At 61.3% G+C, this 175086-nt stretch carries 119 protein-coding genes; 55 read left to right on the top strand and 64 right to left on the bottom strand.

Going from position 1 to position 175086, the window contains the following annotated elements; all coding sequences use genetic code 11:
* Positions 1-1865, bottom strand: a 1865-nt coding sequence (locus tag ACYVHC_RS19565; RefSeq protein ID WP_460615494.1) for a lamin tail domain-containing protein, incomplete at its 3' end; no start/stop codon positions are given.
* Positions 1866-2426: 561 nt separating this feature from the next.
* Between ACYVHC_RS19565 and ACYVHC_RS19560 the strand changes: the two genes are divergently transcribed.
* A complete protein-coding gene (locus ACYVHC_RS19560; RefSeq protein WP_460615493.1) occupies positions 2427-2975 on the top strand; it encodes an ASCH domain-containing protein in 549 nt (182 codons plus the stop codon).
* Positions 2976-3194: 219 nt separating this feature from the next.
* Here ACYVHC_RS19560 and ACYVHC_RS19555 read toward each other — a convergent pair whose 3' ends face one another.
* The 4 genes from ACYVHC_RS19555 to ACYVHC_RS19540 form a co-directional block, all read right to left on the bottom strand.
* Positions 3195-5627, bottom strand: coding sequence for an ADOP family protein (locus ACYVHC_RS19555; RefSeq protein WP_460615492.1), 2433 nt, complete (start codon positions 5625-5627; stop codon positions 3195-3197).
* A 54-nt stretch (positions 5628-5681) separates the two neighbouring features.
* Positions 5682-8036 (bottom strand): ABC transporter permease, encoded by a 2355-nt coding sequence (locus tag ACYVHC_RS19550; protein WP_460615491.1) that lies wholly within the window; start codon positions 8034-8036, stop codon positions 5682-5684.
* A gap of 52 nt (positions 8037-8088) precedes the next feature.
* Positions 8089-8766, bottom strand: coding sequence for an ABC transporter ATP-binding protein (locus ACYVHC_RS19545; RefSeq protein WP_460615490.1), 678 nt, complete (start codon positions 8764-8766; stop codon positions 8089-8091).
* Between the two features lie 240 nt (positions 8767-9006).
* Complete coding sequence (locus ACYVHC_RS19540) at positions 9007-10266, bottom strand: efflux RND transporter periplasmic adaptor subunit (RefSeq protein ID WP_460615489.1); 1260 nt, start codon at positions 10264-10266, stop codon at positions 9007-9009.
* Positions 10267-10567: 301 nt separating this feature from the next.
* On the opposite strand from ACYVHC_RS19540, the gene ACYVHC_RS19535 reads away from it, so the two are divergent.
* Complete coding sequence (locus ACYVHC_RS19535; protein ID WP_460615488.1) at positions 10568-11938, top strand: sigma-54-dependent transcriptional regulator; 1371 nt, start codon at positions 10568-10570, stop codon at positions 11936-11938.
* Positions 11928-13262 (top strand): sensor histidine kinase, encoded by a 1335-nt coding sequence (locus tag ACYVHC_RS19530; RefSeq protein WP_460615487.1) that lies wholly within the window; start codon positions 11928-11930, stop codon positions 13260-13262. The genes ACYVHC_RS19535 and ACYVHC_RS19530 overlap by 11 nt, the downstream gene beginning before the upstream one ends.
* An 86-nt stretch (positions 13263-13348) precedes the next feature.
* Here the strand turns inward: ACYVHC_RS19530 and ACYVHC_RS19525 are convergent, their stop codons facing one another.
* Positions 13349-15781, bottom strand: a complete 2433-nt coding sequence (locus ACYVHC_RS19525) for an outer membrane beta-barrel protein (RefSeq protein WP_460615486.1) — start codon at positions 15779-15781, stop codon at positions 13349-13351.
* A gap of 436 nt (positions 15782-16217) precedes the next feature.
* Between ACYVHC_RS19525 and ACYVHC_RS19520 the strand changes: the two genes are divergently transcribed.
* Positions 16218-17699 (top strand): PhoX family protein, encoded by a 1482-nt coding sequence (locus ACYVHC_RS19520; protein ID WP_460615485.1) that lies wholly within the window; start codon positions 16218-16220, stop codon positions 17697-17699.
* A 107-nt stretch (positions 17700-17806) separates the two neighbouring features.
* Entirely contained in the window at positions 17807-19735 is a 1929-nt protein-coding gene (locus tag ACYVHC_RS19515; protein ID WP_460615484.1) for a cytochrome-c peroxidase, read from the top strand.
* 120 nt (positions 19736-19855) lie between these two features.
* On the opposite strand, the gene ACYVHC_RS19510 is transcribed toward ACYVHC_RS19515, so the two are convergent.
* Positions 19856-20422: a hypothetical protein gene (locus ACYVHC_RS19510; RefSeq protein WP_460615483.1), complete on the bottom strand. Its 567-nt coding sequence runs from the start codon at positions 20420-20422 to the stop codon at positions 19856-19858.
* A gap of 252 nt (positions 20423-20674) precedes the next feature.
* Here ACYVHC_RS19510 and ACYVHC_RS19505 point away from each other — a divergent pair, with 252 nt between their 5' ends.
* Positions 20675-22975: a GH92 family glycosyl hydrolase gene (locus ACYVHC_RS19505; protein WP_460615482.1), complete on the top strand. Its 2301-nt coding sequence runs from the start codon at positions 20675-20677 to the stop codon at positions 22973-22975.
* Positions 22976-23285: 310 nt separating this feature from the next.
* Here ACYVHC_RS19505 and ACYVHC_RS19500 read toward each other — a convergent pair whose 3' ends face one another.
* Positions 23286-24254 carry a site-specific integrase gene (locus tag ACYVHC_RS19500; protein WP_460615481.1) on the bottom strand — a complete coding sequence of 323 codons (969 nt, stop codon included), beginning with the start codon at positions 24252-24254 and terminating at the stop codon, positions 23286-23288.
* A 664-nt stretch (positions 24255-24918) separates the two neighbouring features.
* Between ACYVHC_RS19500 and ACYVHC_RS19495 the strand changes: the two genes are divergently transcribed.
* Complete coding sequence (locus tag ACYVHC_RS19495) at positions 24919-25281, top strand: hypothetical protein (protein WP_460615480.1); 363 nt, start codon at positions 24919-24921, stop codon at positions 25279-25281.
* A 126-nt stretch (positions 25282-25407) separates the two neighbouring features.
* Here ACYVHC_RS19495 and ACYVHC_RS19490 read toward each other — a convergent pair whose 3' ends face one another.
* Positions 25408-25785 (bottom strand): hypothetical protein, encoded by a 378-nt coding sequence (locus ACYVHC_RS19490; protein ID WP_460615479.1) that lies wholly within the window; start codon positions 25783-25785, stop codon positions 25408-25410.
* Positions 25786-26417: 632 nt separating this feature from the next.
* Between ACYVHC_RS19490 and ACYVHC_RS19485 the strand changes: the two genes are divergently transcribed.
* The 4 genes from ACYVHC_RS19485 (at position 26418) to ACYVHC_RS19470 (ending at position 28755) form a co-directional block, all read left to right on the top strand.
* Positions 26418-26726, top strand: coding sequence for a hypothetical protein (locus ACYVHC_RS19485; protein ID WP_460615478.1), 309 nt, complete (start codon positions 26418-26420; stop codon positions 26724-26726).
* A gap of 254 nt (positions 26727-26980) precedes the next feature.
* A complete protein-coding gene (locus ACYVHC_RS19480) occupies positions 26981-27205 on the top strand; it encodes a hypothetical protein (RefSeq protein ID WP_460615477.1) in 225 nt (74 codons plus the stop codon).
* Positions 27206-27282: 77 nt separating this feature from the next.
* The gene (locus tag ACYVHC_RS19475) at positions 27283-27651 is read left to right on the top strand and encodes a hypothetical protein (RefSeq protein ID WP_460615476.1); all 369 of its coding nucleotides are present in this window, start codon (positions 27283-27285) and stop codon (positions 27649-27651) included.
* 231 nt (positions 27652-27882) lie between these two features.
* Complete coding sequence (locus tag ACYVHC_RS19470; protein ID WP_460615475.1) at positions 27883-28755, top strand: EamA family transporter; 873 nt, start codon at positions 27883-27885, stop codon at positions 28753-28755.
* 40 nt (positions 28756-28795) lie between these two features.
* Here the strand turns inward: ACYVHC_RS19470 and xylA are convergent, their stop codons facing one another.
* From xylA to katG, 13 genes are all read right to left on the bottom strand, one after another.
* On the bottom strand, positions 28796-30127 hold the full coding sequence (gene xylA, locus ACYVHC_RS19465) for a xylose isomerase (protein ID WP_460615474.1): 1332 nt from the start codon (positions 30125-30127) through the stop codon (positions 28796-28798).
* On the bottom strand, positions 30117-31628 hold the full coding sequence (locus tag ACYVHC_RS19460) for a xylulokinase (RefSeq protein WP_460615473.1): 1512 nt from the start codon (positions 31626-31628) through the stop codon (positions 30117-30119). The genes xylA and ACYVHC_RS19460 overlap by 11 nt, the downstream gene beginning before the upstream one ends.
* Before the next feature lie 253 nt (positions 31629-31881).
* Positions 31882-32943 (bottom strand): acyltransferase family protein, encoded by a 1062-nt coding sequence (locus ACYVHC_RS19455; RefSeq protein WP_460615472.1) that lies wholly within the window; start codon positions 32941-32943, stop codon positions 31882-31884.
* Positions 32936-34705 carry a class I adenylate-forming enzyme family protein gene (locus ACYVHC_RS19450; RefSeq protein WP_460615471.1) on the bottom strand — a complete coding sequence of 590 codons (1770 nt, stop codon included), beginning with the start codon at positions 34703-34705 and terminating at the stop codon, positions 32936-32938. The genes ACYVHC_RS19455 and ACYVHC_RS19450 overlap by 8 nt, the downstream gene beginning before the upstream one ends.
* Positions 34706-34757: 52 nt before the next feature.
* Positions 34758-36011 (bottom strand): acyltransferase family protein, encoded by a 1254-nt coding sequence (locus ACYVHC_RS19445; protein ID WP_460615470.1) that lies wholly within the window; start codon positions 36009-36011, stop codon positions 34758-34760.
* Positions 36012-36277: 266 nt separating this feature from the next.
* Complete coding sequence (locus tag ACYVHC_RS19440) at positions 36278-36715, bottom strand: hypothetical protein (protein ID WP_460615469.1); 438 nt, start codon at positions 36713-36715, stop codon at positions 36278-36280.
* A gap of 247 nt (positions 36716-36962) precedes the next feature.
* On the bottom strand, positions 36963-37436 hold the full coding sequence (locus ACYVHC_RS19435; RefSeq protein ID WP_460615468.1) for a hypothetical protein: 474 nt from the start codon (positions 37434-37436) through the stop codon (positions 36963-36965).
* 169 nt (positions 37437-37605) lie between these two features.
* Complete coding sequence (locus ACYVHC_RS19430) at positions 37606-38601, bottom strand: LacI family DNA-binding transcriptional regulator (protein WP_460615467.1); 996 nt, start codon at positions 38599-38601, stop codon at positions 37606-37608.
* A gap of 176 nt (positions 38602-38777) precedes the next feature.
* Positions 38778-39977: an aldose epimerase family protein gene (locus ACYVHC_RS19425; protein WP_460615466.1), complete on the bottom strand. Its 1200-nt coding sequence runs from the start codon at positions 39975-39977 to the stop codon at positions 38778-38780.
* A gap of 240 nt (positions 39978-40217) precedes the next feature.
* Positions 40218-41288 carry a glycoside hydrolase family 43 protein gene (locus ACYVHC_RS19420; protein WP_460615465.1) on the bottom strand — a complete coding sequence of 357 codons (1071 nt, stop codon included), beginning with the start codon at positions 41286-41288 and terminating at the stop codon, positions 40218-40220.
* A gap of 123 nt (positions 41289-41411) precedes the next feature.
* Positions 41412-42965, bottom strand: coding sequence for a RagB/SusD family nutrient uptake outer membrane protein (locus ACYVHC_RS19415; RefSeq protein ID WP_460615464.1), 1554 nt, complete (start codon positions 42963-42965; stop codon positions 41412-41414).
* A gap of 34 nt (positions 42966-42999) precedes the next feature.
* Positions 43000-46131, bottom strand: coding sequence for a SusC/RagA family TonB-linked outer membrane protein (locus ACYVHC_RS19410; RefSeq protein WP_460615463.1), 3132 nt, complete (start codon positions 46129-46131; stop codon positions 43000-43002).
* An 835-nt stretch (positions 46132-46966) separates the two neighbouring features.
* The gene (gene katG / locus ACYVHC_RS19405) at positions 46967-49219 is read right to left on the bottom strand and encodes a catalase/peroxidase (RefSeq protein ID WP_460615462.1); all 2253 of its coding nucleotides are present in this window, start codon (positions 49217-49219) and stop codon (positions 46967-46969) included.
* A 400-nt stretch (positions 49220-49619) separates the two neighbouring features.
* Between katG and ACYVHC_RS19400 the strand changes: the two genes are divergently transcribed.
* From ACYVHC_RS19400 to ACYVHC_RS19340, 13 genes are all read left to right on the top strand, one after another.
* Positions 49620-51677 carry a HelD family protein gene (locus ACYVHC_RS19400; RefSeq protein ID WP_460615461.1) on the top strand — a complete coding sequence of 686 codons (2058 nt, stop codon included), beginning with the start codon at positions 49620-49622 and terminating at the stop codon, positions 51675-51677.
* A 554-nt stretch (positions 51678-52231) separates the two neighbouring features.
* A complete protein-coding gene (locus ACYVHC_RS19395) occupies positions 52232-53674 on the top strand; it encodes an amidohydrolase family protein (RefSeq protein WP_460615460.1) in 1443 nt (480 codons plus the stop codon).
* Positions 53675-53759: 85 nt separating this feature from the next.
* Positions 53760-55286: a L,D-transpeptidase scaffold domain-containing protein gene (locus ACYVHC_RS19390; protein ID WP_460615459.1), complete on the top strand. Its 1527-nt coding sequence runs from the start codon at positions 53760-53762 to the stop codon at positions 55284-55286.
* Positions 55287-55794: 508 nt separating this feature from the next.
* Positions 55795-56616, top strand: coding sequence for a universal stress protein (locus ACYVHC_RS19385; RefSeq protein WP_460615458.1), 822 nt, complete (start codon positions 55795-55797; stop codon positions 56614-56616).
* Between the two features lie 188 nt (positions 56617-56804).
* Positions 56805-57683 carry a universal stress protein gene (locus ACYVHC_RS19380; protein ID WP_460615457.1) on the top strand — a complete coding sequence of 293 codons (879 nt, stop codon included), beginning with the start codon at positions 56805-56807 and terminating at the stop codon, positions 57681-57683.
* A gap of 304 nt (positions 57684-57987) precedes the next feature.
* Positions 57988-58416 (top strand): globin family protein, encoded by a 429-nt coding sequence (locus tag ACYVHC_RS19375; RefSeq protein WP_460615456.1) that lies wholly within the window; start codon positions 57988-57990, stop codon positions 58414-58416.
* 80 nt (positions 58417-58496) lie between these two features.
* Complete coding sequence (locus ACYVHC_RS19370; protein WP_460615455.1) at positions 58497-61148, top strand: cation-translocating P-type ATPase; 2652 nt, start codon at positions 58497-58499, stop codon at positions 61146-61148.
* A 439-nt stretch (positions 61149-61587) separates the two neighbouring features.
* Positions 61588-63024, top strand: coding sequence for a BON domain-containing protein (locus ACYVHC_RS19365; protein ID WP_460615454.1), 1437 nt, complete (start codon positions 61588-61590; stop codon positions 63022-63024).
* Between the two features lie 68 nt (positions 63025-63092).
* Positions 63093-63347, top strand: coding sequence for a YtxH domain-containing protein (locus ACYVHC_RS19360; protein ID WP_460615453.1), 255 nt, complete (start codon positions 63093-63095; stop codon positions 63345-63347).
* A 49-nt stretch (positions 63348-63396) separates the two neighbouring features.
* Positions 63397-63852, top strand: coding sequence for an Hsp20/alpha crystallin family protein (locus ACYVHC_RS19355; RefSeq protein WP_460615452.1), 456 nt, complete (start codon positions 63397-63399; stop codon positions 63850-63852).
* A gap of 209 nt (positions 63853-64061) precedes the next feature.
* Positions 64062-64886 carry a universal stress protein gene (locus ACYVHC_RS19350; RefSeq protein WP_460615451.1) on the top strand — a complete coding sequence of 275 codons (825 nt, stop codon included), beginning with the start codon at positions 64062-64064 and terminating at the stop codon, positions 64884-64886.
* Positions 64887-65129: 243 nt separating this feature from the next.
* A complete protein-coding gene (locus ACYVHC_RS19345; RefSeq protein WP_460615450.1) occupies positions 65130-65555 on the top strand; it encodes a spore germination protein GerW family protein in 426 nt (141 codons plus the stop codon).
* A gap of 95 nt (positions 65556-65650) precedes the next feature.
* Positions 65651-67432: an ABC transporter ATP-binding protein gene (locus ACYVHC_RS19340; RefSeq protein ID WP_460615449.1), complete on the top strand. Its 1782-nt coding sequence runs from the start codon at positions 65651-65653 to the stop codon at positions 67430-67432.
* Here the strand turns inward: ACYVHC_RS19340 and ACYVHC_RS19335 are convergent.
* The 8 genes from ACYVHC_RS19335 to ppsA all read right to left on the bottom strand — a co-directional run bounded on the left by ACYVHC_RS19335 (position 67422) and on the right by ppsA (position 76997).
* Positions 67422-68111, bottom strand: a complete 690-nt coding sequence (locus ACYVHC_RS19335) for an ABC transporter ATP-binding protein (RefSeq protein WP_460615448.1) — start codon at positions 68109-68111, stop codon at positions 67422-67424. The genes ACYVHC_RS19340 and ACYVHC_RS19335 overlap by 11 nt on opposite strands.
* Before the next feature lies 1 nt (position 68112).
* Positions 68113-69372 (bottom strand): ABC transporter permease, encoded by a 1260-nt coding sequence (locus ACYVHC_RS19330; RefSeq protein WP_460615447.1) that lies wholly within the window; start codon positions 69370-69372, stop codon positions 68113-68115.
* Positions 69369-70469, bottom strand: a complete 1101-nt coding sequence (locus ACYVHC_RS19325; protein WP_460615446.1) for an efflux RND transporter periplasmic adaptor subunit — start codon at positions 70467-70469, stop codon at positions 69369-69371. The genes ACYVHC_RS19330 and ACYVHC_RS19325 overlap by 4 nt, the downstream gene beginning before the upstream one ends.
* Before the next feature lie 85 nt (positions 70470-70554).
* Positions 70555-71541, bottom strand: a complete 987-nt coding sequence (locus ACYVHC_RS19320; protein ID WP_460615445.1) for an MlaD family protein — start codon at positions 71539-71541, stop codon at positions 70555-70557.
* Positions 71542-71718: 177 nt separating this feature from the next.
* Positions 71719-72492, bottom strand: a complete 774-nt coding sequence (locus ACYVHC_RS19315) for an ABC transporter ATP-binding protein (RefSeq protein ID WP_460615444.1) — start codon at positions 72490-72492, stop codon at positions 71719-71721.
* 331 nt (positions 72493-72823) lie between these two features.
* Positions 72824-73591 carry an MlaE family ABC transporter permease gene (locus ACYVHC_RS19310; protein ID WP_460615443.1) on the bottom strand — a complete coding sequence of 256 codons (768 nt, stop codon included), beginning with the start codon at positions 73589-73591 and terminating at the stop codon, positions 72824-72826.
* A gap of 5 nt (positions 73592-73596) precedes the next feature.
* Complete coding sequence (locus tag ACYVHC_RS19305) at positions 73597-74535, bottom strand: universal stress protein (protein ID WP_460615442.1); 939 nt, start codon at positions 74533-74535, stop codon at positions 73597-73599.
* A gap of 44 nt (positions 74536-74579) precedes the next feature.
* Positions 74580-76997 (bottom strand): phosphoenolpyruvate synthase, encoded by a 2418-nt coding sequence (gene ppsA / locus ACYVHC_RS19300; protein WP_460615441.1) that lies wholly within the window; start codon positions 76995-76997, stop codon positions 74580-74582.
* A gap of 690 nt (positions 76998-77687) precedes the next feature.
* Here ppsA and ACYVHC_RS19295 point away from each other — a divergent pair.
* The 16 genes from ACYVHC_RS19295 (at position 77688) to ACYVHC_RS19220 (ending at position 104799) form a co-directional block, all read left to right on the top strand.
* Positions 77688-80591, top strand: coding sequence for a hybrid sensor histidine kinase/response regulator (locus ACYVHC_RS19295; protein ID WP_460615440.1), 2904 nt, complete (start codon positions 77688-77690; stop codon positions 80589-80591).
* A gap of 335 nt (positions 80592-80926) precedes the next feature.
* Entirely contained in the window at positions 80927-84940 is a 4014-nt protein-coding gene (locus ACYVHC_RS19290) for a T9SS type B sorting domain-containing protein (protein ID WP_460615439.1), read from the top strand.
* Positions 84941-85019: 79 nt separating this feature from the next.
* On the top strand, positions 85020-85988 hold the full coding sequence (locus ACYVHC_RS19285) for a PorP/SprF family type IX secretion system membrane protein (protein WP_460615438.1): 969 nt from the start codon (positions 85020-85022) through the stop codon (positions 85986-85988).
* Between the two features lie 526 nt (positions 85989-86514).
* Positions 86515-87603 carry an efflux RND transporter periplasmic adaptor subunit gene (locus tag ACYVHC_RS19280; RefSeq protein WP_460615437.1) on the top strand — a complete coding sequence of 363 codons (1089 nt, stop codon included), beginning with the start codon at positions 86515-86517 and terminating at the stop codon, positions 87601-87603.
* 34 nt (positions 87604-87637) lie between these two features.
* The gene (locus ACYVHC_RS19275) at positions 87638-90826 is read left to right on the top strand and encodes an efflux RND transporter permease subunit (protein ID WP_460615436.1); all 3189 of its coding nucleotides are present in this window, start codon (positions 87638-87640) and stop codon (positions 90824-90826) included.
* Positions 90819-92261 carry a TolC family protein gene (locus tag ACYVHC_RS19270; protein ID WP_460615435.1) on the top strand — a complete coding sequence of 481 codons (1443 nt, stop codon included), beginning with the start codon at positions 90819-90821 and terminating at the stop codon, positions 92259-92261. The genes ACYVHC_RS19275 and ACYVHC_RS19270 overlap by 8 nt, the downstream gene beginning before the upstream one ends.
* A 408-nt stretch (positions 92262-92669) precedes the next feature.
* Positions 92670-95525, top strand: coding sequence for a substrate-binding domain-containing protein (locus tag ACYVHC_RS19265; RefSeq protein ID WP_460615434.1), 2856 nt, complete (start codon positions 92670-92672; stop codon positions 95523-95525).
* 192 nt (positions 95526-95717) lie between these two features.
* Positions 95718-96602, top strand: coding sequence for a sugar phosphate isomerase/epimerase family protein (locus ACYVHC_RS19260; RefSeq protein ID WP_460615433.1), 885 nt, complete (start codon positions 95718-95720; stop codon positions 96600-96602).
* A gap of 56 nt (positions 96603-96658) precedes the next feature.
* Complete coding sequence (locus ACYVHC_RS19255) at positions 96659-98335, top strand: GMC family oxidoreductase (RefSeq protein WP_460615432.1); 1677 nt, start codon at positions 96659-96661, stop codon at positions 98333-98335.
* 12 nt (positions 98336-98347) lie between these two features.
* The gene (locus ACYVHC_RS19250; protein WP_460615431.1) at positions 98348-98947 is read left to right on the top strand and encodes a gluconate 2-dehydrogenase subunit 3 family protein; all 600 of its coding nucleotides are present in this window, start codon (positions 98348-98350) and stop codon (positions 98945-98947) included.
* Between the two features lie 138 nt (positions 98948-99085).
* Positions 99086-100237, top strand: coding sequence for a Gfo/Idh/MocA family protein (locus ACYVHC_RS19245; RefSeq protein WP_460615430.1), 1152 nt, complete (start codon positions 99086-99088; stop codon positions 100235-100237).
* Positions 100238-100243: 6 nt separating this feature from the next.
* Positions 100244-101296: a sugar phosphate isomerase/epimerase family protein gene (locus tag ACYVHC_RS19240; protein ID WP_460615429.1), complete on the top strand. Its 1053-nt coding sequence runs from the start codon at positions 100244-100246 to the stop codon at positions 101294-101296.
* Positions 101297-101315: 19 nt separating this feature from the next.
* Entirely contained in the window at positions 101316-101786 is a 471-nt protein-coding gene (locus ACYVHC_RS19235) for a c-type cytochrome (protein WP_460615428.1), read from the top strand.
* A 46-nt stretch (positions 101787-101832) separates the two neighbouring features.
* Entirely contained in the window at positions 101833-103086 is a 1254-nt protein-coding gene (locus ACYVHC_RS19230; protein WP_460615427.1) for a nucleoside permease, read from the top strand.
* A gap of 4 nt (positions 103087-103090) precedes the next feature.
* Positions 103091-103981, top strand: a complete 891-nt coding sequence (locus tag ACYVHC_RS19225; RefSeq protein ID WP_460615426.1) for a hydroxypyruvate isomerase family protein — start codon at positions 103091-103093, stop codon at positions 103979-103981.
* A 38-nt stretch (positions 103982-104019) separates the two neighbouring features.
* Positions 104020-104799 carry a 3-keto-disaccharide hydrolase gene (locus ACYVHC_RS19220; RefSeq protein WP_460615425.1) on the top strand — a complete coding sequence of 260 codons (780 nt, stop codon included), beginning with the start codon at positions 104020-104022 and terminating at the stop codon, positions 104797-104799.
* Between the two features lie 191 nt (positions 104800-104990).
* Here the strand turns inward: ACYVHC_RS19220 and ACYVHC_RS19215 are convergent, their stop codons facing one another.
* Positions 104991-105227, bottom strand: a complete 237-nt coding sequence (locus tag ACYVHC_RS19215; protein ID WP_460615424.1) for a hypothetical protein — start codon at positions 105225-105227, stop codon at positions 104991-104993.
* Positions 105228-106273: 1046 nt separating this feature from the next.
* On the opposite strand from ACYVHC_RS19215, the gene ACYVHC_RS19210 reads away from it, so the two are divergent.
* Complete coding sequence (locus ACYVHC_RS19210) at positions 106274-107503, top strand: replication initiation protein (protein WP_460615423.1); 1230 nt, start codon at positions 106274-106276, stop codon at positions 107501-107503.
* Positions 107504-107619: 116 nt separating this feature from the next.
* On the opposite strand, the gene ACYVHC_RS19205 is transcribed toward ACYVHC_RS19210, so the two are convergent.
* From ACYVHC_RS19205 to ACYVHC_RS19185, 5 genes are all read right to left on the bottom strand, one after another.
* A complete protein-coding gene (locus ACYVHC_RS19205) occupies positions 107620-107931 on the bottom strand; it encodes a thioredoxin domain-containing protein (protein ID WP_460615422.1) in 312 nt (103 codons plus the stop codon).
* Between the two features lie 127 nt (positions 107932-108058).
* A complete protein-coding gene (locus tag ACYVHC_RS19200; RefSeq protein WP_460615421.1) occupies positions 108059-109921 on the bottom strand; it encodes a sensor histidine kinase in 1863 nt (620 codons plus the stop codon).
* 80 nt (positions 109922-110001) lie between these two features.
* On the bottom strand, positions 110002-110460 hold the full coding sequence (locus ACYVHC_RS19195; protein ID WP_460615420.1) for a BLUF domain-containing protein: 459 nt from the start codon (positions 110458-110460) through the stop codon (positions 110002-110004).
* Between the two features lie 292 nt (positions 110461-110752).
* Complete coding sequence (locus ACYVHC_RS19190; protein ID WP_460615419.1) at positions 110753-111229, bottom strand: hypothetical protein; 477 nt, start codon at positions 111227-111229, stop codon at positions 110753-110755.
* Positions 111229-111999: an AAA family ATPase gene (locus ACYVHC_RS19185; RefSeq protein WP_460615418.1), complete on the bottom strand. Its 771-nt coding sequence runs from the start codon at positions 111997-111999 to the stop codon at positions 111229-111231. Before ACYVHC_RS19185 ends, ACYVHC_RS19190 begins: the two co-directional genes overlap by 1 nt.
* Before the next feature lie 1312 nt (positions 112000-113311).
* On the opposite strand from ACYVHC_RS19185, the gene ACYVHC_RS19180 reads away from it, so the two are divergent.
* From ACYVHC_RS19180 to ACYVHC_RS19170, 3 genes are all read left to right on the top strand, one after another.
* Positions 113312-113728, top strand: coding sequence for a hypothetical protein (locus ACYVHC_RS19180; protein ID WP_460615417.1), 417 nt, complete (start codon positions 113312-113314; stop codon positions 113726-113728).
* A 42-nt stretch (positions 113729-113770) separates the two neighbouring features.
* The gene (locus ACYVHC_RS19175) at positions 113771-114202 is read left to right on the top strand and encodes an STAS/SEC14 domain-containing protein (RefSeq protein WP_460615416.1); all 432 of its coding nucleotides are present in this window, start codon (positions 113771-113773) and stop codon (positions 114200-114202) included.
* Positions 114203-114517: 315 nt separating this feature from the next.
* A complete protein-coding gene (locus ACYVHC_RS19170; RefSeq protein ID WP_460615415.1) occupies positions 114518-115333 on the top strand; it encodes a DUF547 domain-containing protein in 816 nt (271 codons plus the stop codon).
* Between the two features lie 172 nt (positions 115334-115505).
* Here the strand turns inward: ACYVHC_RS19170 and ACYVHC_RS19165 are convergent, their stop codons facing one another.
* Entirely contained in the window at positions 115506-115844 is a 339-nt protein-coding gene (locus tag ACYVHC_RS19165) for a hypothetical protein (protein WP_460615414.1), read from the bottom strand.
* Positions 115845-116551: 707 nt separating this feature from the next.
* On the opposite strand from ACYVHC_RS19165, the gene ACYVHC_RS19160 reads away from it, so the two are divergent.
* The 4 genes from ACYVHC_RS19160 (at position 116552) to ACYVHC_RS19145 (ending at position 123183) form a co-directional block, all read left to right on the top strand.
* Positions 116552-118999 carry a TonB-dependent siderophore receptor gene (locus ACYVHC_RS19160; RefSeq protein ID WP_460615413.1) on the top strand — a complete coding sequence of 816 codons (2448 nt, stop codon included), beginning with the start codon at positions 116552-116554 and terminating at the stop codon, positions 118997-118999.
* A gap of 12 nt (positions 119000-119011) precedes the next feature.
* Complete coding sequence (locus ACYVHC_RS19155; RefSeq protein WP_460615412.1) at positions 119012-120160, top strand: PepSY-associated TM helix domain-containing protein; 1149 nt, start codon at positions 119012-119014, stop codon at positions 120158-120160.
* An 899-nt stretch (positions 120161-121059) separates the two neighbouring features.
* The gene (locus ACYVHC_RS19150; RefSeq protein WP_460615411.1) at positions 121060-121935 is read left to right on the top strand and encodes a YitT family protein; all 876 of its coding nucleotides are present in this window, start codon (positions 121060-121062) and stop codon (positions 121933-121935) included.
* Between the two features lie 279 nt (positions 121936-122214).
* A complete protein-coding gene (locus tag ACYVHC_RS19145; RefSeq protein ID WP_460615410.1) occupies positions 122215-123183 on the top strand; it encodes a glycoside hydrolase family 43 protein in 969 nt (322 codons plus the stop codon).
* A 65-nt stretch (positions 123184-123248) separates the two neighbouring features.
* Here ACYVHC_RS19145 and ACYVHC_RS19140 read toward each other — a convergent pair whose 3' ends face one another.
* From ACYVHC_RS19140 to ACYVHC_RS19130, 3 genes are all read right to left on the bottom strand, one after another.
* Positions 123249-124802: a glycoside hydrolase gene (locus tag ACYVHC_RS19140; RefSeq protein WP_460615409.1), complete on the bottom strand. Its 1554-nt coding sequence runs from the start codon at positions 124800-124802 to the stop codon at positions 123249-123251.
* A gap of 169 nt (positions 124803-124971) precedes the next feature.
* Positions 124972-126510 carry a RagB/SusD family nutrient uptake outer membrane protein gene (locus ACYVHC_RS19135; protein ID WP_460615408.1) on the bottom strand — a complete coding sequence of 513 codons (1539 nt, stop codon included), beginning with the start codon at positions 126508-126510 and terminating at the stop codon, positions 124972-124974.
* A gap of 22 nt (positions 126511-126532) precedes the next feature.
* Positions 126533-129637 carry a SusC/RagA family TonB-linked outer membrane protein gene (locus ACYVHC_RS19130; protein ID WP_460615407.1) on the bottom strand — a complete coding sequence of 1035 codons (3105 nt, stop codon included), beginning with the start codon at positions 129635-129637 and terminating at the stop codon, positions 126533-126535.
* Between the two features lie 592 nt (positions 129638-130229).
* Between ACYVHC_RS19130 and ACYVHC_RS19125 the strand changes: the two genes are divergently transcribed.
* Positions 130230-132119 carry a glycoside hydrolase family 35 protein gene (locus ACYVHC_RS19125; RefSeq protein ID WP_460615406.1) on the top strand — a complete coding sequence of 630 codons (1890 nt, stop codon included), beginning with the start codon at positions 130230-130232 and terminating at the stop codon, positions 132117-132119.
* A 165-nt stretch (positions 132120-132284) separates the two neighbouring features.
* Here the strand turns inward: ACYVHC_RS19125 and ACYVHC_RS19120 are convergent, their stop codons facing one another.
* Entirely contained in the window at positions 132285-136583 is a 4299-nt protein-coding gene (locus tag ACYVHC_RS19120; protein ID WP_460615405.1) for a hybrid sensor histidine kinase/response regulator transcription factor, read from the bottom strand.
* Positions 136584-137263: 680 nt separating this feature from the next.
* On the opposite strand from ACYVHC_RS19120, the gene ACYVHC_RS19115 reads away from it, so the two are divergent.
* Entirely contained in the window at positions 137264-138361 is a 1098-nt protein-coding gene (locus tag ACYVHC_RS19115; RefSeq protein ID WP_460615404.1) for a cytochrome-c peroxidase, read from the top strand.
* Between the two features lie 26 nt (positions 138362-138387).
* Here ACYVHC_RS19115 and ACYVHC_RS19110 read toward each other — a convergent pair whose 3' ends face one another.
* From ACYVHC_RS19110 to ACYVHC_RS19055, 12 genes are all read right to left on the bottom strand, one after another.
* Positions 138388-139236, bottom strand: a complete 849-nt coding sequence (locus tag ACYVHC_RS19110) for an MbnP family protein (protein WP_460615403.1) — start codon at positions 139234-139236, stop codon at positions 138388-138390.
* A gap of 126 nt (positions 139237-139362) precedes the next feature.
* Entirely contained in the window at positions 139363-140286 is a 924-nt protein-coding gene (gene hemF, locus ACYVHC_RS19105; protein WP_460615402.1) for an oxygen-dependent coproporphyrinogen-III oxidase, read from the bottom strand.
* 37 nt (positions 140287-140323) lie between these two features.
* Positions 140324-141238, bottom strand: coding sequence for a universal stress protein (locus tag ACYVHC_RS19100; RefSeq protein WP_460615401.1), 915 nt, complete (start codon positions 141236-141238; stop codon positions 140324-140326).
* 46 nt (positions 141239-141284) lie between these two features.
* Positions 141285-142016 (bottom strand): sulfite exporter TauE/SafE family protein, encoded by a 732-nt coding sequence (locus ACYVHC_RS19095; protein WP_460615400.1) that lies wholly within the window; start codon positions 142014-142016, stop codon positions 141285-141287.
* Between the two features lie 76 nt (positions 142017-142092).
* Positions 142093-142563 carry a FixH family protein gene (locus ACYVHC_RS19090; protein WP_460615399.1) on the bottom strand — a complete coding sequence of 157 codons (471 nt, stop codon included), beginning with the start codon at positions 142561-142563 and terminating at the stop codon, positions 142093-142095.
* Between the two features lie 67 nt (positions 142564-142630).
* On the bottom strand, positions 142631-144040 hold the full coding sequence (ccoG, locus tag ACYVHC_RS19085) for a CcoG/RdxA/FixG family protein (protein WP_460615398.1): 1410 nt from the start codon (positions 144038-144040) through the stop codon (positions 142631-142633).
* Positions 144041-144065: 25 nt separating this feature from the next.
* Positions 144066-144965 carry a cytochrome c family protein gene (locus ACYVHC_RS19080; protein WP_460615397.1) on the bottom strand — a complete coding sequence of 300 codons (900 nt, stop codon included), beginning with the start codon at positions 144963-144965 and terminating at the stop codon, positions 144066-144068.
* On the bottom strand, positions 144962-145240 hold the full coding sequence (locus tag ACYVHC_RS19075) for a hypothetical protein (protein ID WP_460615396.1): 279 nt from the start codon (positions 145238-145240) through the stop codon (positions 144962-144964). Before ACYVHC_RS19075 ends, ACYVHC_RS19080 begins: the two co-directional genes overlap by 4 nt.
* Entirely contained in the window at positions 145234-145443 is a 210-nt protein-coding gene (locus tag ACYVHC_RS19070) for a hypothetical protein (RefSeq protein ID WP_460615395.1), read from the bottom strand. Before ACYVHC_RS19070 ends, ACYVHC_RS19075 begins: the two co-directional genes overlap by 7 nt.
* 43 nt (positions 145444-145486) lie before the next feature.
* On the bottom strand, positions 145487-147697 hold the full coding sequence (gene ccoN, locus ACYVHC_RS19065; protein ID WP_460615394.1) for a bifunctional cbb3-type cytochrome c oxidase subunit I/II: 2211 nt from the start codon (positions 147695-147697) through the stop codon (positions 145487-145489).
* A gap of 103 nt (positions 147698-147800) precedes the next feature.
* On the bottom strand, positions 147801-147962 hold the full coding sequence (gene ccoS, locus ACYVHC_RS19060) for a cbb3-type cytochrome oxidase assembly protein (protein ID WP_460615393.1): 162 nt from the start codon (positions 147960-147962) through the stop codon (positions 147801-147803).
* Positions 147963-147977: 15 nt separating this feature from the next.
* On the bottom strand, positions 147978-150398 hold the full coding sequence (locus ACYVHC_RS19055; protein WP_460615392.1) for a heavy metal translocating P-type ATPase: 2421 nt from the start codon (positions 150396-150398) through the stop codon (positions 147978-147980).
* A gap of 188 nt (positions 150399-150586) precedes the next feature.
* Between ACYVHC_RS19055 and ACYVHC_RS19050 the strand changes: the two genes are divergently transcribed.
* Both ACYVHC_RS19050 and ACYVHC_RS19045 read left to right on the top strand, forming a co-directional pair.
* Entirely contained in the window at positions 150587-151081 is a 495-nt protein-coding gene (locus ACYVHC_RS19050; protein ID WP_460615391.1) for a hypothetical protein, read from the top strand.
* Positions 151082-151099: 18 nt separating this feature from the next.
* Positions 151100-151489: a group III truncated hemoglobin gene (locus ACYVHC_RS19045; RefSeq protein WP_460615390.1), complete on the top strand. Its 390-nt coding sequence runs from the start codon at positions 151100-151102 to the stop codon at positions 151487-151489.
* Between the two features lie 153 nt (positions 151490-151642).
* Here the strand turns inward: ACYVHC_RS19045 and ACYVHC_RS19040 are convergent, their stop codons facing one another.
* The 7 genes from ACYVHC_RS19040 to ACYVHC_RS19010 form a co-directional block, all read right to left on the bottom strand.
* Positions 151643-151951 (bottom strand): cupin domain-containing protein, encoded by a 309-nt coding sequence (locus ACYVHC_RS19040; RefSeq protein WP_460615389.1) that lies wholly within the window; start codon positions 151949-151951, stop codon positions 151643-151645.
* A gap of 183 nt (positions 151952-152134) precedes the next feature.
* Complete coding sequence (locus ACYVHC_RS19035) at positions 152135-153187, bottom strand: response regulator (RefSeq protein ID WP_460615388.1); 1053 nt, start codon at positions 153185-153187, stop codon at positions 152135-152137.
* A complete protein-coding gene (locus ACYVHC_RS19030; protein WP_460615387.1) occupies positions 153165-154775 on the bottom strand; it encodes a sensor histidine kinase in 1611 nt (536 codons plus the stop codon). Before ACYVHC_RS19030 ends, ACYVHC_RS19035 begins: the two co-directional genes overlap by 23 nt.
* 247 nt (positions 154776-155022) lie before the next feature.
* Positions 155023-156081, bottom strand: coding sequence for a glycosyltransferase family 2 protein (locus tag ACYVHC_RS19025; protein WP_460615386.1), 1059 nt, complete (start codon positions 156079-156081; stop codon positions 155023-155025).
* A gap of 347 nt (positions 156082-156428) precedes the next feature.
* Positions 156429-158291, bottom strand: coding sequence for an alpha/beta fold hydrolase (locus ACYVHC_RS19020; RefSeq protein WP_460615385.1), 1863 nt, complete (start codon positions 158289-158291; stop codon positions 156429-156431).
* Positions 158292-158423: 132 nt separating this feature from the next.
* Positions 158424-159278, bottom strand: coding sequence for a helix-turn-helix transcriptional regulator (locus ACYVHC_RS19015; protein WP_460615384.1), 855 nt, complete (start codon positions 159276-159278; stop codon positions 158424-158426).
* A 174-nt stretch (positions 159279-159452) separates the two neighbouring features.
* A complete protein-coding gene (locus tag ACYVHC_RS19010; RefSeq protein ID WP_460615383.1) occupies positions 159453-160487 on the bottom strand; it encodes a nucleotide-diphospho-sugar transferase in 1035 nt (344 codons plus the stop codon).
* A 1392-nt stretch (positions 160488-161879) separates the two neighbouring features.
* On the opposite strand from ACYVHC_RS19010, the gene ACYVHC_RS19005 reads away from it, so the two are divergent.
* On the top strand, positions 161880-162794 hold the full coding sequence (locus ACYVHC_RS19005) for a DUF6544 family protein (protein ID WP_460615382.1): 915 nt from the start codon (positions 161880-161882) through the stop codon (positions 162792-162794).
* A 48-nt stretch (positions 162795-162842) separates the two neighbouring features.
* Here ACYVHC_RS19005 and ACYVHC_RS19000 read toward each other — a convergent pair whose 3' ends face one another.
* The 3 genes from ACYVHC_RS19000 to ACYVHC_RS18990 all read right to left on the bottom strand — a co-directional run bounded on the left by ACYVHC_RS19000 (position 162843) and on the right by ACYVHC_RS18990 (position 168611).
* A complete protein-coding gene (locus tag ACYVHC_RS19000; protein ID WP_460615381.1) occupies positions 162843-164738 on the bottom strand; it encodes a glycoside hydrolase family 13 protein in 1896 nt (631 codons plus the stop codon).
* 335 nt (positions 164739-165073) lie between these two features.
* Positions 165074-166720, bottom strand: coding sequence for a helix-turn-helix domain-containing protein (locus tag ACYVHC_RS18995; protein WP_460615380.1), 1647 nt, complete (start codon positions 166718-166720; stop codon positions 165074-165076).
* A gap of 106 nt (positions 166721-166826) precedes the next feature.
* Positions 166827-168611, bottom strand: a complete 1785-nt coding sequence (locus ACYVHC_RS18990) for a S41 family peptidase (protein WP_460615379.1) — start codon at positions 168609-168611, stop codon at positions 166827-166829.
* 950 nt (positions 168612-169561) lie between these two features.
* Here ACYVHC_RS18990 and mobV point away from each other — a divergent pair.
* Positions 169562-171208 (top strand): MobV family relaxase, encoded by a 1647-nt coding sequence (gene mobV, locus ACYVHC_RS18985; protein WP_460615378.1) that lies wholly within the window; start codon positions 169562-169564, stop codon positions 171206-171208.
* Between the two features lie 163 nt (positions 171209-171371).
* A complete protein-coding gene (locus ACYVHC_RS18980; protein ID WP_460615377.1) occupies positions 171372-171824 on the top strand; it encodes a hypothetical protein in 453 nt (150 codons plus the stop codon).
* Positions 171825-172099: 275 nt separating this feature from the next.
* Here ACYVHC_RS18980 and ACYVHC_RS18975 read toward each other — a convergent pair whose 3' ends face one another.
* The gene (locus ACYVHC_RS18975) at positions 172100-175057 is read right to left on the bottom strand and encodes a CehA/McbA family metallohydrolase (protein WP_460615376.1); all 2958 of its coding nucleotides are present in this window, start codon (positions 175055-175057) and stop codon (positions 172100-172102) included.
* Between the last annotated feature and the right edge of the window lie 29 nt (positions 175058-175086).

Genomic DNA, 175086 nt, shown 5'->3' with positions numbered 1-175086 from the left:
AGCACGGGGTTGTAGCGGGTGGAAAGATCACGGACTATGAACTCCCGGCCGCTGGTTCCCCCACTCATTTTAAGTTGATTGCCAACAATTCTGGCCCCCTGAGCAGTTGTTTCAACTTCATGCCAGCCGTCGCCTACTGCAGCGTCATCGGCGCGGGAAAAGTTGTCAAGCAGGGCTTGATCCAGGGCGTAGCCGGTAAAAGCGGAGGTGCTGGTGGCCGTTCCGTAGGCAGTGCTGACCGTAACCCGGCCCGTGGTGGCCCCGGTCGGAACCGTGGCGTAAAGTTGGGTGGAAGAAACGTAAAATACCTGGGCGGCGGGTACCCCGTTAAAGAATACCGCGGCCGTGCTGGTAAAGCCATTGCCCCGTAGCTGCAGCTGGGTACCGGCCGCGCCAACCTCGGCCGAGAGAGCTGTAAGCGTTGGCACGGGCGGAGCGCTGACAGTCACGGCCACCTCATTGCTGGTGAGCACGCCGCAGGCAAAGCTGGACTGGACGGCTACAAAGTAAGTGCCCTCAGCGGTAAAGCGAGGCGTGTAGGTGGCCGCTGTTTCCCCGGAAAGTAGGGAGTAAGGCCCCCCGGCGGTAGTGGCATACACCCACTGCCTTCCCCCGGTGGGCGAAGTAGTTTCCGTTGCCGTCAGAAGTTGACCGTTTTCACTGGTGTATACACTCTGAGCACTGGTGGGGGATACTCGCACGCTGCTGACCCCGAACGCGGAAGACGTCTCACTCTGGGTGGCGGGATCGGATGCCATGACTCTTACCTTGTAGGTCAGGCCGCCGGACGTTCCTACCGGAAGGGTAGCGGTGAGGGTCTGGGAAGTGGTGCTGTTCCCCGTAAGGGTAGCGATGATGGGAGGTGAAGCCGCGAAAACGCCGCTGGCATCAGACAGCTCTACCGAGAACGTGTTAGCGGGGGCAAAGGCCCCGGAGGCCCTGAAGGTTACCGACAGCTGGCCGCCGGGGCAGGCCGTGGAACTGCTCAACGTAGGGGTGCTTACGCTGGCGGTTGGGGGGGCGGAGACGGTGAAAGTTCCGGGCACGGCGTAGGTAACCGTGCCATCACTGAGCACTACGCTGGCACCACCCACAGGGGTTGATGCCGCCACGGTGGCTGTTATGGAGTTAGCGGATGCTGTCACGCTGGTGGCCGCTACCCCCCCAACGGTTACTGAGGTGATGGAGGCTAGATTGCTGCCCGCAATTGTCAGCACGGTGCCCACCGGTCCGGAATCGGGGGTAAAGCCGGAGGGAGTGGGCGTTGTGCTGATTACGCAGCTGACCGCATCACTTTGGGAGTTACGGGGGTTAACAGGACCCACGGTAAAGTCGGTGCTGTTGTTGTTGGTATCGGTGCAGCCGTTATCCTTGCGACTGACGCTGCTGGTACTCGTCGGGGCGGCCGTGGGGCCCGTGCCTTCGTAGCAGATTCCTGAAGTCGTGGTAGATCCACCAAAGCCCACCAGGTCAATGACGGTGCTGCCACTGGGACAGCTACCGATCAAAGCAGTTGAGCTGCTTACCAGCGCTACTTTACCGCCAGTAGCAGACATTAGAATTGTGCCGGTTGCATCAGCAGTCGGCAAGGCCATAGTACCAGCACTGCCGGCGGCCTGCTGAATCAGGAAGTATCCGCCCGCGGGAATAGTACCCGTGGTGATTACCGTAGTCTGCCAGCTGGAACCGGCTGAAGAGGCGTACTGCACCGAATAGCCGGCCAGGGAAATGTCCGCGTTGGTAAGGTTGTGCAGTTCAACAAAGTCGTTTTTATATGTACTACCGGAGTTGCCCCCTCCCCCATAAATCTGACTGATTACGACCGCCGGGCTGCTGGTTTGCGCCAGTGCCAACAAAGGCAGCAAGAGAAGGACCAAAAGTGGACTGAAGCGAAAGCAGGAAACCGCCTTACGGTTGCGGAGGGCGCGTTGCGCACGGGAGGGCAAACGCCAAAAGCCCCTACCGGGAGGTAGAGGCGAAAAGGTAAAGTTCATGCAAAGGCAATAGGTAGGTGAAAGAACAAAAGTGGCACAAGGTACCTCGTCAGTAACGCCTCCTAAGCTGAACCGTGTTAAGGATATGTTAAATTATTAATAAATCAATTTTATTGTATTTATAAAAGAAAAATCCACCGCTTTAGCGGCCTGCTAGCAGTAACCATCAAAGCTCAGTACCACACGCGGGTGATTTGACACCAGCACTCACTAGGCAGCGCTACCTAATTAACGATGGGTATAAATCGGACGAAGCGAGCTGCAACGCTCGCCGGGGTGTCTACCCTTTCAAGTGCTGTCTTCAGTGCGATTTCATTGGATGTTCCCCAATTTACTTTATTCGCAATTGCCCTTTTCATCAGGTAGGCTGGTCAAATAACCTCTCCCGGCACGTCCGAGTGGCTTACTCCGAGTGGCTTACCTTGCAAAAAAATGCCGCAAATTTCCTTTAATGCCGAAATGCTGGCAGCCCTGCGGGCCGGCAGCAAAACCGTCACCCGACGCCGACTTCAGCCTACCCTGCCGATGCAGCTTCAGCCCGACCGGTACCACGTGGCGGCGGTCACGGGGCAGACTGCCCTGTTCAAGGATTTGGAGCAAAAAGCAGCGGGAACAGGATTTTCGGTGGACTGCCCCCTGGGTAAAGTAGGGGATATTTTAGAGGTGGCGGAAGATGCTACGCTCCAGCTGCAGATAGTGAATCTGCGGGTAGAGCAGGTACGCCAGCTAACGGCGGCCGACGCGGTTGCCGAAGGCTTACCTCAGAAAATAGTGGCCGGCCGGCAGCAGTGGGGTGGGGTGGAAGCAGACCCGGCCGTGCCCGGCAGCTTCCGCTGGTACGACCATCCCATCGCCGCATTTCGCGGCTTACTGGATACCATTTATCCGTCGGCCTGGGTTCGCAATGAATGGGTATGGGTGGTGGAGTTTGTAAGAATCCATAGCAAGCCAGAGGACCATGCTCAGAACCCCGACAAGTAAGGTCGGCAACAAAACTGCTCGGAAATCCAAGTCCGCTCCCGCGGGCCCAGGTAAAGCACCAGGGCCGGCGGGAGCGGACCTTAATGGGGACCGTGAACACGTCCACATCAAATCGCCGGGGGCTGCCGCAACACCCGCTGGGCAGGCGCCAGTCGGCAAGTACTAGCTCCGCTCCCACCCTAGCTTCTCCGAGCCCCAATCAGCGGCCGGAAGTAAAGCTTAGTTTGCCCGGAGATTGTTGACCGGATTGGCGGTGGCCGCCCGCACGGCCTGGTAGCCCACGGTCAGAAACGCGACTACGGCGGCCAGGGCCCCGGCCGCCCCAAACGCCCAGAGGGGCAGATCAATCCGGTAAGCAAAGTCCTGCAGCCAGGCGCTCATGGCCAGCCAGGCGGCGGGGAAGGCAATAACGGCAGCGACGGCTACCAGCACCATGAACTCCTTGGAGAGCAGGGCCACGATGTTGCCCACGCTGGCCCCCAGTACTTTGCGAATGCCAATCTCCTTTTTGCGGCGCTCGGCCGCGTAGGTGGCCAGGCCAAACAAACCGAGGCAGCCCACAAAAATGGCAATGCCAGTGAAAATCCAGAGCAGGGACTTCAGCTTGTCCTCCGCCTGGTACATCTGCTCGAAATTCTGATCCAGGAACTTGTACTCAATGGGGCTGTCCGGGCTAAACCGGGCCCATACCTGCTTAACCCCGTCCACGGCCGGGCCCAGGTTTTCCGCTTTCAGCTTAACGGCTACTTTCCAGTAGGCGCCGGGAAAGATCTGCAGGACAGCCGGCTCCAGGCGGTCGTAGAGGCTTTTGTAGTGGAAGTCCTGGACCACGCCGATAATGCGGCCCACCTTCAAAGAATCCGGGTTTTTGTCGTTCCACACTTTCCACTGCACCTTTTTGCCCAGGGCCTGCTGGGGCGTGCCGAAGCCGAAGTCCCGCACGGCCGTTTCGTTGATGATAAAGGCCTGGTCCTTGTCAGTGGTCTGCTCCTTGGCAAAGTCCCGGCCCGCAACCAGGTGCAGGCCCAGGGTTTTGATGTAGTCGTAGTCTACCATGAGCTGGGTGCAGGAATACTCCTTCATCTCCCCGTTGGTGGGCACCCCCAGGCCGTCGCCGGCCACCTGGTCCCCGGGAAAGCCGTAGCCAATGCTGGTGGATACCACCCCGGGCACCTGCTGGAGCTCATTTTTAAAGGCTTCGTAGTGCTGGTTCATGTTGTCGCCCCGCATGGGAAAAAACATGATCTGCTCCCGGTTAAAGCCCAGGTCCTTGTTGTGCAGGTAGCTGACCTGCCGGAACACGACGATGGCGCACACGATCAGGAACACAGACAAGGCAAACTGCACCACAATCAGCCCGTGCCGCAGCCACTGCACCCGCCCGAAAATGCCGTCCGTGACCACCGCACTTTTCAGCACCTTTACCGGCTGAAAGCTCGACAGCACCAGGGCCGGGTAAAAACCCGCCACTACCCCTACTACCAGCGTTAAAGCCAGCAGCAACCCGAGCAGGGCCGGGGAGCGGAGCAAGTCAAACGTCATGGCTTTACCTGTGAAGGCGTTGAGCGAGGGCAGCACCAGGGCCGTGAGCACGGTGGCCAGCACCACGCTTACGAGGGTGAGCAGCACCGTTTCGCTGAGAAATTGCAGCATGAGCTGCCGGCGGCTGGCTCCAATGGTTTTGCGGATACCCACTTCCTTGGCCCGCTGCATGGACTTAGCCGTAGCCAGGTTCACGAAGTTAAAGCCAGCAATCAGCAGTACGAAGGCGGCGATAAAGCTTAGGGCCTTGACGTAGGTGATATTGCCCCGGACGGCCGAGTCGTACTTAAAGCTGCTGGAGTACAGGTGCACCTGGTGCAGAGGCTGCAGGTAGGGCACGGTGGTTAACTTGTCGTCAGGGCCCAGGGTGGGGTTAACCTTCTGGGTAAGGTAGTTCTGCAGCTTGGCCTGGGTCTGGGCGGCCGCGGCGCCGGGGCGCAGCTTCACGTAGGTGTAGAACTGCTGCCAGCCCCAGTTGGACATGCGCTGCTTGGGCAGCTGGGCCGCGGCCAGGGGGATGAGGTAGTTAATTTTCAAGTGAAATTTGGCCAGCCCGTCGCGCAGCACGCCCTTGACCAGGAAGGGCTGCTTGCTGATCTTGATCTGCTGGCCCACCGGGTTCACGTCCCCGAAGAAGTTGCGGGCCACCTCTTCCGAGAGCACCACCGAGGAAGGCGCATCCAGGGCCTGTGCCGCCGAGCCGTACTTAAAGGGCAGGGTGAACACCCCGAAGAAGGTGGAGTCCGCCACCAGCCCATTGTCCACGTACATTTTTTTCTCGCCCACCTCCAGCAAGCTCAGGCTGGTGCCCGTCATCAGGATGCGCATGGATTGCTCTACCTCCGGAAACTCCTGCTTGAGGACGGTGGCAAACATGGGTGAGACGGAGCTGTGGATTTCGGGCACCGCGCTGGAGGTTTGCTGGGAGTATACCCGGTAAATCCGCTCCCCCTGGGGCACGAACTTATCGTACTGCAGCTCATCCTGGACGAAGAGCCCGATCAGCAGGCAGGCCGTCAGGCCCAGAGCCAGGCCGGCGATGTTGAGAAAGGAAAAACCCTTGTGCCGGATCAGGTTGCGGTAGGCAACGAGAATATAGTTCTTAAGCATGATGAAGTCAGTCGTAGGAGGTGAACGGACGGGTAAGAGAAGGGCAGCCGGGAGCTATTCGTCGCGCAGGCTGAGAGTGGGATTAAGCCGGGCGGCTTGCAGCGCCTGGGTGCAGATGGTAAGCCAGGCCACGGTGACGGCCAGCAGGCCCGCGCCCAGGAAGTGCCAGGCCTGCAGGGGTATGCGGTACTGAAAGCCGTCGAGCCAGTGCCTGACCACCAGGTAGCTCAGCGGCAGGGCCAGCAGAATGCCTACCCCCACCAGCTTGGTCAGGTCGCGGGAGAGCAGGTAAACGATGCTCAGCTCGCTGGCGCCGAGCACCTTGCGGATGCCGATTTCCTTGCGGCGCTTTTCGGCCGTAAAGGCCGTCAGGCCAAACAGGCCCAGGCAGGAAATAAGAATGGCCAGACCGGCAAAGTATTGGGCCAGCACCCCCACGCGCCGTTCGGCGGCGTACTGGGCCTGATAATTCTCGTCGAGAAAGTGGTAGGTGAGCGTCTGGCCGGGGTTGAAAGCGGCGTAGAATTGTTGGATTCGGCCGATGGTTTCCTGTTCCCGGCCCGGTGCCAGCCGCACCAGAACGGTCCCGGCCGTTAGCGGATCCAGCCGGAAAATGAAGGGCTTCACCTTCTCGTGCAGCGACTCGTAGTGAAAGTTTCTCGCCACGCCCACGATCCGTTGTTTGTCGAGCAGCTGGCCCACCGGGTTTTGTAGACCTAGGGTGGCTACCAGGGCTTCGTTGACGATTATCTGCCCGCTGTCGGCACGGAACTGGGGCGAAAAGCTGCGGCCTTCTTTCAACGTTATGCCCAGGGTTTCGAGCATGTCGTAGTTCACGCTTAAGTTGTTGGCCAGAATCTCCCGGCCCTCCCATTGCACCGGACGCCCCGCGCCGTAGGTACCCACAAACGAGCCCCACATGCTGGTGGCATTCCCCACGCCCGGCAGCTGCTTTAGCTCGGCCAGAAACGTTTGGGGCTGCTGCGCCGCCCGGCCCGTCGCCTCGAAAGTCATGACGCCGTGGCGGTCATATCCCAGATCTTTGCTCTGGATAAAGGCAAGCTGCTGCTGAACCACCCACACGCAGACCATGAATAGCACGGAGAGCATAAACTGGAAAACCACCAAGCCCTTGCGCGTCCAGAGGTCGGCCGCCGAACCGACGAGCTGCCCCCTGAGCACTTCCACTGGCCGCAGCCCCGACAAGTAAATAGCCGGATAGCTACCCGCCAGAAGCCCCGTCATCAGCGTAATCCCCAGCGCCGAAAGCACCAGGTGCGGCGTAAAGACTAGCGCAAGTTGCTTGCCGGTGATGGCGTTGAACTGGGGCAGCAGCACGTCTACCAGCGCCAGCGCCAGGAGCAGGGCGATGAAGCTCATGAGCACTGATTCGGTCAGGTAGTGCGCCAGCAGCGAGAAGCGGCTCGCGCCCAGCGTTTTCTTCACCCCAATTTCCTTTAGCCGACGCGAGGCCTTGGCCGTGGCCAGGTTCATGAAATTGATGCCCGCGATGAGCAAAATGAACACGGCAATGGCCGAAAACAGCTGCACGTACTCAATCCGCCCGCCCGAGGGCACGCCGTTGGTGAACTCGCCGTGGAGGTACAGGTCGGCGTAGGGCTGCACCAGCAGGATCCGTTCCGTATGGGTCGGCAGCTTGCGCTGAAGAAGACCTGCAATCTTGGTTTGAAACTGGGCTTGGTCAGCGCCCTCGCGCAGCACCACGAACGTATTGAAAGGCCCATCCTGGGCCCAGTTTATCGACTCCCCCATTTTCATGATGCCCTTGAAGGCATCAAAGCTGAGCACCACGTCAAACTGGTCGGTAGAATTGGTTGGAATAGGACCGAACACGCCCGTTACGATAACGGTTTGCTTAAGGTCAGCCAGTTGCCATTCTACTGTTTTGCCCACGGCATTGGCCGCCGTGCCGAATAGGGCCGCGGCCATTTCCTGCGAGAGCACCGCGGCGGTTTTGCCAGCCAGCACCTGGCTGGCATCTCCTTGCTGCAGGTTGTAGGAGAAGATGTGAAAGAAGTCTTTGCCGGCAAATTTGGCGTCGGCCCGCACGGTTTTTCCCTTGGCCACCAGCGTGAGCCCGGGAAAAAAATCGGGCGGAGTGGCCACGGCCGCGTACTGGATTTCGGGCATTTCCTCGGTTAGCGCCTCGGCCAGCAGCGGCGCCGTGCCATAGGTGTTGATGCCCTCGGCCGTGCGCTGGTTTTCCAGCACCTGAAACAGCCGCCCGGTAGTGGCGTGGTACCGGTCGAAGCTCCATTCATCGTGCACCCACAGGTAGATGGTAAGCGCCCCCGCCAGGCCCACTGACAAGCCCACCAAATTGATAAAAAAGGTGGTTTTGAACCGCTTGAAGTTCCGGTAAATCAGAAGCAGGGAAAGCTGAACCATGAGGGCAGCGAAGTAGAAGTGAGGGCAGCAGAAGAAACCGAGGCGAGCGGCGCTAGGCGTGCACGTTTTCGAGCACCACCTGCCCGTCGAGCAGGCGAATCACGCGGTGAGCATAGCGGGCGTCGTGCTCCGAGTGGGTTACCATCACGATGGTCGTGCCGGCCTCGTTGAGTTCGGTGAGCAGCTCCATGACCTCGTTGCCGTTGCTGGAGTCAAGGTTGCCGGTGGGTTCGTCGGCCAGGATCAGGCGGGGACCGTTGACGACGGCGCGGGCAACGGCCACGCGCTGCTGCTGGCCGCCCGAGAGCTGCTGGGGGAAGTGGTTGCGGCGGTGCATGATCTGCATCTTCTCCAGCACCCGGGCTACCTTCTCCTTGCGCTCGGCCGCCCCAACCCCCAGGTACATGAGGGGAAGCTCCACGTTCTCGGCCACGGTCAGCTCATCAATCAGGTTGAAACTCTGGAACACAAAGCCGATGTGCTTTTTGCGCAGCTCCGCGCGGCGGCGCTCCGGGGCGTGGGCTACCTCCGTGCCCGCGAAAGCGAAGCTGCCCCCGTCGGGCTCATCCAGCAGCCCAAGGATGTTGAGCAGGGTAGATTTGCCGCAGCCCGAAGGCCCCATGATGGCTACAAACTCTCCCTCGCTCACCGCCAGGGAAATGTTGTTCAGCGCCTTGGTCTGCACTTCTTCGGTGCGGTAGATCTTTTCGAGGTTTTCAATCTTGATCATGGGAGTAGCGGGTGCGCGTTAGTGTAGGACGTTCAATGGAAAGAGGTAGGCAAAAGCCAGGGGTAGCTCAGGCGGGCAAAAAACCTTCCTGCGGAGCGCAGCCGGCCCGGGCTACCGCTGCGTTGCAGCGAATCGGGCGCCCTCATCACGCCCGGGGTAGCAGAAGGACCGCAGGCACCGTTCTCCGGTTCGGTGGCGCTCCGCAGGATGTTCTTCAGGAGTTTTTGCTTTTATGCCGGGTTACTGAGTTTTAGCGCTGAGGGCCAGTTCGCCCATCTTCTCGTAGCCCTCGTAGCTGGAGGTGATTACCCGGTCGCCCGGGTGCAGGCCGTCGAGCACTTCGTAGTACTCGGGGTTTTGCCGGCCCAAACGGATATCGGTTTTGTAGGCTTTGGTCCCGTCGGCGCTGACCTTGAAAATCCAGTTGCCGCCGGTTTTCTGGTTAAACCCTCCCTTGGGCACGCGCAGGGCCACGGTCGGGTCACTTAGCGCCAGGCGGACGGGCACGGTCTGCCCGCGGCGCAGGTCGGAGGGCGCGGCCCCGGTAAACTCCAGGTCCACCTGCACGCCCTGAGTTACCTGGGTGTAAATCTTCTTGACGCTAAGCGCATAGGGCTTGCCATTGAGAGTAATCTCGCCTTTCTGGCCGGGAAAGATGCGGGAGATGTAGTACTGGTCCAGGGTGGCTCGCACCTTGAGCCCCGTCAACAGGTCCAGCTGCCCGATGCGCTGGCCCCGGGTTTTCAGCTCCCCAATTTCCGCGTTCAAAGAAGTCAGGCGGCCCGCCGTGGGGGCCTTGATTGTCAGATCGTCGAGCTTGCGGCGCATCAGGGCCAGGTTGTTTTGCATGCGGCTGACGGACTGCTGCATCTGGTTTACTTGCTCGCGCATGGCCGTGGAATCCTGGCCCAGGGCCCGGCGGCTCAGTTGCCGCCGCCGCACCTGGTAGTCGTAGGCATTTTTAGCCTGCACGTAGTCCTGCCGGGCAATCACCTTTTGCTCAAAGAGGTTATTGTTAAGCTCATACAGGCGCCGGGCCTCCCGCAGCTGGTTGTCAATTTCAGCCTGCTGATTAAGCTGCTGAATGCGATTTTGCTGGAGCAGGTTGCGCGTCTGCTGCAGGTTGTTCATCAGGTCAAAGACGGCCGTTTCCCGGTTTACCATTTCCAGCTGCAGGTCCGTGTTGGCCAGCTGAATGATGGGCTGCCCGGCCGAGAGGGTGGCCCCGTCCTCCACCAGGATGCGCTGCACCGTACCTCCCTCCGGGGCATCGAGGTAAATAGTTTTGATGGGCATCACCACTCCATCAACCGGGGCAAATTCCTGGAAGGGGCCGCGGGTCACCTGGCTGATGGTCAGTCGCTCGGGATCCACGTTCAGCGTGGCCGGGCCCGCCGCCAGCAGCAGGCGGGCTCCCACGGCCGCTACCAGCAGCACCAGCGCTCCAAGCAGTAGCACGCGGGTCGGGGTCCAGGTTTTCTTGACAAGTATCGTATCCATGGATAGGCAGGGCCCGAAATAGCAGGTCCGGACAAGTCAAAAGGAAGAACGATGCCAATTATATAAATTGCTGTAATTCAGCCGTTTATTTAACAGCAAGATAATCTCAGTAGTGAAAACGTCCGCTTTTGATACAGTAGGCGTCCGGTCCTGATACAGTCCGCCGGCTCCCTGCCAACTAAAGCTGCCCTCCCCGGCCCGGAAAGCCATTTTTTAGAAACTAGTATAATTATGGCTAGGATTGCGGTGCTTAGCACCGGAAGGCGGTGGGAGCCCCTAGTTGATTTGTTTGGTTACGTCCATGAACTTAAAAAAAGCCCGGGTGCTGGTGGTTGACGACGACGCGGACGTGCTGTTTGCCGTGCGCATGCTGCTTAAGCCCGAGGTGCAGGAGGTGGTGACCGAGAAAAACCCGGAGCTGCTCTTGTCCCTGCTGGGCAAGCAGCAGTTTGACGCCATTTTCCTGGACATGAATTACAAGAGCACCCTGGGCACCGGCAACGAGGGCCTCTACTGGCTGGGCCGGGTGCGCGAAAAGGATCCGACGGCCACGGTCATCATGATCACGGCCCACGGGGAAATCAGCACTGCCGTACGCTCGCTCAAGGCCGGGGCCACCGACTTTATCGTTAAGCCCTGGCACAACGCCCAGCTGCTCGAAACCCTGGCTGCCGCCCTGGAACCCAAGGAGGCGGGCAAGCTTGCCGGGGGAGCCCCCGCGGCCCGGCGGCCCGCCGCCCAGCCCGGGTTTGCCCTGCTCGGTGAGTCGGCCCCCATGCAGGACGTGTTTCTCACCATTGAGAAGGTAGCTCCGACCGAGGCTAACGTGCTGCTGCTGGGGGAGAACGGCACGGGTAAGGAGCTGGTAGCCCGGGCCCTGCATCAGCAGTCCGCGCGGGCCGCCCAGCCCTTTGTGACCGCCGACCTGGCCGCCATCAGCGAAGGCATCTTTGAAAGCGAGCTGTTCGGCCACAAGAAAGGCTCCTTTACCGATGCGCGCGAGGACCGGGTGGGCCGCTTTGCCGCCGCTTCGGGCGGGACCCTGTTTTTAGATGAGATCGGCAACATCTCCCTGGCCCAGCAGGCCAAGCTGCTCACGGCCCTGCAGAACCGGGAGGTTATTCCTCTTGGCAGCAACCGCCCCCTGCCCATCGACATCCGGCTGATCTCCGCCACCAACGCCCCGCTCTACGAGCTGGCCGCCCAGCAGCGCTTTCGCAAGGATTTAATTTACCGGCTCAACACCGTGGAAATCACCCTGCCGCCCCTGCGGGCCCGGGGTGACGACGTGCTGCTGCTGGCCCGCCACTTTGCCGCCCTCTACGCCGAGCGCAACCGCAAGGCCCCGCCGGAATTTGAGCCCGCCACCCTGCACAAGCTCCGCCAGCACCGCTGGCCCGGCAACGTGCGCGAGCTGCAGCACACGGTGGAGCGCGCCGTGATCCTGGCCGAGGGCCCCACCCTGCGCCCCCAGGACTTTCATTTTTCGGCCATGGAAGCCAGCCCCACCGGGTCCCTGCCCGACGAGGGGCCCCTGCAGCTCAGCGAAGTGGAAAAGCACACCATCCTGCGGGTGATTGAGCGCCACCACGGCAACCTGACCAAAGCCGCCAAAGAGCTGGGCCTGACCCGGACGGCCCTGTACCGGCGCCTGGAAAAGCATGATCTCTAAGCGGCCCGAGCTTGGCATTGCCCTGCGCCTGCTGGGGCTGCTGGCCCTGCTCTACGGGGCCGGGCAGGCGTTCGACCACGCCCGCTACGGCCTGCTGGGGCTGGCCGTCGGGCTGCTGGGGCTCGCTGTGTGGGAGCTGGGCCGCCACGTGACACGCAGCACCCGGGCGCTGGCCGACTTCCTGCTGGCCGTGCAGTACCGCGACTTTTCCCAGCACTACAACGAGTCCCACCCCAACGGGGCCCTGCACGCGGCCTTTAACCAGCTTAGCGCCACCTTCCGCCAGCTCAGCGCCGAGCGGGAGGCCCAGTTCACCTACCTGCAGACCGTGCTTCAGCTGATCGACACCGGGGTGATGTCCTTTGATGCCCGCGGGGGGGTGGAGTCGATCAATGAGTCGTTTAAGCGTACCCTGGAGCTGCCTTACCTTAAAAACATTTCCACCCTGCAAAAGCGCCTGCCGGCGCTCTACGAGGCCATATGCCAGCTGGAGCCGGGGGCCTCCACCGTTGTCCGCCTGAGCGTGGGCGGCAAAACCATGCAGCTGCTGCTCTCGGCCACCACCTTTCGCCTCCAGGGCCGGGAATTTACGTTGGTGGCCTTTAAAAATGTCAGCCACGCCCTGGAGGAAAATGAAACCCAGGCCTGGCAGAAGCTGCTGCGCGTGATGACCCACGAGATCATGAACTCGGTAGCGCCCATTGCCTCCCTGGCCGACACGCTGCGGCGCGACCTGGGCCGGGAGCTGGAGCAGGCCTCCACGGCCGGGCGCCCCCTGCTAACCGATATCGAAGAGGGCATCCGCATTATCCAGACCCGCAGCGAAGGGCTGCTGCGCTTTGCCCAGGTCTACCGGGATTTCAGCACCATAAGCGCGCCGCGGCTGTCGCTGGTCTCGGTCCGGGAGCTGTTTGACACCATCCACCGCCTGCTCCGGGCCCAGCTGGCCGAAGGCGGCATCGAGCTCCGGGCGGAGGTGGAGCCCGCAACCCTGACCGTCCAGGCCGATGCCCAGCTGCTGGAGCAGGTGCTCATCAACCTGGTGCTCAACGCCGCCTACGCCGTGGGTCAGCGCGCCCAGCCCCGTATACGCTTGCTGGCCCAGGCTCAGGACAACGGGCGGGTGCTGCTGCAGGTAAGTGACAACGGCACGGGTATTCCCGCCGAAATCCTGGACAGCATCTTTATTCCCTTTTTCACCACCCGCCCCGGGGGCACGGGTATCGGCCTGAGTTTAGCCAAGCAGATCCTGCACCTGCACGGGGGGACCATTAAGGTTCAAACTGTACCCGGAGAGGGCTCGGTTTTTCAGCTGGAAATGTAGCGCCTCATCTTCCCGCCACCGGGAATAGGCGGGGTATTCGCGCGGGGAGCCGGGCAGCCAGCAGCAAACTGCGGCAGGTGCCGGAGCTAGCCGGCCCGGTTAACTTCCTCCAGGTTCTGGTTGCGGCGCTTGCTTTCCACCTTGGCGCCCTGGCTGAAATTGTAGCGCAGGGTCAACCCCACGGCGCGGAAGCGGAAGTACTGGTTGAAGTCGTTCACGTTGCCGTTGATGTTGGTGCTGAAGCGGTAGCGGTAGCCCTTGAACAGGTCATTAGCCGTAACACTGACTTCCAGCTTGTCCTGCGCAAAGCTGCGCTTGACGGCCAGGCCCACCCAGTGCATGGGCGCGATCTGGTACAGGCCCGAGGCTGTGGGGCCCAGGTAGCGGGCCTCGACTTCCAGCCGAACTTTGGAGGGCAGCCGCAGGGTGTGATTGGACTGCAGCATGTAATACACCCGCTCGTTGGATAGAAAGCCGTTGGTGGCGGTGGTGCTGAACTTGCGGTAGGAGACCACGACCGTGTTCTGGCTGTCCCACCACTTGGTGAACTTCACCGGGGCCAGGCCGGTCAGGCCCAGGATGTGCCCGCGGTCCAGGTTGTCGGTCGTGTATTTGGTGGTGGCCGCTTCCACGTCCAGGATGGGCACCTCGGAAATGACGGCGGTCTGGTAGTCGTAGTTCAGGGCCAGGCTGTAGACCTGCCGCAGGGTGTGGGTGAGGCGGAAGGCCTGGGTGTACTGGGGCCGCAGGAAGGGGTTGCCTTCCTCGTAGGTGTAGGGGTCCCGGTAAAAGCGGAAAGGGTTCAGGCTGCCGTAGTTGGGCCGGGTAAGACGGCGGCTGTAGCTCAGGCCCAGCTCATAGTCCTTGGTGATCTGGCGCTGGGCAAACAAACTTGGAAACAGATTCAGATAGTGGCGCTGGGTTTTCTGCCCCGTGGTGTAGGACTCACCCGTGGACCGGGTATCCTCCAGGCGCAGGCCGGCCTGCAGCTTAAGCTTGTCGCCGGCCTTGCCGCTCCAGTTCGCGTAGGCGGCCTGTATGCGTTCCTGATAGTGGAAGTAGTTGGTGCGCAGCGGGTCCAGCACCAGGGCATCGTTGTTAAAGTAAAAGCGGGAGTCGTTGTCGGCCGTCACCTGGCTGGCTTTTACCCCGGCCTCCAGCTTCTGCCCCCCGGGCAGGGGGCGGGTAAAGTCCAGCTTGGCAGCGTAGATCTGCAGGTTGGAGAGCGTGTTGGTATACTCCAGGTTCCGGGTGCGCTCCCCCGTAGGCAGGTCGGTGAAGTAGTTGAAAAAGTCGGCCTGGCCGCGGTTGTCAATTTTCACCATGTCCAGATCCGCCGTCAGCGTAGTGCCCGTGCTGTCAAGCTTGCCCGTGTAGTGCACGTTGCCCGTGTAGTTTTGATAGGTGGAGCGGCTGATGTTGTCGGCGTCGATGTAGCGGGTAGGCTGGGCGGGGGAGTCGCCCAGGTAGGTGTCGGTTAGAAAATCCGTCACCCCGCGGCGCAGCGTATAGCCGGCCAGCAGCCCCACGCTGTGGCGCCGGCTTAGGCGGTAGTCCCCGCCCAGGCGCACCACGGGTGGGGTTTTGGAGACAAAGTTGCCAGTGGCCTCCTGCTGAAAATAGGTGGTCTGCTGCTCCCCCAAAAAGATGCGCGTGAAGGTAGCGTCGCGCCCGCCCACCCGGCGGGAGCCGTCCAGGGTTAAAAAGCCGTCCCACTTTTCCTGCTTGGCGTTCAGGCTGGCCCCGTAGGTGTTCCCGACCTGCTGGAAGTTGTAGGTGGCGCCGGCGTACACGCTGCCGCTGAGGCCACGCTGGGTGTTCTGCTTTAAGTTCAGGTTGAGAATGCCCGCCGTACCCTCCGCGTCGTACTTGGCCGGAGGATTGGCAATGATTTCAATGTTTTTCAGGTTGGCGGCCGGCATGGCTTCGAGCATGCTGCGCAGCTCCCGGGCCGAGAGGTAGGTCAGGCGGCCGTCGAGCATGACCGTGACCCCACTCTTGCCGTTGAGCTGAATGTTGCCTTCCTGATCCACGAACACGCCGGGGGATTTGGCCAGCACGTCAAAGGCCGTGTTCCCGGCCGCCATGGCGGTGCCTTCCACTGTTACCACCATGCGGTCTGCTTCCTGCACGATGGTGGGCCGCATCCCGGTCACCTGAACCTCGGCCAGCTGCCTGGCATCGGGCTGGAGCACGAGGGTGCCGAAATTCTTGCCGGGCTCTTCCGGGGTAAGCGTAAACGCGGGCGTTTCCCGGGCTAGGTAGCCGATAGAGCTGATGCGCAACACGTAGGTGCCAGCGGCCGGGGCCTGCAGCTGAAAGCGCCCGTTTTCATCAGCCACGGTGCCCGTAATGCTGTTTTTTGCGCCCGCCGGCCCCACGGCGACGGTGGCAAACCCGACGGCCTGGCCCTTGTTGTCCTGGGTGATACCCGTTAGCAGGCCGGGGGCCTGCGCCCAGCCCGGGGTAGCCGGCAGCCACAAGCCGGCCAGCAGCCACAAAGCGAAGAAGTGTTTCATACGAGCGGGGGTAAGAAAGTTAGGGAGGGGGCCAGGAGCGTCCGGGAGCAGGGGACGGCGGCGGGGAATACTTGCGCTTAGCGCAATAGTTACACCCTTCCCGGAAAAAAAATTTTTCCTGCCTGCCGTGGGTGAACCGTCTGGTCAGTAGGCCTTCCCGGCAATCATGTTTATGCCAGTTTGTTCTGTACTGGCGGCGGGTGGGGCTCGCCAGGGCAGGGGGCCATAAGCAGGACCTTCCCTTAGGCCGGTAACGCATGCTCCGGACGCCCCAGCCGGTTTGCTGGCCTCAGCCCCGGCCCCCAAGAACGGCGCTGTTGCGCCCTGTAAGCCCGGCAATAGGATAACAAGGTGTTAACGGGAGATACATCCCGGAGTAACATTGGCTCAGAACCTTTGCAGTACTCATTCAGAACCATTCTACCCCTAATTCCTGATGGTAAATTCGGTACTCTTTCGCTCGGCGCGCTTTGCTACCCTGGGCCTGCTGCCAGTGCTGGCCGCCTGCAACGACAACCAAAACTCGGAAAGCCCGGCCAGCGAGCTTCAGCTGCAGGCCCATTCCGTAACCCCGTCCCTGGTGAAAGCCCTGCCGGGCTTTGAAAGCCTGGAGCTGCTGCCCCTGATTTCCTCCGACGACGTGCTGGCCCAGTCTCCCGCCTTTGTCTTTGGCCCGCAGCCGGACGGGGCCGGCTTGCTGCGCGACCCCGCCGGGCAGGGGTTTGTGCTGATCAACAACCACGAGATTGCCCAGTCGGTGTCGCGGGTGTACCTCGACAAAACGTTTAAGCCGGTCAAGGGCGAGTACATCGTGGACTACAACGGCGGCACGACGCGCCTGTGCTCGGCGACGCTGGCCACCCCCGAAGAGCACGGCTTCCCCGTACCGACGTTTCTGACGGCGGGTGAGAGTGGGGCAGAAAGCATGGTGCACGCCATCGACCCGCTGGGGGCGGCCGATAAAAGCAACTCCAGCCGCCGCAAGCCCGCCCTGGGCAAGGCCAGCATGGAAAATGCCGTGCCGCTCAACAAACAGGCCTACCCCGGCAAGACCGTCATCGTCATTGGTGAGGACGACAGCAACGGGCAGGTGCTGCTGTACGTGAGCAACTCCCCGGGAGACCTGGACAACGGCAAGCTGTACATGCTCAAGCGGGCTACTGGTGACCCCGTGGAAACCAACCTGACCCTGGGCGAGAGCTACGACGTGCAGTGGGTAGAGGTGCCGGAAGCCAAAACCATGACCGGAGCCCAGATTGCCGCGTTTGCCACCGCCAATGGGGTGCTGCAGCTGGCCCGCGTGGAAGATCTGGACTATCGCAAGGGCAGCGCGGAGCACAACCGCGAGCTGTATTTTACCGCCACCGGCGTCAGCGAGGCCGACAAGGTGACGCCCGTGGCCGGCAAAACCATGTGGGGCCGGGTCTACCGCCTGAACCTGGACGCGACCAATCCCGTGGGGCCGGCCAAGCTGGCGGTAGTCGTCGACGGCGCCCAGGACCCGGGCCGCTACATCGTCAACCCGGACAACATCTGCGTGACCGACAACTTCGTGTATATTCAGGAGGACGGCGACTCGTTTTATCGCAACAACGATCACGACGGCCGCATCTGGCAGTGGTCCATCAACCGCCCCGCGGAACGGGCCAAGGCCATGCTGGAAATGAACCACCGCCGGGAGGACGCGGCCTTCAACAGCAAGTACAATCCCGGTAACAGCCAGCTGAAGAGCTCCTGGGAGTTTGGGGCCATGCTGGACATCAGTGACCTGGTCCAAACGCCCAATACCTTTCTGGTAAACATCCATCCCCACACCTGGCAGGATGCCCGGTTCAAGAACGCCGACGGCTCGGGAGCCGCGGCAAACACCAACAGCGAGGGGGGCCAGGTACTCATCGTGCGGGGCGTGGCCAAGTAATAATCGTAGCCCTACCGCGTACTGCCGCCCGGCCGTAGCCTCTGGCCCCATTCGGCCGGGGGCTACGCCTTGCGTTATTCAGGGCGCACCGTTTCTTCCTTTATTCCATGCGAATTGCTTTTCTTCCCGTGGTGGGAGCTGCCGTCCTGCTTCTGGGCGGACTTTACTTTTGCGGGCCCGATGCGGCCCTCACCCCGGCCGCGGCTTCCCGGCCGTCTACGGGCCCCACCACGGAGCAGCTCACCTCCCGCCCCGCCCGGATCAAGGCGGACGTGGCCGCCGACTTGACCGCCCTGCTGCAGGCAGTGGATGCCGAGCTGCTGCCCCAGGCCCGGCGCCCGGCGGCCCGCCCCCTGCCGGTGGATTCCCTGCGGCGGGCGTTTCGCCGCTGCCGCCTGCAGTACAAGCGCGTGGAAGCTTTTACCGAGTACTTCCTGCCCGCCACGAGCCGACTCGTAAATGGGGCGCCGGTGGCCGAAGTGGAGGTGGAGGAAACCAAGCTGTTTGAGCCCGCCGGATTTCAGGTTATCGAGCCGTTGCTGTATCCCAGCCCCGCCCCGGCCGCCGGGACGGGCGCCGCCCGCCAGGAGCTACTGCGCCAAACCCTGCGCCTGCGCCGGCAGGTGCTGGCCCTGCAGCAGCTCTGGGGTGACCAGGAGTTCACCGACGCCCACGTGTTTGATGCCCTGCGCCAGGAGGTATTCCGCGTAGTGGCCCTGGGCATTACCGGCTTTGATACCCCGCTAAGTCTTTCCGCCGCCCTGCCCGAGGCCCGCGTGGCCCTGGGCGCGCTGGAAAAGCCGCTGCGGTACTACGCTTCCCCCTCGGCCAGCCAGGCAATGGCCGCACAGCTGCGCGGGGCCGCAACCGCCCTGGGCCGGGCCCCGGGCTTTAACGCCTTGGACCGCCTGGCCTTCGTGCGCGAGCACGCCAACCCCTTGGGGCGGCAACTGCTGGCCCTGGAGCGGCAGCTGGGCATCGACCCGTTCACGGGCGAGCTGCGGGCCCTGCGGCCCGAGGCCGCCACCCTGTTCGACCCAGGTGTCTTCAACCCCGACTTTTACACCGGCAACCGGCAGTGGTTTACCAACCCGGCCAAGGTCGCCCTGGGGCGAACCCTGTTCCACGAACCGCTGCTCAGCGGCAGCGGGGGGCGCTCCTGCGCGTCCTGCCACCAGCCCCGCCGGGCTTTTACCGATGGCCTGGCCCGCAATGCCACGCTTAGAGGCGGGTCACTGCGCCGCAACACGCCCACCATCCTGAATGCAGCCCTGCAGGCCGGCCAGTTTTACGACCTGCGGTCACCGAATCTGGAAAATCAGGCGGTGGACGTGATTGGCAACGCGGATGAGATGCACGGCTCCCTGGACCAGGCCGCCCGGCGGCTGGCCGGGCAGCCGGCGTACGTTAAACGGTTTCGCGCCGCCTTTCCCGACGCCGACCAGCAGGCCCCGGGCCCGCTGCTGACCCCGGTGCGGATCCAAAACGCGCTGGCCGCCTACCAGCGCAGCCTGGTGCAGCTAAACGCTCCCTTTGACCGCTACATTCGGGGGGACGCGGGGGCCAGGCTAAGCAAAGCCGCTATTCGGGGATTCAACCTGTTTGCCGGCAAGGCCCGGTGCGCAACCTGTCACTTCCTGCCCTTGACTAATGGCACGGCGCCCCCCACCTTTCAGGATTCCGAGGCCGAAGTGCTGGGCGTGCCGGCGCATCCCACTGCCCGGCAGCTTGATGCTGATCTGGGGCGCTACGAGCTGACCAAGCTCGAGCCCCTGCGCCATGCCTTTAAGACGCCTACCCTGCGCAACGTGGCGCTTACTTCGCCCTACATGCACAATGGGCAGTTTGCAACCCTGGAGCAGGTGCTGGATTTCTACAACGAGGGGGGAGGAGCAGGCCTGGGCCTGTCGGTCCCAAACCAAACGCTGCCCCCCGATAAGCTGCGGCTCACCCGGGGGGAGCTGGCCGACCTGAAAGCCTTTCTGGTGGCGCTCACGGATACGGCCCGGGCTGAACCTGTTGCGGCATTCCGCTAGCCGGGAAATGAGGTAGTCTAAGTCTAGCGCCGTCCGCCAGCTTCCGGCCTACCCGGTAAATTTGCGGGGTGGACAGGGGGCAGGCACTTTCTCAGGGAAACAGTGCAGCCGCCGCCTAGTTTAGGCGGCGGCCGCTTTGCGGCGTTCAGATTCTGCCTTTACCGCGGACTTGAAGTCCTCGTGGGCGTGCAGCTGGGGGAAGGCTTTCCAGACAGCGCCCGGGGCATCTCCGCTGCGCAGGCGCTGCAGGGCATCTCCGAGCAGGTCCGCTTCGGTAGGCTGCTGCGGGGCCGCCTTGGCTTCCGCCGTTAGCTGCTCGGATTCTTCCTCCCCAAAGAAGCCGTGCTGGTAGAGACCCGTGAGCTTAAGCACGGCCCGGCTCAGCGCCCGTTTCTCGGCCGTCTCGGCGAAGTAGCTGTTCCGGCAGTTCTCGGGTACCGCGCTGCCGTAGGTTTCCACCGTGGCCTCGTCCATGGTCGCTACGGCCTTAATGACCGCGTACTTGGGTTCGAGCTTCAGGGCTTTGTAGCTTACCCGGATGCCGTAGTAGGCCTGCACCTTTTCAATGCCGGAGCGGGTAAGGATGGTATAGTGCTGGTGCTGGAATACATCTTCCTTGATCAGGCCGCACTCTTTATAGAGGCTGTTAAGCTTGTCGGCTTTCGTGGCGGGGGCTTGTTTAGCCATGGGATTTACTAGGTAAAAGCTGGAGGAAAAGGAGACGGGGGTCGCATTCGTTTTTTACGCTCCACCCTTCGCTCCGTTGCCCGGGAAGCGGGGGAGGGCGCCGGGAAGCGGCATGGCAAGGGAGCCGTGGCTGAAAATAAGGCAATCCTGATTGCCGTTGGCATTACCGGCTTGCCCGCCCCGCAACAATGCGGGCGCCCTGCCCGGAATGCGTATTTTACCGTTCCTTTCCCGGCTTAAGCCCGCCCCGCTATGAAGTGCACAACCCGTTGGCTGCGTAATGCAGTACCGTTCCTACTATGTGGGCTGGCCGCCTGCACCAGCACCCGTAACCTACCGGCTCCCCGCCCGGCGGCGGAAAGCCTCACCCAGTACGTGGACCCGTACATCGGCACCGGATTTCACGGTCACGTATTTCTCGGGGCAAACGTGCCGTTTGGCGCTGTGCAGCTCGGCCCGGTGAACATCACCGAGGGCTGGGACTGGTGCTCGGGGTATCACTACTCGGATTCGACCATCGTCGGCTTTGCCCACACCCACCTGAGCGGTACCGGCATCGGCGATTTGGGCGACGTGTCGGTTATGCCCACAACCGGGCCGGTGCGCGTAACCGAGGGCCGGGTAAGCCGGCCTGAGCGCGGCTTCGTTTCGCTGTTTTCTCATAAGGAGGAGCAAGTAAAGCCCGGCTACTACGCCGTGCGCCTGCGGCGCTACGACATCAAGGCCGAGCTGACCGCCTCGGAGCGGGTGGGCTTCCACCAGTATACCTTTCCCCAATCCGACGCCTCGCACCTGATCATCGACCTGCAGCAGGGCACTGGCTGGGATTTGGCCACGGACACCCACATCGAGCAGCTCAACGACAGCACCCTTATCGGGTACCGCTTTTCCAAGGGCTGGGCCGTGGATCAGCGCCTCTACTTTGCGGCGGTGGTCTCCAAGCCCATCCGCCGCTTTGCCAGCCTGCAGGTGCTGGATACGCTGGGCAACACGGCCCCCGCGGCCACTGGCAACCGGCTCAAGGGGGTCATCACGTTTGCGACGCGGGCGGGGGAAGTCGTGCGGCTGAAAGTGGGCATCTCGCCCGTCAGCAGCGCGGGGGCGCTAGCCAACATTCGCGCCGAGATTCCGCACTGGAACTTCGGGAAAGTGGTGGCCCAGGCCGACGCTGCCTGGAACCGGGAGCTGCAGAAAGTGCGGATCCAGGCCGATGAGGTCCGCCTGAAAACGTTTTACACCGCCCTGTACCACACGATGATTGCCCCGTCCGTCTTCAATGACCACAACGGCGACTACCGGGGTACCGACCAGCAGGTGCACTCCAACCCGGGCTTTACGAGCCTGACCACGTTCTCTCTCTGGGACACGTACCGGGCCGCACATCCCCTGTTCACCCTGCTGCAGCCCGCGCGCGTCAACGACATGGTCAGCTCCATGCTGGCCATTTACCAGCAGCAGGGCAAGCTCCCCGTCTGGCATCTGATGGGCAACGAAACCAACTGCATGGTGGGCTACAGCGCCGTTCCCGTGGTAGTAGATGCTTACCTGAAGGGATTTAAAGGCTTCGACGCTGCCCTGGCCTACGAGGCCGTGCGCGCCACCGCCCTGCGCGATGAGGCGGGGCTGAAAGCTGTGAAAGAGCTGGGCTTTATTCCGGCCAACAGCGAGGTGGAAAGCGTTTCCAAGGGCCTGGAGTACGCCATGGCGGACTGGTGCATTGCCCAGATGGCCCGCCAGATGGGCAAGCAGCAGGACTACGCCTACTTTAGCCAGCGGGCCAATAACTACCGGCACTACTTCGATCAAAGCACGGGCTTTATGCGCGGCCGCGTGGGGCAGAACGAGTGGCGCACCCCCTTCGACCCGTTTAAATCGGTGCACCTGAAAAGCGACTTTACCGAGGGCAATGCCTGGCAGTATACGTGGCTTGTCCCCCAGGACGTCGAGGGGCTGATTGGCCTGCTCGGGGGCGAACAAAAGTTCAGCCGCAAGCTGGATTCGCTGTTTGTGGTGCAGGGCAATATGGGCGAGGAGGCTTCCCCCGACATTTCGGGCCTGCTGGGTATGTACGCCCACGGCAACGAGCCCGGCCACCACATTGCCTACCTGTTCAACTACGTCGGCCAGCCCTGGAAAACCGCCGACAAGGTGCGCTACATCACTGACCATTTCTACACGGCCCGGCCCGACGGTATTATTGGCAACGAGGACGTGGGCCAGATGTCGGCCTGGCACGTGTTCTCCACCCTGGGATTCTACCCGCTCAACCCCGCCAACGGCGCCTACGTGTTCGGCAGCCCGGCCGTGGAGCACGCCACCCTCCAGCTGGGCAGCGGCAAAACCCTGCGCATTCACGCCAGCAACAACAGTTCCACTAACAAGTACATCCAGGGCGTCACGCTCAACGGCCGGCTTTACCCCAAATCCTACATTACCCACCGGGAGTTACTGCAGGGCGGCACCCTTACGTTTGAAATGGGACCTACCCCAAGCGCTACCTGGGGCGTGGCCCCCGCCGACCGGCCCCGGTCCGTGATGGCGGGGCGTCGATAGTTCTTTGCCCACTTGCTGCCTTACCCAGTACGGACCCAAGCTCCGATTGCCCTTACCTTATACTAGTACTGGTTAGGCTGCGCGCAATCCTTCAAAGGGAAAAAGCGCGGGGGCTGCTGGTAGCGGGGGCGCCCGAGCTTTCGCGGCACGGAGCCGCCGCTGGCTTTAGTAGCAAACTATCAGGCAAACTTAGTACCGATAATGCTCAATTGTCGGTACTAAGTTTGGGTCAAAAAACCGGCTTTTTGGCCGGATTTCCAACCTCGCATTTTGCCGTCCTGATTTGTCCAGTTGAAGAGGACTTGCCCGGCTAGAGCCCGAGCTCCTTGGCCGAGTTGTGCTGGCGCACATTGTCGAGTCGGGTATAGCGCCGGATCATCGCACTCGTCTTGTGCTTGGTCTGGTTCATGACCTTGGAGTCGTCGGCGCCGTTGAGCTTGGACACCGTCACGAACGACGCCCGCAGCGAGTGCGCCGTGTACTGACTGCCCAGGTACTGCTGCACAATCAGGTTGGTGTACTTGGTCGTCATGCGCCGGGTCGTCACCTGGTTGTTGCGGCGCATCGACACAAACACCGGGCCCTCGGTACGACCCAGCATCCGCAGCCAGGCCTGCAGCGAACGAATCGGACACAGCGCCGAATCCGGCGAGTAGAAAATCGCTTTCTCCTCGGCCTGCCCCAGCTGGTTGGTTTTGCTGTGGGGCAACGTCACCACCAAGCCGTCCTCATCAAAGGCCAAATCCTCGATGTTGAGCGCTTCCAGCTCCGAGCGGCGAAATGCGCCGGTGAAGCCGAGCAAGAGCAACGCCCGGTTGCGCAGCCCGGCCGGCACCGTTACATCGATGCTCTTAATGGTGCGTTTAAAGGAATCCAGCGAAAACGCGGGCGCCTGCTTTTGGCGGGTCTTGATTTCGCGGGCAATGCCCTTGAGCAGCACCTTGAGTTTCTTGTCGGTGGTAGGCGACTCCACGCCGGCCAGCTCGTGGGCCTTGGCAATGGCGGCGCCGTGCCGCTCGATGGTCGCGTACTTCTTGCCCGCGTCCGCGAGCTCGGTCAGAAATCCGACCAACGCCTCCACCGAAGCCGGCAGCGCCGCCATCTCGTGCAAGGCGCACCAGGTGGTGAAGCGCTTCCAGTCGCCGGCGTAGGCGCGCACGGTGTTCGCCGCGCCGCGCAGGCCCGAGGCGATGTAACGGTGGGTGGATTCCACCAGGTGGGCGGGCACCTGGGCGGCGGCCGGAGACTGAACGACGGGGAGCAGATTCTCAGTAGCCATATATATAAGGAGTAGCGCGCCCAAAAAACGGGGTGAAACACCAAGTTACGCTAAGGACCGATAAGAGAACCTTATCAGTCCTTATATAGGCAGACACAAACTCGTTGGGATGTTCCCCGATAGACAATTTAAGCGGCAGGATAGAATGCTGGATTCTAGATTGTGTAAAAAACACCTTCGACTTTCTGCGAGAGTTCGCTTTGTTATAAAGCAGCGCCTGCTTGCCTTAAACCAAGTGCAGCTTAATAACTTCTCTTAACTGCCCTAGACTCTGTGTTGACTCAGGGCTACCCAAAAGCCGATGCCGTAGTAACTGGTAGGAAAGAAGAACCGCTCGTGCCTGGGGTAACCCCATCAGCTGACTTTCCAGAACGATTAAAGAATGCGAGCGGGCGGATGCGGACGTCGAACAGAACATTTGCTATCCTACCACCGATGCTGGTTTTAATACTGCAAGCAGAAGGTTGCGCCGCATTATCTCTCCTAAGCAGTAAGAAAAGCTACTAAGCAATCCTGCTAAGTAGCGCGGAGTAGAGACTAGCTAGTGCTTGCGCCTGGCTTAAGGCGGATTTAAATCAACTCCATATTTTACTATTTATATTAGCAATACAAACCAATATAATTAGCTGACGTATACAGCTTAGAATCAACTTTTGTATAGGCTATGAAAATTTCAATTGAGAAAGGACAGGAAAAAGGATTTTTGCCCGACGGTCGCCACACCGTGGAAATCACCGGGATTGAGGAAGGTCAAAGCGAGCATCAGAACGTTCCCTTCTTCGCCGCCCGCATGGAAAACGAAGAGGGCTTTGTAACCCAACGGTTTTATACCTCCGCTGCTGCTATGCCCATTCTGCTTTCACTTTACGCGGCAGTGGGAATTCATCCGGAAGCTGGTAAGGATTTGGACACTAAGCAGCTATTAGGCAAGCGCGTATCAGTGGAAATAGGAGAGCACAGCTACTCCGACCCTGCTACCGGTAATGAGCGCACAATCAAACAAGCAACTGGCTTCCGCACTGCCTAAGCCTCATGCATTCGCCAAAGCACTACATCCTCGCTCCTTTATTGGAGCGGGGATGTAGTGCTTTATAATTAGGCTGCACAATGGCAGCGCGGTGCTATATCTGAGCTTGAAGAACCTAACCTGGTCCTAGTCAAACCGGTCGAGCGAGAAATGGCCGCCGGCCGATACCTTGCCATCCGGGCCCCGCTGCCCGCTGAAAATAAGGCCGTCGCACTCCTCGCCCTTGGTGTTGTAAAACAGCATGCCGGGGTGGGGACGGCGGTAGTCCAGGTGCTCGCCGTCGATTGTCACGCCCTGGGGAAAGCGCTCCTGATTGCTCATAATCATCTTGACCGTCCCATCCCGCTCCACCAGGTTCAGGCGCTCCACCGTGATTTCCCCGAAGCGGACGGGCTTGTCCGGCTGGCTGAAGGCGAAGAGCAGCCCCGCGGCGGGAGTTAGCGTGGCCGCCAGCGCATAGGCTTTAAGAAATTTCACGTCGCGTGTAAGTTGCTGGGTTGTCATGGGCTAGGGGTTAAAGTGATTGATACCCCTAAGCTGGGACCCCGAGCCCGGTCCTGCTTGCCCTTTCGCGCCGGTGCCGGAAAAAAAGCGTGAGTGCCGGAAATACCCCCGCGAATGCCGGCCGAAACCTAGGGCGCTACCTGCCCGAAAGTCCACCGTTTAGCAGCCCGTAAGACCTGCCGGCACCCGGACACGCAAGGTCGGGGTTCGTGGGCTTTGGCCGGATCATCACCTTGCCCGCCTAGGCAGCGGCCGGGGCCCCGGCTCGGGTCACGATGACATAAGCCTCAGCGGCCGCGCTGGCCCCGGTGCTCAGTCCGGATAATCTGGTACGCCGGCAAAAACGGTAGCAAAGCCAAGACAAGGGCTGTGACGACCAGTTATTGCCCCCTCCCACCTGTTGGGTGGCAAGTATGGAAGTTTGGATGGCAGTGGGCTACCGCAGGGTTAGTTAAAAATAATTTAGTAGCAGAATGCTTCGACCAACTGGCCACGGAGAACGATAAAACAGGACAATTGCCGGATAAAAAGAAGAACTAGCGTCCGAAGTGCTTTTTTGGGAGCACACCTGCCTTCTGCGGCCGCAACCATTTAAGGTGCTGCTAGTATCGGGCAGTGTATCGCCTCCTTTTATGCGCCCCCTGCCCCCTGCTCATACCGCTGTTTCTTTCCCGCGTGAAACCCTTATTCTGCGGATGCTTTACGGCGAGCTGCTGAAGTTGTCTGCTCCCGTACCGTACCGGGAAGCCCGGTTGCGGCGCATAGCCAACCAGCTGGAGTACGTGCTACTCAGCTGGCCCGCCGACCGGTGGCCGGAATATTCGGTGCAGGGCAACCCGGTGCCTGCTCCGGCCGCCTTACTGCAGCGGCTAGTTAACCCGCCTCCTTTGGGCGGTGCCCAACAGCAGCACCTGCTGGACATTGTCCGGCTGCTGATCTAACATGGTGGCCGTTAGCAGGCCATGGCTTCCTGAACTCCCGGGCCTAACCGGCTTGCCCCCCGCAGTGGGGAAGTAGGGTCAGCTGGCGCCATTTCCGGAGCAGTGCTGAGGGCCAGCACCCGGGCCCGGCCGGGCTATCTGCTTGGGGGATTTTCCTTGACAAGATTTGCTCAAACTCCGCGCAACATTTTTCCGGGATCTGGGGTAGACAGCGGGCTGGTGTTCCTGCAAAGGGATTCGAACATTTCCGACCCATGATGCTTTTACTATTTGCGTTGCTGTTCTGCTGCTTAGCAGCTAATCGGGAGGGCGTCTGGACTCGCTATTCCTCCCAGGATATTGTTCGCTGGCAAACGGCTGCCAGCCGCGAAACCACTCAGGAAACAGAAAATGAGGGGGCAGCCTCGTCGGCAGCGGTTACCCCAGGCCCCGGTAAACATCCGGTAAACTCAGCCCGGGAACTGCAGCTGGCCGGTTAGCGGACTTTCGCGATTACGGATTTGACGGGTGGAGCTGCTGGTACCGGCAATTGGGAGTGCTTTAAGCTTGAAGTTTTATGGTACACGTACAGCGCGAGCGGCTTACCGACAGTTTTCTGTTGATCTTAACGGAGGGAGGTCCCGGACCGGAGTTTGAGCTGGAGCGCGCCCTGTACCGGGGAGTGAGAAGCGGTAAGCCCGCCATCTGGATTGACTGTAGCCAGCTGGCCGGCTTTTCGGAGGAGGCCGCCGATTTGTTACTGGCCTACCAGGGCCACCTGCCCACCGTGGGTATTGAACTCGTGCTCAGCCACGTCAGTGAGGTAGGACACCAGGCATTACGGCGGGCTGCCCATCGCGACCCGTTGCCCCGGGTGGTGCTTTCTCTATTGGATGCCCCTACCCCGCCCCCACCCGGAAAGAGCAGCAGCTATTTTAAAAGTTAGCTTCCTAATGTTGTCAGCTACAGCAACCTCCTGGTGCTCCGCGCCGGTAATTCTGACGTTTGCCAGTTGCGTAGGCCTAGCGTAGCAAGCATGCCTGGGCTGGCTGAACCTCTAAAGCCCCCAACCCAGGGGCGGCCGGGCGTGGTGGGGGCTGTGCAGGGTATACCAAGTGGTGAGGAACGGGTGGTATCTTGCCGGCCCTAACCGGGAAGATTCTCTTCAATGCCCGCCATGCCTGTCTCACCACGCTTTTCCCTGCCCGCCCTGCCGGCCGTGCTGCTCTCCATTATCAGCGTGCAGGGAGGCGCGGCCCTCGCCAAGGGCCTGTTTCCGGTAGTGGGAGCGGCCGGTACCGTCAGTCTGCGCATCGGGCTGTCGGCCCTGTTTCTGCTGGCCGTGGTGCGCCCCCGGATGGCCCGCCTCACGTCCGTGCAGTGGCGGGCCATCGGGCCCTACGGCTTGGCTCTGGGGGCCATGAACTTCCTGTTCTATTGCGCCCTGAGCCGCATCCCGCTGGGTCTGGCCGTCACCCTGGAGTTTATTGGCCCCCTGGTGCTGGCCCTGGCCGGCTCCCGACGGAAGCTGGATGCCGTCTGGGTTGGGCTGGCGGGCGGGGGAATCGCCCTGCTGGCCCCCTGGACCGGGGCGGGCATCGACCTGCTGGGCATGGCCTTTGCGCTGGCGGCCGGCGCCTGCTGGGCCGTGTACATTGTGCTGGGGCAGCGCGCGGCCGCGCTGGTGCCCGGCCCGGTGGCCGTCACCGTGGGCATGCTCTTTGCCGCCCTGCCCGTCCTGCCCTTCGGCATTGCCAGCGGCTTTGTGCTGCACCTGACCCCCACCCTGGTTTTGCTGGGAGCGGGGCTGGCCCTGTTTTCCAGCGTGCTGCCTTTTTCCCTGGAAATGCTGGCTCTGAAAACCATGCCTACCCGCACCTTCAGCATCCTGATGAGCCTGGAACCGGTGGCGGCAGCCCTTTCCGGCTGGCTGCTGCTCGGGGAGCTGCTTACCCCAGGGCAGTGGCTGGCGGTGGGCTGTATAGTGGTAGCCAGTGCCGGGGCTACCTTGTTTGGTACGCGGCCGCAGCCAGTGCTCTCCGGCGAGTAGCTGCGCTAACACCTGCCCGGGCCCGGTCAGTTGTCAGTCGTTAGATGTACTGGTTGATAATGCTTTCCAGCCACTCCTGCTTGCCGCTCCGAACGGTGGGCTCGCCCGACGTAAGGGCATGCCCGCGCAGATCCGGCAGGGTAAGCCGCCCCTGTTCAAATGCTGCCCCTTCCCCACGGTCAAACGAGGCGTAACGCTCCCGGCGGAACGCGCGGTAGGGCGACTGCTCCAGGATTTCGGAGGCCACTACCAGGGCCCGGGCGAAGCTGTCCATGCCGCTGATGTGGGCGATAAAGATGTCCTCCAGGTCGGTGGAGTTGCGGCGGGTTTTGGCGTCGAAGTTGATGCCGCCGGGCCTGATACCGCCGTGCTCTAAAATGATGAGCATGGCCTCGGTCAGCTCGTTCAGGTTGGTGGGAAACTGGTCGGTGTCCCAGCCGTTCTGATAATCCCCGCGGTTGGCGTCAATTGAGCCCAGCATGCCCGCATCGGCGGCCACCTGCAGCTCGTGCTGAAAGGTGTGCCCGGCCAGGGTAGCGTGGTTAACTTCCAGGTTCAGCATAAAGTCCTGCTCCAGGCCATGTTCCTTTAAAAAGCCGATAACGGTGGCCGCGTCGAAGTCGTACTGGTGCTTGGTGGGCTCGGCGGGCTTGGGCTCGATAAAGAACTTGCCGGTAAAGCCTTGCTTGCGGGCGTAGTCCCGGGCCATGGTCAGAAAACGGCCCAGGTGCTCCCGCTCCCGCTTCATGTTGGTGTTGAGCAGGGTCATGTAGCCTTCCCGTCCCCCCCAGAACACGTAGTTCTCGCCGCCCAGGGCGATGGTGGCGTCCAGGGCATTCAGCACCTGCGTGCCGGCATGGGCCACCACCTGAAAGTCAGGGTTCGTGGCGGCCCCATTCATGTAGCGCGGGTGTGAAAATACGTTGGCCGTGCCCCAGAGCAGCTTGACGCCGCTGGCCCGCTGGTGCTCCCGGGCATACTCCACAATGGAGCGCAGGTTGCGCTCGTACTCCGAGAGGGAGGCTCCTTCCTCCACCAGGTCCAGGTCGTGGAAGCAGTAGTAGGGGGTGCCGAGTTTGGTGAAGAACTCGAAGGCGGCATCCATTTTATCCCGGGCGCGGCCCATGATTTCGGGGTGCTGGTCCCAGGCAAACTGCTTGGTGCCGGGCCCGAAGGGGTCGCCGCCGGTGCCGGTGAACGTATGCCAGTACGAAACCGCGAAGCGCAAATGCTCCTGCATAGTTTTGCCGGCCACCAGCCGGTTGGCGTCGTACCACTTAAAAGCCAGGGGGTTGTCGGAGGCGCGGCCTTCGAAGCGAATGGCCGGAATACCAGGAAAGGACTCGGAGGTAGCAAGGGGACTAGCAGCCATACGGAGGAGGAGTGGGAGGTGGTAGAATAGAAGATAGCTGGTGCTGCCAACGGGCAAAGGCCGTGTGATACTGCTCCTGCAGCCGGGGCGTGGGCTCTAGGGTAAGCCGGTGCTCCAAGCCTACAAAGGCTTCGGCCGGACTAGCGTACACGCCGGCCCCTACCCCGGCTCCGCGTGCCGCGCCCTGGGCCGCATCGGTGTTGTAGAGTTCCAGCTCCACGCCGGTGCAGTTCACAAAGGCCTCCCGGAATACCGGGCTCAGAAACATGTTGGCGTGGCCGGCCCGCACCCGCTGCCCCGGCACACCCGCCTGGCGCATAATCTCCAGGCCGTAGGCGAGGGCGAATACAATGCCTTCCTGGGCTGCCCGCAGCAGGTGGGAACGGCCGTGCACGTTGAAGTTCAGGTTGCGCAGCTCGGCGCGGGCCGGTTGGTTTTCCAGCAGGCGCTCCGCCCCGTTGCCGAAGGGCAGGAAGGTGAGTCCCTCCGCGCCTACCGGCGCCTCAGCAGCCAGCCGGTTCATCTCGTCGTAGGGGATGTCGCCTACCATCTGGCGCAGCCAGCGGTTAAGGCTGCCTGTGCCGTTTACGCACAGAAGCACCCCGTTTCTGGGAAGCTCGGGCGTGCTGTTCACGTGCACGAACGTATTCACGCGGGAGCGGGGGTCGGCGGTGGGCGTATCGCTGATGCCGTACACTACCCCACTGGTGCCGGCGGTAGCGGCTATTTCGCCGGGCTGCAGCACGTTCAGGGAAAAGGCGTTGTTGGGCTGGTCCCCGGCCCGGTAGCTCAGGGGGGTGCCGGCGTGCAGCCCCAGCTCCCGGGCTGCTTCGGACGTTAGGCGTCCCTGCTCCGAGAAGGTAGCCACCACCTCGGGCAGCAACTCGCGGCTGATACCGTAGTAGTCTAGCAGATCCTGGGCCACGGCCTGCTCGCGGAAGTTCCAGAAGACGCCCTCCGATAAGCCCGACACCGTGGTTTGCAGCCGGCCCGTCATCCGGTAGGCGATGTAGTCACCGGGCAGCTGAATTTTGTAAATGCGCTCGTACAGGTCGGGCTCGTTTTCCCGCACCCACTTCAGCTTGGAGGCCGTGAAGTTGCCGGGCGAGTTCAGGTAGTTGCGCAGGCAATGATCCTGGCCCAACTCGGTGAATGCTTTATTGCCCAGGTCCACGGCCCGGCTGTCGCACCAGATGATGGCGGGTCGCAGCACCGTGCCTTGCTGGTCGAGCAGGACAAGGCCGTGCATTTGGTAGGTGATGCCAATGCCGGCCACCAGGGAACTATCGAAAGCGTATTGCTGCCGGAGCTGATGGGTGGCAGACACCACTTCCTGCCACCAGCGCTCCGGCGGCTGCTCGGCCCAACCCGGCTTGGGCCCAGTTATCTCCAGTTCGGTGCCAGGCGTTGAGGCGGCCGCCACGCACCGCCCCGTGTCAACCGAGAGCAGCGAGGCTTTAATAAACGAACTGCCGATGTCGTAGCCGAGCAGATATTTCATGGGCGGGGTCAGAGAAAAAGCCGAAAGGCTGGGTTGGGTAACTTACAGCTTTACGGTCAATTTCCTGCTCGGATACCCTGCGTGCCTCGGGGCGCCCGAATGGGCCCGCCCTCCATCTGCTAGAATCTGCCAGCCGGGTAATACAGATGTAAGAGGCAATGCCACTACGGTAACCCGAGACGGGGGGGACGTCGTAAGGCCGTGACCTGGCACGCCCCCCGAACCTGCCGCAAGGCCGTGCCCAGAGGGCAGCTCAGGCATTGGCCGTCAGCACCCGGGTCGGCTTGCGCTTGCGTTGAAGCCAGCTGGCCAATCGCTCCAGCAGTAGAATCTGGGCAAAGGTTAAGCCGATGCACAGGGCCGTATGGGTGGGTGAGATGACCGGCTCAGTAGAGCCCAGCAGCCACCGGTTGAAGACGATAAGGGGCCAGTGGACAAAAAACAGAAACATGCTCAGGCGCCGCAGATACTTGTGGTAGGGCTTTACCCACGGACTGTTTACCTGCAGCAGCCCATAAAAAAGCACCAGCGTCAGGGGCAGGTGAGCGAACAGCATGCTGAACGGGTAACCAGTGGGATACTGCCGCCGGATCAGGACGAGCTCCAGGGCGCTCCACAACAGGGTGGGCACGAGCAGGCGCCACTTGTTGAGCTGCACGAAACCCGTTTCCCACTTGGCAATGCAGATGCCGGCAAACACATATGGCAGCCCGTTGATTAGGTGGTTCTGGATAAGGGCTTTCAGCAGCCCCCAGTGCCGGTAGGTATCCCAGGACGCGGTGCCTAGCACGTGCTGACTTAGCCCGTGGAGGGGCCCGAGAATACTGGCGGCCACTAGGTAGCCCAGCAGCGTAAAGCCCCCGAGCAGGGCCAGCTGCCCGCGTCGTTCAGCCCAGTAACCCAGCACCATCGCCACCAGCATGGGGGGAATAAACCACAGCTGCACGTAGGGGCCGAGCACCAGAAATGGCTCCACGTAATACTTCAGGCTGCGGTGGGCGAAGGTGCCCGAGCGCACCACCGAAAGCGGATCGGTGAAAAACAACAGCAAACAGAACAGCCCGTACACCCGGCTTATCCACCCGACGTAGCTGCGAATATACCGTCCCGGATCCGGTGCCATCATCCAGCCGTTGCAGGCCAGAAAGCCGGCCATCACGTAGAATGCCGGCACCACGATGGCGCAGAGCAGGCTAAAGCCAGGGATGTAGGAGTTGAGTTCATCGTTTAGCGGAAACTCCTTGATGTGGGTTAGTACCACCATCACGGCCCCGACAAACTTTAGTAGGGTTAAGCCCGGGTAGTATTTACGCATATTCCCGCTGGATCATTTGCTCGAGTTCGAGGCGTACTTCCGCCACGTCAATTTTGCCGGCCGCGTTCAGGGGCAGCGTTGGCAGCGACAAGAAATGCTGGGGAACTTTAAAGCTGGAAAGCGACGCGTGCAAGGCCTCCCGCAGCGCCGCCACCGACACGGCGCCGCCGTTGGTTTCGGTGAACGCTGCCCCCACCACTTCCCCGTACAGGGCATCGGGGATGCCCAGCACCAGCACGTCGTCAATGCCGGGCTGCTGCTTTATCAAGTGTTCAATCTCGGCCGGCGCAATCTTTTCGCCGCCCCGGGAAATAAGCTGCTTGAGCCGGTCGGTAATCATCAGGCAGTTCTGCGCATCCACGTAACCCAGGTCCCCGGTTTTAAACCAGCCTCCCTCTACCCGGTGCACCTGGTTGCTGCTGGCGTCCTGGTACGGCATCAGCCGGTGGCTGCGCACCAGAATCTCGCCTTCCTCCCCGGGCGGCAGCCAGGCTCCGCTCTGGGGGCTGCGGATGCCGACCTCTACCTGACGCGCAATTTTGCCGCCGATGCTGGCCGTAGTGCGGGAAAAAGCGGCCAGAGGAATTTCCCCATCTAGGTAGTTGAGGCGGCGCATCAGGCGCAGCAGCAGGGACACGGCCGGATGGCGGCGGTTAGGCACAAAGCAGGTGCCGTTGGCTACCGCCCCGGTTTCGGTGGAGCCGTAGCTGACGGCAAAGAAACACAGGTTCTGAAACCCCTGCAGCGCGCGCTCCAGCACGTGGGGCCGCAGGGCCGCCGAAGCAAAAAATACCCCGAGCACGCTGTCTAAGGAAGCAGGCGCCGCCGACTTCTGGGCTAGCATGGCCTGCATCATGTGCGGGGTGCCAATCAAAAACCGCGCTTTGGTCTGAGCAATGGCCGCTAGGCCCCGGATGGGGTTAAAACGGGCGAGCAAGGTGAGCGGCACGTTGCACACCTGCAGCGGCATAAGCATCATGCCGATGCCCGCCAGGTGGTGCAGGGGCAGCAGGCTCATAAAGCCAAATCGGTTTACATAGCGGTTGCCCTTGCGCGCCAGCAGCCGCTTAAAGGCGTTGGGCGGGCTGCCGGCCGACATGGGGTTGCGAGCCATAAAGGAAGCCGCCGACCGCACAATCCCTTTGGGCGTACCGGTGCTGCCGCTGGTAAAAAGCAGAAAAGCCGGGTCCTGCGCCGTCAGGGTTATCCGGTCTTCGGCGGCCGGGCCTTCAGGGTAGGTGCGGGACGTAAGCTCCTCGTAGGAGCGGAAGCCAGAGCCGACGGCTACGGCCGGGCCCTGCACAAACGCATGATGCGGTATCCAGCGGGCATCCGTGAGCGCATCCGGGCCGGGCTGGGCTGCTACCTCCGCCTGGAGCTGAAGGTAGCTCAGGTGGTGGTCGGCGGACCCCATGATAAACACTGCCGGCCGGGCCTCGCGCAGGCAAACCTTAAGCTCTTCTTTTTTCAGGTAAGTGCTAAGCGGAACGGCCACCCCCCCGGCCGTAATGGCCGCAAAAATACTGACGAGCAGTTCGGCACGCCCTTCCAGCAGGATAGCAACCCGGTCGTGCTTTTGCAGGCCCAGCCTCCGCAGGCCCGCCGCCACGGCCTGCACCTCTTCCCACAGCGCGTGCCACGTGCAGGTCTGCTCCCGCTCCGGAAACCGGTAGCAGGTGGCGTCAGGAAAATCACGGGCCCGCTGACGAAGCATACCCGGAATGGTGTTGGACTGAAACTGAAGTGAGCCGAGGGGGAGCATGAGGGGGGTAATCTACTAGGTGCTTCCACACGAGGAAGCCCGGGGGTACCGGTTACAGGTAACTATTCGCTTCCGCGGCGGGGGCAACTCCGGATGGCCTGAATCGGCCGAACCAGGCGTACGGCGCCAGGCGGCGACCGTTCAGCAGGTGGCCCAGGCGGGTGGTGCGCACCCAGTACTGGTAGGAAAGCAAGGAAATTCCAATGGTGCCGGCGCACACCAGCAGAAACTTAAGCAGGGCCGGCAGCGCCACCCCAATCAGCAGCCCGGGCAGCAGCAGTGTTAAGGGCAAATGCACCAGGTATACCCAATACGAAGCCTCGGACAGGTACCGAAACAGCTCCGAAGGCTGCTGCATGTAGCGTAAGGCCAGGCCAATAACGCCCCGTGATACCAGCCAGATAGCCGGGGCTGCCGCCGCCAGCTGAAGCAGGTGGGAATTGGCAAAGGCTGGGTGCAGAATCAAAAAGGCGTACCCCCCGGCGGTTGCCAGCCCCAGCCCCGTAGCGCCCCAGGCTTGCTGCCGTAGCGTACCCAGCAGGTGTTTGTGCCGAAACAGCAGCCAGCCAAAAACAAAAAACACGAAGTGAGCCAGCAAAATTGCCGGTGGGGGCAGGAAGGCATTGGTTCCCTCAATGCCGGTTGCGTCGTGGTAGGCCGGGCGCATGGGCACCATGGTTACCCAGGTCACAGCTGCCAGCAGCAGAAAGCCGGCGGGGTGGCGCACCAGGTGCTGAAACAGCCGGTCTACCCAGTCTTTGCCCGGTTGGGGCAGCCGCCGCATGGCCAGTACCACTAGGGTAATGGCCCCGTAGAACAGCACCAGAAAATACAGAAACCACAAATGAATCAGGCCCAGCTGCAGCACCAGCTGGGGAAACGTGAGGCTGTTTCGGGCCAGCAGGGCGCCGGAATGCAGCTGCTGCACTACGTGCGCAATGCCACTAGGCCCGCCAAGCATGGTAATGGCCGCACTTAAAACGGTTAGCGGAAAAAGCCCCACCCAACTCACGCCCAGAGGTAGCAAAACGCGCTTGATGCGGTTTTGCGCCATCCCCCGGGGCCCGGCAGTGTGCCAGGTCAAGCCCCCAAAAAAACCGGCCATCATAAAGAAAGTCGGCATTCGAAACAGGTGAATGAAAAAGCCCACGGCGCTCAGGACGAGCGTGTGCTGGGAGTCGTGAAAAGCGCTGTAGACGCTGAGGGTCCAGGTGGCGTAGGGCAGGCCCGCGTGCAGGACTACCCCCAGCAGCATGAGAACAGCCCGCAGGCCGTCCAGGGCGAAAAAACGTTCTTGGGAAAGCACAGGGTGTTCGAAGCAACAAGCAAACTCAACCATAAAGGTAAGAACTTGTTGTGTTTCTCAAACCCTGGCCAGCCCCGCGGGCCGCAGACAGTTGCTGCCCGCTGATGCCACCCGGCAAAACCTTTTGCCAGGCACGTCTGCTTAATGCCCACTTGGTAGACATTGCAAGGAGTTCTGATGCGGAATCTGGGCGCCAGCGGCAGTTTGCCCCTACCCTTCCGGCGGGCCCGGGCAGGTTATAGACCGGTGCCGAGGCAAGAACTACCTTAGCGCTGGGGGCGGCCAGCGCGCCCCGGCAGCCGGCGCTCCAGTAACCAGGCTACGGCGTCGGCTTCCAGCTCAAAGTACTGGTAGAGCACCGGGATGTCGCGCACGGCTGTAGTCACACTGCGCGTTGCCAACCGGGTGACGGCGTTTTCGGAAAGAATGACGGCCCCGAACCGATAGCCGCCCTCGGCTACGGCCCGGGGTAGCCACTGCTGCACCAGAAAGGTTTGCTCCGCCGGGGTAAAGGGGGACATGCCCCGCTGATCAACCAGCAGGCCGCCATCTCCCCGCCGCGCCAGCAGCCGGGTTACGTGCCCCAGCAGCGCAGCCAGCGCCTCGGGGTCGCGGGGACCTGGGTGATACGTGAGTCGGGCTACTCCTGCAGAGTCTTCGCTGGCCCGGCCAGCGGAATTTTCGTAATACACCCGGTGTGACATAGCGGCAAAGTTACACGGCGCAAAGGGCTGCGCAATCAACAGTCGAAAGGGCGTAAAAAACTGCGGCTCCGCCAAGCGGCCCGGGGATTGGGCTTCCAGTCCCACCAGGCGCTGACCGGGGCCGGGAGCCGGCTGGATGGCCTGCTAATGCCCTGGTGAGAGATACGGTTTAGGTCCCCGTTATGTCTGGTGGCGAATTAAAGGTAGCCGGGGCGGGGAGCATGCGGTTGCCGGGCCAGTTGCCCTTCTAGGGCTTGGCCTGGGGCCAGGTAAAGCTGAGACCCTTGGCATTGTCCGTGCGCAAGTCGATGTGACCGGAGGAGGGCTTGGGGGCAGTGGCATACCGCTGCAGGGTGCCATCTGGGGCTACTACTGCCAGATCCTGGTAGGGAATAAAGATGGTGAGCTGGTCGCCGGGCTCGTACGCGCGCTGCCAGGCGCTCAGATCCAGCTGGGGCTGGCTGACCAGCTTTGAAGGCAACACCGGCCGCCCCCGCCGCACCAAGGTTACCTGCGCGTTGCGGAAGCGGAAGCGCTGCTCGGGACAGCCGGCCGCCACCACCCTGAGGGTTAGATCCGGAACTAAGGATAGGCTCCTGGCAGGCAGTTCCTGGTTGTTGTGGAGCAGCTTTATTTCGGGCGTAGGGCAGCCCGATTGGGCCGAGGCAAAAAACGGCAGCAGCAGCAGCAGCAGCAGGGCAGCAAATAGGACTCGAGGCATAAGATCAGATAGCAAGGAAAGCATCAACCAGGAATAGACTATGGAGTACCGGGGTGCAAAAGGTATGGTAAGCGAAAGAGACCTACCCAACCGGTTACACCGGCAACGGCCTGACCTCCCCCTCTTCCTCTCCTTATTTCGGGGCGGCCCATACGGCCGCGCTGGGCTATTACTTTTTGCGCAGGGATGACTCGCGCAGCAGCACCTCGGGCTGCAGTACAATGCGGCGCGGGGAGAAGCGCCCCGTGGTATCGCCCATGATGTCCAGAAACAGCCGCACCGCGGACTGGCCCATCTGCTCGCAGTGCTGATCCACGGAAGTCAGGCGAGGCTCGGTTAGGGAAGTAAAGGTCTCGTTGCTGAAGCCGGCCAGGGCAATGTCCTCGGGCACCCTGATGCCCCGCTCCTTGAGCACCTGCAGCGCCCCGACGGCCGAAAAGTCGCTGGAGGAGAAAACAGCATCGGGTGGGTTGGGCAGGCGCAGCAGCTGTTTCATGCCATCCATGCCTTCCTCCAGGGTCATATCGCAGGTAAAAATGAGGTCATCCTCCGGGGCCAGGCCGTGGGAGCGCAGGGCATCGACGTAACCCTGCTGGCGCAGTTTGTAGATGTTCAGGTGCTGGGGTCCCGCAAAATGGGCAATGCGCCGGCAGCCTTGGTCCAGCAGGTGCCGCACCACGACGTAGGCGCCCTGGTGGTCGTCAATTACCACGGCGCTGGCCTGTACGTCATCGAGCATGCGGTCAAAAAACACCAGGGGAATGCCGCGCTTGGACACCTTCTCGAAGTGCCGGGAGTCATGGGTGGTGCGGGAAAGCGAAACGAGGATGCCCTCGACCTGAGCCTTGATAAGGGTGTCGATGTTTTTTCGCTCGCTTTCCACATCCTCGTTGGACTGGCAGATCATTACGTTGTAGCCGGCCTTGCGGGCCACACTTTCAATGCCGTGCATGACGGAGGAAAAAAAGTGCCCGTCAATGTGGGGCACCATAACGCCCAGCAGGTTGCTGCGACCCGTGCGCAGGCCCGCGGCCATGGTGTTGGGCTGGTAGTGCAGCTCCTGGGCGAGCTGCCAGACCCGCTTTTTCGTGGCCTCGCTGATGCTGTCGCTGTCGCTGAGGGCCCGCGAAACCGTGGAAACGGACACGTTTAGCTGCTTGGCCATATCGGCAATGGATGCCCGGTTGCTTGCCACTGGAGTTCGGAATTAGAGGGGAGGAAAGCCAGGATAAAGCCGGCGCCGGCCCGGCGGTTAAGACCACAAAGATACGCAGCAACGGAAACTACTGTTAAGCTGGGGCCGGAAAGCCATACCGCGGGCATCTCTTCCCGGCGGCACCCCTACTTTCTCACCCCAAACTGGTAGCTGGTAGTTGATTGCAGCGTTTTGCCGGGCTGCAGAATGGTGGTCGGGAACTTGGGCTGGTTGGGCGAATCGGGGAAGTGCTGGGTTTCCAGGCAGAACCCGGCGTGCTGGCCGTACACCTGGCCGCCTTTGCCCTTCAGGGTGCCATCGAGGAAGTTGCCGGTGTAGAATTGCAGGCCCGGCTCGGTGGTGCGCACTTCCATGGTGCGGCCGGTAGTGGGCTCATACACCGTAGCCGCCGCGTGCAGACCACTGGTTTCGTTGAGCACCCAGTTGTGGTCGTAGCCGCCGGGCACCTGCCCGATCCGCTCGCCGATCGTGTGGGGCGTGGTGAAGTCGAAGGGCGTGCCTTTGACGGGGCGCAGCTCGCCGGTCGGAATCAGGCCCGCGTCGACCACGGTGTAGCGGTCGGCCGGAATAGTGACCTGGTGGCTAAGCACGTCGTTGCCTCCACTCAGGTTGAAGTAGGCGTGGTTGGTGAGGTTCACGGGCGTGGCCTTATCGGTGGTGGCGGAGTAGTCAATTTTAAGCGCGTCGTCGGCGGTGAGCGTGTACACGACCGTTACGCTCAGGTTGCCGGGGTAGCCTTCTTCGCCGTCCTTGCTCAGGTACGTGAGCGTGAGCGTCTGGCCCTCGGCGGAGGTGCCGGGCTCGGCTTGCCACACCACTTTGTCGAAGCCTTTTTTACCACCGTGCAGCGTGTTCTCGCCGTTGTTCTTGGCCAGCGTGTACGCTTTGCCATCGAGCGTAAACTTGCCTTTGGCAATACGGTTGCCGTAGCGGCCAATGAGCGCGCCGAAGTACGGACCCGACTTGAGAAACTCCGGGCTCTGGTAGCCGCTCACCTGATCAAAGCCCAGCACTACATCACCAAGTTTGCCGGCTTTGTCTGGCACCATCAGGCTGGTGATAGTGCCCCCGTAGTTGGTGATGCTTACCTTCAGGCCATGGGCGTTGGTGAGGGTATAGAGCTGTACTTCGGTCTCATCAGTGGTTTTGCCGAAGGAGGCGGAGGTAGGCATAGCGGAAGTAGATGAAGCCGCGGCCTGGGTAGCCTGAGAGGTGGCCGTGCCCGCCGCGGGCTGGTCTGAGGATGAAGTTTGGTTACAGGCTGCAAGCAGCAGCAGGGCGGCCACGCCACTGGTTAGGCGGGCTGCTGGGGTATAAAGCATCATAGAAAAAAGGAATGCAGGTAGAAAATGGATCCGGGGCAGATGCGCTAGAACCGGATACTTGAGGAATGGGGGCTAGTACCAGCCCAACGGGACCTGCTAGCCTCTCCCCGGCCGCCGCACCCACCGGGTTTGGCAGGTAGGCGGGGGTAGTAGGCGGATGTGCTTACGGGCTTCTGAGGGCCTAGGCCCTGCCCGGCCGTAGCGCCCATCTTGATATGGGTGCCAGCGTTGACTCAGCGGTTATTCGCCGCCGGGACGGGGCAGGGCCGTGCTGATGGGCACCGGAGCGCCAAAATCAGGCGTACCATCCGCCCGGAACGTGAACGGCTGCATGCGCGGGCTGCGCACGTCGCCGCAGCCCTGGCCGGGGCGGCTGTTGGCGTGGTACAGGATCCAGTCCTGCTGCCCGTCCTTGGACTTAAAGAACGCATTGTGACCCGGCCCGTAGGCGCCCGAGCTGGCGCTGGTGGTAAATACCGGGGTAGCGCTTTTGGTCCAGACGGTGGGGTCCATGGGGTTGGCGGTGCTCGTGGTAGTGAGCATACCCAGGGAGTAGGCATCGGTGGTGCAGTGGCTGGCCGAATACACCAGGAAGGTTTTGCCGTTGCGCTGCAGAATCTGGGGTCCTTCGTTAACGGGCAGCACCCCCTGCTGCTCCCAGCTGTACTGGGGCCGCGAGAGCAGCACCCGGGGGCCGGTCAGGGTCCAGGGGTTGCTCATGCGGGAGATGTAGATGCGCTGCTCCTCGGAGGAGGCGTCAGCGTGGCCCGACCAGAGCATAAACCGCTCGCCGTTCTGCTCGAACACCGTGGCGTCAATGGCCCAGAAGTCCTCACTGGGGCTGAACACGCGGCCCTTCTCCAGCCAGGTGCCGGTGGTCGGGTCGGCGGCGCTGTTTTCCAGCACCCACAGCCGCTGCCCACCGCAGCAGTTGCCCGGGCCGGCCGTAAAGTAGATGTACCACTTGCCATCCAGGAAGTGCAGCTCCGGGGCCCACACGTCCCGGGAAAAGGCGCCGTTGCTGGGGGGAGTCCACACCACGGTGGCCGGCGCGCTGCTCAGCTCCGACATCTTGGCCGTTTTGCGCAGGGTTACGTTGTTGCCGGTAGTGGCCATGTAGTAGTACATACCGTCCTTTTGATACACCCACGGGTCGGGCCCCGACTGCAGGAGCGGGTTGGAAAAGGTGGTGGAAACAACGGGTGGGACGACGGGGGGCGGCGCCGGGGCGGGAGCGGGCGCCGTGTTGGAAGAGCAGCCCACCGTGGCAAGCAGCAGCCAGGCGGCCAGGAAAGATCGAAATTGAAGCATAAGCTAAACTACGCAGCAAGTGAAGGAAGGGTGCGGCCGGCGCCTGGCCCGGCGGGGCCCGCCAAACCATAACAGCCGCTCCGCCCGCGGGCGGAGCGGCTGTCCGCTAGGGTCGCGGGCGGATTACCAGCCCGGGTTTTGATTTAGGCGGAGCAGATCGACATCCGTGCGGGGCAGCGGCAGCAGCCGCGACTTGGCAATAACAAAGTTGCTGAAGTGCTCGTCGCGGGCTTTCAGCTGATCCAGGCCGGCCTGGGTTTCCAGCAGGCCCCAGCGCTGCAAATCAAACCAGCGCTGGCCTTCGCCCGTGAGCTCGGTTACCCGCTCGTGCATGATCTGCATGCGCAGGGTAGCCTGGGTGAAGGAGGCAGCCACCAGCGGGGCCAGGCCCGAGCGGATGCGCACCTTGTTGATTTCCGTTACAGCACCGGCCACGTTGCCACCCTCGTTTAGGGCTTCGGCCTGCAGCAGCAGGATGTCGGCGTACCGGATCACGCGGTGGTTGATGGGCGAGTCGAAGTTCTCGAACGTGCGGTGGTAGTCGTTCTGGTACTTGCGCCAGTAAATGCGGCTGCGGTCGCGCTCGTTGTTGCCAAACCGGTTTAAGAAGCCCCGGCCGTACACGATCGTATCAGCATCGACCGGCAGGGTCGAGCTAAACTGCCGCCGGTTGTAAAACACCGTGGCCGACAAACGCGGGTCGCGCTGCCCGGAGGCGGTGCCTTCCTTTAAAAACTCGTTGACCACCCAAGGCCGCACCTCGGCATCGACAAACCCCGCCCCGGGCACGCCCCAGAACTGGGAGCGCTGCCCGCCTTCGGAGGAGGTGGCGTCGTCGCCGTCGTTGCCACCCAGCTTGTCATCGTTGAACTGCACCTCGAAGATGGACTCCGCGTTGTTTTCCGTGGTGTGGCGGAAGTTGTCGGTGTAGTTCGGAGTCAGCGAGTAGGTGGTGCCGATGATTTTGGTGAACTCCGTCTGGGCCTCGGCCCAGCGGCGGTTTTGCATGTAGGCCTTGCCGAGCAGGGCCGTGGCGGCTCCGCTGGTGGCACGGCCCACGTCAATGCCGTTGTAGCTGGCGGGCAGGTCGGGCTGGGCGGCCTTCAGGTCGGCAATCACCTGCTCCCACACCTGGGCCTCGGTAGCCTGGGGGGCGCTGGAATCCAGGGATTCCGAGGCCTTAAGCACCAGGGGCACGTTTCCGTAGAGCGAGACCATGTTGAAGTAGTACAGGGCCCGCAGAAACTTGGCCTCGGCCAGCACGCGCTTCTGCAGGGTGGCATCCATGCCCGTGATGGTGGGCACGTTGTCAATGACTTGGTTGGTGCGGAAGATGGCCCGGTAGTGGTCGCGCCAGATGTCGCGCGATACCTCAAAGTCATAGTTGGTTTGCACAAACCGGTTCCAGTCGAGCAGCTCGCCCCAGGGGCTTTGGCTGAATGAGTCGTCGGAGCGGGTGTCGAGGGCGAAGTTCAGCCAGCGCCGGTAGGTGCCCAGCTGCTGCAGGCCGCTGTAGGCCGCGTTCACGCCCTTGACGGCGTCGTCGCTGGTTTTCCAGAACGAGACCGTGGTGGGCACGTTCGGGTTTACTTGGTCGAGCAGGTTTTTCTCGCAGGAGGCCGCCGTCAGCAGGATGCTCCCCGCCAAAACCAGCCGGATGTATTTAGAGAATTTCATGAGCTTGCGGAGTTACAGGTGAAAGGAGGCGGGGTTAGAAGCCCGCCTGGATGCCCAGCGTGAACGTGCGCAGGTTGGGGTAGCTGCCTTCGTCGAAGCCGCGGCCCAGGTTGTTGCCGGCGCTGCCGGGCACGCCGCTGCCCACCGTCTCGGGGTCGTAGCCGGAGTAGTCGGTGATGGTAAACACGTTCTGGCCCGTGGCGTAAATGCGGAAGGAGCTGATGCCTTTCACCCGCTCGAGGTAGGCTTTGGGGACTGTGAAGCCGATCTGCAGGTTTTTCAGGCGCAGGTAGGAACCGTCCTCCAGCCAGCGGGTGGAGGTGAAGCGGGCGTTGTTGCCGGCCGAGTTGCCGGTAATTACCGCCCGGGGCGTAGTCGTGGACGGGTTGGCGGCCGTCCAGGGCTGGATGTCAGCCCGGTAGTTGCCGTTTTCATCGAGGCGGTCGAGGAAGTAGCGGCTGATGTTAAACACGTCATTGCCCTGTACCCCCTGGAAGAAGGCCACCAGGTCAAAGGCCCCGAACCCCAGATTCAGGTTAGCCCCGTACTGGAATTTAGGGAACACCCGGCCCACATGGGTACGGTCGCTGTCATTGATAACGCCGTCGTTGTTGAGGTCCTTGTAGCGCACATCGCCCGCCTGCAGGCCCGCTGGGATGCTTTCGCCGGTTTGGTAAATGCCGTCAAACTCGTTCAGGAAAAACGAGCCCAGCTCGTAGCCTACTTCCGTGCGGGTGGCGCCGTTGGGGCCGCCGATAAAGAAGTTGTCCTTTTCGCCCGAGCGGCCTAGGTCCGTCACCCGGTTGGTCAGCGTCGACAGGTTGGCGTTAACGCCGTAGCGGAAGGCGCTGCGGTTGTCGTTGTAGCCCAGTTGAAACTCAAAGCCCTTGTTTTCCAGCTCGCCCAGGTTGCGGAAGGGAGCCGAGCCGGCATTGCCGGAGGTAAACGGCAGGTCCGGGTTAATCAGGGCGTCGCGCGTTTTGGAGATGTAGTAGTCGGCCGAGAAGGTCAGCCGGTCTTCCAGTGCGCCCAGGTCAAAGCCGACGTTGGTCGTGCGGCGCTCTTCCCACTTGATGCCCGTGCTGGCCAGCACCGTCTGGGCCGACCCGTTGACGATGGTCTGCCCCTGCCCGAACACGTAGTTGACGTTGGGGTTTACAAACCCCTGGTAGAGGTAGGAGCCTCCGTAGGCCCCCAGCAGCTGGTCGTTGCCCAGGGCGCCGTAGGAGGCGCGCAGCTTCAGGTTGCTGATGGCCGTGATATCGCTGAAGAACGCCTCGCGGGAGATGCGCCAGCCCACGGAGGCGGCGCCGAAGTTGCCCCAGCGGTTTTCCGGGTCAAAGCGTGAGGAACCGTCGCGGCGGTAGGCCGCCGTCAGCAGGTAGCGCTGGTCGTAGTCGTAGGTAATCTGCCCGAAGTAGGACTCCTTGGCCCACACAAAGGACGAGCCCGTAGCCTGGGGGTTGGTGGAGCCCGCGTCCAGGGCCCAGTAGTAGGTCGGGCCGGTGCCGTAGCCAAAGCTGGCCCCGCGGGTAAACTCCTGCTCAAAGCGCTGGCGGCTGTAGCCGGCCACGGCCGTCAGGTTGTGCTTATCAAAGCTCTTATCAAACGTCAGGGTGTTTTCGGCCATGCCGAACAGCTCATTGCCCTGATTTTCGGCGTAGGACGAGGGGTTGAGCGGGTCGTTCTGGCGCCACTGCCCGTACTGGCGCTTTTCGCGGTCGTGGAAGCCGTGGTACTCGGTGGCCAGGTTCAGGCGGTAGCGCAGGAAGGAGAAGATGTCCAGCTCCCCGTAGATGTTGCCCTGCAGGCGGTTGGACGTGCCCGTGCTGTTGAACAGGCGTTGCAGGGCAATGGGATTGGTGCCGAAGGTGATGGCCGTGTTGTTGGAGCCGAAGCCGAAGCCGCCGGGGTTAGCCGGGTCGAGCACGGGCGTGACCGGGGTCATGCGCACCACGTCAATAAAGGGCAGGCCGTTGACCCGGGTCTGGTTGCTGCGGGTCAGCAGCAGGTTCTGGCCCACGCGCAGCTTACCGCGGTTAAAGCCGGTGTTGATGCGGGCGCTGTAACGCTCAAACTTGGGTCCCTCGATGGTGCCGGTCTGCTTGAAGTAGCCGCCCGACAAGGCAAAGGTGGAGTTGGGGCCGCCCCCGCTCACGCCCACGTTGTAGTCCTGGATGGAGCCCTGCTTGAACAGCTCCTCCTGCCAGTCGGTGCTGTAGCCGGGCAGGTTGCGGGCGAAGGGATTACGGTCGTCGGGGTTGCCGGCACCGCCGGCGCGGTTAGCCCCGGCGTAGGCCGCGTTGTTGATTTCCGCCCATTTGGTGGCATCGGCCAGGTCGTAGCGCTTGGCAATGTTCTGCACCCCGGCGTAGGCGTTGGCCGTGAACACCGGCGCACCGGAGCGGCCGTGGCGGGTGGTGATGATAATTACGCCGTTGGCGCCCGAGGCGCCGTAGGGCGCCAGGGAGGCCGCATCCTTAAGCACCTGTACCGACTCTACATCCTGGGGGTTGAAGTCGCGCTGCCCGCCGCCCTGCACCCATAGCCCGTCGATTACATACAGGGGGCTGCTGCCGCTGCCCAGGGTACCGACCCCGCGGATGTTTACGATGGGAGCCTGGCCCGGGGTACCGGAGTTGGCAACCGTGACGCCCGGCAGGCGGCCCTGAATGGCTTCGCCCACGCTGGCTACCGGCGAGCGGCGCACATCCTGGGAGCTGACCGAGGCTACGGAGCCCGTTACGTCCTCGCGCTTCTGGGTGAGGTAGCCGACCACGACCACTTCGTTCATGATCTTGCTGTCGGGGGCCAGCGGCACGTCAATGGTCGTGCGGCCGTCAACGGCAAACTCCCGGGCGGTGTAGCCCACGTAGGAAAACACCAGGGTCGCATTATCCGGCACGCCCGACAGGGTGTAGGCCCCGTTGGCATCGGTCTGGGTGCCGTTGGTGGTGCCCTTCACCAGCACGTTGACGCCGGGCAGGCCCTGGCCCTTCTCGTCTGTCACCCGGCCCGTGACCGTCAGGTCGGGCGCGAGGGTGGTGTTCGTCAGCCGGGCCGGGGTTGCAATGGCCAGGGCCGGGGTTACCGAGGCTGCCAGGGGCAGACAGCCAAGCAACGCTGGCAGCGCGAGCCTACCAGGTTTGGGTACAAGGTTCTTCATGGGATGTGGGAATGGGAATTTGAAAAAACACGTACTCTAATTTTTCGCAAACGTTTGCACTAATTCGCAACAAGAAAGCTCCGCAATGGTTGGCACGGGGCCAGGCGCAAGAATCAGGCGTTGGGTATCGTAAACCGCCATGAGTGGCTGCAAAGGCATTTTTTCAGGACCTAAACGACGGCAGGGGGCAGGGAAAAAGGTGGGGTGGGTACCCTGGTTTGGTGAATTTAGTTGTGTAAGAATACGATTCAGTTACTCTAAAACCAATTTCTATAGACCAATTTCTGGATTCGATAGTATTATCGGGCGCTCCCAAAGAGCGCTTAGTTAGGAGGGTTGGGTGGTCTTAGTCGTCATTGACTTCATAGATGGGAGTTTACCCCGCGTAGTCGGCTAACTCCTACGGCTCAGGAAGCCCACAGCTGAACTTTGCTTCCCGGTAGCCTGAGGGATAAAAGAAATGATATTGGGTCTAACTTTTAATATAACAATTTGATAAACAGTATATTGACTTTCACGTATTTTCCTCCGATGAATATCGCTCGTTAGAGTAGCTATAGATAGGCAGTCGGGAACGTGCCGTTGCAAACGTTTGCATTTGCTTTTAATAGGAGAAAAAGGCGGGCGCCTGCTGCCCGCCAGCCTGGGGTACGGCCTGTGTTGTAGCTAGGGCGGAAAAAAGCGCCGCCGTGACTAGCTGCAGGCTATCTGCCCGAGTCTGAATGCTATCCCCGGTTTTCACTAGCTGGGATACCAGAATGTAAGGGCATAAAAAAAGGGTGGTCTCGCGTGAGACCACCCTTTTGGTGAAAATCAGGTACCGGAAAGTTCGCGCCTAGGCTAAGTCGAAGCGGCCAAGGTTCATTACCTTCGCCCACACTGCCACGAAATCGTGCACGAACTTCTCCCCGGCATCGGCGCCGGCGTACACTTCGGCCAGGGCCCGCAGCTCGGAGTTGGACCCAAAAATTAGGTCGACGCGGGTGCCGGTCCACTTCACGGCGCCTGTTTTCCGGTCGCGGCCATTAAAGGTATTTTGGGCATCGGAGGTAGCGCTCCACGTCGTGTTCAAATCGAGCAGGTGCACAAAGTAGTCGTTGGTGAGGGCCCCTGGGCGGGTAGTGAACACGCCGTGCTGCGACTGGTCGAAGTTGATATTGATGGTCCGCAGGCCCCCGAACAGCACCGTCAACTCCGGCGCCGTCAGGGTCAGCAGCTGGGCTTTGTCGATCAGCAGCTCCTCGGCCGCAGCCTTGTGGTGTGGCTTGAGGTAGTTGCGGAAGCCATCGGCGGCCGGCTCCAGGGCCGCAAACGAGAGGACGTCGGTTTGCTCCTGCGAGGCATCGGCCCGGCCCGGTGTGAACGGTACCGTAACCGAGTGGCCCGCATTCCGGATGGCCTGCTCAATGCCCACTACCCCGGCCAGCACAATCAGGTCGGCCATGGAAATCTGCTTGCCATCAGTTTGGGCCGCGTTAAAGACCTGCTGCAGGCCGGTCAGTACGCGCAGCACGTCGTGCAGCTGCGCGGGGTTATTTACTTCCCAGTGCCGCTGCGGGGCCAGGCGCAGGCGGCCGCCGTTGGTACCGCCGCGTTTGTCGGAGCCGCGGTAGGTGGAAGCCGCGGCCCAGGCCGTGCCCACCAATTGCTGGACTGAGAGGCCGGAAGCCAGGATTTGCGTCTTGAGGGCGGCCACGTCCTGGTCGTTCACCAAAGGATACGTCACGGCGGGGATGGGGTCCTGCCAGAGCAGCTCCTCGGTGGGCACTTCGGGGCCCAGGTACCGCTCTTTGGGGCCCATGTCGCGGTGCGTGAGCTTAAACCAGGCGCGGGCGAAGGCATCGGCGAATTCCTCCGGGTTTTGCTGGAAGCGGCGCGAAATCACCTCGTACACCGGGTCGGCGCGTAGGGCAATGTCGGTGGTGAGCATAAAGGGAGCATGCTTCTTCGAGGGGTCGTGGGCATCGGGGATGGTGCCGGCCCCGCCCCCGTTGACGGGCCGCCACTGGTGGGCGCCGGCGGGGCTTTTGGTCAGCTCCCACTCGAAGCCGAACAAATGGTCGAAGTAGTCGTTGCTCCACTGGGCGGGTGTGCGGGTCCAGGCCCCTTCCAGGCCGCTGGTGATAGTGTCGGCACCGTGGCCTTTGCCAAAGCTGTTGCGCCAGCCCGTGCTCATTTCTTCTAGCGTGGCGCCGGCGGGCTCCTTGCTCACGTACTGGCCGGGGTCGGCGGCACCATGGGTTTTGCCGAAGGTATGGCCCCCGGCAATCAGAGCTACGGTTTCTTCGTCGTTCATGGCCATGCGGCCGAAAGTTTCGCGGATATCGCGGGCCGAGCGGATGGGGTCGGGCTCCCCGTTGGGGCCCTCCGGGTTCACGTAGATGAGGCCCATCTGCACGGCAGCCAGCGGATTGTCCAGCTCCCGGTCACCTGTGTAACGCTTGTCGCCCAGCCACTCGGTTTCCGGGCCCCAGTAGATGTCCTGCTCGGGCTCCCACCTGTCTTCTCGCCCGCCCCCGAAGCCGAAGGTTTTAAAGTTCATCGACTCCAGGGCGCAGTTGCCGGCCAGAATCATGAGGTCGGCCCAGGAGATTTTCTGGCCGTACTTCTGCTTAATGGGCCAGAGCAGCAGGCGGGCCTTGTCCAGGTTGGCGTTGTCGGGCCAGCTGTTGAGGGGGGCAAAGCGCTGGGCGCCCGAGCCGCTACCACCGCGGCCATCGCCGATGCGGTAGGTGCCGGCGCTGTGCCAGGCCATGCGCACGAAGAACGGGCCGTAGTGCCCGTAGTCGGCCGGCCACCAGTCCTGCGAGTCGGTCATCAGCTTAAACAGGTCTTGCTTTACCGCGTTTAGGTCCAGCTTTTTAAACTCCTCGGCGTAGTTAAAGCCCGGGGCTAGCGGGTTGGACTTCTGGTCGTTCTGCCGCAGAATGCTCAGCTTAAGTTGATTGGGCCACCACTCACGGTTGGTGCGCCCCCCGCCGGCGGTTTGCTTCACGGCGCCGTAGCCGAAGGGACACTGGGCGGCGGGCTCATTCAGCTCGTAGAGGATGGAGTTTTCCGGGGGCGGAGTGTTGTGCGTGTGATGCATTGTAATAGTGGGTTTACGTGGTCTAAGGTGTTAGAATGGAGCCCGAACCGCCACCAGCAGCTGGCCGGTGCCCGGGGCGGTTGAGCCCCGTCGGGAGGCTAGGGCCGCAGTACTGGTGCCGGGCGGGCTGAGGGTTCCGGAAAAGCCGACGCAGCAATGTCATCTTCTGACCGAAGGAAAGAGGCGTTACTGCCCAGTTCTACAAGCTCCTCTGTAGTTTTGTTTAAAGATGTTGGGGTTAATCCCAAACAATAAGTGGGATTTTTCGTAGGCGCGTTTTGCCCGCGGCCAATCCGCTTCCGTTAGCTGGAAGCCGGGTCCGTTCCGGCCCAGCCCGGAATAAAATAACTTGAACGCTTCGGGAGCCCGGAATTTGCGCTGACCTTTGGGGCCCGTTTTCGTGAAGCAGCCCGTGATCAACGCAACCCCGCAGCAAGAGAAAGAATACCTGGAAGAAATCAAGGACCGGCTTGCGATAGCGGTCCGACGGGTGGATGACGCCGTCAAGCAGTCTTCCCAGGAGCTTCAGCAAAAAAAGCAGTACATCCACGAGCACCAGTCGGGCATGGACGAAGCCGACATGGTTGCCGCCGACCAGTCCATCAACCGCATGGCCTTTACGGGCGAGGCGGCCGTGGGCCGCAAGCGCCGCCTGCTTAAGCTGGGGCAGTCCCCTTATTTCGGCCGGATCGACTTTGGCCCCCGGCAGGAGGAGGCGGCGCCGGTGTACATCGGCGTGTATTCCTTTTTCGACGAGCAGCAGCGCCAGAATCTGATCTACGACTGGCGGGCCCCCATCTCCTCGATGTTCTACGACTTCGAGCTTGGGGAAGCGTTCTACTCCACCCCGTCGGGCACCATCCCGGGAAGCATTACCCTGAAGCGCCAGTACAAGATCCGCGACGGCCGCCTGGAGTTTATGCTCGACAGCGACGTGAACATTCACGACGACGTGCTGCAGCAGGAGCTGGCCAAGTCCTCCGACGATAAGCTTAAAAACATCGTTGCCACCATTCAGCGGGACCAGAATGCCGTCATCCGCAACGAAACGGCGCCGGTGATGGTGATTCAGGGCGTGGCCGGTTCGGGCAAAACCTCCATCGCCCTGCACCGGATTGCCTTTCTGCTGTACCGGTACCGCGAAACCATTGCGGCCAAGGATTTGCTGATCATTTCGCCCAACAAAGTCTTTGCCGACTATATCTCCAACGTGCTGCCCGAGCTGGGCGAAGAGCACATTCCGGAAATGGGCATGGAAGAGCTGGCGGCCGATCTGCTGGACAACCGCTACTCCTTCCAAACCTTTTTCGAGCAGGTGTCCGCGCTGCTGGACCAGCACGAGCCGGCGTTCATTGAGCGCATCCGGTTTAAGTCCTCCTTTGAGTTCCTGAGCAAACTAAACCAGTACCTGCTCCACGTCGAGAACACCTATTTCACGTTCACGGAGCTGCGGGTTGGCTCAGCCGTGGTTCCGGAATCTTTCCTGCGGGAGAAGTTCCGGACCTTTCACCGGGTGCCCCTGCTGAAGCGGTTCGCACTGGTGGCGGAAGCCGTCCGGGCCTTCGTGCGCGACGCCGTTGGCCGCAAGCTGAGCGGGCAGGACAAGGCGCGGATTGGGGAAGGGCTCCATCGCATGTTCCGGTTTCATCAGGTGCTGGACCTGTACCGGGATTTCTACCGCTGGCTGAACCGGCCCGAGCTGCTGAAGCTTGACCACCGCCTGCACCTGGAGTACGCCGATGTGTTTGCCCTGCTTTACCTGCGCATCCGCCTGGAGGGAATTCCGGGCTATGACCACGTGAAGCACCTGCTGGTGGACGAGATGCAGGACTATACCCCCGTGCAGTACGCCGTGCTGTCCCGGTTATTTCAGTGCCGCAAAACGATTCTGGGCGATGTAAGCCAGACGGTGAACCCGTACAGCGCCTCTTCCGCCGAAACGATTGAGCGGGTTTTCCCCCAGGCCGAGGTGATAAAACTGCACCGCAGCTACCGCTCCACCGTCGAGATTACCGCCTTCGCGCAGCGGATTACGCCCAACCCAAACATCATTCCGCTGGAACGGCATGGGCCGATGCCCCTGATCCAGCAGCTCGGCAGCCACGCCGAGGAGCTGTCAACCATCAAGGCGTTGGCTTCGGACTTTGCGAGCTCCACCAATCACTCCCTGGGCATTATCTGCAAAACCCAGCGGCAGGCCGAACAGGTGTATCAGGCCCTGCAGGCTCCCGGCATTTCCTTGCTCACGGAGGAGTCCACGAAGTTTAAGGAGGGCATTATTATCACCACGGCCCATTTGGCCAAGGGTCTGGAGTTCGATGCGGTCCTGGTGCCCTTTGCCTCGGCCCGTACGTTTAAAACGGAAGTGGACCGGAGCATGCTGTACGTGGCCTGCACCAGGGCCATGCACCAACTCACCCTTACCTACTCCGGCGAGCTTACTCCTTTCCTGGCTTAAAGCAGGCGGGTGGCTGCGGGCGCGCAAGTAAGCCAGCAAGGTTGGCACGTGTCCTGAGCCGCCGCAGCGTTGCTAGGCAGTGCCCGGCCCTAGGAGAAGGGAGCAGGCCAACTGCCCGGCCCCGCGCAAGTCAGCCAACCTGCCGGATAACAGCTTGATGCTGCGGGGCGCCTTACGTAGTAGCCACGGCGGGTTGCTTGCCTGTTGTGGCCTAGTAGGCCCGGGTATTACCCGCGGGGCGGGCGCCGGCCCCGGGCCCACAAAGCATTTCCTTCAGAACCCGACCTGGTGCTACACCCAGCGGCCCGCACCCCAGCGCGGTTGGCGGGCGTAGGCACCCTAGTCCTCGCAGCAGGCTACCCCCGGCACCAGGGCCGGCCAGGGCTTGCTGATGGCTCCTATGGCGCACAGCAATCCTGCTGAACAGCAGCCATTTACCTGATTTTTGTCATAGTTCTACCAGGCCTTGAGCCGTACCTTTATTCGAACAGTTCCCAGGCCAGGAGCGCAGTAAGTTTCCAGACCACTTGAGCTTACGTAGTAGAGCGCCAATTATGAAACAGGTTTTTGCCACGGTTCTGCTAGCCGGACTATCCCTTGCTCCAAGCCCAGGGATTGGTCAGCAGCTCAACTCACCCGCCCCTTCGGCCCCCGCCGGGTGCCTGGTGATTAGCCACGTGAATGTGGTAGATGTGACCGGCGAGCGGGTACTGCCCAACCAGACCGTGGTGGTACTGGATGGGTGCATTGTTTCAGTGGGAACCCGCCTGCCGGTGGGCCGGGCCGTGCAGCGCGTAGATGGCCGCGGCAAGTACTTGATTCCGGGCTTATGGGACAGCCATTCGCATGCCCTGGCTTCAGCCGCCGAAGATCGGCACGCGCTACCCCTGTACGTGGCCCACGGCATCACGAGTATTAGGGTGATAAACAGCGGCCGCACCCGCCCCGACTTGCAGGCAACCATCCGGGCCGTGGAAGCCGGCCAGCGGTTGGGGCCGCGCATTGAGTTGGCCGGCGCCAGCCTGGATGGCCCGCTTCCGTTTACTTCGGCCCAGGGAAAGGCCTGGGCAACTTCGCAGCTGCAAGACGGCTGGCGGGCCCTTCAATCGGCGGCGGGGCTTTCCTTAGAGGCCTACCTGGGCATAGCCGAAATCAGCCGGGCGTGGCGCGCGCCCCTGGTCGGGCCCATTCCCCAATCTGTTACCGCACAGCTAGCCCTGGAAGCCGGCCACAAAGTGGTGGAGCCCGCCGACCACCTGCTGCTCGCGTGCACCAGCCAGGAAGCGGACCTGGTCAGGCCCCCGAGCCAGCGCCGGACAGCCGCCAAGCCGGGTACTTTACCAGTTCACAGGCGGCCGTCCGGGCAGGCCATCACGTTTCAAAGTAGCCGCTGCACGCAATTGGGGCAAGCCTTGGCGAAGGCCACTACCTATGTAGTGCCCCTGCTCCGTGCCAGCGCCCCGCCCCCGACAGCAACGGCGGGGGCCGACTCACTGCTGGCCCGGTTGGTGCCCGCGGGGGTATGGGGCCAGTGGAAGCAGGCCCGGCAAAACCGGCCGGCGCCGGCCGAGCACCGGCTGGTTGACTCCTTGCGAAAAGCAATGGTCGCTGAATTTCAGCGCCAGGGAGTAGCCCTGCTGGCCGGCTCCGATGCGGGCTGGGCAACGCCCTTTTCCCTGCCCGGCCGCAGCCTGCTGGATGAGCTGGAGCAGTTGGTCGGCGCGGGCCTGACGCCCAGCCAGGCTTTGCAATCGGCCACCGTGCTGCCGGCCGCGGCTACGGGCCACCGCTACGATCAGGGCAAGGTGGAGGTAGACTTCCACGGAGACCTGGTTTTGCTCGACGGCAATCCGCTTGAGGACATCCGCAACCTGCGCCAGATCCGGGCCGTGGTGCTGCGGGGCCGCTTACTTGACCGTGAGGCACTGGGGGCGCTCATAACCGAAGCCGAAAAACTGGCCCGGCAAAGCCCGGCCGAGTCCGCTGCCGCCCGGTAAGTACGGGGCCTGGCGGGGCGCACTCTACCAGCAGCTGGCGCAGCCATAGCCTACTTCTTTTTTTCCGTTGCCTTACTTCCCCACTGTGCCCCCGTTCGCTCTTCTCTGGTTGCTTTTAGGCCTTCCCCTGCTGCTAACCGTTCCACGCTGCGGCACCGCTCCCCCTACCCCGACAGCCGAAGCAACCTCCCTGCCCCGGGATCTGCCGGCACCGTCCCCATCCGTAGCAGTTGTAATTCAGGCGCTGCTTGATACCACGGGCTCTACCCGGCAAAACCGCGACCATGACCTGGGCCTGCAGGCCGGAGAGCAGGTGCGAACATTTTATGGGCCGGACTACCTGCCCGCCTGGACTGAACCGGCCGATAGCCTCACCCCCGCTGCGCAGGCAGCTTTGGGGCTGCTGGCCCGGGCCACCCACTTCGGCCTGAGCCCGTCTTACTACCATTGGGCCCGGCTCCAGGCCCTGCGCGACTCCTTGCGGCACCCACTTGAGCCCTGGCAGCACGCCCGGCAGCAGGCTCAATTGGAAGTATACCTCAGTGATGCTGTCCTGCGCTTTATGAGTGATGTAATCCGGGGCCGGCTGCGCCCGTACACGGTCTCGGCGGGTGAAAAGGCAGCGGGCCACGTCCGGCAGCCGGCCACGGAGCTGCGGGCGGCCCTGCTAACGGGAACGGTACCCACCACCATGCTGGCCGGTCAGCCGAACCACCGCGAGTACCGGCAGCTGCAACAGGCCCTGGCCCAGTGGCTAGCCCGGCCCGCAGCTCCGGATTCAGCGTATTTTCAGCGGGTGCAGTACGAGCACGCGGCCCTGAACCTGGAGCGCTGGCGCTGGAATGCCCTGCCTCCCGACGCTGAGTATGTACTGATCAATATACCCGCCTTTGCGCTGCAGATGATACGTCAGGATACGGTGCGAGAGCTCCACCGCGTGGTGGTGGGCAAGCCGGAAACTCCCACGCCCACGCTCAGCAGCCGTATCACGCACTTCACCCTGGCCCCCGACTGGCACGTGCCCCGCTCCATTGCCACGAAGGAACTGCTGCCCAAGCTGCAAGAGGACGCTACCTACCTAAGCCGCAATGGCATGGCCCTCTACAACCTCCGGGGACAGCTGCTGGACCCCACCACCATTGCGTGGCGAAGCGTTACCAAAAAGAACTTCGCCTACGAAATAAGGCAGGCGGGTGGCTGCGAGAATGCGCTGGGCAACATCGTGTTTCGGTTTCAGAATCCCTACGCCGTGTACCTGCACGACACGCCCATGCGCCAGTTTTTTGAGCGCCCTGACCGGGCCCTGAGCCACGGCTGCATCCGGCTGCAGTACCCCATGCAGTTGGCCCAGTACCTGCTGCGGCGCGAAAGCCGGGCCCTGCGCTTGCCCACCGAGGCCGAATGTGCCCGCCAGCGCCTGCCCCAAACGATATGGCTGCACCAGCCCCTGCCGATATACGTGCGCTACGCTACCTGCGTGGCCGAAAACGGGCGCCTACGTTTTCTGCCCGACGTCTATCACCGCGACGAAGCCATCCGGCGCGCCCTGTTTGCCCCTGGCCCCGCTCCGGCACCTGCGGTCCTAAAGGCCGACATGACAAAAATCAGATAATAACCCAATGTTGGTCAGGGCATTACCTGGCGATTCTTTCGTCTTTTAGGACAGAAAGTTTTTCTGCTACCTCTCCTCAGACACCAAACCCCTTACGTCATGGTAACGCCCACCTTCGTGTTTTCGGTACTGCTGATTGCCGCCCTGGCCCTGACCAACATGCTTGTGCGGGATATGCACCGGCACCAGGCTGCCTAAAGGCATTCGGCTACTAGCCCACCCCTTTCAACTAAGCGCCTGAGAACTCAGCGCCTGCCATTGCGGCCCTACGGAGTGTGCCTTTAATTGATGCCGCTTCTGTGGAGAAGTTAATTTCTGCTCCCGACGATTGTGCCCTCGGCTTGCCGTTGTTTCGAATCCTAGTAGCCAGGCCAGTTAAGCAATACACAATGGCGGCTCCGGTGGTCACGCATACCAGGTTCAAGCCCGACTGCGGCCTGGTACCGGGCTTCCCTTTTAGAAGCTACTGTTGTCTTCCCGCCTTATCACAGCTTTTTTCCTGTATATTATGGCTACTTCCCTTGTTGTTTTAACCGACTTCTTTGCCGTTTCAAACCGCGCCCTATCCTACGCGGCTGGGCTGGCGGTACCCCTGAAGGCAGCGCTGGTGCTGCTGCACGTGCGCCGCGACGGCCTGCTGGCGCCCGATGAATACCATAGCCTGCATTCGCGGCGGGGCGAGCGAAAAACAACGCATGCGCTACAGCACCTGGCTGAAGAGCAGCCCGTGCCCACCGAAGTCGATATATCGGATGACTACCTGCCTGATGCCGTGCAAGCCGCTGTGCGCCACCATCATCCGCTGATGCTGGTACTGGGGCGGCCCGGCTCGGCTACCACTCCGCAGGAAGTGGTTACCAGCACCGCCATGGATCTTTTGCGCCACGCCCCGCACCCGCTGCTGGTAGTGCCTACCGTGGGCTGGGACATCTTTCCGCCCCGGCGCCTGCTGCTGGCCGTGGATGGCGAGTCCTTCCGCCTGTTTCCGCACCAGGATGTAATCCGGCAGCTGTTGGCCGCCACGCATGGCACCCTGGATGTAGTGCACGTAACCGACGAAGAACATGCCCGCTTGGAAACCGACGAGGTAATGGAAACCGTGCGCCAAAACGCCCTGGTAGATGAGTTGACGGAAAGCCAGGTACACGAGGTATCGCAACGCACTGTGGTGGGTGGTATTCTGCAGGAAGCGGGCCGCCTGGAAGCGGATATGCTCGTGGTAGTGGCTCGTCGTCACAGTCTGCTCGGCAGTTTGTTTCACCGCAGCGTTACGGCCCAGCTACTACAGGAAAGCCCGGTTCCGGTGCTGCTGCTGCCTGCCGAGGACTAGGCGCCAGGCAGGCCATAATGCCGAAATGCAGCCATAATACTAGGGACTGCTTCTGCCTTAACCGCCAGCCGACGCCTTCATAGTCCGTGCTTGGCACCAGGCAGATGCCAGGCGTTTGAATACCTACAAGCAAGGTTACCAGATTTTTATGGCCTTGGTGTTACCCAACTTTAGTTCGCTGCCGGATTATGCCCCTTACCCTCATTGTATTTGCTGGTTTCTATGAGGAAGCCCGCCACGCCGTGCGCTACGCCGACACCCTAGCCCAGGCGCTGTCGGCCCGCCTGGTCCTGCTGCACGTAAACCGGGCTTCTATATTCGACCCGTATGAGATGGTGGGCGAGCAATTTCGACAGGAGGAGCTGAACCGGCAAACCCTGGTGGCCAGCGCCCTGTACCAGCAGGCCGCGGAGCTGGCCACGCCGGCCACGGTAGAAATTGCCACCGACCTGCTGCCAACTGTTGCGGAGGAACTGGGGCGCCGTCATCATCCGGCGCTGTTTATACTGGGGCAGGCAGCTCCCGGCTCGGCATCGGCTGGCGTTGAGGCCGACTGCGCGGAACTACTGCGCACGCGGCAGTTCCCCGTGCTGGTAGTGCCGCGCACCGCCCCCAGCCAGGCGCTACCCAGCCGTTTGCTTATTGCCGCCGACCGCGAGCCGTTTACCCTGGAAACCAATTCGCTTCCCTTGCGCCAGATGCTGGCAAGGTTAGGCCGCCACCTGGTTGTAGCCCACGTGTCGGATACGGTGGTAGATGATGAGGGCTGCGGGGCGGCTCTGCATGCCGTTAAAGCTAGTGGCCTGGTGGATGAGCTGCCTTCGCCCGAGTTGCGCGGCTACGCGCACAAGCACTTTGAGGAAGGCCTGCTAGCGGCGGTGCAGGATACCCAGTCCGATCTGGTTGTGATGCTGGCGCGGCCGCGCAGCTTCCTGAGCGAGCTGTTTCACCGCAGTGTAACGGCCCGGCTGCTGGCAACCAGCCCCGTGCCCGTGCTGGTGCTGCCCACCGTTGCCGAAGGCGAACCAACCAGTGCGACCGGCCACCACAAGGCCGCGGCCCGGTAGCGTGTGCTTCCGGCAGACAGCTCACCACATCACGCAGAAGTAAGCACACGCAAACAAGCCGAAACGTGCCCCCCTGGCAAGCAGCGGCAACAGTTAGCTAAACGCGCACTGTTGACCTTGCTTTTCTTATCATTACTTGCTAACTATCAATTTATTAGCGCGCTTAAAGCGCAATATATCCTGATGAAAATCAGGTTTGATGATGATTATCATCACGGTCCGGCCAGGGTTTGGCGGCCACCTTTGCCCAGCACGCTGTGGTGCCTTGACTCCGCCAAGCAGCTTTCATTTTTACTCTTTCGGTATGTCGGCTTTCCTTGCTCCTGACTTGTCCTCCCCAGCGCAGCGCCGTCGCTTCGTGGCCCTTTTCACGGCCCGCGTGGCCGATGACGCGCTGCTCGGCCCTCTCTTCTGCCCTGCGAGCGGCCTGGCCTCTGTTGCAGCGGCCGGGCCCGAATACGCGTGGTGGGAGTTGGCGCTGACCGGGCATAGCTACTGTGGCCGCCCTAGCAGCCATTTCCGGCATAACCCACTCTCGGCGGCTCATCTGGCCCGCTGGTGCTACCTGCTGGATGACACCCTTGCTTTGAATTTCTCCGGTCCGCTCTCCCGGGCCGCAGGTGCCGCGCTCCGCAATATGGCCGCCATGGGCACGCACTGGCAGCTGGTCAGCCAGCGCCGGCCCGCCACTGTGAAAGCTCCGGCCCCCGTCAGCCGCCGCATGGCGGCCTAAAAGCTTTGGCAGCGCCACTCGCGCGGGCCGGCATGGTACCCGGTGGGTTCGGGCATCTGATTTACCAGACATTTGTTTCTATGCTCGTTGCCCCTGGCCCAGTTGAAAATAAGGCTGCTACGGCGCTTCCCCGCACGGGGCTCACCGAGGCCGAGGCGCAGCGCCGCCTGCTGCTAGATGGGCCCAACGCCGTGGAAACCGTGGCCGATGAAAGCTGGGTTCGCGTGCTGCTTCGGCAATTCCGCAGCCTGACGGTGGGGGTACTGGGCGGCGCGGCCGGGTTTTCGTTTGCCTTCGATGAGCGGGCCGAAGGCTACGCCATCCTGGCCGTTATTCTGCTTAATGCGCTGATAGGCTTCTGGCTGGAATGGAACGCCCAAACCTCCATGGCCGCCCTGCGGCGTCTGGGGGTGAGCGTGGCCCGGGTACTGCGCGACGGGGTGGTGCGGGCCGTTCCGGCCGATGCCTTGGTGGTCGGCGACGTACTGCTCGTGGAGGCCGGCGAAGTTATAGCCGCCGACGCTGAGCTATTTGAGGCCCAGCAGCTGCAGGTAAATGAGTCGTCGCTGACCGGAGAATCTATGCCGGTAAGCAAGCAGCTGGCCTCCCCTGACCATAAAGCGCCCCTGAGCGAGCCGGTTAACCGGCTGTTCAAGGGTACGGCCGTAGTGAATGGAACCGGCCGGGCCGTGGTGACGGGAGTGGGCAGCGCCACGCAGCTCGGGGTCATTACGCACCTGGTGCAACAAGCCAAACGCGCCGCTACGCCGCTGGAAGTAAAGCTCGAAAGCCTGGCCCGCCAGCTTATTTATATTACCATGGGGCTGGCGCTGGTGTTTGTGGTGGTGGGCCTGCTGCAGGGAGCCTCGGCGTACGTGCTGCTGAAAACCGCCATTGTGCTGGCCGTGGCCGCTATTCCGGAGGGTATGTCTATCGTGGCTACGCTGGCCCTGGCCAGTGGCATGATGCGGCTGGCTCGCCACCAGGTGCTGGTGAAACGGTTGGCTGCCGTCGAGACCCTAGGCAGCACCGATGTAATCTTCACGGACAAAACCGGCACCCTAACCCAGAACCGCATGGCCGTGCACACCATCTGGCTGCCAGAAGGCCGGGTGGAGCTGACGGACAGCGCTACCGATTCAACTGCTGACCCTCGCCTGAGCGGCCCCGCCTATCAGCACCTGCTGCGCGTGGCCGTACTGTGCAATAACGCTACCTATTCCTCGGCGGAGGTGGATGCTGCCCTGGGCGACCCGTTGGAGGTAGCCTTATTGTCGATGGCGTACAGCAGCCGGTTTGATGTAGATGCCACCCTAGCCGTGGGCCGCCTGGCCGAACAGCCCTTTAACTCCGACACCCGCCTCATGGCTACCCTCCACCGCCACCCCGATGGGCAGGGCTGGGTGGCCGTGAAAGGCGCGGCCGAGGAAGTGCTGCGTAATTGCACCCGCGTGCAAAGCCCGGATGGGTTGCGGCCGCTCACGGCCGAGGACCGGACTCTCTGGCTGGAGCGGGTAGAAGAGCTAGCCCGGGCCGGGCTGCGGACCCTGGGCCTGGCTTACCGCATCGTGCCGTCGGCCGGGCACCCGGACTGGACGCATGAGTTAAGCTGGCTGGGGCTGGTAGCGTTTCTGGATCCGCCCCGCCCGGAGGTAATTCCGGCCCTGGAAACGTGCCGGAAGGCCGGCATTCACGTTATCATGGTGACCGGCGACCATCCCGCCACGGCCCTCACGGTAGCCCGGCAGGTACATCTACCCCTCGACCAGGCCCAGAGCGTGATAAGCGGCTCGGAGCTGCCGGACCTGCTTGCTCACCCCAACGGGGCCGGACGGCTGCGGCTGCAGAACACGTCCATCTTTGCCCGCGTGAGCCCGGCCCAGAAGCTGGAGCTGATTGACCTGTATCAGCAGCAGGGCCATGTAGTAGCCATGACGGGTGACGGAGTAAACGACGCGCCAGCGCTGAAAAAGGCGGATATCGGGGTGGCCATGGGCCTGCGCGGCACCCAGGTGGCGGCGGAAGCGGCGGCGCTAGTGCTCCGCGATGACTCGTTTGCCTCCATTGTGACGGCGGTGCGGCAGGGGCGCATTATTTTCACCAACATCCGGCGCTTCGTGCTCTACCTCGTGTCGTGCAACTTAAGTGAAATCATGGTGGTGACGGCCGCCGGAGTGGCCGGGCACGGCATTGGGCTGCTTCCGCTTCAGATTTTGTTTCTGAACCTGCTCACCGATGTGTTTCCAGCCTTAGCGCTGAGCCTGGGCAAAGGCAGCCCGCAGGTGATGAACCACCCACCCCGCGACCCGCAAGGCCCTATTATGCGCCCCGGCGACTGGCGGCTGGCCACGGCCTACGCCACCCTGATGACGGTATTGCTGCTTATCAGCTACTTCGTCGCCCGGCACTACGGCCTCACCTCCCTGGCCGCCAGCAACAATATTCTCTTCTACGGCCTGGCCGTAGCCCAGCTGCTGCACGTGTTCAACATGGCCAGTGTGGGCACCGGATGGCGCCAAAACGATGTGCTGCGCAACCGCTACGTGTGGCTGGCCCTGGCATTATGTACCGGGTTACTGCTGCTCACGTATTTCGTGTCGCCCTTGCGGACCCTGTTCGGCGTGCAGCATTTAAGCCGGATTGCTCTCTTACTGATTTTGCTACCCTCCCTAGCTATGCTGTTGTTGGGCCAGTTGCTGGGCCTAGCCGTTTCCAAGTGGGCAAAGAACTAAGCATACCTAGTTAGTAGACTACGCTCTGACAAAGATCATCCTTCCCGGTTGACACTCGTCATGGGAGCGGACCGGAATTTTACCGTCCTTTATCACTATATAATTTTCTGGTTTACAACATATTATCCGCACTACCCCGGACCACAGGACCCAACTAGCGTCCGTGCTCTTTACCCCTGTATGGTACGTGCTGCTGGTGTACCCCGGGTTGTGGCTGGCACTAGTTCTAAGCTGCCCTGATAAGGTGCTTACGGCGGGTTGGCTTCTGCCCCGCTCGCCAGCCGATAGAACTCACTAGCAGATTATTGGCGGCTGATTCGGGCTCCATAGCCCAGCTTTAGCCCGCTGCCCCCTCCGGCAGCAAACCGGAGTCAGGGCCGCTATGACAGCTAGTGGCGGCTGCTTTGCTTTCCGCTGCTCCCTTTCTCTTCCCGTAGCCATGAACCTCCCCGAAACTCGCAGTGCTGCTCTCCTGCCGCGGGAGCTATCCGACGAGGCCATTACGGCGGCTATTGAACAGCTGTTTGCCCTCAAGCGTGGGGTAGCCACTGCTTGGCTGGAGGTAAGCACGGAGCAGGGCATTGTTACGCTTGCGGGCTTCACCGACAATCTGTTGTCGGTGGCCCGGGCCGAGGCCATTGCCCAAACGGTGCGGGGAGTACGGGGCGTGGTCAACAAGCTGGAAATACGCACTTCTGAAGTACCTGATAACCAACTCGTAAGTGAAGTAGAGGATGCCATGGCGGCCGATCCGGCCACCGCTTCGTACCGCCTGACCTGCCGGGCCCAAGCGGGCGAAGTGGAGCTGCGAGGCGGCGTCCGCACCTGGGCCGAGCGCCAGTTGGTGCTGCGGGTGGTGAAAGCGGTGAGGGGGATCCGGCGCCTCACGGACCGGATGCATTACATGGAGAGCCTGCCCGCCCGCCCCGATGCGGAACTGGCCACCCAAATCCGGGAGCTGCTTCGCTGGAATGTGCGGATGCATGCCGGGTTGGTACGCGTGGCCGTGTTCCAGGGCAAGGCCACGCTGAGCGGACTTGTGGGGAGTGCCGCGGAGCGCAGCATAGTGGTGGGCACTGCCTGGACGGTGGGCGCCTTGCAGGTAGATAGCCAGGAGCTGCGCGTGGAGCCCGGCGCGCCGGACCAGGAAATACGGCAGGACACCTACGCCTATCACCCTGACGCGGCAGTGGCCCAAGCCATCCGCGACACCTTTTTCTACGACCCCCGCGTGATATCCTCAGAGCCCACCATACTAGTAAAAAGTGGCGTGGTAACGCTGAGTGGTACCGTAAGCAGCCTAGCCGCCAAGGTGGCCGCCGAGCAGGATGCCCGCGGGGTGGTAGGAGTCAGGCTGGTTTCCAATGAGCTGCACGTACGCCCCACCCATCCCAAGGAAGACCCCTTCATAGAACTGCGCGTGCGCGCGGCGCTGGGCCGGGACCGGTTTGTCGGTCAGCTTAACCTAGGCGTACAGTCGTGGCAGGGCCTGGTCTCGCTCACGGGCAGCGTGCATACGCAGTTCCTGCGCGACCACGCCGAGCAGGTAGCCTCCGGAATTAATGGGGTGGCGCAGGTGCTGAACCACGTGCAGGTGCTACGCTCCTGGGCCCCAACACCCGATGCCGCGGGCCGACCACTTTCTCAGGTAGCGAGCCCTGATGAAGCCCTGGCCAGGGCTATAACGCAGCAGATGGCTTGGAACGTGTTTTTGCACAATCAGGACGTGCAGGTTGCGGTCCGTGACGGGCACGTAACCCTGCGCGGCAACGTCGAGGCCTGGCACCAAAGTCAGGTAGCCATCCGCAGCGTCTACGCCGCCGGAGCTGCTCAGGTAAGTAATTCTCTCGAAATCAAAATGCCGGCCTCCCGGTAAGTGGCCGCGGGTATTTTTCGCCCTGGTCCGCCGAAGTCTGATTTGCTACCCGTAACGCCTTTCCCACCATGAAAACATTCACCAAACCTTCTATTCCGCGCCAGTGGTTGCCCGCTTTCGGCTTTGGCGCGGCAGCAGGCCTAGTAGCCACCATGCTGTGGGCGCCCGCCTCGGGCCACACCACGCGCCGCTCGGTGCGGCAGTGGCTACGCACGGGGCCCCAACCCAAAAAGCTCCGCGCCACCCCGCCAGCGACCACGCCCAACCCAGGAACCTTCCACGACTTATCCAACCAACCCGACCACTTGCTGGCTAACCTCTAGCGGGCCATCCAGCCAACTCTTTTTTTCCACCTTTTAACCGTTTATCGCCATGGCCATCCAGAAATATCAGGACCCGTTTACTGATGTGATGCCCAGCAGCTTTAGCACCTTGCTGGACCGCTTCTTTAACGACACGGTTGCCACGCGTGGGCAGTGGAACACCTTTTCACCCACCGTCGACACCTACGAAACCGACAAAGGCTACGATATTGAAGCGGCGCTGCCGGGCCTGAAGCAGGAAGATGTTCAGGTCAGCTTTGAACAAGGTCGCCTTACCATTTCGGGGGAGCGCAAGTTCAAGAATGAGCGCAACGAGCGAAAGTACCACGTGGTAGAAACGTCTTACGGCTCGTTCCAGCGCTCCTTCCAACTGCCCAACGCAGCCGACCCGGGCAAGATTGACGCCACCTTCGACAACGGCGTACTGCACGTGCACGTGCCCAAAGGCGGCCATCAGCCCACCCAGCACCAAATTCCTATTCGCTCCGGACAGAACGGAAAATAGCCTTCCTAAGGGGCGGCGGGGTAGCGGAGCTTATGCTACCCCGTCGGCCCGCTCGGCTTTTTACCAGCTGTTTTCAAGCACTCGCGGTAGTACCCTAGCAGCTTGAAACGCTTGATTACAGTTGGTGGCCCAGCCCGATTTCCGGCCGCTACTGCGGCTGAATTTCTTGCCTCACTGCCGACACCTTGCCGGTGTAACGACCCTAGCCCATGCACCCTTCACTGGTAGTTCTCACTGATTTTTCGGCTGCTTCTGAAACCGCGTTATCCTACGCCGCGCACCTGGCCCAGAAGCTCAGCGGCCAGCTCGTGCTGTTGCACGTGTATCAGGATCCGCTGCTGGAACCCGAAGCCGCCATGGTTACGGTACCCATGATTATGGCCAACCGGGAGCAAGTGCTGGGAGAAATGGCCCAGCTAGTCCGTGAACTGGCAATTGAAGCAGAAACGGAGCTTTCGGTTGACACTCTGCGTGATACGGTGGCAGAGGTTATTCAGCGCCGCCGTTCGCTGCTGCTGGTGCTCGGCCGCGATAAGGAAGACGCATTGATTGACCGGCTAATCAGCAACCAGGCCGTGCCGGTGCTGCAGGCCTCTCACTACCCGCTGCTGCTAGTACCCGAGGGCTGGACCGATAGGGAGCTCCCACGCCGACTGGTGGTGGCGGCGGATGCGCACTCGTTTCAGTTGTCGGCACCGTCGCTGGCGCTAGCGGCGCTTCTGGAAAAATGCCACCCTAGTACCACCGTGGTGCATGTAACGCCCGGCTTCGGCCCCAGCCACGCAGATGTGGGCCTGGCCTCCGTGCAGCGCACCGGCCTGTTTGGCCCGCTATCCGGCAACAGCCTCTACGAAGTGTGCGAGGAGGCGCCGGCCGACGGCATTCTGCACGCGGCCGCTGAGCTGCAGGCCCAGCTGCTGGTGGTGCTGGCCCGGCCCCATTCTTTTCTGGGCGCGCTGTTTCACCGGAGCGTCACGGCCCAGGTGCTGCGCCGCAGTAAGGTGCCCGTATTGGTGCTGCCCACCACCGCCTGATTTCGGCCGAGTCCTCCAGTAGAAGCCTCGTGATGGTCACTACCCCACCGTAATTCGCAAACCGGCTAAGCGCTGGCCCTTCGGCAGGCGGCGGCCGGTGAACGGGTGCTATCACAGCCCGGTCACTTTCGGGCGGTATTCCTGCCTACTCTACTAGGCTTGCAACCGCGCCAAACCCTTCCTCCCTCTTACCAAATACATCCTGAAGCATCCGCTTCGCCCCCCTCATCCTCACTTCACATCATGACTCCAACTACCCCGCTCCCTACCGGAAAAATTTTGGCCGAAATGCCTGCCCCAGATTCCGCAACGGCTGCTACCTCCCCACCTTCGCTGGTTGAGCGCCTGGCCCAACTTCTCAGTAGCTCGGTCACGGCCCGCACGGTATACGGCGAGGCCGTATCACACGAGGGCGTAACGGTGATTCCCGTGGCGCGGGCAATATATGGTTTTGGGGGCGGCAGCGGCACTGGGCCCAGCGCCCAGGGCGGTGCCGGCAGTGGCGGTGGTGGTGGCGTCAGCATCACGCCGGTAGGCTTTATTGAGCTGAAGGAGGGTAGCAGCCGTTTCCGGCCCATCCGACCTTCGGTGGTGCCCATTGTAGCCGTGAGCGGCGTGGTGGCCCTGCTGCTGTTGCGGGCCGTACCCAAGCTGCTGCGGTCCCGCTAAGCAGCCTTGCTACCCTAACCCCGGCAGCAACTAGCTGCGTGCTGGCTATCAGTCCATATTGCCCTTGAACATCACTTACCTACGGTCCAGCCGCCATGAGCATTTGGCAAATTATCCGGCGCCTGATTCCGTACGTGAAGCCGTACCGCGCCCTGGTGGCCGGTACGCTGCTGCTCACCTTGTTGGGTGCGCTCCTGGCGCAGGTGACCCCCTTCGTGCTGCGCTACACCGTGGATACGGTACAACGGCTGTTGCACGAGGGACGGGGCCTAGCAGCCGGTATACCGCTGCTGCTGGGTATCAGTGCCATTTTGCTGGGCAAGGAGGTTATCGGGGCGGGCCTGAATTATGGGCAAAGCTACTTTGGCGAGGCTATTCGGGTGTACGTGTCCAGCACGCTTTCCCAGGATGCTGTGCGGCGCATTCTCTCCTACCGGCTGGGCTTTTACGCGGCCGGCAACAACCAGACCGGCCGCCTGCAAACCCGCCTCGATAAAGGTGTAGATGCGCTGATGAAGCTGGTCCAGGACCTGTTTATTGATATTTTTCCGCTGCTGGCCAATGCCGCCGTATCGCTGGTGGTCATGTTCACGGCCAGTTGGCGGGTGGGGCTGGTGGCCCTGGCGGTGCTGCCCGTGTATTACGGGCTGAGCTACCGGCAGGCACTCCAGCTCAGCAGTGTGCGGCGCGACCTCCGCCACCTTAAGGAAGACAAAAACCACGGCCTGCTGAACCTGATGGAGTCGGCGGTGGTCATCAAAAGCTTTGTGCGCGAAGGCTACGAGGAAGAAAAGCAGAACCGTCTGCAGCAGGAACTGCGCGATTCGCAGCTGCACATGCGCAAAACCAACTTCCTCTACAATGGCCTCAAGTCGTTGGTAGAGCAGCTGGGGGTAGTGGCCATTGTGGTGCTCACAGCCTACCTGGTGCTGGGCGGCAAGCTGTCCATTGGGGCTATCATGTTCAACATCATGCTGTTTCACAACGTGTCGGCCCCTATCCGGCAGCTGCACCACATGTACGATGAGCTGAATGAGGTGCACACGTACTCCGAGGCGTTCTTTGAGATGCAGGACGCCCCCAACGCCGTAGAGCCATCTGGGCCCTTGCAGCCAACGCAGCTGCGGGGCACCTTTGAGCTGCGCCACGTTGACTTTGCCTATCCCAGCGGCACCCAGGCCCTGTTCGATGTAAGCCTGACCATAGAAGCCGGCAAAACCACTGCCCTGATGGGTTTGAGCGGGGCTGGCAAAAGCACCATCATCAACCTGCTCTGCAAATTCTACGAGCCCCAGCGCGGGGAAATCCTGCTTGATGGCCACCCCCTCGCCGACTACAACACCCACGCCCTGCGCGAGCACATTGGTCTGGTGCTCCAGAAAAACCACATTTTCAAGGGCACCGTGGAAGAGAATATCCGCTACGGCAACCTAGCGGCCACCCCCGAACAGCTGCAGGACGCCGCCCGGCTGGCTCACCTGCACGAGCAAATCAGGCAGCTGCCCGAGGGCTACCAGACCGATGCCCAGCAGCTTTCGGGTGGGCAGCAGCAGCGCATTGCCATTGCGCGACTGTTTTTGAAAAACCCACCCATTATCTTTCTCGACGAGCCCACGGCCTCCCTCGACGCAGTGACTACCGAGCAAATTAAGGCCAGCCTCGACGCCCTGAAACAGGGCCGCACGGTGGTTATCATCTCGCACAGCCTCTCCCAGATTGTTGACGCCGACCGCACCTATGTGCTGGAGCAGGGCCGGGTAGTGGAAAACGGCATGCACCAGGAGCTGTACGAGCAGGGCGGTGCCTACCGCCGTATCTTCGACGCCTCCGCCCGCAGCCTCAATCTCGAAAAACTGGCCCGCACGCTCACCTACTAAAGCCGTTAAGAATGCGCCCGTCCTCCATTTCGATGATGCGGTGGGTTTTGGCGGCAAACTCATTGTCGTGCGTCACGATGAGCAGGGCCTGCCGATAGGTTTCGGCCAGCTCCTTGAAAATGTCGAAGACCACCTCGCCGTTTTTCTTGTCGAGGTTGCCGGTGGGCTCATCGCCCATGATGATAAGCGGGTCGTTGATCAGGGCCCGGGCAATGGCTACGCGCTGCTTCTGGCCGCCCGAGAGCTGGTTGGGCTTTTTGAGGGCTTCGGATTCTATGCCCAGGATCTTCAGCTTTTCGTAGGCCCGGTGCTCGATTTCCGGGCGCGTCAGCTTGCCCAGCTTTTCACCGGGCAGCATCACGTTGCGCAGCACCGAAAACTCGTTGAGCAGATAGTGAAACTGAAACACGAATCCGATTTGCTCGTTGCGCACCCGGGCCAGCTCCGCTTCTTTTTTGGCTTGCATGGGCACGCCGTCAATTAGCAGGTTGCCTTCGTAGGCCGTGTCCATGGTGGATAGGATGTAAAGCAGGGTGGATTTGCCGCAGCCCGACTTGCCCACTACGGCGGCAAACTCGCCCCGGCCCAGCGCAAACGTGATGCCGTGCAGCACCTGCACTCGCACGGGGTCATCGAAGTACTTGGTAATCTGGCGGGCTTCGAGGGCGGGCGTTTCCATCTTACTTGCCCCGGATAATGATGACCGGATCAATCTGGCTGGCCTTGCGGGCCGGGAAAAACCCCGCCAGATAAGTGGTAACCAGCGAGAACACCGCCCCGATGGCGTAGAATACCGGGTCGAAGTTAACCGGGTAGGTTTGCACCCCGGGCAGCGAGGCCGGGTGGAAGGGCACCCGCGAAATCAGGGCCGAAACGCCGAACCCCAACAGCAGCCCCACCGCCCCGCCCGACAGCCCGATGGACAGGGCCACCGCCACAAACAGCCGCCGCACATCAGCCCCCGCAAACCCCACGGCCTTCAGAATGGCGATGGTGTCCATCTTCTCGTAAATCATCATGTTCAAGATGTTGAAAATCCCGAAACCCGCCACAATCAGCAGGGTAACGCCCACGGCATACGATATCAGCGTGCGGATAAAAGTACCGGTTTCAAACTCCGAGTTGGCCGTCTGAATGTCCAGGGCCTGCACCTCATAGCGCTGTGCGTATTCGGGCGCCAGCCGCGGGGCCAGGGTGAAGTCATGGATCTTCACCTGAATGTCGGTGATGTAGTTATTGGCCTCGCCGAGCAGCTTCTGGGCCGTGGTCAGTGAGGTGTAGCTCTGCACCTTATCAATCTCCAGCAGGCCCGACTGGAACAGGCCTACGACCTTAAGCTGCACGCGGCTGCCCTTGACGGTGGTGATTTGCACCACGTCGCCCACGCCCACCAGCATCAGGTCGGCGGCCGCTTTGCCGAGGATAATGCTGTTAGCCACAGTTTTGAGGCTGAGCGGATTGCCGGCCACCACGTAGCTGCCGAAGTCAAAGAGGCGGTCTTCCTGCTCCACCTCAATGCCGCTGATGGTGCCGGTGAGGTTAATGGTGCCCACGTTATAGAACACCTGGGCCTGGGTTTTGGGGGCCACGCCGCGCACCCGTGGGTCCTGGCGCAGGGCCGCAATGATGGCCCCGGCGTTGCGAATGCGCGGCAGCTCGTCGCTGGGCTTGATGGAGCGGATGAAGTTGTGCTGGCGCTGGCCCCGGGTGTAGCGGTCAATGGGCTGCTGGGGAGCCGGCTTCACCTCGTTGTAGAGGCGCACGTGGGGGGTGCGGTTGAGCACCAGCCCATCCAGGAGCTGGTTGAGGCCCGACATGAAGCTGAGCAGGGCTATGAACATGGTGATGCTGAACGTGACCCCGATGGCCGCCACCAGCGTCTGCCGCCAGCGGGCCAGCAGCAGGGAAAGTGCTACGTCGTAGAGCAGGGGCAGCTTCATGGGGCGGGAGCCGTGAGTTCATCGGCAGGGGTGAGGCCCGCGAGGATTTCCACCATCTGGTAGTCGCGCAGGCCCGTTTTCACCCGTACCAGCTGCCCATCAGCCTTGCGCACCATGGAGTCGTCGACCAGATATTGGCGCGGAATCAGCAGGGCCCGGGGCTTGGTTTGCAGCACAATATTGGCCTCGAAGCTTACGAATGGATACAGCACCGGCGGAGGCTGCACAAAAGCGGCATCCACCTGAAACGTGCGGCTGCCGGTGTTCATCATCGGTGAGATGGTAGTAACGCGGGCCCTGAATACCTGGCCCTTGTAGCTATCCAGGGTTACTAATACCAGCTGGCCGGGCCGGATTTTCACGATATCGGACTCGTCTACCTGCATTTCCAGCACAAAGTGACGGGCGTCGCCGAGCAGGGCCAGGGGCGTTTGTGGGGTTACGGCTTCGCCCTTTTCGCGGTAAAGCTGGTACACGAGGCCATCAATCTTGCTGCGCAGCACAAAGTCGCCGGCCTGCTGCTGGGCAATCTGCAGGTTTTTGCGCGCCTGCGCGGCGGCAAAGTCGAGCTGCCGCTTAAGCGTTCGGTAGTTAAGCACGGCCGCTTCGTAGGCCGTTTTGGAGCTAGCGTAGGCGAGTTCCCGCTGCTCCAGCGTCTGCTTGGTGCCGATGGACTGTTGCCAGAGCCGACGCTGGCGGGTGAGCTGCAGCTCATCGTTGAGCATGGTGCGCCGCTGCAGGGCAATGCGCTCCCGCGCCTCTTGCAGCTGGCTTTGGTTGGCAGCTACCTCGGCGTAGCGGGCGGCCAGGGCAGCATTTTCCTGGCTAAGCTGCTGCACGTCGTTGGCTATGGAGAGCAGAGGCGTGCCAACCCGCACCGAGTCGCCCTCGCGCACCAGTACCTGCTGGATAATGCCGCCCACGCTGGCAAAGGCCTGGTACTGTCGCCCGCTTTTGACCGTGCCCGCCGCATACACCGACTCGGAAATGGCCGACCACACCGGCTTTATCCGCTCGGACTTTTCCCGGCAGCTGGCCACCGTCAGAATGAGCAGCAGAAACCGGTGCACGGAAAAAATAGAGAACAAGTAACGCATGGGGCACCTAATCACGGAGATAAGCAAGCAGGTGCTACGCTGCTAACTGTAGAGAGGGGTATGACTTCAGGCGATACTGGGGCGGCTATGGCACCACGGTACGGGCGGCCTGCTCGCGGATTTGTTTTTTCTGCTGGCGGCGCAGGTAGCCGCGCAGCAGAAAGTTGTGCTGCAGGGCCTCCATACTGCGGTTAAAGCCCGCCGTTCCTTCCGCTACGTTGTGCATGGTTTGCCGCAGCTGGCGGCTGGCAGCAGTATCAGAAAGCAGGGTGTGCATGGGGCCGGCCCCGTTGTTTACCTGGCTTTTGAAGCCTGCGAGGAGGGCGCCCAGCGTGTCGGAAGTGCTGGCCAGCTTGCGGGAAGCATGGCCCAGCTGGCCGGCCATGGTGGTATCAGTAAGCAAGTAGCCTAGTGGGCCCCTGCCCTGCCGTACCCCGCCGGTAAGGGTGGCTACATCACGCGAGGCCTGGCCCAGCTGCTGCGTGGCCCCGGCTACGTTGCGCAGACTTCGGCGCATGTTGTCGGCCAGCTGCTGGTCGTCGAGCAGGGCCCAGAGGGCGTGGCTGCTGTCGAGTTTACCGGTAACCTGGCGCAGATTCCGGGTGACGCCCACCAGGTTTTTGCTGGAGACATGCAGCGTACCGAGCAACTCATCCATACTGGTGGGCTGGCGCGTGCGCAGCACGTCGCCGGGCTGCACGGGCTGCGCCGGACCCGGGCTGGCTGAAAGATTGATGATGGTGTTGCCCACTAACCCATCGGTGCCGATAGTAGCCACCGCGTTTTTGCGCACGAAGCGCTGGGCGTCACGGTTCAGGTTCAGGACCACGCGGACGGTACTGTCGTTGAGCAGTTGAATGTTGCGCACGGTGCCCACCGTGATACCACCCAGCCGCACATTGTTGCCCGTGAGCAGGCCCGATACATTGCGGAAATCGGCCATTACCACGAAGCTGCGGCTGAACAGGTTCTGCTGCCGGCCCAGCAGGTATAGTGTCACGAGCAGACAGGCCAGGCCTACCACCACGAACAGGCCTAGCTTCACATGATTTCCAGTTGAGCGTTCGGGCATGGCGGTACGTAGTAAGGTATTGGGAAGAGGCCGGCCCTGCTCCGCTGGCATCGGGCTTGGTTGAGCAGTTCTAGTTCAGCCTTAAACTGACAACTATAAATAACTAGCATACAGATTTTTATCAACCCTAATCATCGCCGTTACCTGGTTTCAATCTGGGACGGGGCTAGCAACTAATCAGGCGAAAAACTCGTGCACAGTGGGGTCTGGGTTGGTTGACAGCTGCGCATACGTTCCCTCGGCGTAGCACCGGCCGTCCACCAGCAATACTACCCGGTCGGCTACCGAGCGCACGCAGTTCATATCGTGTGAGATGATCAGGGCCGAGGTATGGTATTTCAGCTGCACCTCTCGGATCAGGTGGTCGATTTCGCGGGCCGTCACCGGGTCGAGGCCGGTGGTGGGTTCGTCGTACAGGATAATTTCAGGCCGCAGAATGAGGGTGCGGGCCAACGCAATGCGCTTGCGCATGCCGCCCGAAAGCTCGGCGGGCAGCAGCTCAGCCGTATGGCCCAGGCCTACATCCTCAAGCGCCTGGCGCACCATGGTTTCTTCCTCTTCCGGGCTGTGGGCCAGCCAGTGGCGGCGCAACGGAAACAGCAGGTTTTCGCGCACCGTCATGGAGTCGTAGAGGGCATTGCTTTGGAAAAGAAATCCGACTTTGGCGCGCAGCCGGTCCATGGCTTCGTGACTGAGGTCAGCTACATCCTGACCCAGCACCGTAATGCGGCCGTCATCAATGGGCAGCAGGCCAATGATGCATTTAGCCAGCACCGACTTGCCTGAGCCCGACTTGCCCAGTACCACCACGTTTTCGCCCTGAAACACCGTTAGGGAAAAGTCACGCAGCACGTGGTTTTCGCCAAAGGATTTGCTTACGTGGCTAACCGTAAGCACTGCCTCCGCCGAAACGGGCGCTAGCGATGGCTGTATGAGGGGCTCGACTTGCATGGCTGGATAAAACGTGAGGCTGGCAGGTTAAAAGCGGAGCATATGCCAGGCGCTTGCTCCGCAGTACTAGGTGGCCCAAGAGCTCAAACCCCGGTTGTACTAGGTACTCAAAGGGTACCAAGTGTGGATGTTAGCCAAATCTCCAGATAGAAGCACTTATATAACTGGCCTTAAAGAAGTTGGCAGAAAAGCGGCTATACTTTGTCATAAGACCTTGAAAAAGTTTGACTTTCATTGTACCGGTTAAACTGGGCCTTAAAGTCTTGTTGATACGCCAAACCAACATACTTCACCAAGCTCAGCAGGGCGATATAGAGGTTTCAGACGCAACCTAGTTGAGGCCCAACAGACCGGTAATCTGCACTGCCAGCAGGTCCAGAATAAAGATAACCAGGGAAGACACCACTACGGCCGAGTTAGCGGCCTGCCCCACGCCTTCGGTGCCTTTGTTGGAATAATAGCCTTTGTAGCAGCCGACTACCCCAATAGCAAAGCCAAAAAAGAAGGTTTTAAGCACAGCCGGTACCACATCGCCGAAGGTGAGACGGGTAAGGATGTTGTTGGTGAACAGGGCCAGGGTGGTTACGCCCCGCACGTTGATTCCCAGGTAGGAGGCGTACAGGGCAATGGCATCGGCCAGAATGGTCAGGATAGGGAGCATAAGGGTGGTGGCCAGCACCCGGGTGACGACCAGGTACTTAAACGGGTTGGTGCCCGAGACTTCCATGGCGTCAATCTGCTCCGTCACGCGCATCGAGCCCAACTCGGCCCCAATGCTGGAACCGATTTTACCGGCGAAAATCAGGGCCGTGATGATGGGCCCCATCTCCCGAATGATGGTCAGGCCCACCATGGCGGGAATCCAGGATTCGGCCCCGAACTGCGCCATGGTGGGCCGGCTTTGCAGGGTGAGTACCATGCCCATGATAAAGCCCGTGATGCCCACCAGCGGCAACGACTGGTAGCCGATAATGTAGCACTGGTAGAGCAGCTCCGGCACCTCATAGCGCGGACGAAATCCTTCGCGGAAAAAGCGACCGGCAAAACGCGTCAGGGCTCCCGTTTCGGCCAGCAGCGGACTTTTTAGTAGTGGTAGCATAGCGTTCAGGCCCGGGCCATGGTTGCGCCCGCTACCCCGGCCAGCCCAGCACCCGCCAGCAGCGAGTAAAAATAGGTCAGCCCATCAACCGATTTGGGTTTAAGCGCCGGCGCGGGTACCTCGGCAATGGGCAGCAGGAGCGTGGGCACCAAGCAACTACGCACCACATGCGCCGCCACCCCGCCCCCTACCATACTACTGACCAGGCTCCGTGGTCGGGTCAGCAACACCAGCAAATCAGCCTGAATATCTAGCGCCGCCTGTACAATGCCGTTACTGCAGGATTGCCGCTGCACTTCATAGGGCAGGCAGTGAATGGAAGGGGGCACCAGGCCGCTGCGGTACACGGCGGCTACGGCCCGCTTTACGCCCAACCCGCCCGGCGGAGCTACATGCACCACGCTAAAGGCAGTGGGCCAGCTGCTCAGCAAAGCCGGAGCCACCGCTGCGCCCTCAGTTAGCTGAAAGTCCTTACCATCCGCGGCAATTGCCACCAGTTGAGGCAGCCTGGGGTCCGGGTTTGCTTCCTCGGGCACCAGCAGCACCGGCAGGCCGGAGTCGCGCAGGGCCGGCAGAACCTGGTTAAACCAGATGGTATCTGCCAAATTGTGCTCGGCGACGGTGCCCAGCACCAGCACCGCCGGCTGCCAGCGGCTGACCAGCTTCGTCAGCACCGCGGCCACGCCCTCTACGGTTTCTTCTACCACGGCCGGGGCCGGCAGCTCCTCGGCCAGCTGCTGCAAGGCAGTTTGCGCCGTCTGCTCCTGCAGCAAGTATTCCGCTGACATGGCCGCCGCTCCTAACTCGGGCTCGGCGGGCAGCGCGGGCGCCAGCGGAATAAGCACAACCTGCCCCTCCGTAGCCGAAGCCAGCAGGGCTGCGTACCAGGCGGCGCGCTGGGCCCTAGGTGATAAATCCGTAACAACCAGGAAAGAAGGCTTCATAACGAGCGGCAGTTAGGCGGGAGGCGGACGGCAACGGATATTAGCTAGTGGGGCAAAGCAGTCACGGCGGTTAGTTCCTGCTCGGCCTGCACCATGTTGGCCATGCCCGTAAGCAGCGCATCGGGCGTGAAGGAGATGCTGTCAATGCCCTGCTCGACCAGGAAGCGGGCAAAATCGGGGTAGTCGCTGGGGGCCTGGCCGCAGAGGCCAATGGGACGGCCGCAGGCTTTGGCGGTTTGGATAACCTGGGCCAGCAGGCGGGTAACGGCGGGGTTGCGCTCGTCAAAAAGCGGGCTGACGATGGCGGAGTCCCGATCTATACCGAGGGTAAGCTGGGTTAAATCGTTGGAGCCGATGGAAAAGCCGTCGAACACCCCGGCAAAATCCTCCGCCAGGATTACGTTGCTTGGTATTTCGGCCATCACATAGATTTCCAGGCCGTTACTACCCCCGCGCGGCAGGCCAAACTCCTCCATCAGCTTCACCACCCGGCGGCCTTCCTCTACGGTGCGGCAGAACGGAATCATGGCCTTCACATTGGTCAGGCCCATGTCGTGGTGCACCCGGTGCAGGGCCTGGCACTCCAGCCGGAACCCTTCGCGGTACTGGGAGCTGTAGTAGCGCGAAGCCCCGCGGAAGCCCAGCATGGGATTTTCCTCCGCGGGCTCAAACTGCCGCCCCCCGAGCAGGCCCGCGTATTCGTTGGTTTTAAAGTCGCTCATGCGCACGATAACCGGCCGCGGATGAAAGGCCGCTGCTACTAGGCCAATTGCCTGCGCCAACTGATCGACAAAGTACTCGGGCTTGCTGGCGTAACGGGCCGTGAGCTGTTCAATTGCAGCCCGGGCCTGCGCATCCTGCAGGGTATCAAATTCCACCAGCGCCATTGGGTGAATGCGAATAGCGTTGTTGATGACAAACTCCATGCGCATCAGGCCCACGCCCTGGCTGGGGTAACGGGCGAGCTGCAGGGCCCGGTCAGGGTCCGCCAGGATAAGCATGGCCTTGGTGCGGGGCCGCACCACGTGCTCCAGGTCCAGGTCGGTTTCGTTCCAGGGCAGCCGCCCGGCAAATATTTTGCCCGCGTCTCCTTCGGCGCAGGACACGGTAATGAGCTGTCCGTCCTGAATTTGCTCCGTGGCGTTCAGGGTGCCTACTACGGCCGAGAGGCCCAGCTCCCGCGCCACAATGGCCGCGTGGCTGGTGCGCCCGCCCTTGTTGGTGACGATAACCGACGCCTTTTTCAGGATGACATTCCAATCGGGGCTGGTACTATCCGTCACCAGAATTTCGCCGGGCTGCAAGCGGTGCCCTTCGGCGGGCGAGGCAATCAGGCGGGCCACGCCGGCCACAATCTGGGTGCCGACGGCTTTGCCCGTGGTAAGCAGCGGGCCCGTGCCGAGCAGGTGGTACTCGTGGAGCTGCAGGGCCTGGCGGCCGTGGTGAATGGTTTCGGGGCGGGCCTGCACGATGAACAGCTCCCCCGTTAGCCCATCTTTGGCCCACTCAATATCCATGGGCATTCCGTAGTGCTCCTCAATCTTCAGAAACCAGCGGCCCAGCTGTTCGGCCTCCTGGTCGGTGAGCACGAAAGCGGCCCGTTTATCCGCTGGCGTATCGGTGTTTTCAATGCCGGTAGCGCTGGCCCGGGCATCCTGGAGGTAGCGCATGGTTTTGGCCTTGTCGCCTAGCTTCCGCATTACCAGCCCGCGTTGGCCCCGGCGCAGGGACGGCTTGAAGAGGTAAAACTCATCGGGGTTAACGGCACCCTGCACCACATTTTCGCCCAGGCCCCAGCTGCCGGTCAAGTACATAAGCTGCTCATGACCGGTTTCCGGCTCAATGGTGAAGGCCACGCCCGCCGAAGCCAGATCCGAGCGTACCATGCGCTGCACCCCCACCGACAAGGCCACCTGCAGGTGGTCGAAGCCGTGCTGCAGCCGGTATTTAATGGCCCGGTCGTTAAACAACGATACGTAGCACTGCTGGCAGGCCTGCAGTACCGCTGCCTCGCCCCGCACGTTCAAAAACGAATCGTGCTGGCCCGCAAAGCTGGCCGTGGGCAGGTCCTCGGCGGTAGCGCTGCTGCGCACAGCTACCGCCAGCGCATCGGTGTGGCCATCACTCAAGGTCCGGTACGCCTGCGCAATGGCTTCCTGAACTGGAGTCGGGAGCGTGGCCGCCTGCAGCAGGGCCCGGGCCTGCGCTCCTAGGGTTTGGATATTGGTGAAGTCCTGCCGGTCTACCTGCGCCATAAGGGCCGATAGCGGCTCGCGCAGGTGGTTTTCATCAAGAAACAGCCAGTAAGCGGCGGCCGTGGTGGCAAAACCGTCGGGCACCCTGATTCCCTGGGGCATCAGGTGCGTAAACAGCTCGCCCAGCGAAGCGTTTTTGCCACCTACCCGTGCGACCTGCTGATTATCAAGCTCCCCATAGCGGAGGGTAAACGGCTGTTGCTGCATGAGCTGGCGGATAAAAGTGGAGTGTCGTACAGGGATTCATGCGGCGGGCGTAACAGCCCATTATCCCATTCTGCGTTACCTAGGCGGTTTCTGAAAGCTGTTTTGCTTTTCCAGCCCCTCCGTGCTTCAGCTGGCTTTCGCGCGGTCGAAGCAGGACGTGCTGACGTGTTAGGATTGCCTTCAACCAGGAGGCAGCAACACTTCATTCGAAACTTTTACCTAGCGCCCCAATAACTAGCCCATTGGCTTTGAAAGCGCTGTTTTCGAACGGAGCTTATGGTTTTGGAAGCTCAGAACCGAAAGCCGGATCGAGAAGAAAAAAGTGCTCCCCTAAGCTAAGCGGGCCCTAGCAAAATAGAAATGACAAACGTCACCTAATCACCTGATGGTTATCACACTCTACTGACAGCAGTCATTTCTTAGGTCGGCCATCATCCGAAAAGCGAATAATAAGAAACCAGGCCTACCCGGCGGGGGGCCTAGTGGAATATAAATTTTGCAAGGCTTAAAAGTGGTACCTTACGTGGCTATCAGCAGGCTAGCGGTTATGCTAACCACCACTGTTTTGCATTAAAGCAATAGAACTATGCCGTTGACGCGCTCTGCGACCGGCTTTCCTTTCCCCATCAGGGCCCAGGCCTATTCCCCCTTACACCACGCCCGCCGGAAGGCGGCTGGTTTCTTGTCCCCATGAAGGAAAGTGAAAAGCAGTACCAACCCGCACCCCTAGCCGGCCCGGATATCATCATTACGCTAAGCGAGCAGGGCCACATTACGGCGGCCAATGCCGCGGCGCTTATCTTACTGGGCGAGGAATCCGCCGCGGGGCGGGGCACCGATTTCTTTACCTTCTTCACCGAGTCGGACCTGGTGCGCACCGCCTTCCGGGAGGTCGTGGTCCAGGGCTCCGGCAGCAGTGGCCCGTTTGCGTTTCGCCACCCTACTGGCCGCCTAAGCCAAGTACTCCTGGAGGGTCGCGCGCACCCAGCCACTTTGGAATCAGGACTGGAGGTAGTGCTAACTGTGCGGGAAGTAACGGAGAAAAACTGGGCCACGGAGCTGGGCCTGGCGCACAAAGAGCTGGCGTTTCAAAACGACGAGAAGGAAAAGCGCGCTGACGAACTCAGCATCGCCAACGAAGAGCTGGCCTTCCAGAACGACGAGAAGGAAAAACGCGCCCAGGAGCTGAGCGTTGCCAACACCGAATTGGCCTTCCAGAACGACGAAAAAGAGAAGCGCGCCCAGGAGCTCATTATCGCGAACCGGGAGCTGGCGTTCCAGAACGACGAAAAAGAGAAACGAGCCGCCGAGCTCAGCATTGCCAACAAAGAACTGGCCTTCCAGAATCATGAAAAGGAACAACGGGCCCAGGAGCTAATCATAGCGAATGCCGAGCTGGCCTTTCAGAATGACGAAAAGGAAAAGCGGGCCCAGGAATTAAGCATTGCCAACATTGAGCTGGCCTTCCAGAATGATGAAAAGGAAAAGCGGGCGGCTGAGCTGGTGCTGGCCAACAAGGAGCTGGCCTTTCAGAACGACGAGAAAGTAAAGCGGGCGGCGGAATTGCGGGTGGCCAACTACGCCCGGGGCCTGATTGAGGCCAGCCGCGACCCGCTGGTTACGATTAGTCCGGAGGGGAAAATTACGGACATGAACCAGGCCACAATCAACATCACCGGCCTGGACCGCGCCCAGCTGATAGGCTCCGACTTCTTCGTGTACTTCACCGATCCGCAGATGGCGCGCGAGGTGTACCAGGAGGTATTTGCCAAGGGCACCGTGGCCGACTCCCCGCTTACCCTGCGCCACAAAGACGGCAAGCTAACCGACGTGCTCTTCAATGGCTCGGTGTACAAGAATGACGAGGGCCGGGTGCTGGGCGTGGTGATTGTAGCCCGGGACGTAACCGACCAGAAGCGCATTGCCACTGAGCTTATTGAGGCGCGGTTTGCGGCCGAGCGAGCTGCCGTGTTGGCCGTGGAAGCCCAGGCCAAAGCGGAAAGCGCGACGGGCATTGCTGAAAACGCGGTAAAAGCCAAGCAGCAGTTTCTTAGCAACATGAGCCACGAAATCCGGACGCCCATGAATGCCATCATCGGCTTTACCAAGGTCGTACTCAAAACCGAGCTAACCGATAAGCAGCGGGAATACCTGACGGCCATCAAGCTGAGCGGTGACACGCTGATTGTGCTGATCAACGATATTCTGGATCTGGCCAAGGTAGATGCGGGCAAGATGACCTTTGAGCAGATTCCCTTCAAGCTCTCGGCGTCGGTATCGGCCATGGTGCACTTGTTTGAAACCAAGATCCGGGAGAAAAACCTGGCGCTGATCATGGAGTACGACGCCAAAATTCCGGAGGTATTGGTCGGTGACCCGGTGCGCCTGCACCAGATCATTCTTAACCTGGTGAGCAATGCCGTCAAGTTTACCAGCGAAGGCTCCATTACGGTGGGTGTGCGCATGCTGGTGCAGGACGCGGAAAAAGTGATACTGGAGTTTTCGGTGACCGATACCGGTATCGGCATTGAGGAAGCCAAGCTGAGCACCGTGTTCGATGATTTTCAGCAGGCCACCAGCGGCACCAGCCGCTTGTACGGCGGCACGGGTCTGGGCCTGGCCATTGTCAAAAACCTGGTGGAACCCCAGGGGGGCACCATCCACGTGAAGAGCTGGGAGGGCGTGGGGTCCACCTTCAGCTTTATCCTGAGCTTTGGCAAGACCACTGAAAAAGCCGACGCTGAAACCGGGCTGACTATCGAGCTGGAAACCGGCTTTCAGGATGTCCGCATTCTGGTGGTGGAAGACATTGCCCTCAACCAGTTGCTGATGAAAACGCTGCTGGAGGACTTTGGCTTTGCCATGGACGTAGCGGCCAACGGAAAAATTGCGCTCGAGAAGCTGCGCACTTCCCATTATGATATTGTGCTCATGGACTTGCAGATGCCCGTCATGAATGGGTTTGAAGCCACGGAATACATCCGGCATGAGCTTCAGCTGAAAGTGCCCATCATTGCCCTGACCGCCGATGTTACAACGGTGGACGTGGAGAAATGCAAAGCCGTGGGCATGAATGACTACATCTCCAAGCCCATCGACGACAAGCTGCTCTACAGCAAAATCATCAAGTACCTCAAACAAGCCACCCTGGACCAGCAACTGGTTCCGGTGGAAGCCCCAGCCCTTCCCTTTGCGCCGCAAACCTGCGTCAACTTCGATTACCTGAAGCGCATCACCAAGAGCGAGGCCCGGATGGCCGAAATGATTGGCCTTTACCTGCAGGAAATTCCGCAGCTGGTGCAGACCATGAAGCAGGCTATTGCCGAAAAGGACTGGCTAAGCCTGAAACGGGCCACTCACTCCATCATTCCCACCTTTGCCACCATGGGCATGGATCCCGAGTTCGAGGACATCACCAAATCCATCCAGAGCATGGCCGTTAACCTGGTTTCACTCGGCGACGGGGCTAGCCCGGAAACCATGGCCACCCTGCTGTCCTTGTTTTCTAAAATTGAAGCCGGCTGCGCCCTGGCAGCCCGGGAGCTGGAGGCCAAACTTGCTATGCTCACCCATCGCGCCGGGGTGGGCGCCTAGGTAGTGCCGGGAAGTAAACCCGAAACCTAACTGGATGAAGTAGGTGAGCAGGTGACCGGTAAGGCCGATTTTCACGTCAAATTACGTTAAACAACGGTTGAGCTCTGAATGCGGGCCGGCTTAAGTTCTCCTGAGACGGGGAACTTGGGCCGGCCCGTAGCACTATTCAGGTACTTCATTGTAAAAACTTAGCTAACAGTGTGTAGCTTTAGTGGAACCGGTTGAGTGCTTTTGCAGCAGAATTAAATCAACTGGTTCCGTTCCTTCCGGTCGGCGCAAGGTGCTTTCTGTTTCGGAGTACCCGCTGATCTGTCCGCCCGCTTACCTATCTCCCTATGCCCGCCGAGCTAGCGCATCCTACCCTGCCTGTTATCAGCCACCCACCACTGCCCGGCCTGCGGTCTGGTGCCCTCCGCCCTCAGCCTGGGGGCTGGCGGCAAGCCGGAGCCGCCTGGCTACTGACGCTGCTGGTACTGCTGACCGGAGCCATTACCTCCGCCCAGGCCCAGGGAACACCGCCCCCGGAGTGCAGCCAGGACGAGAAGTTCATCAACACCTGGTATTTCGGTTTCAAGGCAGGTCTGGACTTTAACCAGGCCACCGACTCGATAAAGCCCACCGTGCTGACGGACGGGCAGATGGATGCGCCCGCCGGCTCCGGGGTGATGTCGGATGCCAATGGCAGCCTGCTTTTTTATAGCAATGGCGAAACCGTCTGGAACCGGGACCATAACATCATGCCTAACGGCACCGGTATGGGCGGTAATCGCCTTACTACCGATGGTCCCCTAGCCATTAAGAAACCCGGCATTGTGCAGCCGGGGGGCGAGCGGCGGTACTATCTTTTTACCCAGGATGCGCAGGGTGGCCCCAAGGGCCTAAGCTATTCGGAGATTGTTATCCCGGCCGGGTCTGACCTGGGCGACGTGGTAGCAGCCACCAAAAACAAGCCCCTGGCCAAGGGCACGACGGAGAAGATGACTGGCGTATTTCACAAAAACGGCTGCGACATCTGGGTTATCGTGCACGGGTGGGGCACGGCAACGTCGGGCTTCGACAACCGCGGGGACGCTTTTCTGGCTTACCGCGTGCGGACCACCGGCGTGGATGAAACACCGATAATCTCGAAGGTTGGAAAGCTCCATGCCCCTAGCGTGGCGGCCCAGGGCTTTAAAGGGCAAATGAAGGTATCACCCGATGGCCAGCAGCTGGCGGTAGCCCGCTACAGCGACACGCCCGGGGACAGCGCCAGCACGGTGGAGCTCTTTGCTTTTGATCCTGAAACAGGTATAGTGAGTAATCCCCGCGTGGTGGATGCCAAGGCCGGACGCTATTATGGGGTAGAGTTTTCACCCAGCCGCTCTAAGCTCTACGCTACGGTGCTGGATCCGCCTCAGCTGCTGCAGTTTACTATTGATACCACCGATATTCCCGCCAGCAAGAAGGTTATTCCGCTTAAGCAGACGGCCAAGCTGGGTTCTATGCAGGCGGCCCCCGATGGCAAGATTTACGTGGCCCGCGACCAACAGCCGGCCCTGGGCTTTATTTCCTACCCCGACTCCATAGGAGCCGCCATTGGCTTTGCTGAGGATAGCCTCCTGCTGGAAACTGGCCGCCGGAGCGGCCTGGGACTACCGAACTTCAACCAAAGCTCTCTGGTCAGAACGGGCTTTACCGCACAGTCTACTGGTTGCCTGCAGATAACCTTTACGGCCCCGCCGGCGAATTACAGTCCCCAGACCTACCTCTGGAGTTTTGGCGACGGCACTACCTCAACCCAGCAAAACCCGGTACACACCTTCCCTACGGCCCGCGAATACACGGTTAAGCTGCGCATCAGCACGGATTGCTTTTGCCGGGAAGCCACGTTCCTGGTACCCGTACCCGGGGCCCCTACCCCGGGCGGAATTGCCGGCAACCAAACCCTGTGCGCGGGGGCGACGCCCGCTCCGCTTTCCAGCACTGCCCCGGCCGGCGCCGGCACCGGGGAATTCACTTACCAGTGGCAGTCTTCCCGCAACAACTCTACCTGGACCGACATTGGCGGCGCCAACGACCTAGTGTATGCCCCCGGCGTCCTACCTACGGGCATCACGTACTTCCGCCGCCTGGTTACGTCGGGCTTCTGCGCCCCCCGCACCCCTACAACTTCGGTGGCCATTACGGTGCTGCCCGCCGTTACAACCGGCTCCATTGCAGCCAACCAAACGGTTTGCGTAGGCAATACCCCGGCCCCGCTGACCAGTGTTGCTCCTGCTACTGGCGGCACGGGCACATTCGTTTACCAGTGGGAGTCCTCCGTGGACAACATTACCTGGACTCCTATCTCGGGTGCTAACGCTGCCACGTACGCACCCCGTGCCCTGACAGTCACCACCTTGTTCCGGCGTCAGGTCCGCTCGGGCACCTGTCCGGCTCCTCCCTCCAATACCGTAACGATAACGGTGGTACCGGCCGTAACCGCGGGCAGCATTGCCGCCAGCCAAGCTTTGTGCGCGGGCGCAACGGCCGCACCCCTAACCAGCGAAACACCCGCTACCGGTGGCACGGGCAGTTTCTCGTATCAATGGGAATCGTCCCCGAACAACTCCACCTGGACCGCCATTGCTGGGGCTACGGGGCCAAACTACTCCCCTGGCCGCCTCACGGCTACTACCTCCTTCCGCCGTCGGGTGACCTCGGGCAGCGCCTGCGCCCCGGCCGTTTCCAACGTGGTCACCATTACCGTTACCCCGGCGTTAACGGCCGGCACCATTGGCGCCCCGCAAGCCTTGTGCTTGGGGGCTACACCCACTCGCCTGACCAGCACCGCCGCCCCTACGGGTGGTACGGGCAGCTACACCTACCTTTGGGAGTCGAGCCCCAATAACTCTACATGGACGCCACTTGCCGGCGCCACCGGCGCTACCTATCAGCCTGGCCCCCTTACGGCTACTACCTATTACCGTCGCCAGGTGAGTTCTGGTCCGTGCGGGCCGATAGCCTCGCCCTCAGTTGCTGTAACCGTGCTGCCAACCTTGCGGGCGGGCACCATTGCGGCCAACCAGGATATCTGCGCCGGCACAACCCCGAACCCTCTCACCAGCAGCAGCTTGGCATCCGGCGGCACGGGCACGTTTGCGTACCAGTGGGAGTCATCTACTGATAATATTTCCTGGCGGGCTATCAGTGGGGCCACGAGCGCCACCTACACCCCGGGGTCACTGACAGCCACTACGTATTATCGACGCCGGGTAACCTCGGGTACCGGTACCTGCGCCACGGAAGTCTCCAACGTAGTTACCATTCAGGTTCGGCCCGTGGTTACCCCTAGTGTAACGCTGGCTGCGCCGCCGGTGCAGTGCGCTGGCACGCCCCTGACCTTTACGGCCGTGCCTACCAACGCGGGCCCCGCCCCCACTTTCCGGTGGCTAGTGAATAATGTAGCCGTAGCTACCGGTCCCACCTTTACCAGCAGCACCCTGGCAACCGGGGATGTAGTGAAGGTGGAAGTCACGCCCACGGCGGGGCTGTGCAGCGCCCGACCGGCCGAAGCTTCAGTTACCGTTACGCGCACGCCTACGCCGGCACCTACCCTGTCCATCAACGTGCAGCCCGGCGGACCCGTGTGCCCGGGCGACCCGCTGACCTTCAGCCTCACCAACGTAACCAACCCCGGCCCCACGCCCGCTTACCAGTGGCTGGTAAACGGCAACCCGGTGGCGGGAGCTACCAACCCGGTTTTCACCAGCACCACCCTGCGCGAGGGCCAAGTGGTAACCCTGCGCCTGCGCACTACCAATGTCTGCGGCCAGGCCGTGACGGCCGTTTCCAACCCCATAACGGCGCGCATCCTGCCGCCCGTTGATGTAAATGCGGGCCCGGACAAGGAAATTCTGGCCGGCACTTCCGTGGTGCTGGAGGGCCAGGCCGACGGCACCTACCCTGTCACCTGGACCCCGGCCACGGGGCTGGTAATTTCTCCTAATGACCCGCTGCGGCCGGTGGCCTCGCCTCTTGTTACCACCACCTACACCCTCTCGGGCGGGGCAGGGGGCTGCGCCGACTCGGATCAGGTGACGGTAACAGTGCGCCCCCCGATTCGGATTCCCAACGCCTTTACTCCCAACGGCGATGGACGCGACGACACCTGGCAGATCGAGTTTATTGAGCAGTTCCCCGACAACACCGTGAGCGTGTTTAACCGCTGGGGCAACCGCATCTTCTCGGTTAACGGCTACAACCGAAGCAATGAGTGGAAGGGCGACATCAACGGGCAGCCCGCCCCGGTGGGCACCTACTACTACGTCGTCGTTACGAAAGGTCCCCTGGGCAAGTCCTACAGCGGGTCGATTACCATTCTATACTAGTCATTAGCCGCCCCAGTGCTCGCTAGCCAAAGATGAACTATCACCCACGGTTAGCTCGATCCTTAAGCCAATTCCTGCCATGACGCGAGCTTTAATTTTACTTCTGCTACCTCTGCTGCTGGCGGCCGCGCCGGCCCGGGCCCAGCAGCAGGCGCAGTACAGCCAGTACATGAACAACAACTACATTCTCAACCCGGGCACGACGGGGGTCGAGGATTATATTGATATCAAGACCAGCTACCGGACCCAGTGGACGGGCCTGGAAGGCGCGCCTAAAACGTATTATATCAGCGCCAGCTCTTCGCTGGGCAAGTGGCGCACGACCAGCAAGCGCACCCTGCGCGACCGCCGCCGGCCCTTTCACGCCATCGGGGGCCTCGTGTACAATGACATGACGGGGCCTACCTCCCGCAAAGGCGCCTACCTTTCTTACGCCTACAACCTGGTGCTGAGACCCGACCTGCGGCTGGCCCTGGGGGCGTCGGCGGGCATGCAGCAGTTTGCCGTGGACGGGCAGATGCTGCGGTTTTTCGACCAGACGACGGTAGCGGCCAGCGATGCCTCCCGGGTGCCGGATGCCACCGTTGGGCTGTGGTTGTACAGCTCCCGGTTTTACCTCGGGGTGTCGGGAGCCCAGCTACTGGGCAACAAGCTCAACTTCTCTTATGGCCCCGCCCAGCTGGCCGATGGGGCCGGCAACTACCTGAAGCGGCACTACTTTGCCACGGGCGGGGTGCGCCTCCAGCTCAATGACGACTGGTCCCTGGTGCCCTCGGTGCTGGTCAAGGCCGTCGACCCGGCCCCGCTTTCTCTGGACCTAAACGCCAAGCTGAAGTACCAGGATTTGCTGTGGTTTGGCGTGTCGTGGCGGGCCTTTGACTCAGCGGTGGCCCTGGTTGGCCTGAGCTACGAGCAGTTTACCCTGGGCTACTCTTACGATGCGGGCCTTTCCGGGCTTTCCGGCTACCACGGCGGCAGCCACGAAGTGCTGCTGGGCTTGCGCCTCAAAAAGAAAACGCAAGTGGTATGCACCAACCGCTTCTGGTAGCGGGCCCACCCATTCGGCCTAACTCCGCAGATTAGTCTGAAGCGTACCCTAGCCCTATTCCGGGCGCAAACCGCCTCAGTTGCCTACTTTACCCTCTCACTGCTCAGACGCCGACCGACGTCTGAGCAGTGGTGTTTTATGCCCTCTGTGTCCCACATCTTGCCGCTGGCGTTCGGGCAGTAATGAGGCTGCAATGGCCAAATAGAACGCCGGACACTTTGGTCTGTAAACCGGGGTAGCGCCCTAACAACTTGCCTAAATTTTCCGGCCAACGTCTGGGTCAGGAAAGGGGTGCTCTGACCCGGACGCACGATACTTTACTAGGGTGCTGAAGTAACTAAACCCCAATACTTAAGTGGGGCGGCACCATGGGTGGGCGGATAGCGGGCCGGCGCCGGCGGCATTCACCAAATATTCATGTTCGGGGTGCGTGCTTCGCTGCCGCATTGGGCCTAGTGATTCGCAAAGAAGTGCTTCCGGTCCTTGGTTCCACTTACCATTTCCAAGTATCACCGTCCTCGTTCTGATGAAAAGAACCTCCCTGTTCTTGCTTACCCTGGTTGGCGGCCTGTACTGCGGTACGAGCTGCTCCACCAAAAAAGCGGAAAAAGAAGCTAAGGTTACCTACTTGGTAACCAGTCCTTTGCAAAAGGACACGGCCATCACCAAAGAGTACGTCGCCCAGATTCACTCCATTCAGCACATCGAGCTGCGGGCCCTGGAAAAAGGCTACCTCCAGCAGATTTTCGTGGACGAAGGGCAAACGGTGAAGAAAGGGCAGCTGATGTTTCAGATTATGCCCCTGCTCTACCAGGCCGAGTTGAAAAAATCAGAAGCCGAGGCCAAGTTCGTGAGCATTGAGTACCGCAACACCAAGCAGCTGGCCGACAAAAACGTGGTGTCGCCCAACGAGCTGGCGCTGGCGGAAGCCAAGCTCGATAAGGCCAAGGCCGAAGTAGCCCTGGCGCAAACCCACCTGGGCTTTACCACTATTCGGGCGCCGTTCAGCGGGATTATGGACCACTTTCAGGGCCGGTTGGGCTCTTTGGTAGATGAGGGCGACCTGCTGACCACGCTTTCCGACAACAGCCGGATGTGGGTGTACTTCAACGTGCCCGAGGCCGAGTACCTGGCTTACAAAACCCACGTGCAGGCCAAGAGCTCGGTGAACGTGGGCCTGCGCATGGCCAACAACGAGGTGTTTGCCCACCCCGGCGTGGTGCAAACCATTGAGGCCGACTTCAACAACGAAACCGGCAACATCGCCTTCCGGGCCACCTTCCCCAACCCCGAGGGGCTGCTGCGCAACGGCGAGACCGGCAGCGTGCTGATGAGCGTGCCCCTGAAAAATGCCCTGATCATTCCACAGAAAGCCACCTTCGAGGTGCTGGAAAAGAAGTTTGTGTACGTGGTGGATGACAAGAAAAAGGTACACCAGCGCGAAGTAACCGTGGCCGCCGAAATGCCCGACCTCTACATCATTTCCGGGGGCCTGCAGGCCGGCGACAAAATCCTGCTGGAAGGCATCCGCAAGGTCAAGGACGGCGAAAAGATCCAGTTCCAGTACCAGGCGCCTACCTCGGTTATCTCCCATTTGAAGGTGTACTCCGAGTAGCCCGCGGGCTTTCATCGCTACGAACCGATACCTCATGTTCAGTAAATTTCTTCGCCGGCCCGTGCTGGCCATCGTCATCTCGGTGGTCATCCTTTTCCTAGGCATGCTGGCCATCAATACCCTGCCCACCTCCCAGTTTCCGGAGATTTCGCCGCCCATGGTGATGGTGAGCACCGCTTACCCCGGCGCCAGCGCCAAAGTGCTTACTGAGTCCGTGCTGATTCCGCTGGAGCAGGCCATCAACGGCGTGCCCGGCATGAAGTACATGACCTCCGACGCCGTGTCGGCCGGGGAAGCCAACATTCAGATTGTCTTTAACCTGGGCACCGACCCCGAGCAGGCCGTGGTGAACGTGAACACGCGCATTGCCCAGATCCTGAACCGCTTGCCGGTGCTCGTGCAGCGGGAAGGGGTAGTGGTAAACCGCGTGGTGCCCAACATGCTCATGTATGTAAACCTCTACAGCAAAGACAAGAATACCGATATGCGGTACCTCTTCAACTTTGCCGGGGTAAACATGCTGCCCGAAATCCAGCGCATCGACGGAATTGGGCGGGCCAGCATCCTGGGTTCCCGGCAGTACGCCATGCGCGTATGGCTGAAGCCCGACCGCATGCGGGCCTACAACCTGTCGGTGGACGACGTAATGGAAGCCCTCAACGACCAGAGCGTAATCGGTTCGCCGGGCCGCATCGGCCGCTCCGATGGCAAGGAGGCCTCCGCGCTGGAGTACGTGCTCACCTACAAGGGCCGCTTCAATGATGTGGAGGAGTACAAGAACGTCATCATCAAGGCCAACGCCAACGGGGAAACCCTCCGCCTCAAGGATGTAGCCAACGTGGAGCTGGGCTCGGAATTTTACGACATCTACTCCAACCTCGACGGCTACCCTTCGGCGGCCATCATGCTCAAGCAAACCTACGGCTCCAACGCCGTGGAGGTAATCAAGAGCGTGAAAGCCAAGCTGGAAGAGCTGAAGAAGACGATGCCCCCCGGCATGGACTACAAAATCAGCTACGACGTCTCGAACTTCCTGGACGCCTCCACCGAGAACGTGATTCATACCCTGCGCGACGCCTTTATTCTAGTAGCCATCGTGGTGTTCCTGTTCCTGGGCGACTGGCGCTCGACGCTGATACCGATTATTGCCGTGCCGGTGTCGCTGGTGGGCGCCTTTATCGCCATGCAGGCCTTCGGGATGACCATCAACATGATTACCCTGTTTGCCCTGGTGCTGGCCATCGGTATTGTGGTCGACGACGCCATTGTGGTGGTGGAAGCGGTGCACGCCAAGATGGAGGAAAAGCACCTCTCGCCGTACGGGGCCGTGCGCGAGGTAGTAGGCGAAATCAGCGGGGCCATCATCGCCATTACCATCCTGATGACGGCCGTGTTCGTGCCAGTGGCCTTCATGAGCGGTCCGGTGGGCATTTTCTACCGGCAGTTCTCCATCACCATGGCTTCCAGCATTGTGATTTCGGGTATCGTGGCCCTGACCCTGACGCCGGTGCTCTGCGCCATGATCTTGAAGAACACCCACGGCCAGCCCCGCAAGAAAACGCCCATTAACCGCTTTATCGACTGGTTTAACCGCGGCTTTGAGCGCCTGACCGGTCACTACGTGGGCTTCCTGGAAAAAGTAGTGGACCGCCGCGTGCTCACCTTCCTGATTCTGATGGGCTTCGGGCTGGGCATCTTCGGCATCTCCACTACCCTGCCCTCGGGTTTTATCCCCGCCGAGGACCAGGGCATGCTCTACGCCATTATCCAGACCCCGCCCGGCTCCACCCTGGAGCGCACCAATGCCCTGTCGCAGCAGCTGTCCAAGCTGGCCAAGGAAGTGCCCGGGGTGGAAAGCATTTCCTCGCTGGCTGGCTACGAGGTGCTGACGGAAGGGCGCGGTTCCAACGCCGGCACCCTGCTCATTGACCTGAAACCCTGGGCCAAGCGCAAGCAGTCCATTCATGAAATTGTAGAAGGCCTGGAGGAAAAAGCCAAGGAAATTCCCGGTGCGACCATCGAGTTCTTTGAGCCGCCGGCAGTACCCGGCTACGGGGCCGCGGGTGGTTTCCAATTGCAGCTGCTCGATAAAACCTCCACCGGCGACTACAAAGCCCTGGAAAAGGTAAACGATGAGTTCATGGCCGAGTTGAAAAAGCGCCAGGAGCTCAGCGGGTTGTTCACCTTCTTCTCGGCCAACTACCCCCAGTACGAGCTGCAGATTGATAACCAGCTGGCCATGCAGAAGGGCGTGAGCATTGGCAACGCCATGAACACGCTCTCCATCATGGTGGGCTCTACCTACGAGTTGGGCTTTATCAAGTACCAGCGCTTCTTCAAGGTGTTTGTGCAGGCCTCCCCCGAGTACCGCCGCTTGCCCCAGGACGTGCTGGATATGTGGGTGAAAAACGATAAGGGCGAAATGGTACCGTTTTCGGCCTTTATGAAGATTGTGAAGGGCCAGGGCGCCAACGAAATCAACCGCTACAACATGTACCCCACGGCCTCCATCCGCGGCGATGCGGCCCCGGGCTTTAGCTCCGGCGAGGCTATCAAGGCGGTGCAGGAGGTGGCGGCCAAAACCCTACCGAGGGGCTACGACATCGACTGGGGCGGCCTCTCGAAAGACGAGGTAAGCCGCGGCAACGAGGCCATCTACATCTTCCTGGTGGTGATTGTGTTCGTGTACTTGGTGCTGGCGGCCCAGTACGAAAGCTTCCTGCTGCCCCTGGCCGTTATCCTGTCCCTGCCGGCCGGCATCTTCGGCTCCTTCCTGCTCATCAAAGGCATGGGACTGGCTAACAACATCTACGCCCAGGTGGGCCTCGTGATGCTGGTGGGCCTGCTCGGCAAAAACGCGGTGCTGATTGTGGAGTTTGCCGTGCAGAAGCACGAGGAGGGTATGTCCGTCCGCAAGGCCGCCATTGAAGGCGCCAAGGTGCGTTTCCGACCCATCCTGATGACCTCGTTTGCCTTTATTGCGGGGTTGATTCCGCTGGTACTGGCCCACGGTGCGGGCGCCATCGGCAACCGCACCATTGGCACCTCCGCGTTGGGCGGCATGCTGTTCGGCACCGTGTTCGGGGTCATCATCGTGCCGGGCCTCTACTACATTTTTGGTTCCCTGGCCGCCGGCCGCCAGCTGATCGGGGACGAAAACGAGCACCCCCTGTCGGAGTTCGAGCCCCACGTTTTAGTTGAAGAAGTTGAGATTCATGCGTAACCTACCCCTCACCAAATGCCTGGGCGCGGCCCTGCTGGCCCTGGCCGCCGCGGCCTGCACCACCCCGGGGCAGGTGGCCCGCCAGGAAAGCCGCCGGGTGCCGGTCAGCTACTCCGTAGCTGCGACCGCCCAGGACACTACCAGCTCCGCCCGCCTACGCTGGAAGGAGTTTTTCACTGATCCGACCCTAGTCGCCCTTATTGATACGGCCCTGCTTAACAACCAGGAGCTGAATATCGCGCGTCAGGAAATCCAGATTGCCCGCAATGAGGTGCAAATCCGCAAGGGCGAGTACCTGCCCTTTGTCGGGCTGGGGGCCAAAGCCGAGGTGGAACGCCCCGGCCGCTACACCCTGCAGGGGGCCACGGAGGAAAGCGTTCAGATTCAGCCCGATCAGCGCACGCCCAACCCCCTGCCCAACTACCAGTTGGGGGCCGTGGCCAGCTGGGAGGTGGACATCTGGCACAAGTTGCGCAATGCCCGGGCCGCCGCCGCCAACCGCTACCTGGCCACGGTGGAAGGTCGGAACTTCACGGTTACCAACCTGATTGCTGAAATTGCCACCTCCTATTACGAGCTGCTGGGCCTGGATAACCAGCTGGCTATCACCCGCCAGAACATCGAGCTGCAAACCAATGCGTTAGAGCTGGTGCGCCTGCAGAAGGAATCGGCGAGAGCCACCGAGCTGGCCGTACAGCGCTTTGAGGCCCAAGTACATACCACCCGCAGCCTCCAGTACAACATTCAGCAGCGCATCGTGGAAACCGAAAACCGGCTAAACGTGCTGGTGGGCCGCTACCCGCGGCCCATTGTCCGCAACGATGCCTTGTTTAACAGCCTGGTGACCCGCACGATGCAAGCCGGCATTCCGGCTCAGCTGCTGCAGAACCGGCCCGATATCCGGCAGGCAGAGCAGCGGCTGGCGGCGGCCAAGCTGGATGTGCAGGTGGCCCGCGCCAACTTCTATCCGGCGCTGCGCCTAACCGGGGGGGCGGGGTTTGGGGCCTTTAAGCCCGGCCTGCTGTTTACTACCCCCGAATCAATGCTGTACTCCCTGGCCGGAGACTTAGCCGCCCCGCTGGTAAACCGCAACGGCATTAAGGCTGTGTTTGGCAGCACCAACGCCCTGCAGACCCAGGCCGTGTACCAGTATGAGCGGACGGTGCTCAACGCCTACGTGGAAGTAGCCAATCAGCTGGCCAGCATCAGCAACCTGGAAAAAAGCTACGCGGAAAAAGAAAAGGCGGTGCAGGCGCTAAATCAGTCCAGCACCATTTCCAGCAGCCTGTTCCGCTCGGCCCGCGCCGACTACACGGAAGTGCTCTTCACCCAGCGCGATGCCCTGGAAGCTAAGTTTGACTTGATTGAAACCAGAATGCAGCAGTTTAATGCCACCGTCAATATGTACCGGGCCCTGGGTGGGGGCTGGCGGTAGCCCAAGTCAGCGGACCTAGGAGCCGCTCAATTAAAGAGTACCGGCCGGGGTGGCCGGGGCAGAAGTGGGGATTTCCCCGCTCCTACCCCGGCCACCCCGGCTGAGTATAGGGCCGGTCTTCGGGCCGCACGTACCGGTTGCCGGTTTCAGTCCGTAGCACGGCTAGCTCTGATGTAGAAGCCGGGCTGTCCGCTTTGCCTTGGCCCTTTATCAATGGGTGTATGTGCAAGGGGAAAGCCACCAAGCTGCCTGGCTTCCGGGACCCTAGCGTTCGTACACCGTAACAAGAGTTAAGCGGGGGCTCTGGGCGAGGGAGCCAGGCTATAAATGCGGAGCACTAAGCTTTTCGTTTATATTTGGCAGGATGGGGGCCAGGCCCTCGTGGTACCCGGACTTACTGTTATCCTTGTGCGCTATCAGGCTTTCCTTACGCGACTAGTGTGGCTGCTGGTCCTGCTACTGACATCTTGCGCTCCGGAACAAACGCCAGCCTATCGGATTGGCTTTTCCCAGAGTGTAAGTCAGGGCGACTGGCGGCGGGCCATGCTGGCCGGTATGGAGCGGGAGCTGGCGTTTCATCCGGAAGTAGCGTTTCTGCGGCGGGACGCGCAAAGCAGCAGCGAGCGGCAGCAACAGCAGATTCGGGAGCTGATTCAGGCCCCAGTTGATGTGCTTATTATCGCCCCGAACGAGGAGCACGCCCTGAATCCGGCCCTGGAAGAAGCCTACCGGCGCGGCATTCCGGTGATTGTGCTGGACCGCCGCCCTACCTCGGTGCACTACGCGGCCTACGTGGGGGGCGATAATACCCAGGTGGGCGTGACCGCGGCGCGCTATGCGGCGCAACTACTCGGGCAGCGCGGCACTGTGGTGGAGATAACCGGCTCTGCCTCCTCCGTCAGCCGGGAGCGGCACCAGGGCTTTGCCCAGGGGCTGCAGGCGTTTCCGGGCCTGCGCCTGGCGGCGGAAATTCCCGGCGACTGGGGCACGGCTACCCTGCAGGCCCCGCTCACCGCGCTGCTGGAGGCAAACGCGGAGGTTGACTTGATTTTTGCGCATAGCGACCTGATGGCCCTGGGAGCCTCGGAGGTGTGCCGGCGGCTGGGTCGCCCGGACATTAAAATCATGGGCGTAGATGGGCTGGCCGGGCCGGGCAATGGCCTGGAGATGGTGCAGCAGGGCCGCAGTACGGCTTCCTTGTTTTATTCCCCAGGAGGTGAAGAAGCTATTCGGGTCGCCCTGCGCATCCTTCATCACCAGGCGTATGAGCGGGAAAACATTCTGGGCACCATCGTCATCGACTCCACCAACGTGCTGACCCTGCAGCAGCAGGCCGCCAAGCTCACCAGCCAGCAGGATGGCATTCAGCAGCAGCAACAGCTTCTGCGCACCCTGCAAACTACGTACGCCAGTCAGCGCACCGTGCTCTACGGCCTGGTGCTGACGCTGCTGGCCGCCCTGGGGCTGGGAGCCAGCGCCTGGCGGGCGGCCCGCTCCAACCGGCGCATCAACCAGGAGCTGGCCCGGCAAAACGCCGCCAACGATACCATCAACCAGGAGCTGACCCGCCAGAACCAGGCCAACGATATCATCAACCGCCAGCTCAGCGCCCAGAATGAGGAAATCAGGGCCCAGCGCAACCAGATTGCCGAGCTGGCCGAGCAGGCCCGCAAGGAAACCGAGGCCAAACTGCGGTTTTTCACCAACTTCTCCCACGAGCTGCGCACGCCCCTGACCCTGATTCTGGGGCCCGTAGAGGAGCTGCTGCGCGGCGACAACAGTACTGGACTGCTGCCCGCCCAGCGCCACGAGCTAGGCCTGGTGCGCCGCAATACCCAGCGGCTGCTGCAGCTGGTGAACCAGCTGCTGGACTTCCGCAAAATTGAAGTGGGCAAGATGGCCGTGCAGGCGCGGGAGGATGATTTGGTGGCCTTTGTGCGGGAGCTGGTGGAAACCTTCGAGCCAGCCGCCCGGGTGCAGGGGGTTGCCCTGCATTTTCGGGCCGCTCAGCCTACCCTGCCGGGCTGGTTTGACCGGAACGTGCTGGACAAGGTATTTCTGAACCTGCTCTCCAACGCCTTGAAGTACACCCCCGCCGGGGGGCAGATTACCGTCAGCGTGCAGCTGGGGGAAGATAAGCGCTGGGGCCTGGTGCAGGTTGCTGATACCGGGCGCGGCATCCGGGCCCAGGACTCGCCGCATATTTTTGAATGGTTTTACCAGGGCGAGCAGCCCGCGACGGCTAAGGGCTCCGGGATGGGGTTGGCCCTGGCCCAGGGGCTAGTGCGCCTGCACCAGGGCCAGCTGACGTTTCGCAGCCAGGAGGGCCAGGGCAGCACCTTTACCGTCAGCTTACCCCGGGAAGTACCGCCGAAGCTGCGCACCACCTCGGCCGCGCCAGTGGCCCTGGCCCTAAGTGAGTTGCCCGGGGTAGTTGAGGAACCGGTCGGCGACCGCGCCGCCGAGGAGCCCCACCCGCCCCTGGTGCTGGTTATTGAAGACCACGCCGAAGTAAACGAGTTTGTGGCCCACAAGCTGCGCCCGCACTTCCGGGTAGCAACGGCCCTGGACGGCAGCTCGGGCCTGCAGCTGGCGCTGGAGCGCATCCCGGACCTAATTATCTGCGACGTGATGATGCCCGGCCTCACGGGCCTGGAAGTGGCCACCCGGCTGCGGGCTGACTGGCGCACCTCCCATATTCCCCTGATTCTGCTGACGGCCCGCACCACCACGGAGCAGCAGCTGGAGGGCGTGCAGGCCGGGGCCGACGTGTACCTGACCAAGCCCTTCAGCCCGTTGCTGCTGCTGGAAAGCGTCCGGACCCTACTCGCGAACCGGGCGCGGCAGCAGGAGCATTTTCGGCGGGAGCTGGTGGCCCCCCCTACTCCTACTCCTGAGGCTGCTTCCACTCCCCCTGCTCCCGACCCCGACCGCAGCTTTGTGGAGGCCCTGACGGCCCAGATCCTATCGGATTTAACCCGAACGGACCTGACGGTGGAGGAGCTGGCCCAAGCCCTGGGCTTTTCCCGAACTCAGCTCTACCGCAAGGTGAAAGCCGTGCTCGGCTCCAGCGTCACGGACTTTGTACAGCAGGTGCGCCTAGGGAAAGCCCGGGAGCTGCTGCTGGATGAAACCCTGACCATCACGGCCATTGCCTACGAAGTGGGCTATACGTCGCACTCCTACTTTTCCAACAGCTTCAAAGCCCGCTACCAGGTGTCGCCTTCCGAGTTCCGGGCCCGTCGTCACGTTAAACCGGTTTAAAAGAACTGGCGGCCCAGGGTAGAAAAACTGACAGCTTGGCTACTAAATCCGTTTTTATTTATAACATAGCTGCTTGATAAACAATAGCTTATTAGTTTTTACAAGCCTTGGGCCGAGACTGCGCAAATTCTGCATAAGTGCCGGGCCGGGTCCGCCGAGCTTTGACTACCTATCCACTTGCTCCCAATCCGTATGCATTCCCGCCGAACCTTCGTTAAGTCTGCCGCCCTGCTCTCGGCCGGCGTTTTGCTCCACCCCGACCTGCTCGCGGCTTCCCCCCGCTACATCGGCCTGCAGCTGTACACCGTGCGGGAGGCCATGGCCAAGGACCCCGCCGGCACCCTGGCCAAAGTGGCCCGCCTGGGCTACAACTCGCTGGAAGGCGCTACCTACACGGGCACCCAGAAGTTCTACGGCATGACGCCGGCTGCCTTTGCGGCCTTGCTCAAGCAAAACAACCTGATCATGCCCAGCAGCCACTACATGTTAGGGGAGCAGCAAAACGACGGTAAGCCCACGGCCGGCACCATCCTGCACGGCTGGGACCAAGCCGTCGATGATGCGGCGCGGGTGGGCATCAAGTACATGGTGTGCGCCTACTTGTTTGAGGGCGAGCGGGGCAACCTCGACCACTACAAGCTACTGGCCGAGCGCCTGAACAAAGCCGGGGAACGGTGTAAGAAGGCCGGCATTCAGATGTGCTACCACAACCACGACTTTGAGTTTGCCAATCTGGAAGGCCAGCAGCCCCTGCAGCTGCTGCTGAAGGAAACCGACCCCGCGCTGGTGAAGATGGAGCTGGATCTGTACTGGGCCACCAAGGCCGGGCACGACCCGGTGGCGCTGTTCAAGCAGCACCCCGGCCGGTTCCCGCTCTGGCACGTCAAGGACATGGACCGGACGCCCCAGCGCAACTTCACCGAAGTCGGCAACGGCAGCATCGACTTCAAGCGCATCTTCGCCCAGGCCAAGCTCGCGGGCCTGAAGTACTTTTTTGTGGAGCAAGACCAAACCCCGGGCTCTCCTTTCGACAGCATCCAGCAGAGCATAGCGCACATTAAGCGCAACTTGGTGTAGCCGGCCCCCGCGCCCCTACCCTTAACTGATCCGTACCCCTATCCCACCTTTTAGTTATGGAAAAGTACACCTATGACGCCATCGTCATTGGGTCCGGCATTTCGGGCGGCATGGCTGCCAAGGAGCTGACCGAGAAAGGCCTCAAAACCATTATGCTGGAGCGCGGCCGCAACGTCGAGCACATCAAGGACTACGTCAACGCCAACACCAACCCCTGGGAGATGCCCCACCGGGGCGGCAAAACCCAGCAGATGATTGCCGACTACCCGGTGCTCAGCCGCGACTACACCCTGAACGAAAGCAACCTGGCCTTTTGGGTTAATGAGAAAGAAAGCCCCTACGTGGAAGTCAAGCCCTTCGACTGGTTTCGGGGCTACCAGGTGGGCGGACGCTCCCTGATGTGGGGCCGGCAGTCGTACCGGCTCAGCGACCTGGACTTTGAGGCCAACGCCAAGGACGGCATTGCCGTGGACTGGCCCATCCGGTACAAGGATCTGGCTCCCTGGTACAGCCACGCGGAAAAGTTTGCCGGCATCAGCGGCAACCGCGACGGCATTCCCCACCTGCCGGATGGCGACTTTATGCCGCCCATGGAGATGAACTGCGTGGAAAAGGATGTGGCGGCCCGCATCAAAAAGAACTATAAAAACCGCCACATGGTGATTGGGCGCACGGCCAACATCACCAAGCCCCACAACAACCGCATCAACTGCCAGTACCGCAACAAGTGCTGGCTGGGCTGCCCCTTCGGGTCGTACTTCAGCACGCAGTCGGCTACCCTGCCGGCCGCCGTGGCCACCGGCAACCTGACCCTGCGCCCGTTTTCCATCGTCACCAAAATCCTCTACGACAAGGATACCAAGCGGGCCAAAGGGGTGGAGGTGCTGGATGCGGAAACCAACCAAACCTACGAGTACTTCGCCAAGGTTATCTTTTTGAACGCCTCCACCCTGAACTCGGCCTGGGTGCTGATGAACTCCGCTACCGACGTGTGGCCGGGGGGCCTGGGCAGCAGCAGCGGGGAGCTGGGCCACAACCTGATGGACCACCACTTCCGGGTAGGCGCTCACGGCGAAATGCCAGGCTACGAGGACAAGTACGTGTACGGCCGCCGGGCCAATGGCATCTACGTGCCGCGCTTCCGCAATATGTTCGGCGACAAGCGCGACTACATCCGGGGCTTTGGCTACCAGGGTGGGGCCGGCCGGGAAGGCTGGAGCCGCGATGTGGCCGAGATGAACATCGGCGGGGACTACAAGGATGCCCTCACTGAGCCCGGCAACTGGACCATGAACCTGACCGGCTTCGGGGAAACGCTACCCTACCACGACAACCGAACCTTCCTGGACCCCAACAAAAAAGACAAGTGGGGCCTGCCGGTGCTGGCCCTGGATGCCAGCATCCGCGACAACGAGCAGAAGATGCGCATCGATATGATGCAGGATGCCCAGGAAATGCTGGAAAAAGCGGGCCTGCAGAACGTAAAGACCTACAACAACGGCTACGCCATGGGCGGCGGCATCCACGAGATGGGCACGGCCCGCATGGGCCGGGACCCGAAAACCTCGGTGCTGAACAAGCACAACCAGGTGTGGGATGCTCCCAACGTGTACGTAACCGATGGCTCCTGCATGACCTCGGCCGCCTGCCAGAACCCCTCCCTGACCTACATGGCCCTGACGGCCCGCGCCGTTGATCATGCGGTAAGCGAAGTAAACAAGCAAAACATCTAACCCCTGCTACCGATGAACAGAAGAGATGCACTCTCCCGGGTGGCCCTGCTGATGGGCGGCGCCGTAATCGGGGGCGACTTTTTCCTGACGAGCTGCTCTTCGCCCAGCGAGGACAAAAAAACGAAAGCGCCCGCCGCTAAAAAAACAGAGCCCCCGTTTCTGAGCGCCGACCAGGTGGCCTACCTCAACGAAGTAGGAGACACCATTTTGCCCGCTACGAACACGCCGGGCGCCAAGCTGGCCGACGTGGGAAGCTTTATGTCCGTGATGGTCCGGGACTGCTACAAGCCGGCAGATCAGCAGATCTTCCGGCAGGGGCTTACCAAGCTGGAGCAGGCTAGCGAAAAAACCTACCGAAAAGGCTTCCTGGCCCTGGATTCCGCCCAGCGCACGGCCCTGCTCACCACCCTGGACACGGAGCAGAAAAACTACGCTAAAACCAAAACCCCGGAGGCGCCCAACCATTACTTCCGGATGATAAAGGAGTTGACGCTGCTGGGCTTTTTCACCTCCGAAGTCGGGGCCACCAAGGCTTTGCGCTACCTGCCCGTGCCGGGCAAGTACGAGGGCTGCGTGCCCTACAAAAAAGGCGACCGGGCCTGGGCTACCTAGCGTTGACAGGTGCCAAGTGAGAGTTGCCGGGGAGCAAACAAACTTCTACCTAGCAAGCAGTAACGCCCCACCCGCACCTCTCCCTTGGCACTAAGCAACCCCAGGCTGGCAACAACAAACCCACCAACGGAACAACGCATGAAATTACGACTGGGCATGATCGGGGGCGGGCAGGGCGCCTTTATTGGCGGCGTGCACCGCATGGCCGCCGCCCTCGATGGCCTCTATGAACTAACTGCCGGAGCCTTCAGCAGCAGCCCCGAAACGTCGCGGGCCACCGGGCAACAGCTCGGGCTGGCTCCTGAGCGGGTGTACAGCTCCTACCCCGAGCTGCTGGCCAGGGAAGCCCGGCAGCCGGCGGCCGAGCGCATGCAGGTAGTGGCCATTGTTACGCCCAACCACCTGCACTTTGCCCCGGCCAAGCTGGCCCTGGAAAGTGGCTTCCACGTGATTCTGGACAAGCCCATGACCTTTTCCCTGGCCGAAGCCCGGGAGTTAGCGGCGGTAGTGGCCGCCACGGGCCGTAAGTTGTGCCTGACCCACACCTACACGGGCTACCCCATGCTGAAGGAAGCGCGCCACTTAGTGGCCAGCGGAGCCCTCGGCACGGTGCGCAAAGTGTACGTCGAATACCCCCAGGGCTGGCTCAGCACATTTGAGGAAGGCGGCCCTAACAAACAGGCGGCCTGGCGCACTGACCCGGCCCGCAGCGGGGCCGCCGGCGCCATGGGCGACATTGGTACCCACGCCTTCAACCTGCTCGAATACGTCAGCGGCCTGTCCGTCAGTCAGCTTTGCGCCGACGTGAACACGGTAGTGCCGGGCCGGCAGCTCGACGACGACGGGGCCGTGCTCCTGCGCCTGGGCAACGGCGCCAGCGGGGTGCTGGTGGCTACCCAAGTGGCGGCCGGGGAAGAAAACAACCTGCGGCTGCGTCTCTACGGCGACCTAGGCGGGCTGGACTGGCAGCAGGCCGACGCCAATACGCTGCTGGTCAAGTGGCTTAACCGCCCCACCGAAATCCGGCGCACCGGGGCCCCCTACCTGAGTGCCGCCGCCCGCCACAACAGCCGCATTCCGGCCGGCCACCCCGAGGGCTACCTCGAGGCCTTTGCCAACCTGTACCGCAACTTTGCCCTTACCCTGCAAGCGGAGCTTACCGGCGAGCCCGCCCCACCCGAAGCCCAGGATTACCCCGGCATTGAGGAAGGCTTGCGAGGGATGGCCTTTATTGAAAACGTGATTGCCTCCGGCCGCTCCGAGCAGAAGTGGACTGAGTTTACCCTATAGCCTCGCATGAAAACCATTAAAGGCCCCGGCATATTCCTGGCTCAGTTTCTGGGCGACCAAGCTCCCTTCAACTCCCTGACGGAAATATGCGCCTGGGCGAAAAGCCTGGGCTACCACGGGGTGCAGCTGCCCACCACCGACAGCCGCATTATCAATCTGCAGCTGGCGGCTGAAAGCCAAACGTACGCCGATGAGCTGCGCGGCACGGTGCTGGAAGCCGGCCTGGAAATCACGGAGCTCTCCACCCACCTGCAGGGCCAGCTGGTAGCCGTAAACCCGGTATATGACCAGCTCTTTGACGGGTTCGCGCCCGAGCAGGTGCGCGGCAACCCCGCCGCCCGGCAGGCCTGGGCCGTGCAGCAGCTCAAGTACGCCGCCCAGGCCTCCAGCCGGCTCGGGCTCACGGCCCACGCCACGTTCAGCGGGGCGCTGCTTTGGCCCTACCTCTACCCCTGGCCCCAACGTCCGGCCGGACTGGTGGAGTCTGGTTTTGCGGAGCTGGGGCGGCGCTGGCAACCCATCCTGGACACCTTTGATCAGTACGGAGTGGATGTGTGCTACGAAGTGCACCCCGGCGAGGACTTGCACGACGGGATCAGCTACGAGCGGTTTCTGGAGCAGGTAGGCCAGCACCCGCGGGCCTGTTTGCTATACGACCCCTCCCACCTCGTGCTGCAAAGCCTGGACTACCTGGCGTACATTGACATCTACCACGAGCGCATCCGGGCCTTTCACGTCAAGGACGCGGAATTTACGCCCAACGGCCGCCAGGGCGTGTACGGAGGCTACCAGAGCTGGCTTGACCGGGCGGGCCGCTTCCGCTCCCTTGGCGATGGGCAAGTAAATTTTAAAGCTATCTTCAGCAAGCTGGCCCAGTACAACTACCCCGGCTGGGCCGTGCTGGAGTGGGAATGCGCCCTGAAGCACCCCGAGGACGGTGCCCGCGAAGGCGCCCTATTTATTCAAAACCATATCATCCGCGTCACGGATAAAGCCTTTGATGACTTTGCGGCGGCCGGCACTGATGCGGCCCGCAACAACGCGCTACTAGGTCTGTAATGCTGCTCAACTCCCCATTATGAAAAACTCCTTTCTGCTCCTTGCTCTGCTGCCCCTGCTTTTCTCCTGCGGCGGCGAATCCAAAAAAAACACATCGGAGGAAAGCTACACCCTGGCTGACCAAACGGCACCCGCGGCTGACAGCACCACTGGGGCCAACCTCAGCGCCGTCGCCCGCCAGCCCCAGATTGATACCAACGTTACCAAAATCGGCACGGCCCCTACCGGGGGCGCGGTAGCCGCCGGAGCCAAGCTGATGGCCGGGGCCGACTGCGCCAGCTGCCACCGCGAAAACGAGAAGCTACTAGGTCCGGCTTACCAGGCCGTTGCCCAGAAGTACCCGGCCACGGAGGCCAACGTGCAGATGCTGGCCCAGAAAATCATTCAGGGCGGTAAGGGCAACTGGGGCGACATCGCCATGACGCCCCACCCCGGCCTGGCGGAAAAGGATGCCGCCGAAATGGTCCGCTATATCCTCTCCCTGAAGTAGCCTTTCCCCGCCCCACCACTTATTTCACTGCCTTTCCCACCTGCGTATGACCACTGCAATCCGGATTAAGCTGTCCGTCATGATGTTCCTGGAGTTTTTCATCTGGGGCGCGTGGTTTGTAACTCTTGGCACCTACCTGCTTCGCAACCTGGGCGCCACGGGCACGCAGGTGGGCGTGGCCTTTCTTACCCAGTCCATTGGGGCCATTGTTGCCCCGTTTATCGTGGGGCTTATTGCGGACCGTTTTTTTTCGGCCCAGAAAATCCTGGGCGTGCTGCACCTGCTGGGGGCGGGCCTGCTCTGGCGCGCTTCCCTGGCCCCGGACTTCAGCTTGTTTTACCCCAGCATCCTGACGTACATGGTGCTGTACATGCCGACGCTGGCGCTGGTAAACTCCATTGCGTTTCGGCAGATGAAGGACCCGCAGAAGGAGTTTGCCCCCATTCGGGTGCTAGGCACCCTGGGCTGGATTGTGGCCGGCCTGACCATCGGGTGGCTGAGCTGGGAACAAAGCGGGCAGCTGCAGGCTACCTTCACCATGGCGGCGGCGGCCTCGGCCCTGCTGGGGGTGTTCAGCTTCTTGCTGCCGCCCACTCCCCCGGTGAAAAAGGGCACCAGCTCATCCCTAGGTGATTTGCTGGGTCTGGAGGCCATTGGCATGCTGAAAAATCGCTCCTACCTGATTTTCTTCCTGGCCTCCGTCGCCATCTGCATTCCGCTGGCGTTCTACTACGGCTTCACGAACCCGTTCCTTAACGAAGTGGGCATGAAGGCCGCCGCGGGCGTGCAAAGCCTGGGGCAGGTATCGGAGCTGCTGTTTATGCTGGCCATTCCGCTGTTTTTCAGCAAGCTGGGCGTGAAAAAAATGCTGGCTATTGGCATGGCGGCCTGGGTCTTGCGCTACGTGTGCTTTGCCTACGGCAACGCGGAGGGCGGCTACGCACTGCTGATTGCCGGTATCGTGCTGCACGGCATCTGCTACGATTTCTTTTTCGTGACGGGCCAGATTTATACGGATCGCCTGGCCGGGGAGCAGTTTAAAAGCTCGGCCCAGGGCTTTATCACGCTGGCCACCTACGGGGTGGGCATGCTGATCGGGACCCTGCTGTCGGGCCGGGTCTTTGACCGCTACCAGCTGAGTGCTACCACCCACGACTGGTTTATGATCTGGCTGATTCCGGCCGCTATTGCCGCCGTGGTGCTGGTGGTGTTTCTGCTTTTATTCCGGGAAGGTACCGCTGCTCGCCCCGCCACTAGGGCTGATGTAGAGCCCAACCCTCAGCTGGCCGAAGCCAATTAGTTGTATGGCCGCTACCTGGAACCGCCGCGCCGCTCTGCGGGGCCTGCTTACCGGCACCGCCGCCGTGGGCACCCTGGGGCTAGCCGCTAGCTGCACCACCAAGGAAAAACCCGTTGTTGCTTTATCTGCCTTGAAAGGAAATATCCGCCATTCGGTGTGCCGCTGGTGCTTCCCGGATCTGAGCCTGGAGCAGCTCTGCTCGGCCGCGAAGGAAATGGGAATCCGCGGCATCGACCTGGTCGGGCCGGCGGACTGGCCCACGCTGAAAAAGTACGGGCTGGACTCACCCATGTGCAACGGGGCCGAAATCAACCTTACCGACGGCTTCAACGACCAGCAGTTCCACGCCCGCCTGCAGCAGCAGTACGCGGCCATGATTCCGCAGGTAGCCCAGGCCGGCTACACCAACCTGATTTGCTTTAGCGGCAGCCGGCGCGGTAAGTCAGATGAGGAAGGGTGGGCAAACTGCGTGCGGGGCCTGGCGCCCCTGGTTAAGCTGGCCGAGCAGCACCGGGTAGTGCTGGTTATGGAGCTGCTCAACAGCAAGGTTGACCACGCCGACTACCAGTGCGACCGCACGGCCTGGGGCGTGGAACTGGCTAAACGGCTTAGCTCCCCGCACTTTAAGCTGCTCTACGACATCTACCACATGCAAATCAACGAGGGCGACGTTATCCGCACCCTGACGCAGTACCACCCCTACATTGCCCACTACCATACAGCGGGGGTACCCGGGCGCCATGAAATTGGAGAAGAGCAGGAGCTGAATTATCCCGCTATCATGCGGGCCATTCGGGCCACCGGCTTCCAAGGGTACGTGGCCCAGGAATTTATACCGCAGCAGCCGGATAAGCTGGCTTCCTTACGCCAGGCTATTCAGCGCTGCGACGTGTAATCACCTCCCCATTTTATGGTTTCCGTTTAGCAGTCTGCATGAAAGCATTTCTTTTGCCCGCCTTCGTGGCCGGCTTCAGCCTTATCACCTTACCGGTAGTGGCCCAGCAAACCGGCCGGCCCGAAGATACCGAAGTGTGGAAACCAGTCCCGAAAACGGTAACGGGCCGGCTGAAAGCCACGCCCGCCCCCGCCACTGCCATCGTTTTGTTCGGAGGGTCCAGCCTGGCCGAGTGGGTGGCAGCCGATGACCGTACGCAACCAGCCCGTTGGCCGGTAGCAGATGGGGCATTTACCGTGGATAAAGCCGCCGGCAACATTGAAACCAAGCGCACCTTCACCAACTACCGGCTGCACCTGGAGTGGCAGGTACCGGCCAACATCACGGGCGAAGGACAGGTGCGGGGCAACAGTGGGGTGTTCCTGGCTTCCCTGGGGCCCGGCGACCTGGGCTACGAGCTGCAGATCCTGGATTCTTACCGCAACCCGACCTACGTGAATGGCATGGCGGGCAGCATCTACAAGCAGCACATCCCGCGCGCTAACCCCACCCTGGCCCCGGGCCAGTGGCAGTCCTACGACGTGCTCTGGACGGCCCCCACCTTCCGGCCTGATGGCACGCTCCTAACCCCCGCCCGCGTTACGGTCGTGTTCAATGGGGTAGTAGTTCAGAAAAACGTAGCCTTGGCGGGCCCAACGCGCTACATTGGCCCGCCGCAGTACCAGGCCCACGGCCCCGCTCCCATCAAGCTTCAAGCCCACGGCGACAAAAGCGAGCCTATCCGTTTCCGAAATATCTGGGTGCAGGAAATTAAATAGCGGCGTGGCTACTAGGCCACTTACCTGCCTCAACCGACCCGCGCAGCTTGCTGGCGGCGGCATAGCAGCCTTGTAGTGTTTGCGAGCAGCCGGGAGCCTTCGTTCCAAAGAAAACCATGCTTTCCCGAAGGTTGGACCTACTTCGGATACCTCATCTCCCCACTTTCCTAGCCCCTTCCGTGCCGGGGAATTTACCCCCGGTAAAGCAGTTCCCAGTCAGTTATGAGTTGGTTTAAGTCAGCCTCGGCCTGGGAAAGGCTCAACTCACCTTGCGCATACCGTCCCATCAGCAGGCGTTCATAGGAGCCCGGTGTCAGGGAGCGGCTCGGAGCAAAGCGGCGCAGGAAGGCCGCGAGGGGCTGGCGGGCCAGCGCCGCACGCCAGCGGGGCAAACGCCAGCGCAGCCGGCGGGAAGAAACATTTTTCATCGAAAATGGAGACCTACTAAAGAGTATAACACGAAGATTTAAAACGGCTTGTATCAACACCCTTCGGATGCTGCGAAGGAAATTACCACCGAATAAGCTCAGGAGTTATTACATAATTTCGGCTTTCTACTTTTTATCTAATTCACTGATTGTCAGATTAAAATCGCTCAGCAATTCCTTCTTAGGCTCCGAAGTATCCCTTTAGGGGTAGGCTCACTCTTAGTCGGCGTTTTTAGGGTGGAGTGCGTTTTTACAACCCGGCAACAGACAGCTGATGAACTCCTGTCCTGCTTCGTGAAAAAGTGTAGTTTTTCGTTTCGTGCTTCTACGCTATATGTTCTGGCTTTCAGTTCTGGAGCCCCCCGTAAGCGATGCTCTGTTGCGTAACTCGCCCAATCGCTACCGTATCCCTCAGACAGCCAATACCAGCGGAAAGGCTATTACAAAAAGCACGAATTCTACGTGAAGGGTTGCGCCCGGCTGTATACTCTCGGTTCTGAATATTCGTGCTTTTTGTAATAACCCTACGGGCCGTGATCGCCTCGCTCCGATTTCGTGCTTTTTGTAATACCCTAAAAGCCTCCCGTTTCGAGGCTGTGTTATCCTTGAAAATTGGGCAAACAGCAGCAATTCAACCTATTACTACCCTGCGAACCAGAATTGCCTATTACAAAAAGCACGAAATAGGCGCGCCGCCGCCAGTTAAATCGACTCTTTAAGGCTGCAGTCCTTTCAAGCTGCTGAACCCCATGTTTTATAGTCAATTAAAAAAAAAGCGCGACTACATTTAAACGGTCGTTTTCCTTATTTATACTATTTACCTATTATTACGGGTGCCGTAACTATTTGATAGTCTTCCGGTTATAAGGCAACTCTATTACCAAAAGCACGAAAGGCCTATTACCAAAAGCACGAAGCCTTATTACAGAAAGCACGAAAGGCCTATTACCAAAAGCACGAATTTCCGGAAGGAGGCTATTACCAAAAGCACGAAAGGCTATTACAACATAGTTTTTTGTAATACTTTGCTTTCCCCAACCCGTGCTTTGCCCTTATCCGATATGCAGGTAGACTTATTTAACCAAGACTCCGCCGAGCCGGTCAGTAAGCTGGTAGTACAGCGCAACGACCTGGTGAATGCCCGCTTTGCGCTTACCACGCTGGAGATGCGGTTGTTTATGGCCATGCTGGCTCGTATTAATCGGGAAGATACCGAGTTTCATGAGCTGCGCATTCCCGTAACGGAGGTAGTGGCAGTGTCGGGCCGCAGACCCAGCAGCAACGACTACCAGCAGCTCAAAGATATGTGCGCTTTGTTGGCCTCGCGGGTTATCTATATTGAACGACCTAGTAAAAAAAAGCGGGCCGGAAAAACGTTGGAGGAAGCCCCCAGCTTTTCTAACACCCCGCTGATGGCGTACGCCGACTACAGCAGTGAGGAACGGGCCCTGGTGGTACGCTTTAACGACCGGGTGCGCGAGCACTTGCTCCAGCTAAACGACGGCAACTTCACCCAGGCGCAGCTGATGCAGCTGCTTAAGCTCAAGAGCGCCCACTCCTACCGCATCTATTGGCTGCTCAAGCAGTACGGCAGCTTTGGCACCCGTACCATCAGCGTGGATGAACTAAAGCGGGTGCTGGATCTGGAAGGCCAGTACAAACAGTTCCCGTTATTTAAGCTGCGGGTGCTGGATCGGGCCCAGCACGAACTCTCGCAAACCAACCTGGCGTTTGCCTACGATTTATTGCGGGGCAAAAACAACAGCGTAGAGGAAATCCGCTTCCGTTTTACGCCCGTCACCAGCGAAGTGCTGCTCCCTTCCCTGCCCGCTACCACTGAATGGCAGAAAGCGCTGCTGGAAGCCGGCGTTTCAGCCAGTAGCATTGCTTCTATCGGCGAGCTCATTGATAAAGGCGAGGTAGAACCGGGCTACGTGCAGTACGTGGTGCAGCAGCAGCGCACCAAAAACAGTCTGGGCAAGATTAAAAGCCTGGCGGGCGCCGTGTTTACGGCCATTACCAAAGGGCATTTGGTAGAGGAATACCGCAAAGCCCTGCAGCAGCGTCAGAAACCAGCTGCCCGCCGGCCCGCGGCCCCGGCGGCCGTCATCCGGTACCGACTGCAGGAAGCCCGGGAAGCGTACGAGGCTATGCTGCTTAAGAACAAGGCCAAGGGAGCAACCTTTACCGAGCACCTGGACCTCGTGTATTTATCCCAGGGATTCCGGCAGCAGACCGATGCCGAAGGAGTAGAATGGTTGGTTAAAGAGGCGTAAACCCTAGTGCTTCCGCCAAGAAACCCGTCACCACCGAGGGCGCTGCGCTCCACCCAGAAAGCAAGGGCTGTAATGGTGTTCTTCACCTCCGGGTCAACTCCTCCGCCGCCTGAAAGTTAGTTTAACCCCAGCACGCGCAATACCCGCACCTGATCGGACAGGTCGCCGACCAGCTGGCGCACCAGACCCGGCCGGCGTTTAATAAGGCTGGGTAAGCCAATGAGCCCTTCCAGGCTGGCCCGCTCCGGCTGCAAGCTTACATCAACTACCGCCAAGGTATGGCGGCCCACCAGAAACTGCTGGCAGATGCGCTGGATATTGGCAAATGCCCGCGCCGACTTAGGGGAGTCGCCCGCCACAAATAACTCTAATTCATACTCCGGCAAGGACGCTGAAGCAAAGCTGGTTACGGCAGGAGATACGGTCATGGACGCTGGGGTAAGGGAGGTACTAAACGCCGGTAAACCCGCGTCCGGATACCAAGCAACGGCTAACGGCTGGCTGGAGGTTCCATTCGGGAGTAGCAGAACGTTGGTTCCACACCCCTGCTACCTGCTACTCAAACCAGTAAACGGTAAACGTAGTACCCTCGCCCACCGTGCTGCTGACCTCCAGGTGGCCGCCCCGGGAAGTGATGATGCGCTGCACCAGATACATGCCCACGCCGGCCCCGCCGATGTTGGGATGCTGCCGCTCAAAGGGTTGGAGGGTTGGAGTCGGTTGGGCGGGGAGCACCATGCCCAGCCCATTATCCTGAACGAGCAGCGTGGGCTTCCCGGCCGCCGATATCCCGCTGCGGACCGTAACCCGGGAGGCCCGGTCGGGATGAAAAAACTTTAGCGCATTGCTGAGCAGGTTGTGCAGCACGGAGCGCAGGTTGGCCCGCCCATAAACCAGCGTAGGCGCCGCCTGAAAATCCAGTTCCACGGTGGATCCTGCTTCCAGCACCTGCGGTCCCAGGCCTAGCAATACCTCGTCGGCTACGCTGCGTAGATCCAGGGGCTCAGCCGGGGCAGTTAGTCCGCGCTGGTCTTGTACGGTAGCCGCTAAGTCCTGCAGCGTGTGGTCCAGCTGACTAAGCGCGTCGTCCACCATGCTAATGATCTGGCCTTCCTCCGGATCGTCGAAGGATGCGGTTGTGCGCAACTCATCGAACAGGCCTCGCAGGTTGAGCAGGGGCTGCTTTAAGTCGTGGGAAGCGGTGTACACAAACGTGTCCAGGTCGCGGTTGGTGCGGGCCATCTCGTCGTACTGGCTTTGCAGCACCTCCCGCAGCCGGTGCTGGTCGTCGACATCGGTGCAGGCTCCAAACCAGCGGGGGCCGCGGTCATCAGTTAGCTGCCGCGCCCTGATCAGGTGCCAGCGGTACTGCCCGTCGTGGCGCCGCATCTGAAATATGCCTTCAAACTCATCGCCGGTGGCAACGCAGTGCAGCCAGCGCCGGGCGGCTACGACCTGCTCAGCCGGGGCCAGCAAACTCACCCAGCCGGTAGGACCCAACTGCTCAGCGGTGAGGCCACAATAGACAGCAGTGTGCTTGTTGTAGTAGTCGATAAAGCCCTCGGCCGTGGCAGTCCAGATTAGTTGGGGGATGCTGTCGGCCAGGAAGCGCAGCTCTGCCTCCCCGCGGCGCAGGGCATCGGCCAACTCCCGCTGATCGTGCACCTCCGTGAGGGCCGCGTGCCAGAATACGGGCTTATCCGGAGCATGCAGCTCCGGTAGTGCCCGGCTGAGCACCCAGCGGTACTGCCCGTCGTGGCGGCGCAGCCGGTATTCGTAGTTCCACCCCGTGCCGGTCCCGCGGGCGGCCTCCGTTTGGTAGAGCACCCGCAGGCGGTCATCGGGGTGAATGAGCAGCGGCCACATGGCATTCACGTCGGCGGTGGGGGGCTGGCCGGTGAAGTAGTACCACTGCGGGCTCACGTACTCAACCTGACCGGTTGCGTCCACGGTGAAAGTGATTTGGGGCACCGTTTCAGTGAGCACCCGCAGGCGCGTATCGAGGCGGCGGGTTTCAATGGCCAGCTCATGGGCCCGCTGCCGGGCCTGTTCCTGCGGCGTTACATCCACGGCAAACAACAGCAGCCCCGTTACCGCCTTTCCCTGCTCCCGCACGGGCTCCAGGGCAATATCGTAGTAGCGTTCCTGCTCCGGCGTGTCGTGGGTGGCCGGCTGCGGCAACCGATACGCCTTGGCTACAAAAGGTCGTCCGGACTGGTAGACCTGCGTCATTACCTCCAGCAGGTCAGCCGGCAGGGAACCCGGGTGCTCGGCTACTGCCTGCCCCGGCTGGGCCACGGGCCCCAGCACCACTTGCATGGCTTCATTGACAAAGCCAAAGCGCAGGGCGGCCCCTTGCAGGGTGGCCACCCCAGCGGGCATGTGGCGCAGGATATCCTGCAGTTGCTGCTCACCCATGCGTGGTCGTGTTGTAACTAGTGGCGGTCCGCGCGTGAACGCCGGAAACTGCTACCTTCCTCCCGGGCCGCAAGGTGGCGTTAAGCATGCGTTTCAACAGTTTCAGCGGCCCTAGTATCGGTATCGGGCCCAAACACCGCCAGCCGCACCAGATCCAGCAATAAGGCATCCGCAGTACTCAGGGACTCCGGGGCCCCGCCTAGGTGCCCCGGCTCCAGAAAGCCCGCCAGGCTGGCAAAACCGCTGGACTCCAAGGGGTGAAATGCCATGGACCAGTCGGGAAAGCTGCGGGCCTGAATCGGCTTATCTACCAGCTTGCGCACATGGGAATGACGACCATCGCGGGCAATGGTGGCAAAAAGGGGTTCCAGCACGTCGGGCTCGCCTTCAATCAGCTGGGCAATGTTGCCGTGGCTGTAGAACAGGATGCCCGTGACATTGCGCGCCTCATTATCGCGCCGACATTGGGCTAGCAACTCCTGGAGGTCCTGGTCGGAGAGCGGGTGTACAGCCCGGCTCAGGTAAACAATATGAATCATGCCGCAGCAGGAGGCGGGCCCTGCCCCGCCGGATTAATATGATGTCCCTAAAGTGGCCGCGGCAGTATGCAAGCTCGGCCAGTGCGGCTGCAATTTAAGGGCTTTTGTCTGGAACATGCACTGGGCTCCACGGGCAAGCAGCGGTTCACGCTACCAATCAACCTAGCCGGGGCCTTGGGAAAGAAGCGTTTATGGAAATAATGCTTCCCCTCCCCTCCCCTATTGCCCGCTACCCAATGCAGCAGTAGGGGCTGCAGTAGGTAGCTGATGTGGCCCGTACAGGTCCGGTACGTTATGTAGCGGGAGGCAACTTACCCGCTTTGCGCAACTGGGCATCGAGCAGGCGGTGGGCCATCTCCAGGTACTGCTTGATATTGGTAGGGTTTTCCGGGCTGTAAGGCAGCAAAGCCAGGTTAAGCTTGATCTGCTGCACTATCGTGCGCGCCAGCTTTACGGAGTGTTCCTGCTCGGGCATGGCCGCGGCTGGAGCGGGTGCCGCCTTGACTGCACGGGCACGGGGTGTTGGTTTGGGCAAGGCCAGTATGGCGTCGAGCGCAGACTCCTGCCTTCCCGGCGCCGCGGATGCGGGGGCGGGTGCTTCCGGCGCGGGTACCGCGGCAGCAGCGGGTGCCACCGGAGTAGGCGGCGTAGCGGCCGCAAGGGCGGTTTGCTCCCCTCCCATCCCGGCCCGGGCTTCGCGGCGGGCTTCGTCGGATACGGGAATGCGTCCACGGCGCGATTCGATCTTGGCGGGCTTGAACTGGGGCATTAGTTAGCGGCAGTTGAGGTGGAAGTAATGGCGGGGTTGGCTTGGGCTACGCCCAATTTGGGTAGGCCCAGGCGGTCGATGAGCTCCTCGCAGAGCCGGCGGATTTCATCAGCAGTTTCCTTGTTACCACCGGCATAGCGCAGCCACGCCGGATTGAGCAGGCTATACAACGTAGACGCCCGCGAATACGCCACCCGGCTGCTTAAGTAGGCATTAAAGCGCACCAGGCCCAGATTATCGACGTAGTCGTCCATCTGCTTTTCCTCCCGCCGCCCGGCAACCCGCTTGGTGGAGAGGCCGAAGTACTGGAAGTCGATGCCGTGGGTATCGGCTGATTTCTTGATGGCCTCCAGGATGGTCATGAATTCGGCCGTAGAGGCCCGGTCCAGGTAATCTGATACCAGCGGCACAATGACCGCGTCGCAGGCCGTCAGAACGTTGAACACGTCGTCGCCGTCGGCCCGGCCCGGCACGTCAATAATAATCAGGTCGTACTGGTGCTCGGGGTTGTCAATGAAATCAAAAACCTGATCCAGTCTTAGCGCAAACACGTCATACGGATACTGAGCGGTAGGAACGGTTTTAAGCAGCTCCTCAAAGTTGTCGGCATCTACTTGCTCGCGGGTCTTCACGATGCTCTGTTGGTAGTCACAGTCCAGAACCGCTATGCGCAGGCCGTACTCGGTGGCTAGCGGGGCGGCCAGCACCAGCGCTAACGTGGACTTACCGGAGCCTCCCTTCTGGGTGGCGAAGCTGATGATTTTGCTCATAAGCAGTTAAAGTAAAACGGCGGGACTCTAGGGCCGGCTGGCGAGGTAGCGGCGCACTGGCAAAGCTAAGATAAAAGTGGAAAAGGCAATTAGTGTAACTAGATACAAGTGTAAAATACTACTTAGATACAAAGCTAATATCATACTTATACACTTGAATATAATTACATTATTATACCGATGTAAATGTATATTTTTCTACTAGTGTAGAAAGGTATTTACTACTATAGAATATAAAGACACAAAAATCTTAGTACACTAAGGGAAAGGTATAATTATATTATAATACACTTGTGTTAAAGTATAACTATATAAAAGAATAAAAGTAGAGAAGTGTAAAAAGATAAAGAGCAAATGGTAGAGGTAAACGAAGGCCAGCGTTGCGACTTTTTAGTAAGGAAGTAGAAAAGTAGAGATATAGAAAAGTAGAAAAATATATCTAAGTTAAAACAGCTATATGGCAGGACTAGCAGTCCGCTGCTCTTATCTTACGGTGTATATATGTATAAATAGAAAAGTAGAGAATTACCCAAGTGTATATTTTGATGGTGGAATAGTAGGTTCTATAGTGTCTTGATTACTAAAAACTTAATGAGGAGGTGGTGGATGTAAAGGGATCTGGAAAATCTGGTTTACAGAGTCGTAGAATATTCCGCAAAACGAACAAACACTAGAATTGATACGTAACAGTGTCGCCACCAGTACCACAGTCGCTGTCGCAGAGTGGGAGGGCTCAAACGGGAATCCAAGTCAGTCAAGTAAGCGAAATTACCCATGCCGACTAGGAGCTGCTCGATGCTATGATCCTAAGTAGGGCAATCCAATTAACAGGTAGCTGTTCGAGCGGAAAAACGGGTATAAGGCTGATGCAATACCCAGGCGAAATGAGTTAATCCAGCTGATGAAGGGTGGAAAACAGCGAACTAAACCGCGTTGATGGGATAGGTAAGTTGTGGTAGGGGAGGGGGTAAGGCGCCAAATATGGGTCTTATAAAGTGTGAATGTAGTAGCCGATATCCTCCGTTGAGCACATCGGAATGAGGTATGAAGAGAGGGTATAAACTGCCGATAACTTCAGATAAGCAGGCCGCGACAGGCCCGCGGGCGTACAGGATGCCAGAGGAAGTATCCTGCTATCTGGACAAGTTTGCCACCTAGTTATGGGCGACGCCGCGTTCGGGTAGTGGCATTTCCTAGGGGGGCAGAGTTTATCCGGCTGCACCGTAGTACCTTTAGCAACGACTACCCACCAACTCATCCTAAGCAAGGCTGTGTCCTGGCTCGGTACTTACTAGCCAGTCCTTTTTCATTTATGTTCCATCCAGAAGCCCGAATTTACTTTCAAAACCCTGCTGGCCGATTAATTGAGCATCCTGATGGATACGTGCTGTTCGAATACTCCCCCGGTCCCCGCGTGTTGTCGGATTTGCAGGCGCTCTTAACCCATACCAGCGTGCTGCTGCGCCGTAATAACTGGAACAAGCTACTCGGCGACCAGCGGCAGATGTCGCCTTACACCCCGGAGGAAAGCGCTTGGATCGTCGATTATTGGCTGGATAGCTCCCGGCAGCGCCCCGAAGGAATTTACGGCGCGGTCTTATTGGCCCAGGACGTATTTGCCCGGCTTACGATGTCCCAGGTAATGGGGGAGGCCAAAGCCTCCACTCTTACCTACCGGGTTTTCGATCAAGAAGAAGACGCTGTAGAATGGCTTAAACAGTTATCTTAAACTTCAGGTTACCAGCCGTTTTACACTCCATATTCCTCGCTCATGCCCACTGAACTACTCAACGGATTCGGTAAAGTATACCTCACCACCGAATATGATGCCTCCGGTCCGTGGGTGTACAATAATTGGATCGGCTACCAAAGCTTGCCCGGAATTATAGCCGGAGCCGATGCCTGCCTGCTGCCGCTACGGGAGCACGCCTGTACCTGTCTGCTCAACGATAACCGCCAAGTAATTGGGCCCTGGGACCATGCCGTGGAGTGGATTGTGAGTGACTGGGCGCCCCGGGCCACCGCCCAAGGACTCACCCACTTTGCCAACGTAGTGAGCCCCGAGTCCATGGCTGCGCTTTCGGCGGAGGCCATGCAGGTGGGATTAAGCGACCGGCTGCAGATGCGAATGTTTGACTCCATTGAGCAAGCCCAGGCGTGGCTACGCCAGATGCAGCAATCCACCAAAAACCGCTTGAGCTAACGCTAAAGCTTGGTTTTACTTACCGGAAGAGTTGCCCCGACAGCAGTGCCTAGTAACCTGATGCAGGTTACTAGGCACTGCTGTCGGGGCCTTGACCCAAGGGTGGTTCCGGGCCATTGGCCATGCCCGGAGGACAAGGAGCCGGGTGCAAACCCAGCGGCAAGCGCGCGGTTACTAGGCATGCAAGCCCTAGCAAGTGCCCTGAAGCTGCGCGAGCCGGATTGGCGTGCACAAGTTTGAAATCAGTACAGAAGCATCCAATCGAAACGCCGGTACGTAGGTTGGGCGCCCCGAAGCCGGGAAATTGTTTGCCGTATGATACACCTGCTCCCCCGCGTCATTCTTTCCGTTTTGCTTCTGGCGATGCTGCTGGGTTGGCCCCAATCCGGCCGTAGCCAATACCTGCGCTATGTCAAGGACTTAAACCCGACGATGGCCGGCACCAAGCCGCCGTCGCATGCTGCCTGGGATGCCCTGCTGAAAAAGCACGTGGATGAGCAGGGCCTGGTAAACTACCGGGCTTTCCTGACCGACTCCAGCAAGCTCAGCGCCTACCTGAAGTCAGTAAGCAATACCCTGCCGAATGCGCAGTGGAGCAGAAATGACCAGCTGGCGTATTGGCTGAATGCTTACAATGCCTTCACCATTCAGCGCGTGCTGCGGGGGTATCCGGTAAAGTCCATCCGGGAGCTGGGAGGCGATAAAACGTTGGTGAATACGGTTTGGGATCAGCGCTTTATTCGGCTGGGCCAGGAAAAATACTGTCTCAACGACCTGGAGCAGCGCCTGATCCGGCGCCAATTCAGCGGCGAATACCGGGTGCATTTTGCCCTGGTTTGCGCCGCTGTATCGTGCCCGAAGCTGCGCCGGGAGGCTTATATTGGCAGCCGGCTTCCGCAGCAACTAGAGGAGCAGGCCCGGGACTTTATCAACGACCCCACCAAAAATCGGCTTGCACCGGCCAGCGCACCTCAGGTTTCGGAAATCTTCAGCTTCTACCCCGCCGACTTCCAAAAGGAGGGCAATACCCGGCAGAAAGTTTTGAATAAGTACGCAATCGGCCAGGCGGTTGATGCCAAGGCCAAGCTGACGTTTCTGCCCTATAACTGGGCCCTTAATGCTCAAAAGTAGCCTAGGTCATTAACGGGTTGTCAGACGCCAAATGCAATCCCTGGCGTTGTTTCTAGCGCATAAAATCCAGCAAGCGCGCTGGCCGATAAACTACTGTTGCGGTTAAGTGCCTTTGGGAGGGCAGTAGGTCTCGTGCAAAAAATCAGCTCACACCCGGCTGGGCCGTTTACTGCTATTTTACCGATACCGTAGTGACTGCCCCCGTCTGCTTATCAACGCGGAAAGCAGCTTTGTTGGGCATCCGTCCGGCCCAATCGGTGCGCGGGACCAGCACCTGCCAATGATCCTGTACATCCAGGGCACGGGCCGAATCTACCTGAAACAAGGAGGCATTGGACTGCTGCTGCACGTAGCGTGTAACGGCGGCCAGCGCCAACTCTTCAGTGGGGGCCGCAGTGGTACTTGGAGGGGGAGGGGTGCTGGCCTGGGTTGTTTCGGCGGCCGGGGGAGGGGTGGTCTGACAACTGCTGATTAAAGTCAGGAGCAAAAGCAGTAGGAGGGATGTTTGCATCGCAGGGGTTGCCCAGTAGTAGGAACCGGAATTCCCGCTAAGGCAAATTATTAATGGTAAACGCGGCTGGAAGTGGCCGACCGTTTGATGGCCTCCGCTCCGGTGAATCCCGTCAAAGATACATTTCTACCCGGACTGGGCCCCTCATGCGCACGAGAGCTCCCCGAGATCACCCAGCCCCGTGACCACCGGCGCAACTACGAGCCGATTTACCGGATGGCAAGGGCTGGCCGCATGGTATCGATTGCCAGCGCTGCTTTGTAGTGCCGTATACCTACAACCTGATGTGTCCGGGCCAGGTCCATACTTGGGAACGTAGTGGGGTGCCCGCGGCTACTGGCTTATAGTAAAGCAGGAATTCTTAGCCCAGCACCCGGCCCCGGTGGCCCTGAAGGAACGGGTCTTTGGGGGTTAGGACAGGGACGATCGGCCGTGGACAGCACGGGGGCGTTTGAAGATTGCGGGCCGCAATGGGGAGGTTGGTAACAGAAGGGAGCTGGTGCCGCTTCGATTCAGCCCGGGAATAAAGTAGCAGGGCGGCTTCCTATACGACCAGTAGCCTTGGCAAAAATAGGTAGACAAGGCCTTTTTATATTTATTCTAAATAAGCTTGACGACAAGCTCGGCAGTACATATTTTTGCCAATATTTAGATCCATTCTAAGCAAGCAATACTGCTTGGTTGTCACCCGCCCACGCCCGATAAGCATGCGTTTTTCTCCGCTCTGCCTAACCCTGACCCTGGGTCTCGCGCTTCCCGCTCAAGCTACCTCACTTCCTACCGCCACTCATGTCGCTCCAGTTACCGGGGGGCAGGTGCGCGGCACCATTCGTCAGGCCGACGGCCGACCGGCCGAGCTCGTAACCGTGGCCTTGAAAGGCACCACTCGCGGCACCACTACCGACGAGAAAGGTGCCTTTGTGCTGCGCGGCGTGCCGGCCGGAACGTACACGCTGCTGGCTACTGCCATCGGATTTGCTTCCGCTGAAGTCACGGTAGAAGTGCGTGAGAACGAAGTCACGGCGGTGCCCGAGCTGCGCCTGACCCCGAGCCCGAGCGAGCTAAGCGAAGTCACCGTGACCGGCCGCAGCTACACGGCCTACAAGCGCGACGCTACTAACCTGGCTACCCGCTCCGAAACGCCCCTGCGCGATATTCCGCAGAGCGTGCAGGTGTTGCCCGAGGCCGTGCTGCGCGACCAGCAGGTGCAGCTGTTGCAGGAAAGCATCCGCAACTTTGCCGGCATCACCCAGTTCGGCGGCTACAACGACTTTAATTTGCGGGGCTTCCGGTCCACTACCGGCAACTTTGCCCTGAACGGGCAGCGCCTGGGCGGGTCTTCCTACACGCCCCAGCCGACCTATAACCTAGCCAGCGTGGAAGCCGTCAAGGGCCCGGCCTCGGTGCTCTACGGCTTTGCGGCCCCCGGCGGCATCATCAATCAAACCACTAAGCTGCCCGAGGCCACGGCCCGCCGCGAGGTGCGCCTGACCTACGGCAGCTTCAACCAGCTGCGCGGCGTAGCCGACGCCACCGGTCCGCTCACGGCCGACGGCAAGTGGCTTTACCGCGTGGTGGCCGGAGCCGAGCGCACCGACCACCAGATGCGGGACTGGAAAACCCGCAACGTATTTATCAACCCGTCCCTGACGTTCCGGCCCACCGACCGCACCGACCTGACGCTGACTACCTCGTATTTTCATCAAAACGAGGACGGCGGCACCTGGTACAACCGCGGCATCATGGCGGTACCGACTGAGCAAAACCCGCAGGGCGACCTAGGCGTGCTGCCCCGGGACTGGAGCCACCACGACAGCAACGACCGGGGCTACGACCGCATTGCTAACACTCAGTTTCTGGGCCAGCACCGCATTTCGGACAACCTGAGCGTGAATCTGCTGGCCCGTTACAGCTACTACAACTCAGTGCAGCAGTACCACCATGTCACCCGCGGCAGAGGTGGGGTGCCCACCATTGATAAAGCAACGGGCACTATTAATCGTCACTTCCGCGACTTCGACAACGTGACGCAGGATGCGTTTGTCAATGGCTACCTGACGTGGAAAGTGGCCACGGGGCCCGTGCAGCACACCGTGCTGGCCGGCCTGGACTACGGCTATTCGGCCAACGGCTACGACTACGCCCAGAGCTACGACGGCGTGCCGGGCCTCAACATCTTCTCCCCCCAGTACGGGGTGACCGATCGCCGGGCCTACCGGGGCGAGGGCTACAATGCCCGCTACGACAACCCTACCCGCTTTATTGGCGGCTACGTGCAGGACCAGCTTACCCTGACCCCGCAGCTCAAGGCCGTGCTGGGGTTGCGCTACGACACCTACCGCAGCACCAGCCTGGACCAGGACCGCACCGAGCAGGTCAGCGACCCGGCCGCCGCCGTCATCATGACCCGCGACACGTCAACGGCCTCCGCCTTCGTGCCCCGCGCCGGACTGGTTTACCAGCCCCTGCCTGAGCTGAGCTTCTACGGCTCCTACAGCCAGAGCTTTGAGCCGCAGTACTCCAACCTGCCCCGCTCCGGCGGGCCGTTTGACCCCGAAACCGGCCGGCAGTGGGAGGTGGGCGCCCGCACCGAGCTGCTGGGCCGTCGCCTCATCGGCTCGCTGGCCTTCTACCGCATTCAGAAAGTCAACATCCTGACCACCGACCCCACGGACCCCGACGGGCAGCGGCAGATTGCCGGCAACGAAGCTACCAGCAAGGGGATCGAGGCGACCCTGACCGGCCGGGTACTGCCGGGCCTGAACCTTATCGCTACCTACGCCTACAATGAGGCGCGCATCACCAAAAACGGCAACTCCAAGCAGCCCTACGGCTCACCGTGGTTTGAGAACGCCCCCAACCACGCGGGCAACGTCTGGGCGGTGTATACCGTGCCAACAGGAACCCTGCAGGGCCTGGGCCTGGGGGGCGGCGCCTACTACGTGGGCAAGCGCTACAGCTTTGATTCGGGCTTCTCCATTCCCGGCTACCGGACCTTCGACGCCGTGGTCAACTACCAGTTCAAGCAGGTTTCGCTGGCGTTGAACGCGTACAACCTGGCTGACACGCGCTACTACTCCGGCGTTTTCTTCCGCGACATCGTGTGGGTGGGTAACGCCCGCTCGTTCCGCCTGACGGCCGGCTACACGTTTTAAGAAGCTCCCCGCATGGCCCGCTCCCCGTTCACCCGCCGCTTGTTCACGCTGCACAGCTGGCTGGGCCTGGTTACGGGCCTGCTGCTGCTGGTGGTGAGCCTGAGCGGGGTAGTGCTGCTGTTCGAGCCGGAATTGGACCACGCGCTCAACCCGCGCCTGCTGACGGTAGCGCGGCCCGCTACCCCGCGCGCCTCCCTCGACGGGGTGATGGCCGCCGCCCGCGTCCACTTTCCGCAACCCGCTTACCTGCGTCTGCGCCGCCTGCCTCGCACCACGACGGAGGCCGTGGAAGTAAGCGTGGACCAGCCGGACCACTCGTGGACGCTGGCTTACTTCGACCCCTATACCGCCCGCTACCTGGGGCAGCGCAACGCCCGCGAGCATTTATTTGGCTGGCTGCTGGGGCTGCACTACAGTTTGCTGGCCGGCAAAGGCGGGGAACTGGTGGTGGCTCTGCTGGGCGTGGCCTTGCTGCTGAGTGTGGTCACCGGGGCTGTCGTCTACCGCAAGCACCTGCTGCCCGTGCTGCTGCTGCGCCAGCGCATCAACTGGAAGAATGCCCACACCGCTGCTTCCGGCCTGCACCGGGTGGTGGGGGTCTGGGCCCTGGTCTTCAACCTGGGGATGGCCGGCAGCGGGGCCTGGATGCTCCGCGCCGCCTTTCTGCCGGAGACCTACCAGTCCGAAGCCGAAAAGCCGTTGCGGCCCCAGCCCCTGGTAGCGGTGTCGCTGGATTCGGTGGTGCGGCGGGCCGAAGTTGCCCTGCCGGGGCTGGTAGCCCAGGGCCTGGTATTGCCCCGCACCCCCGCCGATACGGTTATCAGCGTGCTGGGGCGGCTGACGGACCAACCCCTGTACGGCGACTTCAGCCAGACCGTGGAGCTGTCGGCGCGTACGGGCCGGGTGGTAACCGCTGCTGACGTTCGTGGGGTGGGGGTGGCCGAGCGAGTTGAACTGGTGGCGTTGACGTTGCATTTCGGGCAGTTTGGCGGTCTGCTGCTCAAAGCGCTGTGGACGCTGGGCGGACTTTCGCCGGCCCTGCTCAGCCTGACGGGCTTTGTGCTGTGGCGCCGCCGGACCAGGCCCAGATCCAGACCCCGCGCACTAGGCCCCCAGCACGTGCGCCTCCGGCAGCCGGCCGGAGTCGGACCGGGTCGGTAGGCCCAGCGCGCGCGCCTACCTGATCTGCAGGTAAATCTGCAAGAATCGACCAAAAGCTGGTAAAACTGGGCTCGCTCGGCAAAGCCGCGGCTTTTCAGGTCAGGGTAATTCGGTCAGATAGTGGCGGCCAGCGGCTAAGCGGGGCCACGCCGCTCGGACCATAGGGGGGTTGATGGATCTACCCTTTCACCCTGGGGCTGCCGTGGGCGTAAATCGCGGCTTTCATTCGTAAAACACCTTGCGGGGAGAAAAGCATTCGGAAGACTTCTGTTGCTCGATTAGCGCTGCCACCCGCCTAGCTGGGGGGCGGAAATGGTGTTTTAGACGCTGCTTTTCAGGAATCTTTCCCAGTGTACGCTCGCTTCTACCGAGCAAGGGGTGAGCTCAAAATCAGCGTGTTGGGGTGGCACCACATACTCTTAGCCGGAATTTCTATTCCTACTATTGGGCTACCCCTGTCAATTGGATAAATGGTGAGCAATCTGCCTTTGCTTGTCCGTAGCAGAAGGAAAGAAGTTCAATACAAGCTACCCTAAGCCTACCACACATCGGTGGGAGCCACGCCGGCCATCAGCGAGTTGTGCAGGCTGTTGCCCGTTATCGTTAGCTTGATGGCTACTACTTCTCTACTTGTAGAATACTACATAATACTACTAATAGAACATTACACCAAGCCTAACTGATTTACAGTAAACACAGGTGTTCGCCGTATAGCTGGCTATTTAGCCAGCCAAATAGGGGGGGTAGAGTTTTAAAAAAGGTAGTTTTAGCCAACTTTACCGCAATCAGGTCAGCGGACCAGAAAAGAAGCGAGAGTGGTAGTTGCTTTTTCTAGATCGGAAAACGCTGTAGCGTAAGCTCATCTGCTAACATACCTGCCTGATTCTTAAGTTCTTTCTATGAGTTTATCAGTAAAACAGTTTCGGAATACGCTTAAAAACGTCGGGTTTATTGTGGCCGGCATCCTGTCCGCCGGACTGGGATTAAAAGGCTTTCTGCTCTCGAGTCACTTCATTGACGGGGGCGCCACGGGCATTTCCATGCTGCTGTCAGCGGGATTGGGGCTGCCGCTGTCGTGGGGGCTGCTCCTGATCAATCTGCCTTTCCTACTGCTGGGCTATAAGCAAATGGGGGTGCGCTTCGCCATCAAAAGTGCCGCCGCTATTGCCGGCCTTGCCTTGTGCCTGGTGGTAGTGCCCTTCCCTGACCTAACGCCCGACCTGCTTATTACGGCCGTGTTCGGGGGAGTATTTATTGGCGCGGGAATCGGGCTGGCCATGCGGGGCGGGGCCGTGCTGGATGGCACCGAAATCCTGGCCCTGCTCATCAACAAGAGCACCCCGCTGTTGAAAGTCAGTGATATTATTCTGATTGTCAATATTTTCATCTTTGGCGTAGCGGCCTTTGTCCTGGGCCTCACGGAAGCGCTGTACTCAATCCTGACCTACGTTTCGGCCTCCAAAACCCTTGATTTTATCCTGACTGGTATAGAGCAGTACACTGGCGTAACGATTATCTCGGAGCGCAGTGAAGACATTCGGGAGGCCATTACCATCCAACTGGGTCGAGGGGTAACGATCTACAAAGGGCAGAGTGGCTACGGCAAGCGGGGTGAGCAGCGGGAGGAGCGCAATATTATCTTCACCGTGGTGACGCGCCTAGAACTACCAGGCCTCCGCGAGGAAGTGAAGCGCCTGGATCCGCAGGCGTTCATCGTTCAGCATAGCGTGGATGATGCCGTGGGAGGTATGCTGAAAAAACGACCTTTGCACTAACTAAACAGGGTTGACAGCCAGTGCTACGGCTGAGCTGATCCCGACGAGTAGATCAAATCAAGATTCGCAAGAAAGCCCCCAGCCAGCCCATAGCGGGTTAGCTGGGGGCTTTCTTGCGAATCCAGGGCGTTAATCTGACGGATTTACCCCCCGACGCCCCTCTAGCATGCGCCTACCTTGCCTTCATCAAATGAGGTCTTACCATACCCAGGCGTTATGCGGCTAACTCCCCTCCCTAAAATGAAAACGCTCAGGGTGCTTCTCCTTGGGTGCCTAATAGTGCCGGCTGCCGTCCAGGCCCAGCGGACTCCTCCGCCACCCGTTCGAAAGAACATACCTCTGGACTCCATCGCCCTGAGCGACCCCTTTATCCTGCCCGATCCGAAAACCAACCAGTATTACCTGACCGGTACGGGGGGCATGCTCTGGAAAAGTAAGAATCTAAAAACCTGGGATGGTCCCTTTCCGGTAGCCCAGCCCGATCCTACCTCCTGGATGGGATTAAAGCCGATGATCTGGGCCGCTGAGCTCCATGCCTATAAAGGCAAGTACTATTACTTCGCCACCTTCACCAATCCAGCAGTTTTTATTGACACGGTGCAGGGCATTCCGATAGAACGCCGCGCCAGCCACGTATTGGTCGGCAATCGACCGGACGGGCCTTTTGTGCCCATGAAAGACGCTACCTATCTGCCCGCTAACAAGCCCACACTGGATGGGACCCTGTGGTGGGACACGAATCGCAAGCCGTACTTGGTGTATTGTCACGAATGGCTGCAGAACTTAGATGGCACAATTGAGAAGATTGAGCTGAAGCCTGACCTGAGCGGAAGCGTGGGGGAGGGTAAAGTGCTATTCCGAGCTAGTTCTTCCCCGTGGAGCCGCGAAAAAGAGAAAGACAAGAACGGGCAGGAACAGCCCAATAAAGTAACGGACGGACCCTTTCTCTTCAAAACCAAAACCGGTCGGCTGGGCATGCTCTGGACCAGCTGGATTTATGATGCCTATACCCAAGGCGTAGCGTATTCCGCCAGCGGCACGCTGGATGGGCCCTGGGTGCATGAGCCGACCCCCATCACGCCACCAAATTATGGCCATGGTATGCTGTTTCACACGTTTGAGGGCAAGCTGCTGATGGCTGTGCACAGCCACCAGGACATCAAAGGCCATTTCCACCGCATCCCGCGCCTGTTTGAGGTAGATCTGTCGGGCGACCGATTGGTGCTCGGCAAACCCTATATACCGTAAGCACCGCGGGCTCCTTGCGCTAATACCAACCGCCCCCGCCGACGATCCGGCGGGGGCGGTTGGTATTAGCGCAAGGGGCTCACCAGCGTCGTGATGGACTGGGGGCCCACCTGCAGGATGCCGGCGGCGGAGGGCGCCGGGGCGGGTTGCAGGTTGCCAGTGGCGGAGGTCACGTACACTTTACCGGCTTCTAACCGGCCTTGAGTTACCTCCATTCGCAAGGAAGCAGCAGTAGCCGCTTCGTTGACGATTACCGTTATCAACTGCTTGCCATCAGCACTGCGGTAGGCCGACACCAGGGGAGCGGCGGCAGTAGTCCCGGTCACCTCAGCCGGCAGGCGGACCGCCCCCGGGCGCACAAAGCGGCTGTAGTTGCCCAAGGCCCACAGCATTTTACTAGGGTAGTAGGAACCGTCAACCTTGTTTTTATCGACGTACACCAGGCCATCTTTGTAGTCGTAGGGGGAAACAGCCAGCCACCACTGCCAGGCCGTAGCTTGCGCGACCGTTAAATCAGTATGGATGACCCGCGCCATATACAGGGCCGGGGTAATACCGAGGTCCCGGGGCCCCCCATTGATTTCGCCGGCGTTGTCGCCCAGAATGCAGTATTCCGACTGCCAGAACGCTAGCTGTGGTACCTGTGCTACCTGAGCAGCTACCTCCCGCCGGGTGGCAACCAGCTGGCTTTGCGGAGAAGTAGTAAAGTAGCTGTGGCCGGCGATGATAGGTGCCACCTGGGGGGTCTGGCCCAGGTAGGTAGGCGCCGCCGGATTCGCAAAAAAGGCCGCCAGCTGATTGCCCTGGTTTGGCTTGTCGGAGGGGCTAGTGAGGTAGTCCAGCTTGCCGGCTTCCGCAATAAGTAGTTGCGTGGGCAGCTTACGCTTCACCAAAGCGGAACTCAAGGCTTTGGTGATGCCCGCAATTTCTTCGTTGTAGAAGGGGGTGCCCTCCTGGCCGCCGTCGCTCCAGTCCCACTGGGGTTCGTTGACGGGGCTGAGGTAGTTAAACAAAATGCCGGTGCTCTTTCGCACCCCTTCTATCATATGGGCGCAGTACTCGGCCAGGGCCGCGAATTTTTCCGGGGTTAGATTGGGTTGTTTCGCAGTGGCAAAGGCTTTCCCATTGCGAGTCAGCGAAACGGGTGGGCTATTCAGAAACGCCAGAAACTGACCGACCCCCCGCCGGCGGGCAGCCTCCATAAACCAGCGCTGGCCGCTTAGCTTTCCCCAATCATACGTGCCGGCCGGCGTGAGAAACGATTCGGCGCGGCGCCACTCATCCTTAATACCGCTTTGCTTCCCCTGTTCCGCGCTGCCCGCCCCCAAGTTTACCCGCCACATAGATAGACCGATGCCTTTCGGTTGTCCGTCTTTCCCGGTTTCCGTACTAAATAACAGATCGGCAATGGCCTCTTTTTTCGCCTGGGGCCAGGTGCCTACAAACTGACAAGCCCAGGCATCGGAGGCCGCGAAATTGGCAATGGTCTGCTGGGGCTGCTGCGGGTCGATACGGACGGTGAGTACAGCAGCCGACGATTGACTTTGAGCAGGAAACGCCAGGGCCATGAGCAGGCCCGCAGCCAATGCGCGCGCTGCCGGGCGGAAACAATGGGTCATAAGGAAAAGCAGAATCTGGTAGGATACACAATGTCGGGCTTCCCAACGTACCGGTTGCCTGTTGTAAGCGCCGCTAGGAGAGGCTCGAAAAGTCAACTTACCAGTGCTGGGGTACCACGCCAGCGGAATTCTCCGGCATGATACCCCAGCGTACGGTACGGTAGATAACCTAGTAGCCCGGGTTTTGAGTTACAACGCCCCCGGAAAGCTGGATCTGGTTGGTTGGAATCGGAAACAGGTTGTTGGTTTCCGAAATCTGGTCTTTCAGCTTGCCTTTGTCATACGGGTCGGTGCTGGTAAGCTGGGCGGCATTAAAGGCCTTGATTACTGCTACCAGCCGCTTCTGGCGCACCAAGTCATAGTAGCGGTGACCTTCCATGGCCAGCTCCAGGCGACGCTCCAGCCAGATGTCGTCCAGCAGCTGGGTTCCCGAGGAAGTACGGGGTAGGACCGTGCCGGGCTCCAGGCGGTTGGCGCGGGCCCGCACTTCATTCAGGGAGCTTAACGCTTTGGCCTCCTGGTTCAGGCGGAAGGAAGCTTCGGCGTGCATGAGCAGCAGGTCGGCGTAGCGCAGCTCAATGCGGTTGAGGGGCGAGTGCTCCCGCTCGTTGGCCGGGCGCTCCGCCCGCTGCAAAAACATCTTGCGGCTGGTGCGGCCCGACTCGTTTTCCGAGGGCTTGGTATCGTAGTTCGAGTAATCGAAATTGGCCGTCTTGGGTCCCACGTTGTCGCCCTGCTTGATGATGGTCCACTTCAGGCGGGGGTCCTTTTCGCGCAGGAAGGCTTGCTCCAGATTACTGGAGGGGGTGTTAAAGCCCCAGCCCCCGTCGGCGCGGCTGCGCATGACCTCGGTCAGGGCCGTGCCCAGGTTAAAGGTTTGGTTGGCGCTGTAGTTAAGCTCGAAGATGGACTCGCTGCCATTGGGGTTGTTGACGCTCCAGATGTTCCTGAATTCCCCGCTCAGGTTGTACTGCCCCGAGTTGATGACGGCTTCGGCCGCCTGCTGGGCCGGCGCCCACTGCTCGGTAAACAGGTAGGCTTTGGCCAGGTACGCCGTAGCGGCCCCTTTGGTGGCCCGGCCCTTTTCGGAACCCGCCCGCGCGCTTTTCTCCGGCAGCCCGGCCGCGGCCTCCTGTAAATCCTTGATGATCTGAGCGTAGCACTCGGCGGTGGTGGAGCGCGGAATAGCCAGTGCCTCCTGGGGGGCTACCGGGGTCAGCACCAGCGGCACGCCGCCGTAGCCTTTCACCAGCTCAAAGTAGTTGTAGGCCCGAATGAATTTTACTTCGGCCAGCAGCTCCTGCTTGAGAGCAGCGTCGATGGGGGCCTGTTCAATGCCAACCAGGGCCGAGTTGCAGTTGCCAATGGCTTGAAAAATAAAGGTGTAGCGGTTGTCAAACCATTCGTTGTTGGGCAGCCAGAAAAAGCGGGCAAAGTCCCCGAACTCGCGCTGGTCGCCGGCAATGGCATTACCCTTCCAGGCGTCGTCCGAGCCGGCATCGCCAAACATGCGGCTGCGGTCAATTTTCCACCAGTCATCCTGGTCGGATAAGGCATAGCACCCCATGACGGCGGCTTTGCACTCCTCGGCATTGGTGTAAAAGTTGGCGGTGGTTTGCTGCCCGTTCGGCAGCTGGTCCAGGAAGTCCTCGCAGCTTTGCAGGCTCAATCCCAAAACCAGGCTTAGGTATACGCAGTATTTTTTCATGACAGTGGCGGGTGGGAAGGGGTTAGAATGCGATGTTGGCGCCAACCAGGTAGGTGCGGTTGGTGGGGTAGTTGCCCAGGTCGACGCCGCGGTTTAGAGCCGAAGCCCCGTCGGTGTAGGAGCGGCCGTAGCCGATTTCCGGATCCAGGCCGTCGTACTTCGTGATGGTCAGCAGGTTCTGCCCGCTCACGTAGAGGCGCACGCTGCCCAGGTGCAGGGCGCTGGCCACTCCCTTGCCGAAAGTGTAGCCCAGCTGCAGGTTGCGCAGGCGGGCGTAGGAGCCGTCCTGCACGTAGAAATCCGAGAAGCGGGTCAGGTTCTGGTTGTTGTCGTTGGCCGCGATGCGGGGCACCTCGTTGGACGTGCCGGCCCCGTGCCAGGCCTGGTCTTCCAGCCCGGCAATCTTGTTGTAGTTATAGCTACCCGAATACCACCAGCCCTTGTTGGCATTTACCAGGTCGTTGCCCAGGCTGCCCACTAGGGCGGCCTGCAGGTCAAAGCCCCGGTAGCCGGCCGAAAGGTTTACGCCGAAGGTCAAATCGGGCGTGGGGTTGCCAATAAACTGCTGGTCCTTGGCATCAATCAGGCCGTCCCCGTTTAAATCCGTAAACCGGAAGTCGCCCGCCACGGCGCCGGGCTGGATAACCTTGCCATCCGCACTGCGGTAGCTGTCCACCTCGGCCTGCGACTGGAAGATGCCCGCCGTCTGGTAGCCGTAGAAAGCTCCCACGTAGCCGCCTTCTTCCGTTTTGGAAGGCCGGCCGAAGATGGGCGTATTGCCCGAGTACAAGGCCTGGCCGTTGGCTAGCTTGTCAATCCGGCTGATCGCGCGGGTAGCATTTACGCTCAGGCCATACGTGAACAGCCCCTCCGCCTTGGCGTAGCCCAGGGTAAAGTCAAAGCCATTGGTGTGCATGCTCCCCACGTTGGTGATGGGGCTGTTGTAGCCTGCCCCCACGTGCGCCGGAATAGCCTGATACATGAGCATGTCGGTGGTGTTGCGCCGGAATACGTCCGCGGTCAGGGTGAGCTTGTTGTCAAACAGGCCCACATCCAGACCCAGGTCGTAATCTTCCACCGTTTCCCACTTCACATCGGTGTTAGGCACGTTGCTTTGCACCACGGCTACCTGCTCCTCGCGCTCCTCGCCGGTGACGTAGTAGGTTTTGGCCAGGGTGCCGATAAAGGCCGTGTTGCTGATGTTCTGGTTGCCTACCCGTCCCCAGCTGGCGCGCAGCTTCAGGAAATTGAGGCTTTCCAGAGAAGACATAAAGGCCTCGTCAGAAATCAGCCAGCCCGCCGACAGGGAGGGAAAAGTACCCCAGCGGTTGCTTGCCGGGAACACCGAGGCGGCATCGCGGCGCACGCTGGCGGAGAGCAGGTAGCGGCCCTTGAAGTCGTAGGTAACGCGCCCAATCAGCGAAGCAATCGTGTTGGTGAACGTGTTACCGCTCGCGTTGTAGTTGGCCGTGGCCGCGTCGAGAAAGCGCAGGCTGGGGTCGTTGCTCGGAATGGCCTGGCCCGACGCAGCCTGGGTCCGGGTGTTGAATTTCTCCAGGGTCACGGCCCCCAGCCCCGTCAGGTTGTGGTCGCCCAGAGTCTTGGTGTAGGAAAGCGTGTTGGTATTGTTCCAGTAAATCCCCAGGTTGTGCTCCCGCCGCACGGAGTTTACCTGGTTGCGCTCGTTGGCGTCGATGGTGTAGAAGGGGCTAAAGGCGTTGCGCTCGTAGATGTTAGTGTTGGTACCAAAGCGCGTCTCCGCAATCAGGCCGGTCAGCAGCTCGTAGCTGGCAAAGATGTTTCCCACCAGGGTGTACTGGTTGCGCTTGTCATCATTGCGCTCCACTGCGGCCAGGGGGTTGCCCACGTCGGTGGGCGAAGCGCCGTAGTAGTCGTAGGGGTTGCCCGAGGTGCCCGGCACCCGGGGGGAGGTGATGGGGTCATCGTTGAAGGCATCCCGAAACAGACTCCCGCTGTTCAGGTAGTTCTGGTTGGTCATCGAGAGGGTTAGATCCTGCCCCACCTTCAGGCGCTTGGCCGCCTGGTACTGCGTTTTCAGGCGCAACGACAGCCGGTCAAAGTCGGAGCCGCGGACCAGGCCCCGCTCCTTGAAGTAGCTGAGTCCGGTGGAGTACTGCACCTTGTCGCCGCCCCCCGATAGGCCCAGGGAATAGTTCTGGGTGATGCCTCGCTGGGCGATTTCCTTCCACCAGTCGGTGGTTTGGGTAAACGACTCCGGATTGGGATATACCGCCGGCAGGCCGGAGTTGCTGGCCGCCAGATTCATAATGCGGGCATACTCGCTGGCCGAGGCCATGTTGGGCAGGCGGGTGGGGTTGGAGACCCCCGTGGTGGCATCTACCGTCAGCACGGGCTCACCGGTCGCCCCGGCTTTGGTTGTAATCAGGATAACCCCGTTGGCGGCCCGCGAGCCGTAGATAGCCGCCGAGGCCGCATCCTTCAGCACCGAGATGGTGGCAATGTCCTTGGGGTTAAGAAAATTAATATCGTTGACCGGCAGGCCATCCACGACGTAGAGGGGGCTGTTGCCATTAATAGTCGACAAGCCGCGAATCAGAATTTGCGGAGTTGCGCCGGGCTCCGATCCGGCCCCTACTACCGTGACGCCCGCGGCCTTGCCCTGCAGGGCCGTGCCCACGTCGGCCACCGTGAGCTTGGCTAGCTCCTGGCCCTGTACCGTGGTGACGGCGTTCGTGACGGTGCGCTTTTCCTGGGACCCGTAGCCGATAACGACTGCCTCCTCCAGCTGCAGGGAGTTCTGGGTTAGCTTAATCGTCAGGGTCGTCTGCTCGCCCACCACAATTTCCTGGCTGTTATACCCAATGGAGGACACCACCAGCCGGGCGCCGGTAGTGCCTTCGGGCAGGCTCAGGGAAAAGCGGCCATTCTCATCGGTGGTAGTACCCACGGACGTGCCGCGGAGCACCACCGTAACTCCCGGCATGCCCACCCCTTTTTCGTCGAGCACCGTGCCTGAGATAGGGGTAGCAGCCGCGGGGCTTTGCTGCACGGGGGCGGGGAGGGCCGCGGAGCCGGCTTCCACCGCCATGGGGGCTACTGCCAGGGGCAGCAGGGCGCCGTAAAGGAGAATAGAGGGTGTTTGCATGGGTAGCGAAACTTGCGGCAGACCAGCGCCTGCCTTGGTGGGAGAAGGGGAGATGGAACGGGTAGGCCTGGGGAGCCAGCAATACCCGGGCTGTGGCGAGCGGGGCTCGGAAGTGGGATAAAAGTACTTGTCCTCCCCAGCTCCCTAGGGCGCTGGATCAAGCAAAAAAGGGACACTTTTTCGTCAGGACGGCGTATTCGCCGGGCCAGCGTATAGCCCGTTTAAAACGGTGCTTTCTTGCCGTAGCAGACAATAAGCACGGAACCCTTAGGCCCGCCTGCACTGCTCCCTCAGGCCGATAAGGGACTAATATGCCCCCTTTCTTAGCAGAATTTAGGCCCGTAGCCCTGCTTGCATGGAGTCTACCTTTGGGCACCTGACGATCCGGACTGCTCCTTCTCCGGTAGCGCTGTTTACCGCCTGCTTTGTGCCCCAGTACAAGACTTGCTAGCCAGAGCCAGTTACACTCCTAGCACAAGGAGGTCACTTCGAATCCAATCTCCGGCCGCTTGGCCGCATCAAAGTACAAAGGGGTAGCAGCTTACTTAGGTAAGCTGCTCCACTAACTCATAACTCACTTTATAAGGAAGCAATGATAGGGAAGTATATAGTAGGGGCACTGCTACTCAGCAGCCTGGGTTTACCCTTCGGGGGGCAGGCCCAGACCCGCCCGGCCACCGCGCGCGCGGCGGCGCACACCTTTACCTTAGGCGACGAGCAGTTTTTATTGGATGGCAAGCCGTTTCAGATGATATCCGGGGAGCTGCACTACCCCCGGGTTCCCCGGGAGGCGTGGCGGCAGCGGATTCGCATGGCCAAAGCCATGGGCCTGAACACCATCGGCACTTACGTCTTCTGGAATGTGCACGAGCCGGAGCAGGGAAAGTATGACTTCTCCGGCAACCATGACATTGCCGCCTTTGTCAAGATTGCCCAGGAAGAAGGCATGTGGGTGGTGCTGCGCCCTAGCCCCTACGTGTGTGCCGAGTGGGAATTTGGGGGCTATCCGTACTGGCTGCAGAAGGACAAGGACCTGAAAGTCCGGAGCAAAGACCCCAAGTACCTGGCGGCCTACGGCCGCTACCTCAAGGAAGTAGCCCGGCAGCTGGCCCCCCTGCAAGTAAACCACGGGGGGCCGGTGCTGATGGTACAGGTGGAAAACGAGTACGGTTTCTACTCCAATGACCAGAGCTACCTGGCCCTTAACCGGCAAATGTTTGAGCAGGCGGGCTTTGATGGGTTGCTTTACACCTGCGACCCCGCCGACAAAGTAAAGGACGGCCACCTGCCCGGCCTGCTGCCGGCCGTGAACGGCCTCGACAAGCCCGCCCAGGTAAAGCAGCTCGTGCGGCAGTACCACGGGGGCAAGGGCCCCTACTATATTGCCGAGTGGTACCCGGCGTGGTTTGATTGGTGGGGTACTCCCCACCATACCGTGCCCGCCGCCCAGTACGCCCCCCGCCTGGATTCGGTGCTCCGGGCTGGTATCTCCATTAACATGTACATGTTTCACGGGGGCACCACCCGCGGCTTCATGAACGGGGCCAACTACAAGGGCGACTCCACCCACTTCGAGCCCCAAACCAGCTCCTACGACTACGATGCCCCCCTGGACGAAGCGGGCAACGCCACGCCTAAGTTTCTGGCGTTCCGGCAGGTGATTGAAAAGTACCTGCCCGCGGGCACCAAGCTGCCAGCCGTTCCAGCCCCCAAGCCCACGATCAGCATCCCCGCCATCACGCTGGGTGCGCCGGTCAGCGTGCTGGAGGGCCTGCCCAAGCCCGTGGCCAGCACCACGCCCCAGTCCTTTGAGGAGCTGAATCAGGCCTACGGGTTTGTATTGTACCGCACTACCCTGCCGGGTGGCCGCACGGGCACCCTCCAGCTCAAGGACCTGCGCGACTACGCCATTGTAATGGTAAACGGACAGCGGGTGGCCGTACTGGATCGGCGCAAAAACGAAGATCAAACCGAAATAACCCTGCCAGCCGGTACCGTGACCCTGGATATTCTGGTGGAAAATCTGGGCCGGCTGAATTTCGGCCCTTTCCTTACCCAAAACCGCAAGGGTATCACCGAGTCCGTGCGCTTTGCCGGCACGGAGCTCAAGGGCTGGCAGCACTTCCGCCTCCCGTTCAGCGATGTTTCGACGGCCGCCAAAGCAACCACGAAGCCCACGGGCAAGCTGTCGGGTCCGGTTATGCGGCGCGGTTCCTTCAGCCTCGCCCAGCCCGCGGATACCTACCTGGACATGCGCCAGTGGGGCAAAGGTGTGGTCTGGATCAACGGGCATAACCTGGGCCGCTTCTGGGAAGTAGGTCCCCAGCAAACCCTCTACGTGCCCGCGGAGTGGCTGCGTAAAGGGTCCAACGAGGTAGTTGTGCTGGAGCTGCTCAAGCCCGAGCAAAACAAACTAGCCTCCCTGCAGAAGCCCATCCTGGATGAGGTGCACGCTGAGAAAGAGGCCAGAAAAGTGGAGTAGAGCCGCCAAGGCTTTGCACTCGCCGCCTGCCGAATAAGCAGCCTAAAACTTGTGGGGCCCGCCTTCCGCTAACGTACTTGTCGTTAGCGGAAGGCGGGCCCCACAAGTTTTAGGCTGCTGACTGGGCGCTACGGACATGTTTACCTTATAGCTATCTGTCTCCTGCTAGTCGTGCGACGTCACCTCCGGGCGGGTTTGGCGGTGCTGGCGGATGTATTCGGTGGGCGTCATATTAAAGATACCCTGAAAGGCTTTGCGGAAGTACTTGACGTTTTCAATCCCCACCTCAAAGGCCACCTCGGATACGCGCATGGGCGTGGAAGCCAGCAGCTGGGCCGCCCGTTTGATGCGCACATCCCGAATAAACTCCACGGCGGTCTGCCCCGAAATACTTTTAATGCGGCGGTAAAACACGGACTGGCTTAGCCCCATTTCCCGGACCAGTACCTGCACGCTAAACTCCGGGTTGTCGAGGTTTCGTTCGACTACGGCCATGGCACCTTCCAGAAACAGGCGGTCGGCGTCGGCCACCACAATTTCCGTGGGCTCCAGCAGAATGTGGCGCTGGTAAAACTCGTGAAGCTTACGGCGGTTGCGCAGCAGGGTGTCGACTTTGGCCCGCAGAATAGTGGGGTTAAAGGGCTTGCTGAGGTAGTCGTCAGCGCCCATGCCCAGGCCCTCCAGCTCGTGGGTTTCGGCGGTGCGGGCTGTGAGTAGCACCACCGGGATGTGAGCGGTTTTGGGGTGTTGCTTTACGCGGTGGCAGAGCTCCAGTCCATCGCTGCGCGGCATCATCACGTCGCTGATAATCAGGTCGGGCAACTGGCTGAGGGCTTGCTCCCAGCCCTCTTCGCCGTCGGCCGCCGTCAGTACGACGTATTCAGGGGCTAACAGCTCGCGCAGGTAGTCGCGCACCTCGTCATGATCTTCTACGACCAACAGGCGCAGGGGCCCGGTAGGGGCAACGGGAAGTAGCGGCTGGGCTGCCGCTTGCTCCGCCGTATCGGCGGGTTCGGGGAGCTCAGGAGTTGCTTCTTCGGGTGGAGTCGCTTCTTCCAGCACCTGCGGGGGGGCTTCCTGAATGTCCTCGGGCTTTAAGTGGGCCTGGCCGAAGGGCAGGCGCAGCTCGAATGTGCTGCCCACCCCGACGGAGCTGGCCACACTCAAGGAGCCGCCGTGCCGCTTGGCAAACTGCTGGGCCAGGGAAAGGCCAATGCCCGTGCCCGTCATGCGGAGCGTGTCGGTGTGGGAGGCCTGATAGTAGGGGTCAAAAATGTGCTCCAGCTCATGGGGCTTGATTCCCACGCCCGTATCGCTGACCGTAATTTTCAGGTAGTTCCCCGTCAGTCGGCCGCCGCTGTACTCGGCTTCGGCGGTTGGGTCGCCAATTGGCGAAGCCGTTAGCTGTACATTGCCCTTGGTGCGGGTGTACTTAAAGGCGTTGGCCAGCAAGTTGGAAAGGATAATTTCCAGCTTGCTGCGGTCCAGGTACAGGCGCAGGGGCTGGGCCGGCACGTCGAGGGTGTAATCGACGGCGCGCTCCGCGGCTTTCAAGCGGAACATGCCGTACACGTCCCGCAGGAAGGGCACCACGTCGGCCCGTTCGGCCCGCAGCGGCACGTTGCCCGTTTCTACCTTCCGGAAGTCCAGCAGTTGGTTGACCAGCTCCAGCAGCTTCTGGGCCTGCCGGTGCATGAGCTTGATTTTGTCGCTCAGGCCGGCCGCCGGGTTGGGGCTTTCCATGATATCTTCCATGGGCCCCAAAATCAAGGTGAGCGGCGTGCGCAGCTCGTGGGAGACGTTGGTGAAAAAGCCCAGTTTGAGGGCCGTAACTTCCTGCTCCTTCTCCTTTTGGAAACGCTCCAGGGCTACTTTGTTGCGCAACTCCTGCTGGGCAATCTCCACGCGGCGATACAGCAGCATCAGCCCCCCCGCCAGGGCCGCGTACAGGGTATAGGCCCACCAGGTTTTATACCAGGGGGCCTGCACCTCAAACCGAATGGTGGCCGGCTGCGGGGACCAGGCGCCTTCTCCGTTGCTGGCTTTCACTTCAAACGTGTACTGCCCTGCCGGCAGGTTGGCAAAGGAGGCGGTGCGCTGCCCGGGAGCAGGATGCACCCAGTCGCGGTTATAGCCCACCAGGCGGTAGGCGTAGCGGTTTTTCTGGGGGTTGGCGTAGTTCAAGCCCACGAATTCCACGGAAAAGTCTTTTTCCGACGCCCCGATAGTTACCGTTTGGGGCTGGGACAGCGGCTGGGCGAGCACCACCCGGCCGTTGAGCTCCTCCCCCACGCGCACGGGATGGTTGGCGATGCGCAAGCCGGTTATCTGCACCACGGGGGGGTAGGGGTTGGGGACTATGCTGCGGGGCTGGAAATAGCTGATGCCATTAATACCCCCAAAATAAAGCGTGCCGTCCTGTGCCCGGGCCGAAGCGCCAATCTTGAAGGCGTTGCTTTGCAAACCGTCTCCCACGTCGTAGCGCAGGTATTGGCGGGTTCCCGTGGCAAAGCGGTACAATCCGGTTCCCCCAATCCACAGGTGTCCGTCGTCATCGGCCTGAATGCTTTCCACGTCGATTTCCGGCAGCCAGCGCCGGTAGCTGCGAATCACTTCCCGGCCCTGCGCATCCGTCTGCAGCTGGTGCAGGCCGCCCCCGATGGTGCCAATCCAGAGGGCTCCCTGGCGGTCCAGCAACAACGGCCACACGTAGTTTACCGCCAGCCCGGAGCTGGCGCCGGGGGTGTGCTTGAAGTGCCGGAGCAGCTGCACCGAATCGGGCGTTACGCGCAGTTTGAGCAGCCCTTCGTCGGTGGTGCTGGCCCAGAGCACATCCTGGTTGCGGTCGTAGAGTAAGTAGGTAAAGTTGTTGGTGGGCAGGGCCCGGCCGGCGGTTCCGTAGGCGCTCAGGAAGGTTCCATCCTGGCGAAGGCGCACCAGGCCCTGCGTGAACGTGGCCACCCACAGGGTGCCAAACCGGTCCTCCGCCATACTTTCCACACTGGTGCTGAGCAGGTTTTGGCCGTTGGGCAGCTTGGTGTAGGAAGTAAGCTGCTCCCGCCCGCCCTGCCGAACCAGTTTTTTCAGCCCCGACTCCCGGGTGCCAAACCAGAGCGTGCCGTTGCTCGACTGAAAAATGGTGGCTACGTCCTCGCCCCGAATCGGGCCCGCCCAGGGCAGGTCCAGGTAGCGGGCGCGCGCTAAGTCATAGGCCGACACGCCGTTGCGGGTGCCACTCCACAGGATGTTGCGGCCCTCTTCCTTGTAAATGGCGTTGACATAGTTGTTGGGCAAGGTAGCCTGGCCCATCAGTTGGCGCCGAAGCCGGCCAAACGGCTTCTGCCGCAGATTCACTTTGTTTAGCCCCCCCGCCGAGGCGCACAGCCAGACCACCTGGTTGCGGTCTTCAAAAATCTGGTGAACGCGCTCCGAGTTAATGCTGTAGGGCTCCCCATCTTCGGGCAGCAGGCGAGTAGGGGGACCGGAGCGCAGGGGAGGAGCGACGGCGGTGGCCCGATTGGACTCCCACACGTACAGGCCATGGATAGTGCCCACCCACAAACGGCCAAAGGAGTCGAGCAGCAGGGATTGTACCTGCTCGTAGGATTGCGGAAGCTGATGGGCCGTCAGCTCCCGGGCCTGGCGGCGGTGGGCGGCACTAATCCAGTATACCTGCTGAATGGTGCCCACCCACAAGTCGCCGCGGGCATCCAGGTGCAGGGCCCGTACCGGCTTGGTTAAAGTTGTAGTCTCGGCCAGTAATTTATTCCCGCCCGGGCGTATTACGCAAAGCCCCAGCGTGTTGGTGCCGACCCAGATCTGCCCTTCCGCATCACAGGCTAGGCTGCTGATTTGCAATGTTTCAGGGCCCCGCCCCGCCGGGAACTGCACTTCTCCCAGGGAGAGCAGTTGCCCGCGCGCATCAAAGGTGAATACAAACAGATCCTGGTGGGCGGTACCCACCCAGAGGCGGCCCTGACGGTCAGAGGCTATGGCCACCACACTTTCCTGGGACAGGCGCCGCAGCTGGGCCTGGAATCGAGCCGGCACCTGCGCCTCATTATAGGTTAGTAAGCGGTCAGCGGCGGCGTTATACACACTTAGCCCCGTGCGTTCCGTGCCCACCCAGAGCCGGCCATCGGGGGCGGCGTGCAGGACCTTGATGCGGTTGGCCGAAATGCCATTCTGCTGATTTACCGGCAGCCAGTACTGTTTCAGGGAGTAGCCGTCGTAGCGGTCGAGGCCCCGGTTGGTAGCCACCCAGATAAAACCCGCCGGGTCCTGGGCCACGGCCATTGCATCGCTGTGTGAGAGGCCCTGGTCGACGGTTAAATGCTCAAACCGAAAATCGGCCGGAGGGGTCTGTTGCGCGTAGGCCGCCGGCAAAAGCAACAGCAGGATGATCAGCAGCAGTCCGGCCCGGATCAGGGAAAGCAAAAACACAAAGCGCACAAGCAAGGACAAGGCAAAAGTAAGCGAAGAACAGCCGGACCCCCTGGGGCGGCGGGGGCCAGCCAAGGCTGCAGGGCCGGCTCTAAACCCAGTCGCCGCTACCCCCTTACTACGAAAGTAACATTCTCAGCAGTATTTACCCCGCCGGTTGGAGCGTTTCTGCCAGCAGGCGGGGTAGGGCCGAAATTGCCCCCTCATTTTGCCGAATTAGGACCCCGGGGTGGCTTCCCCCGGACGTACTTTTAGGGTATTAAAAGCGCCGCTGTTCCTGCAACGCCAGGGGAAACAGGCGTACCTGCCGGGGGCAGATCCCGAGGCAGGAGCAGAAGAAGGCAGTCGCCCCACCGGGTGAGCCGCGCTCTGCGCGGTGCCGCCGGCAGCACCTCGGGGTAGGTTGACCGCAGTTCAGGTGAGATTGGTCAGCCCCACGTTAGGGAATTGGTGTTGTCGGAAGCCGGCCGGGAGGAGTGGGAACCTACCGGCCGGCGAGCACCGTGCTCCTCAGGCGTACCTGCGGCTACCCTTCATCCTTCCGTGCATCTTCATAACCTCCTAGCTGCTCAGGTTGAGAAGGGAAGCCGGCTGTACTTTGTCAGTCGGAATTTTCTGTGCCTTCCATTTTCCGCCGCCGCTAGGCCGTGGTAACAGGCAAAGGCATTATCTTGCGGTTGAGCTAGTAGGGGCAATACGGTATGAAACAGGTGGTATTTCTGGGGTGGCTGCTGCTAGGGCTGGCCGGGTGCCAAACGCAGCCGGACGAGGCCATCACGCCGGAAGGCCCCGTGGTGCCTCCCACACCGTACAATTTGGTACTACCCAGCAACTTCCCGGCGCCGCAGGCTCAACCTGCGGATAACCCCTTGACGGTGGAAGGCGTGGAGCTGGGCCGGCACCTCTTCTACGAGAAAGCCCTTTCCATTGATAACTCCGTCTCGTGCGCGTCCTGCCACCGCCAGGAGCTAGCCTTCACCGACGGGCGGGCCCGGGCCCTGGGCGTCAATCAGGCCGAGTCGCCCCGCAGCTCTATGTCCCTGGCCAACCTGCTGTGGGAGCCCCAGCTCATGTGGGATGGCTCCGCTACCACCCTGGAAGTTCAGGCCCGCATTCCCATTGAAAAGGACGTGGAAATGCACCAGAGCCTGGCGGCCGGCGTGGCCCGGCTCCAGCAGCTGCCCGCCTACCCCGGCCTGTTCCGCAAAGCCTTCGGCTCCGCTACCATTACGGAGGCCAACACGCTCAAAGCTTTGGCCCAGTTTGAGCGCACGCTCATATCCAGCAACTCCCGCTACGACCAGTACCGGCGCGGTGCCCGGGGGCGCCTGACCAGCTACGAGGTGCAGGGCATGGTGCTGTTCCTGACTCACCCGAATGGCCGCATCCGGGGCGGCAACTGCGGGGACTGCCATAGCGGCGACCTGCAAACCAACCATACCTTCAGCAACAACGGCCTGGATCAGACCTTTAGCGATTTGGGCGTGGGAGCCATTACGGGCCTGCCCACCGACCAGGGCAAGTTTCGGGTGCCTTCGCTGCGCAATATTGCCCTCACCGCACCCTACATGCACGATGGGCGATTTGCGACCCTGGAAGAAGTACTGGATCATTATAATGAGCACGTGGTGCTCACCAGCCCCACTATTGATCCGCTCATGCTCAACACCACCAACGACCCCGCCCAGCAAAGTCAGCTGCTGGAGCTCACGCGGGAGGAGAAAGCACAAATTGTGGCGTTTCTGCGCACGCTCACGGACTCCACGTTTATTCAGGATCCGCGCTTTTCGCGCCCCTGATCCAGCCTTGATTTTTCGCCGCTGCCTTACTCCGATTGCACTTGCGTGACGGTAAACATCCCGTCCGCTATATTATCTGCGAGCTTGGCCACGGCGGGGCCACTCATTTTGTTGTACACCGTGGCAAAGCTTACCGGGTTCAGGAAGGGAGGAGGGGTAGTAGTGCGCGGATTCGGCCCCGTGAACAGCTTCCCCACATCTACCCGCATCTGCAGCTGGGCGCCTCGGTTGGCGTGCACCAGCAGCCTAGCCGCCGGGAAGGGCAGCTCAACGGTGCGGATGGTGTTGTTGGCCTGGCCCTTGTAGCCGGCCACGTGAAACACCAGGGCCGTAGTGGGCGACTGCGGGGAGCGCCCTTCCAGCTTTAGATTAATGAATTCCGGCCCGTTCATTTCCCAGAACATCCCATTGTCGGCGTTCAGCACCCCGGTAAAATTGCCGGCCTTGGTCCGGGCACTATCGACGCCCACCACAAAGCTCAGGCTCGTGTATTCCCCCGCGGGCACCTGCCCTAACGTGAGCCGCCGCGAAGCAGCTTTCGCCTGATCGACCAGGAAATAGCTGTCGGGCACCAGGAAAGCGGTGCCGTTGGCCTGATGCAGGGTCAGATTGGAGAGGTAGTACTTAAAGGTGCTTACCGTGAAGTCATCCCCGTTGGCGTTTTTGTACGAAACAGCATCCAGTTCCAGGGGGCGATAGGAAAAACCGCCGCCATCCTCCGGTTGGCCCACAACATGCTCGAGCTGCATCGTAACGGTGCTGCCGGTTTCGGTGGCGGGGGCATCGGTTTCCTTTTGGCAGCTACCCAGCGTAAGGGCCGCCGCACTACCTAGCACGGCAATCAGCAGGCGGCTCAGAGATGAACGTAGTATCATAGCGAAATGGGCAACGGTATGCCTAGGCAAGGTACACGCTATGGCCCACTCCAGGCGAGGACGCTACATAATTATGGAATTACTCATCAACAAATGTTGCATCCCGTTCGGGGGCGACAAGCGCACTTACACCCACGCTACCCCCTGGCGCAGCCACTGCTGCGTGGCTTCTTCCGGTGAGCCGGGCTCGGGCTGCAGGTTGTAGTGCCACTCAGCCTGGGGCGGCAGGCTCATCAGGATGCTTTCGGTGCGCCCCCCGGTTTCCAGCCCGAATTTTGTGCCCCGGTCGATGGCCAGGTTGAACTCGGCGTAGCGGCCGCGGCGCACCAGCTGCCACTGCTTTTCCCGCTCGGAATACGGCAGGCCGGCGTTTTGCCGCATGATGGTGCCGTAGGTATGACCGTAGACTTCGCCTACATCCTGAATGAAGGCAAACAGCTCCTCAAAAGAGCCTTCTTTGCCTACCGTGAGCCGGTCGAAGAAAATGCCGCCTACGCCCCGAGTTTCCTGGCGGTGGGGCAGGTAGAAGTACTCATCGGCCCACTGCTTAAAGCGGGGGTAGTAGGTGTGGTCGTAGCGCTGGCACACTTCAAAAATCTGCTCATGAAACCAGCGGGCCTGCTTTTCATCCACGTAAATCGGGGTCAGATCCAGGCCGCCGCCAAACCAGGCCTCCCCGTTGCCAGCCTCAAAGTAGCGCACGTTCATGTGCGAGATGGGAACCCGTGGGCTGCGCGGGTGCTGCACCACCGATACGCCGGTGGCAAAGTAGCGGGCATCGGGCATGAGCAGCTGCCGGGCCGCCGGCTCGCTCATTTCGCCCCATACCGCCGAGAAGGCGACGCCGCCCTTTTCCAGCACGGCTCCGTTCTGAATGACGCGGGTGGCGCCCCCGCCCCCGCCGGCGTGGTTCCACAGATCTTCCCGGAAGCGGGCGCCACTGCCATCCGCCGTTTCCAGCCGGTGACAAAGCCAGTCCTGAAACTGGCGCATCCAGTTTTCAACCTGAACGCGGGATGGGGCAATGGCGGGGGCGGTAGTGGTAGTCATAACAAAGAAACTTCAGGTTAGGAAGGAGGCGCGGGGCTTAGGCCCAGCGCACAGCATGGTAATTGGGTAGCATGGTTTGCGGCTTTTCCTGGGCTAGGCGCCCGGCGCACCGCTCGCAGCAGGCCACCGCGGCCGGGCGCTCCTGGGGGCGCAGCACCAGGACCGGAATCTGGGTGTGGTAGGCCTGGGTAGTGGCGTAGCAGGAGTCGAAGTAGTGCCGCAGCTGCTCCGGGCTGCTGGGCGCCACAATGAGCAGCTGGGTGTGATGACGGGCGCAAAACTCGCTGATGCCTTCCACGGGCGCGTCTTCTTCCACCAGGTGGGGCAGGCAGGTGGCCCAGGTAAGCTGGGCGGCAGCGCGCCCCACCGCGTGCTTCAGCTGCCGGCGCTGCCCGCGGTGGCTTGGGGCGTAAAACTGTACCAGGTCCAAGGGCGCCGGAAAGGCCTGCTGCAGGGCCGACAGGCGCGGCAGCAGCTGGCTATCCAGCGCGCTGAAATCGGCCACCAAGGCCAGGCGGGCGGGCAGGGAACGGCGGCCGGGCGGCACCACCAGCACGGGGCACGCCACCAGCTCCGTGATGGCCACGGCGTGGTTGCCGGGCGCGGCCGCTTTGCCGCAGTCGATGTGCTCCAGGCCCATAACCACTAGGTCGGCGGCGCAGCGCGCAGTTTCTTCCCGCACGAAATCATGAAGACAGCCGCTGCGCACCCGGTAGTGGTAGCGAATCCGGCGTCCATCCTGGCGGGTGAGCTGCTGGTAGCGCAGGCGCTCCACCAGGCTCCGCAGCCGCTGCTCCTGCTGGGTTAGCTCCGCAGCCGGGGCGCCAGTGGCCGAGGCGTGGCAATAGAGCAGCACCACTTCGGCGGGCCAGCGCACGGCCAGCTTGTTGGCGTAGGCCAGCGTGTGCTCCGCGGCGGTGGTGTGGTCAAGAGGAACGAGGATGGTTTTCATGAAGCGTAGTGCAGCAGAGAAATAGAGGGTGCGAAGCAAAAAAGGGCTAGTGACAGGTATGCACCGAGCGGGGCTGCTGGCTGGGGCCCGGGGCCCCGGCCGCGCTTAGCTGGGGGCTCAGGTAAGGAATGCCCAGGCCCAGGCCGCGGACAATGAACAGCACGGCTAGCCCGGACGCCACGTAGGGCACCGCCTGCCGCATGCGTACCCGCCAGGGCAGGGGCACGAGCCGCCCCGTCAGCGAGAGGCCCAGCATAAGTGGGAGGGTGCCCAGGCCAAAGGCGGCCATGTAGGCGGCGGCGCCGGCGACGCCCGGGGCGCTCAGCGAGCCGGCCAAAGCCAGGTACACCAGCCCGCAGGGCAGCAGCCCGTTGAGCAGGCCGGTCAGGTACAGGGCCCGCCAGGAGTGGAGCTGGAACAGCCGGGCCAGCGTATTTTTCACCCAGGCCAGGGGCCGGTGCAAACCCAGGCCGCGGCCCAGGGCATCGGCCAGGCGGGGCGGCAGCCCTACCAGCAGCAGGATCAGCACCCCGGAGGCAATGGAGAGGCTTTGCTGCAGTCCGGCCAGGCGCAGGCCCTGGCCCAGCAGCCCGGTGGCCGCCCCCAGCGCCGCGTAGGTTGTTACCCGGCCCAGGTTGTAGAGCAGCCGCCCGCCTACGTAGCGCGCCGAGTTGGTCGCGGCGTCGGCGCGGCCGGGCAAGGCCAGGGCAATGGCCCCGCACATGCCTACGCAATGAAAACTCCCCAGCAACCCAAACGCAAACCCAGCCCAGAGCATGTACACAGAGTAGAAATGACTTGTCTTTTGTGGAAGGCAAGTACGCCCGGGCCCGGGCGAGAATACATGACGAAAATCACTCCGCCAGGGTGATATTTCTTTCCACGAAGTACGCTTGCCCGCCCGCCGTGAAATCGAGGCGCACGCGCCAGTAGCCGGGCTGCAGGCGGCTGGTGTTAAACTCCTGGCCGCCGCCGGTCAGCTGCAGGGGGAGCGTAAAATCCCGTTTCTGATCGGAGGGACGGAAAAAGTGCACCTGGCCGGTTACGGGTTGGTTTACTAGGTCCTCGGGAAGCTGTACCCGCAGCCGGTCCGTGGCGGCATCATAAGTTAGCTGCACGGGCGCGGGCAGGGCGGCCGTGCGGGCCTCGGTATCCATGCGCTGCTGATAGGCCAGCTCCTGCTGGTAGTAGTCGGCGCTGACCAGGTCCACGCTGGTGCGCATGGCCTGCTGCACCATGTAGCCGATATAGGAGGCGAACAGCACGAACGTCAGCACAATGGCGTAGGGCCAGAAGGTGCGCTTGGAAGGAGGAGAAGCAACCATGAGAAAGTCGAAAAAATAGGCGCGGCCGGCAACGGGCCGCGCAAGCAAAACTTTACGGGACAGTGGGCTACTGCACCGGACCTAGGAACTTGGTGCTGGTTTCGGCAATCAGCTCCGAGCCGCTGTACAAGCCAATGCGGATGGTCTGGTTGGTGCGGTGCAGGGCAGGGCGGGGCAGCTCCGCAAAGAATACGCCCTTCACCATGCCCTGGGCCGGCAGCACCAGCCCCGCGGAGCCCACCAGCGAAATCCGCCCCTGGGTTGGTTCCAGCACCCGCATGGTGAGCGGGTAGGGGTGGTTGGTTTTGTTGATCACGGAGATGTTGTAGAGGTTGGTAATGGTGCCGTGGTCGGTTTTCTGAAACAGCTGACCCGGCGTGCGCAGCACCGTCGCCTGCACATTGGAGCGCGAAACCAGCAGGCCCGTCAGCACCACCGCCAGCACCACCAACACCCCCGACAGCACTTTCATGCGGCCCGTAAACCGGGGCGTGGTGCCCGCGGCAATGTCGTTTTCGGAGGCGTGCCGGATCAGGCCCTCGGGCCGGTTCACCAGGTTCATGATGGCATTGCAGGCATCAATGCAGGCGGTGCAGTTGGTGCACTCCATCTGCTGGGCCCCGTTGCGGATATCGATGCCCGTGGGGCACACCTGCACGCACTGGTTGCAGTCGATGCAGTCGCCGGCGGTGCGGACCTGGTTTTTCCGCAGCTTTTCCCGCGGCTCGCCCCGCTTATAGTCGTAGGCAACCACCAGGCTGTTTTTATCCAGCAACACGCCCTGCAGGCGCCCGTAGGGGCAGGCAATGGTGCACACCTGCTCCCGAAAACGGGCAAATACGGCGTAGAACACCCCGGTAAACAACACCATGGCCGCCAGCCCGCCCACATGCTGCCCGGGCGTATCCGTCACGATCTGCATCAGCTCCTCTGTGCCGATAATATAGGCCAGAAAGGTGTTGGCAATCAGGAAGGAAATACCCAGAAACAGGGTGTGCTTGGTGGTTTTGCGCCAGATCTTGTTCCAGTCCCAGGGGGCGCGGTCCAGGGCTTTCTGCTGGGGGGCGTCGCCTTCCAGCCAGTACTCCAGGCGGCGAAACACCATCTCCAGAAAAATGGTCTGGGGGCAGACCCAGCCGCAGAACACCCGCCCGTACACCACCGTGAAGACAATGATGAACAGCACAAAGGTGAGCGTGGCCAAGAGCAGAATAAAGAAATCCTGGGGCCAGAAGATCTGCCCCAGAATAATGAAGCGCCGGGCCGGCAGATTCAGCAGGAGCAGGGGCAAACCATTGATGCGCAGCCAAGGGCCCGCAAACAGCAGGGCCAGCAGCCCGTAGCTCAGCCACTTCCGATACTGATACAGCCGGCCGTGGGGCTGCTTCGGGTAGAGCCACACCCGCTCGCCGGCCGCATCCACCGTGGCAATGGTGTCGCGAAAAGACTCGGCAGAGGTAACAGGGGTAGTGGACATGGAAAGGAACCTGTACTAGAAAAAATTAAAGCTGAGCAACCGGCGTACCGGCCAGCTCTTTCTTGCCCTGGGGCTCCTTGGCCCCGGCGGGCTTGGTGCCCTGCAAACTGAGAATGTAGGATGTGACTTGCAGGATCTGCTTGCCCGAAAGCTTGCCTTTCCAGGCGACCATGCCCTTGCTTTGCACCCCGAACTTGATGGTTTTGTAGACGTGGTTTACCTCGCCGCCGTGCAGCCAGTACTCGTCCGTCAGGTTGGGACCCACCTTGCCCTCGGCCTGGGCGCCGTGGCAGGGGGCGCAGTTGGTAGCATAGATGGATTTGCCGCCGCTTAGATCGGCGGCCCCGTTCAGGGCCTGGTAGGTCGTGAGCTTGTTGGGGTCATCCGCATCAGCCGACACCAACAGGGCCGCCTGCTGCATTTCCACGGCGTACTCGTCGCCCTGCAGCGGTCCGGCCTGGGCCAGGTGGTAGTAGCTTAGGTAGCCGATGGCAAACAGGATGGTGGCATAGAAGCTGTACTTCCACCACGGGGGCAGGTCGTTGTCAAACTCGTGAATGCCATCGTAGTCGTGGTCCAGGATTTCGTCGCGAACGACGCCCTTCACCAGCGTGGCATCCCCCACGAGCAAACCCAGTACCCGGCCGCTCCAGGTCGGGCGCACGGTAGGCAGCTCATAAACCCGGCGCAGCAGGGGCCGCAGCTTGATGACCATCGCTACCCCCAGCAGCAGCAACAGCATAATTACCAGGGCCAGCGTGCTCAGCAGAAACCAGAACAGCATGGTCTGAGCATCCGACGCGGCGGTAGCGGGCGCCGCCCCCGCGGCCGGGGCCGCTTCCTGGGCCCAGGCTGAGCCGGCGGCCAGCAGGGCTATTCCCGCGCCGGCCGCGGTTACGCGCAGGTAGTGGGCTAGGCGGCTCATGCGGCAACCCGTTCTTCGGTGGCAGGAACCGGGGCAGTGGCATCCGCCGGCGTGGCAGCGGGCGGGTCCTGCTGGGCCGCTTCCGCGGCCGCGGCGGCCAGGGAAGTGGCCGTCATCACACCAAAAATCAGCACCACGGCCGCCAGGCCACCGGCCAGCCAGCTGAGCAAATCCGTGGGGGTAGGCCCCGAGGGGGCCGCGGACTGGGCCGTGGCCAGAGAAACCGTGCACAAGCTCAGCAAAATAGTCAGGAGGGGAGTGCGCTGGGTTAGCATAACGCGTCGGTAGTTAGGGGTTGGGGTAGAGTTTCGGCCGAGGCTTCTTCGCCCAGGGGCAGGCAGCTCATGGCGTGCAGGTGCTGGCGGCTGGCCACGGCCACGTACAAGAGCAAAGCCAGGAAGAAGAAGAAAAAGATGGCGAAGGAAATGAGTGGGTAAATCTCAATGCCCGCAATGGAGCGCAAGACGTTCTTATCCATGATGCTGAAGGGGTTAGCCGGGCTCAAGGGGCCGGCAGATGGGTTACTGCGCGGCGGCCGTGGCCTGCTCCGGCTTTACTTTGATGTCGGTGCCCAGGCGCTGGAGGTAGGCAATGAGGGCCACAATTTCCTTGTCGGTCTTCACCTCGATTTCCTCTTTTTTCAGCTCGGCCACAATGCCCCGGGCCTGGCGCCGGGCGTCGGCCACGGCCTGCTGCTCAAAGCCGGCGGGGTAGGGCGTGCCCAGGTCGCGCAGCACCTTGATTTTGGTGGGCAGGGTGCTGTAGTCGAGGTCGTTGTCAAACAGCCAGGGGTAAGCCGGCATGATCGAGCCCGGCGACATGCTGGTGGGATCCAGCATGTGGTTGTAGTGCCAGGAGTGCGGATACTTCTGGCCCACCCGGTGCAGATCGGGGCCGGTGCGCTTGCTGCCCCAGAGGAAGGGGCGGTCATACACAAACTCGCCGGCCTTGCTGTACTCGCCGTAGCGCTCGGTCTCGGAGCGGAAGGGGCGCACCATCTGGGTGTGGCAGTTCGAGCAGCCTTCCTTGATGTAGAGGTCGCGGCCCTGGAGCTCCAGCGCCGTGTAGGGCTGCACCGAGGCGATGGTGGGCACGTTGCTTTTCACCAGGAAAGTCGGAATCATTTCAATGGCACCCCCAATCAGGATGGCTACCGTGGCGCCGATGCTCAGCTGCACGGGGCGGCGCTCAATCCAGCGGTGCCAGTGGGCGCCCTGGTGCTCCTGCTCCTGCCCGGCCGGCAGCAGGGGAGCGGCCTGGGCCTTTTCATCCGCTAGCAAGGAGCCCGCCTTGGCCGTCCGGTACAGGTTGTACATCATCAGGAATACCCCGCTCAGGTAGAGCACTCCGCCGATGCCCCGCAGGTAGTACATGGGCACGAGCTGGATTACCGTTTCCAGGAAGTTGGGGTACTGCAGCATGCCCTCGGCATTAAACTGCTTCCACATCAGGCCCTGGGTGAAGCCGGCCCAGTACATGGGCAGGGCGTAGAACAGGATGCCCAGCGTGCCCAGCCAGAAGTGGGTGTTGGCTAGCTTCTTGGAGTGCAGGGGCGTGCGATAGAGCCGGGGCCACAGCCAGTAGAGCATGCCAAAGGTCAGGAAGCCGTTCCAGCCCAAAGCCCCTACGTGCACGTGGGCAACAATCCAGTCGGTGAAGTGGGCAATGGCGTTTACGTTCTTTAGGCTCAGCATGGGCCCCTCGAAGGTGGCCATGCCGTAGGCCGTTACGGCCACTACGAAAAACTTGAGAATGGGCTCCTCCCGCACTTTGTCCCAGGCGCCGCGCAAGGTCAGCAGACCGTTGATCATGCCGCCCCAGCTCGGCGCAATCAGCATGACGCTGAAGGCCACGCCCAGACTTTGGGCCCAGTCGGGCAGGGCGGTGTAGAGCAGGTGGTGGGGTCCGGCCCAGATGTAAATGAAAATCAGGGACCAGAAGTGAATGATGCTCAGGCGGTAGGAGTACACGGGCCGCTCCGCCGCTTTGGGCAGGAAGTAGTACATCAGGCCCAGGTAGGGGGTCGTCAGGAAGAAGGCCACCGCGTTGTGGCCGTACCACCACTGCACCAGGGCATCCTGCACGCCGGCGTAGAGGGAGTAGCTTTTCATAAAGCTTACCGGCACGGCCATGGAGTTGACGATGTGCAAGACCGCCACGGTCAGGAAAGTGGCAATGTAAAACCAGATGCCCACGTACAGGTGGCGCTCGCGGCGGCGGGCAATGGTGCCGAACATGTTCCAGCCGAACACCACCCACACCAGGGTAATGGCAATATCAATGGGCCACTCCAGCTCGGCGTACTCCTTGGAGGTGGTAAAGCCCAGGGGCAGCGTGGCCACGGCCGACACGATAATCAGCTGCCAGCCCCAGAAGTGCAGCTTGCTGAGCTTATCCGAGAACATCCGGGTTTTGCACAGGCGCTGCAGGGAGTAGTACACGCCGGTAAAGATGCCGTTGCCCACAAAGGCGAAGATGACGGCGTTGGTGTGCAGGGGGCGGATGCGGCCGAAGGTGGTGTACGCCGTGCCCATGTTCAGCTCGGGCCGGGCCAGCTGAAAAGCCGCCAGCACGCCCACCAGCATCCCGATAATACCCCAGATAACGGTGGCAATGCCGAAGTCGCGGACAATGCGGTTATCGTAAAAGAAAGTGTCAACGGCCCGCGCCGGGGGAGGAGAAACCAAGGGCGGGTGGGGGGCCGCCACGAGGGGTAGTGGTTCGACTTGCATAGCTGCAGAAGTAGATGAATTACTGCTCCAAAGGTCTTTGCAGGCTGATTTGCAAAAGATGACGAACGTCAGCCGCGGACCTGATTGATGTCAGGCGCGGGGGCTAGGGGGCCGGGTCCTGGGTGGTTTCGTTGTCGAAGAGCATGCGCACGGAGGGCGTGTAGTCGTCTTCGTACTGGCCCGAGCGCACGGCCCACAGGAAAGCACCCAGAAAGGTTAACGCCACTAGCAGGCTGACCCCGATAAGCAGAAAAATGATGGTCATGGCTGAAGGGAGAAATTAAAGGTGCCGGCGCCGGGCCGCGTAGCGCACGAGCAGGGTGGCAAAGGTCATGACGCTCAGCGAGCTGATGGGCATCAGGATAGCCGACACGATGGGGGTAAACTGGCCCTGCACCGCCAGCCCCAGGCCAATGCCGTTGTAGCAGAACGAGAGCACAAAGGTGGCCAGCACTATCTGCAGGCAGTCGCGGGAAAACTTGAGGAAGGTGCTGAGCTCCCCGAGGCTGCCGGCATCCAGAATCGCGTCGCAGGCGGGGGAGAAGTTGGTGAGTGTTTCGCTCAGGGCCACGCCCACGTCGGCGCGCTGCAGGGCTCCGGCGTCGTTGAGCCCGTCGCCGACCATCACCACGCGCCGGCCCCGCTGCTGGAGGGTTTCCACGAATTGGAGCTTGTCCAGGGGCGACTGGTTAAAGCGCAGCTCGGCCGCGGGGCCGAACAGCTGGCGCAAACGCGCCTCTTCCGCGTTGTTGTCACCGGTAAGCAGGGCCAGGTGGTAGTGGCGGCTTAACTCCTGCAGCAGGCCGGGCAGGTTGGTGCGGTACTGGCTGCTGACTTCGTACCAGCCCGCGGGCCGCCCATCCAGGGCCACGTATACTCTGGATTGCCGCTCGCCGTGGGGGGCGGGGGGCAGCCCCACGAAAGCGGCCGAGCCCAGGCGCAGGTCGCGGCCCGTTACCCGCCCGCTCAGCCCCTGGCCCAAGATTTCCGAGTATTCTTCTACCGCCAGCGCGGAAGCCCCCAACGTTTCGGCCAGGCGCTGGCTGAGTGGGTGGGTAGACTGGCGGGCCAGGGCAGCCACGCGCTGCTCATCCTCCGAACTCAGCGCCAGGCCCTGGAAAGTTACCAAGGCCCGCTGGGTGTCGGTGAGGGTGCCGGTTTTATCAAACACTAGAGTGTCGGCGCGGCCCAAGGTCTCCACCACGGCCGCGTTTTTCAGGTAGAGGCGGCGCCGGCCCAGCACCCGCAGCGCCGCCCCCAAGGCAAAGGGCGTCGCCAACGACAGGGCGCAGGGGCAGGCAATAACCAGCACGGAGGTGCAGGCGCGCAAGGCCAGCTGCGGATCGCGCGGGTACCAGTACACGGCCGCCCCCAGGGCCAGGGCTAGGGTCACGCCCACAAAGTAGCGGCCTACGGTGTTGGCGTAGGTTTCCAAGGTAGGCGCGGCTTCCTTCTGAAACGCGGGATTATTCCAGAGCTGGGTGAGGTAGCCCTGCGACACCTCGCGCACCACCTCCAGCTCCACGGCTTCGCCCACCTGCCGCCCCCCGGCGTACACGACTTCCCCCGCCTCCTTGGCCACGGGCAGGCTTTCCCCCGACACAAAGCTGTAGTCAATCTGTCCGCTGCCGCGCAGCAGCACGGCATCGGCCGGAATAATTTCCTGGTGGCGCACCCGAATGCGCTGCCCGGCCTTGAGCTCTTTCACGGGCACCGACTGCTCGCCTTCTTTGGTGAGGAGGGTAACGGCCACCGGGAAGTAGGAAGTGAAGTCCCGGTCGAAGCGCAGCGCGTCGTAGGTGCGCTGCTGCACCCACTTGCCAATGAGCATGAAAAACACCAGGCCCGTAAACGAGTCAAAGTACCCGGGGCCGCGCTGGGTTACAATATCCACCACGCTGGTGACAAACAGCGCCGTAAGGCCCAGGCTGATGGGAAAGTCGAGGTTGATGTAGCGCTGGCGCAGCCCCTGCCAGGCCGAGCGGTAGAAGTCGCGGGCGCTGACCAGCAGTACCGGCAACGCCAGCAGGAAGCTCAGCCCGCCAAAAAAACGACCAAACAGGGCCTGCAGCTGCTCGGTAAAGGAAAAGTAGTCGGGCAGGGCCAGCAGCATCACGTTGCCGAACGCAAAGGCCGCCAGCCCCAGCTGGTAGACCAGGCGGCGGCTGGCTTGGTGGGGCTGGGCGCCCAGCTCGGCCAGGGTGATCTGGGGCTCATACCCAATCGAGGCCAGGAGCTGCACCACATTGCGCAGGGAGGTGCTCTGGGGGTGGTAGCTTACCGTGAGCTCCTTGCGCAGGAAGTTGACCCGGGAGGCCGAGATGCCGGCATCCAGCTTAAACAGGTTTTCCAGCAGCCAGATGCAGGAAGCGCAGTGCATCTGCGGAATGGTAAACGTCAGCCGGTGCAGGGTCGGCGACTGAAACGTGAGCAGCTGGCTTTGCACCGAGTCCAGCGCCAGGTAGTCGAAGCGGCCGGGCAGGGCTACTTCCTTTACTTTCTGGCCCGGGCGCTCATCAAGGCGGTAGTAGGTGCACAGGTTGCTGGTATCCAGCAGCTCATACACCGCCTTGCAGCCCTGGCAGCAAAAGTGCAGCGTGGGCTGGCTGGCCAGGCGGATGGGCTGCTCGGGGCAGTCGTCCCCGCAGTGGGAGCAGGCCAAATGGGTAAGCGGCAGAGCAGGAGCGGGGGCAGTAGGCACAGGCAACGGACTAGGGGGTACGGAAGCTCAAAGCTCCCACCGGCTGCCCGGCGGAAAACTGACGAACGTCAGCTTCCCGCCTGATCTATTTCAGCTCTCCGGCGGCGCCCGAACCTGCAACTTTGCCCTCGTGGTTGCCGGCATGTACTGCGCGGCTGATTTCTTATCCGATTTTCGAACGTAGATATATGCCTCGTATCCGATCCACTGGTTTGTTGCTGCTGGTACTGGCCCCCTTCGTGTGGGCCGGCTTGGTAGCCGGTATATCCTTTCTGGAAGCCCCGCTTAAGTTTACCGCCCCGCACATTACCATTCCGCTGGGGCTGGGTATTGGCCGCATCGTGTTTGCCGCCCTGAACAAAGTGGAGCTGCTGCTGGCTGCCGTGGCGGTAATAAGCGCTTTTTACGTGCGCGTGCCCACTCATCTGGCGTCCACGTTGGGCTTGCTGTGCGCCGTGCTCTTGCTGCAAACCGGCTGGCTGCTGCCCGCTCTCGATACCCGCACCCTGGCCTTGCTGGCGGGCCACCCGGCCCCGCCCAACTCCCTGCATACCATCTACATCGGGCTGGAAGTAGTGAAACTGCTCACCTTGCTACTGACGGGCACCTGGGCATTTCAGTGGAGCCTGCAGGTAGTGCGCGGACAGGAGCTCAACCGCCGCGCCGCCGCTCAACTGGCTTAACCAATTACTACCTCCGCTATGGATTCCACCCGCCCCGATATTCAAACTGAAGCCGACGTGCAGCTGCTCGTCGATACTTTTTATCACAAGGTTAACCAGGACGAGCTGCTGGCGCCCGTATTTAACGGGTTTGCCCAAGTCGACTGGGCCCGGCATCTGCCCATCATGTATGATTTCTGGAGCAGTATTCTGCTGGGTACGGGGCGCTACCGCGGCCGGCCCTTCCAGAAGCACCTGCCCCTGCCGGTTGAGGCCGCCCATTTTCAGCGCTGGCTAACGCTGTTTGATGCCACCGTGACAGAGCTGTTTGCCGGCCCCACCGCCGACGAAGCCCAACTGCGGGCCCTGAACATTGCCACCGTGTTCGAGCACCGGTTGCGCCGCCCTGATCCCCTTTCAATCTTGTAGCCCGCCACCGAGCGCCGCTCCCGGCGGGGTCCCTCCACACCAAGCAAAACCAGAAGTCCCCACCAGCCCTCCCATCGGTTCCGGAGGGGCTGGTGGGGACTAGTGGTATTCCAGCATTCTGAAAATGGTGGAGGGTTAAATCAACTCCGTGGCCTAGCGAAAAATCAGGATGCGGGCGGGCTCCAGACAGGTCAGCGAATGCGGGGCCTGGGCGGAAATAATGACGTAGTCGCCCGCCGTCACTTCCGTGGGCTGCTCGTCCTGGGTGATAATCAGGCGGCCCGCCAGCACTGTCACGAACACATCCACGGGGGCGTGATGGGTAGGCATCACCTCGCCGGCCTGAAAGGTTTTGTAGAGTACTTTCGCGCCGTTTTTATCCAGGAGCACCAGCGCTTTCTGCTCGCCGGCGGGCGGATGCGAGCCCGCCAACAGGCTGCCGCAGGTAAGGGGAGGAAACATGAAAATCGGGTTAGTGAGTTAACGCTCAAACCTCCGCGTTTCCGGCTCCCCTTCCCATGACAATTGTCAGTTTAAGGCGTTTTATGCCCTAGCTAGTTTCTTTTGCAGTCCGTACCTACTAGGCCCGGAACCGGCTTAAAGCGGCGTGTACCGGCGGGCCAGGTCAAGCCCGCCGGCTGCAACTTACCAATGCGCCCGCCGCAGCTTTTCGGGCTGTAGTACCCGGATATTTTTGGGCGTGAGCTCAATCAAGCCGTCGTTCTTAAACTCACTCAGGGTCCGGATCAGCGACTCCGGCGCGGTGCCCACCAGGGCAGCCATGTCGTCGCGGGATAGGTAGATGGCCGCATCCGGGGCCGTGGCCGCCTGCTCGTGCATGCGCAGCAGCGTATCCGCCACCCGCCGCCGAATCGAGTTATAAGCCATGCCCAGCAGCTGCTCTTCCCGCTCCGTCACGCGGCCGGCCAGCAGCCGGATAAACTGCTGCCCTACCGTTGGGTTGCGCAACAGCTGCGTGAAGTCTTCCCGCGGGATGTACACCAGCTCCGAGTTTTCCAGGGCCACGGCCGAGTCGCTGTGCGGGGTTTGCTCCAGCAGGGGCAGGTAGCCGAAAAACTCCCCGGGGCCATAGAGGCCCGTAATCAGCTCTTTACCGCCGGCGGTGGCTTTAAGGGTTTTCACCCGCCCCGATTTAACAAAGTACACCCGGTTGGGCTCGTCGCCTTCCAAATAGATATCCTGCTTTTTGCGGATGCTGTACACTTTGCGGTCCGCGGAGAGGGTAGCCAGATTGCCCACGGCGCGGGCATCATCCAGAAATTCATCCAGTCCCCCGGGAGCCCGCAGGTCATACTCGGCCTTGAGGTGGCGGAAGCGGTTCAGCCGACCCGTGATGGCGCTTAGCAGCTCGGCTTCATCAAAGGGCTTGGTCAGGTAGTCATCGGCGCCCAGCTCCATGCCTTTGCGCAGGTCGGAGCGCTCGGTTTTTGCCGTCAGGAAAATAAACGGCACCCCGGAAAGCTGCGGGTTCTGGTTGAAGATCTGCAGCACGCCGTAGCCATCCAGCACGGGCATCATGATGTCGCACACCACCAGATCGGGCTTGCTGGCCAAGGCCAGTTCCACGCCTACCTTCCCGTTTTCCGCCGCCAGCACGTGGTAGCCGGCCAGCTCCAGAATTTCGGTGGTGTTTTCACGAATCAGCTCGTTGTCTTCAATCAGCAGAATAGTTGTCATAGGGAATGGTGATGGTGACGGTAGTACCCACGCTAAGCTCGCTCTGCAGGGAGATAGTGCCGTTCATGAGCTCCAGATAGCGGGCAATGATATACAGGCCCAGGCCCGTACCCGGTACGTTGGCCGCGTTGCGGGCCCGAAAAAAACGCTCGAATAAGTGTTCCTGATCTTCCCGCGAAATGCCCACGCCCTGGTCCTGCACCCGCAAGGTCAGCACGCCGGCCTGGCATTCGGCCCGCACCGTCACTACCGAGTCCTCACCCGAATACTTGATGGCGTTGGAAAGCAGGTTGACCAGGATTTTGCGCAGCAGCGAGGGGTCCAGATGGATGGGGCCGGGGCAGGCGGCGTGCTGCTCAATGCGCTGGCGGGGCTTGAGCATGCCCTGCACGCTGGTAACCGTTTCCTGGAGCAGGGCGGGCAGGTGCAGGCTGGCGGGGTGGGCCTCGATCCGCCCTTCCTCAATGCGGCCCACGGAAAGAAACTCTTCCAGAATATCGTTGAGATGATTTACCGATGCGCGAATGCGCTGCAGGTGCTTCAGGCGCTTGTCCTGCTGCTCCGTGGTCGGGTATTTCTCAATCAGGGTGGCCGAAGTAAGCACGGCCGTCAGGGGGGTGCGAAACTCGTGGGAGGCCATGCTCACGAAGCGCGACTTAAGCTCCCCCAGCTCCTGCTCGGCGGCCAGGGCCTGGGTTAGCTCCTGGCTGCGCTGCTCCAGCTGCTCCAGGGTGCTGAGCAAGGCGTGGGTGCGGTTGGCTACTTTTTGCTCGAGCTCGGCGTTGAGCTGCTCCACGTGCTGGCGCTGGGCAATCAGCTCGCGCTCAGCTTCCTTTTTGAAAGTTATATCCAGCACGTACGCCACCACGTACAGCTCCTCGTCCAGGTAAAAATAGCTCAGACTCACTTCCACCGGGAACACGGAGCCATCCTGGCGCTGCCCCATCAGGTCGCGGTTGTGCCCCATGCCGCGCACCTGGGGCGCCCGGTTAAAGGATTCGCGCAGCTTTTCGTGGTTACGACCGGAGGCATTGGGCACCAGCACTTCAATGCGCTTGCCCAACAGCTCCTCTACCCCGTAGCCAAACAGCTTACCGGCCAGCTCGTTGGCCGACACGATACTGCCGGGCCGGTCGCAGACGATGATGCCAATGGTGGCGTTGGCAAATACCGCTTCAAAGCGCCGCACGCTGTGCGCCAACTCGCGCTCCGCCTGCTGCAGACGGCTTTGCTCAGAAAGGCGAACCAAGGAAAACGGCCGGCCATCGGCCTCAAAAAAGGTAAACTGGACCCGGCTCCAGAAGGCCGTGTCGGTATACGTATACAGCTCGGCTTCCAGCTCCAGATTCCCTTCCTGCCGCACTTGCTCCCCCAGGGTTTGCCACTCCACTACGGTCCAGGGAGATACGCGCAGCGCCCGCGGCGGCTCGGCCAGGAAGGCTTCCTCGGAAGGGTACCCTAGCAGCTTTACGCCCGCCTGATTCACCTGAGTAAAGCAGCCAGCAGTAAGGTCATAAATACCCACGAACTCCGGGGCGCGGGCGTAGAGCAGCTCCAGTAGGGCGGTGGAATGCGAAGTTGATAGCATAGGTATGGCCGGCACCGCTTTCCTGAAAGACACAATGCCGTGCCCTAAGGTAAGCACCGCCGGGGTCTGGCCGCCTGCTACCTGATATTTATCAGGTAGCAAAAGGGGGAAGCCCGCAAACCGGCCCCCTTCGCGTTGCCCCCGGTTCGACCTGGCCCTGGGCTTGCTGACCTCCAGGCCGGGCCTTGGAAGGATACGTTCCCCTTACCGGGGAAAGTAGAAGCCTCTACGTAAGGGAAAGGCGTGCTTACGTGAGCAGGGAAGGTGAATGCCGGCTCTCCGGCCTTTCAGCGGGCACCACGCACGCCAGCAACTGCAGCAGCCAGCGCAGGGGCAGCCAGCGCAGGGATACCTCCAACTGGCTTAGGGAGGGGTGCTCGAGCAGCTCCAGCACCCGGCGGGCGCGAACCAGGTTCCGGTTGCGCAGGGAGCGGACCGTGCCGGCCAGCACAAACTGATGAAAGAAGTGGGTTTTGGCCGCCGCCAGCCCCCGGGGGGGAAGCAGTTCCTGCTGCTGGGCCTGCTCGAAGATGCGCAGCAGTAAGTTTACCGTCCTCTCCTGAAACATGCTGGCGGTCAGCGCCCCATTGTGGACGGTGTAGGCCGCAGTGGTGGCGGGAACCCGGTACAGCCCGCAGTGAACGCAGACCCGCAGCCAGATGTCCAGGTCCCCCGTGCCCTCCTGCACCGGATCCAGCATACCCGCCGTGAAATACGCGCCCCGGGAGACGACCATGGCCGGCATGCGCACCAGGGAGGAATTGGTCAGCAGCTGGTGCACGGCCTGCTGCGGGGCCAGGAACTGCGCCCGGCGCACCCCCTGGTGCCGCCGCACCCGCTCGTGCTCGTCCACCACCTGCACGCCAAATAAAATGGCCTCGTGCCGCCCCTGGGTGCGCTGCAGGGTCTGCACGAGCGTAGCCACTGCGCCCGGCAGCAGATAATCGTCGTCGTGGAGCATGAGCACGTAGTACCCCCGGGCCCGCTGCACGCAGGCATTCCAGTTATCGATCAAAGTGGCCCCCGGCGGGTTGTGGTAGTAGCGCCACTGCCCGGCTGGCTGGCTGGCCAGTTCCCGCTGGGTAACCACCTGGGAGTCGTCGTCCAGGGAGTTATCGGATACCAGGACCTCTACCCCGTTGGGTAGGGGGCCGAGGGAACGCAGGGTCCGGGCCAGCAGCTGCGGGCGATGGTAGGTAGGCACGCAGATACTTAACAGCACTGCGGCGGCGGGAGCTTGAGGGAAGGAGGCAGAATCAACCGGGTCCGCGGCCGATACCGGCGCAAGCAAAGCAGGGGTGTCCATGGGATAAAGCGAAGCGGGCACAACGGGAATAGGGCAGGCAGCTTGGGAGGGGTAGTTTCCCTAACCAGGATAAAATAGTATTTAAATATACATATAAAATCTATATATTCTACAAGTTTATTATTGGTTCAAAATTTATCCTTCTGACATAGCGGGCGGAGAGATGCCCGGTCCCGGCATCCCTGTTCGTTCTGGGATGCCGGCCCGCTTTCCTGGAAGGGGTAAACCAGCAGGGGAAGCCCTCCGATTTCGAAGGCTTCCCCTGCTTATAGAAAACCTGCGCCCCGCTGCGATCTACTTAACGGGCCGGACCCGGACCCGGCGCCACTCCGGCCTTGCCTTTCGTTTTAGCGGGCAGCCACCGAGGCAATGGCTGGGGTGGCTGAAGGTTGAGGTTCGTTTAAAAAGCTTAGCACGGCTTCCAGCACCTGCGCCGGCTTTTCTTCGAACAGGTAGTGGCCGCTGTCCTGAAAGGTGACGACGCGGCCGTTGCTGGTCATGGCCGGCACCCCGTGCTGGAGCGTGCCGTGGGCCACGTAGCTAGCGATGCCCAGCACCGGCAAACTCAGCGGAGCGTAGCTTTGGTGGTCGGCCATGTCCTGCTCCAGGGCCTGGTACCAGGCGTTGGCGGCCCGGATGTTTTCCGGCTGGTTATAAACCGCCGCGTACACGGCCCGGTCAAAGGCCGTCATCTTGCTTTCATCCAGCATCACGTAGGCGAACAGGTAGTCGAGCAGCACCTGGAATCGGCCGGCCAGCAGCTGCTCGGGTAGTCCTTTGATTTGGTTGAAGGCCATCCACCAGATGTACGGGTGCTGCCCGTCCATCTTTCCCGTCAAGGATCCCGGTGCGGGTAGCATCGGCATGTGGCGCATGCCTTCGGTGGGGTGGGTGCCATCCAGCACAATAAGCCGGTCGGTCGCGGTGGGGTAATTGTAGGCGAAGCTGCTGGCTACCATGCCCCCAATGTCGTGCCCCAGCAGGGAAACCGAACCCAGGCCCAGCTGCCGGACCAGCTCGTAAATATCGCGGGCCATGGTCTTCTTGTCGTAGCCGGTAGCGGGTTTGTCGGAGCTGCCCATGCCGCGCAAATCAACCAGGATGACGTGATAGTGCCGGGCCAGCTCCTGGGCTACGGGGTGGAACGAGTACCAGGTCTGGGGCCAGCCCGGCAGGCACACCAGGGGCTGGCCGCTGCCCCCGGCCACGTAGTGCAGGCGCACGCCGTTGACGGTGGCGTAGTGATTGGTAAAGCCCGGAAGCCGCTTGACTAGCTCCTCGTCCGAATACGGCCCCAGCCCACCGGAAGCGGTGATGGTGGAAGTGTGCGCCCGGAGCAGGTCCTCGGCGCTGGTCCAGGTCAGGTCCGGATACCGATGGTTGTCGAGCGGGTGGTTTTGCACCGTGAACATGCTGCGCACATATTGCAGCTGCTGCCAATCGGCGTAGAGCTGCTGCTCGCCGGCCGGGTTGGCGGCCCGGGCTTGCTCGATTAGGGCGGCCAGGTCCGCGCGGGAGCCCAGCTTCACTAACTCGAAATGCCCGCGGCCGGCCGCTTCCGCCGCCGCGGCCAGCTGGCGGGGGCTAACCTGAAACGAGGCAATCCGCAGGAAGCGGGGCGTAGTAGCATCCAGGGCGGCGGCCGCGGTGTAGGCGGCCGTGTCGGCCATCGTGGTGAAGTCAATTTTCCACTCGGCGTCATCCCAGTAGCCGACCTGCTGCTGCCGGAAGTCGAGCAGCGGTAGGTTATAGGTCAGGATTTCCCCGAAGGCCCCGTTAAGGATGGAGGTGGCCGCAATGGGCGCCTTATCCAGGTGCTGCTGAAACTCGCGGCGCAAATCGAAGTTGCGGTTTTCGCCGGGGCGCTCCTGGGTGTAGTCGCTGCAGAAATCCGAGGGGATAAAGCGGGGCACGCCGGCGGCCACGGCCGCTGTCAGCAGGCGGGATTGGGCATCCACGATCACCTCGCGCAGCCCGGCCAGGGCCGAGACAACACAGGCTACGCCCGCGCAGGCCTGGGTCAGGCCCGCCGTGTCAGTTAGCTCCACGCGGCGCACGTCCACGCCCTGGCGCGTCAGCTCCGCTACTTTAACTTCGTCCGTGGTTGCGCGCACGAGGGCGCGTACCGCCGCGCCGCGCTGCAACAAGGCCGCTACTATGCGGCCGCCAAGCTCGCCGGTTGCTCCGGCCACTAGAATGGTAGTATTCATACGGGTAAGGGGAAGAGGGAGAGCCGCGGTAGTGCGGCTCGATTAACTACCCCAAAGGTCCCCCGGCCGGGGCTGGCACCTAGCCCGATTCCTGCCTAGTTCTAGCAAATTCGTGCGGATTGGCGGGCGGGGCTAGCGCCCCTGCACCTGGCGGGGGCTGCGGCCGGTAGCGCGCCGGAACGCGGCCGAGAAGTGGGCGGGCGAAGCAAAGCCCAGTTGGTCGCTGATGGCAGCCAGCGGCAGCTCCCCCCTGCGCAGCAGCTGCTGGGCGCGCCGGATTTTCCAGCTTACCACGTACTGGTAGGGCGACTGGCCCGTGGTGTACTTAAAGCAGCGCGCGAAATGAAATACGCTTAGGTTGGCCAGGCTGGCCAGGGCTTCCACCGTGATAGTTTGCTCGGCGTGGCCTTCCAAGTAGGCGTCGATGCGGGCCAGCACCGATGTGGGCAAGGGGCGGCCCGGCGCCCGGCGCAGCTCGAGGGTGGCGTGGTGCTCCAGCAGGTGGTAGCAGAGCGCATTGGTCAGCGACTCCACGTAGAGCCGGCCCAGGGCGTGCCGGGCCCCGGCGGCGGCGAGCAGTTGCCGGCCCAGCTGGGTTAGCAAGCCGTCCTCAAACCGGAACCGGTCGCGCAGCGTCAGCTTGCTCAGGGGCAAGCTGGCCCGGCTTTCCAAGGCCTGGGGGGCCAGGTGCAGCTGAATAATGTCCGCGGGCCCGTCCCAGGAGGTAGGCCCATACTCCCCAGCCGGATACAGGCCGGCGTCGCCCGCCCGGAACAGGTCTTCTTCCCGGTGGCGCCCGTTCTGGCGGCGCGAGCGCACCGGTTGGGCTCCCTGGTGCAGGAGCAGCAGGTGCTGGTCATGCGCGTGCGCGGGCAGGGCCATGGCCTCCAGCTGGTAGCGCTCTACCCGTAGCCCGGGCCACGCCTGGTCGACGCTGGTTTGCAGCGCCGGTCGGTCGTAGGACAGGTAGTTGCTGGTATCGTTCATGAGCGGCAAACCTACGCAATCGTACCTAACCTGAGCCTTCGCTGCGAGCGCTACCCTGCTAAAGCCAGCACGGAGAGAGCTTCTGGGCGGCGTGCCCACCGGAAGCGGTAGCAGCTAACCCGGCCCGGCAGGCCAAAACCAAGTTAGTACGGCGGTATACCGCCCTGCTGCTTTTTAGGAAGCTACGGACTTGGCTACTGGGGCGGCAGTAATTTGCGGTAACCGCTGCCGGGGGCTTTGCAGGCCGTCGGCCACGGGGCGCATGCCCGTAAACAGGCGGCGGAAAATGGCCCCCAGGCGGCCGAGCAGAAAGTCATTGAAGCGCCGATTGTCCCGCCGCCGGTCCGCCACTACCTGCGCCGGGTGGCGCAGGGGTAGGGGCAGATCCTGGGCCGGCAGGCAGCCGAGGGTATCATTCGGGTCGTGGGTGTGGGTGGAGTCCCCCCCAAACCCGATGTTGCCGACCAGATTGACGGCGGGCACAATGTAGAGGCCCTGGTGGCGGGCAATGGTGTACTCCCACTGGTAGTCCCAGACGTCCGGGGGCTGGGGCAGGGCCAGCACCCCGGCCATCTTTCCCAGGCGGTAGCGCTTTTCCAGGCGGCCGGAGAAGGCCGAATTCAGGGCGCCCGAGGCGGCGACGGCGTGAAAGTCCGTCAGGTGATAATCGTACAGCGCCCAGGCTCGCCGCCAGGTGGCCCAGCCCCAGCTGGTGCGCTGGGTGGAGAAGTGATAGGAGGGCGCGTCCGCCGTCTGGGGTCGGCGGGCTTCGGAGCCGAAGTTGTTGCCCCCGATGTGCATCACCCGCGCGTCGTGGCGGTAGCGGGCGAGCAGCTCGGCGCAGAAGGGAAAGAAGCTGGCCGAGGGCACGCAGTCATCCTCTAGAATAATGCCCTCTGACTCGTGGGTGAAAAACCAGTTCAGCGCCGTGACCGGGCCGCGCCCGCAGTTCAGGTTGTGGTCCTGAAACAGGGTGATCACCTGACAGGGCCAGTCCACCTCCTCCAGCACGGCCCGGGCTTCGGCGCAGCGGCGCGCGTCGGTCGGGTGCCCCGGGCGGGGCCCGTCGGCGGCCACGTACAGCCGGGTCGGCCGGGCTTGCCGAATGGCCTGCAGGACGCGGCGGGTTAGGTCCGGCCGCCGAAAAATCAACAGCAGCACGGGAGTGCTTAATCCTTCGCATGCAGGGGGCGATAAGAATGGCCTCATGTGACTTTTCGCGGTATGGGATAATGCCATGAGTTGGTGGCTGGCAGTCCAGGGAAAGAGGAAAAGAAAAGCGTCTGCAAGCACCCCATAAGCTACAACATGTTTAGCTGAAGCGTAACTGGGGAGTGCAATATAATCTTAATATAAAGCAAGCGTGCGCCGGGCCGAAATTTTATAGGCTTTATACGCCGTCAAGAAAGTTTTAGCTGGCCAACACTGATGCACTTCAAGGAGGCGCCCACCAGTAGATTGCCCAGTGGGTATGCCGATCCGGAGTTTACTGCTGGTACAGCGCAAGTATAGTGCGGCGCGGCTACGTCTGGCCAGGTCGGGCACACTGGCTGGGGCCAGGGGGAGGTAGCCCAGGCATCTTCAGGAACAGACAACCGGAATTTTTAGGAGCCTTTATTTTATCGGTCTTCAGCTTCTTAACAAAAGCAAACAGGACGTCAATGTAATTGGCTGACTGCAGGATCATCTGCACCATTGGGTACGGCAATACCCATGGATTCTTAAATTGCGGGAGTTAGGCAGCCGACCCGCTTATGAAGCTATTTGTTTGACTAAGCATATTTAGTGATTGAGATAAAAAATGTCTTTTAAATAGCCAACTCTTATAATTCTGTTAATTTAACTTGCATAACATATTGCCCAACTTATAAACTTGGTCTTTTAGGTTATAGAACCTTATAGTAATCCTATATAATATGCTGTAAATCAAGGGTTTATAAGTAATAAAAATAACTATCAATACCTTTGTGTTCACAAACTTTAAAAAAAAATAGCACAAAAAAATTAGATAACGATTAATTCCGGTGGTTATCAGGAAAAATGCAATATAGGAGGTCTAAATAAGTATAAATTGGCATTTCAAGATTTATCTATTTAATGCCTTTTATTACTATATCAAATACTGCCCTTCGCTTTATTTATGCTGCTATCCTTGAGGAGCTTATTAAAAAGTTTTAAACGGCGCCGCGCGCCAGTGTATTTGCCGCCGAATCTAGTTGCTGAATTTAGTGAGAGTAGTTAAATACGTATTGAAACGGTTCCGCAACACGAATAAAATCTATTAGTTAGCTAGTATCACAGTCTCCTCCGTTAGCTACACGCAAAGCAATAGGGTTCATAAGCCCATATCCGGCATTAGCGCCTTAAACCTAAGTGTTTGCCTCTGCCCATTACTTCTTAAAGTAACTTTGAGCGTCCTACTTAACTTACTATTCAAGTTACCACTCTGGCGCCCGGATAGCGCCCTCAGATAGTCCTATTTGACCAAGGGCAATTTCGATATGTTCCTGACGGTGGGGGTTGCGCACCCTGATCAGTAAGCTTTTTTATGGCTGGTTGCCTACTGACTAGTGCAGTAAACCCTCTATTACCTGTTTTGCCATGCTTAAAAAAACTACCATCGGGCTGCTGGCTACGATAGCCTTTGCTGGCCCCCTAGTCGGCTTATTTCTTGCGCGCCGGGCCGGGGCCTGGCGCCGGCGTGCGGATGTGCAGCGGCTGTTTGCTTTACTACCAGAGGGCGCTGGCACAGTGTACCATGAAGCGGCGCTGGATGGCCTGCCCGCGCCCGTACAGCGCTATTTCCGCCGTGTACTCCGCGACGGTCAGCCCTACCTGCGAAGCCTGCGCCTGCGCCACACCGGTCAATTTAAAACCGATTTGCAAAAAAGTTGGGTAGCCATCACCGGTGAGCAGTACATAACCGCCGACCCGCCCGGCTTTATCTGGGAAGGAACTACCCGCCAGTTCGTGGCGCGCGACGAATTAATAGCCGGCCGCGGCCGCCTCGCGGTGCGCTTGCTGGGGGCCCTGCCCATTGCCGGCGGCACCGGGCCGGCCTACGACCAGGGGGAACTGCTGCGCTGGCTGCTGGAATGCACCTGGCTGCCCACCGCGCTGCTGCCCAGCAATTCCATCACGTGGACGGCCATTGACAAAAATCAGCCCGGCTTACGCTTACCCACCGGGGCCAGTCCGTTTCCAGCCTTGCCCGCTTTAATGAGCGGGATGAGCTCGCGGAATGCGAAGCCCTGCGTTTCATGGACGCTACCACGCAACGGCCCTGGGTTGGCCGCTTCCAACACTATCAGGAGCGGCACGGCGTGCTCATCCCCACAGTCGGGGAAGCTAGCTGGGTGGTGGACGGCCGGCCGATGCCCTACGCCCGCTTTCTCGTGCGGACGCTGGAGTACAACCCGGCCGGGCCGTACTGATTCTCCCCTCGGACGAGCCGGTAAGGGGCTGGGCAGCCCCTTACCGGCCCCCTGGCTGGCCCGCCGGGGCCGCGCGCATTAATAAAAGCTGAAAAGGCATCCGGTCGACCTTGGCGGCAACCCGTCCGGCTTAGCGAAGTTCCCACACCAGGGCGGAGTAGGCCGGCACACTGGCCGAGTCTAGACCCGCCACGGCGGCCTCCGTCAACACATCCCAGGCCGCGGTGTAGCCCCGCAGGCGTTCGGCAAAGCGCTGCAGGGGCACCGTTTTCGCGGCCGGGTTGCAGTTCAGCATCACCATCACGGCGTGGCCCTGGGCATCGTGGCGGAAGTAAGTGTACACGCCGTCTTCGGGCACAAAGTGCGTGAGCCGGCCGGAGTGCAGCACCGGGTGGGTTTTGCGGTAGGTGGCCAGCTGGCGCACGTAGGCAAACACCTCCTGCTGGGCCGGGGTGCGGCCGGCAACCGTAAAGGCGTTTTGTTTGTCACCGGGAAATCCGCCGGGAAAGTCTTCGCGCAGGAGCCCGTCGGGGCGGCTGAAGTTTTTCATCAGCACCTCTGTGCCGTAGTACAGCTGCGGGATGCCCCGCTCGGTGAGCAGCCAGGCCAGGGCCATTTTTTGCTTGCGCACGTCCTCCCCCAGCACGGAAAACACCCGGTCCACGTCGTGGTTGTCCAGAAAGATGACGTTGCGGCGGGCATCTTCGTACATCCAGTCCCCCTGCACGGCGTAGTAGAGCTTGGCCACGCCCTCCGCGAACCCGGCCGGCTTGGTCAGACTTTCGAGCAGGGCCTGGCGCAAGATGAAATCAATGGCCCCCGGCAGGTTGCTTTTAAAGCCGTTCACGGGTGGAAACACGTTGCGGGTCCAGAAGGCCTGCTGGGCTACGCCCTCGGCTTCCTGCATCCAGGTTTCGCCAAACATGCCCAGCTGCGGATACTCCTCCAGGATGGCCAGGCCCCACTGCATCAAAAACGCGGGGTCGGAGTAGGTGTAGGTGTCCACGCGGTAGCCATCAAGGCCCGTGTATTCCACCCACCAGAGAAAGTTTTGAATTAAGTAGGTTGCCACCAGCGGGTTTTCCTGGGCCGGGTCGGGCATGGTTGTGTCAAACCAGGTAGTGCTGAACAACTGGCGGTCCCGCTGCGCGACGTGCGGGTCGTTTACCGTCCCGCTGCGGTAGTTGCCCCGCGTAAAGGTAGGCCACTGGTGAAACCAGTCCCGGGCGGGCTGGTCAAGCCACAGGTAATGAAAGCTGCCGATGTGGTTGAGCACCACGTCGTGAATGACCTTCAGGCCCTGCTCGTGGGCTCGCTGCACGAAGCGCACATAGTCCTCGTTGCTGCCGTAGTGCGGGTCGATGGTGTAGTAGTCGGTCAGGGCGTAGCCGTGGTAGCCCGCCTTGGGCATGTTGTTGTCCACCAGGGGCGTGGGCCAGATGGCCGTCACGCCCAGCTCCTTCAGGTAAGCAAAGTGCTGCTCGATGCCCCGCAAGTCGCCGCCGTGCCGGGCATACAAAGAGTCGCGGGCCACCCCGGGGGCGCGGTTGCCCTTTACCACGTCGTTGCTGGGATCGCCGTTGGCAAAGCGGTCAGGCATGAGCAGGTAAATAAAGTCGGCGCTGGTAATGCCCTGCACCTTGGACTTGTCGCCGGGCGTGGTGCGGGCGCGCAGCTCGTACTCGTACTTTGTGGATTTAACGCCCGTAAACTCCAGCTTCAGCTTACCGGGTCGGGCGTGGGGGCGGATGGTCAGGTTTACCACCAGATAGTTGGGGCTCTCCAGCTTCTGAAAGCTGTCTAAGGTTACCCCTTCATATGCCTTGAGGGTAGCGGTGCTGCCGGCAATGCCGGGGCCGTGCACCAGCAGCTGCAGCTTGGGGTTTTTCATGCCCACCCACCAGAACGTGGGGTCGATGCGGCGGATGGCCGGGGGGCCGGGCCGGGCCCCCCGGGCGGAAGGTGGGGCAACCAGGAAACTAACGGCAAGCGAGAGCAGCAGGCAAAGCTGTTTCACAAACGACATACGGTGTAAGTAAAATGCGGCGCGGCACCAGCGGCCGCCGGGTGGGAGAAACATGGCGTCCCCCGCCTGACCAAAGCCTGGCCGAAGGGATTCCGACAAACGTAGCTTCCTTCCCGGCCGGGCCGGGCCCCACTTTGCTAAGCCGCCCCCTTATCCCGATGACGGCAGGACATATATCTGTTTATCAGATAGTTGTGCTTGCGGTAAACTGGTTCGTTTTTCCAAAGGCGGTACTTTGGGAATGGGCACCAGATCCTACCGGGGCGGGAAAAACGTTCCGGTCGCCCGCTTAAGCGGCCGCCGGGTTCTGGGCTCACCCCGCTTCTAACCACTTTTTACTCCGCGCGGGCGCCGCTGAAAAACTCCCGCGGCGTGTGGTTGGTGTGCTTTTTAAAGGCGCGGTTAAAGGCCGTTTTTGAGTTAAACCCAACTTCCTCGGCCAGGGCAAGCAGGGTGTACTGCCGGGCCGGCGGGGCGGCCATGAGCCGCTTGAATTCCTCTACCCGGTAGGCGTTTATAAAGTCAAAGAAGTTTTGGTTGAACCCTTCGTTGATTACTTTGGAGAGGACATGAGGGGGCATTTTCAGTTCCGCCGCCAGCTCGGGGAGGGTCAGGCTGGGGTTAAGGTAGGGCTTGTGCTGCTGCATAAAGTCGGTCACCGCCGCCTGCGCGGCCGCCAGATCCGGCACCTTCAGCGGGCGAACCGGGCGGGAAGCGGCCGGGGGCCGCGCTGACTCGGGATCAGGCTCGGGGGCCGGAGCGGCCGGCCCCGGGGACGGGAGTGAGACCGCAGGGGCCGGGGCCAGCCGGAAAATCGCGGGTTGATGCAGCACGACGTAGCCCAGGAAGTAGGGCAGGGTAGAAAACGCCAGCCAGATCAGCGCCTGGGTGCGGGCCGCCAGCGTGTACACGTCGAACGGGACCCAGCAACTGGCCAGGACCAGCCCAAACAGAAAGCTCCACAAAACCAGGCACACGGCCTGGATACCTAGCACCGTGGCCAGGTAGCGCAGGTTCTGGGCGTAGGACCCGCTGGCCTCGTACTGCCGGGAGTAGGAGCGAACAAGCCGGCGGCACGCCAACCAGTAGGTCGTATTGGTTAGCAGCGCCGCCAGCCCGGTAATCAGCAGCACAACTCGCAGGCCGGTATCGTGGCTGATCAGCCGCAGCTGAAACTCGTAGCTGTCGAGCAGCAAGTAGGGCAGGTAGACCAACCCCTGCAGCACCGTAGGTAAAAAAAAGCGCCACGGGCGGCGCGATGGCTCCTCGCGGTAGAGCAGCCGGCGGATATAACCGTAAAACAGGGGTCCGTAGAGAAACCAGATAAGGTCCGGCACCAGCGTCAGCGTCGGGTAGGCGTTGGCCACCGTGCGGTCGCTGCTGACCACCGTGATCAGGGTGGCGCCGGCGCCCAGCCCCAGCAGCCACAACAGCCAGCGGTTGGCCGCCCGGTTGGCCTGCTGTATACTCGGGATGGCAATCAACAGCAGTACCCCCTGAAAGCACGAAAACAGCAGCAGCAGATCGTAGAGGGAGTAAAACTGGAAGGTGCCGCTCAAATCCTCCCAGCTCTGCACCCGGACTTCCACGGGGCCGCCCTCCGCCTGCGGGCGCGTGGCCACGCGGTTAGCCCGCACCTGCCCGTGCCCGCTTCCTTCAATGGAGGCCCAGCTCCCGCGCGATACTTTGAATTCCAGCCGGGGGAGGGGCGTGCGCACAGTAAGGCCCCACAGGCCATTGGCCTGCCGCCGGAACCGGTAGCGGGCATCAGCCGGCTGCCAGTGATTAAAAGAGCCAACCAGGTAGAGCGCCGCGTCGGCGGGGGTACTGGCGGGTAAGCTGGTCAACACGAAGTGGTAGGCTACCGGCTGGCGGGCGCTGTCGTCGTCAGCCCGGGGCGGGGCGGCGGCCCACCCGGCCCCGGGCAATCCCGCTACCAGGACGAAGACTACCCAAAAACCAAAGCAAATTCGAGCAAACACGTGGGGGCGCGGTTGAAAGGAAAGAAAATTACAAGCCGAATGTAGCTTTCCTGGCATCAACAGCACTAGTCCCGCAGTAAGTAATACATGGCCGGTACTGGCCCCCTTACCGCCCGGGCCCCGGCGGCGGGGAAGTTAGCCAGTGAACGGCCTGCTCCAGGGCAGCATCTTGGTGCTGTTGAATAGAGCGGAGCGTGGGATCAACGGCTACTGCCGGAAATATGCCTTTTCCCTGGTAGGGCTCCTGGTCTCGGTTACATACCCGCCGTCCGGTCCAGCTTAAGCGGAAGTGGTGGCTTATACTGACAAAGTTCATTTCCCCGTTGGTGCCCCCGGTTGGTTGTCCCAGCAGCAAACCCAGGTGGTAATGCCGAATTAGCTCCACCAGGGTTTCCCCGTAGCTGTACGTGTCCGGCCCCACCAGAAAAACAGTGGGGGTAGTTACCTGAGGGGAGCGGGCAGCTATAATGCTGCGTACGGAATCAAACCTGGCGGCCGTAAAATCCGGGGCCCGCAGGACGGGGGTGGCCAGCCAATCGGAGTAGAGCGCCGTCGGGGTCCAGTGCGCCAGGGCTTCCTGCATCCCGTAGGCCGGCCGCTGCCGCAGGTCAACAATCAGCCCGCGGGCGTGCTGGAGCGCGGGTAGCTGCCGCAAGAAATCCGCGTACCGTAGGCGGGATGCGTCCAGGTAAACTAGGCTATCCCGAAGATTGCGGAACGCTCCCGCCCGGCTAGCCGGGAGACGCAGCTGCCGGAAGCTCACCGGGAAGCGGTGCACCGTATCGCTGCTAGTGCGTATGGTGAAATCAACTGCCGCCCCCTGGCGCCAGAAGTAACGCAACAGCTGGTGCACGACCACTTGGCGCCCCCCAAGGCCCCGGCGGGCGCTGGTTTGGCGCTGCAGGCTGTCAAGCACCTGCTCCGTGGGCCGGCCGTTAACTTGTTCCAGGATGCTGCCCATCGGACACAACGCCGCCCATTTCCCCCGGGAGCGGGCCACCACGGTGCGGCCATCCGGCAGCAGCGCAAAGCCCAGCGCAAAGTCCGGGGGCGTTATGTAGAGCCCCGTGCGCGTTTGCGGGGCCACCTGCACGTGCCGGTCGCCGAGCCGGGCCACCATTTGCTGACAGGCAACCAGCAAGGAGGCGTCCGTTTGCGCAGCATTGGCAGCGAGCAGCCCTTCGTGCAGGGCGCCCGGCCAGTCGGCCTGCCGGAGCTGCTCGCGGTAGGGGTAAAACTGCTGCAGGACGTTCCAGGTCTGCATAATCAGGGCCAGCCGGTGCGCCCGTTGACGCACTAGAAAGCGGCGCGTCCGCGCCTTAAAGGCAATGGGGGCGTAGGCTTGCGCGGTCGGCAGCACGAGGGGAAGGATGGCCGCCACGGAATCCCCAAGCGGTAGGGTATAAGCGGCCGGCAGCTGCGCTGTGGGGGGAGCGGCTACCAGCCGGCTGGTGAAAGGCAGGTGGGCCAGCCGCATCATGAGCGATACCAGGCCCAACCCCTGCTTGTCCAGGTTGAGGCTGTGGTGCTCCCACCGATAGGCCGGCCCCCCGGTAATGGCGGGCGGGAGCGAAGGTTTTTCCGGACCCTGTACTACCACGGCGGGGGCGATGGTGCTAAAGGCTCGCCGCAGAGTGTCCCTGAAAGCTCGGGTGGAGGGGGCATGCAGCACCCCGGGAAGGGTAGCCACGTAAAACGCGGTCCAGTCCGCCCGGCCAGTAGCTTGGTTGGGATAGAAGTACCGGACGCTGCCTGCCAGGCGCGTAAACAACATGAGGTGTCGCAGCTGCTGGGCCGTGAGCAGTTCAGGAGCGGGAGCCGGGGCATTTATCGGCTGACTCACCGTCGGGCAGCTCCAGAAAAGGCAGACAATAAGTAGCAGGAAACGCATCAGGTCAGCAGGGATTTCTTCCTGCTAGAGGCGAAAGGCTCAGGCCAGGTTGCAGCGTCCCCCGGCGATGCGTTTCCGGACCATGGGTCATGAGCGAGGATTCTACTAGCTGGCCGCCGTTGCCTACCGGACCCGGCGCCGAATTTAAGGGCGAAGGTGAGCCTGTACTCGCCCGGTGCCTGGGCGAAACTGGGGGCCGTTAGGCCAGGGTTTGCGGGCGACGTGGACGACAATGGCTGGGGCACTGGACAGCCAAATTCCGGCGCCCAGATGCCGAGCAAGGTGCTGGCGGATTAACAGCAATATAAGGGCGGCGCGCTGGTTTTCAGTTTACCGTGAAAGGGCTAGCAGGGCCAGGGGAGCAGGGTATGGGGTGGTGTCCACGCAAGGGTGTACCGAAGATACGACGCGTTGCCAGTCCGGCGCCCGGAGCGGCGGCGAGTATTACACTTTTTCCAGAGAGCAGCTTTACTCCGGCTTTAGGCATGGCTTTGTCCAATCGCAACAACCGGGAGTATTGGCACGGGTGCCCGAAGCTGGGGTTGGGATGGGTAGGGCAGTAGTTAGTACCCCGCGGCACCGGCACTTCTTATTAGCTCACCAGTGCTTACTGATCCATTCGCTAGGCTATGTATTGGAACCCTTGCCAGGGCGCCGAACGCCCTAGCTGCCCGCTGATAATGGTTTGTAAAACCCGCTGCCGGAGGCTGGTGCAGATGAACGCACAAGCCAGACAGCCCAGCTACGAGAGGCAGCATGTGCCGCATTCAGGGTAAGCAAGAGTATACACTTCCTGCGGAAGGGAGTCGAACCAGCAGGGGGCAGGCGAGACGTTCGGTAGGGACGGGCGGAATCGTTCAATGTATAACTCACTACACATTGGTGCGTAAAAAAGGGAGCAACCAGGAGGCAGCTGTACTATCCTATTCTATCGATACCTACTTCGTTGTATGGCGTTTGCGATTATCCGCGTTACCAAAATTACTAGCCGGGAGCAGGCGATCAGCGTTGCTCATCACAACTACCGCACCCAGGAAACTCCCAACGCCGACCCGGCCCTGCGGCACCTGAACCAGGAACTGGTTAACCACGCGCAGCGCAGCTACTGGGACCTGGCCGGTGAGCGCATCGCGGAGCTGCAGCTGCCGCGCTTGCGCAAAGATGCCATTCGGATCGTCGAGGTGCTGCTCACGGCCAGCGAGGAAAAGTTTCCCAAGGACCCTGCCACCGGCCGGCGAGCCGACATTCGGGAGTCGCCCTGGGTTCGGGACAATCTGGACTTTTTACAGAAGCGCTACGGAGCCGAAAACGTGATCGGGTGCATGCTCCACCAGGACGAGAGCACGCCTCATCTGCATGCGCTGGTGGTCCCCGTCACGCAGGAGCCGCGCCTGCACCAGGGTGAAAGGAGGGGGCCGGCCGAGCGGCTCTCGGCCCGGGACCTGTTCAGTCCCGCCGCTCTGCGGCAACTGCAGACCGACTACGCCCGGGCAATGGCCCCGTATGGCTTGCGGCGGGGCGTGGAATACAGTACGGCCATCCACCAGGATGTGCGCCGCTACTACGGGGCCCAGAAAACCAGCCAACGCGAACTGGCCGAACTGACCAGACCGCTGGTGCCGACGGCCATTCAGCTGCCGGCCCTAAAGGCACTGGAAAGAGTCAACCCCCAGGCGTATCTGGACCGGGAGCAGGCCCGCCTGAATGAGCATCTGGTCCGGGAGGTGGCCGCCGTCAATGCCAAGCTGGCGCAGGTATCCGCCATCGCCACTGCGAACACCCTGGCTCAGGAACGGGTGCGGGTTCTGGAAAAGCAGCTGGCCACCAGCAAGGAGCGTGAGTTGCAGACGGCCGCATCCCTGCAGCAGAAAAGCCAGGAGCTTACCGCAACCACGCAGCAATTGGAGTCCGTGCGGCAACGCTTGCACCAGCTCGTGGTCCGGACTGCCCAAGGCGAACCGCTTACCGCCCAGGCCCGGGAGTGGGCAACCCGGCAGCAGGAGCAAAGCCGACGGCGCGCCGAGCAGGTGGTCGGGGACTTTCTGCAGGGACCAGTCAACGACCCGCGCCATCTCAACCAGGCGCTGCAGGCCAAGGGCTACACCGTGTACCACCCCCCGGGAGAAGACCAGCTGCTGGTGCGGGAGGAAAGCACCCAGGTGCGCTTCCCGCTAGCCGCCCTGCGGCCGGGAGGGGAGGACCTGGTCGGGCAGTTGCAGCGCGCGCTGGAGCGCACCCGGCAGCAGGAAGAGCAGCAGCGGCGGGAAAAGCTGGCTCAGGAGCCCGGGGCCCTGCAGGCCGTCATTACGGCGCGCGACCAGGACCAGGCCCACCGCATCCAGGCGGAGCTGGAAAAGGCCGGCGCCAACGTGTGGCAGGTGCAGGCCCAAGAGCAGGGGCGGGTGCTGCTGCGCGTCAGCTACCACTTCGACTGGAAAACCGTGGAGCCCATCAGCCAGGTACTCGAACGGGTGCAGCGCTCAACCGGCACCAGCCTGGAGGAAAGCTACGCCCATCAAGCGACCCGGACCAGCGCCGTGCGCTCAATGGAGCGGGAGCGCGAGCCCCGGGACCGGTCCCGGGGGCTGGCCCGCTAGGTTTTTGATGGGCAACCGTGACGGGCAGTGCTGCCGAAAAAATGCCAAGCGGGGAAAGAAAGTGAACGATGCGGAGTGCCTGTTTGAGAAAGGCTCAATCAGGAGGCTGCCCAATTATGGCGAAAAATTACTGTAAATTTGCTTGCTATATGAGATCACCAAAATGAGTTCAGGTCCCGCTTCGCAGGTGGCAGAAGGGGTATGGACCCTTGGCTTTTATACTCTCACCTATCAGGATAATCCGCCCCTGTTGCGTGGTAGCAACTCGCGTGCCCTAAGTCCGGAGGAAATCACGGAGACCTGTGAGCTCCTGTTAATAGCCTCGCAGCAGCTCCAGTGCCCGTACTGGCTGCTGGACGGGCGGGCCAATGCCCGGCATCAACCGAGGGAACTGCACGAGTGGATGCGCGAAGACTACTTTCCCCGGGTGCGGGCCGCGCTTGGTCAGCGGCCCCAGGTTGCCTTTGTGGTGGCGCCCGAAATCTGGCATGGACTCCCGGCGCGCGGGTATGAAGCGCCGCCGGAATGGTCTTCCTTTTCCCTGCACGCCAATTGGTTTCAGGAGGAGGCCCCGGCCCTGGCCTGGCTGCAGCAGCAACGAGAAGCGCACGGCTAAACCCTTCCCCATAAAGGCATGCTCCGAGCGCTAGTTGCCGGGGTCATTTCAACTAGCTTTTCAGGCCATTATGAAGCAGCATCGAGTCCTAGCCCCGCCCACCTTGCAAGCTCGCCCGCGCCCTTTGAGCCTCTAATACCTGAAGTTGTTCCTACTCCACCCACTGTCGCGGGGCCCCTTTTCAGGCACCCCGGTACTAGGGTAGGCCGCAACTGAAACCGCCCCATCCAGCAGTAGGACGGGGCGGTGGCATGCAAAGCGAAAAGATTTGAATGTTAGTAAGTGAGCAGTAATCGGCTCTGGCGGGTTTCTCCACCCCCGAGCACGCGTACCTGGTACACTCCCGCCGGCAGGCTGGCAGGGAGCACCAGCGAAACCTGCTGCTGGTAAGTTGCGGGCGTCAGCTGCTGCTGGCTAACCACCTGCCCCAGCAGATTTACTACCTGCACCTGCACCCGTACCTGCTCGTAGCCGCGCAAGGACAGCTGCGGAACCTGCCCGGCGGTGGGGTTGGGGAATACCTGGGCCTGGCGCTCCTCGCGGGCGCCGGGCATCAGGATCCGCACCTCGCTCAAGTGGGCCTGCCCATTCTGGTCCAGCTGACGCAGGCGGTAGTAAGTGCGCTGGGTCAGGGGCCGGGGATCCAGCCACTGGTAGGTACGTGGGCTGGTGCTGGTGCCGCCCGCTGGCAGGCGGCCGGCTTCCACAAACGTGCGCCCGTCGCTGGAGCGCTCCACCACGAAGGCAGCACTCTGCACTTCCTGCGCCGTTACCCACCGCAGCACCGCTTGGTGCTGGCCCTGGAGCACGGCCGAAAAGCTGGTCAGCGTTACCGGTAGCACCCCGCTTAGGTCGCGCCGGGTGTAGCGGATGGGAGCCGTCCATACCTTGTCGCCATCGGCCTGGGTGATTACCGCATAATAGTAGTACGTCGCCCCATTGGGAATCGGATCGGAGTAGCGAAGGCTTGCCGCCCCGGCCGTCGACGTAAGGGTAGTAGCCAGTTCTCCGCTGCCGGGGATACCGGCCACCAACTCAATGGCGGCAACGGCCTCCCCATCCTGATCAACTACGTTTACTTCCAGGGTGGGGGCACCCGGCTGGGTTAGCTGGCTGCCCATGGGCTGGCCGCTGATCGTCAACGTAACTTCCACGTTGGCATCATCGGCGGCATAGAAGCGTCGCTGCTGGAGGGCTTCCAACAGGGCTGGTCTTGTCAGCTCAGGAGCCAAGACCACCAGACGAGAGTAATTGGTGCGCCCAAAAGTGGAGTTGTGGTTGTCGTGGTCCATAGTGGGGCCCACGTGATACCCTTGCTTGAGGGCATCCTTGAAGCGGGGCTCATAGGTGGAGCTTACCGCGTCGGAGTAATCCGTGGCCGTGGAAAAGGCTGGCCCCGAGCGCATGGCCATGCCAACTACAACCTGACTGGCCACTGGATTCAGGGGCGAGGTCAGCAGGTTGTTATAGTCAGAGGAGTTGGGGTGGGCCAGGTAGGCCACGGCTCCCGTTTGCTGAGCCAGGGTAGCAAACAGCCCCTGAGCGCCGGTGTAGTCGCCCTTCTGCACGAACACGTCGTAGTTGCCGGGCTCCCAGCCGATCAGTTGGTCGTAGCCGTAGACTACCACGTGGCCGCCGCCGGAAATAGTACCCCACTCCATGCCGTAGAGGGCCAGGAAGGTGCCGTCCTGGTTGGCTTGGTCGGCCTGCTGCAGGCCTTTAGCGTAGGAGGGGCGCAGCATGCCCGCCGCCTCGTGGTTGTGCTCGGAAATGCCCAGAAAGTCAAATTTCTCCGCCAGGCGCGCCAGCCCATAATCGTCGTAAGGAGTTACGGCTCCCGAGGTAGCGGCGTCCTTGTTACCATCGGAATAGGAAGAGTGCGCGTGCAGGTTGCCCCGGAAAAAGCGGTACGTACCCGGGGTGGGCACGGGGGTGAGGGCGAAACTAGGGGCGGGGGCAGTCGTCAGGTAACGGCTGCTGCAGGTTTCCCCGTTTAGGGCATAAACCACGGCGTAATAGGTGCGGCCGGGAGCCAGACCGGTTACCGAGACGGAAGTGCCCGCCCCGCGGTACACCACGAACTCATTTGGGGCCATGGCGCTGCCCCCGCCCAGGCGGGCATTGGCTGCGTAAGCCGTGCCATCCACGGGCAGGGCCTGGGGGGCTTCCCCATCGCGAACCACCACCAAGTGCTCGGCGCCATCGCCTGGCGTCCAGCTGAGCTCCAGCTGGTAGCTGTTGGCGGCGGTAGCCGTGGCCTGGGAGGCCGGAGTGGTGGGAAGCGCTGCGAGCACGCAGGGCTCGGTTGTAAAGGTGCCAGCGGCTACCGGCAGGGGCTGGTAGTTGGTGGCGCAGGAGCTTCCATCCGCGTCAAAGATGGCGTAGGAATAGGTTGTGTTAGGCTGCAGGCCAGTTACTGACACGGCCGTTTCGCTACCAAAAGCTACGGCATACTGCCCGGGGGCAACCAGGGTTCCGCTGCCCAAGAGTGGGGAAGGCTGGTAGGAGACTCCATCCGTGGGGGCCGCAATGGGGGCAGTGCCTGCGCGCACAACCAAGAGCCGGCGGGCCGCGCCGCCCGCTTCCCAGCTGATGTCGGCTGAGGTGCTGGTCAGCAGATCCACGGAGCTTACGGCCGTCACTGGGGCGGGCTCCGGGGCCAGGGTACAGGGCGCGGTGGCGACAATGTTATCGAATAACGCAAATTCAGTTGCCGTCGTCGCGTGATTCCAGAACGGGCCCGTGTAAGGCAGGACCGTGGTGGCATACGTGTCATCCACGGCAGTGCCCAGGGGAGTATAGGTGGCCGTCAGCGGGTCCTGAAAGGTACCGGTGTTGGTGCCGGCTTCGAGGGTCCAGCGGTTGGTGGCCGGATCAAAAAGCACGCGCAGCGTCAGGGGCTTGTTGGTGTAGTCGGACGCGTTGGTGCTGACCGTGGCCAGCACCCGGTTAGCGGAGAGACCGTTGGAGAAGCGCACCAGCTTGATGGGGTCGGGCGTGCCGGAGTTGCCCAGGATAACGGCGTAGCCCACGCCGGTGAGCAGGTTATCGCTGCTGGCAGCCAGTACATAAGCTACGCCATAGGAAGCAGCATCAAAGCCGGCGGGGTTGGTGCGGGACTGTTGCATGTTCCAGGCCCAGCTTAACACCCGGTCGTTGCTGCCCAGCACGGGGTTGTAGCGGGTGGAAAGATCACGGACTATGAACTCCCGGCCGCTGGTTCCCCCACTCATTTTAAGTTGATTGCCAACAATTCTGGCCC

The sequence above is a fragment of the Hymenobacter seoulensis genome (genome assembly GCF_054780535.1).
This window is presented reverse-complemented; position numbering and strand designations above follow the sequence as displayed.

Coding starts and splice junctions, on each gene's coding strand:
- ACYVHC_RS19480 (WP_460615477.1), top strand. CDS start 26,981: ATGATGCTTTTACTATTTGCGTTGCTGTTCTGCTGCTTAGCAGCTAAT.
- ACYVHC_RS19215 (WP_460615424.1), bottom strand. CDS start 105,227: ATGAAAAATGTTTCTTCCCGCCGGCTGCGCTGGCGTTTGCCCCGCTGG.
- ACYVHC_RS19295 (WP_460615440.1), top strand. CDS start 77,688: ATGAAGGAAAGTGAAAAGCAGTACCAACCCGCACCCCTAGCCGGCCCG.
- ACYVHC_RS19355 (WP_460615452.1), top strand. CDS start 63,397: ATGGCCATCCAGAAATATCAGGACCCGTTTACTGATGTGATGCCCAGC.
- ACYVHC_RS19285 (WP_460615438.1), top strand. CDS start 85,020: ATGACGCGAGCTTTAATTTTACTTCTGCTACCTCTGCTGCTGGCGGCC.
- ACYVHC_RS19005 (WP_460615382.1), top strand. CDS start 161,880: ATGCTTAAAAAAACTACCATCGGGCTGCTGGCTACGATAGCCTTTGCT.
- xylA (WP_460615474.1), bottom strand. CDS start 30,127: ATGGCTGCTAGTCCCCTTGCTACCTCCGAGTCCTTTCCTGGTATTCCG.
- ACYVHC_RS19160 (WP_460615413.1), top strand. CDS start 116,552: ATGCGTTTTTCTCCGCTCTGCCTAACCCTGACCCTGGGTCTCGCGCTT.
- ACYVHC_RS19485 (WP_460615478.1), top strand. CDS start 26,418: ATGCGCCCCCTGCCCCCTGCTCATACCGCTGTTTCTTTCCCGCGTGAA.
- ACYVHC_RS19025 (WP_460615386.1), bottom strand. CDS start 156,081: ATGGACACCCCTGCTTTGCTTGCGCCGGTATCGGCCGCGGACCCGGTT.
- katG (WP_460615462.1), bottom strand. CDS start 49,219: ATGCATCACACGCACAACACTCCGCCCCCGGAAAACTCCATCCTCTAC.
- ccoS (WP_460615393.1), bottom strand. CDS start 147,962: ATGACCATCATTTTTCTGCTTATCGGGGTCAGCCTGCTAGTGGCGTTA.
- ACYVHC_RS19315 (WP_460615444.1), bottom strand. CDS start 72,492: ATGCAAGTCGAGCCCCTCATACAGCCATCGCTAGCGCCCGTTTCGGCG.
- ACYVHC_RS19415 (WP_460615464.1), bottom strand. CDS start 42,965: ATGAAATTCTCTAAATACATCCGGCTGGTTTTGGCGGGGAGCATCCTG.
- ACYVHC_RS19015 (WP_460615384.1), bottom strand. CDS start 159,278: ATGAACGATACCAGCAACTACCTGTCCTACGACCGACCGGCGCTGCAA.
- ACYVHC_RS19110 (WP_460615403.1), bottom strand. CDS start 139,236: ATGATACTACGTTCATCTCTGAGCCGCCTGCTGATTGCCGTGCTAGGT.
- ACYVHC_RS19050 (WP_460615391.1), top strand. CDS start 150,587: ATGCCTCGTATCCGATCCACTGGTTTGTTGCTGCTGGTACTGGCCCCC.
- ACYVHC_RS19220 (WP_460615425.1), top strand. CDS start 104,020: ATGAAAGCATTTCTTTTGCCCGCCTTCGTGGCCGGCTTCAGCCTTATC.
- ACYVHC_RS19255 (WP_460615432.1), top strand. CDS start 96,659: ATGGAAAAGTACACCTATGACGCCATCGTCATTGGGTCCGGCATTTCG.
- ACYVHC_RS19130 (WP_460615407.1), bottom strand. CDS start 129,637: ATGCAAACACCCTCTATTCTCCTTTACGGCGCCCTGCTGCCCCTGGCA.
- ACYVHC_RS19175 (WP_460615416.1), top strand. CDS start 113,771: ATGCCCACTGAACTACTCAACGGATTCGGTAAAGTATACCTCACCACC.
- ACYVHC_RS19135 (WP_460615408.1), bottom strand. CDS start 126,510: ATGAAAAAATACTGCGTATACCTAAGCCTGGTTTTGGGATTGAGCCTG.
- ACYVHC_RS19000 (WP_460615381.1), bottom strand. CDS start 164,738: ATGTCGTTTGTGAAACAGCTTTGCCTGCTGCTCTCGCTTGCCGTTAGT.
- ACYVHC_RS19345 (WP_460615450.1), top strand. CDS start 65,130: ATGACTCCAACTACCCCGCTCCCTACCGGAAAAATTTTGGCCGAAATG.
- ACYVHC_RS19140 (WP_460615409.1), bottom strand. CDS start 124,802: ATGACCCATTGTTTCCGCCCGGCAGCGCGCGCATTGGCTGCGGGCCTG.
- ACYVHC_RS19185 (WP_460615418.1), bottom strand. CDS start 111,999: ATGAGCAAAATCATCAGCTTCGCCACCCAGAAGGGAGGCTCCGGTAAG.
- ACYVHC_RS19305 (WP_460615442.1), bottom strand. CDS start 74,535: ATGAAGCCTTCTTTCCTGGTTGTTACGGATTTATCACCTAGGGCCCAG.
- ACYVHC_RS19490 (WP_460615479.1), bottom strand. CDS start 25,785: ATGACAACCCAGCAACTTACACGCGACGTGAAATTTCTTAAAGCCTAT.
- ACYVHC_RS19440 (WP_460615469.1), bottom strand. CDS start 36,715: ATGTCACACCGGGTGTATTACGAAAATTCCGCTGGCCGGGCCAGCGAA.
- ACYVHC_RS19395 (WP_460615460.1), top strand. CDS start 52,232: ATGAAACAGGTTTTTGCCACGGTTCTGCTAGCCGGACTATCCCTTGCT.
- ACYVHC_RS19500 (WP_460615481.1), bottom strand. CDS start 24,254: ATGGCTACTGAGAATCTGCTCCCCGTCGTTCAGTCTCCGGCCGCCGCC.
- ACYVHC_RS19180 (WP_460615417.1), top strand. CDS start 113,312: ATGTTCCATCCAGAAGCCCGAATTTACTTTCAAAACCCTGCTGGCCGA.
- ACYVHC_RS19170 (WP_460615415.1), top strand. CDS start 114,518: ATGATACACCTGCTCCCCCGCGTCATTCTTTCCGTTTTGCTTCTGGCG.
- ACYVHC_RS19370 (WP_460615455.1), top strand. CDS start 58,497: ATGCTCGTTGCCCCTGGCCCAGTTGAAAATAAGGCTGCTACGGCGCTT.
- ACYVHC_RS19165 (WP_460615414.1), bottom strand. CDS start 115,844: ATGCAAACATCCCTCCTACTGCTTTTGCTCCTGACTTTAATCAGCAGT.
- ACYVHC_RS19010 (WP_460615383.1), bottom strand. CDS start 160,487: ATGAGGCCATTCTTATCGCCCCCTGCATGCGAAGGATTAAGCACTCCC.
- ACYVHC_RS19545 (WP_460615490.1), bottom strand. CDS start 8,766: ATGATCAAGATTGAAAACCTCGAAAAGATCTACCGCACCGAAGAAGTG.
- ACYVHC_RS19235 (WP_460615428.1), top strand. CDS start 101,316: ATGAAAAACTCCTTTCTGCTCCTTGCTCTGCTGCCCCTGCTTTTCTCC.
- ACYVHC_RS19125 (WP_460615406.1), top strand. CDS start 130,230: ATGATAGGGAAGTATATAGTAGGGGCACTGCTACTCAGCAGCCTGGGT.
- ccoG (WP_460615398.1), bottom strand. CDS start 144,040: ATGTCCACTACCCCTGTTACCTCTGCCGAGTCTTTTCGCGACACCATT.
- ACYVHC_RS19275 (WP_460615436.1), top strand. CDS start 87,638: ATGTTCAGTAAATTTCTTCGCCGGCCCGTGCTGGCCATCGTCATCTCG.
- ACYVHC_RS19330 (WP_460615447.1), bottom strand. CDS start 69,372: ATGAAGCTGCCCCTGCTCTACGACGTAGCACTTTCCCTGCTGCTGGCC.
- ACYVHC_RS19100 (WP_460615401.1), bottom strand. CDS start 141,238: ATGAAAACCATCCTCGTTCCTCTTGACCACACCACCGCCGCGGAGCAC.
- ACYVHC_RS19320 (WP_460615445.1), bottom strand. CDS start 71,541: ATGCCCGAACGCTCAACTGGAAATCATGTGAAGCTAGGCCTGTTCGTG.
- ACYVHC_RS19470 (WP_460615475.1), top strand. CDS start 27,883: ATGCCTGTCTCACCACGCTTTTCCCTGCCCGCCCTGCCGGCCGTGCTG.
- ACYVHC_RS19535 (WP_460615488.1), top strand. CDS start 10,568: ATGAACTTAAAAAAAGCCCGGGTGCTGGTGGTTGACGACGACGCGGAC.
- ACYVHC_RS19290 (WP_460615439.1), top strand. CDS start 80,927: ATGCCCGCCGAGCTAGCGCATCCTACCCTGCCTGTTATCAGCCACCCA.
- ACYVHC_RS19550 (WP_460615491.1), bottom strand. CDS start 8,036: ATGGTTCAGCTTTCCCTGCTTCTGATTTACCGGAACTTCAAGCGGTTC.
- ppsA (WP_460615441.1), bottom strand. CDS start 76,997: ATGCAGCAACAGCCGTTTACCCTCCGCTATGGGGAGCTTGATAATCAG.
- ACYVHC_RS19360 (WP_460615453.1), top strand. CDS start 63,093: ATGAAAACATTCACCAAACCTTCTATTCCGCGCCAGTGGTTGCCCGCT.
- ACYVHC_RS19350 (WP_460615451.1), top strand. CDS start 64,062: ATGCACCCTTCACTGGTAGTTCTCACTGATTTTTCGGCTGCTTCTGAA.
- mobV (WP_460615378.1), top strand. CDS start 169,562: ATGGCGTTTGCGATTATCCGCGTTACCAAAATTACTAGCCGGGAGCAG.
- ACYVHC_RS19240 (WP_460615429.1), top strand. CDS start 100,244: ATGAAAACCATTAAAGGCCCCGGCATATTCCTGGCTCAGTTTCTGGGC.
- ACYVHC_RS19070 (WP_460615395.1), bottom strand. CDS start 145,443: ATGGATAAGAACGTCTTGCGCTCCATTGCGGGCATTGAGATTTACCCA.
- ACYVHC_RS19225 (WP_460615426.1), top strand. CDS start 103,091: ATGGCCGCTACCTGGAACCGCCGCGCCGCTCTGCGGGGCCTGCTTACC.
- ACYVHC_RS19335 (WP_460615448.1), bottom strand. CDS start 68,111: ATGGAAACGCCCGCCCTCGAAGCCCGCCAGATTACCAAGTACTTCGAT.
- ACYVHC_RS19260 (WP_460615433.1), top strand. CDS start 95,718: ATGCATTCCCGCCGAACCTTCGTTAAGTCTGCCGCCCTGCTCTCGGCC.
- ACYVHC_RS19075 (WP_460615396.1), bottom strand. CDS start 145,240: ATGCTAACCCAGCGCACTCCCCTCCTGACTATTTTGCTGAGCTTGTGC.
- ACYVHC_RS19365 (WP_460615454.1), top strand. CDS start 61,588: ATGAACCTCCCCGAAACTCGCAGTGCTGCTCTCCTGCCGCGGGAGCTA.
- ACYVHC_RS19495 (WP_460615480.1), top strand. CDS start 24,919: ATGAAAATTTCAATTGAGAAAGGACAGGAAAAAGGATTTTTGCCCGAC.
- ACYVHC_RS19205 (WP_460615422.1), bottom strand. CDS start 107,931: ATGACCGTATCTCCTGCCGTAACCAGCTTTGCTTCAGCGTCCTTGCCG.
- ACYVHC_RS19155 (WP_460615412.1), top strand. CDS start 119,012: ATGGCCCGCTCCCCGTTCACCCGCCGCTTGTTCACGCTGCACAGCTGG.
- ACYVHC_RS19030 (WP_460615387.1), bottom strand. CDS start 154,775: ATGCTATCAACTTCGCATTCCACCGCCCTACTGGAGCTGCTCTACGCC.
- ACYVHC_RS19555 (WP_460615492.1), bottom strand. CDS start 5,627: ATGCTTAAGAACTATATTCTCGTTGCCTACCGCAACCTGATCCGGCAC.
- ACYVHC_RS19045 (WP_460615390.1), top strand. CDS start 151,100: ATGGATTCCACCCGCCCCGATATTCAAACTGAAGCCGACGTGCAGCTG.
- ACYVHC_RS19450 (WP_460615471.1), bottom strand. CDS start 34,705: ATGCTCCCCCTCGGCTCACTTCAGTTTCAGTCCAACACCATTCCGGGT.
- ccoN (WP_460615394.1), bottom strand. CDS start 147,697: ATGCAAGTCGAACCACTACCCCTCGTGGCGGCCCCCCACCCGCCCTTG.
- ACYVHC_RS19435 (WP_460615468.1), bottom strand. CDS start 37,436: ATGCCTCGAGTCCTATTTGCTGCCCTGCTGCTGCTGCTGCTGCTGCCG.
- ACYVHC_RS19515 (WP_460615484.1), top strand. CDS start 17,807: ATGCGAATTGCTTTTCTTCCCGTGGTGGGAGCTGCCGTCCTGCTTCTG.
- ACYVHC_RS19505 (WP_460615482.1), top strand. CDS start 20,675: ATGAAGTGCACAACCCGTTGGCTGCGTAATGCAGTACCGTTCCTACTA.
- hemF (WP_460615402.1), bottom strand. CDS start 140,286: ATGACTACCACTACCGCCCCCGCCATTGCCCCATCCCGCGTTCAGGTT.
- ACYVHC_RS19035 (WP_460615388.1), bottom strand. CDS start 153,187: ATGACAACTATTCTGCTGATTGAAGACAACGAGCTGATTCGTGAAAAC.
- ACYVHC_RS19325 (WP_460615446.1), bottom strand. CDS start 70,469: ATGCGTTACTTGTTCTCTATTTTTTCCGTGCACCGGTTTCTGCTGCTC.
- ACYVHC_RS19430 (WP_460615467.1), bottom strand. CDS start 38,601: ATGGCCAAGCAGCTAAACGTGTCCGTTTCCACGGTTTCGCGGGCCCTC.
- ACYVHC_RS19520 (WP_460615485.1), top strand. CDS start 16,218: ATGGTAAATTCGGTACTCTTTCGCTCGGCGCGCTTTGCTACCCTGGGC.
- ACYVHC_RS19245 (WP_460615430.1), top strand. CDS start 99,086: ATGAAATTACGACTGGGCATGATCGGGGGCGGGCAGGGCGCCTTTATT.
- ACYVHC_RS19455 (WP_460615472.1), bottom strand. CDS start 32,943: ATGCGTAAATACTACCCGGGCTTAACCCTACTAAAGTTTGTCGGGGCC.
- ACYVHC_RS19385 (WP_460615458.1), top strand. CDS start 55,795: ATGGCTACTTCCCTTGTTGTTTTAACCGACTTCTTTGCCGTTTCAAAC.
- ACYVHC_RS18990 (WP_460615379.1), bottom strand. CDS start 168,611: ATGCGTTTCCTGCTACTTATTGTCTGCCTTTTCTGGAGCTGCCCGACG.
- ACYVHC_RS19310 (WP_460615443.1), bottom strand. CDS start 73,591: ATGCTACCACTACTAAAAAGTCCGCTGCTGGCCGAAACGGGAGCCCTG.
- ACYVHC_RS19280 (WP_460615437.1), top strand. CDS start 86,515: ATGAAAAGAACCTCCCTGTTCTTGCTTACCCTGGTTGGCGGCCTGTAC.
- ACYVHC_RS19115 (WP_460615404.1), top strand. CDS start 137,264: ATGAAACAGGTGGTATTTCTGGGGTGGCTGCTGCTAGGGCTGGCCGGG.
- ACYVHC_RS19510 (WP_460615483.1), bottom strand. CDS start 20,422: ATGGCTAAACAAGCCCCCGCCACGAAAGCCGACAAGCTTAACAGCCTC.
- ACYVHC_RS19150 (WP_460615411.1), top strand. CDS start 121,060: ATGAGTTTATCAGTAAAACAGTTTCGGAATACGCTTAAAAACGTCGGG.
- ACYVHC_RS19020 (WP_460615385.1), bottom strand. CDS start 158,291: ATGAATACTACCATTCTAGTGGCCGGAGCAACCGGCGAGCTTGGCGGC.
- ACYVHC_RS19190 (WP_460615419.1), bottom strand. CDS start 111,229: ATGCCCCAGTTCAAGCCCGCCAAGATCGAATCGCGCCGTGGACGCATT.
- ACYVHC_RS19425 (WP_460615466.1), bottom strand. CDS start 39,977: ATGATGCTTTATACCCCAGCAGCCCGCCTAACCAGTGGCGTGGCCGCC.
- ACYVHC_RS19095 (WP_460615400.1), bottom strand. CDS start 142,016: ATGCTCTGGGCTGGGTTTGCGTTTGGGTTGCTGGGGAGTTTTCATTGC.
- ACYVHC_RS19530 (WP_460615487.1), top strand. CDS start 11,928: ATGATCTCTAAGCGGCCCGAGCTTGGCATTGCCCTGCGCCTGCTGGGG.
- ACYVHC_RS19090 (WP_460615399.1), bottom strand. CDS start 142,563: ATGGTTGCTTCTCCTCCTTCCAAGCGCACCTTCTGGCCCTACGCCATT.
- ACYVHC_RS18975 (WP_460615376.1), bottom strand. CDS start 175,057: ATGAGTGGGGGAACCAGCGGCCGGGAGTTCATAGTCCGTGATCTTTCC.
- ACYVHC_RS19250 (WP_460615431.1), top strand. CDS start 98,348: ATGAACAGAAGAGATGCACTCTCCCGGGTGGCCCTGCTGATGGGCGGC.
- ACYVHC_RS19460 (WP_460615473.1), bottom strand. CDS start 31,628: ATGAAATATCTGCTCGGCTACGACATCGGCAGTTCGTTTATTAAAGCC.
- ACYVHC_RS19040 (WP_460615389.1), bottom strand. CDS start 151,951: ATGTTTCCTCCCCTTACCTGCGGCAGCCTGTTGGCGGGCTCGCATCCG.
- ACYVHC_RS19230 (WP_460615427.1), top strand. CDS start 101,833: ATGACCACTGCAATCCGGATTAAGCTGTCCGTCATGATGTTCCTGGAG.
- ACYVHC_RS19340 (WP_460615449.1), top strand. CDS start 65,651: ATGAGCATTTGGCAAATTATCCGGCGCCTGATTCCGTACGTGAAGCCG.
- ACYVHC_RS19270 (WP_460615435.1), top strand. CDS start 90,819: ATGCGTAACCTACCCCTCACCAAATGCCTGGGCGCGGCCCTGCTGGCC.
- ACYVHC_RS18980 (WP_460615377.1), top strand. CDS start 171,372: ATGAGTTCAGGTCCCGCTTCGCAGGTGGCAGAAGGGGTATGGACCCTT.
- ACYVHC_RS19380 (WP_460615457.1), top strand. CDS start 56,805: ATGCCCCTTACCCTCATTGTATTTGCTGGTTTCTATGAGGAAGCCCGC.
- ACYVHC_RS19525 (WP_460615486.1), bottom strand. CDS start 15,781: ATGAAACACTTCTTCGCTTTGTGGCTGCTGGCCGGCTTGTGGCTGCCG.
- ACYVHC_RS19420 (WP_460615465.1), bottom strand. CDS start 41,288: ATGCTTCAATTTCGATCTTTCCTGGCCGCCTGGCTGCTGCTTGCCACG.
- ACYVHC_RS19410 (WP_460615463.1), bottom strand. CDS start 46,131: ATGAAGAACCTTGTACCCAAACCTGGTAGGCTCGCGCTGCCAGCGTTG.
- ACYVHC_RS19195 (WP_460615420.1), bottom strand. CDS start 110,460: ATGATTCATATTGTTTACCTGAGCCGGGCTGTACACCCGCTCTCCGAC.
- ACYVHC_RS19200 (WP_460615421.1), bottom strand. CDS start 109,921: ATGGGTGAGCAGCAACTGCAGGATATCCTGCGCCACATGCCCGCTGGG.
- ACYVHC_RS19080 (WP_460615397.1), bottom strand. CDS start 144,965: ATGAGCCGCCTAGCCCACTACCTGCGCGTAACCGCGGCCGGCGCGGGA.
- ACYVHC_RS19375 (WP_460615456.1), top strand. CDS start 57,988: ATGTCGGCTTTCCTTGCTCCTGACTTGTCCTCCCCAGCGCAGCGCCGT.
- ACYVHC_RS19540 (WP_460615489.1), bottom strand. CDS start 10,266: ATGGATACGATACTTGTCAAGAAAACCTGGACCCCGACCCGCGTGCTA.
- ACYVHC_RS19560 (WP_460615493.1), top strand. CDS start 2,427: ATGCCGCAAATTTCCTTTAATGCCGAAATGCTGGCAGCCCTGCGGGCC.
- ACYVHC_RS19475 (WP_460615476.1), top strand. CDS start 27,283: ATGGTACACGTACAGCGCGAGCGGCTTACCGACAGTTTTCTGTTGATC.